Raw genomic sequence first — 230686 nt, forward strand, 5'->3', positions numbered from 1 at the left:
GCCGCAGTCCGTCGTGCCGGTCGAGCACCGCCTGCAGCGCCCCGGTCACGTCGGCGTGGGGTGGCACGGCGAGCAGCACCGGCAGGGTGAACCGGTCGATCGGGGCGCCGGTGTCGCGCAGCCAGGCCACGATCGGCAGCAGCGGCACGTCGCCGACGCCGTCCGACTCGGCCGGCGCGGGCTCGGCGACGGCCTGCTCCGCGACGGCGGGAAGGGCCGCCGCCAGGGCGCGGGGGGTGCGCAGGGTGAGCACGTCGCGCGGTGCGACCGGCAGGCCGAGGCGCCGGGCCCGGCTGGAGACGGAGATGGACAGGATGCTGTCCCCGCCCAGGGCGAAGAAGTCGTCCTCGGGCTCGGCCCGGGGCAGGCCGAGGACGGCGGCGAACACCTCGGTCAGCGCCCGTTCCCGGTCGTCGCGGGGCACGTCCCGGCCCGGCTCCGGGCCGGCGGCCGGGGCGGAGGGCGCCAGGGCGGCGATCGCGGCCCGGTCGATCTTGCCGTTCGGGGTCAGCGGCAGCGCGTCGACGACCAGCACCACGGACGGTACGAGCGCGGCCGGCAGGGTGGCCGCCGCCTCCGCGATCAGGGCCGGGCCGTCCGGTCGTGGCCGGCCGGGCGCGGGCACCACGGCGGCGATCACGCGGACCCCGCCGGTGCCGGTGGGCCGGGCCGCGACCGCGGCGTGGCCGACGCCGGGGCGGGCGGCCAGCCAGGACTCGATCTCGGCCGGGTCGATCCGGGTGCCGCGCACCTTGATCTCGTCGTCGGCACGGCCGGCGTAGGTGAGAGTGCCGTCGGCGTGGCGGCGCACGACGTCGCCGGTGCGGTACATCCGCTCCCCCGGCGCCCCGAACGGGTCGGCGACGAACCGCAGTGCCGTCTCGGCGGTACGGCCGAGGTAGCCGCGGGCCAGTTGGACGCCGGCCACGTACAACTCGCCGGGCACGTCGGCCGGCACCGGTTGCAGGTGGTCGTCCAGGACGTAGAGGCGCGTGTTGCCGACCGGGCCGCCGATCGGCACGTCGGCGCCGTGCGTGCCGTCGTTGGGCCACCAGGTGACCTGCACCGCGGTCTCGGTCGGCCCGTAGAAGTTGTCGAGCCGGGTGCCGGTCAGCGCGTGCCACCGCCGGGCGAGGTCGCCGGAGAGCGCCTCCCCGCCGCTGGACACCCAGCGCAGCGTGCGCGCCCAGCCGGTGTCCTCGCGGACCCGATCGGACAGCAGGAATGCGGAGACCAGCGACGGGACCAGGGTGAGGGCGGTGACCTGGTGCCGGCGGATCAGCGCGGCCAGGTCGGCCGGGTCCTGGGCCGCGCCGGCCTCCGGCAGCACCACGGCGGCGCCGGTGTACAGCGGCCAGAACAGCTCCCACACCGAGGTGTCGAAGCCGATCGGGGCGAGTTGCAGCATCCGGTCGCCGGTGCCGAGCGGGAACTGCCGCCGCGACCACTCCAGTTGGTTGATGATCGCCCGGTGGCTGACCAGCACCCCCTTGGGCCGCCCGGTCGACCCGGAGGTGAAGATCAGATAGGCGGCGTGGTCCGGTGCCACGGTGACCGGTGGCGTCGCGACCGCGGCGGTCACCGGCCGGTCCCCGACCAGCACGAAGGACAGCGCGTCGGTACGCGGCAGCCCGCCGATCAGGTCGGCGGTGGTCACCACGATCCGCGCGCCGGCCTCGGCGAGCGCGCCGGTCAGCCGCTCCGCGGGCTGGGCCGGGTCGAGCGGCAGGTACGCGGCGCCCGACCTCAGCACCCCGAGCAGCGCGACGAGCAACTCCACCCGGTGCGGGACGAGCACGGCCACGATCCGCTCGGGGCCGGCGCCCCGGGCGATCAGCCGCTCGGCCAGCTCCGCGGCCCGGTCGTCGAGTTCGCGGTAGGTGAGACTGCGCTCCCCCGCCAGGACCGCGACCGCGTCGGGTGTCCGGGCGGCCCGCGCGGCGATCGCGGCGGGCAGCGTCGTGTCCGGGACGTCGTGGCGCGGTCCGTCCAGCGCGGGCGGGGCGGACGGATGCGGCGCGATCCGGCCCACCGGCTCGTCGGGTGCGTGCACGACGGCGGCCAGCAGCCGGGCGAGCCCGGTGCGCAGGCGGTCCACCGTGGCCGGCGTGATCCGGGCCGGGTCGTACTCGACGGTGAGCGCGAGGCGGGGGCCGGGCGCCACCAGCAGGGAGACCGGGTAGTGGGTCGCCTCGCGGAAGGAGACGTCGCGCACCCGCAGCGTGCCGTCGGCGTCGCTCAGGCCCGCGTGGTCGGGGTAGTTCTCCATGACCACGAGCGAGTCGAACAGGTCACCGCCGCCGGCGCCGGCCAGCCGCTGGATCGCGGCGAGCCCGAGGTGCTGGTGGTCCAGCAGGGCCGCCTGCTCCTCGGCGAGCCGGGTCAGCAGGCCGGCCAGCGGCTCGGCCGGGTGCCAGCGCAACCGCACCGGCACCGTGTTGATGAACAGGCCGACCATCGACTCGATGCCGGCGACGTCGGCCTGCCGGCCGGAGACGGTGCTGCCGAAGGCCACGTCGCGCCGCCCGGTGAGCCGGCCGAGCAGCAGGCCCCAGACGCCGTGCAGGGCCGTGCCGAGGGTGAGCCCGTGCGCCCGGAGCCGCTGCGGCAGCGCGGTGACGACGTCGTCCGGCAGCTCCACGGCGACCTGCCGGGCCGGCTCCGGCGCGCCCGCGCTCTCGGCGAGCAGGGTCGGCGTGTCGAATCCGGCCAGCGCGGTCTTCCAGGCGTCGACGGCGGCCCGCTGGTCGCGCCCGGCCAGCCACCGCAGATACCGGCGGTACGGGGTGACCGAGGCGAGCCGGGGCGGTTCGCCGTGCGGGGCGTACCCGGCGAGCAGGTCGCGCAGGAACACCGCCACCGACCAGCCGTCGGTGACGATGTGGTGGTGGGTGAGCACCAGGGTGTGCCGGTCGGCGGCGTGCCGGATCAGCAGGCAGCGCAGCAGCGGCGGGGCGGCGAGGTCGAACCCGGCGGCCCGTTCCTCCTCCAGCCCGGACAGATCGTCCGCCTCCCGCCATGGCGCCGTGACGCCGTCCACGATCACCTGGACGACGCGACCGTCGGCCAGTTCCCGGAAGCCGGCCCGCAGCGGGGCGTGCCGGTCGAGCACCGCCTGCACGGAGCGGCGCAGCGCGCCGGCGTCCAGTGGCCCGTCCAGCGCGACGAGCTGCTGCACCACGTACCGGTCGTCGTCACCGGTGTGCGCGTGGAAGTAGAACCCGAGCTGCAGCGGAGTCGCCGGGAGCACGTCGGCCAGCCCCGGGTGCGCGGCCGCCAGGGCGTCGACGTCGTCGGTGGTCAGCGCCACGAGCGGGAAGTCCGACGGGGTGTGCCCGCCGGCGCCGGGCGCCGCCGTGTGGTCGGCGAGCGCGCCGAGCGCGGCGAACCAGGCCTCGGCCAGTTCGGCCACGCTCGCGTCGTCGATCAGGGTCTGCGGGTACGCCCAGGTCACACCGAGTCGCGGCCCGTCCGGCCAGTCCTCGGTGAAGGCGTTGACCTCCAGCGTGTACGGCGCCACCGGCATCTCGGCGTCGTAGCCGCCGGCCAGCACGCCGGCGCCCGGTACCGGCGTCCACGGGGCGTCCTGACCGGCCGCGACCGCGAACCGGCCCAGGTAGTTGAAGCTGATCTGCGGGACGGGCAGCGCGCCGAGCACGGCCGCGGTCTCCGGGTTGAGGTAGCGCAGCAGCCCGTATCCGAGGCCGTGGTCGGGCACCGCGTGCAGCTGTTCCTTGACCCGCTTGAGGGCCGCGCCCGCGTCCGGCCCGCCGGCCAGCGCGTCGGTGACGTCCACGTCGCCGAGATCGAGCCGGACCGGGAAGACGCTGGTGAACCAGCCGAACGTGCGGGACAGGCGCGCCTCGGCGTCGATCTGCTCCTCGCGGCCGTGCCCCTCGAGCGCGATCAGCACCGGCGGTGTGGCGGTCCGCCGGCGCCGGCGCCAGTCGGTGATCGCCAGCGCCAGCGCGGTGAGCAGCACGTCGTTGACCCCGGCGTGGAACGCGGCCGGCACGCTGGTCAGCAGCTCGGCGGTGCGGTCGGCCGGCAGACGCAGGGTGAGCCGCCGGACGCTCTCCAGATCGCCGACCATGTCCAGCGGCCGGCGCCCGAACGCCGGGTCGTCGCCGGTGAGCTGGGCGGTCCAGTGCGGCAGCTCGGCGATCCGGCCGGGGCGGTGGGCGTCGGCGGTGGTGATCTCCGCCCAGCGCCGCAGCGGGGTGCCGACCGGCGCGAGCGCGGCCGGGCGGTCGGCGGCCACCGCCGCGCCGGCCTCGGCCAGGTCGGGCAGCAGGATTCGCCAGCTCACGCCGTCGACCACGATGTGGTGCACGGCCAGCACCAGGTGGCCCGGCCGGCCCGGACCGGCGTCGAGCCACACCGCCTGGACCATGACGCCGGCCTCGGGGTCGAGCCGGGCGCCCGCCTGCCGCGCCGCCTCGTCGGCCAGCTCGCGGAGCCGGCTGTCCGGCAGCCCGGACGCGTCGACGCGGTGCAGCCACCGTGCGGCGTCCACGGTGCCGGGCGCGGCGATCACGAGCCGGCCCGGCGCGGTGGCGGTGGCCCGCACCAGCCGGGAGCGCAGCGCGTCGTGCCGGTCGGCGACCGCCTGCAACGTCGCGACCAGGCCGTCGTGGCCGGCACCGGACGGCAGCCGGACCAGCAGCCACTGGTTGAACGCACGGAAGTCCCCGCCGCACTCGTCCAGCCACACCATGATCGGCAGCAACGGCATCTCGCCCACACCGGCGTCCGGTGCGTCGGCCACCTCGGCGTCGACTGTGGACAGCATCGGGGCCAGCGCCGCCACGGTACGGTGCTGGAACACCTGCCGCGGGGTGACGACCAGGCCGGCCTGGCGCGCCCGGATCACCAACTGGATCGACACGATGCTGTCGCCGCCGAGCGCGAAGAAGTCGTCGTCCACGCCGACCTCGGGCAGGCCGAGCACCTCGGCGTAGAGCGCGCAGAGCACCTCCTCCCGGGCGTCGCGGGCGGCGCCGCCGGTGGTGAGGGCGGCGAAGTCGGGGGCCGGCAGCGCGGCCCGGTCCACCTTGCCCGCGGTGGTCATCGGGATCCGGTCCAGCGGCACGAACGACGACGGCACCATGTAGTCGGGCAGCCAGCTCCGGGCGTGCGCGCGCAGCACCGCCATCAGCGCGTTGGCGTCGCGGAACGGGGCCGGCCGGTTGGCGTACCGGGTCGTGGTTCCGGGCCGGTAGGCCGCTGGCGGTTGCATGCCGGGCGGGGTGAAGACGGCGTCGAGTCGGCCGTCGCGCGCGCCGGCGGTGAAGGTGACCTCGGCCTGCCAGCCGTGCCGCTCGGCGAGCCGGTACAGCTCCTCCGGGTCGACGGGCTCCCCGGCCGGGAGCTCCGGCAGCGGGTCGAGGGTGTGCAGCACGGCGACGTCGGCGCTGACCCGGGCGTTGGGCAGGCCGGAGACCCGCAGCGGACGGTCGCCGGTGAGCCGCAGCGCCTCCCAGGTGGTCTCCTCGGCCGGCGTCGCCTGCGGCACCGGGCCGGTGCGCAGCACCACGTCGTAGCGGTAGCGAGTGAGTTCGTTGTGGAAGTGTCCGCGCTTGACCCGCACGTCGGCGGCGGTCACACCGGGCAGGGTGGCGAACAGGTCGGGGTCGACGAGCAGCTCGCCCTCCCACTGCACCGCGCGCCGCACCGCGGGCCAGGCGACGGCCGGGTCGGCGCCGGGGTGGCGCTGCGCCTCGATGCCGGCCCGCAGCGCCGGCAGCGTCGGCAGATGCCGCACGTCGCCGAGGAACACCGACCCACCGGGCGCGAGCAGACCGAGCGCCTTGGTGAGCACGTCGGTCAGGTAGTCGAGGCCGGGGAAGTACTGGGCGACCGAGTTGATCACGACGGTGTCGAAGAACGCGGTGGGCAGCCCGTCCACGTCGTCGGCGGGCCGGGCCGACAGTTCCAGGTCGGGGAAGTGCCCGCGCAGGGTGTGGATCGCCTCCTCGGAGAGGTCGGTTCCCCAGTACTCCTCCACCTGGGGCGCGATCCGGGAGAGCAGCAGGCCGCTGCCGACGCCGATCTCCAGCACCCGGCGGGGGCGCAGCGCGAGGATGGCGTCGACGGTGGCGTCGCGCCATTCGCGCATCTGCGCGACCGGGATCGGCAGTCCGTCGTAGCTGCTGTTCCAGCCGGTGAAGTTCTCCGTGTAGGACTCGGTGCGGCCGGCGGTGTAGAGCAGTTCGTGCAGCTGTTTCCACTGCCCGACCTGGGCTGCGGCCAGGTCCTCGGTGACGGCCGGGCCGTCCAGCCGGGGCACCACGTAGGCGGCGAGTCGCACCTCGCCGGGCCGGTCCTCGCGGGCCACCACGGCGACCTGGGCCACCGCCGGGTGCTGGCCGATCACCGTCTCGATCTCGCCCGGCTCGATCCGGTAGCCGCGGACCTTCACCTGGTCGTCGGCGCGGCCCACGAACTCCAGCTGCCCGTCCTCGCGCAGGCGCACGAGGTCGCCGGTGCGGTAGAGGCGCCCGCCCGCCGGGCCGTACGGGTCGGCGACGAAGCGTTCGGCGGTCAGTGCCGGCCGGCCCAGGTAGCCGCGGGCCAGGCCGGGCCCGCCGAGGTACAGCTCGCCGACCGCGCCGGCCGGGGTGGGGCGCAGGGCGGCGTCGAGCACGTGGCAGCGGGTGTCCGGGTCGGCCACGCCGATCGGCACGACGGCGCCGGGCGGGGTGGCCGGGTCGCAGCGGCCAAGGGTGGAGTTGACCGTCGCCTCGGTCGGCCCGTACGCGTTGAACATCGGCCGGTCGGCCGCCCAGCGGTTGACCAGTTCGGCCGACACCCGCTCGGTGCCGGCCAGCAGCGTGGCGCCGGCCGGGAGCGTGCAGTCGGCCGGCATGGCGGCCAGCAGCGCGGGCGGAAGGATCATGAACGTGGCGCCGTGCTCGTGGGCGTAGTCGGCCAGCGGCGCGCCGGGCACCCGGCGGTCCGCGGGCACGACGATCAGCCGCCCGCCGGTGAGCAGGCCGTTGCACAGGTCGAAGAAGGCCACGTCGAAGCTGGGCGAGGCGAACTGCAGGACCCGGCTGTGCGGGCCGACCCCGAGCCGTTCGACGGCGGTGGCCAGCAGCTTCGCCACGCCGGAGTGCGAGACGACGACGCCCTTCGGGCGGCCGGTGGAGCCGGAGGTGTAGATGACGTACGCGGCGTTGTCCGGGGTGAGCGACGGCGTGGGGGCGGCCGTGGGCCGGTCGGCGAGCTCGGCCACGAAGGCGGGATCGTCGAGCAGCACGGTGTCCGCCGCCAGCGGGCCGGCCAGTTCGGTGGTGGTGAGCACGCAGGCGGGGGCGGCGTCGGCCAGCAGGTAGGCGATCCGCTCCGCGGGGTACTCGGGGTCGATCGGCAGGTAGGCGGCGCCCGCCTTGAGCACCGCCACCTCGGCCACGATCAGGTCGGCGGACCGGGGCAGGCAGAGGCCGACCACCTGCTCCGGTCCGGCGCCACGTGCGATCAGCGCGTGGGCGAGCCGGTTGGCCCGCTCGTCGAGTGCGGCGTAGGTGAGCGCCGTGCCCTCGTACACCACGGCCACCGCCTCCGGCCGTTGGCGCACCTGGTCCGCGAAGAGCTCGGGCCAGGTCGCCAGGGTCAGGACAGCGTCGGTTCGCGCGAATTCGGGCACAGCGAAGTACCGCCCCTCGAAGGTGACGTCGGTGAGAAGTGGAGAGCTTGCGGCCGGTTCCTACTTGGTCAGCAGGGGCACGAGCTGGTCGAGGGCGTACGGGATGCTCAGCACCGTGCTGAACGACAGCGCGGCGCCCAGCGGGGGCTCCTCGTACGGCAGGAACACCGCCCGGTTCTCCTGGGCGACCTTCAGCGTGCTGTAGACCTTGTCGGCCTTGACCGTGGTCTCGGTGCCGGCGTCGGCGGTGAGGAAGATCAGCTTGTCCACGTCGACCAGCGAGAGCTGCTCGGAGCCGATCTCGGCGGCGTACTCCTGGCCGGCCGCGTCCACGATGGCCTGCGGGGTGACGAAGCCGAGCTTGGTCAGCAGTACGACCTTGGGGTCGCTGGGCGCGAAGATCGCGTACTTGCCCGGCTCGTACGGCTCGACGACCGCCACGGTCTTACCCGCGAAGCCCGGGTTCTTGCTCGCGAGGTCGGCCAGGCGGGCATCGATGCCGGCGATCAGCGCTTCGGCCTCGGCCGTCTTGCCCAGGGCTTTGCCGGCCAGCCTGGTCATGTCCTGCCAGGGCGCCGTGTAGTCGTCGAATCCGACGGGCTGGGCCACGGTCGGCGCGATCTGGGAGAGCTTGCCGTACTGGTCCTCGGTCATGCCCGAGTAGAGCCCGATGATCAGGTCGGGCTTGAGGGCGGCGATCTTCTCCAGGTTGTAGTCGTCGCGCTCACCGACGATCTCCGGCGTCTTGCCGGCCCACAGCGGCTGGGCCCACGGCCACTTGCCGTACGGCCGCTCGAGGAACCAGTCGATGGAGCCGACCGGGACGACGCCCAGCGCGAGCACCGGGTCCTGGTCGCTGAGGCCGAGCGTGACCACCCGGGCCGGGGCCGCCTTGATCTCGGTGGTGCCGTACTTGTGGTCCACGCTGACCGGGAACCCGGCGGCGGACGAGCTGGACCGCGGTGCGGATTCGCCGCCGTCGGTGCCCGCGCAGCCGGTCAGGACCAGGGCCGCCACGGCGAGCGCCGCGGTGAGTCGCCCGGCGATCGCCCGGCTCCTGCGGCGGACGGGGGAAACGGTGGACCTCGGCGACGTATGCAACGGATTCCCTCCGACATGGAGACATGGTCGCCGTCATAGTAAGGTCAGCCTAACCTAATAACAAGACACCCCTGCCGGACCCGTGATGGTTAGGTAACCCTTAGCATAGTCGTCGTGTCTCGGGTGGATGGAGCATCGTGGAGGCGGGATGAGCACAGCGGCCCCGGTCCGGTCGGCCGCGGCGGCGCGGACGGGGTTGATGATCACCGCGATCGCGCTTCTCGCCATCCTCTCCGTGATCTCGCTGGCGGTCGGCAGTAAGACGGTGCCGCCCGGCGAGGTGCTCCAGGCGCTGCTGGACCGGCCGGCCGCCCGGCTGGCCAGCCCGCAGGCCGAGGCGATCGTCTGGGGGGTACGGGTACCGCGGACCGTCTGCGCCGTCCTGGTCGGACTCGCGCTCGGCCTGGCCGGCGCCCTGATGCAGGGCCTCACCCGCAATCCGCTGGCCGATCCCGGGCTGCTCGGCGTGAGCGCCGGCGCCTCCCTCGCCATCGTCGTCGCGGTGGCCGCGCTCGGGGTGACCGCCGCCTCCGGATACGTCTGGTTCGCCCTCGCCGGGTCGTTCGCCGGCGCGGTCGCCGTGCAGGTGCTGGGCAGTCTCGGCCAGGGCGGCGCCACCCCGGTGAAGATCGCCCTGGCCGGCATCGCGCTCACCTTCCTGCTGGGCTCGTGCACCAGCGCGATCGTGCTCCGGCAGCCCGAGGCGCTCGACCGGTTCCGCTTCTGGTCGGCCGGCTCACTCACCGGCGCGGACCCGGCCCTGCTGTGGCGGATGGCACCGTTCCTGGCCGTCGGCGTCGCGCTCGCGATGACGGCCGGGCCGGCACTCAACAGCCTCGCGCTCGGCGAGGACACCGCGATCGCCCTGGGCCGCCGGGTCGGCGCCATCCGGTTCCAGGCGGTGCTGGCGGTGACGCTGCTGGCCGGCACGGCGGTCGCGATCGCCGGGCCGATCGTCTTCATCGGACTCGTGGTGCCGCACGTGGCCCGCCTGGTCACCGGCCCCGACCATCGCTGGCTACTGCCCGCGACGGCGCTGCTCGCGCCCTGCCTGCTGCTGTTCGCCGACATCGTCGGCCGGGTGATCGCCCGCCCGGAGGAGGTGCAGGCCGGCATCGTGGTCGCGTTCATCGGCGGCCCGTTCTTCATCGCCCTGGTCCGCCGGCACCGGGCGGTGGAGCTCTGATGACGGTCCGCGACGCCGCTCCCCGGGGTGCGTTCCGGCTGGCGTACCCGCCGGTCTCCGGGGTGCTGCCACCCCGTACCGTGGCGGTCTTTCTGGCATTGGGCGTGGCGACGTTCGCGGTGCTGTGCGTCAGCCTGTCCATCGGCGACTACCCGGTCAGCCTGCCGGACGTGCTGCGCGCCCTAGCCGGCTCCGACGATCCCGGCCCGGCCTTCGTGATCCGTGAGCTGCGCCTGCCGCGGGCGCTGACCGGCCTGCTCGCCGGCGCCGCCTTCGCGGTGTCCGGCGCCGTCTTCCAGACGATCACCCGCAACCCCCTCGCCAGCCCGGACATGATCGGTATCAACGCCGGGGCGACGACCGCGGTCGTCGGCGGGATCGTGCTCGGCGCGGGCGGCATGTCCAACTCGATGCTCGGCGTGCTGGGCGCGCTCGCCACGGCCGTCCTCATCTACCTGCTGGCCTGGCGCGGCGGCGCCACCGGGTACCGCATCGTGCTGGTCGGCATCGGAGTCTCCTGGATGTGCACCAGCGCCACCGACTACCTGCTCACCCACGCCCGGCTGCACGAGGCCCAGGCCGCACTCGGCTGGCTGGTCGGCAGCATCAACGGCCGCGGCTGGGAGACCGTGCTGCCGCTGGCCGGCGCGGTCGGCGTGCTGCTGCCGGTGACCCTGCTGCTGACCCGGTGGAGCCGCACCCTGTCCCTCGGCGACGACGTGGCCCGCGGCCTGGGCACGCCCGTCCAGCACGCCCGGGTCGGCCTGCTGCTGGCCGGCGTCGGGCTGGTCGCGTTCGCCACCGCGGCCGCCGGACCGGTGCTGTTCGTCGCCCTCGCCGCGCCGCAGGTGGCCCAGCGGCTGGCCGGGCAGCCCTCCCCGCCCCCGCTCATCTCGGCCCTGACCGGGGCGTTCATGGTGCTGGTGAGCGACCTGCTCGCCCGATATCTGCTCCCGGACGCCGACCTGCCGGTCGGCGTCGTCACCGGCGCGTTGGGCGCGGCCTTCCTGCTGTGGCTGCTCGCACGCGCCAACCGAGCCGGCTCTGGAGGCTGACGATGGCTGCGCACCACCCCGAGCTGCGGACCGAGCGGTTGCGGCTGGCCTACCCCGGCCGGATCGTCGTCGACGGCCTCGACCTCGACCTGCCCACCGGCCGGATCACGGCGATCGTCGGCGCCAACGCCTGCGGTAAGTCGACGCTGCTGCGGGCGCTGGCCCGGCTGATGGCACCGGCCGGGGGCTGCGTCCGGCTCGACGGCGCGGCGATCCACACGCTGCCGACCCGCCAGGTCGCGCGCCAGGTGGGCATCCTGCCCCAGTCCCCCGTGACGCCGGCCGGGCTGACCGTCGTGGACCTGGTCAGCCGGGGCCGCTCGCCGCACCAGACCTGGTGGCAGCAGTGGTCGGCGGCCGACGAGGCGGCGGTCGGCGCGGCGCTCGCCGCGACCGGCATGACCGACCTGGCGCACCGGCCCGTCGACGAGCTCTCCGGCGGCCAGCGGCAACGCGCCTGGATCGCGATGGCGGTGGCGCAGGAGACGCCGGTCCTGCTGCTGGACGAGCCGACCACGTTCCTCGACCTGTCACACCAGATCGACGTGCTGGACCTGGTGGTCGACCTCAACCGGCGCGACGGCCGGACCGTGGTGATGGTGCTGCACGACCTCAACCAGGCCGGCCGGTACGCCGATCATCTGGTGGCCATGAAGTCGGGCCGGATCGTCGCCCAGGGCGATCCGGCCGCCGTCATCACCCCGGAGGTGGTGGCCGACGTGTTCGACGTCGACTGCCAGGTGACCCGCGACCCGATCAGCGGCACGCCGTTGATCATCCCGGCCGGCCGGCATCACCTGGCCACCTGACCGGCCCGTTACCGGCCGATCAGGGACATGCCGGCCTCCGCGTTCTCCACGACCGCGTTGAGGATCTCGGCGGACCGGATCGACGTGTTGGACAGCAGCGAGGACGAGATCCCGTGCGTGTGCTCGGTGCCGCCCTGCAGGTAGACGCCGGCCCGGACGCGCGGGGTCGTCTCGATGCGGTAGTCACGCCGGACCGCGACCCGGCCGGCCTCGTCGCGCAGGCACTCGGCGGCCAGGTCACCCAGCAGCGCGGTCGGGTCGGGCTGCCGGTAGCCGGTGGCGAACACCACGGCGTCGGCGTCCAGCACCTGGCGCTCGCCGCTGATCAGCGACTCGACCACCGTGTGCACCCGGTCGCCCATCCGGACGGCCTCGGTCACCCGGGACACGTTGAGCAGGCGGAGCCGCTCCTCGCCGCGCACCTTCTCCTGGTAGACCCGGCGCGAGAGGTCCTCGATCAGGTCCTGGTCGACCACCGAGTAATTGGTGTTGCCGTGATAGGCGAGCATCAGCTGCTTCACCTGGTCCGGCGCGGCGAAGTAGTCGTTCACCGCCGCCGGGTCGAAGATCCGGTTGGCGAAGGCGCTGTCATCGGCCGGGCTGTAGCCGTAGCGGGTGATCACCGCGTTCACCTCGGCGTGCGGGAACTCCCGGTGCAGGTAATCGACGGCCTCGGCGGCGCTCTGCCCGGCGCCCACCACGACGAACCGCTTCGAGGACGGCGCCTCCCGCTTCAGGCGCTCGGCGTTGGGCAGCAGGTCGCGGCTGTGCCAGATCCGGTCGTCGGCGGTCACGCCCTCGGGCAGCCGCGGCGTCAGGCCGGTGCCCAGCACCAGATTGCGGGCCCGCTGCACCAGCGGCTCGGCGACCCCGGCCACGTCGGCCGAGACCACGTCGAAGGAGACCACCTCGTCACCGTGCCGCACCGGACGGATCTCGACCACCTCGCGGCCGTACGAGACGTCCCCGTCGACGAGCGCGGCCGCCCACTGCAGGTAGTCGTGGAACTCCACCCGGGACGGGAAGAAGTTCTTCTGATTGATGAAGTCGACCAGCCGGTTCCGGCTCTGCAGGTAGCACAGGAAGCTGAAGTCGCTCTGCGGATTGCGCAGGGTCACCAGGTCCTTGAGGAACGAGACCTGCATGGTCGCGTCCTCCAGCAGCATCCCCCGGTGCCAGCCGAACCCTCGTTGCCGCTCCACGAACGCCGCGGTCACTCCTCGCGCGCCGGGCGTGCGCCGCACGCCCGCGTTGTGCTCGGCGATCGCGATCGCGAGAGCCAGATTGGACGGACCGAACCCGACGCCGATCAGGTCGTGAACCGACCGCTCGCCGCCGAAAGGCTCCTCTGCCATACATGTCCCATCACGTGGCCGGGCTCGCCCGGGTACGGAAACGGAGAACACCTGTGCGGGATGCAAGCACGTGAAACCCCGCGAGGCCTTAGTTAGGCTAGGCTAACTATAGTACGATCCGCATCTATCGTGAACACCCCGGCTCGGCCGTGCGCACCGCGCCGTCCAGGCGGAACCGCGGCACAAGGAGGACATCGCCCATGCGGGTAACCATGTTCGGATACCAGACCTGGGGTCACCGCACCCTGCAGGCGCTGCTCGACTCCGAACACGAGGTGACGCTGGTCGTCACCCACCCCAAGAGCGACCACGCCTACGAGAAGATCTGGGACGACTCGGTCGCCGACCTGGCCGAGAAGCACGACGTGCCGGTGCTGCTGCGCAACCGCCCCGACGACGACGAGCTCCTCGAGCGGCTGCGCGCCGCCGACCCCGACGTCATCGTCGCCACCAACTGGCGCACCTGGATCCCGCCGCGCATCTTCACCCTGCCCCGGCTCGGCACCCTCAACGTGCACGACTCGCTGCTGCCGGCCTACGCCGGCTTCTCACCGCTGATCTGGGCTCTGATCAACGGCGAGAAGGAGGTCGGCGTGACCGCGCACATGATGGACGAGACCCTCGACGCCGGCGACATCGTCCTGCAGCGCTCGGTCCCGGTCGGCCCCCGCGCCACCACCACCGAGCTGTTCCACGCCACCCTCGACCTGTTCGGCCCGATCACCGTGGACGGACTGGCCCTGATCGCCTCCGGCCGCACCGACTGGGTCAAGCAGGACCGGTCCAAGGCGAGCTTCTTCCACAAGCGCGCCGACGAGGACTGCCGCATCGACTGGAACTGGCCGGCGGAGGACCTCGACCGGCTCGTCCGCGCCCAGTCGTACCCGTACCCGAGCGCCTACACCTACCACCGCGGCCGCCGGCTGGAGATCCTCTCCGCCGAAGTCTCGGCGAACATCTACGGCGGCACCCCCGGCCGCATCTTCTACCGCGAGGGCGACGGCGTCGCGATCGTCGCCGGCGCGGACGCACGATACGGACGCAACCACGCCCTGCTGATCACCCGGGTCCGCACCGACGACGGCACCGAACTGGCCGCCCACGACTACTTCACCGCCATGGGCGGATACCTGACCAACCAGCCCTGACGCCCGCCTGCTCCCGGCCTTCCGCCGCCCGCCCCGCCGATCCGGCAGGGCGGGCGGTTCCGTGGGCGGACTCCGGCCGGTACACCGCCGGCCGGGTCCTCAGCCGCAGAGCGGCACCACGTCGGCCGGCAGCTCGTTGTCCGCCCAGTCGAAGAAGATGTTGGGCATGTAGCCGCCGAGTTCCGGCAGGTAGGTCCACCAGTCGTTGCTCAAGCCGTACTGCTCGACCAGTTCACCCCGCAGCTGGCAGGCGACGCGCACCTCCTGGTAGCTCGGCACCGTGCCGACCCGGGCGGACGACAGGGTGGGTGCGGCATACACGCCCACCTCGCTGTCCCAGGTGCCGAAGAAGATGCCCCGCTCGGGCTGCCGCGGTGGCGGCGCGAGGCGCGCGCCGGGAACGGGCAGCCGGCGTACGACGTTGGTCAGCGCGTACCCGGCCTGCGCGAAGCTGGTGCCGGGCCGGTGCGTGCTCAACGCGACCACGATCACGCGGTGGCGGGCGCCGACCGTGCCGGTGGTGTGCAGCGCGCCGCTGGAGTAGTCGATCTCCCGGGCCGGCGTGCTCGCCGCGGCCCGCGCCGAGGCGGCCGGCACGCAGGGGTTGCGGGGTGCCGAGCCGAAGAGCGTCCAGCCCTGCTTGACCGCGGTCGGGCCGGTGAAGGCCGACCGGATACCGAACGACTGGTCGAAACCGTCGACGGCGCACGTCGTCGCGGCCGACAGGTTGCCCATGATCAGTTCACGTACGCCGGCCGGGGCGGTGTCCAGCACGTACCGGTAGACGCGCACCAGGTCCTCGGCGCTGACCCCGGTCGAGCCCCAGCCGTACCCGTCCGGAGGCGGTGTGGTGTGGCGCAGTCCGAGCCGGGAGGCCATCCGTTCGACGATGGCGCCTTCGCCGTTGCGGGTCCAGAACTCCGTGGCCGCGGCGTCGTCACTGCCGCGCAGCATCAGGTCCAGCCGGGCCCGGTCGGCCACGGTGAGCGGCCCGGCCGGTGCCCAGGTGAGGTCGAGCGCGATCAGCAGCTTCACCAGCGACGCCGAGCGGAACGGCTTGGTCGCCTGCGCCCGGTGGGTGAACCGGCCGGTGGCCCGGTCGTAGACGGCGATTCCGGCGTCCATCCCGGCGGGCACGCCGACCGGTGCGGCGGCGACGGCCGGGCCCGCGGTCTGCACGGCCGCCACGGCCGACAACGCGAGCGCCGCGATCGTCAGGGCCAGCGGCCGCCACGGGGTTGTTTCGAGTCTCATCGAGCAGCTCCACATCATCACCTCGGTACGTGATCTCTGTGTGATGCTCCGGACAGCCGAAAAGTTGCACCGTCCTCTGTGTTCTTTCCGGCCCTACGGCCGACGGTGACGCAAGGTGTACCGGTAGTCGCGCGGTGGGACGCCGGCCGGGCATCCTCGTCGGCCATCACCAGCCCGCACACAGCCGGTGGTGGTCACGCTGGCGCCCGCCGCGGCCACTACGGACGCCGAGGCTACGCACTCACCCAACCGCCGTCGCGGTGCTAGGCCGGCCCCCGGCGACCCAGTCCAGCAGGTCGTCGACGAGTTCGGTCGCGTACGCGGCGGAGGCACCGTCGGCGGCGAAGAGCACCCGGTAGATGATGGGCGCCACCACCCGGTCCACGACCAGGCCGGCCGGCGGCACCGGTTCGTCGCGGCCGCGCGCCCGGGCGAGGATCTCCTCGATCTGCTCACGGGCGTAGGCCGTGCATCGGCCTCGCCGCTCGTTCCCCTCGCCGGACTCCGGCGCGCAGAGCACGTCACGCACCAGCTCCCGCCCGGGGCGGGAGGACATCTCCTCGGCGTACTGCTGCGACCAGGCCCGCAGGTCGGCGCGGAGCGTGCCGTGGTCGGCCGGCCCGGTGTCCGGGCGAAGCCGGCGCACGGCCACGTCGGCGAGCAGGTCGTGCAGGTCACCCCAGCGGCGGTAGATGGTCGACGGGGTGACGCCGGCCCGCTGCGCGATCGCCGGCACGCTCAGCGCCTCGCGCCCGCCAGTGGCCAGAAGCTCCTCGACGGCTCGGTGAACGGACTCCTGCACGCGGGCGCTGCGGCCGCCGGGACGGGGTCGGGTGGTCACCACACCACCTTAAAGCACAGAAGTTGCGTTAACGAACCGGCGTCGCTACCGTACTAACGCAAAGTTTTAGCTTTTTCGTCGGAGGAGGACCGTGTCCACGACATCCAGCCCCACCCGGGCCACGCCCTCACCCGGCACCGACCGGCGCGCCCTCACCGGCTACGCCACCGTCGTGCTGACCTTCATGGCCGCGGCGAGCGCACCCACCCCGCTCTACGCCGAATATCAGCGCGCCTGGCACTTCGCGCCCACCACGCTGACGGCCGTCTTCGCCGCGTACGCGGCGCCTCTGCTGCTGACCCTGGTCGCCACCGGCGCGCTCTCCGACCATCTCGGTCGCCGCGCGGTCGTGCTGGCCGCCATGGCCGTCGAAGCCGTCGCGCTGGCCACGTTCGCCGTCGCCGACGGCACCCCCGCACTGTTCGCCGCCCGGATCGTGCAGGGCCTGGCGACCGGTGCCGCCACCGGCGCACTGGCCGCCGCCATCGTCGATGCCGACCAGGTCCGCGGGGCCCTGGTCAACAGCGTCGCGCCGATCGCCGGGCTGGCCGTCGGCGCGCTCGGCACGGGTCTGCTCGTGACGTACGCCCCCGCCCCGCGCCAGTTGGTCTACCTGGTGCTGCTCGCCGTCCTGGCCGTGCAGGCCGCCGTGGTGGCCCGCACCCCCGACCGCTCGCCCCGGCGGCCCGGCGCGCTCGCCTCGCTGCGTCCCCGGTTCGCGGTGCCCGCCACGGCCCGCTCCGCGCTGCTGCGGGTGACGCCGGTCGAGGTCGCGGTCTGGGCGCTCGGCGGCTTCACGCTCTCCCTCGGCCCGTCGCTGGCCCGCGCACTGAGCGGCCTGGACTCGCCGCTGACCGGCGGCCTGACCACCTTCGCCCTGCTCGGCGCCGGCGCGGCCGCGGTGCTCGGCCTGCACCACCAGCCGGCCGGACGCATCCTGCTGATCGGCGCGGCCGCCCTCACCGCCGGGTCCGCGATCTCGGTCGCGGCCGTGCTGACCGGCTCCTTCCCGCTGCTGCTGGCGGGCACGATCGTCTCCGGCGCCGGCTTCGGAACCGGCTTCCTCGGCGCGGTCCGCACCATCGCCCCGCTGGCCGCCCCGGCCGAACGCGCCGGCCTGATGGCCACCTTCTACGTCATCAGCTACCTGGCGATGAGCGTGCCGGCCGTCGGCGCCGGACTGGCCGTAGCCCGCGGCGGGCTGCTGCCCACCGCCGCCGGCTACGGCACGGTGGTCGCGCTGCTCAGCCTGGCCGGCCTGATCTCCACGCTGCGCACCCGTACCACCCCGATCGGAGCACGCCCATGACAGGGATACCGCGGCCCGGCTCGCCGGTCTTCCCCTGGCGCCCGAGCGCCACGCGGTCGTCGCCGTGACCGAGCCGCTCACCGACTACCCGCTCGACCGTCCCGCGCCGGTCACGGCCGCACCGGAGGTGACCCATGCGTCCGAGCCGGCTTCGCCGAGCTGGCCGTCGAAGACAACAGTCATGCTGCACCTTATTGCAGAAGGTAGTTCCGCTCGGGCCCGCTGATCCGACGATATCCCGGCAAGCTTCCATCCGCCGTTGGCGACGTGCGGGCAATACAGCGTGGCGCCCGGGTGCAGCCCTCCTCTTCGCTGCGAGAGCGCGGTCAGCGGCGCGGCCGGCCGCAGCCACCGCGGCATCCCTGCTGAGATCCCGCGGTGGCTGCTCGCTACCGACTCAGACGCAGAAGCTTCCCTGCCCCTGGACCTCCATGCATCTGCGGTAGTCCACGAATCGGGCGCCGCTGAAGACGAACGATCGAACTCCGCGGTACAACATCCACGAGCCGTTGTCGTAAACCCTGGATCCGTTGACTTTCCAGACCAGATAAAAGCGTGCCGTGATCTCACTTCCGCCGGTCTTGTCGTACATGATGTCCGTGGATTGACCGTTGTCGACACCGCGGGCACACAGGTGACCGTTGCTCAGTTCAAGGCAGGTGGCCCATCCTGGGTGCGCCTGGGCCGCGGCCGGAGCGGCCACGACACCGACGGCGGACACGACAGCCGCCAAGAAGGCGGCGGCCAGTGACCGACTGAACGATTTCCGCATAGCTTCAACCTTCATGCTCTTCTCCCCCGGTTTGTGGTGTCGAGTGGATGACCGGCCGGTCCTTCCGTGCCACAAGTCTCGGACCGCGCGGCGCCGTTGTCGTTAGCACCGGGCGCACAGCCCTACGCACTCCGCGCACATTGATGGGCCTGGCTACGGTGGGGGCGTGTCGAGGAGGCCGGGAGCCATGCTCACTGTGTTCGACAGCGCCACGATCGCCCCGCAGGACCGCCTGGAGGCCTGGCGGGAGATCACCGCCGCCTCGCTGGCGCCGACGGCGATCGACTGTCCCGAACCCGAGGCGTTCTCCGCCCACCTCCGCGCGGTGCCGCTCGGCGGCGCGCAGATCACCTCGCTGGCCTACACGGCGCTGGCGGCCCGGCGGACGCCGCGCGAGATCCGCCGGTCCGACCCGGAGTACTACCAGGTCGGCCTCATCCGGGCCGGCCGGCAGGGCGTCGCGCAGAACGACGCCAGCGCCCTGCTCGGCTGCGGCGACCTGGTGATCTACGACAGTTCCCGGCCGTTCGAGGCGGTGGTCAGCGCAGACTCGCGCGCGGAGTCGGTGGTGCTGCAGTTCGGCAAGCGCATGCTGCCGCTGCCCGCCAAACAGGTGGCCGGGCTCTGCGCCGTCTCGCTACCCGGCGCCGAGGGAATCGGCCGCCTGCTGGCCACATTCCTCGCCTCGATGGCCGACGGCCGCACCCGCTGCACCGAACGCGACGCCCTGCGCCTCGAGACCATCGCGGTGGACCTGACCACCGCCGTGCTGGCGCACCACCTGGAGCGGGACAACCCGCCGCTGTGCTCCCCCACCCGCACCCTCTACCTGCGCATCGTCGCCTTCATCGAGCAGAATCTGCACGATCCGGACCTGAGCCCGGTCACCATCGCCCTAGCTCACCGGATCTCCGCGCGCTACCTGCACCGGATCTTCCAGCAGCACCACCCGGTCAGCGTCGCCGGCCACATCCGGACCCGCCGCCTGGACCAGGCCCGCCGCGACCTGGCCGACCCGCGCCTCGGCCACCTCACCATCGCCGCCATCGCCCGCCGCTGGGGTTTCCCCCGCCCGGCCGACTTCAGCCGCGCCTTCCACCGCCAGACCGGCGTACCACCACGCGACTACCGCAACAGCGCCTGACCTGCCGCCGGCGCGGGCACGGCAGACGTCCATGACGCGACGGGCGTCTCCGGCGACCAACGGACCGGCAAGGATCACCGGAGCCCCCAGGTCCCCTGATCTTGGATGTCCGTCCAAACGGGGCAGGCCCAGATCGGAACGGTCATCGTTCCGAGGCGACGCGGCGAAGGATGTCGACGAAGACCTCGGTCGACTGTGCGCCGGATATACGGTACCGGCCATCGATGACGTGAAACGGGACGGCTTTCGCACCCAGCGCGCGTGCCCGGGTCTGGTCGTGGTCCACGGCGGCGGCGCACTCACCGCTGGTGAGCGCGTCGCCGGCCGGACCGGCGTCCAGACCCGACCCGTCCTACGTGACGGCCCTCGGCGAAGTACGCCGCGTAGAGGCGTTTGCTCATCGCGTCGCGCATCCCGACCGCCTCGGCATGATGCAACAGTTGCAGGGCCAGGTGCGAGTTGGTCGGCCGTATCCGGAACGGCTCGTAGGCCAAGCCCGCCTCGTGTCCGCCATGATGACCCTTCCGAAAAATGGGGTGGTACACCGCTTAAGATATGGAGGGCCACCCCAGTTGTCAACGCTAAGCTGGGGGCCTACCCCGTTCGCCGCTCGGGAGGAGTCTTGTCGTGTCGGTATCCGTGCCGCCCAGACGCGCCGACGCCCGGCGGAACTACGACCGGATCCTGCGTGCCGCCGAGGTCGAGGTCGCCGATCACGGGGCGGAGGCGTCGCTGGAGGAGATCGCACGCCGTGCCGGGGTGGGGTCGGCGACCCTGCACCGGCACTTCCCGTCGCGGCGCGAGCTTCTCCAGGCCGTGTTCCACGACCGGGTCGAGGCCCTGTGCGCTCGCGGACGGCTCCTGACCGAAACCGACGAAGCGCATTCCGCGCTGCGCGAATGGCTCACCGACCTCACGGTCTTCGGCGCCACCACGCGGGGCATGGCCCGCTCCCTGGTGCTGGATCCGAACCAGAGCGCGCCGAGTTCCGATGGGAGTTGCGAAACGATGCTCGCGACGGTCGGCGGCGCACTGCTGGCGAAGGCTCAGCGCACCGGCGCCGTCCGGGGCGACATTTCAATCCTCGACCTGCTCATGCTCGTCAACGCCGTGTCGCTGGTCACCGAGGGAAGCACCGATGCGGCGGACGCGGCGCGCCGCCTCCTGAATCTGGCCTTGGAGGGCATCCGATTCCCGGAGGCTTGACGGGCGGTTCCGGCGCTCACGCACGGGCGAGGAATCCGCGCCCGGCCTCCCGGGTGGTCGTGGAGCAGGCCGATGACGCAGGAGCCGAGTGCTCGGCCATCGCCGCTTCCATCTCGCCCGGGTAGACGTCGGCGCCACCGACGAGGATCATGTCGCGCGGCGTACGATCGCGTCGTGATCGGTCCACGGCTGCGTGAGCTGCGCACGGCGGCCGGCCTGACGCTCACGTCGGCCGCGCGCTACGCGGGCATCGCACACAGCACGCTCTCCCGCCTGGAGACCGGGCGGCTGCGGCCCACGCTGGACCAGCTCGTCCCGCTGGCCCGCCTGTACGGCGTCACGCTCGACGAGCTCGCCTCACCTTCGCCCGGGCCGGCGGACCGGCCCGGGCTGCACCGGCACGGCGCGACGTACCTGCCGCTGAACCGGCGCCCGGGCGGCATCCAGGCCTACCGGGTGACCGCGCCCGGCTTGGCCGGTCCGAACGAGCCGGCGCCGTGCGGGCACGAGGGATTCCAGTGGCTGCACGTGCTCGGCGGCACGCTCCGGCTCGTGCTCGGCGACCGCGACCTGCGGCTGCGCGACGGGGAGTCCGCGGAGTTCGACACCCGCGTGCCGCACTGGATGAGCAACGCCACCGCGGCGCCGCTGGAGATGGTCGTCCTGTTCGGACGCCAGGGCGAACGGCCGTCCATCACGGTACGGGCCGCGCCCGCCTGATGTGCGGATCGGGACATTCCTTGGCGTCCGCCGCACGATGCGGAAAACCTGGGGCGCGTGCAGATCAACACCTGCCGGCCTTCGGGTCGGCCACAAGATTCGTAGTCGCGGGCCGGCAGGCGGTCAGCCAGGCCAGGGTCCGCTCGACCAACCACCCGCCCGGGGGGGGTGGACGGCGAAGCCACACTGATCAGTGGGGTTGCGGACGATCTCGATCGTGGTGTGCGACAAGTTCTCCGGCGAAGCCCTGGTCGGCCCGAAAACATGCCGGATCGGCGTCGCCGCGTAGACGGCGAGCGAAGTCGGCTTGCGCGCTGCGCCCGGCCGCCAGCCTCAACGAGGGGACCGCAGCCGTCGGGGGTTCCGCGAGTCTGCTTATCCGGCGCTTATCAGCATTTCCCTACCGTGCCGGGCTATGTCGATCGTGCCCTCCGGCGACGTGCCGGTGTTCAGCGAAGAGGACGTGCTGCCGCTGTTCGAGAACCGGCTCCGGCCGGTCCTCGACGTGTTCGCGGCGTCGTACGAGGTGCTCGCCGCGGATGACGGCAGCCGGGACGCCACGCCGCTCGTCCTGGAGGGGATGCGCCACCGATGGCCGCGGCTGCGGGTCGCCCGGCTCCGGCGCGACAACGGACACCCGAAGGCGCTCACCGCCGGCCCGCACCGCGCCCGCGGTGAATACGTGGCCAGCGTCGACGCCGGCCGCCAGAATCCGTCGGAGACCGTCGCCACGATGCTACGGCTCGGCCACGTGTCCGGGCGCGACGTGGTGCCCGGCATACGGGCGGACCGCAGCAGTGACACCCGGTTCAAGCGCTGGACCGGCGGGCTGTACCACCGGCTCGTCCGTCGCCTGGTCGGCGCCGGAGACTTCCGGCTGCTCGACCGCCGGGCGGTGGACGCGCTCACCGGTCCGCGGGAGCACCTGCCGGTCTACCGCCTGATCTTCACCACTCTCCAGGGCAGGACCGCGTACGTGGTCGCCTCCGGCTCGGAGATGGCGGCGAACCGGTGACGCAACTCGCCATCGCCGTTCCCGTCGTGGACCGGGCGCCGGCCGGCGCCGGTTCGCCATGGCGGGCCGCGTTCCTCACGGCGTTCGCCGCATGGCTGGCCGCTACCGCCGTCCGTCTCGCGGTCACGGCGCTGAGCCCGACAACCGTGCTGAACTGGACCCAGTGGGACGCGCTGCATTACGTACGCATCGCCGAGGAGGGTTATCCGGCGGACGGGCCGGGCTACCCGGCTTTCTTCCCGTTGTATCCGCTGCTGATCCGGCTCGCCGACCCGTTCCTGCCGGGCGGTGTCCTGATCAGCGCATCGGTCGTCGCCAACGTCACCGCGATCGGCGCGCTGGCCTTGCTGCACCGGCTGGCCGCCCACGAGATCGACCCGGAGACAGCTCACCGGGCGGTCTGGTACCTGACCGCGTCCCCGATGGGCTTCTTCCTGTTCATCGGCTACAACGAGTCGCTGTTCCTGCTGCTGTCGATCGGCGCCCTCTACGCCGCCCGCCACGGCCACTGGTGGCTGGCCGGCAGCCTCGGCGCGTTGTCGTCCGCCACCCGGCTGTTCGGCGTCCTGCTTGTGCTGCCGCTGGCGATCGAGTATCTGCGTCAGACCGGCTGGCGACCGCGCCGGATCCGGCCGGACGTGCTGGGGATCGCGCTGGTGCCACTGGGCGTGGCCGCCTACAGCCTGTACTGCTGGCAGGAGATGGGCAGCCCGCTGGCGTTCAGCATCGCCCAGGACGAGTGGAACCGCCGGTACACCCTCCCGGGTGGGGCGTGGCTGGTCGCGGCCGGGCAGTGGGACGGGTGGCTGGGCCCGCGGACCCTGGGCACGATCATCGACGCAGGCTCGATGCTGGTCGCCATGGTACTGCTGGTCCTGTGCGTGATGGGCCGGTTCCGGTTCCGGCCCGACCAGTTCTATCTGGTGGCGTACTCGGCGCTGTGCCTGCTCCTGGTGCTGTCGACGGAGGTGGGCGGCCGGGCGTTGCAGTCGGCGCCGCGATACGCGATGGAGGCGGTGGCGATCGTCCTGGTGCTGGCCCGGATGGGCACCTGGCGGCTGGTCGACCGGCTCGTGCTCACCGTCGGCATGACGCTGCACGCCGTACTACTGATGATCTTCATGACCGGCACGTACCTGATCGCCTGAGCCGAGTCACGGGCATCCCGGCCGGGCGTCGACGACTCCACCAGCACCTCATCGGCTGTCGGCTGAGTGCATGGCCTCGGCGTTTGTAGTGGCTGAGTCGGGCTCGGCGCGGCCCCGACAGGCGTGAGCGGCATGAGCGTCGAACGCTCGGGCGCGGATCTCGGGCGCCGGCCACGACGTCCACCTGGACAGCCCGGCCGAGTGGCGCGCCGCCGTGGAGGACTTCCTGGCGCAACCAGCTCCGCGGCAAGTCCCGGACGGTCAGGCGCCGCCGCGGTAGCGGATTCCCGGCGCCCCGCTCGCGGACGTACGCGGCAGGACCGCAGGCACCTCGATGCGGTTCGTGGCCGGGACCGCCTGGTCGTGGACCAACGCGATCGGTGCGCTGGCGACCGAGGGGATGGCGATGCGCGCGCCGCAGCCGCCCGAAAAGGGCATCATGCGGTGGTATGCGCCAGGCTAGGTCTGACGCGTCATACCGGACCTGACGCGTCAGACCAGCTGACGTGCGAACCATGGAGGGGTCCCGTGACCGACCCGCTCATCCCCCGATCGGGTTGCCCGTATTTTCCAGACTAAGAACAACGGTAAGCAGTTGATCTAGGGCTTTACCTGCGACGGCTTCCTCAGGGCGGCCGGCTGGCCGGTCGCCGTTTTCGTGGCTCCCGGCACGTGGGACGCAAGATCAGCGGCGGCGCCGCCGACCAGCCCGCTGATCCGGTGGGCGGCGGCACCGACCGGCGGTGCCCCCGCCGCCTGCCGGCGTGGCGTTATCGGCCTACGCACGGAAGACCGGTGACCAGCCTGCCGCCGTTGTTGTGGTCGTAGAGCGCGAACCGGAAGGCCGCGCTGGTCCTCGGCCCGTACCGGCCGTCCACCGACAGGCCCCCGAGCTGGCCTTGGGCGTAGCGCACGGCTGCCTCGGTCAGGGTGCCGAATTGGCCGTCCGGGGCAAGCGACCGGCCGAAGCAGTGGTTCAGGCTCTCCTGAAGCGCCTTCACCCCGATGTTCCGGCTGCCCTTGGCCAGGACGCAGTTGAAGTTCCCGGAGCCCGACCCGAGCGACGGCACGTGCGTGTAGTAGCCGGTGCCGGCGTGGCGCAGGCTGGTGAAGCTGTCGCAGTCGATCTCGGCCGCGGCAGCCGGCGCCGCCGCCACCCCGGTCATGGCCAGCGCGAACGCCGCCACCGCGGCGGACCTGCGGATTGTTGAGCGCATCGACATTGCCTTCTCCTGACGTGGTGCGATCTCCGTGGGCTTCCGCCGGGGGTCGTCGAGCGCGGTGACACCATCGGCCACGGACGAATGCGATGGCATCCTCTGGTTACCGCTCGATCCCGGTGCGATCCCATTCCCGCCATCCGGCCGGGCTGGACGCCCGTGCCCGGCTGGGGGGAACCAGGGCGACGACCACCTCGAGGACGGCCCGCAGGCCGAACGCTCCCGCGGCCCGGCGTCTGCTCCTCAGCATGTGAGCCCCCCTCTGCTCTCGAACGCCGTCGTCGCGGTTCCTGTCTAGCGACATCCGAGTTGTCTGGGCCCTGCTCAGGGTCGTCAGACAAACAACTCCGGACAACTCTGGCGTCGCCACCACCATTACGGATCGCGGAGCACGCTTCGGCCGTAGCAGCCCGGCGGGGTGGGATCACCTCCGGCGACGGGCCCGGACTCATCCGTTCGGGCCCGTCGCCGGGTGCGGTCAGAACGGGGTGCCGCCCTGGTAGATGCTGATGTCTCCGATGGTCATGGTCCGGATCGCCGCGGATCGGGCCGGGACGGCGCTGGAGGCCATCGCGACGTTGAGGACGATGAAGGCCTCGTTGCCGAACGGCCAGGTCCGGCCGGACGCGGCGGCGTCGGAGGCCCAGAAGGTCATGGTGGGCTTGCGGTCGATGTAGAAGCGGACGACGTGCTTGTCGAAGTACACGCCGTAGCGGTGGGCCTTGGAGTCGAGCGGGACGCCGAGGTCGGTGGTGCCGCCGGCGTCGCCCCAGCCGTAGGGCAGGTCGGTGTCCGGGGCGCCGATCTTGGACATGTGCATGGCGGTGTGGGCGATGGTCGGGGTGGCGCCCTTGCCCTCGAGGATGTCGAGTTCGCCGGCGGCCGGCCAGCCCACCTGCTTGACGTTGGCGCCGAGCAGCCAGAAGGCGGGCCACACGCCGGTGCCGACCGGAGCGATGATGGCGCTCTCCACGTAGGAGCCTGGCTTGATCGTCACCTTGCCCTGGGTAGTCAGGCGGGCGCTGGTGAAGTCGCGGGTGATCCCGTCGGTGCCCTTGACGGTCTGGCGGCGGGCGGTGATCGCTAGCCGGCCGGCGCCGTCGAGGTAGGAGTTGGCGGTGCTGGTGGTGTAGGTCTGCAGTTCCCGGTTGCCCCAGCCGTTGCCGCCGGTCTCGTGGTTCCAGACCGAGGCGGACGGGGCGGTGCCGGCCTTGCCGGCGAAGGAGATCACCCGGTCCGGCTTCGGGGCGGCCTTGGCCGGCATGGCCGCGACGTGCTCCCGCACGGTCAGGCCGGTGACCTGGAACCGGAACGCGCCCGAGGCCGGCAGGGCCAGGTAGACGGCGGTGTCGGCGTGCGCGGCGGCGGTTGCGACAAAGGTGCGGGTGATCAGGTGCCACGACGTGTCGGTGTATGTGCCGTACACGGCGGCGTCGGCGGGACGGTGCGCGTAGTTGCCGTTGGCCAGCAGAATGCCGATCGACTGGTTACTGCCGCGGGAGTCACGAACCCAAGCCTGCATCCGGTAGGTCTTGCCGACGGTGAAAAAAGAGACCGGGTTCCGCAGCGGCGCCAGCGCCAGCGCCCAACTGCCCGACCCACCGGCGCGGGAGATTTCCATGGCGGTCTTGGCGGGGAACGGGCCGCTGACGTCGGTCACCCGGCGCAGCGCGACTGTTCCGGCGGCGGAAGCCGCGGTCCAGCCGTGATTCACGCCGGCGACGGTGCCGTCCAGAACGGCCTCAACGGTGGCGGCCTGGGCGGAGGGCATCCCCGGGAGGACGAGCGTGGCGGCGACGGCGAGCGTCGCGGTCAGAGCGGCATGTCGGGCGGTCAGGGTCCGGCGGTCGCGTCGGGTCCAGCTCATCAGGGAACGCAGCGGTATCAGCACCTTCGATAGGGAGCAACAGAAGCGCTCAGCGCTATGCAGGCCCTATCGGGGCGACTGGAGATTGTATGAGCACGGCACCGAACCGCAACGGATACACACCAAATTTGCCTCCGCGGCCCGAATATCCGCCCATTCGTTTTCCACGGATACACGAACGTTTCCACCGCCACCTCGCGGGTGTAGAGCGTCGGCTGATCGCGGCGTACGAGCGCCTGCCATGCCCCTGTCGGCTACGTACGTGAATCGACCGCGCCGCCTGGCCACCGGCCGGCCGTAGCACCGGCATGGCGTACCAACCCAGGGCCTTGCTGACGTGCGCTGGTCCGCACCGCCGCCTGCCGTCGTAGCGGGCCGAGGTACGGCCCCACACCGACGCGGCCGGGCAGTCCCGCAGGCTCCGGCACACGCCGGATTACCACGGCGACCTCGCAGGTCCGTGCAGGGCATCAGGTACGCGGAGGCTCTCGTCGGTGCAGTGGCTCGGGAACTCGCCAGGCACGGCTGAACTACCCACGGTCACCGCCGAAAGTACGCCAGAGTTGTTTTCTGGACAGTCCCGCGGTGTTGGCCGCTGCCGCGCAGACCGCCCGAGCCCTGCCACACGCCGTGCAGCCTTTAACGGCGGCCGCCGAATGCCTCTTTGAGGAAGGCCGCCGCTTGGCGAGGTGGGATAGCGCGGGTCAGCACTTCTATCGCGCAGCGTGAGTGCTGCGGTTGGGTGGCTTCGTTGAGCAGCACCTGGGCCAGGTCGGGCCGGGAGGTGCGCCGGCCAGGTGAGCGCTGGGCGGAGACCTGGTAGTCGTTGCTGGGCGAGTCCGCGTCGAAGAGACCGGCCGGGCGCACAATCAGCCAGTCCAAGTCACTGGAGGTGACGATGTCCTCCATGCGTGCCATGTCGTCGTACAGGGTGCGTCCCAGCACGCGGCGCAGCAAGGGAATGACGACCTTGCGCCACATCAGTGTCTCGCCTGGCACCTGCTCGGCAGCGACGGTGGTGGAGGTGACGCACACCAGGCGCTGAATGCCGTGGGAGGCCATTGCCCGAGTGATGATGGCGGCGCCCTCGGAGTAGACGGTGATCGGGTGCCTGCTGTAGGGAACCCCGTAGGTGGAGATCACCGCTCGCGGACCCGTTCCGAGCCCGTGAAGGACCCGGTCGACGCCGGCGGGATCGGTGACGTCGGCGACGGCCAGCGTCAGGTGCGGCGAGCTGAGCGGGTACTGATCGGGTCTACGTGTCACTGCGGTGACGCGATGACCGGCGGCCAGGGCCTGCTCGACGACGTGGCGGCCGGTGGGACCGTTGGCGCCGAAGACGGCGAGGTTCACGGTGTGCGGTGCACCGGCCGCCCGGGGCGGGCGGGTCACGCCGCCTGCCGCACTCGGTGCAGCGCGGCCGCGGCGGGCATGGCGACCCGGGCGACGCCGCCGGCCAGCGGATGCGACAGACGCCGCATCCAGCGCAGCGGCACCAGGGATTCACGGACCGCGTCGGGGGCGTAGGTGGCCATCGTCTTGTGGAAGCGCAGGGTTGCCAGGGCGATGGTGGTGGTGCCGTCGCGAGCGGCGATGAGCTCGGTGGCGAGGTGATCGGCGTCGCGGATGGCGGTGGAGGCCGCACGGCCCGCGGTCGGTGGCATGGCGTGCACGGCGTCGCCCAGGGCGGTGACCGGCCCGGCCGGCCAGGGTGTGAGTTCGGTGTCGGGGTCGGCGGCGTTGAAGGGGTAGTAGGCCGCGCTGTCGGGGTCCGCGGCGGCGACGATGGCCCGGAGGTCCCGCGGCCAGCCGCGCAGCGCCCGCAGGGCGAGTTCGATGAGTGCGGGACCGCGCAGAGCACGAGTCGCCTCGGGGGGCATGACGGCGTCCAGGGCGATCAAGCTCCAGATCAGCGCGGGCGCCTCGGTGATGGGTGCGATTCGGTGACAGGCCGCTGGATCGACCGCGGCGCGGGTGGCCGCGTCGTGGCGGGTCATGAAGATCCCGGCGCCGTCGGGCCCGATCGCGAGGACGGCGCCGCCGTCCACGATCTTGGGCAGGCGGCGTTGAGTGGCCGCGTCCAGCGGTGTGCGGGCGGCCAGACCCCCGAAGCCGAAAGAGGCACTGGTGGCCCGCCCGGCCAGGGCGGCGGCGACGCGGGAACCGGCACCGTCGGCGCCGACCAGGACGTCGGCGACCTCACTGCTGCCGTCGGCGAAGTGCGCGACGACGCTGCCGTCGGCGCGGATCTCGTGGCGGACGAAGGCACTGGTGAAGCGGACCCGCTCACCGAGGCCCTCGGCCAGCAGCCTGCGCAGCGGCACGCGCCCGATCAGCAGGGCCTCCTCGGTGGAGTCCCAGGTGGCTACCGACAGCGCCCGTAACCGGTGATCGGCGAAGGTGAGCCCGTGGTTGGTCTCCGAGGGCATGGAGCTGGCCTGCAGCGCCTGGTAGTGCTCGGGAGTCAGGTGGCGGCGCAGGATGGCGCAGGCGCGGCCGTCCAACGCCAGGCGGTAGCCGCCGGTGGCGGCGTCGGTGTCCCTGTCGTGCACGGTGACGTCGATGTCTGCCCGGTGCAGAGCATGGGCGAGCACCAGACCACCCATGCCGGCACCGATAATCATCACGCGCATCTTCGTTCCCCCTCAGTTTCGATATCAGTTGCCTGTTACTGTACTCGCATGGAGGAGGAATCGCTTCCCGCGTGGAATCTTGTTCGGACAGCGCACGTGGTGGGGTTGCGCTTCGTGGATCTGCTCGCCGCCGTCGACCTCACGCCCACGCAGTTCGCCGTCCTGATGCATCTCGAGCAAGGACAGGGATTGAGTCAGGCCGAGCTCGCCCGCCGAATCCTGGTCCGCCCGCAAAGCATGGCTCCACTCGTGTCTTCCCTGATAGAACGGGGCTACATCGTGCGTGACGGCCCCGGCGGGCGAGGTCGGCGTGCGGGCATCGCCCTCACCGACGCGGGCCGCGAGGCCATGGAACATGCCTGGCCGGCGGTCAGAGCGCTAAACACCTCGGACGCGATGGGGATCACGCCCGCCCAAGCCGCCATGCTGGACGAGATTCTTGACCGCATCCGCCATGCAATAGAAAAAGGCACCTGATAGTCGGAACCGGCGGACGCCTCCACTCCAGCAGCGCCGAAGCGACTTCAGTTCCCAGCACCGGGCACGCCGCCGGATGACCAAGCGCGCTGACGATCCCATCTGAGTGCGTGTTCAGCGAGGTCTGTTATGGACGGTGTGTCGGGGTGACGTCAGCGCCAGCGCTGGGCGCGGTGGTGCATTGTCGCAGCGCCGTGGGTACCTGTCCGACGCGCAGTGGGCGCTGATCGAGCCGCTGCTGCCGGAGCCGAGTGTGGGTGGCCGGCCGGAGAAGCATCCGGGCCGGGAGATCGTCATCGGGACGCTGTATGTGGTGCGGTCGGGGTGCTGCCTACGGATCCACCGCCGTGGCAGACGGTGTACTGGTACCTCACCGCACGGGAAGAGGCCGGTGTCACCCAGAAGCTCCTGGCCGTGTCGCTGGCCAAAGCCCGGGTGCGGGCCGGCCGGGAGCCGGAACCCACGGCGGGGATCATCGACTCGCAGCCAGTCAAAGGCGCCGACACCGTCGGCGCCGACAGCCGCGGCCATGAGACGGGCAAGAAAGATCTACGGCCGGAAGCGGTTCATCGTCACCGACGCCCTCGGCCTACGTCGTCGTGCTCGTCGTCCTCGCGGCGAGTTGGCAGGATCGCGACGGCACGAAGCCGGCCTTGCTCGCCCCCTATGCGGCGACGCCGATCCGGCATGTCTTCGCCGATCAAGGCTTCGCCGGAAACTCGTCGACTGGGCCGAAACCCTGAGCAGGGTGTCACGGTCGGCGCGGAACGCGGTGACCAGCCCGTTCCAGCGCGGTGCGCTCGCACTCGCGGGTTCCAGGCAACTGATGCCGGGCTCGCCGGCGGAGTCCGAGCAGAACCGGGAGGGCCGGCCGCCCTGGGCTTGGCCGGAACCGGCTCACGGTCTTCGGCACCGACGACGCCTGACGCCCGTCCCGTCGGCCGGCGCCGGTGGCGCCGGCCTCTCCACAACCCGATGTCCCGCTTCCGGCGTGGTCCCGTCCCGCCGCTCCCGCGGCCGCGGATCCGCGGGTGGTCCGGCAGCCCCGGGTGTGAGCGCCCCGGTCAGTCGGACCAGAAGACCTCGACGCGGGAAGCGTCGTCCCGGTCGATGACGCACCGGAACTCGACGGTGCCCGCACCGACCCGCCCGGCCTCGACCGAGTTCAGCGCGTCCCGAAGGGTGGCTTCGTACCCGGTGCCGTCCGACGGCTTCACCCGGAGCCTGAACTCGTAGACCGTGTCGTCGTTGAGGATCGATCCGGTGTCCTCGACTGACAGCACTTCCGCGGTGCACACACGGCCGTCGCGAATCTCCTCACCGCTGAGATGATCGATGCCCAACGACTTGTAGGCCAGCCAGAAGGCGCCGCCCATGCATCCGAGGAATCCGATGACGGCCACACCCAGCAGAATCGGGGCCCAATGGATTCGCCTTACTCCGGACTGCGGCACCGATAACGCCCTTCACTCCACCACCTCAACGGCCGCAGCGTAGATGATCATCGCAATCCGAGCCACCACGACGGCACGTCCTTCCCCATGCACGGCACCGCCGCGGTCACCGAACACCACATCCGCCTCACCGAAGACGCCCTCCTCAAGATCAACACCGCCGACCAGACCGACGAGGCCGACATCCTCCACCGCCCAGCCGAAGCCCACTGGACCGGGATCCGAATCCACGACAACGAACCCGCCGCCCACCTCGACCTATGGGCTCGCCACCACCAGCGACACCCCCTTCGGCCGGCTGACGGTCGTTGTGCACGACCACGGCCAGGGGCATGCCCGCGATAACCGTCAATCAGCAGCGCGAGCGGACCACTCACGATGGAACTCGAACCGCACCTGCTGTATCCCGTACTGCTCGAACGTTCCGGCGCGCATCGCACCAACCCGCTCCAGCAGTCGGCAAGTCCGCTGGTTGGCCTGCTGCGTAGTCGCGATCAAGACATCATCGGCAGTCTGGGCGAAGAACCATCCTGCGATCAGGCCCACCGCCTCACCGGCGAATCCCTTACCCCAGTAGGCGACGCACGCGGGCATCTGTCGCCATCTCCACGAGCGCCGGCTCGTCCCCTGCGGCAGGAGGCCTGAGCAGCACGAGCCTCCCGGTCGGCGCAGGCAACAGCCATCCCGTCATTGATTAAGGATTACAGAACGCATCGGTACGTACGGCCAGCACCCGCGAGCGATCACTCTGTCGAACTCGAACGGCCGACGATGTCACCGCGATCGACCGACGGCCTCGCCGCTCGCACCCTTGAACGGATGTCCGCTTCTCGGCAGAGTCGGGCGTAGGCCATGGTCATGTTCCGGAGGCCATGTAGGCGGCGAGGACGTAGTCGGGGTGGCGGTCGAGGTTCCGGCGTGCTCGGTCGCAGCGCATCGTCGTGCGGGGAAGAAGACGGTCACCACCGACAACCGGCGGGAGGCCGTCGACGGCTGGTAGCAGCCTTCGTCCTGCAGCCAGCGCACGTACCGCTCGACATCAGCGCGGACTGCACCAAGCGGGTCGAGTGTCTCGGCGGCGCACCAGCGCAAGAACACGTGCACATCCGACTCGGCATGAATCCGGATCTGGGCGCGGTAGCGACCCAGGTATCAGGCGACGGCGACGCGCAGGACGAGGTGCTCGGGGAAGATCGGCGGCGCCGGTCAACGATGAGTCAGCGATACCTTACGGTCGGTCACGACAGCCGCCCAACGCCACCACTCCGCAGCGGCAGAACAGTGCGACGCGGGCAGTACGAAGCACGGTTGGTTACTTTGCTACAGCACCGGCTGCCGCCGCGCGGAGATGCGGGCCTGGCTGAGCGCAAAGCCCGAGTTCCCGCGGCCAGCCGCGGGATGGTGCGGTAGGCGACGGGCCGGCCGGGGTGTCGGCCGGCCGGCGCGAACGTGTCTCAGTTACCCCAGAAAATGTAGTTGGCGTTGTAGGGAACGCTGGTCTTCTGGCCATCGGTGCAGGCAGCGGACGGGGCCACGCCGCCGAAGGTGTTCATCCGCTGGATGTGGGTCACCCTGCTGAGGAATCCCGTTCCGGTGCGGGTCTTCACCTCGAGCAGCAGCTCGGGGATCGCGCCGGGGACCGGTGAATTGGCCACCGGAGCGGCGGTGATCAGGGAGCCGTCCGAGGTGGACTGCCAGCTCGGGCCGCCGAAGTGGTGAATCTTGCGGTTGGCGCCGTCGTAGAGCTCGGCCTCGGGGGTCGAGGAGCCGGTGAATTTGCCGCCGGAGCAGGTGTAGGTCTGGGTGCCGTTGCCGACCACGAACTGGCCGATGATGGTGAGGCCAGCTGGTGGCTGGAGCGACGGGCCTTCGGCGGCGGAGGCTTGGTAGGTGACCGCGGAGACGCCTGCCGCGACAACGGCGGCTGCGACGAAGGCCATCTTCCGCTTCAGTGTGCGCATGCCCATGGGTACGCACCGCCGGCTGAGATGGATCAACCGCATGCCCCACAAAACGGCGATTTTTCGTAGAGCGTCGCCGTATCCATGGCCGGGCCGCCAGCCCGCTCGGCCGACGGGGCCTCCTCGGTGGTGCCGGAGCGCGGGCATGAACGCGGCCCGTCCGGGTACGCCACCACCCGGACCGGACGCGAGGACGGGACGGTTCGGCACCGACACCCACGGCTACCAGGCCATGCTCGCCGCCGGCCGCAAGCACACCGGCCAGATCTGGGCGGTCGAGGGCTGCAGCGGCATCGGCCGGCAGCGCTGAACCGGGTGCCCGGGCGGGCCCGTCCCGCCCGAGCGACTCGGGCGACTTGGTCGCTTCCGGCCCGGATGATTCTTATTTGCCCGCCATTTTAATTGCCATCGATACCTTGACGTGTTGCGGAACGGCTCGTAACTTGGCGTCATCTTCCGGAAACACTCCGAAATTCTCGGTATCGAGAGGCGGGCTTTCTATGGCTCCGAAGAGGACCGTCGCAGTAGCCGCCGTGATGGTGCTGGCCGCCGCCGGTCTGGCCGCATGCGGGGGCGACGACGGTGGGTCCGGGCCGGACGGCAAGGTGACGATGCAGTTCTGGCACAACGCCACGACCGGGCCCGGCACGGCGTTCTGGGAGAAGACCGTCGCCGACTTCCAGGCCACCCATCCGAATGTCACGATCGAGATCCAGCAGGTGCAGAACGAGGACCTCGACGGCAAGCTTCAGACCGCGCTCAACTCCGGCTCGGCGCCCGACATCTTCCTGCAGCGCGGCGGCGGGAAGATGGACGCGATGGTGGAGGCGGGCCAGCTCAAGGACATCACCGGCGAGATCAGCGCCGAGACCAAGCAGGCCGTGGGGGGCGCCGCCCTGGGGACCGGCGAGGTGGACGGCAAGGTCTACGCCGTACCCGTGTCGATCATGCCCGGGGGTTTCTGGTACAGCAAGAACCTGTTCGCCGAGGCGGGGATCACCACGCCCCCGACCACGATCGACGAGCTGAACACCGCGGTGACCAAGCTCAAGGCGATCGGCGCCCCGATCGCTCTCGGCGGCAAGGACGCCTGGCCGGCGGCTCACTGGTACTACTTCTTCGCCTTGCGCGCGTGCGGTCAGGCCTCGCTCGACGCCGCCGCGAAGCAGAAGAACTTCAGCGATCCGTGCTGGACCAAGGCCGGCAACGACCTCAAGGCGTTCGCTGACACCAAGCCGTTCAACGACGGCTTCCTGACCACCTCCGCCCAACAGGGTGCGGGCAGCTCGGCGGGCCTGGTCGCCAACTACAAGGCCAGCATGGAGTTGATGGGCGCCTGGAATCCGGGCGTGCTCTCCTCGTTGACCAAGGATCAGAAGCCGATGCCCGATCTGGGCTTCTTCCCCTTCCCCGCGGTCCCGGGCGGTCAGGGTGACCCGGCGGCCATCATGGGTGGCGCGGGTGGCTACTCCTGCTCGGCCGAGGCGCCCAAGGAGTGCGTCCAGTTCCTCGACTACCTCGTTACCAAGAACGTGCAGGTCGAGCAGTACAAGGCCTTCAACTCGCTGCCGATCACCAAGGAGGCGCAGAGCGCCGTCACCGAGGACTATCTCAAGGCGGTGCTCGACGCCTACAACAAGGCGCCCTACGTCTCCCAGTGGCTCGACACCGTCTACGGCCAGAACGTGGGCAACGCGCTGAATCTCGGTGTGGTGAACCTGCTGGCCGGCAAGGGAGACGTCGCCGGGATCATCACGGCCGTCAACGACGCGGCGAAGAAGGACTGAGGGTGACGATCACCGAGACCGGTGGTCGCGCACGGAACAGGGGCGGCGACGTGCAGGCGCCGCCCCCGCTCCGTCCCCGCCGGCGCGGCATCGGCTGGGCGCAACGGCTGGAGATCGTGCTGCTGTCCGGCCCGGCGATCCTGATGTTCGTCGGGTTCGTGATCTTCCCGATTCTGATGGCCGCCTACTACGGCTTCTACCGGTGGAAGGGTTTCGGGCCGCCGACCAACTTCGTCGGCCTCGACAACTACGTCACCATCCTCCAGGACACCGCGTTCCGCGAGGCGCTGTGGCACAACGGCATCATCCTCGTGCTGTCGCTGGTCCTCCAGGCGCCGGTGGCCCTCGGCTTCGCCCTGCTGCTCAACCAGAAGATCCGCGGCCAGTCGATCATCCGGGTGCTGATCTTCGTGCCGTACGTGATCGCCGAGGTCATCGTCGGCACGGCCTGGAGCCTGATGCTGCAGACCACCGGCGCGGTCAACGACGTGCTCCGCTCGATCGGGCTGGGCCGGTTCGCCGCGGATTGGCTGGCCGACCCGCGGCTGGCCATCTGGTCCCTGATGCTGATCCTCACCTGGAAATACGTCGGGTTCGCGGTGATCCTGTTCCTGGCCGGCATGCAGAACATCCCGCAGGAACTGTCGGAGGCCGCCGCGGTGGACGGCGCCTCCTACTGGCAGACCCAGTGGCGGATCACCCTGCCGCTGCTCGGGCCGACCCTGCGGATCTGGGCGTTCCTGTCGATCATCGGCTCGCTCCAGGTGTTCGACCTGGTCTACATCATCTGGGGTCAGTACGTCGCCTCGACCGCCGGCACCTCGACGATGGCGACGTACATGGTCGTCGAGGGCCGCAACGCGGGCAACTACGGGTTCGGCAACGCGGTGGCGGTCGTGCTCTTCCTCATCTCCATGATCATCGCGCTGCTCTACCAGCGTTTCGTGCTGCGCCGGGACACCGAGGGCGCGCTTACCGAGGGGCGATAATGGCGCAATCCCGCTGGGGCAACCCCATCGTCTACGCCGCCGCGCTGATGCTGATCGGCGTCATGCTCGGGCCGGTGCTCTACATCATCATCGGCGGGTTCCGGACCAACTCGCAGATCACTACCGACCCGGCCGGGTTTCCCGACCCGTGGGTGCTCAGCAACTACACCGACGTGCTGACCGGCGACACCTTCTGGCGCCAGGTCGGCAACTCGACGATCGCCGCGCTCGCCACCACCGTCGGCGTCGTCGTGCTCGGCGTCATGGCCAGTTACGTCCTGGCCCGGTACCGGTTCCGCGGCCGGGGAGCGATGTACGCGCTGTTCGCCGCCGGGCTGATGTTTCCCGCGACGGTCGCCATCACGCCCCTCTACATCCTGGTGAAGGACCTCGGGCTGGTGAACACGCTGCCCGGCGTCATCCTGCCGCAGATCGCCTTCGGCCTGCCCACGACGATCATCATCCTGGTCCCGTTCCTCCAGGCGATCCCGAAGGAGATCGAGGAGGCCGCCGCCATCGACCGGTGCAGCCGGCTGGGCTTCCTCTGGCGGATGGTGCTCCCGCTCTCGGTGCCCGGCCTGATCACCACCGGGATCCTCGCGTTCATCGGCAGCTGGAACAGCTATCTCCTGCCGTTGTTCATCCTCAACGACCAGGACGGCTTCACGCTGCCGCTGGGCGTGCAGGCCTTCTCCTCGCAGTATTCCGTGGACACCGCGAAGGTGCTGGCCTTCACCTCGTTGTCGATGATCCCGGCACTGGTCTTCTTCAGCCTCTTCGAGCGCCGCATCGTCGGCGGGCTCACCGGCGCGGTCAAGGGGTGAGCCCGCCGGGCTGGATGGATGAGCCCGGCGGCTCGCGGGGTGAGCCCGGCGAGGATCCGGCCCGGTTCGGGTGCACCACGTCCGCCTCCAGGAGATCGGCCCGGGCGGCGGTGTCGGCGCAGAGCAGCGGGATCTCCGTACCCCATTGGCCTTGGAACGCTCCCAACGCGTCGGCCATGGTGCGCTTGGCCGGGTCGTCGACCAGCACGATGGCGAGGAGGAACTGGTTCCAGATCAACAGGAACAGCAGGATGGCCAGCGGCCACAGGGCGGGCATCGCCAGCGGCACGTGCACCCGCCAGAAGATCTGCCAGGTCCCGGCACCGTCGATGCGCGCCGGCGATCAGCGGCAGTTCTCGTGTAGTTCTCCTAGCTAGGAGCGCCGCGCCGGGTGCTGCGGCCGGCCAGTGGCCGGGGCCGGCAGGATCACGTGCGGCAGTAGATTGCGCGGTCCGCCCGCGTCGTATGCCGGTCGCGGCGAGGCCTTCGATCCCCCGGCAGCCGCCGGTCCACTGCTACGGAGGGTGGCCACGGTCGCGGAGGGCTGGTGCCTGAAATGGTGCAATGTGGTTTTGCTCACTCTTTTCCCCCGATGTCTGACGTAACCGCACGGCGTTGCTGACCGTCCTGGTTATTAGATGCTCATCGGTCTACGCCGTCGGCGTCATCGATGTCGACTGCAACGATCACTTGCAGACAGGAGTCGCTCAACCACTTCACCACCCGAAGGGAGGCAGGCGCCACGGAACAGCAGTGCAAGGCGCCGCCGCCGAGGAAGTTCGGACCATTTCCCCACGCGCTTGACATGGTTGCCTCACAAACAACACTGGCTGGTGCCGACGGGGGTCCACTTGGGACTCCAAGAAGGAGTTCCAGGGCGAGTATCGATTCTGCGATGAATTCTTCGGTGGCCCACTCGTGGCATTTACCTTCATCATTGTGCCCGCCGCAGGGCGCTGAGTCGTCGAAGCCGATACGACGTTATCTATAACGCGTCGCCAGGTGCGACGCCGACCGAAACTCGAAACAGGTCGACACTCGGAGGAGGAGAGCTTGATGAGCATTGGCAAGTACGCGAGCCGGATCGCCGTTGGCGTCGCCGCGGCGACCATGGCGGTCCTTGGCCTCGCCCCGGCTCAGCCGGCCCTCGCAGGCACGGAACAGTGCAACGAGGGCTGGTTCTGCATGTGGGAGAACAACCAGTACACCGGGTATTACTACGGCCTGCTCAACGCAGATTCGCCAAACGTCGGCAATGACTTCAACGACAAGATGACTTCGTACTGGAACCGCTCACCGCACACCTACCTGGTATTCTTCGATACCAGCTATGGGGGTGGTTGCTCTAAACTCGGACCGGGTTGGTCGAATCCCGCGGTGAACTGGGGAATGAATGACCAGATAACCTCGGCGCGACGGTGGAGGCCGGGCGACGAAAACACGGTCTGCAATTACCATGGTGGAGTTGACCGAGTATGATCGACCTGCTCAGGAACCTGCCGGTCTGACGTTACGGCGCGGCGTGATCGATAGCGTGGGCCTCCGGTGGGCAGTTCTGCGACCGGAGACCTCAGACCCTGGTAAATAGGGGTGCACGTGGACCCTTGGCGGGCGAGTCGTCATGGCACACTGGACCATCGCGGCGTGGTGTTGTGGGAGACGTTCGCCATCACGCACCGTCCTGCGGCAGGCAGCCGGTGCGCTCGAGGTAGCGAATCGCGTCCACGACGTCGCGGCGCCGGTAGACGGTCGGGGGTCCGCGGATCGAGCGCTGCTTCAGTCACCTTGCTCATACCGAAGGCCCTTCCTCCTCAAGGGGCGCGTCGCCACTCTCTGGGGTCGGCTGCCCTTGCCCAGCCGACCCCGCCGAGGCAATCATCACGGCCGTCCGGGGGCCTGCTCACCGAGTGGGACGCACTCGTCAGGTCGAGGCTGCTGCGGCAACGCTCACCGGGGAACCGTACGACTCCGGTCGGCCGACGCGGCGCTAAACCCGCTGGTAGACATGCGCGCTATCTGGAGAGTGAGAAGGACCGCCGGATCCTGCTCGACGGCCTGCGCGCCGAAGCGTTCACCCATGTGGTCGCGCCGCACCAGGCCGGCGGCAGCGCCCACACCGTCCCGAACGCGATCAGGCTTCGAGCTCGCGTCCGCCGCCGGGCGTGGCTGCCAGCCCAACAGGCGGCGCGCCTTCTCCGGCCCGGCTCAGGTGGGTTTCCTCTACACAGGAGTTCGGCTACCGCGGCATGCGGTTGCTGGATTCGTTCGGCCCAGAGCTCTCCCCACCGGTGCTGCGCGGCGTGGCGTCCGTGTTCCTTCTCATCAGCCGGCGGCGCAGCCACGCCGCGCGGGCCGCGATCGCGTCCCTGGAGATCGCGGCGGACGGCGCCACGACGTCGAACCCGTGGAAACCGCCGGGCCAGACGTGCAACTCACCGCGGCCGCCCGCCTGCCACAGGCGGCTCGCGAAGGCGACGTCCTCGTCCCGGAACGTCTCGGCCGAGCCGACGTCGATGAAGGTGGGTGGCAGGCCGGACAGGTCCGCGGCGCGGGCCGGCGCGGCGTACGGGGACACATCCGGCCCTCCGCGCACGCCCTCGCCGAGAAGCGCGTTCCACCCGGTCTCGTTGGAGCGGTCGTCCCAGACGCCGATACCGCGCATCTGGCGCGCCGAGGGCGAGTCGTTGCGGTCGTCGAGCATGGGGCTCAGGAGCAGCTGTCCCGCGATCGCCGGGCCGCCACGGTCACGTGCCATGAGTGCGACACCCGCGGCCAGTCCACCGCCGGCGCTCATGCCGGCGACGACGACGCGCGCTGGGTCGACGCCGAGCTCGTCGGCGTGCTCCGACAGCCAGCGGAGACCGGCGTAGCTGTCCTCCACCGGACCCGGGTGGGGAGTCTCCGGCGCGAGCCGGTACTCGACCGAGACCACGGCCGCGCCCAGCGGTGCAGCCAGGTCCAGCATCTCCGGGAGGCCGAACCGGTTGTCGCCGACGATCATCCCACCGCCGTGGATGAAGTAGATGGCCGGGGCCGGGGTATGCGCGTGCCGTGGCAGGCAGACGAGTAGCGCGATGTCCGGGGCCCCGGCCGGACCGGGCACGGTCTTCTCGCGCACGAGGTAGGCGCCGTCGCGGGACAGGATGTCGTCGGTCGTGATCGGTACGCCGGGGACGGGCCGGCGCATCTCGGCGATGGTGTCCGGGCGGTACGCGTCCGGGGGGCGAATGCCGGTCAGCACCTCCAGGACGGGGGCGAGCTCTGGATCGAAGGGAGGCGGCGGCCCGACCGGCTGGGCGGGGGACGGTGCGGTGACGTGACTGGTCATGGGGTTCCTCGTCGTCGGTGACTTATCGGGTGTTCCCGCCGGCCGGGCGGCCACGATCTGCTCGACGCCGCCCGGCCGTCGGCTCACACGGTCGGGACCGTGCCGCCGTCGATGACGTACTCGGCGCCCACGACGGCCGAGGCGCGGTCCGACACCAGAAACCCGACCAGGTCGGCGATCTCCTCGGGCTGGGCGAACCGCCCCAGGGGAACCCCGCCGAGGGAGTCGTAGATCGTCTGCTTGGCGGCCTCGCGGGTGAGCCCGTTGCCCTCGGCGATCCGGTCCACGAACCGCTCGTAGGCCTCGGTCTCGATGCCGCCGGGGCTGATCGCGTTGACCCGCACGCCGCGGGGTGCGAGCTCATTGGCGAGACCCTTGCTGTACGTGCGCAGCGCCGCCTTCGCCGCCGCGTACGCCAGCGACGCGTCGTACTGCGGCAGTTCCCGCTGGATCGAGGTGAAGTGCAGCACCACACCCGACCCGGCCGCGGTCATCGCCGGCAGGAGGGCCCGATCGAGACGCACCGCACCCAGGAAGTTGAGGTTCAGTTCGGTCAGCCACTGCTCTTCGGTGATGACCGCGAACCCACCGGACGGCGTCGAGGCGCCCCCGACGACGTGCACGACGATGTCGAGCGGGCCGGCGGCCTCGGCGACGCGGGCCGCCACCAGCTGCGCGCCCTCGACCGTCGATGTGTCTGCCTCGATGAACCGGTCGGGGCGGTCGTACCCGTCGGGCATCGTCCGGGCCGTGGTCCACACGTCGGCGCCCATCTCCCGCAGGCGGGCGACGACGGCCTTGCCCGAACCCTTCGACCCGCCCGTGACGAGCGCGCGGCGGCCGTCGAGACGGTCACGTTCCTTGCTGGACATTCTTCCTCTTCCTTGTGACGGTTCGGCGGTGTGCGGTCCGGCTCAGGCCTGGTGGTTGGCGATGACGAGCTCGGCCACGAGGCCGCCGCGGAGCGTGAAGCGGTAGTCCAGGTCGGCGACGCCGCCGGGGAAGGTGCCCTCCAGACGCAGGGTCACCACCCAGTGGTCCTCGTCGACGCGCCGGGCCCCGATCTGCTCGGTGGTGTACTCGAACTCGGCGCCGGCGTCGCGCACGAACGCGTGCACCTCATCGCGGCCCCGGAAGGTCTCGTTCTGGTCGACCACCACGACGTCCTCGACGAGGAACGACGAGGCAGTGTCGGCGTCGTGCACGATGCTGGCCGCGAGGAAGTCGCGGACCGTGGTCGGGAGGGTGTCGGAGCGAAGGCCGGTGTGTGTCATGCAGTCACCGTGCGGCCTCGCCGGGCCGGAGGGTCAAGCCCTGGACCCTCCCCCTGGGGGAGCCTGCACACTGAGGGGGTGCTGACGATCGGGGAGTTCTCGCGTGTGACCCACCTGAGCGTGCGGACCCTGCGCCGCTACCACGAGGGGGCGCTGCTCGAGCCGGCCGTCGTGGACGACGCGACCGGCTACCGCTACTACTCCGTCGAGCAGATCCCGACCGCGCAGGTCATCAACCGGCTGCGCGAGCTCGACGTCCCCCTGAGCGACGTGCAGCGGATCCTGCGGACGCCGGACCCCGGCGCCCGGTCGGCCCTGGTCGCGGATCACCTACGGCGCCTGGAGGCCGAGCTGGAGCGCACCCGGACCGCGGTCACCGCGCTGCGCCGCCTCCTGCAGCCCGATCCTGCCCCGATCGAGGTCGAGCTACGCGCCGAGCCCGCCCGCGAGGTCGCGGCGGTCGAGGCCGTGATCGGCGATGCCGACGTCGAGGCGTGGTTCGCCGGCGCGATGGCCGAGCTGGAAGCGGCCGTGGGCCCGGCAGCGACCGGACCACCGGGAGGCACCTACGACAACTCCCTGTTCGAGGAGGGCCGCGGCCGGGTGCTGGTCTACCTGCCGACCTCCACCCCGCCGCGCACCGGACGGGTGCACCCCGTGACCCTGCCCGCGGCGGAACTGGCGGTGACCACCCACGTCGGCGAGCACGAGGGCGTGGACGTCACCTACGGCGAGCTCGGTGCGTGGGTCGTGGAGAACGCGATGTCGGTGGCCGGGCCGGTGCGGGAGGTCTACCGCGTGGGCCCCCGGGACGTGAACGATCCGGCCGCTTGGCGCACGGAGATCGGGTGGCCGGTGTTCCGCGTGACATGAAGACTCGCGGACCCGCCTGCCCTCGGGCTGTGCGAGCACTCCCGACGCTTCCGTCTGCGGGCGCGACCGCATCGATGTCCTGCCCGCACGGCTGTCCCGACGATCCGGGCGGCAGCCGTGCGGAACAGCGCCCGGTTGCGTCCGGACTGGCGAATACGTCCGTGCCGTCATAGAGGAGATCGCCCAAGCCCTTGCGGCCGTCACCGGTGAGGCCCCTTGGCCGTGGCTGAAGAAGGCCGCCGTCCGCGCGGAACCGACCGCCGGTCAGGCCCGCTTCTCGGACGCACGAACGCGGGCGCTGGCGTGGGCCGATGAGACGTCCGGGACCCACGCCGACGCGTCCCGTCCACGCCAGCGGATGCGGCTCGCCGGCCAGCCGTGCCGGCGCCGTTCCGGGCCGGGTCGTGATGTCAACCCGGTAGATGTTCGGCGATCAGCGTGCGGATGAAATCGTCGCTGGCCCGGCGGCCGCGCGCGAGACAGAGGTACAGCAGCGGGCCGATGAGCGACGCCGCGACCTCCTCCGCGGGGCGCGTAGTTGTGCTTCCGGCCTGGTGCAGGACGGCGGCGAGCCGTTCCTCGAGGACACCGAAGAGCCGGTCGCGGCGGGAGTTCAGGGCGCCGTCGTCGGCGGCGTCGCGCTGGATCAGCGAGGTGGTCATCCGGGCGGCGGCCGGAGTGGTGAGCTCGTCGGCCAGCCGCCGTAGCTGACCGTGCAGCCACTGCGGCAGCGGCCGTCCCGGCCGCTCGAAGAACGGCAGCGTGAACTCGTCCATGATCTCGTCGCGCAGCGCGTCGACGGTCGCCCAGTGCCGGTAGACCGTGGCCCGGCCGACCCCGGCGCGCTGCGCGACGGCCGCGAAGGTCACTGCGGCCGGGCCCTCGCCGCGCAGAAGCTCGCGAGCCGCGGAGACGATGCGTTCCCGGCTCCGTACCGCTCGGGGGTCGTCGGCGTCCATCAGTCGATTCTATGAGACGACTTGACTCACAAGCGCCCGGTGGCCGATCATCTGCTCTATGAGACATGATGTTTCACAGGTGTCGCCGTGAGGCTGGTCGTCGCCGGCGCGACCGGAGCCACCGGGCGCCACGTCGTCACCCGGGCGTTGCACGCCGGCCACCGGGTCACCGCGCTGGTACGGCGCGACGGCGGCTTCCCCGCACACCCCGACCTGTCGACGACGTACGTGAACGTCGTCGACGACGACACCCGGCTGGCCGGTGTGCTCGCCGAGACCCGCGCCGACGCGATCATCTCCACGCTCGGCAACCCGCTGGCCCGCGCCCCGAAGATCCTCGGCCGGGCCCACCGCACCCTGGTCTCGGCCGCGACCCGGGCGGGCACGCCACGGATCGCCACAATGATCGCCTACGGCAGCGCGGCCACCACCGCGCCGGCGCCACCGGCGATCCGGCTGCTGGCCGCAACCCTGCTCCGCACCGACTTCCGGGACCTCGGCCAGGTCGACGCAGCGCTCGCGGCCAGCGCCCTGAACTGGACCATCATCCACTTCGGGGCGCTCACCGACGACCCGCCCACCGGCCGGTGGACACTGTCGAAACAGCTCACCCGCCCGTCCCGCTACCGCGTCGCCCGTGCCGACGTCGCCGACGCACTGCTGCACGCCGTCACCACCGACGAGTTCCCGCGGTGCCGGACCGTGCTCAGCGGAGCACGGCCATGACCACGCCGACCGTCGTGGTCACCGGCGCCAGCTCCGGCACCGGCGCCGCCGCGGCCCGCCGGCTGCGTTCCCGCGGCGTCCGGGTGATCCTGGTCGGTCGCGACCCGCACCGCACCGCCCGCATCGGCACCGAGCTCGGCGCGCCCGCGATCACCGCCGACTACGCCGATCTGTCATCCGTACGCCTGGCGGCGGAACAGATCGTGCGGCACTCCCCCGTCATCGACGTCCTGGTGTCCAACGCCGGCGGCGCGATCGGCGCGCCCGCGCCGACCGGTGACGGCAACGAGGCGAACTACCAGGTCAACGCGCTCGCACCGGTGCTGCTGGAGACACTGCTCCTGCCGGCACTGCGGCGCGCACGCGTACCGCGTCTGGTGTCCACGTCCTCCCGCTCGCACCGTGCCGCGACCCTTACGCCCGGGCGGGTCACCGCGCAGCTTGACGACCCGGCCGGGCTGGGAGCCCACGCGCGCTACGCCCGGGCCAAACTCGCCGGCCTGCTTCTGCACGCGGGCATGCGCCGCCGGGTGCCGGAGCTGGTGATCGTCGACGTGCATCCCGGGCTGGTCGCCACCGACTTCGGCCGCTATCTGGGGCGCACCGGCGCGGTGCTCAAGGTGCTCGCCCGGCCGGTGCTCAGTTCGCCCGAAACCGCCGCCGCCCACCTGCTGCGCCCGGCGCTGCATCCCGGCCACGACGCCGCCTACTACCACCGTGACCGGCCACGCGACCCGTCGCCGCTCGTCGCCGACCCGGAGCTGCAACGGCAGGTCTGGGCCGACGCCCGTACCCGGATCGAGGAACTTCTGCCATGACCCCGCGTGACCGTCTCCAGTGGCTGCTGATGCACGGCGTGCTCGCCCTGCCCGCCCCGGTCAAGCGCCGGCTGGCCGGCCCGGCGGTGACCGAGGGACCAGCACCGCTCGACCTCGACGCGCACCTGCTGATCACCATGACCGGCCGGGCCGGCTACCGGCTGGTCGTCGAGGACTCCGCGCCCGCCTCCCGCGCCGCCCTGCGCGCCGGTGCGAACGCGCTGCGCGGACGCCGTCTGCCGGTCACCGCCACCCCCATCACGGTCGACGGCATCGCCGCCCGCCTCCACACGCCGCGGGCGTCTCCGGCACCGGGACCGCTGTTGCTGTTCCTGCACGGCGGCGGCTGGGCGATCGGCGACCTGGACGTCTACGACTACCCGGCACGGTTCCTCGCCCACCATGCCGGCATCCGGGTGCTCAGCATCGACTACCGCCTCGCGCCCGAGCACCCGTACCCGGCCGGGCTGGACGACGCGGCCACCGCCTTCGACTGGGCCGTGCGCAACGCCCACACCCTCGGCGCGGACCCGCACCGCATCGCCGTCGGCGGCGACAGCGCCGGGGCCACTCTCGCCGCCGCGCTCAGCCATCGGCTCAGCGACCGTCCCGGCCCCCGGCCGGTCTTCCAGATGCTGCTCTACCCCGCCACCGACCTGCACGGCAGCACCCCGTCCCGGCGGCAGTTCGCCGACGGCTACCTGCTCACGCACGCCGACATCCAATGGCTGTACGACGCCTACGCCGGCAGCACACCGCGTACCGACCCGGGGCTGTCCGTCCGGTACGCCGACCCGGCCGGCGGGCTGCCCCCCACCTACCTGGCCACCGCCGGGTACGACCCGCTGCGCGACGAGGGCCAGGCCTACGCCGCCGCCCTCGCCGCCCACGGTGTCACCGTCGAGCACGCCCGCTTCGACGGCCTCGTCCACGGCTATCTCGCCTTCGCCGGGCTCAGCCGGCCGTTCCGGCAGGCCGCACTGCATGCCGCCCACGCGCTACGCGACGGTGTCCAGTAGCGGCGGCGCTCAGCGGGAGGTCGCGGCGATCGCTGCGTACCTGCGGTCCGGGCAGGCGACGTGATTCGATCAGACCGGCCTTCGCCAGGCACGCGAAGAACTCGTCGACCGGCCGGCGGTACGCGGGGTGACCGCGTGGGCGAAGACGGCCACCGTGTCGTCGCTGTCGAAGAAGCCGATCACCAGGCTCCCGCCCGGATCGGGCATCCGGCGGTATCCGGCCTTCTCGACCCGCAACCGCACCCCCTACGCCTGGCTGCCGGACAGTGACATCCAGCCCCACAACCTCGTCTCCGCGATCGTCGGCACCGTCCGCCACGTGAGCTACGGCCACCGTGCCCACACCAGGATCAAACCTGGGACCTCCGCTGTGTGAAAGTGGTAAGGCTGAGCTGCTGAGCAGCACAAATGCATATAAGCCATCACCGGGCTCCGACCCGGCGGTGCGGTTGCCGTCTCCTGCACCGTGCCGCAGCCCGACCTCACCCTGCACCGACATGAGAACCGTCGATTTCCGTGCATCGCGGCATCAGACGGCGGGCAGCAGCAGCGTCTCGACGAGCACCCACAGAGCGACCACGGTGACCACGATGAAGGCGACGACGTACGTCTCGTACCAGCGATAGAAGTTCCGCAAGCTCGGCGGGTGACGGAAACCCGGACCGACCGCCTCGTCCAGCAGCCGGCACTCCTCGCTGCGATAGTGGAACCAGCTCATCACCCCGATCGACACCATCAGCACCGAGAACGCCGCGACGATCGTCACCAGGCACAGCAGCGCGATGATGCCCGACCGCGCCGTCCCCGGATCGATCCCCCACGACCGGTACCCGACGAAGATCGCCAGAATCCCCCCGGTTAGCGTCGACGCGAGCGCCTGGTAGACCCCCATGAAGCGGTACACGTTCTCATTCGCGGCGCTGAGCTGCTGAAGGATGTACTGATACCTGGCGAGCCGAAAGTCGGCCAGCCCCTCCGCCATTCCCGGACCCGACCGGCTGACCTGATAGGCCCGCGATCCGGTGGCCATCCGCCGCCTCACCGCCCGGTTCCCTCCACTCCGTCGGACGGTCGGCGCAGATAGATCATCTCCATTCGCTCGGTACCGCCACCTGCCACCGGAACGGCACAGCGCCCGTCACCGTCATCGTCCAGGTGCCTTTTGTCCATGAGATCCAGCAGCTCGGGAATATCGATCCCCCACTCCTCGGAGATGGCCTTCACCACCAGGCCGATGGATCCGAAGTTACCGGAGTCGTACCACCACACCCGGGCGTCCCAGCCACTACCGTTCGGTTCCGCGTCGGCGAACCGTTCGTCCTTCGGCGATGCCAGCACCTCCTCGGGGAAGTTCCAGGCCGAGTAGAGGCTGACGATCAGGCAGTCGTCATCGAACAGCAGCTCCCTGCCGTCGCGGGTCAGGAACAGCGGATGCTGGCCGTCTGGGTAGCAGTCGAAGAAGCCGCCCGGCGCCAGGTAGATCTGCTGCCGATCCGCGACCCAGCGGTGCAGCGCGGGCAGGTCTAGCAAGCTTTCCGCACTTGAGGCGCACGGCAGGCCGGCAGCTTGGGCATTGAACGCCCGGGCCACCATGCCGATCATGTGGCGGGATTCGTTGCCGGCATCGTCCAACTCGGCCGCCTGGGACTCGGCCCAGGCGGTCAGGAGGCCGGGCGGGGCACTCGGCCAGGACCTCAGCCGGTCAGCGGTAAGGGGATCTCCCGCGAAGGCCCCCAACGACTCCTGAACCGTCGACGAGCGGAGTCCACCCACGTACACATGTGATTGGCACAGCGCTAAGAGCGCCATCCCGTCGGCGCCCTCCCAGTTGGATGCCAGCACGGCGCGGCCGACGATGCGCTGTGACTCGTCGCGTAGCGTCTGGGAGCGTTCCAGAAAGCGCTTGTGGAACACGTCGAGAGTCAGCCGCTGTTTGTAGCTGTCGTCCGGACGGCGATACAGCCGGTCGAAGAGCTCCGACTCGGAAATAGTCATCCAGTCGTCCGCCGACACCAGTCGCACCGGCCGCGCGTCGTCCGGACCCTGAACGTCGATGTCGACCCGGGCCAGCGCGCACAGCGGCAGGACGAGGGCATGCAGGTGCTCGGTGTGGCTCAGGCGGCGGCTGCTGTTGCGGAACAGGCCCTTCACCGAGCGCGGGTCGAGCCGCAGGCGTGCCGTAACGACAGTGCCCGCCTGCCGGAGCCGTTCGGCCGGTTCGGCCACGCGCAGGAGCGGCCGGGCCGCGACCCCGTCGGTGAACTCCAGCACGTGAGTGTCGCGGGGCGCCTCGTCGACCGCGAGGCTGCGAACGCTCACCTGATCGGCGACCATGAAGACGGCGAAGAAACCGATACCAAAGCGACCGGTCGGCGCGAACCCTGCGAGACCCGGGCTCTCGATGAGCGCATCGGCCGACCGCCAGTGTGAGTGGCCGAAATCGGTCAGCACCGACACCATGGTGTCCGGCCCCATGCCGATCCCCTGATCGCTGACGGTAAGCACCCACCCGTCCCCGTCATCGTGGAGGCAAATGGTGACCGCGCTCGCCTCGGCCTCGTCACGTGCCGCGCGCGCACGGGTGGCATCGGAGGCGTTCGCCACGAGCTCACGCAGGGCGATGTCGGGCCGGTTACCGTAGAGCTTGTCGCCGCCGAGGTTGCCGACCAGCTTGTTCACGTCGGACACCCGGATGCGCGCGTCGATCGGCTGCCACCGGTCGGTTCTGATGTAGTCGGCGAACCGGCCGGGAGCTCCGGCACCCGCCACCGAGCGGACCCTGAACCGCAGATGCCCGAGATCGGCGCGGAGGGCGTCCACCCGCCGGAGCTCGGAGTCGACGGTATTGACCGTCTCGTAGGCGAGCCACCAAGCGGCAGCCTGCTCCCCAGTGAACGGGCGCTTCGAGGTGTAGACCAGCCGATCCCCGTCGGCATACGGACTGACCATCAGCTCTTGAAAGACCCAGTGATCCACGGCTACCCCGTCGGGGCGGCGAAGGGCATGCAGGTAGCTCGGCGCCCTACTGCTGTCGATGTGTGCGGCGTCGGCGAGTCGCAGGATGCAGGCGATCTTGAGTCCGTCGACCGTCCATTCTGTCGGGTGCTCGGCCAGTGGTCCCAGCGGTCTCTCGAACATCCGCTGGAGGTCCGCGACGTCCCGCCAGTGGCTGGCTGCGATCTTGCCGATCAGGTCGCCCCAGGAGAGCCGGAGGTCGCTGTCCTGCAGCAGATGGTCGGTGCTCCCGTCGGGCAGCCGCAAGGGTGTGCGCAACAGCTCCGGCCCGCGCTCGGCGTGCCGACGTCGCAGGAACTCGGTAAGCGCCGTGTTTTCGGCGTGCTCCGCCACGCGCCGCTCGTCCGCGGACGGGTCCACCTCCCGCAGGCGGTCCGAGGCGCGCGCCAACAGGCCCGCGAAGATCGGGTGGGCCCGGATCTCCTCCATACCGTTCTGATAGGAGGACAGGCCCATGCCGAGGTCGTGCATGAGAAAGGCCCCGCCGAGCACGAAGGCCTCGGCGGGGTTCACCTCGAAGTCGTCTCCGCAGACGATCGAGGCCGTCTTCCAGAGGGCGTCGATGTGATCGATGGAGTGGTCCGTGAACATCGGCATCGACAGCGCGATGTCGCCCGCGATGGGCACCACACGCCGGCGGAACTGCTGGTAGGCGGACCTCAGCCGGTCCCGCTGATCATGCCAGGGGTCGTTCGGAACCTCCGCCAGGGTTCTCCGCCACAGTGCACTCGCCTCGTACGAAGTCTGATCGGAAGCGCTCGGCACCGGCCACTCCTCGGCATTCGCGGGAGCACCACCCTATTGGACTCTCCGGTCGCCGGATAGACGCTCGATCAGAGGACGATGACGATCTTGCCGGTGCGGGTGTTGGATTCCGTCAGGCGGTGGGCGTCGGGGGACGTGGTGGACCTCGCGATCGAGCGGCACCGCCGCGCCCGCGCTGACCGGCCGGCGGGGGCATCATGCCGCCTGGTTCGCGGCGCTCGCCCGCTGAGCCACACGGACATACCGCGAAACGTGTCCGATGCTGATCCTCGGCGCGGGCATCGGCCTCGCCATCACCAGGAACCGCATCACCCGGCTCATCGCCGCCACCGCGCTCGGCCTCAGGCCGTGGCAAGCCAAGGGGGGCGAAGATCGCTCGTCGCGCCCGTCACGGGGAGCGTCGGACACGTCGCAAAACGATAATGGACTATCATTTGAGAGAGGAGTATGTTTTGGGAGCGCGAAGCGCATTCGATCGGGAGGAGCGATCTTGCTGTCCGAGACCCATCCGAACGCCCTGTGGCTGTCCGAGCTCTACCGGGGCGGTGCGGCGATCACCCAGGATCCGACCCTCAGTGAGGAAGAACGGCTGGCGCGGCAACAACAGCACGTCAACGAGGTCATGAAGCGGATGTCACCCGACTTCGTCATCCACACCGGCGGGGTGCGCCTGGCGGCGACCGGGGGGATGGGCTTCCTCCGCCGCTACACCAAGCGCAGAGAGAGCCTGGCCGACGCCAACGTCGAGCCCCTGGGGTTCGACCAGATCCTCGCCGACGACTACTACGGCATCGTCCACGGGAACTTCCGCACGTCGCGTGGCGACCGGATCTGGACTCGGGTCGGCATGGGCGCGTGGCGCTTCGTCGACGGCGTGGCCGTCGAGCACTGGGAACTCGCCGACGGGTACACCTGGGACGAGTTCTACCTCGCCGGTGACCCCACACCGTTCACCGGATCGGCCGAGGAATTCTGGACCCGCGGCGTCTGACCGCGAGCGCCACAGGCACGCCCGGCCGCGCTCGCATGACCCGGCGGGCCCCGTGCAGGGGAATGGCGCCGGCCGGCGAGCGCGTGGAGATGGAGAACTGCATCGTCCTGTCCTTCCGGGACGGCCGCATCAGCCGGTATGTCGAGTACATCGGCCGGTACGAAGGCATCGATCTGGGGATCGTCAGCGGTCGCATGCGGGAGAAGCCCCGGTCGGCCGCATAGCGCTCCGGCGCGACCCGCCCGGGCTCGGCGCGGTGGCGAGGGATGCGCGACGCGGACGTTTCGGGGGCCGCGCGCGGCGGCCCCCGAAACGGTCAGGCGCGGGCGATCGCGTTCTCCAGGTCGAGTTCGCCGTCGGGGGACTGTGCTCCGGCCTGGACGGCGCGGGCGACCTTGGCCACGATCTCCTCCGGCGCGGGATAGACCGCGGCGAGGGCCGCGCCCTCCCGGCCCAGCGCCGCCGCGAGGTCGTCCGGCAGGAGCGCGCCGTCGACGGCCTGCTTGGCCGCCGTGATCTGCTCCGGGCGCCGTGCGGCGATGGTGCGGGCGACGGCGTCGACGGTGGCGTCCAGTTCCTCCGGCGGCACGGCCCGGTTGATCCAGCCGTAGAGTTCCGCGGTGCGCGCGTCGTAGAGGTCGCCGGTGAGGATCACCTCCAGCGCCCGGGCCCGGCCGGTCAGCCGCGGCAGCAGTTGCGTGCCGCCGCCGCCGGGGATGATGCCGATCCGGCTCTCCACCTGGGACAGCCAGGTCTGGCCGGCGGCCGCGAAGCGCAGGTCGGTGGCCATGGCGAACTCGTTGCCGCCGCCGCGCAGCCGGCCGCGCAGCTTGGCGATGGTGAGCTGGGGCAGCGACCGCAGCGCCAGGTGCAGCGACTGCATCGGGTTCAGCGTGCCGTCGCCCGGCACCAGGCCGGCCAGGGCGGCGAAGCGCTCGGGGTGCTCCATGAACTCGAAGTCCACGTGGGCCAGGAAGAAGTCGGGGTTGGCGCTCTGGAACACGATGACGCGCACCGAGGAGTCGTCGCGGACCGTGCCGATGAAGTGGCCGAGGTCCCCGATGAGGGTCGTGTCCAGGAGGTTCACCGGAGGGTGGTCGATGGTCACCTGAGCGACGCCGTCGGCCACCGTGACCTGCAGTGCCTTGTAGTCGTACATGAGCTGTCTCCTCCCCTGCGGGCTGGATTGGTAAAGCCAACTTAGCCAACCTGGGTTTGGATGTCAAAGTGAGCTATGCTGCGGGCATGTCACCGAGGAACCCGCCGGAGCTGTGCTCGATGGCCCGCGCCCTGGACGTGGTGGGCGACCGCTGGACCTTCCTGATCCTGCGCGAGGCCATGGCGGGCAGCCGGCGGTTCTCCGAGTTCCGCGCCGCGCTGGGCATCTCCACCGACGTGCTCGCGGCGCGGTTGGCCGCCCTCGTCGGCTCCGGGGTGCTGGAGCGCAGCAGGTACCAGCAGGCGGGCAGCAGACCACGGGACGAGTACGTGCTGACGACGGCCGGCCGGCAACTCGTCGTCGTCCTGGCCTCGCTGCAACAGTGGGGTGACGCGCACGCGCCCGGCTCGATCCCGTCCATCCGGTTCACCGACGAGGCCGGCGAGCCCGTGCACGTCGGCTTCCTCAACGACGCCGGCGTTCCCATCGACGACACCGAGGTACACGCGCGGCGGCCCGGCCGCTGAACCGAACCGCCCGGCCCGGTGGCGACACCGGGCCGGGCGGCTACTCAGGGTCCCTGGTCAGCGGCGGGCGGGCGCCTCGAAGTCCGGCAGGGTGAGCGCCGTGTGGGCCGGCCGGGGTGGCGGGGACGGCATGGCGCTGAGCCGGCGCAGCCGATCGTTGCGCTGCTCCAGTGCCTCGGGGGTGGCCGGGAACAGCGTTCCCCCGCCCGCCCCGGCCAGCGCCTGGTTGAGGGTTACGAACTCGCGGGTGGCCCGCTCGTAGGCGGCGAACCCCGTGGCGTGGTCCTGATCGGCCAGTGAGCCGGCCAGCATGTACGCGCCGACGAGCGCCAGGCTGGTGCCCTGTCCGGTGAGGAACGACGGCGCGTACGCGGCGTCGCCCAGCACCGCGACCCGGCCACTGGACCAGCGGGGCATGCGGATCTGTGCGACCGCGTCGAAGAACACGTCGTCCGCGTCGCGCAGGGCGGCCAGCATGCCCGGGATCTCCCAGCCTGCGTCCGCGAAGATCTCGCTGATCAGGCCGGTCTGGGCCGCCCGGGTCGGGAACGCGTCGAAGGGTGGCTCCGGCCGTGCGAAGGTGAGGAAGGCGTGGACCTCCCGCTGGCCGCCGACGGCGTAGAGGGCCGCCGCTCTGCCCGGGGTGTTCCACATGACGGTCTCGGAGTCGAGGCCGAGGGTGTTGCGCATGGTGAACACGGCGAAGCAGTAGCCGAGGTAGTGGTGGAACCGCGCCTCGGGGCCGAAGACCATCTCGCGGGTACGGGAGTGCATCCCGTCGGCGGCGAACACCATGTCGAACCGCCGCCGGCCGCCGCCGTGGAACGTGACCTCGGCACCGTCACCCGCCTGGTCGATGGTGGCGATGGAGTCGTCGAACAGGAACTCCACGTCGTCGCGAACGGCCTCGTAGAGGGCGGCGGTCAGCTCGCCGCGTGGCACCTCCAGGTCGTTTCCGGTGACGCCGCCGGTGACGGAGTGCGGGTGGAGCGACGCCACCTGCTGGCCGTCGCCGCCGAGGAAGGTGAGCCGGCGCAGGTCGATGTGCGCGTCCCGCAGCCGCGGCAGGAGCCCCATCCTGCGCAGGACCTCGATGGCGGTTCCGCGCACGTCGATGGGGTAACCGCCGCTCCGCGGCGCGCCGGCCCTCTCCACGACCGTGACGGCGTACCCGTAGCGGTTCAGCCAGTACGCGAGGGTCGGTCCCGCGATGCTGGCCCCGGAGACAAGGACCGTGCGCCGGGGGGTGGCCGACCCCTCCGCCGGCTGGCTGGTGCGGCTCACTCCTTGGCTCCTTTGCTCATGGTGCGGATGACGAACAGGGACAGCGTCGTCACGGCGGCGGCCATGACGAAGCTGGTGACGAAGGCCGACTCGGCCGGGACGTCCGACCCGGCGGGGATCGACGCGGTCAGCAGCGCGCCGCTGAACTGGACGCCCACCGCGAACCCGAGTACGCGAGTGACCAGCACCAGGCTCGTGGCGATGCCGGTGTCGTTCTGATCGACGGACGTGGCGGTGCTGGTCACCATCGCGGTGACGCAGAGGCCGTTGGCGAGCGCGATCAGCGCCTTGCCGGCGACGACCTGCCAGACGGCGGTGTGGACGAGGGCCAGACCGAGGAGGCCGGCGACCAGGAGCACGACCCCGGCGGTGACCACGAACCGCGCGCCGAAGCGCCGTGCGCCGATTCCGGCGATCGGCCCGGCCAGCGTCGCGGCGATCGTGCCGGGCAGCAGGAAGAAGCCGATCGCGGTGGCGCTGGCCCCGAACCCGTACGCGTCGCTGGGAAGCGCGAGCAACTGCGGCACGAGGTAGACCGGTGTCGCGGTGCCCACGCAGATCACGAAGGTCAGCACGCAGGATTTCCACACCGCGGGCCGGGCGAGCATACGCAGGTCGACCATGGGCGAGGCCACCCGCCGCTCGACGATGATCCACCCGGTCACGAAGGCGGCCAGCAGCACGACGAGCCCGCCGAGCACGACCGGCTGCGCGGCGGCGAGGTCGGGCGCCAGGGCGAGCACGAGCATGAGCGTGACCAGCGTTCCGCAGAGCAGCGCCAGGCCGGGCCAGTCGATACCGCCGCCGTCCGAGCGGCCCGGAGGGTCCGGCGGGAACAGCTTGCCGACCAGCGCGGTGGCCGCTATGACGACGATGGTCGGCAGCGCGAACATCCAGTGCCGGGAAAGGCCCTCCGCGACGGGTCCGGCCATCAGCGTTCCGGCCATCCCGCCGCCCACGAAGAGGCCGCTGACCAGGCCGATGGCGACCTTCGACTCTCCCGCCGGGAGGTGTTTGCGCATCAGGATGAACGACAGGGGCAGCGCACCGACCATGGCACCCTGCAGCACCTGACCGGCCAGCAGCACAGGAAGGTTCGGCGCGAGGGCGGAGATGAGCCCGCCGGCCGAGACCAACGCCATCAGCCGGACCAGCACCAGTTTCCCGCCGTAGCGGTCACCGAACTTGCCGGCGATCGGGGTGATGAGCGCGCCGGTGATGAGCAGCACGATGCTGAGCAGCGCCCCTTCGGCGGGCGACATGTCCAGCTCGCGCTGCAGCAGCGGCAGCGTGGGCGTCACCACCGATTCCAGCGCGCCGGTCGCGAGCGCCAGCAGGCCGACGGCGGCGACCGCGGCCTTCCCGATGCGGACGGAGGGATCGAGGGTTGTCGTCATGAGTCTCCTCTTCGTCGAGGTGGAGCGGAGTCTTCACCGGGAGGCACGAACGCGTGGCCCGGCTTCGTCCCGGTGTGTCGTGCCGGGGGGTGTGGAGTCGTCGCCGGGGCGCACGAACGCGTGGCCCAGCGCGGTCACGGTCAGGGCGACGACGGCGGCCGTCGCGACCGCGACGCTCTCGTGCACCCGGCACAGTGCGGCTCCGGTGATCGCGCCGAGAACGAGCAGCGCCACCGCCGCGCACCGGCGCAGTGCTCCCCGGCCGCGGGCGGCGCCGAGCCGGGAGTCGGCCGCGAGGCCGGTCAGGGTGGAGGTGACGACCACAGTGGTGACGTCCTTCACCGCCAGGTGGCGGGCCGTGGCGGCCTGCATCCCCATGGCGAGCGCGAGTGACGCCGCCATCACCAGGCGGGTACGGGCGCCGTTAACCCCGGTCGCGTACACGCCGATCGCCGTGGCGGTCAGGAGCAGCCCGACGCCGCCCAGCAGGGCCGTGCACCGGCGGCTCCAGCCCGCGGCGGAGTCGCGGAGGACCCGCCCGGCGATGGCCGCTCCGGCGAGGAAGGTCACCAGCGCGGCCGCGGGCCCGAGCACAGGCAGCCCGGTGCCGGGCACGGCCGCCATCCCGAGGATGACCACGTTGCCCGTCATGTTGCCCGCGAACACCTGGTCCAGGCGCAGGTAACCGACGGCGTCGACGACGCCCGTGACGAACGTGAGGGCCAGCATCAGACCCAGTGGGGTGACGCGGGCCGCGGGGACGCTCATCGGCCGGCCGCGTAGCCCTGCGCGCCGCGTGGGTTCGCGGCCGCCTGGAGGACGCCGGTGGCCGGGTCGCGGGTGACGGCCGACAGCCGGCCCTGGCTCCACGGGCCGGAAACGGTGACGTCGTGGCCGCGGGCGCGCAGCCCGTCGATGACCTCCCGGCCCGCCCGCTCCTCGATCACCAGACCGTTCGGGGTCCACGTCCGCGGCCAGAACGAACTCGGCACCGCGGTGGTGTGGAACGCGGGCGCGTCGATCGCCTGCTGCGGGTCTGATCCGAAGACCAGCGTGCGTACCAGATAGATCAGTTGCCACTGGTCCTGCTGGTCGCCACCGGGGGTGCCGAGCGCGGCCACCGCGAGGCCGTCGCGCAGCAACAGCGTCGGTGTCAACGTCGTGCGGGGCCGCCGCCCCGGGGCCAGGCGCGACGGCGCGGCCGGGTCCAGCCAGGTCATTTGGAGCCGGGTGCCCAGCGCGAAACCGAGTTCCGGCACCGTGGGAGAGGACTGGAGCCATCCACCCGACGGCGTCGCGGAGATCAGGTTTCCCCATCGGTCGACGACGTCGAGGTGGCAGGTGTCGCCCCGGGTCTCCCCGGTCTGCTGGACGGTGGGCTCGCCGACGCCGACGGCCGGCGTGGCCGGCTCACGCGTGACGAGGGGTGGCCGGTACGGCGGGACGCCGATGTCGCCGGGCCGGAACTCGGTCGACGCGGCCGGGCCGATCAGGCCCGCGCGCTCCCGGCTGTACCGGGGGGACAGCAGACGGCCGAGGACCGAGTCCGCCTCGTCCGGATCGAGATGGCCGTAGTACGCCTCCCGGTCCGCCATCGCCAGCTTCAGGGCCTCGACGATGGTGTGGACGCCCTCGGCGGTCGACGGATCGATCTGCTCGTCGCCGAAGTGGCCGAGGATGGTGAGGGCCTGCAGCAGCACCGGGCCCTGCGACCACAGGCCCGCCTTCGCCACCGTGACGCCGCGGAACTCCGCGGTCACCGCGGGCTCCAGCGACGGTACGAAGTCGGCGAAGTCGGCCGCGGTGATGACCCCGGCGTGGTCGCGGCCGTCGGAGTGCCGGTGCGGTACGGAGGCGAAGTCCTCGACGGCCGCCGCCACGAATCCCGTTCGCCAGGCCGCACGTGCCGCGGCGATCCGCGAGGTTCTCGTCCCGCCCACCCCGGCGTTGATGAGCCGGCGCAGGGTCCGGGCGTAGACGGCGTTGGTCAGGGTCTCGTACGGCGCAGGGACGTGCCCGCCGGGCATCCACTGCGCGTACGACGTGGGCCAGTGCGATCGAAACAATTCCTCCACTGTGGACAACGTGTGTGCTAGCTGGGGCACGACCGGAACGCCGCGCTCCGCATAGCCGATCGCGTAGTCCAGCACGTCGGCCAGTTCCCAGGTCCCCAACTCGGCCAGCAGCCAGAGCCAGGAGTCGACGGCGCCGGGCACGGCGGCGGCGAGCGCGCCCGCACCGGGCACCCGGTTCAGCCCCCGGGCCCGGAAATGCTCGATGGTGGCGCCGTGCGGCGCGTGTCCCTGCCCGGCCAGCACACGCGGGGCGGGATCGGCCGCGGTGGCGAGCACGGCGACGAGGTCCCCGCCGGGCCCGTTGAGGTGCGGTTCGGCGACGTGCAGCACGAAGGCGCCGGCCGTGGCCGCGTCGAACGCGTTGCCGCCGCGCTCCAGCACCGACTGAGCCGTCGCGGACGCCAGCCAGTGCGTCGAGGCGCACATGCCGAAGGACCCGCGCAGCGTGGGGCGCGTCTGATGAGTGGCCATCTCAGTCACCTTCCGTTCATACGGTGCATGCCGGGCTCAGGCCCTGTGGTGGGTGGCATGGTGGGCGGCCAGCACGTCGCCGCCGAAGTCGTTCTCGGGATCGCGCCACACGGCGTGCGCGTGATTGGCACCGCGGTGGATGTTGGTCCACTCGATGAGCAGCCGTGGACCCTGCAGGCGGTAGTAGTGCGGCTCGCCCGGCGCGGTGGAGCCGGCCCAGGCCAGGTGCACCGCGTCCAGCGTGGCCGGGTCGTCGTAGTGACGCAGCGGCGACACCCCCGCCGGGACCCGGTCCAGGTATGTGCCGAGGAGCGCGCGCATCAGTTCGCGCTGGCCGCCGTCGAGGTCGGCGCCCGGCACGCCCTTGGGCGCCGGGGTGACCGTCACCGCCTGCAGGCTCGCGCCGTCGAGCCCGGTGACCGGGTGATCGGCCCGGTCCGGCACGTGCGGGCCGGGGCGCCAGAGATCGGCGCGTCGCACCACACGACCGTCGACCCGGGCGCTGTTGCCGGTCGCGATGTCGTTCGGCGCGCGGGCCAGCAGGACCGCGCGCTCGGCGAGGCCGGGGCGAAGGGACCGGACCAGCTCGCGGGCCAGGTCCTCGGCGGTACCCAGCGGCCGTAGCGTCGCGCCGCCCAGGAGCGGCGACACGGCCGGGTCCGCGCCGAGAAAGCACGGCGTGGTGGAGACGACCCGCCCGTCCACGACGAGGTTGTTGAGCGACACGTGGTGGCCGCCGAACCGCCAGCCCCACGGCTGCGAGCCGCCGGGCTCGCCGAAGACCCGCAGGTAGTACATGCCGGGGTCACGAGTGCGCTCCCGTCCCCAGTTCACCGCGAAGTCCTCGGCGCGGTCGAGCACGTTCTCCAGACCGAGCACGGTGGTGACGGTGGTGTATCCGGCCTCGGACAGTCCGGTCGCGAGCAGCCGCATGACCAGCCGATGCTGGGCGGGCCGTTGCTGGTGAAAGGTCAGGCCGCCGTGGTCGGTGGGGGTGTAGAACCAGCGGGTGCGTTCGGTCTCGGCCGCGGCGCCGGCGCCCGGCGACGGCCATGCCGCGACCCGGCGCTGATCCGGGTCGAGGGAGTCCAGCCACTGCCGGGCCGCCTCGGCCATGTGCTCCGCGACCTGGCGGCGGGGATCCGTCACGGCCGCGCCGCCGCATCGGTCGCGTCCACGCCGATGAACTCGCGGACCCAGCGGGCGACCTGGTCGGCGAACTCCACCGCGATCCCGTGTCGTCCGTTCTCGATCGACCGCAATTCGGCGTACGGCATTCGCTCCTCCATCAACAGGGCGCCGGCGTAGGGCGCCAGCCGGTCCGCCGTGCCGTGCACGATCAGGGTGGGCGCGGTGATCTCGCGGAGCCGGTCGCGGACCTCGTGCTGCCGGGCGGCCTCGTGGCGGCGGGCGTGCTGATCGGGGTCGCGCGCCGCGAGCGTCCGGACCGGTCCGGCCCGCATCGAATCCTGTCCGTCCGGAGTGAAGAGGAAGTCGCCGGTCGCCCGTGCCCGCTCATCGGAGGTCATCAGCCGCAGACTGTTGATCACCCTGCTGCCCAGCGCGGAACTCGGCGTGGTGGCGACCAGGATCAGGGAGACGACCCGGCCCGGATGCCGCAACGCGACGTGTTGCGCGACCGCGCCGCCGAAGGAGGTCCCCAGCAGGTGCGCGCGGTCGAGGCCCAGGGCGTCGAGCAGGTCGGCGAGGTCGTCGGCGAGGACCTCCAGCGTGTACGGGACCGGCGGGTTCACGGTGATCCCCGAGTCGCGCTGGTCGTAGGAGATCGTCCGGATTCCGCCGCCGAGTAGCTCACGGAGCGTCCGAAACTGGGTCCGGTCGCCCTCGTCGCCGTGCACGAGCAGCAGCGGCGCACCGTCGCCGCCGTCGTCGATGATCCCGACGGTGAGTTCACCCGCCTGTACGGTGGACCCGCTCGGTCGGGGGGACCCCTGATCTGTCCGCCGCATCGTGACGGCCTCCTTGCCGTTACAAATAGGAGAAATAAGCATTATTTCGGACAAGGTTATTACCAGCTTTGGCGGTGCGGTCCGCCGTCGATCGAGCGCCGCGGCAGCGCCGGGCCGGCGGTGCGAGAGCGCCGCTTCCCTGCTCGTGCAGGGAAGAGCCCGCCCTCATGGTGAGCGCCGTGCGGGCGTGCCGGTTCACGCGCGCCGGGTACGGCGAGCGGGGCCCTCGGTGCTGAAGGGCGCCGCCTGCGGCACCCACGCCGGACCGCGTGCGAGGTGGGCCGTCAGCCCGCCCGCGCCCACCCGCGCAGGGCGCCCAAGTAAGCCTCGCTCAGCCTGGCGACGACCTCGCGCCGCGACAGATGCGTCTCCCGCAGCAGGTCTTGCACCTCTCGCGGGTCAAAGATGATGTTGCAGAGGAAGAGGGCGTACTCCAGCATCTCCGCCGGAGCGTCGATGTCGTCCAGCAGGCCCCGCACCGGCTCGCTCCAGGCGTCGCGGGTCGCGGCGATAGTCTCGTTGCCGCTGTGCAGCCGCTCCAGGTAACCCCGTCGCGATCGCAACCGCACCAGCGCCGCGCCGTGCTCGCCGAGCAGATCCATCCACTTGTTCACGACGGCGTCGAACAGCGGCCGCCCCTGAGCCGACGACGTCACGCTGAACTCGCGGAGTTCCTCGACGACGCTGAGCACATAGGCCTCGAGCGCCTCCTCAACCGAGGAGTAGTACCGGTATGCGGTGGCCGGGCCGATCTCCGCGCGAGACGCGACCGCCTGCATGGTGAGCTGGTCGGGCGACTCCCGGGCCAGCTGGCCGACCGCCTCGAGGAGACGGCGGCGGTTGCGGCGGGTGTCGCTGCGCAGCTTCTGGCCACCACCCGGGGGGGCCTGCCGGTCGGCCACGAGCCTCCTCCACCTCGTCGACGTGCGGGCACAGGGTATCGCCTTCGGAGAGGTAGCCGGCCGTCCGGGCGCGTGGCGAACGTTCGGCGTCATCGGCGCCTCGTCGTGTCGAAGTGGGCGACGAGGCGTTCCAGCCCGGTCCGCAGGTCGTCGTCGGCGGTCGCGAAGGAGATCCGGATGTGGCCCTCCCCCGACGGGCCGTACTCGGCTCCGGCCCGGACCATCACCCCACGCTCGGCGAGCCGGCGGGCGACAGTCTCGGACGGTACGTCCGCGTCGTACCGAATGAAGCCGTAGAACGCTCCCTCCGGCGGGGTCAGGTGCAGGCCGTGTACGCCGGACAGCAGGGACATCACCAGCTCGCGGCGTTGCCGGTACCGGCCGACCATGGCGTCGACGACGGCGTCCGGCAGGTCGAGGGCGGCGAGGGCCGCGTGCTGCACGGCCGTGTTCAGCGAGCCGTGCAAGGTCCGGTGCACGTGGGCCGCCGCGTCCACCGCCGCCCGTGGACCGGTCAGGTACCCCACCCGCCAGCCGGTCATCGCGTAGGTCTTGGAGAACGTCTGCACGTACACCGTCCGGTCCAGCAGGGACGGGATCTCCAGCGCCGAGATCGCCTCGTGCCCGGGATAGACCAGCCGGTGGTAGGCCTCGTCGCTGACCACCAGGACGGGCGAGCCGTCGAGCAGCTCGCCGAGGGCCTCCAGTTCCTTCCTGCCGTGGACCACACCCGTGGGGTTCGACGGGTTGGAGAAGATCAGCATGGTGGCGCCGAGGAGCGCCGCGGCCAGCGCGTCGAGGTCCCAGTGCAGATCCGGGCCGAGCGGCACGGGGACGACGGTGCCCCCGGCGAGGACGACGAGGTCGGCGTAGAGCGAGTAGGCGGGCTCCGGGATGACCACGCGGTCGCCGGGGCCGACCATGGCGAAGACGATCGCGGCCAGCGCCGCGGTGGCGCCGTGGGTGACCACGACGTCGTCCGCGGTCCAGGCCCGGCCGGGGTGGGCGGGCAGCCGGGACGCGAGCGCGCCGCGCAGTTCCGGCAGCCCCTTCTGGTCGGCGTAGTGCGTCTTGCCCGCCCGCAGCGCGGCCTCGGCGGCCTCGATCACCGGCGCCGGGGTCGGGAAGTCGGGCTCGCCCATGGCCAGGGAGACGGCTCCGGGCGGGGCGGGGGCGAGGGCGGGACGCCGCGAGAGGCGGCGCAGCTCCTCGATCCGGGCGGCGGGCACGGCGGTCATCCGGCCACCGCCGCGCCGCCGGCACGGGCGGCGAGGATGCGTTCGCGCAGCGCCGCCTCCCCCTCGACGATCCCGTCGAGCGCCGCCACGACCTGTGGGACGCGGTGCCGCGGGACGACGACGACCCCGTCGGCATCCCCGACGAGCACATCACCGGCGGCCACCACCACGCCGCCGACGGCCACCGGGGAGCCGATCGAGCCGGGCCCGTGCTTGAAGGGCCCGGCCGGCGTGATCGCCCGCGCGTAGACGGCGAGGCCCATGCCGGACAGCGCCCGGACGTCGCGGACCGCGCCGTCGACCACGGCGCCGACCACCCCGGCGTTCACCATGATCTCGCCGATCAGGTCGCCGATCAGTGCCCGGGTCGGATCGCCGCGACCGTTGACGACCAGGACGTCACCCGGCTGGGCCTCGTCGAGCGCCCGGTGGATGGCGAGGTTGTCACCCGAGCGCACGTCCACCGTGAGGGCGTTTCCCCGCAGCGCCGCCCCCTCGGTGACCAGCCGCATCCCGCCGTCCATGACGGTCATCCGCTGGAGGGCGTCACCGACGTTGGCGGCCGGCACGTCCGCCAGGCGCGCCGTCTCCGCCACGGGGAGGCGATCCCAGCGGGCGGCGACGGTGACGCCGTCCGTCCCTTCGGCGATGAACACTATGAGACTCCGATCTTAAATGAGGCAGACATCTCACTTTGAACGACCATAGCCGTCCGAACGCCCGGAGACAACCTCCAGTGCCGTCGAGCGGTGGCGGCGACGACGAACTCGCACACGGCATGTCGGTGAAGTACACGCACGTCAGTTCGGCGCCGTACCGGATGGAGGTCCTGCGCGGGGCGGAGGCGGAGTTCAACCGAATAGCGGCCGGCGCCCGAGGGGCGATGCCGCAGCTACGGCAGCCTGCCAGCCGGTACCGCCCGCGCGTGCCGATGCTGACGACGACCTCGGCGACCACATCCACGTCGCGCTGCGGGCCGGCGCCGGCGGGCTCCCGCTCAAGGACGGCGAGCCGGACCAGCGGGCCGGGGCCGTCCGCGAACCCCGATCGCCGGGGTCCCGGCACGGCCGGGCGTCGCGCCGACGGCCGCCGGGCGGCAGGCGGCTATGGGCTGTCCACGAACGTTCGCTGGGTCTGTGGCTAGGCGGCGCTCTGGAGGCGTGGCCGGCCCCAGCGGTGTCGGCGTTCGCTGCGGATGCCGGCGGGTTCGCGTCGTTGGGCAGCGAGGACGTCGGGGTGGCGGGCGTCGGCGTTTCGCCAGTTCAGATATCTCTGCAGCTCACGGGCCTGGACAGTGTGGTTCGGGTGATCCGAGCCGGCCATGACGAACGTGCGGAGCGGTCCGAACTGGGCCTCGATCGGGTTGGCCCAGGACGCGCTGGTCGGGTTCAGACACCACTCAAACCTTGCTCCGGACCGCCCATGCACGGATCTTGGCCGTTTTGTTCGCCGACAGGTTGTCGAGGATGACGTAGATCGGTCTCGGACCGCGGCGCCCACGTGCTGCCGTGGTGCGGGCGGATCGACAACGGCCCGAACTGGTCGAAGGCGAACACCGGTCCGGGAAAGGTTCGTGACCTGCTCTATCCGATCGAGTTTCGCGTCGAAGTCCGGATCCGAGAACTCTTTCCAGGTGCGCGTGCGCAGCCAGGACACGTCGTTGTCGTGGAGCAGTTGCCGCAGCCGTTCCGGGCTGACGACCAGCCGCCGGGCGGCATCACGGCCGGCGAGGTGGTCGGTGAGTTTCCGCAGGCTCCACCGGATGAAAGGCCGCCCGAGCCGGCGCGGATGGGACGTGGCCGTCGCGACGAAGAACGCTTCGTCGTCTTCACTGATCCGGCGGGGACGGCCTCCCGCCCACCGAAGGTTTAAGCAGACCAGGCCCATGGGGGTGAGAGTCGCGTCAGCGTTTGGCGAGACGCACACCCACGAATGCCGTCAGCCCTTGGCTGACCAGTAGGGGAATCCAGTAGAGCGGGTTTAGGTTCACTATCGCCGTCAAAAAAGGTTACCGATAGTAGCACGATATACAGTGACTTCTGATACATGGCATCACCTGCGAGCCGTGATAGCTGAACGGCAAAAATACCAATCGCAATGACAGTTGGAAGGTATACGCCTACCACCTCCACAGCGATGCCGAACCGCAGATATCCTCCAGGATTCTGGGCGAATCCAGGTGCCCCCCAGGACAGGACGAGGAGAAATCTCACCGGAGCGAAGAACGTAGCTATCCCGACCATGATGGCGAACCACCGCAGTCCTGCCCACGCACTGTGCCTGGATGAGGATGACTTCACTTCTGCCGCTCTCCGCTAACCCAAAATTCGTTTCGTTTCGGCATCTGAGGAAATTACCGGAGACCATACCAGAAGTCAGTCTCGGTCATGTCTGTCGCCAGATACTTCTGCCCTCGCTCGGTGTATTGAACGACCTGGACGGAGGGATAGTCATCTCCACTCAGCCCAACAGTCACGTCCTCTCCGATGTCAATCGCGAGAAAGCCGTCGACCGCGCAACACGGTAGCGCGAGTTGAGTCCACTCTACGCGCTGGCGAAACGAGCAGTTCTTCCGTCGTCACTGATTCCGACCTTCGCCATGAAGGAGTTCGGCAGGTATTCCCCGATTGGTGGCTGCGGCAGACATATTGAGGGTTTTATGTAGCACTCGCCGTCACCGTGAAGCCGACTTCACCGGTCGCCGCGCACCAGGCCACGGCGATTCGGCTCCATCGCAGCGGGGGCCAGATGATCCTGGACCCCCCCGGCTCCTCAGGTCATGTCAACGCTTGGCCAGCCAGATAGCCCAGGACGTCAGGGCTAACTGACCAACGAATTCGACTACCAGGAAAATCGGGTTGACGGTGATGGAACAGCCGACAAGCGTTACCGGCAGCAGAAGCAACCGGCATCGCTTGTGGAACTCTCTGTCGCGGCCCGAACGGGAAACCTTGGTAGCAAGGTAACCCAAAATGATTAGCGACGGAAAGAGATAGAGAACCACCTCCACTCCGACCCCAAGAATGATTTCTTCGGCAAACCATTCCTCGTCCGGATTGGGAACACCATTGTACGGAAGTTGAGTTAGGAATTTCAAAGGTACGAGCAATGTGGCAAAAACTGCAGCACCGCTAAACCAGCGCAGGCCGCGAAGGCTCGGCTGGGATACCTCCGGCACACTCACTTCGGCACCCCATTCACCCACGTCTTGTCTCGATCCCTGGCCCATGGATGAGACCTCAATCCGAACCAGCCGTCCGTCGGTACCGTCGATTGCGCAAGGTACGTCTGACCCTCAGCACTATCCCCGACCCGGCGATCACGCTCAAGCCGGGTTCCCACCCCAGGGCGGCGAAGAGCGCGCGGTCGACCACGCGCCCTCTGTCGAGGGTGCTGCACGCATAGACCAGCCCGCCCTGCCGGCGCTCGGACAACGGAGCCAGCGGCAGCGCCGGACGGCGCAGCCCAGCCACACGGGTGGTCTTCCCGGCATCCGCCGATGTCGCACGTGGGACCACGGGAAGCCGAGGAACGGTACTCACCGTGACCACCCCTGGCGGCGAATTCTCGCAGGAGGGTGGGAGGGATGCTGCGGTCGCGTGGCCGAACGGGGTTCGACCACGGGGCCCGTGCTGTACGCACAGATCCCAAAACTGGTGTCCGAGGGGGGACTTGAACCCCCACGATCACAGGCCGCTGACCCGCATGTGACCCTACCTGTCCGGATTTGCACCGGGCACGTTGTGGCTCTGCGTAGCCCATCGTAGCAGTTGCGCTGATGTGGTGTTCCCACCGGGAACACCGATGATCTTGAACGCAGACCCGCGCTGATCTGGGACACATCTCGCGCGCCGTCGCGGACGAGGCCGGGCTCGTCGCGCTCGATCGCAGCGAGTGACGACCGCCCTGCGCAACTATCAGGTGTTCGGCGCCCAATACGTGCTGTCACGCCGAGGCGCGATCCTCGGCGACGAAATGGGGCTCGGCAAGACGATCGAAGCGATCGCCGTCATCGCGCACCTCTCCCGCGCCAGCCGGCTGCGGTGCCTGATCGTGGTCCCGACCAGCGGCGTGCTGAACTGGCTGGACGAGATCCACACCCACAGCTCTCTGTCCGCGGTCAAGCTCCACGGCGCCGAACGCGCCGATGATCTGTCGCGGTGGATCGCTGACGGTGGTGTCGCCGTGACCACGTTCGGCACGCTCGGGAGACTGCAGTTGCCCGCTGAACTTCGGCTCGGTCTGCTCGTCGTCGACGAGGCCCACCGGATCAAGACACCACAGGCGCAGCGCTCTCAGCAGGTCCGTGCGCTGACCGCCCGCGCGGAGCGGGTCCTGCTGATGACCGGCACACCGATGGAAAACCACGTGCGGGAGTTCCGGAGCCTGGTGCGCTACATCGATGGCCCGCTAGCCGACCGGCTATTGCCGCACGACAACGCGTTCGTCGATCAGATCGCCTTCCGCAAGAAGGTCGGCGCCGTATATCTGCGCCGTAACCAGGAAGATGTCCTGAAGGACCTGCCCACGGTGATCAGGAACGATGACTTCGTCGCCCTTGAAGAGCGCGAGGCGCGCATCTACGCGGATGCGGTTGCCGAGAGGCGCTTCGATGACATGCGCCGTGCAGCCTACGACGGCGGGCCGGGCGGAGCCAAGATCGTACGTCTGCGGGAGATTGTGGCCGAGTCCGCGGACAACGGCTGGAAGGTCCTCGTCTTCTCCCGGTACCTGCGTACGATCGAGACGATCGATGCCGCCCTCGTAAAGACACCACGTGTCGTGGTGACCGGCGCCGACACCGGCAACCGCCGGGCCCAGAAACTCGCCTCGTTCACCGACCATGACGGCCATGCGGGTGCTGATCGGCCAGATCGACACCGTCGGCCAAGGGCTCAACCTTCAAGCCGCATCCGTCGTCATCCTCGCCGAACCACAACTGAAACCCTCCACCGAGGACCAAGCCATCGCACGCGCGCAACGCATGGGCCAGACGGTGAGAGTCCGCGTCCACCGGCTCCTCGCCAAAGACACCGTCGACGAACGCATCGAAGAGATCCTGGACCAGAAACGGCGCGCGTTCGACGCGTACGCCCGGGACAGCACCGCCAAGCGGCAGGATGTCCGCGCCGTCGACCCCGACTACCCGAGGCTGGAGATCGGCCCGGCGGAGCAAGAACGGATCATCAACACCGAAGCCCGGCGGCTCGGCACGTAGACATCAACACTGTTCGGGCAGAAAGCCCAGGGGCTTGTGGTCACCGCGTTGTTTTCATATTGAGCTTCCCCCGTTTCGACTCTATCAATCGCATAGAACCAGCCGTCACGGCTCCACCACACCCGCGGAACATCACCGGCGGGGTCCCTGACTGCCGCGAGCCGCCGCGGCTAGTGTCGGTCGGGCCCGACGTACATGGTCGTCGGTCGGCTCGGCGGCGTAGTGCTCGTCGGTGCGCTCCCGGTCAGAGCGTTTCTGGCGGAACGACGGATCGGCGTGACAGCCGTCGCCCGTGACGGCGCTGTTACGAGACCGGCCGGCGCCAATGATCAAGGCTTGGGCAGCGCGGTGGGCATTAGCAGGATGCCCGGCTTGCAGCAGGCGGCGTCCGATCACATGGCGTCGCACGCCGCGGCCGCTACGGATTTCGCCGCAGCTTCGGGCGTGTGGACGAGCCTGCGGCGTCCGATACCACCGCCCTCGCAGATGTGCGTAGTCAGGCTTGGACTACGACCGTCTTCGCCGGTTTGTCGTGCAGGCACTGGCGGTACGGCTTGTCCCAGAGGCACCACAGCGGGTCGAGCAAACCGATGCCGCAGTTGGACAGCACATTGGCGGCCAACATGACCAGCAGTCGGGAGGTCAGCGCGCTCCGGCTGAGCGCCACGCCCGGTTCTCGCGAGGTCAGGGCGATCTTCAGCAGCCGCTTGCCGGGGGTTTGCCCGTGCCATCGCAGCGGCATTTCGACTTCGTAGACGTACTGGAATGCGATGACGACGAGCAGGATCGTGCTGATGGCGGTGATGGGTACGACCGGGGAGTCATGACCGGCGGTCGAGGCCGCCAGTAGCGCCAGGCCGCCGCCGATCAGCCCGGCCAGGGAGGACATCGCCACGAGGTTGATGGCGCTGTCGAGGAGCCGGGCGCCGAGCCGTGGGCCGAGACCGGCGAGGGGCCGGCCGTTCGGGCCGAGCGGCTCGGCGGAGGCGGGTTCAGGATGTTGCGGGTACTGCGACTGTGCACTCACGCGCAGCTTTGTACCAGGTGTGCCGTGCACGTGCGGCGGAGCGCCGGATCGGCACCCCGGGCGGCCTGCGGTTCCGTATAGCAGTAGAGGGTTTTCCCCAATGTGGATCTTCTGCGCCGGTCGAGTCCCTAGGCTGCGACTGCCCCATACACAATGCCCTTCGAGGACTTAACTCCATGAATGTGTTTCATCCTCGGACACCCCGACGCTCATTGCCGATCCGGCCGGCGGCGGTAGTGTCCACCCTGGCCGTCACCGCGCTGACGGCCGCGGCGTTCACGGTGCAGGCCGTGGAGCCGCCGACGCTTCCGGCCGCGGTCCCGGCCGGTAGTGCAGCAGCCGCGTCCCCACCGCCGACGACACCGGTCTCGACGACGACGCCGTCGATGTCGATGTCGTCGTCCCCGGCACGGGCAGCGGCGGCGACCTCGGCGGTGGCGCAGACCGCCTCACCGATCCGGCGCGCGGGTCAGCCGATCACCGGCCGCTACATCGTTCTCTTGAAGGGTGCGCCGGACGGCGTCACGGACATCGGCGACACCGCGCGGGACCTCGCGGCGCGGTACTCCGGTACGGTCGGCGCCGTCTACACCGCCGCGCTTCGTGGTTTCTCCGTCCGGATGTCCGCAGCCGACGCGGCACGCTTGTCCGCCGACGGCCGAGTCGCCTCTGTCCAGCAGGACCTGGTGGTCGAGTCCACCGGCACGCAGACCGACCCGTCCTGGAACCTGGACCGCATCGACCAGGCCGAGCGGACGCTCAGCGGCACCTACGACTACGACACCGACGGCGCCGGTGCGCACATCTACGTCTTCGACTCCGGAATCCGCACCAGTCACCGCGACTTCGCCGGCCGGATCGGCGCGAGTATGCCCGGCACCGACCACGAGGACTGCGGCGGGCACGGTACCGCCGTGGCCGGTGCGGCGGCTGGCACCACCTGGGGCGTGGCGAAGCGGGCCACGGTGCATCCGGTCCGCGTCCTCGACTGCGACGGTGCCGGCGCCGCGGCCGACATGCTCGCGGCGATCGACTGGGTGACCGCGACCGCCCCGCGGCCCGCCGTGGTGAACATGAGCTGGGTAACCGGCCCGCAGGACGCGCTGGATGCCGCGATTCGCGCGTCGGTCGCCAAGGGCATCACGTACGTGGCGGGTGCCGGCAACGACGGCGGGGACGCCTGCCGGACTTCGCCGCAGCGCGTGCCGGAGGTGATCGTGGTCGGCGCCACCGACGGTCACGATCGGCGCATGTCCTGGTCCAGCTACGGCTCGTGTGTGGACATCTTCGCGCCCGGCGTGGAGATTCCGACGCCCGCGTGGACCGGGGACACCGACACGACGGTCTCGAGCGGCACGTCGCTGTCCTCGCCGATCGTGGCCGGGGCCGCCAGCCTCTACCTGGCCCAGCATCCGACGGCCACTCCCGCGCAGGTGCGCGACGCGCTGTCCGCCTGCGCCACCACCGGCATGATCAGTGACTCCGGGCCGGGCTCGCCGGACCGGCTTCTGCGGGCCAGGTGCGGCAATCCGGTCTCGCTGGCCAACCCTGGCGCGCAGACCACCACGGCCGGCCAGACCGTCTCACTGAAGAAGGTCACGGCGACCAGCGCGGCGGGCGGCATGCGGTACGCGGCTACCGGACTCCCCGCGGGGCTAGCGATCAATGCGTCCACCGGTGCGATCACCGGTAGCGCCGCTGCTGGCGCGACCGTCACGGTAACCGCGAGGGACGCCGCGGGCGCCAGCACGTTCACCACGTTCCGGTGGAGGGTGCTGCTCGGGCAGGGCCGGCTCACCGGCCCTGGCGGCCTGTGTGTGGACAACCCCGGCGGTTCCGCCGACGCAACACCCATCCAACTGTACCCGTGCAACGACACCGGGCCTCAGTTGGTCACCGCACATCTGGACGGCCGCCTGGAGATTCAGGACAGGTGCGTGACGGCCGGTCCTGAGGTTGTGGTGCTGCGCGCCTGCGACGGCGGCGCCGCCCAGATCTGGGTCGCACAGCCGAGCGGTGAGATCCGCAATCCGGCGGCCGGCCGATGCCTGAACGCCGCGTCGGCAGATTGGCACGCGCTGCTGTCGCTCGCCGACTGCGCCGCCACGGCGCTCCAGCTCTGGGAGCTTCCCTCCGGTAGCGAGGCGAACGAGGTCACGGTCGAGAACCCGGGCCTGCACGTGACGCGCAAGGGTGACCAGGTACGCCGTTCCGTCTTTGCCACCAGCCGGGACAGCACCCAGCGGATCACCTGGGCGGCGACCGGGCTTCCCGCAGGCCTGATTCTCAACGCCGGCACCGGCATGATCAGTGGTGTGCCGACCACCACCGCCACCGCGACGGTGACGGTCACCGCGTCGGACGAGGACGGCGTGCGCGGCACGGCCACCTTCACCTGGCAGGTCGCGGACGGTCGCATCACCGGCCCCAACGGTTTCTGTGTCGACGACTACACCGGGAACACGGCGAACGGCAACCCCATCGTGCTGTGGTCGTGTAACGACGGCGGCTCCCAGCTCTGGTCGGTCCGTGGTGACGGCCGGCTCGAGGTAGTCGGCAAGTGCCTCACAATCGGCGCGGACGGTGTCACCACGGAGCTGTCCGACTGCAGCACCGCCACCACGCAGGTATGGACCGCGGGGGCCGGTGGTCAGATCCGCAACCCGGCGTCCGGCCGCTGCCTGACCGCGGCGGACCCGGTGCAGAACACCCGGCTCACCGTCGCCGCCTGCACCGCGGGGAACGTCGGCCAGATCTGGTCGCTGCCGACCGCGCCGGTGACCATCACCGGCGTACCCCCGCAGCATTGGACCACCAGCGCGAAGGTCGCGGTGGCCGTGACGGCCACCGCCCTGCCGTCCCGGACGATCGCCCGGTTCTCGGCGACCGGTCTGCCGACCGGTGTGCTGCTCGACCCGGCCACCGGGAAACTCTCCGGTACGCCGACCGCGGCCGGCAGTGGTGGGGCGATCGTGACGGTCACCGATTCCTCCGGCGTCGGTGCGAGCACCTCGTTCCAGTGGACCGTTCACCACGGGCAGATCACCGGGCCGAGCCCGTGGTGCGCCGACAACTCGCGCGGCGGGCTCACCGACGGCAACCCGATCATCGTCTGGTTCTGCAACGACGGCGACACCCAGCTCTGGACCGTCCGTAACGACGGGCGCCTCCAGGTGCAGGGCCGATGCATGACCGTGGCCGGCAACGGCACATCTGCGGGCACGCCCGTCGTGATCGGGGTGTGCGGCACCGGCGCGGGTCAGGTGTGGCAGAGCACCGAGGCCGGCGAGCTGCGCAATCCCGCCTCCGGCCGGTGCCTGACCGCGCCCACGCTGGACATGGACATCGCGTTCGTCATCGCTGACTGCGTCGCCGGGTCAGGGCAACTGTGGACGCTGCCTACGGCGCCACGGGTCACCGTCCCGATCACGCAGCAGTCGGTCACCGGAATCGCCGTGAGCCTAACGCTCACCGTCACCAGCGGTGGCGGTGAGGCACCGGCGCTGACCGTAACCGGGCTGCCGCCGGGTTTAGCGCTCAACGCATCCCGCACGATTTCCGGCACGCCGACCCAGACGGGCCAGTATCAGGTCACGGTACGGGCCGCGTCCACGGCCGGTGTCACCACGGCCACGTTCACCTGGTTCGTCATCGCGCCCGGGGAGCAAGGAGTCATCATTCACCCGTCCGGGCGCTGCGTCGATGGTGGCGGGCCCGACAATACCCTGTGGATGTTCGGCTGCAACTTCACCGACGCCCAGCTATGGAAGATCAGGTCTGACGGGCGGGTCGCCGCGCACAATAGCTGCATGGCGCCGGCCGGCGGTGCCGCGGCTGTGGGTACCCAGATCGTCATCCAGGACTGCGGGACTGCCGCGTCCGAGGTGTGGCGGGCTGAAACCGGCGGTGTCCTACGCCACGTCGCATCGGGCCATTGCCTGTCCACGCCCACTGGGGCGGACTTCGCCGCCCTCTATCTCGGGGCCTGCACCGGCTGGAAGCTGCCGCTGGCGGGCTGACCGGGGGGACTGCCGGACCGCGGGCACCACGGCCGCAGTCCGGCAGTCACCGGCGCCGGACCGGCGCCAGAACGGTCAAGGCGGAAGACACCGGACACCGTATGGCGTACCGCAGCGTCGTTGTTCAGTATTCTCCCGGCACCCGCGGGCCGGTGACGAATTCACCTTCCTCGGTGAACGGCCACGCATTGGGCAGACATCCGTCGAGGCCCATTGACTGCTGCATCATCACCGGCGCGAGGTTGCCCGAACCGGAGCATTTCTGGTGGACGAATCCCAGGAAATGGCCCATCTCATGGTTGATGACGCTGGCCCGATATTCGTCCAGGGATCCCGACTCAGGCAGTCCTTGAAGCCAGCGCCCGAGATTCACCATGATCGTGTCGTTGTACCGGCACGAATACTTACCCTCGGTGTCCAGGCCCGCCGCCGCGCATTGCTGGTCCACGGTATTCGGCGTGGCGAGGCGCACCCGCACCTTGTAGACCTCCCCGTCGACCCGCCGGAAACGCCACGACGCATTGGTGACGCCCTGGTCGGGCACGGTGACCGGATGCTGGGTCGACCCGGCCCAGCTCCGCGGGTCCTTGAACACTGTGTCGATCGTGTCGGCGAAGTCGTCGGGTGTCACCGGCTCGACGTCACCCCAGTCGATTCCGGTCTCCACTTCCACCCGGAACGTGATAGGTTCCCCGCCCCTGCCGATGACCTCACCGGTCCCGTCCGCGACAGCGAATATCCCGCTTCCCGACTTCGGCACCTCGTGGTCTTCCACGATCGGAACGGTGGGACTGGCCTGCGGCGCCTCGGGGGACGGTGCTCCCCACTGCCAGCGTGGTAGATCGGCGGCCGTGCCGCACGCGGACAACAACGTCGTCAGCACGCACATCCCAGCGATCTGCCTCACACGGATTGACACCGGTTGCACTCCTTCGACTCGACACCATGTCGGCGTACGCGGTCATCGCGTTCCAAAGTGCCGCAATGGTGTGTTCAGGAGCGAGGTCAGTATCTGCCCAGAATCATGATGTCTTCCGGTGATTCCCCGGGAATGTCTCACCTGCTCTGGCCGGCGTCCACCGCCTCGTCCACCCGCAGTCGCAGGCGGCCGGCGGTGGTGCAACAGGCCGGGTCGCCCAGTGAGCGGTACGAGGACACCAGGCCGTCCCGCAACAGCGGCAGCACGGCGGCTCGGTCCCGGATCAGGACCACCGCAGCGAGCCCCAGATACACCGCCGACAGCCAAACGAGTTCAGCGCCGCGGGCGACGCCGGGCGCCACCGCGCTGACCACGAACTGGGTGAGGAACAGACCCAGCAACAACAACGCCGAGCGTACGGTCAGCCGGAGCCGGATCAGCAGAGCGACCGCCAACAGCGACTGTGCGGCGGTCAGGAGCAGTTCCTCGCGCTGCGCCGGGTCGATCGGCAGACCGGACAGGCCACCGCTGGACACGGCGAAGACGATCGGCAGGGTGCCGACCAGCAGCGTCCACTGGTTGACCTTCGACGACACCAGCGCGCCCAGCGCCTCGTTGGTGTGCAGCCGCCACGCGTACAGTGCCGCGACCAGTAGCTCCGGTGCCTCGGAGGCCAACGGTGCCAGCCATTGCACCAGCATGAACTCGCTGACGCCCATCGCTGTACCGCTCTCCACCAGCGCGTCCGCGAAGTGCTCGGCCGTGAGCAGGATGACCGTGGCCGCGGTTAGGAAGACGGCGACGACCATGCTCCGGCGCACTTTCGGCGGGAGACCGCCCAGCCACGCGGACGGGCCGATCAGGTCGGGGTTCCCTGCCGGTGCCCGCGAGATCCGCCATGTGTACGCGGCGAAGATCCCCACCAGCACCGCGGTGTCGGCCAGCGTCAGTGTCCGCTTGAACGGCAGGACCAGGCAGTAGATGGAGGCGATCAGCAGAAACGCGAGCGGTACGGCGTCGGGCCGCCCGAGCCGGACCGCCGAGGCCTCAGCGGCCGGCACACCGCGACGGCGCGCGCGACGCCACGCGATGACCACCACCAGCGCCCAGCCGATCCCGACGAGGATCCGGTTCGCGCCGGTCATGTTCGCCAGGGCCAGCGAGCACGCCGACGCCCCCTCCCCGGGGGCACGGCAGTCGACACCGTACTCCTGCACCGCGCCGCCACCACGCCAGGCGAACACGAAGTCCACCGCGTACTCCGGCAACACCGCGATCAGGGCGAGCACGGCCACGGCCAGACCGGCCGAGACGTCCACCTGCGCGGCCTCCGCAGCCCAGGCGAGCAAGAACGCCGCGCCCACGATCGACACCCCGAAGGCAGCCGCCGCCAGGCCCGCCGGTGCCGCGGCACCGGACAGCGACAGCGACACCCCGGGCGCCGTCGCCGCGAGCGCGATCAGACTCACCGGAGGCGGTAGATACCACCTCGACGCCGCAGCGGCCATGAGCATCTCCTCCTCGCCGGGCGGACGAGGGTTGCGCGGACCCGGCTGCCGCCGACTCTCGCGGGTCCCGGCCGGCACCGCATCGGCGATACTCGCCTACCCGCACACCGCCTAGGTCGATCCGTCCGTCAGGCCACCTCGGATGGCACGGCCAGGAGCGGCGGTGATCAGTCCTCGCGAGGGCGTTCCTGGCGGACGGTGACCACGCCGCGCAGACCGGTGACCTCCTGGACCAGCGCCGGGTAGTCGGTCGGCACAGCCAGTTCGACCTCGAAGAAGTACGGCAGGCCGGCGACCGCCTCGGCCGGGATCACGCCACCGTCGCAGTAGACGTCACGGAACTCCGCCGAATCCGGGTCCCACACCAGCGGGCCGTCGACACCGGCCCAACTGCGGCGGATCGCCGCCGCGATCAGGTTGCGCTCATCCGGGGTGGAGGCCGGATCGACGTACACCCGGGCCAGTGTGCTGCCGTTCGTCTCGCTCGCCGGGGCCTGCGCCGGCGGGCCGGGCGCAGGACGGCATTCCGACGGTGCGGCCTCCGGGCGCGCGGCCGGGACGGCCGCGGCGGTCCAGGTCAATGCGGCGACGGCCACGACCACCAACGCGGTGGCGAGCACGAGCCACCGCCGGCGCCCGGCCGCGAGGGCGACCCGGCGAATGAGCGGCCAGAGCGGACCGGCGCGGAACGCGATCACGACCGCCACACCCAGCAGCGGCACCGCCAGGACGGCGGCGAGCACCGCCGGGCCCTCCCCCAGGTCCATGAAGCCACCCCAGAACGGCGCCTTCCCCGGTACCTCCGGGACCGGCTGCACCAGCATCCCGGGCAGGAGCAGCAGCAGCATGAAGACCGTGGTGGTAGCGGCGATCCGGGACCCGCCCGGCACCACGGCGATGCGGCGCCGGGTCCAGACGGCGAGCGCCCCGGCCAGCACCCCACCGAGGATCGCCCCGGCCCACGTGACGGGTGCCAGCCAGCCGGGGTCGTCACGGCGCAGCGTGATCTGGATGCCACCGTCGGCGTCGTAGGCGGGCCGCTCCGTGAACAGGAAGTCCTCGAAGCCGAGCACCAGGCCGGGGCGCTCGGCCCAGAACCGGGCGGCGCTAGCCGTACCACCGTCGATCAGATCCTCCGGCGGATCGTAGATGTAGTCGTGCACCCGCCAGCCCGCGGCGGCGAGGCGGTCACGGGCATCGGTCGTGTACGCCTGGATATCCCGGGTCGGACCGGTGTGCCGCACCCAGTAGGTGGCATACCCATACTCGATGCCCTCCCCGTCGCTCTGGGACACGAACAGGTCGGCGTCACCGCCACCCCACACGTGTAGCCCGGGCAGCAGTGTCGCGGTGATCTCATTCGCGGCCGCACCGGACGGCAGGCCGGGGGCGAACTCCCACGCGGCCCGGTTCACTGCGGCGCCACCGAGGTAGGCGCCGGCGAGCGCGACGAGCAGAGTCAGCAGTACCGCGACCGGACGGCGGCGGGCGGACGAGTCGAGCATGGCGATCACTGTAGGCATTCCGGCCAACGGCGATCGGTGGCGGTCTCGCTCACCGCGACCGGCGCCGCCGTCGACGCTGGAGGGATCGCGCATTACTCATCGCCGGCTACGTAGGTGATTGTCGCCGATACGACAGATACGGATTCTGGGGAGTCTTCTCTGCAGAGATGTCCGATGCACCGCTCATCCGGCAGACCAGGCGGCGCACGAGGCGAGGGGTGGCCGGGCCGGGGCTTCGGTCCCGCGGCGGCGCCTCGTGACGCCGGCTGGCACCCCGCCAGGCGGCGGAACGGCACCGGTGAGGCATCGGCATGCGCACAGAGAAAGGGTGAGCAATGAGTACCTGGTTCATCACCGGCGCTTCTCGAGGCTTCGGTGCCGAAATCGCCCGCGCGGTCCTCCGGCACGGGGACAACGTCGTCCTGACCGCCCGCAAGGTGGATCAGCTTCCGGAGGGGCTCGAGCCCTCCGACCGGCTGTTCGCCGTCGCCATGGACGTCACCGACCACGAGTCCGTCGAGGCCGCGGTGACGCAGGCCGTCGAGCGGTTCGGCCGGATCGACGTCCTGGTCAACAACGCCGGTCGCGCCGTGCTCGGCGCGATCGAGGAGATCAACGACCGGGAGGCTCGTTCGCTGTTCGACCTCAACGTCTTCGGCCTGCTGGACGTGACACGGGCGGTGCTGCCCGTGATGCGCGCCCAGCGGTCCGGCGTCGTCGTCAACATGGGTTCTCGCGCCGGGTTCGAGGGGGAACCGGGCACCGGCATCTACAACGCCTCGAAGTTCGCGGTGGCCGGCATCAGCGAGGCCCTCGACGCGGAGGTTCGCGCGTTCGGCATCCGTGCCGTCGTGGTCGAGCCCGGCGTGTTCCGCACCGACTTCCTCGACGCCTCCTCGCTGCAACTGCCGCAGCGGCGGATCCCGGAGTATGACGGCACGCCAGCGCACCAGACGCTGGAGTGGAGCACCGAGGCGAACCACGCCCAGCTCGGCGATCCGGTCAAGGGCGCGGAGCTGATCTACCGCGTGGTCGCGTCCGGTGACTTGCCCTCGCACCTCTACCTGGGGCGGGACTCCATCGAGCGGCGCGAGGCGATGTCCAAGCGCGCCGAGCAGGAGATCGCCGCCTGGCGTGACGCGTCCGTGGCGACCGCGCACGACGATGCCTGACCCGGTTTCTTCCATCCCGCCCGATTCCACCGTCGTTCTCGACTGCCCGCACAGCCGCGGGTGAAAGGAAAGAGCCATCATGATCGAACTGTCTGAGATCCAGCGTCTGTTCGACGTCCAGCGCAACCACCGGCACGTCGTGAAGGCCGCGACGGGCGAGCAGCGGATCCAGCGGCTGCGGTCGCTGCGGGAGCAGCTACTCGCCCACGAGAAGGAGATCGCCCAGGCCATCTACGACGACCTGGGCCGGCCGCTCGACAACCGTGACGAGTTCGACACGGTCCTCGGCAACATCGAGAAGGCCGAGAACGAGCTGGCGCAGTGGATGGCGCCGGTGCCGGTCGAGAAGTCCCCCTCCTCGCCCGAGGCGCACTCCATCTTCATCAAGTACGAGCCTCGCGGCAACGTGCTGCTCTTCGGCACCTGGGACTTCCCCATCGGCATGTTCTTCTCCCCGCTGATCGCCGCGATCACCGCCGGGAACGTGGTGATCGCCAAGACCAGCTCGCTGACGCCCGCCTCCGGCCAGGTCATCTGCGACGTCGTCCGCGCCGCGTTCGACGAGGCCGAGGTCGCGGTCATCAACGACACGGAGGTGTCCACGCCGGACGGCACCCGCCGCACCAACGACGTGCTGCTCGACATGCCGTTCGACCACGTCTTCCTCACCGGCAGCCCGCGCGTCGGCCGGGAGATCGTGGCGAAGGCGGCGAAGAACCTGACCTCCTTCACCCTGGAGCTCGGTGGCAAGTCGCCGGCGATCCTGGACGCCACCGCGGACCTGGACGCCATCATGCCGCACCTGATCTTCGGCAAGAACTACAACCACGGGCAGACCTGCCTGACGGTCGACTACCTCTGGCTGCCCACCGCCATGCGGGAGACCTTCATCGAGAAGTACGTCGCCGCCGTGCGCGAGACGTACTACGTCGGGGACGACTACCAGTGGGAGCGCGACGCCCGGTTCGTGAACAAGAAGAACTTCGACCGGGTCCGCGGCTACCTCGACGACGCCGTCGCCCGGGGTGCGAAGGTCGCGTTCGGCGGCCAGGCGGACGAGGAGCACCTGGTCATCGAGCCCACCGTCCTGACCGACGTGCCGGCCGAGGCCGAGATCGTGCGGGAGGAGATCTTCGGCCCCATCCTGCCGATCTTCACCTACGACGACGAGCAGGAGATCTACGCGCACTTCGCGACGCTCGGCAAGCCGCTGGGCTTCTACATCTACTCGCAGGACGACGAGTTCATCAACCGGGTGCTGGAGAACAGCACGTCCGGCGGCGTCACGATCAACGGCAACCCGCTCACCCACTGGGCCGAGCAGAACCTGCCGTTCGGCGGCGTGAACGGCAGCGGCTACGGCCGCTACCACGGCGTCTGGGGCTTCCGTGAGCTGTCCAACGCCCGATCGGTGTACCGCGTCGCCTCCTGAAGCGACGTCGTGACGACACAGCAAGACACGGCTCGGTGATCCGACGCCGAGGCCGGCACGGTGCGGCATCCCCGCACCGTGCCGGCCGACGCGTCCGGGCGCCCGCCCGCCCGTCGGTGTACTCAGCTTGGAGAACGTGATGACAACCGCGATGACGACATGGAACGACGCCGATCTGGCGCGCATCGGGACGGCCGAGGAACTTCAAATCAGCTCACAACGGGCCGACGGCACCCTTCGCCCTTACGTGACGATCTGGGTGGTTCGCGTCGACGACCAGCTTTACATCCGCAGCGCGTTCGGCAAGGACAACCCGTGGTTCCGCCGGGCGAAGGCCGCCGGCACGGGACGAATCCGCGCGGGCGGGATAGAACGGGACGTGACCTTCGCCGAAGCGGATCCGGGCGTGCACGCCGCCATCGACGCGGCGTACCACGCGAAGTACGACAGCTACGGGCCGAGGATCGTCAACACGGTCGTCGGTGCGCACGCGGTGCCGGTCACCATCCGTCTGCTCCCCCGGGCGCACTGACGATGCACCAGCAGGACACCGCCACCGGCCGCGTCGAGCATCCCGATCCGTCCACGCTGCTCGCCCCCGCGGGTGAACGCGGCAGCGCCATCGTGGTCGGCGGGTCGCTGTCCGGGCTGATGACCGCGCTCAGCCTGGCCCGCGTGGGATACGGCGTGACGGTGATCGAACGCACGGGTCCGTCGCCGCGCAGCGGGGCCGCCCTCCGGGTGGACGGTGAGCCGCACGAGACCATCTCGTACTCCCCCGGTGCCAGGCGCGCCGCGCCGTCGCTGCGCAGGATCACCGGAGGCACGTCCCAGCGGGTGCAGTCGTGGACCGCGGTGCACGACCGGCTGCGGGCCGCGGTCGGCGCCGAGCCCCGGGCGCGGATGGTGCACAGCACCGCGGTGACCGAGGCCGGTCAGGACGACACGGGGGCGTGGGCCGTCACGGCGCGGGGCGAGACGGCCCACGCGGACGTCCTGATCGGCGCGGACGGCCATCGCAGCGTCGTGCGGCGCAGCGTCGCCCCGCGCCATCCCGACGCCGCGTTCGCCAGCTACCTGCTGTGGATCGGCATCGCACCGGAGAGCGCCATTCCCGCCGGCCACCGCTGGCCGCGCGGCTACGACCAGCTCTCCTACCTCAGCAGCGGCGGCTACATCATGCTCGGGTATCCGCTGGACGGCCCGGACGGCTCCCGCGACCCCGGCGCGCGCCAGGTGGGCTGGGCATGGTGCGACGCCACACACAACGCGCTGCTGCTGCGGCAGCGATGCGTGGTGGACGGCATCGTCAGGCATTCGCTGTTCCCGCAGGACATCCCGGACGAGACATACCGGGAACTCGCGGCGGAGGCCGAGGCCAACTGGCCGCAGCCGTGGCGGGAGGCGATCCTCGACTGTGTGCGGCGGCGCGCCGTCACCGCGACGCCGATCGCCGAGTACGTTCCCGACCGGCTCGTCAACGGGCGTCTGGCGCTCGTCGGAGACGCCGGGCACGTACCCACGCCGATGACCGGACTCGGCTTCGAGGCCGCGCTTCAGGACGCCGAGGCCATCGCCGAGTCGCTGTCGGTGGTACGGCACGGCCGGGAGATACCGGGCGCGCTGCGCGATTACGAACGGAGACGACTGGCCACGGTCCGCGAGCTGGTGCGGTCGGGGCAGGAGTTCAGCCGTTCGTTCGCGGCCCGCGCGAACGAACCGGCTTTCTGACCCGACCGCGGGCAGCGGCCATCACCCAGCGTCTCGTTTCCGCGCCCGTCTGCTACCGCAGGCGGGCGCTTCGGTGTACCGCACCAAACCCGGGCCCGTTCATGGACACGACGACGAACACCGCGCCGGGCGCGCCCGGCAAGCTGCGGCAAGGAACCGGCTAGTGGAGGCCCGATGAGAACTGCCCCGACGATCGTCACCGCCTGCGCTCTGCTCGTCGCCATCACCGCGTGCGGCGCGGACTCCAGCACGCCGGACGGCCGGCGTCTCGTCGACGGCGGGACGTTCACGATGGTCCTGACCGCCGACCCCGGTAACCTCGACCCGCACCTGACCTCCCTGTCGCCCACCCTCCAGGTGGATCGGTTCCTCTACGACTCGCTGGTCACCATCGACGAGTCCGGTGCCATGACCGCCGGACTCGCGCAGACCTGGACCGCCACGCCGACGGAGGCCGTCTTCACGCTCCGCGCCGGCATCACCTGCGCCGACGGCTCCCCGTTGACCGCCGGCACGGTCGCCCGGAACATCGCCTTCGTCGCTGACCCGGCCAACGGCTCGTCACGACTCGGGATCTTCGTACCGCCGGGCGCGTCCGCCACCGCCGACGACACCGAGCGCACCGTCACGGTGACCGTGCCGGCCGCCACCGCCTTCCTGGACCGGATGGTCGGCGGGCTGCACATCGTCTGCGATCGCGGCCTGGCGGACCGGTCCATGCTCGCCCGGGGCGCGGACGGCACCGGCATGTTCACCCTCACCGAAGCCGTGCCCGACGACCACTACACGCTGACCAGACGCAGGGAGTACGCCTGGGGGCCCGGGGACTGGCGCGCCGATCAGCCCGGGCTGCCGGACACGGTGGTGTTGCGCGTGATCCCGAACGAGACCACCGCCGCGAATCTGCTGCTGTCCGATCAGGTCAACGCCGCGACCGTGGCCGGCGCCGACGGTGAGCGCCTGCGCGCGCGAAACCTCTTCGCCCGGGAGGTGTTGGCCACCGCCGGCCAGTTGTGGTTCAACCAGCGGGCGGGCATGCCGGGCGCCTCCGACGCGGTCCGCCGGGCACTGACCCAGGCACTCGATCTCCGCGCGCTCGCCCAGGTCGTCACCGGCGGCCAGGGGCGGCCCTCGACCTCCCTGGTCGCTCCCGGCCTCGGACCGTGCGGCCTCGACACGGTGACCGCCCACCTGCCAGGACACGACGTCGCCGCCGCGGGCGCTGCCCTGGACCGGGCCGGCTACCCCGCCGGCGCCGACGGCCGGCGTCCGCTGTCGCTGGCGCTGTACTACCCGTCGAGTCTCGGTCCGCGGATGCAGGCCGGCGCGGAATTGGCCCAGCAGGCGTGGAGCGGTCTCGGCATCACCGTGACGTTGACGGCGGTGACCGAGGCCGAGATCGGCACACAGATCATCGGTGGGCAGGGCGCGTGGAGTGTCGCGTTCGTACCGCTCGGCGTGGTGCTGCCCAGCGAGTTGGTCCCGTTCTTCTCCGGGTCCGCGCCGCCGGACGGCATGAACTTCGCCGCGGTCTCCAACGACGCCTACATGGCGGCGACCGGGCAGGCCGCCTCGCTGTCCGGTGACCGGGCCTGCGCGGAGTGGGCCGCCGCCGAGGAGGCGCTGCTCCGGGACCTCGACGTCGTGCCCTTCGCTGACGGCGCCCGCCCCACCTTCGGCACCGGCGCCGAGTTCGCGCTCAGTCAGGGCAGCGTGCTGCCGGGCTCGATCCGGATGCTCCGATGACGGCCGCCGCCGTGGCCGGCAGCGCGCGGGGCCGTCCGTGGCTGCGCTTCGCCGCACGCCGCGGCGCCCGGCTGCTGATCTCGGTGTGGGTCCTCGCCACCGCCGCGTTCCTGATGATCCACCTGGTACCGGGCGATCCGGTACGCGCCGCGCTCGGCGCGACGGCGCCGGCCGCCGTGGTCGACGCCCGCCGCGCCGCGCTCGGCCTCGACGACCCGCTCTGGACGCAGTACCTGCGGTACCTGGGACACCTGCTCACCGGTGACTGGGGCACCTCCATGACCACCGGGCTACCGGTCTCGGACGTGATTGGTGACCGGCTGCCCGCCACCGCGCAGTTGGCCGTGCTCGCCTTCGCCTGCGCGGTCACCGTCGCCGTACCCGCCGGGCTGGTCATGGCGGCCGTGACACGCGGCGGGCGACGCCGTCCCGCGGAACTGGCCTTCACCTCGGCCAGCGGCGTCGTCGCCGCGGTACCGGAGTTCCTGGTCGCCGTGGGGCTGGTCTACCTGTTCGGCGTCCGGCTCGGCTGGCTGCCGGTGGCCGGCCAGGCCGGACCCGACTCCTACGTGCTGCCGGTCCTCGCGCTCGCCGCCGCACCGGGCGCGCTCCTGGCGCGCATCGTACGGGTGGAGGCACTGGAGGTGTTGCGCGCCGACTACATCCGCACGGCCCGCGCCAAACGGCTCCCCTGGCACACCGTCTACCTGCGTCACGCGGTGCCGAACGCGCTCACCGCCACCATGACCCTCGGCGCGTTGCTGCTCGGCGCGATGGTCGCCGGCACCGTCCTGGTGGAGAACGTCGTCGCATGGCCGGGCCTGGGCAGCACGTTCGTCTCGTCGATCCTCGCCAAGGACTATCCGGTGGTGCAGGGCGTGGTGCTGGTCTACGGCCTCGGCGTACTGCTGACCACCCTCGCGGTCGATGTGGCCCTGGCATTCCTCGACCCTCGCTCAACGATCCGGGAGAGCTGATGCGCCCACCACGCGGCCCGGTAGCCGTGGCCGCCCTCTGCCTGCTCCTGCTCGTGCTCGCCGCGGCGGTGGCCGCTCCCCCGCTGTGGGGCGCGCGGGCAGCGGCCGTGGACACCACCGCGCTCGGCCAGGGGCCGTCGGCCTCGCACTGGCTCGGCACCGACGAACTCGGACGCGACGTGCTGTTGAGGGTTCTGGTGGCCACCCGGCTGTCGGTGTCGCTCGCCTTCGCCGCCACCGCGATATCGGTGGGAGTCGGCGTGCTGCTCGGCGCGTCCGCCGTACTGCTCGGGGAGCGGGCCGGCCGGTTCGTCGCCGCGGCCGTGCAGGTGGCGGTCGCCTTTCCCGGCCTGCTGACAGCGCTGTTCTTCGCCGTGGTCTTCGGCGTGGGAGCGCGCGGCGCGGTCCTGGCGATCGGTCTGGCCGGCGCACCTGCCGTCGCCCGGCTGACACAGACCCTGGTGGCACGCGTCTGGGGGCAGGACTTCATCGCCGCGGCACGGCTGGCCGGGGTCGGCCGCTGGCGGATGCTGGTCCGGCACGTGCTGCCCAACGTCGGTGAGCCGCTGATCGTCAACGCCGCCGGGACCGCGGGGGCTGTGCTGCCGGCCTTCGCCGGGCTGTCTTTCCTGGGTCTCGGCGTGCAGGCGCCGTCCTACGACTGGGGTCGTCTGCTGGCCGACGGTCTGAGCACGATCTACCTGCACCCGGCGGTCGCGCTGGCCCCCGGTGTCGCCGTCGTGGTCGCCGCGCTCGCCTTCAATCTCACCGGCGAGGCGCTGGCCGCGCAGCTGCGCCCGACCGCCCGGCCGCTGCCGCGTGTCCCGGCGGTGCCGTCCCCGCCACCGCCACCGTCCGTTGGTGGGCCGCTGCTGGAGGTGTCGAACCTTCGCGTGGCGTTCCCCGGTGCCGAGCCGGTCCGCGGAGTGAGCTTCACGATTGCCGCAGGCGAAGCCGTCGGCGTGGTCGGCGAGTCCGGGTCCGGCAAGAGCCTCACCGCCCTCGGCGTGGCCCGCCTCATCGAGGAGCCGGGGCGGGTGACGGCGGACCGGCTGAACTTCGACGGTGCGCCGGTGGCCACGCTCTCCGACCGCTGGCTCGGCTCCCGGCTGGCAATGGTCTTCCAGAACCCGATGACGTCGTTCAACCCCGCCCTGCGCATGGGCGCACAGCTGACCGAGGTCGCCCGGCGGCACACCGGCCTCGGCCGGCGCCCCGCGCGGGACCGGGCGATCGACCGGCTGCGCGAGGTGGGACTGCGCCGGCCCGAGACACAGCTCAGCCGGTTTCCGCATGAGCTGTCCGGCGGCATGCTGCAACGCGCGATGATCGGCATGGGGCTGATGGCGGCCCCGGCACTGATCATCGCGGACGAACCGACCACCGCGCTGGACGCGGCCGTACGCCATCAGATCCTCGACCTGCTGGACTCGGTACGCCGGTCCACCGGCGCCGCCCTGCTGCTGATCAGCCACGACATCGGCGTGGTACGCCGGGTCTGCGATCGCGTGCTGGTCATGTACGCCGGCCGGATCGTCGAGGACGTGCCGGCCACCGCCCTGCATCAGGCCCGGCACCCGTACACCCAGGCTCTGATCGGCGCGATGCCGGACATGGCCACCGACCGCACGCGGCCGTTGACGGTGATCCCCGGCCGGCCACCGGATCCGGCGTCGGTGCCACCCGGCTGCGCGTTCGCCGACCGCTGTGCCCGATCCTCCGCGCGCTGCCGACAGGCGATGCCCGAACTGGACGCCGGCGGCGGCTGCGGGCACCGAGTCGCCTGCTGGCACGCCGACCGGCCGCTGACCCGGTCGGTGCCGTCGTGAACGAACTCGCCTTCCGTAACGCCACGGTGCGCTTCGGCGGCCGCCGGCACGGCATCACCGCCGTGGACGGCGTCGACCTCACCGTGCCCGCCGGCACGGTCGTCGGCCTGGTCGGCGAATCCGGCTCCGGCAAGTCCACGCTCGCCCGCGCCGCGGCGGGCCTGGTGCCGCTCACCGGTGGCAGCGTCAGCCTCGACGGCCGGCCCGTGCCCCGGCGCGGACGCCGCCCGCTGCAACTGGTCTTCCAGGACCCGTTCTCGTCACTCGACCCACGGATGACGGTCGGCGCGTCGATCGCCGAGGCGATGCCGCGGGGCACCGACCGCCGCGCCGAGGCCCGGCGCCACCTGGAACTGGTGGGTCTGCCCGCCGACCTGGCCAGCCGGCTGCCCGCGGCGCTCTCCGGCGGACAGCGGCAACGCGTGGCGCTCGCCCGCGCGCTGGCCGCCCGTCCCGACGTGATCGTCGCCGACGAGATCACCTCGGCGCTGGACGTGTCCGTCCAGGGCACCGTACTGAACCTGCTGCGGGATCTACAGCGCAGCCTCGGCCTCACCATCCTGTTCATCTCCCATGACCTGCCGGTGGTCCGCTACGTCAGCGACACCGTCGCGGTCATGCGGCGCGGGCGCATCGTCGAGACCGGCCCCACCGACACGGTGCTGGCCGCGCCCGCGCACGAGTACACCCGGTCGCTGCTGACCGCCGCCACCGCCGGCCCCGCCTGCCGAAGGAGTATCCGGTGACCCGACCCGATCACACCGACGATGCGGCTCCCATCGCCGTGCCGGAACAGCCGGCGTTGTCCCCGGACGGCGAGGAGATCGCCTACGTTCTGCGCGTCGACGACCGGGACGCCGACCGGATCGTGCGCGGCATCTGGACGGTGGGGACACGTCACGGTGAGCCGCGCCGGCTCACCCGCGGCCCGGCGGACACCGCGCCGGCCTGGTCACCGGACGGCAGGCGCCTGGCCTTCCTGCGAGGTGACGACGTACCGCAGGTGTGGACGTTGCCCCGCGGCGGCGGCGAACCGGAGCCGGTGACGTCGCTGCCGTTCGGCGCCGGCCCGCCGGTCTGGTCGCCGGACGGCACCCGCCTCGCGTTCACCGCCGAGGCCGACCCGGCCGCGGCGGACACTCCGGAACCGCCTCGCCACCCGTACGCGATACACCGGCTCGACGACCCACGGCCGCGCGGTGGCCGGCGCCGGCACGTGCACGTGCTCGATACGGCCACCGGCCACGTCCAGCGCGTCACCGACGGCGACTGGGACGCCGGCGAGCCCGCGTGGTCACCCGACGGCGCCCGGCTGGCGTTCGCGTCCGCCAGCGCACCGGACGCTGACCTCACCACCCGGTCACCGATCCACGTCGTCGACCTCACGGACCCGGCCGGCGGCGTCCGTACCGTGGGATTGCGGGAGGGCTCCGGCACCCGGCCGGTCTGGACCGCCGACGGCGCGGGGCTGCTGGTCACCGGGCATCTCGGCGCACCGGCCGGGCTCGCCCGGCTGCTGCTGGTGCCGATCGACGGCGGCCCGGCCACCGATCTGACCGCCGCGCTCGACCGCGCCGTCATGCCCGGCGGACCCGCGTACCCCGGCGGGGTGGCACGACCGGCCGGGGACGGCCGGACCGTCGTCTTCTGCGCGCGGGACCGCGGATGCACGCACCTCTACGCCACCGGCCTCGGCGGCGACAGCGGCCCCCGGCCGCTCATCGCCGGCGACGGCATCACGGTGGCGGGGCTGTCCGTGGCCGGCGATACCGTCGCGGTCGTCCTCGGCACGCCGTCCTCCTTCGGGGAGATCGCCGTCGTGGATCTCGCCGCGGCGGCCGGCGAGATGACCGTCCGCACCTCGTACACGCCCCCGGACTTGCCGCTGCTGCCGCGCCGGGAACGCGAGTTCCGCATCTCCGACGGTACGGTGGTGGCCGGGTGGACCATCCGCGACCCGGCCACCGAGGGCCCCTCGCCGCTGCTGCTCGACATCCACGGCGGCCCGCACAACGCCTGGCACGCCGGCGCCGAGGAGGTGCATCTCTACCACCAGGTACTGGCCCGCCGCGGATGGACGATCCTGCTGGTCAATCCGCGCGGCAGCGACGGCTACGGCGAGGACTTCTACACCTCCGCGGCCGGTGCCTGGGGCGAGGCCGACGCCCGCGACCTGTGGGAGGCCGTCGACACGCTGGTCGAGGAGGGCATCGCCGATCCGCGGCGGCTCGCGGTGACCGGCTACAGCTACGGCGGCTACCTCACCGCGTATCTGACCGGGCGCGACGACCGGTTCGCCGCCGCTGTCGCGGGCGGCATGGTCAGCGACCTGACCAGCATGGCGGGCACGTCGGCGGAGGGCCCACCGCTGACCGCCGTCGAGTGGGGCGGGCCGTTCTGGAACCGTCCCGACCGCTACGCGGCGATGAGCCCGCTCACCCGCGTCGGTGACGTCCGCACACCCACCCTCATGGTGCACGGGACCGAGGACGTGGTCACCCCGCCGGGGCAGGCCCACCAGTGGCACGCGGCGCTGCGCGCACGCGGCGTGTCGGCCGAGTTGGTGCTCTACCCAGGGGGCACGCACACGTTCATCCTCGACGGCCCTCCGTCGCACCGGCGCGACTGGAACCGGCGCATCGTCGACTGGGTCGAGCGGTACGCCGGCGGACGATCCACTCCAATCCGCACCGAGCACTGGCGGCGCCGCCTGGCCGTCCTGGCCGAACGGCACGGCGTCCCCGGCGCCACGCTCGGCATCCTGCGCATCGGCGCCGCGGACCACGAGGAGCGGATCGAGGTCGCGCACGGGGTGCTCAACCTCGACACCGGCGTCGCCGTCACCCCGGACTCGGTGTTCCAGATCGGCTCGATCTCGAAGGTGTGGACGGCCACGGTGGTCATGCAACTCGCCGACGAAGGACTGCTCGATCTCGACGCGCCGATCACGAAGGTGCTGCCGGAACTGCGCCTCGCCGACCCGGACACGGCCAAGGGCGTGACCATGCGGCACCTGCTCACCCACACCAGCGGTATCGACGGTGACGTGTTCACCGACACCGGGCGCGGTGACGACGCGGTGGAGCGCTACGTGGCCGGACTGCGCGACGAGGCGCAGGTGCACCCGCTCGGCGCCACCTGGTCGTACTGCAACTCCGGGTTCGTCCTGGCGGGCCGGGTCATCGAGAGACTGACCGGCTGGACCTGGGACGAGGCGATGAGGCGGCGCCTGTTCGCGCCGCTGGGCCTGGCGCGCACCGGCACGCTCCCCGAGGAGGCGCTGCTGCACCGTGCCGCGGTCGGCCACGTGCGGGACGGGGACCGGCTGGTCAAGGCCCCGGTGTGGCAGCTACCGCGATCGGTCGGCCCGGCCGGCCTGATCAGCGCCACCGCCGGTGACGTGCTCACCTTCGCCCGCTTGCACCTGGCGGGCGGCCGCGCCCCGGACGGCGCGACGCTGCTCAGCGAGGCGGCCGTGACGGAGATGGCCGCCGCTCAGGTGGAACTGCCGGACCGGCACACGCTCGGCGACTCGTGGGGGCTCGGCTGGATGCGCACCGAGTGGGACGGGCACCGGCTCGTCGGCCACGACGGCAACACCATCGGGCAGTCCGCCTATCTGCGCATCGTGCCCGGGGCCGGGCTGGCGGTCGCGCTGCTGACGAACGCGGAGAACGCCCGGGACCTCTACGAGGACGTCTACCGGGAGGTCTTCGCCGAGATCGCCGGGATCGCGGTCCCGGCGCCGCTGGCCCCGCCCCGGGAACCCGTCGAGGTCTCGATCGCCGCGCACACCGGCGTGTACGAACGCGCCAGCACCCGGCTGGAGGTGCTGGACACGCCGGAGGGCCCGATCCTGCGCCGTACCGTCACGGGACCGCTTGCGGAGCTCACCCCGGAGCCGGTGACCGTGCACCCGCTGATGCCGGTCGCCGAAAACTTGTTCGTGACCCGGCTGCCGAACTCCCGCACGTGGACCCCCGTGACGTTCTACCGGCTGGCCGGCGGCGAACGGTACGTCCACTTCGGCGTGCGCGCCACGCCGAAGGTGAGCTGACCGTGGACCCGTCCTCGCACCCGCGCGCGAGCCTGCCACATCTGCTCGGCACCATCGAGGCGCTGATCAACTGCGAGTCTCCGTCGGCGGACGCAGCGGCCGTGGCACGCAGCGCCGACCTCGTGGCCCGGATCGGCACGGCGCTGCTGGGCCGCGCGCCACGGCGCATCGACGGAATCCATCTCCTGTGGCGCCTCGGTGACCGGCCCGGCCGGGTACTGGTGCTCGGCCACCACGACACGGTCTGGCCGGTCGGCTCCCTGGCCACGCATCCGTACGAGGTCCGTGACGGCGTGCTGCGCGGCGCCGGCTGCTTCGACATGAAAGCGGGCGTGGCCATGGCGTTCCACGCGCTGGCCGTGCTCGGCGAACCCGGCGGGATCACCTTGTTGATCACCGGCGACGAGGAGATCGGCTCGCCCGGTTCCCGCGGCGTGATCGAGGCCGAGGCGGCCGGATGCGCGGCCGCCCTGGTGCTCGAGGGCGCCGCCGGCGGTGGCGCGCTGAAAACCGCGCGTAAGGGCCTCGGCCGGTACGTCGTGCGCGCGCTCGGCCGCGCCGCGCACGCCGGCCTGGCACCGGGACACGGCGTCAACACCACGGTCGAGCTGGCCCACCAGATCCTGCGGACCGACGCACTGGCCGACCCGGCCAGGGGCACGACCGTGACACCGACACTGCTGACCTCCGGAGCTAGCGCCAACACCGTGCCCGCCGACGGTGAGTTCGCGGTGGACGTGCGCGCGTCCGACCCGGCGGAACTCGCGCGCGTGGACGGTGCGCTGCGCGGGCTCCAGCCGGTGCTCGGCGGAGCCCGGCTGGAGATCACCGGCGGACCGGACCGGCCGCCGCTGCCGTGGTCCGCCTCGGCCGGGCTGTACGACCGGGCCTGTCGCACGGCCCGGCGGCTGGGACTGGCGGTTCCGGCCGCGGCGGCGGTCGGCGGCGGCTCCGACGGCAACCTCACCGCCGCGGCGGGGACGCCCACCCTGGACGGGCTGGGCGCGGTCGGTGGCGGGGCACACGGACCGGACGAGCACGTCCTGATCGACCTCCTGCCAGAGCGCACCGCGCTGCTCACCGCGCTCACGGCGGATCTGCTCGCGGACCCGTGCGACGGCACCAACTCCGGCGCCACGATCGGTGTGCCACGACCATGACGGAGCCGGCCGAGATGACGAACATGTTTCCCGTGACCAATCTGGACTGCTCTCCGCCGGATACCGGCGCGCCTGGCGTACCCACTGAGGATCTTGATGCTCTCGCCGCCGACACCGTCGCGCGAGCCGCGGCCGACGCCGCGGACGTGACGATTCGGCAGGTGAGCGGCCTGGCCGAGATCGAGCAGGTGTGCCAGCTCGTCGAAGGTGTCTGGCGCACCGAGCCGGGCCGACCCCTGGTCACTCCGGAGTTGCTGCGCGCTCTGACCAAGGCCGGCAACTACGTCGGGGCGGCTTTCCGGGGAAGCGTTCCCGTCGGCGTGGGGGTCGGGTTCTTCACCCCTCCGGCGGAGCAGACGCTGCACAGCCATCTGACCGGCGTGTCCACGGCCGGGCGGACCCGCCACGTCGGCTTCGCGCTCAAGCTGGACCAGCGCGCCTGGGCGCTGCGGCACGGCGCGACCGAGATCGGCTGGACCTTCGACCCGCTGGTGAGCCGCAACGCCTACTTCAACCTCGCGAAGCTCGCGGCGACCGCGGACGAGTACCTGCCCGACTTCTACGGCGTCATGCACGACGACCTCAACGGCGCCGACGCCTCCGACCGGCTGCACGTGCGCTGGCACCTCAACGCGCCCTCGGTGGTCCTGGCGTGCGGCGGGCTCCCGGACGGCCGGGACGCCGAGGCCGAACGGCGGCACGGAGCGGAGATCGCGCTCGGCCGCGGGCCGGGCGGCGCGCCGAGCACCCCCAGCGCCGCGCCGCGGGCGTCTCGCGTGCTGGTGGCCGTGCCGGAGGACATCGAGACGATGCGGACCCGCGATCCCGGCCTCGCCGGGGAGTGGCGGCGTGCGTTGCGCGAGACGCTCGCGCCGCTGCTGACCGGCGGCGGCCGAGTGGCGGGCTTCGACCGATCCGGCTGGTACGTCGTCCGGCCCGCGGGGAGCCCGCGATGACGCTCAGCGGAGTCGAGCTGCGCCGCATCAGCATGCCGCTGGTGGCACCGTTCCGCACCTCCTTCGGCACCGAGACCGTGCGCGACGTCCTGCTGGTACGCGTGGTCACCGATGCGGCCGAGGGGTGGGGCGAGTGTGTGGCGATGTCCGGGGCCGGCTATTCCCCGGAGTACACCGACGGGGCCGCCGACGTGCTACGCCGGTTCTTGATTCCGGCACTCGCCCGGGCCCGCCGGTCGGACGGGCCGGCCGTGGCGCCGGCGCTGAGCGCGGTGAAGGGACATCGGATGGCGAAGGCGGCGCTGGAGACCGCCGTGCTGGACGCCGAACTCCGCGCGGAGGGCCGGTCGCTCGCGCGGGAACTCGGCGCCACCCGCGACCGGGTGGCGTGCGGCGTGTCGGTCGGCATCATGGACTCCATCCCCGCCCTGCTGGATGTCGTCGCCGACTACCTCGACGAGGGGTACGCCCGGATCAAGCTCAAGATCGAGCCCGGCTGGGATGTGGCCCCGGTACGCGCGGTGCGCGAGCGGTTCGGCGACGACGTGCTGCTCCAGGTCGACGCGAACACCGCGTACTCGCCGGCCGACGCGCCGCACCTGGCCAGGCTGGACCCGTTCGGGCTACTGCTGATCGAACAGCCCTTCGACGAGGAGGACCTGCTCGCCCACGCCGGCCTGGCCGGCATGCTCACCACGCCGGTCTGCCTCGATGAATCGATCACGTCGGCGAGGACGGCGGCCGCGGCGATCCGGCTCAGCGCGTGCGCGGTGGTCAACATCAAGCCGGGACGGGTCGGGGGTTTCCTCGAGGCGCGGCGCATCCACGACCTGTGCGTGTCCCACGGCGTACCCGTGTGGTGCGGGGGGATGCTCGAGACGGGGCTCGGCAGGGCGGCGAACCTCGCGCTGGCGGCCCTGCCCGGCTTCACGCTGCCCGGGGACACCTCCGCTTCCGGGCGCTACTTCGACGCCGACATCACCGCGCCGTTCGTTCTCCGCGACGGACACCTGGACGTGCCCGCCGGGCCGGGTATCGGTGTGATGCCGGACCCGGCGCGGCTGGACGCGGTGACCACCTGGACGGAGTGGATCGCTTTGTAGAATTGCACCGATCCAGGACGGTTTTTCGTCCCTCCGTACGAGCTCGCCCCCGTCGCCGACCTTTAGCGTGGGGCGGTGTCGACTTCGGTGAACCTCCGCCCGCAGACCGGTCTGCGTCGTGTCCTCGACGACCTCGGCTACACCCTGCTCGAAGTGCTGCACGGCGACCCGGGCCGGATCACGGCCGTCGGTGGCGTCGTCATCCACGATCCGCTCGACGAACCGGCACTGCCCGACGGGGCGCTGGTGCTCGGCGTGGGCCTGCGCGACCCACAGGAGATCATCGAGCTGCTGCGGAAGCTGGGACGGCGCGACGCGTCCGCGCTCGTGCTGCGCTCACCGCTCGACGTGCCGCCCGCACTCGCCGACGCGGCCGAGGACGCCGGCGTCGTCCTGCTCGGGCTCGCCCGCGGCGCCTCCTGGACCCAGCTCGCCGCGCTGCTCCGGGCGCTGCTGGCGGAGGGCGACGTGGGTGGCTTCGGCACCGAGACGCTGGGCGGCTTTCCCTCCGGCGACCTCTTCGCGCTGGCGAACGCGGTCGCCGCGCTGCTCGACGCGCCCGTCACCTTCGAGGACCGCGGCGGCCGCGTCCTCGCCTTCTCCGGCAGGCAGGACGAGGCCGACCAGTCCCGGATCGAGACGATCCTCGGCCGCCAGGTGCCCGAGCGGTACTCGCGGCTGCTCGACGAACGTGGCATTCTGCGCGAGCTGTACCGCACCGACCGGCCGCTCTACCTGCAGCCGACGGTGACGAGGACCGACGAGGTCGCGCTGCCGCGCGTCGCGGTCGCGGTCCGCGCGGGCGACGAGGTGCTCGGCTCCATCTGGGCCGCCGTACGCGCACCGCTGAGCGACGACCGCATGCGGGCGCTGGCGGACGCCGCCAAGCTGGTGGCCTTGCATCTGCTGCGGATCCGGGCCGGAGCTGACGTGGAGCGGCGGCTGCGGACCGAGCTACTGGGCACCGCGCTGGAGGGCGGAACCGGGGCGCGGGAGGCGCTGCACCGGCTCGGCCTCGCCGACCAGCCCGTCGTGGTGCTCGCGCTCGACGTTCTCGGCACCGACACCGGCTCGCTCGGCGACGGCGCCGGGCTCGCCACCGAGCGGCAGCGGCTCGGCGACGGGCTCGCCATGCATCTGAGCGCCGTGCATCCGCGGTGCGCGACCGCGGTCATCAGCGAGGTCACGTACGGGCTGCTGCCGGTCCGCGCCACCGACGGCGAGCAACGGGCGGCCCGGATCGCCACCGACTTCCTCGACCGCATCGGGCCGCGTGCACGAGCCGTCATCGGCATCGGCCCGGTCGCCGCCGACGCGGCCGCGCTACCCGGCGCTCGGATCAGCGCGGACCGCGCCCTGCGGGTGCTGCGCGACGCGGGCGGCACCGGTAACCGGGCCGCCACGCTGGCCGACGTCCACGTGCAGGCGCTTCTGCTGGAGCTGCGCGATCTGGTCACCGCCCGCGGGGACCGTCCGACCGGGGCGCTGGCGCGGCTGTTCGCCTACGACGCCCAGCACAACGCGAACCTGGTGGAGACGTTGCGCGCCTGGCTGGACTCGTTCGGTGACGTGGCCGCCGCGGCCGCCGCCGTCTACGTGCATCCCAATACCTTCCGATACCGGCTGCGTCGCGTCGCCGAGGTCGGCGAGTTCGATCTCGGCGACCCCGAGGCCCGGTTCGCGGCCATGTTGCAGCTACGGGTGGTGGCGGCGCCGCCCCCGTGTCCGGAGGACCGCTCGCCGGTTACGCGGTGACAAACATGACACCGCCGGGCCGCGCGCCCGGCCCGGCCGGGACGCGGGCGGCGCCGGTCCCGCCGGGCCGCGGAGACGGGCACGGTGACCGTCCCGCGCAGTTGCGGCCGCGTGGACCGCGCATCCGCCGCGCCGTCGTCACGGTGTCCCGAGCGCGGAAGTGATCGGTCTGCTCCGCACAGATGACGATCGACGGGACCGTATGGTTCTCGATTCGAGCGGCTTTTCCGCGGCCCCGGCCTTGATAGCGTCGGCGCCGACGAAGCGGCGGCGCTCTGCCGCGAGCCGAACAGTCGGCCGACCCGTCGCCCCCTGCCTCGGCACGGCGTGCGACCCGGCGGCAACGGCGATCCTCAGCCTGGGAGTTGTCTCGTGGGACCCACATCCGGACTTCGCATCGACATCAACGGCGCAGGGCTCGACGACGAGGAACTGGCCGCTCTGAGCCGGAACCTCCGCGGCCTGCTGCTCGAACTGGACGTCGACTCGGTGCGGCAGGTCAGCGCCGGCGCGGCACCACCAGGAGCGAAGGCCGGCGAGGCCGTCACGTACGGGGCGCTGCTGGTCGCCGCCGCACCCGCGGTGGTCGCCAGCATCATCGAGGTCGTCGGGTCGTGGTTGCGCCGGCAGCCGCGGGACATCGAGATCGAGGTGGCCGGACAGCGGCTGAAGGGCACCGTCACCCGCGCGCAGCGCGACGCGATCGTCGCGGCCTACCTCCAGCAGGTCGCCGCGACCGTGCCGGTCGTCGAATGACGGCCCCTGTCACCGCCGCGCGCCGGCGCCGGGCGCTGCTGCTGGCCTGCGCCTCCTTCTCGGATCCCGCGTTCCCGCCGCTGCGTTCGCCCGAACAGGACGTGTACGCGCTGCGTGACGTGCTGGCCGGTCCCGGCGGCTCCGGCTATGAGGTCGAGACGCTGGTCAACTGCACCTCCCAGGAGGCGGAGCTGGCCATCGAACGGTTCTTCCGCACCGCACGGCCGGCGGACAGCCACCTGCTCTACTTCTCCTGTCACGGCGTACAGAGCCCGCAGGGTGATCTGTTCTTCGCGTTCACCGACACGCAGCAGGACTTCCTCGGCGCGACCGCGGTGTCGGCGTCGTGGGTGCGCGATCGCCTCCAGGCCAGCAGGTCCAAGGCCACGACGATGCTCATCGACTGCTGCTTCAGCGGGGCCTTCCTGCGCGGCATGCAGGCCAAGTCGGCGCCGGCGCCGAACGTCGGTGCGCTCATGCGGGACCTGCCCGAAGGCAGCGGGGTAGCGGTGCTGACCGCGTCCGGCGAGACGGAGTTCAGCCTGGAGGACTCGGCGAGCGGCCAGTTCCCCGTGGTCAAACCGTCCTACTTCACCGAGGCGATCGTGGCCGGCATCGCCTCGGGTGAGGCCGACGCGACCGGAGACGGGATCATCACCGTCGACGAACTCTACGACTACGTCTACGACCGGGTGGTCTCCGGGCCGTCGCCGCAACGGCCACGCAAGATGCGTTCCGGCGAGGGTGTGCTCATCGTCGCCCAGCGGCCTCCCGGCGGCTGGCCCGGCAGAGGGGCGACCTGGGCCGCTTCCCGTCCGGCGCCGCGAGGCGTCACCACACACCCGGCGCCAGCCGTGGCGGCGCCCGCCCGATCCGGTGCGGACCAGCACGCGGGCAGCGCATGGTGGACCGCGCTGCGGGCCGCCGCCGTGTGGGCCGGGCGAGTGCTGCTCTGGCTCGGCATCGCCTGGTTCCTGCTGGGCGCGCTCATCGTCGGGTGGATCACCTGGGGTGACGGCGCCTCCCGGGACGAGGGCTCGGTGTTCTTCATCAACGCGATGTTCCTGATCCCGCTGATCACCCTGGTGTGTGTGCTGGTGTGGGACGTACGACGCTTGCTCGGCCGGCGGCGGTAGCCCGTGGGCGGGTGCCCCGGCGGCGGGACACCCGCCGCCTCAGCCGATGTACCACTTCTGCGGCACGCTCCCGTTGCAGTCCGCCAGTCGCAGCAGGGTGCCGTTGTCGTTCCTGCCGTCGGTCACCTCGACGCAGCGGTTCGCCCGGACATTGACCAGGTCACCGGAGCCGTTGAGGGAGAAGCGCTGCTTCCAGCCCCCGTCGCACGCGGCCAGGTGCAGGTTGCTGCCGGCGGCCGTGTCGTCCACCTGGAGGCACCCGCCGACCGCTTGCACCCGGCCGTCCCCGGGCAGCGTGTAGCTGGTTCCCGGCGTGCCGTCGCACTCCCAGATGTGGATCGGCAGCGTGGTGGCCGGATCGCTGCCCGGAATGCCGAGGCACTTCGACGTGCCGACGTTGACGATGATGCGGCCGGACACCACCGGGGTGATCGACGCGGGCGAGCTGGCCGCCACCGCCCTGGTCCTCGATGCGGCCGGGCTCGCGCTGCGCGACCGCCGCGCCGACGGAGACGGTGACGGCGACGCCGACGCCACGGGGGTGGAGTTCGCGGACGGCACCGCAGGCTCCGCGGACACGACGGCCGGGACCTGCCAGGATGGCGCTATCGCCACCGGTTCGGTCTCGGCGCTGACGAACCAGCCCAGCAGGGGTACCGCCCCGGCGGCCACGACCACGAGCACCAGCACGCCCAGGGCCGTACCGATCGACGCCCAGCGGCTGAGACGCCGGACAGGCGGCCCGGTGACGGTGTGCCCGTCCGGCGTGGAACCCTTGTCCGCCGCGGCGCATCCGTCAGCCGCCGGTGCCGCGGCGCGAAGGGTGTCCTCCGTGGCGGCGAGAGCGGGCGGCGTGGCCGCCCAGGTCTGGGTGGCTCCCCGATGATCGTCGCTGTCCGTGACCGCGTCCCGTCCACTGCCGCCGGCGCCCGCCCGGGCGCCGGCGACCCCGGGCGTGGCCGCGCCGCCCAGCGCCTGACGCATGAGCGATCCAGCCTCGGCCAGGCTGATCCGCTCGGCCGGATCGCGGCGCAGCAGTCCTTCCAGCACGGGCAGCAGCGCGCCGGCATGCCGTGGTGCCGGAGGCAGCTCGGTCGCGAGGGCCGCGAGCGTCGCCATCGCCGAGGAACGGCTGTAGGGCGGACGGCCCTCCACCGCCGCGTACAGGGTGGCGCCGAGCGACCACAGGTCCGACTCCGGCCGCGCCGGGTCGCCGTGCGCCCGCTCGGGTGCCACATAGGCGGGTGAGCCCATCACTAGGCCGGCGTGGGTGAGGCCGGAGTCGCCGTGGACGGTGGCGAGCCCGAAGTCGGTGAGGACCACCCGGCCCTCGTCGGCCAGCAGGACGTTGCCCGGCTTGACGTCCCGGTGCATCACCCCGGCCCCGTGCGCGGCGGCGAGCGCGGCGAGCAGGTCGAGCCCGATCCGGGCAACCTGCGCGACAGCCATCGCGCCGTCCTCGGCCAGTGCCCGGTTCAGCGGCCGGCATCGGACGTATTCCATGACGATCCACGGCTCTCCGCCGTCACGGAAGACGTCGAAAACCCGTACCACATTCGGATGGTCCACACGGGCGATAGCGCGAGCCTCACGGAGCATGCGTTCGCGCAGGTCCGCCTTCTCAGGCTCGGATAGCCCGGCCGGCAGAATGAGTTCTTTGAGCGCGACCTCGCGTCGCAACATCTCATCTCCGGCGAGCCAGACCCTGCCCATGGCACCCTGCCCGAGCAGGCGAAGAAGGCGATACCGGCCAGTGATGAGATCTTGGGGTCTGTTGGACACGGCACACGATCATACCGGTGCGCGCAACCACTGAACGAGAGATGACGCATTTCTCACGCCTTTTCGGCGAGAGAGCGTGCTCCATTACGAAATGCGTGAGAACTCGCGGGAGTTTTCCCTAGCGCAGATCTTTACAGCAGACGGACTGCGTTAATTCCAGGAATTCACAGAGCATCGAACCAATTACTACCGGACGGTACGGTAAACGATCGGAATAGGAAGGCTCATCGGCCGGGCCGTGAACGCGCGGGCCCGCTGAAACGTCTCCCGACGCACTGTGATCCACGGCGCGTGCCGGGATGGTCCTAGGCCTCGGCGGCGTTCCGGCGGCCGGGTCTCCCGAAGCGGCCCGGAACGCATAGGAGGAAGTCATGAAAGCGGTGCGGTTCCGCCGGTATGGCGGCCCTGAGGTACTGGAGATCACCGACGTCCCCCGGCCTCGGCCGGGGGACGGGCAGGTACTCATCGAAGTGGTGACGGCCGCGCTCAATCCGGGCGAGATCGGCATCCGGGAGGGCCTTTTCGCCACCATGTGGCCGGCCACGTTCCCGGAAGGCCAGGGCAACGACTTCTCCGGCGTCGTCGCCGAGGTGGGCGCGGGCGTGACCGGCCTGGTGGCCGGCCAGCCGGTCATCGGCTTCGCCCCGCGCGCGGCACAGGCCGAGTTCGTGGCCGCCGGCGTCTCCACCGTGGCGGTGCTTCCGTCCGGCATCGGCTGGGACGCGGCGGCCACCATCGCCGGGGTCGGCGCGACCGCGTGGGCTTCAGTCGAGGCGGTCGCCCCTCGGCCCGGCGAGACCGTGGTGGTCTCCGCCGCCGCGGGCGGCGTGGGCAGCTACGCCGCCCAGCTCGCCGCGCTGCACGGCGCACGGGTCATCGGCACGGCGAGCGAGGGCAACCACGAGTTCCTCGCCTCGCTCGGCATCGTCCCGGTCCGCTACGGGCCCGGTCTGGAGGCACGCCTCCGGCAGGCCGCACCGGAGGGCGTACACGCGCTCATCGACACGTTCGGCGCCGGGAACGTGGACGCGGCGATCGCACTCGGCGTATCGCCGTCGCGCATCAACACCATCGCCGACGGCCGTGCGGTGCACCGCTACGGCGTGCACCACCAGGCTCAGGAGCAGGCCGACGATCCCCGGATCTGGTCGCGGCTGGCCGGGCTGATCGCCGAGGGCCGGCTGACCGTGCCGATCACCCGGGCGTACCCGCTGCACGAGGTCCGCCAGGCGTACCGCGACCTCGGAACGCGCCACGTACGTGGCAAGCGGGTGCTGCACGTGGCGCCCGCGTCACGCCGACAGCGGCTGGGCGAGACCGTCTCCTGAGCCGGGTGGGCCACATGAACCGCCCGCGGTGCTCGATCGTCACCTGACGACGGAACTGGCACACGGAGAGACGGGAACAGTGGGACCCTCGGTAACCGAACGGAGGCCGGAACCCGACGGACGGGATCGCCGGCCATTCAATCCTCCTCGCTGGCGCGCCATCTCCGGCCGATGGCGCGCCATGAGTTCCCTCCGGCAGCGGGCCACCGCGCTCGCCGCCATGGCGCTAGCGGTCGTCATCGCGGCGATCGGGGCCTTCCAGTGGAGTGCGGCGATCGCGGAGTCCGAGAAACGGCCCAGCACGCCGCTGTCCGCCGCCGACGTCATCGCCGTCGTGGAGGCGGCACGGTCCTGTCCCACCGTCTCCGCCGCCCGGCTCGCCGCGCAGCTACAGGCCAACACCGCCCACTCCGCTCCGGACCGGGACGGGGTGGGATTGACCACGGCCGTCTGGCAACGGTGGATGCCGTGGCGCGACGCCGGTCGCGACGACCGGCGAGCCGCCATCACCGCGCTGGCGCACCACATGTGCGACCTCGTCGGTCAGGTACGGGTGGCCGGGATACCCGGGGATCGCTGGACCGCGGCGCTGGCGGCCTACCGCGCCGGCCTGACCGCGGTGAAAGCCGTCAACGGCGTGCCCGCACAGGTACGGGAGTACGTCGACCTCGTCAACCAGTACGCCGCCTGGTACGCCAAGCAGCCGACCCTGGATGGCGGCGGCGCGGCACCGAACGCCGGCACCACGCTCAACCTGGCGAAACCTGCCGTCACCAGTGCCGCACCGAAGCCCACGCAGCCCACGGCACCGTCGCCGGCCCGCCCGGCGCCGTCGGCGTCGCGGACCACGGCCGCGCCACCACCGGCCGCACCGGCACCGAAGGCCGCTACGCCCATGGCGAGGGCGCTACTGCCGACCGGCGTCAAACGGTTGCTGCGCGCCGGCAACTTCCCCGACCGGTACCTGCGATTCCACGACGACGAGATGATGTGGCTCGATACGATGACGTCCGGCTCGACTGCGGTGGAGCGCGCCGACGCGACCTTCACCGTGGTGCCGGGCTTCTCCGACTCCGCCTGCTACTCGTTCGCCGGACCGGACAACCGGTACCTGCGGCACTGGGCGTACCGGGTCTACATGAGCCCGTTGGAGAACCTTGAGGTGTTCCACGGTGACATCACGTTCTGCGCCAGGCCCGGCGCGGTCGAGGGATCGCTGATGTTCGAGTCGTACAACAAGCCCGGCCACTACCTCCGGCACCGCAATTCGGAGGTGTGGATCGACCCGTACGAGGACTCGGACCAATTCCGCACGGACAGCTCCTTCTTCGTCGTCTCGTCACTGTCCTGACCCAGGCATGAACGAAGGCGGCCGGTGGTGCCCGGCCGCCTTCATCGTTCCCGGCGGTCAGGCCACCGGCCGATCGGTGCGCGCGCCGCCGTCCCACCGTGCCCGGCTCAGGTCCGGCCATTCCATTCCCGCCCGGCCTGCCAGCCAAGCCGCGACGCCATCGGGGCCGAGCAGGCCGTCCGCCGCCACGTCCCACTCCGCGGCCGGGCTGGCGAACGGGCTGTGCGGGGTCCGGGTCCACCTCGGCCGCTCATCACGGAACCGGCGCTTCAGCTCGCTCAATTCGTCGGCCAGCAGTCCCGCCGCCCGCGTCAGCTCGGTGGTGTCGGGCGATCGCGGGCCGTACCCGGTGGCATCGGGGCGGCCGACGTCCGCCGGCCACGGGTCGGACGCCCGGCCCGTGGCCGGGTCCGCGATGTCACCGACGGCCTCCAGCAGCATGTGCGCGTAGGTCTCGAAGCTCGACACCAACGCCTGCCACTGCTGATCACGCGGGCCGCCGCAGATCTCCGCGAAGGTCAGCACCTCGGCCCGCAGCGCACCGATCCGGGTGTGCAGGCGCGCCTCGCGGGGCCGATGGCGGGGGTCGCGGGTGCGCCCCGCGGGCCGTGAACCGGCGGCGCTCACCGATCCTCGTCCGCAACGCCCGCCGGCCACCGAGGCATGACGGTCTGCGCGGCGGACTCCTCCGGGCGACCGTCCACGTCGTCGTCGGCCGCAGCGGCCTCCCGCCAGCCGCGGGCGCGCAGTCGCCACAGAATGGCCGCCACCAGCGCCAACGCCAGCCCACCCAGTGCCGCCAGAGACCACAGTGCCGGATCGCCACCGAACGGAATCCCGCCCGCGTCACCGGCCAGCGGTTCCGCGACGGCCGCGGCGAGATCGATCATTCCGGCGCCGTACCGGCTGTCCTCGGCGGTCCCGGCGTCGCCGGCGGGGCCCACGGGCGCCGCCGTCAACGTGAGTTGCCGCGCCACGTCCGCCGCGTTCATCGTCGGGAAGGCCGCCCGCACCAGCGCGGCGGCACCGGCGACGAACGCCACGGCGTATTCCGTGCCGCTGCCGACCACCGCACCGGTGCCCGCGGCGCCCACGCTGGCCACGTCGATGCCGGGTGCCACCACGTCCACCGAGCCGGGCCGGTACTGCGCGGCGAGTTGCCCCTCGGCACCGACGCCGCCGACGCGCAGCACGCCGGCAGCCGGCGGCGACGTGGAAGCGGCGCCCGGCGCGAGCTGAGCGGTCGATGCCGGCCCGGGTGATGCCGGTTGCGCGCTCGGTCCGGCCGGCGCGGCGATGATGACCACGACGTCGTGCTCGGCCGCGTCCGCGATGGCGTCCGCCACCACCTCGTCGGCGGGGTTCGTCACCCCGCCGAGCGCGATCACGCCCGCGCCGGCCGAGACCGCCACGGTGATGCCCGACGCCACGTCGTCTGGCGTCGCCCGATCGGCGTTGTCGACGACCCGCACCGGAAGAATCTCCGCCTCCGGCGCGACGCCGACCGCCGCGCCGTTGCCGTTGGTGCCGCCCGCGATGATCCCGGCCAGCGCCGTGCCGGAACCGGTGCAGTCGACGTTGCCGTTCGCCGCGCCGGTCACCATGTCCGCGCCGGGCGCCACCCGTCCCGCGAGCGCGGAGACCTGCGTGTCCACTCCGGAATCCACCAGCGCCACCAGGACATCCGCACCGCGGCTGCGGTCCCACGCCACCTCGGGTGCCAGGCGCACCTGTCCCCAGTTCGTCCCCGGGCGCGAGGCTGCCGCGGAGGCGGTACAGCCCTCCCGGCGCGCGGGAGCACCGGAGGTGGAAGGCGTGGGTGTGCCGCTGGCGGGTGCGATGTCGGGCGGCGGCGCGGCCGGCGGAGTAACCGGCAGCGCCCCGTACCGCACACCCGTGCCGAGCGCGTCCCACGGCAGCACGAGGTACCAGCCGGGCCGCAGCGTGCCGATGTCCGTCAGGTTGCCGCCGGCCGGCTGCGGACGGCCCTTGTTCATGTCGAATAACTCGGTGGCGCGGTTGCGGTCGCCGAGCAGCCGTTCCGCGATCGACGGCAACTGCTCCGGCTGACCGCCGTACGCGACGGCCACCACGTAGAACTTGACGAACTCCTCCGGGGACGGGGCCGCGAGGGCGGAGCGTGGTGCCCACGACACGGCTAGGAGCAGGGCCAGCGCGAGCCGCAGTGCCGCACCCCGGCCGCTGGTGCGCGGGTTCATCGTCGGCCTACCTCTCTCTCGGTCATGCCGCGGTGGGCGTCGAATCCCTGGGGTGACGATCGCGTGCACCATTCGGTTCACGGGGCCGCCGTGAACCGAATGGCACGCGGGATCGTCATGCAGCGGGAGTCGGCCACCAAGGGCGGGAAAGACGTGCGATCGCGGATCAGCGGTAACGATGCGGCCGCGTCGCCGGGATGGCGGCACCGCGGCGGGCGGTGGGTGGCCGCGATCGCGCTGGCCCTGGCGGCGACCGCGGCGACCGGCGCGGGAGCCGCTGAGGCGGTCGTCGCCGTACCCGCGACCGCCTCGGCCGCACCGTCCGGCAAGTACTACATCGTCGGCACCGACGCCGACGGCCGGCCCGAATACCTCTACGCGATCGCGGCGGCGACGCTCGGCGACGGCCGCCGCTACCCGGAGATCATCGCCCTCAACCAGGGCCGGGTGCAGCCGGACGGCCGGCACCTGTCCGACCCGCCGGTCCTCCAGCCGGGCTGGATCCTGCACCTGCCCGCGGACGCCCGCGGTGAGGGCGTGCGCACCGGCACATCACCCTCCGGCGGCACCCCAACCGGTACTCCGGCCATACCGCCGCCACCCGCGATCGCCCGCCCGCCGGCCGCCGATCCCGCCGCACCGCTCATCCGCATCGTCTCGCTGTGCGCGGCCGGCGGCCTGGTCGTGCTGGCCGCGCTGGTGGTACGCCGCGGGCGGGGCCACGTCCGCGGACGCCGGCCGGAGAGACGCCGGGCCCCGCGAAAGGTCATCGGGACGGCGGTCGCCGTACGGGCCGTCGCCGTGGTACCGGCGGCTCCGGTCATCACCGCCGTGCCGCCGGTCACCGTCGGTGCGGAACTCGGCGAACCGGCCACCGAGGCGGTCGAGCTATCGGCGCCCGGTGCGCCGAGCGGTCCGGTCGTCGTCGAGCCGAGTCCCCCGTCCCGGCTGTCCGGCCGGGCGCGCGCCCCGCTGCCCGCGCCCGACGAGCGGCCCGCCGGGTGGAGCCCCCCGGGGCCGCCGCGGCCCTGCGCCGCGGCCGAGGAGCCGAAGGCATCTCGCGGCGTACCCGACGAGCCGGTACCGGCGAGCGGTGACGCGCCCGTGCCGGTGCCCGCGGAGCTGCCGGCACCACCGACGACGCCGGCGCATCTGGCGGACCTTCAGCGGCCCGACGCCCCCGCCGCCGTCCACCTTGTCGCCCCGCTGCGGGCGTCCCTGCGCTCCGGCGGCGACCGCATCCAGGTGTCGCTGGTCGGCGCCCGTACCCACGCGACGGACAGCCGGCACTACGCCTGGCTGGCGCCCGGGCAGCAACCTCCGGTCGTCGACGGTTCGGTCGTGCTCGGCCACGGCGACCAAGGACGCCTCTGGGTCGACCTGACGCTCTCACCGGACCCGCTGACCGTCACCGGCCCGGCCGAGGCGGCGCTGCGGCACCTCCACACGCTGATCGACCAGCTATGGGCGGCCGGCAGCCCGGTCGCGGTGCACGGCACCGCGCTGCGCGACGGGCTCCCGGCCGGCTGCCGGTACGTAGCGGATCTCGCCGGCCTGCCGGAGGTACTGACCGGCACGGCCGGGGTCGCGGCGGGGCGCTTCCAGATCGTGGTCCTCGCCGCCGGCGACGGGGACATGACCGGTCCGATCCAGCGTTTCTGCCGCTCCGCCGGCCCGCGGGTCATCCCGATCGTGACCGGCGCGGTCCCCGACGCCCGGTGGACGGTCCGGCTGACGGATCCGGCCGGATGACGAACCCCGACGAAGGAGCCGGCTGATGCGGGCGGGATGGCGGATGCTCGACAGGCACGGTACGCGGCAGCCCGAGCCGGCGGACACGACGGCGCGCCTGCCCGATTTGTTCGACCTGCCGCTGGCACGTACCCGCGGCGGAGATCTACGCGTTCCGGACGGCCGCGGGGAGGTCACCGCCGAGCGGCTCGCCGGGATCGTCCGGGACACCGGCGGGCATGGGCACGACGTACGGGTGATCGTCGACCACGGCGATCGGGACGGCGACCTCTTCCGCGAACTGGCGGCGCTGCTCGACCGGGACGTCTACGTCACGCCGGCGAACGCGGTCGCGCGCCGCCTCGGGCCGGACCGGGTCTTCGCCGTGGAGCCGGTGCGTGACGAGATAGCCGACTGGGTGCTGATACAACCCCCGGCCGCGGCGACCTCGCTGCCGGGATGGTTCGCGCTGCGCGGCGGAACGCTGGCCATGCGTACCGGCGTGGTGGTGGTGCAGGCCGCCGGCGCCGTGGGAATCGGTGACCGGGCCGGTTTCGTGCGGCTGCGCGCCGCGGTCGAGCGGCTCGGTGCGCGACCGGACGAGCTGCTGACCGCCGTGGTGCCGGCCGGACCGAGCGGTTTCCGGGCCGGCACCTACGAGGGCACCGACCTGGCCTGCACCGGTGAGGACCTCGCCTCGGCGCTGTCCTGGATCCGGCTCTACGGTGGCGATCTGCGGCTGTGGCTGGACTGGCCCGGCGACCGCGCCGGCCGGGAGACGCTGGACGGCGAGCTGTCCCGGCTGGCCGACGTCACCGGCGCCACCGTCTGGGTGCCCCCGCTCGGCGGGTCCGTACGGGCGACGGAGGACGGCACCGACCTGCTCGCGCTCGGCCCCGGCGGCGACCCGGACGAGTGGTGGCCGTATCGGCCGGTCGACGACTCCGCGCCGAGCCGGTTCCGGACCGCGGCGGACGGCCGGCTGCGACCGGTCGGCGATGACGCACCGCGGCCGGCACCGGACCGCGACCTCGGCGGTGCCCCCGACCCCGTGGAAGACCCCGGCGGCGGGCCGGACGCGGCGCTCACGGATGCCGGGCCGCTGCCCCCGGGAACGGGCCTGAGCTGGCTCCCGGCGGATCTGCCGGGCAACTCCGCGCCGCTGACGCTGTGGGTGCCGTGCGACTGGCCGGTGGAGCGGGTGGTCCTCGAAGGGCTGCCGACGGCCCGGCTGTTCATCGTCGGGGTGGCGGGCGAGACCGCGCCCGCCGGACCGCACGTACGGGTTCACGCCGCACCGGGAGCCGCCGTCTCACTGACCGACTGCGTGTACCTCGCCCCGCTGGGCCCGCGGGCGGAACTCACACCGGCAGCGGGCCGCTACCTGATTCCCGCGGGCCGCCTGGACCGGGTACGGCTGGCCGACACCGAGGTTCCCGGCGCACTGGTCGTCCGGTCCACCGGCGCCCGGCACGGTGTGGACGGACTGCCCGAGGAGGTCGTGCCCTGGCCCGCGGCTCCGCGTGAGGTATACGCGCTGCTGCCCGACGATGGCGAAACCCCGCCGGATCCGCTGCCGCTGCTGCCGGAACCGCCCCCGGTCAGGGCCGGGCACCGCCTGGTGCGGCTGCGCGTTCCCACGGGCGGGGGGATCGACGTCACTGCCAGCCTCGCCGCCCTGGCGCCGCTCACCTCGGTCCGTACCCGGCTGTGGGACCTGCGGCTCGCTGGCGCCGGACCGGTACTGCCACCGGCGGCCTACCCCGCCGTCACCGTCACCGGGGTGAGCCGGGCGGCGGACGGCGCGTGGGTCGCAGAACCGTGGGACGAGCCCGAGCCACTGGCGGAGGTGCTGCGATGAGGCCTCGCACCGGTCAGCCGGGCACCGGCCCGCCGGACAGCACCGCGGTGACGAGGTCGACCCGCGAGCGGTAGCCGGTGCGCTGGAACAGCCGAGTCAGCCGCCCCTCCACGCTCTTCTCGCTGATGCGCAACACCCGTGCGAGCTGACGGTTGGACAGCCCTTCGGCGACCAGGTACATGATGAGCGTCTGGTCCTCGGCCGACGTGACGGCCCGGTGCGGCACCGGGACGTGGTGAGCGCGCATGAACAGCCGCAGCCAGTAGCGGTCCAGGACGGCGCCGAGGCCGCCCAGCAGGTCGTACGCCTCGGACAGCGCCGCGGGGTCACCACCCGCCCGTACCGTGGCCACGAGCGCGCGGGCGAGCAGATACGGCTGGCGCAGCGGACGCGCGGCCCGTACCGCCTCGGCGGCGGCGCCGGGGTCGGCATCGAGCAGCGCCCGGGCCACCAGATGGTGAACGACGGCCGGCCCGGTGCCGAGCCGCCCGGCGGTACGGGCGGCGGCCGCGACCGCGCGGGCGGCGGCCTCCCGATCACCGCGGTCGAGGCTGATCTCGGTCGCCTGAAGCCACAGCTCGTCGGTACCGATGACCGCCCCGCTGTGCCGTGCCGCGGCCAGACCGGCCGTCACCCGCTCCGCCGCCTCATCCGCGGTGCCGATGGCCCGTGCGACCGTGGCGGCCACCGAGTCGAGCAGGTGCGGCAGCACCGCGCCGGCGGCGCGCGCGGCGTCCAGGATCGCCACGGCGGCTCCGGGCCGGCCGCAGGACAGCCGCACCGCGGCGGCGGCCTGCGCCGCGCCCACCTGGGACAGCGGTGTGGCGCCCGCATCGTCCTCGGCGGCGATGCACGGCACGTCGTCCCACCGGCCGGTCCGCCAGGCGCGCATCAGCCGGTCCGCGCCCCCGAGCGCGCCGGCGTCGAGACCACCCGCGGCCAGCGCCTCCTCGGCGCCGGTCACGTCGCCGAGCAGCAGAAGCACGTTCGCCTGGCCGAGCAGCCGGCGGTGGGCTTCCGGGGCGACGGCCGCCGGCGACGGCCTCAGGCGGTACAGGGCGGACGGGGATCCGCTCACGGCGGCCACCACGGCCACGAGCAGTGCCGTCTCCGGATCGAGGCCGTCACCGGTCACCGAGTCGAGCAGGGACCGGGCCGGAGCCCACTCGCCGCGCAGCGCGTGCGCGGCCGCGCGCAGCACCGGGTCGGACGCGGGCAGCGGGCCGTGGCCGGCTCCGCGCGCCACCCGGTGCAGGGTCTCGTGGTCGCCGCGCCCGCGGACCGCGCGGAGGTACAGCAGCAGCGCGTGGCGCCGCCGGTCCGGGCCGAGGCGCGCGGCGTGTTCCTGGAGCAGGAGCCCGGCCAGGTCGCGCGCGGTGGCCGGGTCACCGGTCTGCTCGGCAGCCTGGGCCTGGGCGAGCATGGCGCTCATCGACACGGCCGGATCGTCGGTCAGCGCGGTCGCGGTTCTCAGCCAGCGCACCGCCGCACCGGCGTCCGCGGCCAGCCCGGCGCGGCCCAGTGTGACCAGTTGCGCGGCGGCCCGGCGGGGCTCCACCAGCGCCCCGGCGTCGGACAGCCAGTCGGCGAGCGCGGACGGCGGCGTCGCTTCGGTCCGGCCCGCCCGGACCGCGTCCGCGGCGCACCGGGCGATCTGCCGGCGCCGATAGTGCCCCAGCCGGGCCCGGGCCGCCGTGCCCATGACGGCGGCGGTGAACGACCAGCCGCCGCGGCGGTCCGGCCGGGTCACTCCCGCCCTGGCCAGCGCGTGGACGCCGGCGCGGACCTGTTCCGGGCCGAGGTCCAGCGCCTCGGCGGCGACCGCCTCGGCGGCCGGCCCGAGCGGCCGCAGCACGTCCAGAGCACCGGCGACGGACAGCGTGAGGTCGTCGAATCCGCGCAGGTGGCCGGTGACGGCGCGGGCGGCGCCCGGTGCCGTGCCGAGCCCGCACAGTTCGTGGTCGGCGATGCGGAAAGCGCCGGCGTCGCCGTACGCGGTGACGGTGGCGTGCAGGACGGCGGGCAGTCCACCGGTGAGGGCCCGCATCCACCGGATCACCCGGGGCCGGACCCGGCGCGCGCCGGTCAGCTCGCACAGCATCGTCGCGATCCCGGCGTCCGTGAGCGGGCGCAGCCGTACCACCTCGGCGAGGCCCGCGTCCCGCAGCCGTCCCAGCGCGGCCGCGGCCGGGTCGCCGGGGGCCGTTCCCACCAGCCGTACCGTGCAGATCAGCCGGGTCTCGGTCGCCCGCAACCCGTGGACGATCTGCTCCAGCAGCGCCGCGGATGCGGCATCGGCCCACTGCGCGTCGTCCAGGGCGACGAGCAGGCGTCCCCGCCCGGCCAGGCCGCGCACCAACGCCGCCGCCTGCCACCGGCTCGGGTCCGCCACCGGGCCGGGGCGGACCGGCTGTGACGCCGGGGCGCCGAGTTCGACGGCGAGCCGGCCGAGCAGGTGCAGTGGCAGTCCCTCCTCCGGTGGAGTCAGCGGGATCGGCAACACCCTGCCGCCGTCGGCCTTGATCCGCGCGCAGATCCGCCGGAGTGCGGTGCTGCGACCGATGCCGGACGGGCCGGCCAGGACGGTGAGAACCGGATCGACCGTGGTCACGACCTGCCGGCCGCGGGCGTGTAGTCGAGATCCTCGACGGTCAGCAGCGTCAGCTCGGCCGGGCTGGGCTCTCCGGCGGCCAGACGGGAAGCCTGCCGGTCGGCCATCCGCTCGAAGACCTTGCGCGCCTCACGTCCGTTGCCGAACGTACCGTCCTTGGGGATCTCGTCGAAATAGCGCAGCAGCGCCGCCGCGGCCGCGTCGTCGAGCCGGTAGTCGTGTCGGGCCGACTGGTCCTGCACGATGGTGACCAGCTCGGCGGGGCTATAGTTGGCGAACTCGATGGTGCGGCTGAACCGCGACTCCAGGCCGGGGTTCGCCTCCAGGAAACGCTGCATGTCCTTCGAGTAGCCGGCCGCGATGACCACCACGTCCTCGCGATGGTCCTCCATCAGCTTGACCAGCGTGTCGATTGCCTCTCGCCCGAAGTCCGGGCCGGTGCCGCCCTGGCCGGAGCTGAGCGTGTACGCCTCGTCGATGAACAGCACGCCGCCGAGCGCGCTGGTGAACGCCTCCGTGGTCTTGATCGCCGTACCGCCGATGATCTGGGCGACCAGGTCGGCGCGTGCCACCTCGACCAGGTGACCGATGCGCAGCACCCCCAGTTCGGCCAGGATCGCGCCGTAGAGCCGCGCGACCGTCGTCTTGCCGGTGCCGGGCGCCCCGGCGAAGACGAGATGACGGGCCATCGGCGGCGCCGACAGACCCGCCTCCTTGCGCCGCTGTGACATCTTCATCAGGTTGATCAGCGAGGTGACCTCCTGCTTGACACCCTGCAGGCCGACGAGGCCGAGCAGCTCTCGCAGCGGATCGGAGCCGCGGGCGACCCTGTCTCCACCGTCGGCCCGGGTGGCGGCGGGCGCGGGCAAGCCGCCGGCTGCGGCCGTACCGAACGCGTCCGGCAGCCCGTTGCGCTCGCTGGCGAGCCGCTCCACGGTCAGCGCCGCGGCGGCGTCGGACTGGCGCAGGCCGGACTTCTTGTTGTCGCGGACGACGCAGTCGATCACCCGTACCGCGTCGCCGGTGTGAACCTCGATCCCGTCCGCCTCGTTCTCGCTGAACTCCGAGCCGGTCAGGCCCCCGGTCGATCCGGCGTCGAACCGGCAGCCACTGCCGGCGCTCGCCCGCACCCGGCAGTTCCCGGCCGAGATCTCGCCGCCGCGACCGATCTGTATGCCGTCGCCGCGCACCGCGCTGATGTCGCAGTCGGTCAGGACCGCGGCGGCCTCGGTCACCGTCACACCGGGGCCGCCGGTACCGCGCATACCGACCCCGGTGAGCGTGGGCCGGGCGCCGCCGGTGACCACGATGCCGGCAGCACCGCCGCCGTCGATGGTGACCGTCTCGAACCTGCCGCGGGCGCCGTTCCCGATCTCGATCGCGTGCTCCCGGCTGCTGGAGATCTGCAACCGGTGCAGCAGGGGGTCGGCACCGGCCTCGAGACGCACGCCCGCGCCGCACCGCTGCGCCGTGATGCGTACCAGCTCGGGAGCGCACCGGCCGGTGACGGACACCGCCGCGCCCGCGGTCTCGATCACCTTGCAGTCGGCGAAGTTCCCGGACGCCTCGCCGGTGAACCGGAAGCCGTTCCGGCCGGCTCTGCGCACGCTGCCCGCCCGTACCGTCGGCTTGCAGCCCTCGCCGATGTAAAAGCCGTCGGTGCCGCAGTCGTCTGCGGCGGCCTCCTCCACCGTGACCCGGTTCGTGCTGGCCAGATAGAGGCCGATACCGTCGGTCCGGTTCACTCGCAGTCGGCGGACGGTGGCGCGACTCTGGTGCTCGACCGCGAACGCCGGCCGTTTCGCGCCGGAGATCTCGGTGTCCTCGACGACGATCCGAGCGGTGCCGTGCACGCAGATCCCGTTGCCGCCAGCCTGGGCGACCGCACCGGAACGCATACGCAGCACACCCTGCTCCGCCACGACGACCCCGGAGGTGCCGAGCCGTTCGATGCGGCAGTCGTCGAGGACGCTGCCGGCCGGCGACGTCACCACCAGACCGGCGCCGCCCTCGTTCGTGACGCGGCCGGCCCTCATCACCAGCGCGCCACTGCCGCGTACGTAGACCGCCGCCCACGCTTTGCCGATCACCGAGCACTCGGTGAGCGCGAGCTGACCCGTCTCGAACGCGATCGCCGGGGCCTGCGCGTCAGCGGCCTCGATGACCAGGCCGGACACGGCCGCCGACTCCGCTACGAGGATCAGTGGAATGCCGGCCGTGGCGGTCAGCCGCACCGTACCCGGCCCGTCCTCGGCCACGATCGTCACCGCCTTGGTGAGCAGGAGGTTCTCCTGGTAGTGACCCGGCCGCACGGTGATCACCGCACCGTCGGCCGCCGCAGCGACCGCCTCCCCCAGCGTGCGGTGCTCACCACCGGACGGCGAGACGATGATCTTGTTCGGGTTCACGCGGGACACCTTTCGTCAGCGGCGGGCACCCGCCTGCGGGGAGACGTCACGAGGCGGGGCGGAGCGAGCCGGCCAGGCTGGCGGCAACCAACTCCACCCGGGACCGGTGACCCGTCCGGGCGAAGATGCGGGTCAGGTGGTACTCCACCGTCTTCTCGCTGATGCCGAGCCGCAGCGCGACCTGCCGGTTCGTCAGGCCGGCTTGGATCAGCGTGATGATGCGAGCCTCGGAGATGGACGCCCGGTCGTCATCCCGGCGCGGACGCGGGATCCCGACCCCTCGTTCCCGCATGAGCGCGAGAACACGGGAACGCGGCGGCGCCGCGTCGATCGACCGGGCGAGTTCATATGCCTCGTGCAGACATGAGCGGGGGTCGTCGAGGAGTGCGCCGAGGCACAGACACGCCTCCAGCAGCGTGAGACGGTGTCCGCGGCGGCGCGCCAGCAACAGGCCGGCGTGCGCGGCGCCCGCGTCCCGATCGACCACCGCGCGCACCAGCAGCACCGTCTCCCGCAACAGCCACGGCGCGCGGGTCCGGGCCACGGCGTGCGCCTCCTCGCGCAGCGCGGCGGCCATCGCCTCGTCGGCCAGCCGTGCGGTGAGTGCGGCCACCCGCAGCAGCAGTTGGTCGAGGCCGAACCGCGGGCCGGCCGTGCGCTGCCGCCGGAAGGCCGCCCAGCCGTCGTGCAGAGCGGCACGCTGCTCCGGCGGGTCGTCACCGCCGAGCGCGGCACCGCACCGTGCCCAAGCGTGGAAGGCCAGATAGGGCGGCTCCGCCGGCACCGCACCGAGCCAGGTCTCGGCGCGGCGGCGATCTCCCTGCATCAGGAGCGCGTCGGCGGCGTAGATTCGGGCGAGCTGGTGGCCGGTGGTCGTCGGCGCGCCGGACAGCTCCAGCTCGCGCGCGGCGGAGAGGACCCGCCCGAGCGCGCCCTCCGCATGGTGGTCCAGCAGGCGGCGGTAGGCGGACAGCGGGCCCTCCACCGGAGCGCCGTACCGCGGACCCAGCACGTGGTGCAGCACACCGCCGAGATCGCCGGTCGTCCCCGCGGCGATGAGGGCCTGGTCGAAGGGCTCCGGACGGCGGGCGGCGAAGTCCGGCCGCACGGAGACCGCCCCAGCCATCCGGGCCACCTCGCTAGCGGGCAGCAGTGTCGACGGCTCCAGATCGCCGCCGGCCGCGCGATCCTCCCCGGTTTCCGGCGGGACCGCCGCGGCCGGGTCCCCGGGCAGCCAGCAGTCACGCATCGCGGCCAGGCCCGCGTCATCGGGCAGCGCCCCGCGCAGGCGAGCGGGGATCGGAGATCCGGTGTGCAGCCCCGCGAGCAGGCCCGCGACCGCGGCGTCCCGCCGCTGCGACGGCGTCGACGCCGCCCAGCTACGGTCGCAGGCGGCGACGGCCGCGCTCAGCTCCCCCAATTCGCGGTACTGCCCGGTGCGGACCAGCATCGGTGCCAGCCGGGTGAGGAGGCGGCCGGACAGCGCGGTACGCCCGGCGTGCCGGGCCGCCGCCAGCAGCCACCTCGCGGCGCGGTCGGCGTCCTGCTCGCCCGCCGATGCGGCGGCACGGGTCAGCCACACCGTCGGCAGCGCGCCGGCGGGCACCGTGTCCCCGGCCGAGGTCAGCCGGTCGGCCAGGACAGCGTGGTCGGCCCGGCCACCGGTCCCCGCACGGCGAAGCAGGGCTGCGGCGAACGCCCGGTGCAGGCGTGCCAGCGCGACCGGGCCGGCCGACTGCCGCAGCCGGGCGCCGGCCGCCGGGCAGACTGGCGCGATGACCCCGTCCGCGTCGACGCGCAGCACACCGGCGCGGTCCAATTCGTCCAGGAGACGACCGGACACTTTGTGGTCGGCCCGGACCGCGTCCTCCAGCAACGGCAGATCGTCGACGGTCAGGCGCACCGCGGAGACGATCACCGCCAGCCGGACCGCGTCCTCGCCCGCCTGGCGCAGCCGGCCCCACAGCGGATGCGTCTCGGGCAGCGCGATGGCCGCGTGCGGCTCTTTCAGGCAGAGGTGGCCGCGCAGCACCCGAAGCCGGCCGCCGGTCGCGAGGTCCGCGGACAGCTCCGTCACCGTGCCCGGGTTGCCGAACAGCGGCCCGAGCGCCTCACGCAGAGCCCCGGTCAGCCCAGGATCCGGGGGTGCTCCATGCTGACGGTGCAGGAACTCGGCGACCTCGCTCTCGGAAAACTCAGGCAGGTCCATCACCGCGTCGGCGATCGGGCGCAGTTGCTCGGCCGCGGGGCCGCCGGTACGGCAGGCGGCCACGACCAGGCAGCCGGGACCTCGTGCTGCCGACAGCACCAGGGCCGGGGCCGGGATCGCGTCGGCGTCGTCGATCGCCAGTACGGTGCTGGCCCGCGCGGTCAACGCCGCGACGGCCTCCCGCAAGGCCCGCACCTGATCGGTCACCCTCGGGCCGGGCGCGGTGATCCGCGCCAGCGGGCCGGCCAGCGGCGACTGTCCCGACCGCTCCACGTGTGTGCGCATCAGCCGGCCGAGCACCCCGAAGCCGTACGGATCGCCCGCCCCCGCCGCGGTCGTGCGACGCCCGGCCGACCAGGTGAGCACCTGCGTTCCCGCGGTACGCCAGCCATGTACCGCCGCCCTGAGCAACGCCGTCTTGCCGCCGCCGGGCGGCGCGGTCACCAGCAGCAGGCGCCCACGCCCGCCGGTCTCCCGGGCCGCGCCGTCCAGCGCCGCGAGCTGTGCGCCCCGGCCGCACAGGAGTGCCTGGGACCGGCGCGATGCCGAGCGGCTCATCGGTCACCGTCCGCCGGCCGGTAGGCCCCCTCCGCTTCGCGTACCGCCCGTGCCAGCGCGCCGGCCAGCGCCGGCGGCACGGGCGGCGAGCCGGCCTCCGCGGGATTCCGCGACTCGTCGAGCGGTGCGCCGTCCATCGCGGACCTCCAACTCCGTACGCCGATTCGACATGATCGGCCGCCGCCGCGAGACCACGACGGCGACCGGCTCCTGTGAGACGATCGACCCGTCCGGTCGGTTCACGGCAGCTCAACGGGCCGGATCCACACCGGCCCGGGCTCCGATCACCGCCCGGTGGAGGGGTCCTCGTCGTACATCGGTGCGATCCCAGACCCCCGACCACGTCCGTCGTAGGTCACCCCGCAGCCTGGTTCGGTGGCTCCGACGCGGATGCCAGCCATGGGGTGACGTCGGTGTACGGGACGCGGACGGCGATGGTGGCGGCCACCCATCGGCTCACCGGCGGCCGGGGATGCCAGGTGGTGGCGACCGCGTCGCGGTGGGCCACCGAGCCGGTGACCTTGAGCAGGACCGGCCGGGTCAGCACGACGTTACGGGCGTCGGGACGGCCCGGCACCACGCCCGGCCGGCGGATCACCCGGCGGTCGGTGGTCTGGCTGACAGTCGCGTCGTCGCCGGTCTCGCCGCCGGTCAACTGCACCGGCGTCTGGCCGGGCCGGAACGTGGTACGGCGCGGACGAGACGGATGACCGGCCGCCGCCGCGGCGTCGCCGGGCTCGTCGCCGGAGGACAGCCAGGAGCCGTGTCCCTGGCTGACGGCCAGGGAGTAATGCTGTTCGAGCGTCGCGCGCGGGCCCGCGTGGACGGACGTGATCGGCGCGCTCTCCAGGTCCACCGGCGCGCCGTCGCCCAGCACGAACGGTACGCCGCGGTCACCGTCGGCCATGGTGTCGGTGGGGATCGTCCACTCCCCCGCCCGTACCACCTCCACCCGCAGGGTGGCCTGGCTGTCCCGCAACGGCACGAGGCTGTGCACGGGTGACATCCACACCGCACCCGCATCGGCGAGGTAGCGGTAGATCCGGACGCCGGACGCCGGCCCGATGAGGAAGTCCTCCAGGGTCCGCGCCGCAGCCGGTCTGCCGGCCAGCTCCGGCAGGGTCTGCATGGCCTGGCTGAGTAGGTGCCGCGCGCCGTCGAACCACACCACACGGTGAACCGGCGGCATGGGAGCCGCGAGACCGTCGCTGTCCGGCCCGTGCAATGGCCGCCAGGTGCGGGTCTGGGCCGGCGGGAACCCGCCCGGGTCCAGGTCGATCCGCACGGCGCCGTCGTCGCCGGCGTCGTCGGTGGCTGGGTCGCCGGTGAATGCCGTGGGCTGGCGGTACCAGACCGGATCGCTCGGCACCAGCGGCGCCGGGGTGGTATCCGCGTACGGCACGCCGACGATCACCTGGGCCTCGACCCAGGTGTCGGCGTCGGCCGGCGGCACCTCGTCGGTCCCGGCCGGGTTCCGGGTGAACACGGCCAGCGTCGCGTCCCGGATCGATCCCTCCTGGGGTGCCAGCACGACGTCCACCGACAGCCGCAGCGGGATCGGGAAGCGCGCGGCGCCGTGCCGGTGTTTGGCGCTGCGCCGGTTCGTTCTGCTGTCACCGGCGATCCGGGAGACACCGGAATCCCGCGCCGCCCCCGCCGACACCACCAGCGCACGCCCGTCCAGCGGCGCCGGTACGCCGTCGATCGCGCCGGTCGGGGTCAGGTGCGCCGTTCCGGCGGTACGTACTGTGTCCTCCCGGTCCTGGGCCTGGCCGACGTCGTCGTGCTCGCGAATCCCGGACTCACCGGAGCCGCGCCCGAAGAGCGTCCGCAGCGCGTCGGCCGACGCCGCCTCCGGTGCCGGACGGGCCACCAGGCGCAGCCGGCCGTCGACGGCCATCAGCCCTCGGGTCGCGGTGAACGGCATCGACGCGAGCACCATCGGCAGCGCCGCCGGGCCGGTCCAGCCGCCGGTGAAGAAGGCGGCGGTGAGTGCGCGCAGCGCCGTGGGCGAGGTGAGGTCGGCCGCCCACTGCTCGATACCGGCCAGGTACGCCGGCGACCCGGGAACGGTGATGCCCGGGACCGCCCGCTCCAGCGCGTCGACGGCGACCGCGTAGAGACCGCCGGTGCGGACGTCACCGGACCGGGTGGACGCGGTCGACGTCTCCGTCACGCTCACCACGGCCGCGTCGCCGAGCCCACGCCGCTCCACGATGGAGCGCGGCAGGTATCGCACATCGTCTCCGGCCGGGGTGCGGCCGCTTTGCCGGGCGCCGGTGTCGGCATCCGCCTGCCGATGCGCGTGTCGCAGGCGTTCCACCAGGTCGGCGGACAGACCGGGAATGAGGTCCGCGGGCGGCGTCTCGGGTTCACGAAGCCGCATGACCCGCCACACGTCGCTCAGCTCCGCGAAGGTCAGGTGAGCCTGCACCGCGTCCGGCACGTCCAGCGCGAAATCGGCCTGCCGGGGCGGCCGGGCGAGCGCCAGGCCGGCGGCGGTGGAGGGGGCGCTGCGCAGCGCGCCGCGTACCGAGGCGACGATGGTCGCCGGGAACCGCAAGGTGAACACCCGGCCGCGGTGGGTGGGGACTCGGGTCTCGCCGACGGTCTCGGCCGACGTCCTCGACCGGCCGGCGCCGCGGGTTCCGCCGGCCGAGAGGCCGAGTGCACCGGAGAGCGAACCGGTGGCCCGGCCGACCACTCCGCCCTGCGCGACGATCTCGTGGTCCTGGTCCGCGCCGCCCGACCGGCCGGTCCGGTGCGAGGCGAAGGCCGCGTCCCGGATGACGAGCGACGTCTCGGCGCCCGGAACGTAGCGCGGCGTGCCGAGGTATCCGGCCATTCGCACGACGCCCTCGGACTCACCGAACGCGCCGTACTCGGAGATCTGGTTGCTGGTGTAGACCCCGTTCATGATCTGTTCCAGGCGGCCGTTCAGGGCGTCCGGACTGGCGAAGTGGCGCAGTAGCTGCGCCGAGTACGCCGCCGGCGCGCCGGGGCTGACGCCGTTCAGCCATCGCTGGACAACCCCCGGCGAGCCGCCGAAAACCTCGTGCAGCAGGGACGCGAGCCCGGTGGACAGCGCCGCGGGGATTCGCACGGTGGCGGCGGGCAGCGACGCGAACCGCTCCCGCGGCGGCCGGCTCAGCCCTTCCGGCCCGCGGTCCGCCCGCGTCACGGCGCGCGGGCCGCCGGTGGCCGGGTCGGCAGTGTGATCGACGGCCGGGTCCCGGACGACGAGGAAGTCCGGGACCCAGGCGCGGACGGTCGCGGGCTGGAAGGCGTCGAGGCCACCGTCGCGGCCCGCATCGGCGGCACCGTGGTACGTCAGCGTCGGCTCGCGCCGCCCGGTCTCGTAGAACTCCGCGGTGAGGCGCAGATCCACGGTGAAGGCGTGTACCGGCTCGCCGTCGGTGTGGATGGTCAGGTTGCGTCCCACCTCGAGACCGCGTTCGTGCTCCCGCCGATGCTGCTGGCGGTAGGCGTATGGGCCGAGCGCCGTGATCAGCCGCGACTCGCGGGCCTGGGGCGAGGTAACCGCCCCGAGATCCACCTGAGCCCTCGCCTCGATCGTGCGCTCCAGCGTGGTCGAGGTGTCCAGCCGCATGGTGCCGCGTGAGGTGAAGGTCAGCCCGACCTCCGTGCTGGCGCCGAGATGGCGGGTGGGGGCGTCGGCACGGCGCGCGACGAAGCGCACGAAGGCCTGACGGGCCGCGCCCAGCGCGTTGTGCCGCTTGACCAACAGCCAGTCGCCATCGGTGAGGAGCGCGGCCAGGTTCGCCGCGCGGTAGTCCGGCGACATGTGTTCCTGTAGTAGCTGGAGGTTGTGCAGGTGCAGCGGATGCGGATCGCGGCCGGGGTGGAGGTATCCGCGCTGGGTCAGCACGTCCCGTACCCAGGCGTCGACATCCACGCCGTCCGCACGCGGCGCGAGCGTGAACGAGTCGAAGTCGGCGAAGCCGCCCGCGGCACCGTGTTCGATCTCCGCCGGCGGGTGCACTGCCGGATCCGGGTCGCCGAGCGTCACGGGTACGTACCGCACCCAGCCGCCCCGGCTGTCGGCCGCCGTGCCGTCCCAGCTCTGCTCCGGGTGCTCCACCTCGGCGATCAGGCGAGCCGTCCACCTGATGTCCACCGGTGCGACAGCGGCCGGGGTGTAGGTGTCATTTCGGGCGGGGTCGAACCCGGAACGCAGGCCTCGCCCACCCGCGACCGCGCCACCGGCCGTCTGACCCTGCTCCCTGGCACGCCCGAGGCTGCCCCCGGCCGAAGGACCGCCGGACAGGAACAGGCCCCGGACCGAGACGTGCTCGGTGACGCCGAGATCGACGCCGATGCCGAGGGTGCTGGCGTTGCGGATGGTCGCCGATCCGCTCTCCGCGGACCGGCTCTGGTGCACGTCCTCGATCCGGCTGTCGTCCGTGTGAGTCAGCGGAGGCCGGACGGTCAACGTCGCCCGGAGCCGCACCAGGCCGACATGGTGGCCGTCGCGATCGAACAGCGGAGCGGACGTCAGCCCCTCCGCGCGCAACCTCGTCAAGCCGCCCCGGAGGTTGTCGGGGGCGACGAGATCGAGCAGCGCGCGCTGGGACGCCACGTTCAGCCGGTCCAGCACCCGGACGCCGTCGACGACGATGCGTGACCGCAGTTCCCGTTCCACCGACGACGCGTCCTGCAGACCGTCGAGCACTATCATCCGGTTGCCCGGCTGCCGCGTCCCGCCCGGTGCGACCGGGTTCGGCAGCGCGAGGTGCCGTGGGAACCACACGGTGATCGGTTCCGGACCGGTGATGCCGGTCCGGAGCACCACGTCGGCCGCCTCCGCGCCAGGCGCCCCCTGCTCGCGGGCGGCGGACTCGGCGCGCAGCCACCAGGTCGCCTCGTAACGGTGCGGGTACGACGCCTCCCGGGTCCGCACCGCGAGCAAGTGGGTGGTGCCCGCTTCGATGGCGGTGGACCGGCGGAAGCCGTTGAGGGTGACGGCGCCCTCCAGCATGGACCCGATCCTCGGCACCATCGACAGCGGTGTCAGCGGCAGCGTGCGGTGGTTCGCCATGGCGTGGCCGGAATCCGCGGTCGTGCGGTGGTCGGCACGGGCCTCCCGCTGGATCGTGTCCGACACGCTGGGGTCGCCGGGCGCGGCCGGCGTGCCCACCGGCCGGCGCAGCGTCGCGCCGACGGTCAGCCGGACCGCGTGCCGGCCGTCACCGAGCAGGTAGACCGCACCGCTGGGCGAGCTGAGGGTCTCCATGGCATCGGAGAGCCGCCTCGTGGTCAGTACGTCGTCGAGGGCCGCTCCGATGCGCTGCTGATCGTTGGTCGGTGGGAGGCCCACCCGGTCCCAATGGGCGCGCAGCGCGTCTCTGGCCTGACCACGCAGCCACGCGGCGGTGGCGGCGGACAGGGCCGCATCGGTGGCGAGGCCGAGACTGATCGGCCCCCGTCCGGGATCGGTCAGGTCGGTCTGCGCGTCCCGGCGCGCACGCCAGCCCGCGACCTCGACGCTCGCCTCGTCCACCCGGGCCTGGGCCGCCTCCCGGGCGGTGCGGGCGCCGGACAGTTCACCGGTGCGCGTGGCGACCCCGGCCTGCGCCTCGGTCAACAGCACCGGCAGGCCCTCCGCCCGGCGCAACAGGTCGGCACGCTCGCGCGCCGTGCGGGCGGCGGCTTCCTCCGCCACGGCGATCCGCACATCCGCGTCCGCCTGCCGCGCTTCGGCCTCGGTCAGCTCGGTCAGGCGCGCCTCCAGGGCGACTCGGGCGGAGCGGACGTCGTCGGTGGCCGCGGTGACGGCCGCACGGGCCTCATCAAGGGCGTCCTGTGCCTCACCGTGTGCGATGGCCAGCCGTCCGCGGCTGTCTTGCAACGAGCGTCGCGCCTCCCCGCTGGACGCCTCGAGCCGGTCCCGCACCGATTGAAGTGCGGTGGTCGCCTCCGACAGCGCCTCCGCCGCGGCCTGGTACGCCCGCTGTGCGTCGGACAGCCGGCCGTCGGCCGCCGTGAGGGCGTCGGCCGCGGCCCCGTGGCGCCGGCGCGCGTCGTCCGCCCGGCTCGCCATCTGCCGTGCATCGTCCCGGCGTCGCTCGGTCTCCGACCACTGACCGGCCAGCACCGCCTCGATGTCCGCGAGCCGGGTGGCCAGCGCCGACTGTTCGGCCCGCAACGCGTCTGCGTGGGCGGCGGCCTCCCGCAGCCGATCGGTAGCCGACCGTACGGACGTCTCCGCGTCGGAGAGGGTGTCCCGGGCCGCGGCGAGGACGGCCTCCTGGGCGGCGTGGCGGTCGTGCACCATCGCCGAGGTCAAGCCGTCCCGCAACGCATACGGGCTCGAGATGAGGCCGGTAGCGTCCGCGCCGTACCGGATGTCCGGCGGGTCGATCAGCGCCGCCGCGGTGGAGACCGACTCCGGCTGCCCGTCCAGTGCATCCGGGATCGCGTACCCGTCGGCGTTCACCACCACCGCGCGTACGTCCACCGCCGATTCCCACAGCAGGCCGGCCTGGGTGAACCAGGCATCCTGCCCGGCCGGTCGCGCCGAGTCAGGAGCCAGGCGTTGCGCCGGTTCCGGCGCGGTGAGGTTGATCCACGTCAGGCCCTCCGTGGTGTGCTGCACCGCGAAGGCGTGACCCACCCGATTCGGCCGGCCCAACAGCACCACGGCCGACGCACCCGGCCCGGCGACGCCGACGGCGTCCGCGACCGCGGCCCAGGACGGCACCCGAACCCAGACGGCACCGGGTACGAGGCGCGCGGCGGCGGGGCCGGACAGCAGCACGGTGTCATCGCCGGCACCCCGCAACCCGCCGGGATAGGACCGACGACCCCACTCGGCGACCAAACGTAGGCAGTAGTCGGTATGGTCACCGTCTGGCGTGCGTGTGTCGTCGACGGTCTCCACGGCGACCGCCACGCGGTGTTCGAGCAGCGCACGATCCGGGACGGACCCCAGGTACAACCGACCGTCACCGCCGCGTGCCGGCTTGTCGCCTGATCCGGAACCGTCGCGGGCCTCGTCATCACCGCCATCCGATGACTCGCCGCCGTCCGAGGATCCGCCGTCCGCCGGTGCCGTTTGTCCGCCGCCGAGCACTCTCTCGAGGTAGAACGGATCGCTGTCGGCGTCGTCCGAGCCGTCGTCCTCGTCGAGGCCCGTGCTGTCGTTCCCGTCATCAGATTCGGGCCGGTCGTCAGCGAACGAACCGCCGCCCTCATCGTCGGGCGCGTCGTCCCCCTCGTCATCGTCCGACGCGTCGTCCCCATCCTCGTCGTCGGAGGAACTGTCCCTCTCATCCTCGAAGGGATTCTCGCTCTCGCCCTCGGATGAATTCTCCCTCTCGTCGTCGGACGAGTCGAAGTCGAGTTCGGGACGCGTCATGCCGGAGCGCAGGTCCTCGATGGTGAACTGGCCCCGCTGGAAGGCGTCCCACAGTTGGTCCCGCTGGAGACCGGTATGACGGGCGAGATCATCGGACCAGTCACTGATCTCGGAGACGAGTTGCTCCATCAGCCGGTCAAGATCGCTCGGCTGGAACGATCCGTCGTCCTGGGCCCGCGCCTGTGCGAGTAGAACGAAAAGGCGGATATCGATATCTTCGGCGGACCGCGACGCATGCGCGCCGACGATTCGCGGCAGCGCCCCGGGCATCCGGACGAGAAGATCCGGCAGGGTCGGGATGCGGCCAGCACGCAGCGCAGGGTGTTCCCGCCGAAGGCGCCGGGCCAGCGCCTCCCCCGCCGCAATGTCGTCCGCCCCCCGCGCTACTTCCAATCGTCCGAGAGCGTCGTGCGGAAGGCGTTGCAGGTCGACGCCCAGCGTAGACAGCAGCGCGAGGAGCCGCACCGGAGCGAAGTTGTAAGCCGCAGCCGCCTCGACGATGTCGTCGGGCACGCGCCCGAGCCGCAGGCTGACCCCTCGTATCCACAGCGGACTGACGCTGAGTGATCGGCTCAGCGCCACGATCCGATGCCCGTCCAGGCCCATGGCACGCGCGAAGTGGTCGAGAGTTCGCCGGTCGGTCTGCAGCGCCGCCGCGAATTGCGGTGTCCAGGCCGGCTCGTCGATGGGGAACGCGCCCCGCGGAATGGTGCCGTGCACCGTGGCCAGCCACCGCCGAACGATCGTCGCGGCCCTCGGTCCGAGGCGGCGGGCGAATCGGTCCGACATCAGCCACGACACCTCGTCGGCGCCCAGGTGGTAGCGGGCTCGCAGGGCCGTCGCGGTCTCCTCCAGGTGCGCCGGCACCTCGGGTGCTTCCAGCCAGCCGGCGCTGAGGTCCCTGATCTCATCCCACCGGGTGTCGCGCAGGGATCGTCCGGTGGTGCGCTGGAGCCAGGCCTCGAGACGCCACACGTCGTGGTCCCGGATCCCGAGTTCATCAAGGAACCTGCCGGCCCATTGCCCGTACGCGTCGACGAGCCCCCCGACCACGTCGGCCAGACCGTTGAACGGTTCCCTCGAATCAACTCTGTGCATCAGGGCTGCCATGAAAACGCCGCGCGGGTCTCGGTTCAATTGCCAGGCCGCGTCCAGCACCACACGTGGATCCACCAGCCGCCGCCCGTCCGACGCGATCACCTCCACCGGCATCCGGCGGTCCCGCAGCGCGACGCGCAACGTCAGCTCGCCGAGTGAGGCCGGCCTGCTCCAGCCGATCCACCGCTCGGTACTCCGCAACCACGTGGCGTGAGCCCGCGCCGGCACGAACGGATTGGCGACGCCGTTCTCGTTGAGCATGGGCAAGCGGTCCTCATGGGTGAACCGCCGCGGATCGGTGCCGAGTTCCGCCGCGAGAGCGAACAGCCGCGCGGGGTCATGCACGCCCCACTCAGCGGCGGACTGCGGGATTTCGGTGGGGACGCGGCCGATGCGCAGGCTCAGTCCGCTCACCAGCGTGGGCGACAGACGCAACTGATCGGCCAGTTCCGCGACGGTCCCGCTCCAGCCGTAGGACCGCACCACCGCCCTCATCCACACCGGGATGGGCTGCACATCGTCGCGGGAGAACCACGGCTGCTCCTCCGCCAGGCGCAACTGTGCGAGATCGACACCGAGAAGATCGGCGAAGTACTGCGTCGAGATGTCGTTGAGGTCCGACCATTCCTCATGGCTGAGTGCGGCGACAGGTCCCGGCCACGGCGTGCGGGTGTCGTGAAACATCGACATGAACTCGGTGGCGGTCAGGAGGAGGTGGTCGGCCGACTCGCGGATCAACTGAGCCCAGGCTCCGGCGTCGAAGTACCGCGACTCCGCCCACACCGGGTCCAGCGTGTGGAGCGTCCAGTGCGGTATGCCGGTCTGCTCGGAGACCATCACGCGCCGTACCGCGCCCCGGATGTCGAGTTCGCCGGCATCGACGATCTCAGTCGGCATGCGGTGCAGGCGCCGAATCGTTCCGAGCAGGACAGATGGCTGCACTCCGGCCGCGTGCGCGGCGTCCACGGCGACGCGATGGTCGATCCAGGACCGCGCCTCACGCTCCCACCTCAGCTGCTCCACGGTCAGGCCCGCCTCCCGGGCCAGTTCCGCCTCCCGGATCTCCGGCATCAGCGCACGGCCGTGGGTCGCGAGGACCTCGTGCAGTCGTTGGCCACCCGTGAGCGCCTCCGACAGCGGCCACAGCTCCGAGGGCCGGGCGCCGAACCGTTCGGTGATCTCCGCCAGCCACCGTGGGAATCGGGTGGTGAGGGCGTCCACCACGTCGTGACCGGCCTTGCCGTTCCCGACCAGTTCCCGATGCTCCGCGCGGACCAGCAGCACGACGGTACGCGGGTCCTGGCCCAGGCGCGCCGCGGCGGTGAGCAGGTCGGTCACCCTGATCGGACCCTGCGCGCTCTCGGCCAGGCCGACGAGGTCGACGGGGAACCGCTGGGCTTCCGTGGCGACGTCGAGCAGTTGCTGGAAGGCCGATTCGGGGACCGGCCGGTGCGCCCATTCGGGTTCGCTCCGGATTCGGCCGGCGACGGCGTCCACCACCGCCGTACGGCTTCTCGTGGTGTCGTTCAGCGCGCTCAGGTCGCCGTACTCGCGCAGATTCCGCGGATCCACGCCGAGTTCCGATGCCAGGGCGAACAGCCGCGCGGGCTCGTCCACGCCGAATCGGGCCGCCAACTGGATGATGTCGGACGGCACCCTGCCGATCCGGAGGCTGAGACCGCGCATCCAGTCGCGGCTCACCCCGAGCAGGCGGGCCGTCGGACGCGCTTCGTGGGCGTCCGGCAGCTCCTCGAGGAGCGAGTCGAGAATCCGTGGCAGGGTCCGCTCGTTCCACCACGGATGGGACGTCGAGGCCCGCACCACCTGAGGATCGACGCCGAGGATGGCGGCTCGCCATCGATCCAGCGACTCCGTCGCCGCGTCCGGGTCGTCCGTCCAGGTGTCGATCGCCGGTTCATGGTCGGCTATGAACGTCAGCGCCAGTGCGACGGTCGGCATCTCGAGTGGTTCCACGAGCTCACGCACGCGCCTCGCCGCGGTCGCGGTCGACTCCGCGAGATCCGCCCGGTCAGCGGGTCCGACACCCACCGCGGTGAGTATCGGACGCCCGAGCAGCACCGGGTCGACATCGAGCCGCTCTGCGAGCCCGAACAGCCATCGAGGGTCCGTCGACAACGCTCGGGCCAGCTCGGGCAGGTCCGCCGGTACGCGGCCGATCTCGCGGCTGTGTCCCAGCACGGTGGGGGGATCCTGCTGGACGGCGTCGGCCAGCGCGAGGATCTGACCGTAGTCGAGCCACGGTAGGGTCAACGTCTCCAGCCACACCTCGGGCAGGCTGAGTTCCATCCGGGCCGCGAACCACTGCGCCAGCCACCAGTCGGCGCCGCGCGCCCCGGGAGCCGGCAGCGCGAGCCGCCATCCCTCAGACCTCGCTGCCTCCGCGACGATGGGGCCGAGATTCTCGGGACGTCCGACGATGTCGTAGTGACTCCGCCCCCGGATGTCTCCCATGGCATGCAGCGCCTGCGCCGAACTCCAGTCGCCCAGCCACGCCGGATAGAAGTTCGACACCATGTGGTCAACCGATCGCAGGAGATCACCGGCTCGTCGCAGGATCTCCACGGTCTGCCGCCTGCCGCCATTCCCAGCGGGATGCTCCAGCCGGCCGATCAGCCGGTCGATGGCGTCAACCGTGGGCCGCGCCGCCGCACTGATGGCATCGACCAGGCGGCCGAATTCGCGCTCCTGGTCGATGCGGCTCGCGCCATTCGTCACGGCGTCGCGTACGGCGGCCATCCGGACGGGGATACTCTGAAATGCCGCCGCCGAGTGCCCGATCAGGCTGACGAACTCACGGTCGTCGCTCGTACGCTGCTGCAGCAGGCTCATCACCTGCATGACGTGTTGCGTCGATGGATCAGCCGAGGGCACCCGGTGGGCCGGCGGGAGGCTCAGGGATATTCCTCTGGTGTTCGTGAGTACCCACTGGGCCAGGAATCCGGCGGCTGCCGCCCGCGGCCACTCTGACCGGTCCGAGGTGTTCGCCCTGGCCAGGGCGACGTCCAGTCGCTGCCGTGCCTGCTCGGCGAGGGCGCGAGTATCTCTCCACTCGTGGAGTCGGCGCACCTGGATGAGCCGCATGAGGTTGTGGGGGTCGATTCCCTCGGGATGGCCGTCGCCGTAGATGCCGCGAGAGGCGAACCACATCATCGTCGGTACGTCGACGACATCATCGGTGATGCCGAGGACGGCCGCGGCGTCCCGGATCTGCGTCGCCAGTTCCGATGGCGTCATCCGGTACGCGTCCGGCACGGCCTCATCGGCACGACCCACCCGGGCACCGATCAGGCGGGTGAACGCGGCCCGGAAGGGCATCAGATGGCGAGGGTCGGCGCCGAGCTCGGCCGCGACTTCCAGCAGATCGCCGCCGCGCACGCCGAGGCGGAACGCAAGCTGTGGCAGGTCGGTGGGGACTCGGCCGATTCGCATGGACAGGTCCACGATCGCCTGTCTCCGGCCCTCACCCAGGCCGGCGTCCTCGACGAGGTCGTCCACATCGGCCGCGTCGAACCACGTCGGATGCTCGCCGTCGGCGATGTCCGCCTCTTGGGCACGCAAGGACGTCACCCGGCTGATCGGCAGATCGCCCAGCATCTCGGTGACGAGCCGGTCCATGAACAGCGACGGGCCCCACTCGGTCAGCAGCGACAGCGGAACTCCCAGCAGACGAGTCCGCTCCACCACGACGTCCAGCATGCGCGCGTCCACGCCACCGTCGGCGAAGCGCCGCCGGACCTCCTCGGCAACCACAGTGGCCTGCACGGTCTCGTCGGTCACCTGCGACGCGGACTCGTAGGACACCTCCCACGGGCCCCAGTCGCCGAGGGGGGCATCCCAACTCCGTCGCTCCAGACCCACGCCGTCGGTACGCGGCCGGGCCTGGAGCTGCGGCTGCCCGAGCCGCCCGCCATCAGCCAATTCCGTGACCACCTCACGGACCACGGGCCCGAAAACCGTGTACAGCTCGGCCAGGGACACGTTCAACGCGTTCGCAAGCGTCCGCACCGCCACCCGGCCCAGCCGCCCGCCCAGTTCCATCGACAGCGCCCACGGATCCTCCGCGAGCATGGTCGCGGTACGGTCCCGGTCAGCGAGCGCGAGAAGGACCTCGTCGGGCAACGCGTGCAGCAGCTCGATCGGTACGCCCCGCCCGGTGAACGGCCCGACAACCGCCCGCACGCCCGAACCAAGACCGGTACGCGCGCCAAGCCCGATCAGCAGGGTAAGCGCGGTATCGGTCAGCACGCCGAGCCCCGCGTTCCGGTCGCGCAGCGCACTCATCCATCCCGCCACGTCGCCGTCCACGTCATCACCGACGACCGACGCCACGTCCTCGCCGATCACATCGGCCACCACACGCGGATCGATACCCAGCGACACCGATATGTCATACAGCGGGCGAGCGCCGCGCAGCCCCACCGACTCGGCGAGACGCGGCAGGTCAACCGGAACCCGGCCGATCAACTCGACGAACCCCACCAGCGTGCGTGCGGCCACGCCGTCACCGGTCAGCCGGAGATCCCGCGCCAAGGCCGTCACCTGACCCGGGTCGACGCCGATACGGCGGCTCACCTCGGCCAACTCGAAGCCACTCACACCACCCAGCTCACCGGACGGATAGTCCGGCGGTGCACCCTCGCCACCGGCTCCCGCGCCATCAGCCGATGCAGCATCGCCGAGATGCAGGCCTTCGGCGGCGCCGTCGACCGCGCGGAAGCCGTCGAACGCGCGTGCGCCGTCGGTCTCCGCGTCGTTGATGGTGTCCCAGCCCGCGCCGTCCAACCCGTCCGGGGTGAACAGCGACCACGGCTCGCCGCCGACCGTGATGAGCGGCTCCGGGCCGGGGACACCGAGGCGGACCGGGCCGGCGGGCGCGAGCACGTCATCGCCACGGGCCGTGGCGAAGCGCTGCGCGAAACCGCCGGCGAGCGATCCGGCCTCGCATGCCACCAGCGCGACGGTGCCGCGGAGGTCGGCGGTCATCCGCGCGAGATGCTCCGGCGTCAGGTGGGCGGTGCCGTCGGTGCCACCCCGCCGTACCGGTACGGTGACGAACTCGCCCGCGCCGCGGACCACCACCGCCGGCCACTGCCCATCCGGCAGCCCTGGACCGTTCTCCAGCGCGTCCCAGTCACCGTCCGACACGAACGCGACCCCGTCGCGCCCATCGGTCAGCTCCCGCCACTGCACCGTCGCGCCGTCAGCGAACCAGCGGCCCCCGTCATCGCGGTGCAGCGTCCACACCGCCGGGGACGCGTCACCGGCGGCCGGCGGCGTACCGGTGTGATCGAGCAGCAGCGCGCGGGCGGGCGCCGGCCCGTCCAGCGCGGGCCCGCCGGTGACGGTTGTGCGCGGGCCGATCAGACTGTGCCACGTCACGCCCGCATCGGTGGTTCGGTAGGCCACGTACACGTCTCCGTTGTCCCGGCCCGCGTGATGGACCAGGACCAGCGCGGAGGCGCCGGGTCCGAGTTCGTGCACCGACGTCTCCACCTGCTGCCGTGACGTGACCGGCGTGAAGTCCGGGTCGGGTGACGTGCCGGCCCGCCGGTCCGCCTCGCCTCCTCGCATCCGCACGGCGTGCGGCAGCTCTCCGCCCGGGTAGAGGCGCCCGAGCAGTGCCCGGCTCAGTGCCAGCCGCTCGCCGTGGGTACGGTCGGCGGCCGTGTTCTCGCCGGTCGTCTCCGCGGACGTCACCTCGGTCACGGACCGAGTAAGCGTGGCGTCGTCCAAGGCCAGCCAGCGCTGTCCCGGATCCACCCGTTGGGTGGTCAGCCGGCCGCCGGGCTCCCGCAACACCAGCTCGACCTGGCGGCCGAGCTGTTCCGCGGCGATCCGCGCGATCCTCAGCGGCTCGGGCGCGGTGACCGCGGGCGGGTCGGTCGCCCGGCCCTTGCCCTTGCCGGACGGGTCGGCGACGGCGGGGCGCAGGTCCGCCGGCGCGTGCGCGAACAGCTTCGGCGTGTCCCTCGCCGGCCAGTCGACCGGTCGTCGTGACGGGTCGAACGTACCGCCGGGGGTCTTCCACGCCGTGGCCAGATCCGACACGTCCATCGGGGGGCGGCCCATCCGGTCCGGGTGTGCCGCGGACAACGCGTTCGCCCACTCCTTGGGCATCATGCCGAAGAAGCCGCGGCTGTCCTGCGCGATCACCCGGAAGTCGTTGTCGCCCTGCTGGGTCCAGGTGGCGTCGAAGACGTAGTAGTCGAAGTCGCCCTCCCTGATCCGGTTGACCTCGAGGTACCCCGCCGACGAGGTCGCGCCGGTGTTCTCCCGCTCGCGGCCGCCGCCGAGGTCGGCGGATACGTCCAGCAACGGCGACTCCTGACTGCCGAGCACGGGGTCGGTGAACTCGCCGCCCTGCCGCTGCGACCATTCCAGCTCGCCGCGGCGGGTACGCTCGAACTCGCGCTCCTCCTCGGTGGACGTCTCCGGGAAGTTGAGTGCGTTGATCTCGCCGCGGCTGATCCAGCGGCCGTTGGTCAGCGTCACGCTCACGTTCACCGGGCCGCCGTCCACGCCCTGCACCCGGAAGGTACGGGTGAGCAGCGACTTGATCCGGTGCCGTGCGCTCTCATGGTCGAGGGCGGACTGGAGGACGTAGCCGCCGATGCCGAGCGGGTCGGCCCGATGGCCGACCGGTGGGGCGGTGTGCGCGCCGGTACCGTCCGCGCCGGGCGTGAGCTGGTCCGGCAGCGGGCGCCAGCGGTTCTCCGCCACCGTGAGCGTCCACCGGGACAGCTCACCGATGTGCGGCAGCTTCACCGCGTGGATGACGTCCGCCAGTGACGTGTCGAAGTCCGACACCGGCGGCATCGGCGTCGATCGTGGCACCGCCCGGATCGGCAGCGGCTCGGGCCGGCCGGTCTCGCCGGGATCGGACCCGGCAGGGCGGTGGGTCACCAGATGGCTTGGCACAATCGCGCGCGCCGTTCCCGTGGCGTGCCGGGTGGCGGCCGCTGCCGGGTCCGGTCCGAACAGCGTCGGCCATGCCGTGGACATCCGCTGCCCGGTGAGCCAGTCGATGGCGCGCAGCGGTGACCCGGCGGCCCGGCCGAGCAGGCGAAGGATCTCGGCCGAGTCCGTGGTGACGAACAGCTCGACCGTGAATTCGAGATCGTGCCGGAACTGCTGGGCGACCGAGTCCTTGGCGGTGGCGCGGCGGATGTCACGGTCGGTGCCGACCTCGCTGGTCGTCTGGGCGCCACCGCGCTCGCCGCGGTAACCGATCGCCATCGACACCCGGTTGGCGTGCTCGTCGGCCCAGCGGCCGCCGACCGCGACGGTGTACGCGGTCGCCGTACCCTCGTGATGGGTCTCCCGGCCGATGTGCAGCGCCTGGCCCCCGGTCGTGATCTTGACGTCCGGGCGCGACTGCTGGTGCGATCGGCCGTGCACACGCTGGGACACCTTGACGCCGATGAAACGCACCCGGCCGTACCCGGCGCTCTTCGGGTGGATGAAATGGATACCGTTCGCGTCGGCGGAGGGGCTGCGGGCCGCCAGCGCGGTCTCGGAGAAGTGTGCGAGCAGGCCCGCCTTGAGCGTCGAGCCGACGCTCAGCTCCTCCTGGCCTACCAGGCCGGCGTCGGCCAACATGTCCCGGACGGTACGGAGCACGTCCTTCGCCTGGACGCCCTCGATGTAGGCGACGCCGGTCGCCAGCGCGAGCTCGACGTAGTCGAGGTTGCCGTCGGCCGGGGACGGGGTGCGCGGCGCCGGCCCGCCCTCCGGAGGCGTCAGACCCAGTTGCACCGCCCGCTGATGGGGGATGGACAGCTCGGTGCCGCCGTCCGCGCGCACGAACGTGCGCTGCGTGCCGATCTTCTCGAAGTCGCCGTTGCGCGCGTACGTCCATCGGTCGTAGGCGATCTCGTACACCGCGTCCGCCCGGTACTGGTAGCCGACGTCCTGGTAGGTGCCCAGGTTCAGCGCGATGCTGCCGTCCGTCGTGCCGCTGTCGCGGCCGCGGGCCATCATGCCGGACAGACCGGCGGCCGGTCCCGGGTACCGCGGTCCGAGGACGCCGCCGGAGTGGTCCCCGCCGCGGCCGGTCGCCTCACCGGCGGTGGCGCCGCCGTGACCGCCGGGCGTGCCCCCGCCTGCTGCGGCCGGCCGCAGCAGGCCACCGGTGGAAGAACCCACACCGGCGCGGTCCCCGCCGGCGAAGCTCTCGTGCGACTCCATCCTCGCTCTCGGGAACAGGACGCCGGCCATCGATCCGGCCTCGAGCTGGTTGGTCCAGCCCGCCGCCCTGCCGATCTTGATGTCGGTCTCCGCGTAGTTCTCGTGCACGGAGTCACCGAGCGTGTTCTCGTGTGCCGCGTTGACCGGACGCAGCCAGATGGTCAGCGCATGCTGGTCACCGTTCGGCAGGTCCGGCAGCGGAATCGGCAACCCGTCCTCACTGACCAGCAGCGGCCCGTTCGACTCCAGGAACGAGGGGCGGGTGCTGCGTTCCTGCTGCTCGCTGGACGGTGCCAAGTGCTGGGCGGCGAGGATGTCGGTGAGCAGGTCGGTGAGGCCCGCGAACTCGTGCGGCCCGCCGTCGCCGGTCTCCGCCGGTGCGACCGGAGACGGGAGCGGCCCGGACGTAACCGGCACGGGCGGCTCCGGCGGCATCAGCCGGACGGCGTCGCGTATCCGATCCCGGCGTGCGCGCCAGGCCGCCCGGTTCTCCGCGGCCAACCGCTCGTCGAGGCGTGCGGGGAGCGCGGCCGCGGCCGCGACGAGCGCGTCCGTGCGCAGCAGCGTCATCGGAATGCCGTTGAGGCCCTCGTCGCGCAGCGGCAGGACCGCGTCGGTCGCGGTCAGCACCGACGCCAACTCATCACCTTCGGTGATCCGGCCGAGGGAGTCCGCCGCGTCCGGCGCCGTGTCCGCCGGGCGCAGCAGCGAGTGCGGCACGCTGACCGTGGCGCTGACGTCGTCGCCGGCGATCGTCTCCGCGGCGGCGCTCAGCACCGGGCCGGCGTCACCGCGCCGCGCCACCACGGACACGGTGTAGACCATCGGATACGTGAAGCGGCGGGTGCCTCCGGTGGCCTTGGCGCGCCGATAGCCCTTGATCGCCGAGGTGGCGACCACCTTCCGGTGCCGCACGTGTTCGTACTTGACCAGGCCGGGAGTCACCTCGAAGGTGGCCATCGTGAGGGCTCGCACCCGTAGCGTCCCCTTGCCCTTGACGCCGAACGCGCGGTGCCGTTCCTTCATGACGTCGGCCTGGCGGGTGCCCTTGGTCTGGGTGTCGACGGTCATCCCATACGTCGCCCACCGGCGGCGCAGACCGGCCGGGATGGGCCGCCCGTTCGGCGTACCGCCGATGTCCCGATAGGACCGTAGCGGGAGCATCGTGGCCGCCACCCGCGCCGTGAGCACGTAGCCATCGACTTCGATGCGGTGGGACAGCGAACCGCCCCCGATCGACCCGCGCAGCGAACCGCGCATGCCGGGTACGCCGAACTTCTCCCGCAGTGCCCGGTCGGTACGTGACCTGAGCGCGCCGTCGGACTCGTCCCGGATGCCGAGCGCGGTGATCCGGCCGTCGATGAGCCGCTGAACGGCCGGCAGGACCCGCTCCGCCCCGGTGCGCTCGAACACGCCTCCGCCGAGGCCGAGCCCGCGACGCAGCGACAGCGGCTCGCGGGCGGCGATGGGGTCGGGGCCTGGCGGCGCGGGTGATGCCGCCGCCACGTCCGACGCCGAATCGGCCAGCACGACGGCCTGCTCGGGGACCCATGCCGTGTCCTCGTCGATCGTCGGCAGCGGCGTCAGATCACGGCGCCAGCCCGGCCGGTCGCGGTACCGGAGAGGCGCTCTCTCGGCCGGTGCCGCGGTCGCCGTGGTCTCCGCCGTGCCGCCACCGGTCTCGTCACCGTACGTGCGGAAGCTGACGGCCCGGGAGAATACGCGCACCAGGCGCCCGATCACGTCCGCCCGGTACGTGCCGGAGCCCGGCGTCCGTCCGGCGTCGAGGTCGTCGCGGGTGGCGATGACCGCGTTCTCGTGTGCGAGCACCGCCCCCCAGCGCAGCCGGACCAGTCCGGACAGGCGCTTCGGCGGGATGATCCCGATCCGCTGGCCGGTGCGGAGCCGGTGCAGCACGTCGGCCCGGTGCCGGAACACGCGCGGCAGCGGCGACGGCACGGAGCGGTCCACCGATGCCCGCGGTGCGGGAGGTCCGCCAAACATCCGCGACTCGAAATCGGCGCGGTCCGCGTCGAACACGCCGATCTCGGCCGGAGCCTCGGCCGAGATGCTGATCGTGCCGTGGTCGCCGGAGACCACGGTCAGGTCGACGGTCAGCGTGCTGCGGTAGCGGGCGAGATAGTCCGAACGCGCGGTCGCGCCCTTCGCCTGCCCCTGACCGACCGCGGACTCCCCCCGCGAGGTGCCGGAGCCGAACAGCTTCACGGTCACCTCGGGTGCGGACGCGTGCGACTTGACCGGCGCGGACGGGTCCCAGCCCACCGTGACCGTCGCCGACGTCTCGCGCGAGCCGCCCGCGTGCGTGGTGAACGTCTCGGCGACGTCCTCCCGGATCGTCACCGGCACCTCCGTGGTGTCCACGTATTCCAGCCGGGACGGCCGCGCGCCGACCAGCAGGTGACCGGCGAACCCCTTCGGGACCAGCCGCCGGGTCTCGAACCAGTCGCCCTTGGCGGACACCATCGACGAGGAGAGGCTGTCGGTGAGCAGCCACCGGTTGCGCTGCTTGACCGACTTCTGGTTCAGGAACTCCCGTTCGATGGCGAACAGGATGTCGGTGCGCGTGGCCGCGGGCACGCCCGCGTCCCGCAGCGACGTGTTCAACCCGTGCAGCACCGTACTCACGTCGATCGCGCTCAGGACGTTCGGGAATTCGTGCAGCGCGGCCGGATCGGAGACCGGCCGTCCCTCGCCCGAGGGGCGGCCGTCCGCCGGGCTGGAGAACACGCGCGGCTGGGCCAGGCGCAGATCGAACAGGTGCAGCCGCGGTGTCGCGCCCGGCCGCGCCGGGCCGATCAGCTCCGCATCGACGGTGAGACCCCCGGAGAAGTCCAGCATGTCGTTGAGCGGTACCCGGTTGCCGGACTGCACCTCCATGTCCACGCCGTGCTGCCGCGACGACCTCGCGCGAAGTGCCAGGCGGCCGGAGAGTCCCATGTGCGCCACGGAGCCCATCACGCCGTGCGCATGCAGAATCGGCTCCACCGCGACCGGCAGGGACTGATCCGTCTTTCGGGCAGTGCGCTCCGAGTAGGTGGTGTCGCCGAACTCGTTGATCGCGAGTCTGACCGCGGCGTTCGGGTCACCGGCGTTCTCGGGCAGCGGCGCGGTCGGCACCACGTTCCGCAAGCCGAAGCGAAGCCGGATGCGGTTGCCGCCGATCTTGATCAACGCCCCGTGCTGGAGCATCGACTCCCAGTGCGCGTTCTCCCGCTCCGGGTTCGCGGTCCGCCCGGGATCGTGCAGCAGCGACGTGACCTCATCGCGCGCCTGCTCCACCCAAGGCGCCCGGCGCCGCAGTCCGTCCAGCCAGGCATCGACCCTCGCGCCGGCTCCGGCGACCTGATCCGGGTCCATCACACCGAGCACATAGCCGTCGCCGAGCACACCGTGCTCCGACAGATACCACGGCGGTGTCGCGGTCAGGCCCGCCTCCGGGTCCGGCTGCGCCCGCTGGGCCTCGGCCGCCTGCTCCAGGATCGCCGGCCCGCGCAGCCAGGCGACGATGCCATCGACCGGATCCGCGTAGAACCCGTCGGTCGTCGGCGGCAGCAGCCCGGCCCGTTCCAGCGCCGGCCACACGTCGGCCGGCGGTCCAGCCGCGGCGATGTCCTCGGCGGACCGGCTGTTGGCGTCGATCGCGGCCCGCACGGCCGGGCGCAGCGTCTCGAAGGTCTCCAGGGCCCAGACGCGGGTGTACGCCTGACGGGTCACGGCCGCGAACGGCAGACTGTCCGGGACCAGCGCGGCCAGCCGTTCCTCGGCCCCGCCGGCCGTGAGCATGTCGCGAATACGCTGGAACGTCAGGTGCGCCACGTACGCGGGCACGGCCGCCACCAGCTCGGCCGGGGCCGCAGCGGCCGGATCGGCGCCGACGGCCGGGACCATGTCCAGTTCGCCGGGCCGCTCGGTCGGATCCCACCGCTCGAACGCCCGCTGCACCGTGTTCGCGAACGCTCGCCCCGGCGCCGACCGGCGACTGACGTCCGGCGCCGGCAGGCTGAGGGTGAACCACGGTGGCGCCGACGCGGAGTCGGCGTCCGCCCGGCCACCGGCGCCGGTGCCATCCTCGGCCGGGTCGTCCGCGGACGTAATCTCCGGCTGCGACCGCACGTCAGCGTCGGTCACGGTGTGACGCTCCGCCGGGTCGGCGGCCCGCCGATCCGGGTCATCGCGCGGCTGGTCGCCGCCGCTCTGCCGCGGGTCCTCCGCCCGCGGTACGGCCGGCTCGCCGCGCTCCCCCGGTCCAGGCACCTCCGCCGGGCGGAGCGTGGTGCGCGGCGGCGGCTCGCCGGTGAGGCCGGCGTCACCGGCCGGCGGCAGAGTCGACAGCTCGAACGATGCCTCTTCGCGCTCCGCGACGGGCGATCCCAGCAGGCTCCAGGGCAGAACACCCGCGTGCGTGGCCGTTCGATCGTCCCATCCGGGCACGGGAGCGGTCGGTATCGTCACCACGCCCGGCCGGCCCTCCGACCCGACGGTGAAGCCGGCCTGAGCGCTCTCATCGGCCACGACCGTCAGCGGCTGTGGATGACCGGTGTTGAGCAACAGCCGCAGGTCGCGCAGGTCGGCCGGGAGCCGGGCGGCGGAGCCGGTCCAGCCGTCGATCAGGGCCACGCCCTCGGGTAGCCGGGCCACGTTGAAGACGTGCGAGATCTGGGCGCCCGCGCTGCCGTACGGTGACCGGCCGGTCCGCACCTCCACGAAACCGGTGGTACCGACCGGAACGGCCCTCATCACGTCGACCACCACGTCATACCCGGAAACCCGGACGAACGTCGAGTCCGCCATCGCCTCGAGCACGCTGGCCGGAAGCGCCCCGGTACGGCCGGCCTGCTGGGGGGCCGAGTTGGTGAGCAGGTCGTCCGTCTCGTGCGCCACCCACACGCAGTTCTCGGTGTAGCCGTCGAGTCCCCGGTCGGGGTTGATGTCAGCGAGGCCGGGCACCAACCGGGACACGTCCGCGTCCGACAGTGCCCCGAATCGCACCGGCGACCACGCGCCATCCGCCTCGGCCGGACCCTGCACCTCCGGTACCCCGGCCGGTCCCTCCGGCTCGGACGACGAGGCCGGCGCCGGTGGTGCGACGTCCAGGCCACCGGCCATCCCCGGCAGGCCGATGAGGGACCCGAGGTCTGCTCCGCTCTCCGGCTGCCGCGGCGGGGTGTTGCGCACGACCGCCTCGTACGAGGGAGGCGCGACGAGGAACTCGCCCGTCGCGGCCCGCGGTACGGCGGTGTCCGGGGGCAGGGTGTCCGCCTCGGACGGCAATGTGGCCAGGTGGTGCGCGATCGCACCGCTGCCGTCCATCGTGAAGACGTCGATCGGTGCGTCGATGTCGGCCGTGCCGTCGGCGCTGATGTGCTCGGGAGCGGACACCGCCAGCGGCGCGTGGCCGCCGGCCGGAACTCCGTGCCCCGCCGCCCCGGTGGAGACCTCCGGTTCCGGGCTGGTGACGCCGACCGGCGCCACCGGCTCCGGGCCCAGGAGAGAGCCGATGTCGACGGGTACGGCGAACGCGTCCTCCGCACGGGCGGCGGATCCTCCTGCGCGCGGCGTTGCGCCCCCGGGCTGCCCCATCGCCGCGGAACCACCCGGTGCCGCGGAACCCGTGCCGGCCGGCGTGACCGGCATGCCCGCGGCACCGGTCGTCTCCGGCGCGTGGTCCCCGGCCGGGATGTCCGTCCAGGGGGCGCTTCGCCCGTCCTCCGCGCGGTCCACACCGGTGTGGCCGGCGTTCGCGTCGCGGACGTCCTCGGCCGGGGACGGCGTCCACCAGTCATCGCGCACGGTGGCGGCGTCGGGGGCGAGTCCACCACCGGACTGACCGGCCGGATCGTCCACCGACGGCGACGCCCACCACTCGCCATCACCGTCCACCATGTCCGGCGTCAGCCCACCATCGGACTCACCGTCCACCGACGGCGACACCCACCACTCACCATCTGTATCGAAGCCATGGCCCGGCATCGGTACGGCCTCGGCCTGGCCGTCCGGCGTGTGCGAGCCCCCGGCGGTGCCGTCATCGATCGCCGAGCCCGGGTCCGCCGGGCTGTCGACCGACGTCGCGCCGCCGGCCAGGTCATGGCTGACGTCGCCGGAGATTCCCGGTATCGCGTCCGGGGACGCGATACCGCCCGGGGCACCCGCACCGGTGAGGTCCCGGGCGCCCGGCCCGGCGCCGGACGAGGCCGGGTCGTGGCCGGTGCCTCCGGCCGCGGCGGTGTCCGAACCGCTGTGCTGCGGCATGCCGGCGTGGTCCAGGCCGCCCTGAGACCCACCGGTCTGGCTGTCGCCGCCGTCGCGGATGCCGGAACTGGTGCCGGCGCCATCGCCCACACCGCCGGCGCCATCGCCCACACCGCTGGTGTCCGCATGAGGGGCCGCGCCGCCGTCGTACCCCCCACCGGCGGCGCCGGTACCACCACCGGTGACACCTTCCACCGAGCCGCCGGCTCCTGGGTCGCTACCGAAGCCGCCGGCTCCTCCAGTGCCGCCTGAGCCGATACCGGCCACACCGCCGCCCGCATCCGGGGCTGAGCCGGTGGACTCGGCGGCGCCCGCGCCACCGCTGCTCCCTCCCGCGCCCGAACCGGCGGAACCGGCACCACCGACGCCGAGGCCCGCACCACCGGAGCCGGCGGCGGCCCCACCGGTACCAGTCGAACCGCCACCAGCGGAATCGGGACCACCGATGGCCACGCCGCCGCCCGAACCAGCGGAGCCACCGTCGACGAAGCCGCCGCCACCCGAGCCGAGGCCCGCACCACCGGAGCCGCCACCGGCCACGCCACCACCGGCCGCGCCCGAGCCGTGGGAAGCCGGCCCACTCCCGCCACCGGCCGCGCCGGAGCCGTGGGGAGCCGGTCCGTTCCCACCGCTGACAGCCGCGCCGGGCCCGCCGCCGGCGGTCGCACCGCCGCCGGCATCGGGCGCGCCACCCGCTGAGCCGGCTCCGTCACCGCCCGCGCCCGCCTCCGAGCCGATGTCGGACACGACACTGAGGTCGTCGGGTGCGCCGAGCAAGGGCTCGTCCGACAGGGACCGGCCGTCGTCGTCACCGTTCCAGCCACCGTGGAACACCGACTCGTCGTCGGAGACGACCGGGACACCATCTCCGGCACCACCCGATCCGTCACCGCCGGCGTCCCTGATCGGCCGGAATCCCTGTTTCTCCGCATGGGCGGCGAACGGCGAACCGAGTTCGGAGGTGAGGTTCTGCGGCGAGGAGTTCTCCTCGTACATACCGCCGATGAACGACGAGGTGAAGGAGAACACCGACCACTCCGCGGGCATACCCGCGGCGTAGGCGCCGAGGTTCTCGCCGACGAAGCCACCGACGCCGGTACCGGCACCCTTCGTCAGGATCAGGCCCGTGCGGTACGGAAGGTTGCTGACGATCCTCGTACCGTCGGGCAGCCGGCTGTCGACGATCCTGCCGAACTTGGTCGTCGCCCACCGGCCGAGCTGGTCGGCGCCGAAGGCGCCCAACGCTCCGGCGGCGCCGGCGATCGTGGCCACGATCGCCGACTTCGCGATGGCGTCGTTGTCGATCCGGGTACGGTTCCCCGCACCGACCTGCGCCGCCTGGATGATGAGCTTGAGCAGTGGCTCCTCGGCCAGGGACTGGGCGATCTCGATGAACATCGCCCGCAGGATGGCCGTGATGATCGCGCGGGCACCGGCGATCACCGCGCCGATCGCCATCACACCGAACAGCGTGGACAGCAGGTAGATCAGCTGCACGGCGAGCAGGATGAGCTGAATCAAGATCATGATCTTGGTTTCCTGCATGTCGGCCGCGCCGTCCCACAGCTCGACGTACCGCTTGTTCGCCTCCTCGACCAGATAGTTCATCGCGTCGACGACCTCGCGGAGATACTTCTCCACCCCGTCCGCGTACTCACCGGACATCGCGGCGGGTACGTCCTTGGCGGCCTTGTCGATCCGGGCCTGTAGGTCCCGGGCGCGATCGCTGAACTGCTGCCACTCCTTGGCCTGCTCCCGCATTCCCGACTCGCTACCGATGGGCCATCGCTGGCCGACCATCACCTCGAGGATCTGGTTCAGCCAGTCGGGAATCTGGACGTCAGACAAGGGAGGACCCGCGTTCTGCTAGCTGTTTCCGGAGGATTCCACGAAGCGCGCGTTCTCCCGGTCGATGACCTCGAACTCGGCGACGCTGGTCAGACCGGAGTCATAGAGCTCCGTGAGGTTGACGCTCGCCGTGCCGGCGCTGTCCAGCACGAGCTGCGCCGGTGGATCGTGCTTCTCGGCGAACTTCTTGCCGTACTTGTCGGTCCCCCACGGCGCGGGGACCACGCTGCGGATGTGGACCACCCCGTCCGCGGCCGTCTTCAGCTCCGTGGCGATCTGCCCGATCTCCCGGAACAGCCGGCGGGCGAGATCGACGTCTATCCTCGTCTCCTCGGCCATCGCCTACTCCGTTCCCGGGGGCGTGCCACCCGGCCGGGATCGCGGCGCGTCGGGCCGCTCGGTCTTGTCCGCCGTGCCGCCCAGCAGCGGGATCAGGTTCTCGAAGCTGGCGGCGAACATCGAGTTCACCACCTGGGTCACGTCGACCTTTCCCTGGGCGAGGTCACCGAGCCCGACGCCCGGCATCACCTGGTGGCCGCTGAGCTGATCCATGGTGGCGAACGCCTGCTGCCGGCCGCGTGAGATCGTCTCGGTGACCAGCGCGCCCAGCTCGGAGGGCGGCATCGTCCGGTACTTGGTATTGTTGAACGACAACTGCACCAGCTCGCCCCGGCCGTCGAACGTCGCCGAGACCACCTTGTTCGGCGACTCCACCATGGTCGTCGTCTCGTCGAGCCGCTGCTGGAACTCCTCCAGCTTGCGCTGTTCCTCCATGTACAGCGCCAGTGCCTCCTCGAGCGTCCCCTTGCCGACCGCCCGTGCATCCGGGGTTTCAGCCATGCCGGTCTCCCTTCGGTGGTGTCTTGCGAATGTCCTTCTGCACCGTCCTGGACTCCTCCTGAACGGTGTTCCGCTGATCGCGGCGTCCCAGCACCGTCCAGCCGCCGTCGGAGTTGCCCCAGGCGGACGGGTCGGTCTGCATCGTGTTGACCGTGCGGCGCTGCTGCATGGCGCCGCCCTCCATGCCCATCCCCATGCCCATCGGCATGAACGGCATCATCGGCGCCCCCATACCCGCCGAGGCGGAAGGCCCGGCACCGGACGGCGGAACGGAGGGCGGGCCACCCGGCTCGTCCTCGCCCACCGCGTGTATCGCCACCGGCCGGAACAGGTCGGTGACCTCGCCGCCGGGCGCGTCCATGAGCTGGATGCCGGTGTCGCCGACCGGCCGGCCCGCCAGCCCCTGTCCCGCCTCCACGAAGATGTCGGACAGCACCTGAAGGATTAGCTGCGCCTGTCTGTCGTACACATCCGAGGTCGCGGGGTTCGCGCCGCCGTGCTGCGCTCTGGCGAGCGCCAGGTCCGCCACGCGCGACCTGCCCGCCGCCAACGCGTCACCGGCGCGGCGCAGCGTGAGCGGCGGGTTCCCGATCTGCAACTCGCGCAGCACCTCGGCGGTACGGACCAGCGGTGCGCGGATCACGTCGGCGGCTCTGGTGCCGTCCGCCTGGTGGTAGGCGTCGTCGATGTCGTCGAGGTGCCGGTCGAACGCGCGCATGAAGTCCCGCAGCACGGCCTCCGCGTCGTCGAAGAGCGCCGCCTGTGCGTAGAGGCTCTGCGGGTCGGCACCCGCCAGGCATCCGGCGACCGCCTCCAGCGTGCCGAGGGCCGGCTGGGGTCCCGATGCGACGGTTCGTTCGGCCATCGCTCACCGCCCCAGCGGGACGCTCGACGCGACATCGTCGCCCTCACCCCACACGCCCTGGTCGCCTTCGATCCAGACGTTGCGCTCGCGGTCGCGCATCATGCCCTCACCGCCCATGCCGCCCATGGGTGGCGGCATCATCGGCATACCGCTCCCGGCGCCCATACCCGGGGACAGACCGGCCGGCACCGCCGCGAGCGTGCTGGGCGCGGAGCCACGGTCGGTGACGGGTGCCAGTTCGAGCGGCGCCCGGCCGGCGCCGTCGTCCGCGGCGCCACCGGGCGCCGATCCGCCGCCGCCCGCGGACGGCACGCCGTCCCCGCCGCGCAGGAAGTCGGAGACGGAGTCGCTGGAGCCGGTCTCCGCGGCGAGCGCGTCGATCGCGTCGGCGGCGGCCTCCTTGGCGTCCTCCAGCGCGTCGACGCGGGCCTGCCGCTCAGGATCGGCGGGGTCGCCGGAGGCCAGCTCCTGCTGGATGAGTTCGTCGATGGAGCCGGTGACGGCCTCCCTGGCGTCGCCCAGCGCGTCGTCCCGCACCTCGCCGGCCGAGGTCTCGTCGTCCGGATCGACCGCGTCGGCCAGGCCGTCGCCGTCCTGATCGGGCTCGTCCGTACCGGCCTCGATGAGGTCGTCGATGGCCTGGTCGGCGGCCTCCTTCGCCTCCTGAAGCGCCTCGTCGCGTTCGGCGTCCGCCGCCGGGTCCGCGCCCTTCTCGTCGATGAGGTCCTGGATCGCCCCGTCCGCGGCCTCCCGCGCGTCTCGCAGCGCGGCGTCCCGGCCGGGGTCGCCTTCGGCGTCCGGATCTTTGGACGACGTGGGCAATCCGTCATCCGATCCCGGGCCCATCAAATCCGCGATGGCCTCGTCGGCGGCCTCCTTCGCCTCCTGAAGCGCCTCGTCGCGTTCGGCGTCCGCCGCCGGGTCCGCGCCCTCCTCGTCGATGAGGTCCTGGATCGCCCCGTCCGCGGCGTCCTGCGCATCGCGCAGAGCTGCGCTCCGGCCGGGGGTGTCCGGCCCGCCGGAGGAGGTGTTCGGCAGACCACCCGCGGAGCCGCCGCCCGTGGTACCACCGCCCATCAGGTCCTCGATGGCCTGATCGGCGGCATCCTGCGCCTCCTCCAGCGCCTCTCGCCGCTCCGCGGCGGCGTCCCGCTCCGGATCGGTGCCGACGGTGGATGGCGTCTTGATCCCACCTCCGCCGGTGAGCCCGCTCGTGCCGCCACCGCTGCCGGCGCCCGCACCGGTGCCCGGACCCGCGTCCTCCGCCGGAGCGCCCGAGCCCCCGCCCATCAGGTCCTCGATGGCCTGGTTCGCCGCCTCCTGCGCGTCCTCCAGCGCCTTGTTGCGCACCGGCGACGAACCCGGGGTGGTGCTTCCGGAACCACCGCCGCCGAGACCGGCGTTGCCGAGACCGGGCGCCTGCGTCCCGGTGCCGCCCGAGGTCGTGCCACCGGAGTCCGTCCCGGCGGCGCCGGACCCGCCGCCCATCAAACCTTCGATGGCGTCGTTCGCCGCTTGCTGTGCCTCTTGGAGAGCGCGCTGCCGTTCACTCGAAGGGCTGTTCCCACCGGAGCCGCCACCGGTTCCGGTCGTTCCGCCGCCTCCGGTCCCGGCGTCGGACGTGGGCGCGGGAAGCGCTTCCTGCGGCATCCCCGGCGTGCCGAGGGAACCGGCGCCGCCGGTATCGCCTCCCGAGGTACCGGGGATGTCGAGGCCGCCACCGGAGCCGGAGCCACCACCGCTCCCGGGGCCGCTACTGGCGGTGTCGAGCCCGGAGCCGCCCCCGCCGGTGCCGAGGCCCCCACCGCCACTCCCGGTGCCCAGCCCGGAGCCACCGCCGGAGCCCAGCCCGGAGCCACCGCCCGAGCCGAGGCCGGAGCCACCGCCCGAGCCGAGGCCGGAGCCACCGCCGGAGCCGAGGCCCGCGCCGCCACCGCCGGTGTTGGTGTTGTTGTTGGTGTTCGGTGGCGTAACGACCGGGTTCGAGTCGTTCGGGTTCGCCTCCATGACGCTGATGACCAGTGGTTTCAACGCGGTTCCCTTGTCCCGGTACTGCTGGGACAACGCGATCATCTCATCCCTGAGCCGCTGCATCATCAGGCGCTCGCCGAGCTGATAGGCGGCCTCGCGGGCGGCGTTGAGCGCGTCGGCGTAGCCGGTGGTGTCCCAGCCGACATCGCTGTAGGCCAGGTCCACGCGCTGCTTGGCGTACTCCTCGAGCTGATCGGTCAGGCGGTGACCGGCCGCGACGATCTGCCAGAAGTTACGCCGGAACACCACGATCGCGTGGCCGACGCCGCCGACCGCGTCGCCATAGTTGGCGAGTGGGGCCTGCACGCCGGTCCGGCTCTTCTCGACGATCGAGTTCACCTTCTGCTCGAACGCGGCGGCGGACTCGCCGGAAAAGTTGGCGCGCACCTCACCGAGGAGCTTCTTCACCTCGTCGTAGAAGTCGCCGAGCGACTTGTGCACCACCTTGTACGACTCCGCGGCGTTCCAGTAACCGGTGTGTGCCGTAGACCCTTCCTGGATCAGGTGCCCGACCACCGGACCGACATCCGTCCACACCTCGAGTTCGGCAAATGTCTGGCCCGTGGGTGGCGCGATGTCGAGCGAGCCGATCTCGTTGATTGCCATACCTAGCCTTCGATCGCGAAGCCGGATTCATGTCGGTGGGCGGCCGGTCATCGTGCGCCGGATGTCGGCATGCAGCCGTCAGGGGCAAGCCGGAGTCGTCAGGGGACGGGCGGAATCGACCGGTCGCCGTCCGGTGGCGTGGTACCGACCGTGACGCCCTTGCCCCACTCGCCCCACTTGGTGAAGTCCACGTCGTCGCTGTCGTTACCCGTGTCGCCGGGCACGTTCAGATATTCGCCGATGTCCCTGGAATCGCCGTCGAACTTGACCGTCACCGTGCCGTCCGAGTTGAACGTCCAGGAATTGTTCCCGGATCCGTCGTCGCCCTTGTCACCGGTGTCGAAGTTCAGACCGGTGCGTCCGGGGTGCGGCGTGAAATTGGCATCGGAGAGGTCGTCCACGATGGACTTGGCCAGGTTGTTGAATTTGTCGACCGAGGCGCTGTTCGAGGTATCGACCGTGGCGAACGCGTTCACCAGTGACTCCAGCGCCATCGCGATCTCCTCACAGGCGATGCGCAGATAGACGCCGTGCTGCACGAGGCCGTCCCGGCGGTCGTCGACGATCGCCCTCAGCCACATGGCGGCGTCGAACTCGCCCGCGTTCGGAGCGTGCTCCTTCAGCTTGGCGAACGTGGGTTCGTAGGTGTCCATGAGTGACTTGAACTTCTTCGCCAACTCCGCGAGCTTGGCGCTGTTCATCGACGTGGTGGCCACGTGCCGCCTTTCCGAGTCGGCCGGTCAGGGCAAGGACGGGACACGGAACGGCGCCCGTGGTGGCGCCGTTCCGGCCACGGTGCGATCAGCCGGCCAGGGCCTGCCCGCCGGCACGGTCCTGATCGCGCATCGCCTCCGCGGACCTCTGCACCTCCATCTGGAGCTGGTCCACGATCACGCCCATGTCGGCGATGTTGGCCTGGATGTTCGCGGCGCGCTGCGCGTAGCTGCTCGCGGCCTCGCCCTCCCATGACCCCAGAGCGGTGGCGGTCTCGCCCCGGAGTTGGTCCACCAGGGCCAGAATGGTGCGGTTGACGCTGCGCATGTTCTCCACCCCCTGCTCCAGCACGGGGTAGTTGTAGGTCATGGTGCCGTCGTACACGTCTTACTCCTCAGGCGCTTCGATGGTGTCCGGTGAACGATTGGTCTCAGAGGCCCGCGAGAATGCCGCCCTGACGGGAGACCTGACCGGCGCTCGCCTCGTCCGTCGAGACGGTGTTCTGCACGTTTCCCTTGACCAGTTCCGACATCTCACTGAGATCGGCGAGAATCACGTGCAGCTCGCTCCTCCACGATTCGTGCGCCCGCTCCAGCGCGATCAGCATCGCGCTCGGTGAGGCGGACTTCATATCCGCGACCACGCCCTCGAAACGCGTCTGCTGCGCGTCGATCTCCGAACGGGTCTCCAGGTGCTGCTGAGCGACGGAATCCGCGACTACCGGATCGAGGCTAGTGCGTCCTGCCATGAGTTCCTCCGGTCCTGCTGCCATGACTCCCCATCGCGCCGCGCCGACGGATGGGCCACCGAACAGATCGTGGCAGGAAATCGAGCGCGATCCCGGCGCGATCGCTACTTCGTGGCCGCTGCCAGGGTCATCCCTTGACAGTTTCCCAGCACGTCAGCGACTCCCGTCACGGGTCGTCAGAGCCGTTTCCGGATCGAGGGCCGGACCGCTGGGAACGAGCGACAACAGTTCGCCGGGGAGATCGACCGGCGCGACGCCGCCGTAGCCGAGCGCGGAGACGGCCTCGCCCGGAAGCGGATACTTCAGCCCGTACTCACACACCAGGAAAAGGGCCCCGACGGCACCGGGGGCATAGCGATTGCGTACCAGCACACCGGTGCCCGCGGGGATGACGGTGCGGTCCACGGTCGTACCCGCGGTCGTCAGCCGGGGCACCGCCACCGCGCCGGTGGCGGCCGACCGGGTCGTCCGCATCAGCGTGACGCCGGTGGTGCCGTCAACGGGGCGGTACCGGACGCAGGGAAGGTCGTCGGGGCCGGGCCGGCCGAGCCGGGGCGGATCCGCCGGATACGGGTCGACGAACTCCGTGCTCGCGGCGACCTCGGTCCCAGCCAGTTCGTCGGCGCGCAGCGGGAGCGGTGCGACCGCGCCGTCCGGATAGACCGTCCGAATGCGCGCATCGGCCAGCGCGAGCGTCGCGACGGTCCGGCTCAGTCGCACCAGCCCGTCGCCCCGGGCGAGATAGAGCGTGACATCGCCGGTGGCCTGATTGCGTACCTCGAACACCTGCCCCACCACGCTGCCGCGACCACCGAGTTCCGGGCCCGGCTGCCCGCGCCCGTCGACCTGGGGGAACGCCAGATCCCGGCCGGCGGGAATCGGATTCAGCCAGGCCGCGGAGACCTTGATCGGCTCCACGGCGGCGTATCCGAGCGCGACCGTGACCTCGGGGGCGGCGAGCCGGTACCGGCGGCCCTGTGCGACGAGATACGTCTCCTGGCCGGCGCGTACCAGGAAGCCCTCCGCGTCCGCGACCGGTTGCAGCGACGGCGGTTCGTGCAGGAACAGCACGCTGGCCGGCGCGGTCTCCGGCTGCGCGCAGAGCGTCCACGCCCCGGTGTAGAGCTTGTCCGCCGCCGGCAGTGAGTCTGGTGCGTCGGGAATGCCGATCGGCGTGCCCACCGTCACCTGCGTGAGCGAGCTGCGCGACACGCTGACCACCCGGAACTGCGCACTCTCCCCGATCACGAGTCGCGCCGACGCGTAGTTCAGCACCGGACGAAGCTGACCGCCCACCATCAGGTAGCGGGCACCGGTCTCCTTCACCACGATCAGCACGCCCGGCTCACGCCACGACGAGTCACCGCCGGGCCGGAACAGTCCGTAGATACCGAATCCGCCGGCGATGACCAACGCGAGCAGCAGCCCGATGACGTAGCCCAGCACCGGGCGCCGATTGGGCGGCTCGTACGCGTCCGGCCTGCCGTGCATGACCGCCGACGTGAGCCGGCCGACGACGTAGAAGTACGCCTGTACCTGATCCTTACGTGACTGCATCAGCTCGCCCAGGCCCGGACCATCTGATAGACGCCCAGCACCGCCCCGAGCACCGGCAGCAGCGCGGTCGCCACCAGGATCTCCGCGATGTCCACCGCCCGGCCCCAGTACGGGCGAAGCCGGCGGCCGGGAAGCATCACGCTCAGCGCCAGCAGCGCGCCGCCATAGGCGATCAGGCTCGGCACCAGCACCGCCGCGCGCACCGGCGCCGTCTGGTCCAGCGCGAGGCGGTGGAGCACGAACAGCACCAGCGCCGCCGCCGGGACCATGGTCGCCCACCGGGGCACCATGCCGTCCACGTGCCGCGCTCGCATGAACAGCAGCGCCGCCACCAGGGCCCCCATGATCGCTTCCCAGCCGCCACCGGGCAGCACCAGTACCCCGCCGAGCAGCATCTGCGCGACACCGAGGCCGATGGACAGCGCCGCGAGATACCGCACGCCCACCGCACCGCGCTCCACGACCACGACGTGCGGAGCCGGGTCGATGTCCTCGCTGAGCTCCTCCGGTTTGCCCGGCAGCATCGGCAGCGCCAGTCCGCCCAGCCGGAACGCCGCGGCCGGCAACAGGATCGCCACGATCAGGCTGACGGACAGCCCGATCGCCGCGGCGCTCTGCTGCGTCACGCCGCTGATCGCCGCGATCATCGCCGGCAGCGCGGTGACCGCGCAGCACAGCATGACCGCGACGAAGACCAGCCCCGAGTCGGAGACCGCGGTCAGGCCCGCGGCCAGGGCCAGCATCGCGGCGAGCGCCGCCAGGGACACCGGCACGGCAAGGCCGGCGGCCGGTGCGGCCGCCATCGCGACGGTCCAGCCGGCGACCGCCGCGTACACGGCCGCGACGACGGCCAGGGCCGTGCCGGCCGCCGTGTCCCGGATCGCCCGGCTCACCACGCCGGCCGCCAGCAGTAGCAGGATCGCCGCGCCCACCGCCACCAGGCACCGGGTCAGCGCCGGGCCCTCGGTGGTGAGGACCGCCGCGCCGCACAGCAGCACCAGCGTGGCCATCACCAGCAGCATGAACCTCGTCCGCGCCACCGACCAGCGATGTGGATGCCGGCGCACCTGCTCACCGACGCCGTCGACGAGATCGTCGAAATCGATCGGTGGCAGGTGATCCGCGCGCGGCCGCAGGTACACGGTCTCGCCGTCGACCAGGTTGAGTTCCACGGCGGTACGGTCCTCGTCCAGCGGTGGCTGCCCGAGGCGCTGCACCACCCAGCCGTCGTGCTCGGTGCCGTGGTCGGCCGACTCCGGATGCATCCGCGTCAGGATCACCGGCAACAGGTCGCCGAGCGGCACCTCGCCCGGCAAGGCGAGGTCGGCGCCGTGTGACCCGAGCACGAACCGTAGCCTCACCGGCGCCGCTATGCGATGCTTGGTCCGCTCTTCCATCGGTGTGTTCCGGTTCCTTCCTGCCAGGGCCAAAACCGCCACACGACCCAAGACCGTAGGCCAGACCGACGGCCGCACCGGCCACCGCGGACATGTTGCCGTCCCGGACTCGGGAAAGCCCTCGCCGAAGGAGAGCAGAACGTGGGCACGGTCGTGTTCACCCGCAAACCACGCCGCACGGGACCCACGCCACCGGCCGACGAGATCACGTTGCAGGAACCTCCCGTCGTACCGGAGCCCGCCGAGCGCGGCATCAGCGCCGTGCTCATGTACGCCCCGATGGGCATCGCCTCGCTCGCGATGGTCCTGATGTTCCTGCGCCCGAACGCCGGAGCACTCGCCTACGTCGGCGTCTCGCTCATGGTCATCTCGTCGGTCGGCATGGCGATCGTGCCGCTGATCCGCGCCGCCGGGCAGCACAAGCACCGGCTCAACGGCGAGCGCCGCGACTACCTGCGCTATCTGGGCCAGACCCGCCGCAGGGTACGGGCCGCGCTGGCCGAGGAGCGCCGGGCGGCCCGATGGCAGCACCCGGACCCCGGCTCGCTGTGGTCGATGGCGCTCAGCCAGCGGCTCTGGGAGCGCCGGCCCGCGCACGACGACTTCGGTGAGATCCGGGTGGGTCTGGGCACCCGCCGTTCCACGCTGCGGCTGCTGCCACCGCAGAGCAAACCGGTCGAGGAACTGGAGCCGCTGGCCGCACACGCCCTGCGCCGTTTCCTGCGCGCCTATTCGACGCTGCACGACGCGCCGATCGCCCTGTACCTGCGCGGGTTCTGCCGTATTCAGTTCCAGGGGCGGCCGGGCTGCGTACGCGCCCTGCTACGTGCGATGCTGTGTCAGGCGGTCGTCGCCCACGCCCCGGGTGAGGTGCGGGTGCTGCTGGCCGTCTCCCCCGCCACCCGGGACGCCTGGGACTGGGCGAAGTGGTTGCCGCACGCGCAGGACGACGCCGCACCTGAGGTGAGCGGCACCCGGCGGCTGCTCGCCGACGACATCGCCGGCACGGAGGAGCTGCTGGTCGCGGCGGGACTGCCGGACCGGCCCGGTTTCGAGCCGGATACCCCGGTCACCGGACCGGAGCCGCTCGTGCTGATCGTGGTGGACGGGCAGACCGTGCCCGCCGGTCACCGGATGGCCGTCGAGGGGTACCGCAACGTCCTCGTGTTCGACGCCGGTGGAGCCATGACCTGGGAGGCCCGCCCGCACACGCTGTATCTCGAGGTCGACGAGCAGGAGCTGCGTACCGTCACGTTCGACCACCTCGGCAAGACCACGACCAGCCGGCTGTGCCGCCCCGACCGGATGAGCGTGCGGGCCGCGACCACTCTGGCCCGGTCGATGGCCCGGTACCGCCTCGGCCAGGGCGGTGGCGCCGACGAGCCGCTGGACACCCATTACGACCTGGCCGGCCTGCTGCGCCTGGGCGACCTGGAGGAGTTCGACCCGGACGGCTACCGGTCCGACCGGTCCGCCGGCGGGCGACTGCGGGTGCCGATCGGCATCTCGACCACGGGTACCCCGATCGAACTCGATCTGAAGGAGGCCGCCGAGGGTGGCATGGGCCCGCACGGCATGCTGATCGGCGCCACCGGTTCGGGCAAGAGCGAGCTGCTGCGGACGCTGGTGCTGGCGCTGGCGGCCGCGCACTCCTCGGAGGAGCTCAACCTCGTGCTGGTGGACTTCAAGGGCGGTGCCGCGTTCCTCGGCTTCGACCGGCTGCCGCACACCTCCGCCGTGATCACGAACCTCGCGGACGAGCTGCACCTCGTCGACCGCATGCAGGACGCGCTCGCCGGCGAGCTGACCCGGCGGCAGGAACACCTGCGCGCGGCCGGGAACTACGCCTCGCGCCGGGACTACGAACGGGCGCGCGCGGATGGCACCCCGCTGGAACCGATGCCGGCCCTGCTCATCGTGGTCGACGAGTTCACCGAGATGCTGACCAGCAAGCCCGAGTTCATCGACGTGTTCGCCATGATCGGCCGGTTGGGCCGAAGCCTCGGCGTCCACCTGCTGCTCGCCAGCCAGCGCCTCGACGAGGGACGCATCCACCAGATCGAGTCGCACCTGTCGTACCGCATCGGCCTGCGCACGTTCTCCGCCATGGAGAGCCGCAGCGTGCTCGGCGTACCCGACGCCTACGAACTGCCCAACGTTCCGGGCAACGGCTACCTGCGGCCGGACACTCAGACGCTGATCAGGTTCAAGGCCGCCTACTCCTCCGGACCCTACCGGCCGCCGAGCCGGCACCGGCGCCGGCTGGTACAGGGCTCGCTGGCCTCGTTCAACGCCGCGAACACGCCGCCGTCGGAGATCGCCGATCCGGACCCCGAGCCGGAGGAGGCCGAGACGCCGGGCGAGAGGCCACCCATTCTCGCGGACGTGCTTCTGGACCGGCTCCGCGGCCACGGCCCCGGCGCCCATCAGGTGTGGCTGCCGCCGTTGAAGGAGAGCGCCACGCTGGAACGGCTGCTGCCGCCGCTGGCCGATCATCCCCGGCTGGGGCTGCGACCGGTCGGGGAGTATGACACCAGCCGGCTCACCGTGCCCGTCGGCCTGGTCGACATCCCCGCCCAGCAGCGCCGGGAACTGCTGGTCGCCTCGCTCGGTGGCGCGCGCGGCAATGTCGGCGTGGTCGGCGGCCCGCAGAGCGGCAAGAGCACGCTGATCCGCACGCTCATCTGCGCGCTGGCGCTCACCCACACGGCCGAGGAGGTGCAGTTCTACTGCCTCGACTTCGGCGGTGGCGGCCTGACGTCCCTGGCGCGGCTGCCGCATGTCGGCAGCGTGGCGGGCCGGCTGGACCGGGACCGGGTCAACCGCACCGTACTGGAGATGACCAGCCTGCTCGCCCGCCGCGAGCAACTGTTCACCGAGCACGGCATCGACTCCATCGACAGCTACCGCCGGATGCGGCGCGACGGCCTGCTCCGCGACAAGGACCCGTACGGAGACGTGTTCCTGGTCGTCGACGGCTGGTACACCGCCCGGCAGGACTTCGCCGAGCTGGACGACCGATTCGGTGAGCTCGCCGCGCGCGGTCTCGGCTTCGGCATCCACCTGGTGGTCTCCTCCGGCCGGTGGTCGGAGATCCGCCCGTGGTTGCGCGATGTGCTGGGCACCCGCTTCGAGCTACGCCTCGGCGACCCGGTCGACTCCGAGGTCAACAGCCGCGCGGCCGCCACCGTGCCACCGATCCCGGGCCGCGGCATCACCACCGACCGGTTGCACTTCCTCACCGCGCTTCCGCGCATCGACGGCTACGGCGGTGTCGAGGATATCGCCGAGGCCACCGCGGAGCTGGTCGCGGCGCTGGACACGCCCACGGCTCCGCGCGCCCCGCGCGTGCATCTGCTGCCGGACCAGTTGCGCGCCGGCGAGCTGCCGCGTCCGGGATCGCCGTCCCGGGAGGCCGACGTGCACGTACCGATCGGCATCGACGACGTCCGGCTCGAGCCGTACTGGCACGACTTCGACACCAACCCGCACTTGCTCATCTTCGGCGACACGGAGACCGGGAAGACGAATCTCCTGCGCCACATCGCCCGCTCGGTCGCACGGCACTACCCGCCCGGCGAGGCCCGCGTGGTCTTCGGCGACTTTCGCCGGGAGTTGCACGACGCCATCCCGGAGCCGCACCAGATCGGCTACTCGATGGCCGCCGAACGGCTCGCCGCCACCATGCAGGAGGCCGCGAGCGTCCTTCAGAGCCGGGTTCCGGGCCCCGAGATCGCACCGAGCCGGCTGCCTCGGCGGGACTGGTGGACCGGTGGACGACTGTTCATCATCATCGACGACTTCGAGCTCATCGAGGGCGGACAATCACCGTTGCAGCCGCTGCTGCCACTGCTGCCGCAGGGCGCCGACATCGGGCTGCACCTGATCATCGCGCGCGGCACCGCCGGCGCCTCCCGGGCGATGGCGAACCCGGTGATCCGGCGTGCCTGGGAGCTGGGAACCCCAGCCATGCTGTTCTCCTGCCCTCGGGAGGAGGGGGCGTTCCTGGGCTCGCTGAAGCCGCGCACGCTGCCGGCCGGGCGAGCCCAGTACATCAACCGCCGTCGTGCCGTCCGGCTGGTGCAGACGCCGATCTCCGAGGCGCCGCCGGTGGCCGAGGGCTGACCCGGCCGCGAAAGCGCACTGTGCGGGCCGGGCGCCAGCCACGGCGCCGGCCCGCCGGCCACAACACCGCCGTGACCGCCACGAGCCCGGTCCCGGCGAGGGTCACCCCGGCTGCCAGCGCCGTCAGCCGGGGCCCGACCGCATCGTGCGGCGGAAGATCCGGCCGCGGCACGCGCATCGGCGGCAGCGACGCGACCGGCGTGTCCTCCTCCGGCAGCACCGCCGACACTGCCGCGAGCGGGTTCACCACCCCCCAGCCCACGCCGGCATCGGGCATGGCGGCGGCCGGATGGTCGGCGGTCGCGGTCAGACGATCGCGGACCTGGGCCGCGGTGAGGTGCGGCCGGTAGGCACGCACCAGAGCGGCGGTGCCGGCCACGAACGGAACGGCGTAGCTGGTGCCGCTGCCCTCCCAGTGCCCGGGACCGCGCGGCCCGACGCTGGCCACGTCCACGCCGGGCGCGACCAGGCGCAGATGCGGGCCGGTCTGGGAGAAGGTGGCGAGTTCACCGGTCGAGGTGATGGCGCCGACGGCCAGCACCGTGGGAAGCGCGGCGGGATACGCGGTCATGGTGCCCGTGTCCGCGCCGTTCGCGGCGGCGGCGACCACGACCACGTCCTTGGCCTCGGCGTAGGCGACGGCCTCGACCAGCGACTGCTCCGGTGTGGTGGTGCTCGCCGAGATGTTGATGACCCGGGCCCCGCCGTCGACCGCGGCGCGGATCCCCCGGGCCAGCAGCGCGGCCGTACCGTCGTCGGCGGCGTTCGCCACCCGGATCGGCAGGATGCGCGCCTCGGGGGCGACGCCGGCGAACCCGGTGCCGTCGGCCGGCGCCGCCGCGATGATGCCCGCGATGAAGGTGCCGTGGCCGAAGCAGTCGTCCGCAGCGCCGTCCTCGGCGGCGGTGGTGAGGTCGGCGCCGCGCAGTACCCGGCCGGCCATCTGTGGCGTGGACGCGTCGACGCCGGTGTCGACGATACCGACGACTACGCCGTCGCCTCGGGTGAGCTCCCACGCCCGCTCGGGCGCCAGCCTGGCCTGTGCCCACGGCACGCCGGTCTCGGTGGTGGTCGGCGCGGGCAGGCAGCCGTCGCCGGAGGGCAGCGGCGACGGTTCCGCGGCGCAGGCCGGTGACCACGACACGGTCGCGGCCGCGACAACCGCCGCGGCCGCGCACGCGAGCCGGCGGCCGCTCACCGGGGGTCTCCGAGCGGCACCGCGACCAGCCGCCGGGCGACGTCAGGCTCGTCCAGCCGCACGGGTGCGCGGAGGCGGCGCTGCGCCAGGCGCCGGTCGAGCCGCTGCTGGACCGCGTCATCGGTCTCCGCACTGACCTCCGTGATGTCCTCCGGCGGCAGCTCGCGCAGCAGAACAGCCACCGCGGGCTGGTCCGGTGGCGGATCGCCGTGTTCGGCGCGACGAACCGCCAGCACGCGATATCGGGTTCCGGGTGGCAGGACGGCCTCGTCGAGGCTCCGTCCGGGGGTCAGCACGGACGCCCGCCGGGCGGTACGCGGCCAGATCAGGTAGTCCACGTCCGCGTCGGCGACGGTCACCTCACCGGTGGCCGCGACGCTGCGGAACACCGGGTCGGTCACGACGGTGCCGGCCGGGTAGACCAGTTCCGGTTCCTCGCCCAGAGTCGCCTGGCACAGCACCGCCCGCCGGTGCAGCGGTAACCGGTGCAGGCCGGACAGCAGGCACGGCAGGTAGCCGGGCAGGCGCGGCGCGGTTCCACGGCGCAGGCTCTCGTTCAGGCCGATGGCGCCGTCGCCGGAGTCACCGAGGTAGACGCTGACCGCCACCAGGTCCGTCTTCGCGCCAGCGGACTCGTCGCTGCGCAGCGCCGGCCAGGTGGACAGCGCGGCGTTGACGGTCGTGAGGTGGTTGGTGTGGTGCCGTCCCAGCGCACTGGTGAACGCCGCCTGCTCCTCCTCGGTGCTGTCGCGCAGCGCCGGTGCGAGCCCGGGCGATTCCGGAGGAAGCGACAGGCGGGGGCGGCGCTGCCGTCGTGGTGCCGACGGCGACGTGCTCTCCGTCGTGGAGGCGCCGGGCGGCGTCGGTGCGCCGCCCGAAGGCGGATCCGGCGGCGCGCTCGCGCCCTTGAGCGCTGGGCCCTTCCTGCCCTGCAGCGGCTCCGTCGTGCCCACTGCGACGGCGGCCGGCAGGTGGTCGTCTTCGCCCGTGGGCGAGGACATCATCGCCATCACGATCTCGAACGACGCCGGCGGCGCGAACGACGCGGCGGACGGCACCGCGGGCTCCGCGGCGACGGGCTCACCGGACCAGCCGGTTCGTGCGCGCGGTGTCGGCTCCGCCGGTGATCCGAACTCGGCGGCGGCGGAGGAGACGAGTTCGGTCAGCCGCTGCGCGGCCAGCCGTCCGGCGAGGCGCAGCCGCAACGTGTCCGCGTGCGCGGCCGGCATACCGCGCAGCAGCGGCCGCAGGACGTTCAGCAGCCCGTCCGGTACGGTCAGGCCTGGGCTCCCGACCGTCAACGTCGCGTGCCGGGGGTCGAACATCGCGACCGCACCACCGGTGAACATCCCACGCGGGCGCACCAGGATGCCACCGGGCAGCACCTCGGCGATCGCGGGCGCGTCGTCGCCGGCGTGGTAGACACGCATGCCGAGATGCCGCCAGCCGGAGCCGAACAGTGCGGCGCCCACCGAACCCAGGGCCGTGGCCGTCGGATCGACGGGGATGAGGTGGCCGAGCCGTGCGGAGAGTTCGTTGAGCCAATGCGGGTCGATGGTCCCCGTCGCCGCCCACCGTATCGACGCCGCCGGGCCCAGCCGCGCGAACAACACCGCCACCTCGGCTGCCTCCGCGGCCGGGGTGTCCGCGACGTCGAGGATCAGCGTGGGATGCTGAAGATCCATCGGCACCCGCGGCGTCCCGGCCAGTAATTCCGTCGCAGGCCGGCGCCCGTCGGACAGCACGACCCCGGCCGGCACGGCGCGTGCCAGCAGCCCGCCGATCGTCATCGGCAGCGCGGGCAGAGCCGCCTCCCACTCCGGAACGGGGAACCGCTCGCCGCCCGCCTCGGTGGTGCCGTCCGGGCGGAAGATCCGCCAGGCGCCGGCGGATGTGGTCCGCGCCAGCATCGACCCCGTCTCGGCCACCAGGACCTCCCCCGCGGGCGCCACCAGGGTGACTCCGGTCCGCCGGGCCAGGCCGGTCAGCCAGCCGCCGGTGCGGTCCGGGTGGCCGGCACCGGCCGCGGCGACCCAGACCCGGAGCGGGCGGCCCGGTGTACCGGCGCAGAGCATCTCCGACACCTCACGGACGAGATCGGCGGAGTCCGGGTCGTGCCGGGCCGCCGCGGCCAGGACCACCGGTTCGCCGGAGACGGCCAGGACGTTCAGCGCCTTCCAATGCTCGTACGGTCCTTTTGCGGCGTCTGCCAGGAGCGCACCGGCGCCGTGCCACTCGACGGCGATGCCGGCGGTCCGCACGCCGTCCCCGGTTCCGGACAGCCTCATCCGTGGTGTTCCCTTCTGCGCCGCGGCCAGCACCGTACGCGCACGTTCAGTCGCCGGTGCCGCGGGTCCGAGGCGACGACGGCGCCGGTGTCGTCATTGATCGTGAAAGAGGGCCAGGTCCGCCGGTACGGCGTCGGCCACCGCCGCTGCCTCGGGTGCTGGGCCGGCGGACCGCCGTCGTACCGGCCGTACGCCGGTGCCGGGCCTACCGCCCCCGCCCGCGGTGAGGCCCGCCATGAGGTCCTTCGGCGCGGCCGCGAGCAGTGACAGCAGGTCCAGCAGCCGGTCGAGCGCGTCCCGGCATGCCGGGCAGGCAGCCGTGTGCCTGCGCACCCGCTCGCTGTCCGCGGCGGCGAGCTTGTCCAGGACGTAGAAGCCGAGGTCGGCACGGACTACGGAATCACGGCAGGTGGCGTCCCTCACACCACACCGACCACGTCGCCCTGGTCCCAGCTCACCGGGGTCTCCCCTCAAACCCGGATGGGCACGTGCCCGGGTCCCCCGGCGTGTCCGGCGGTATGACGTTCCGCCGACGGAAACGGTTCACCGTGGCCGGAGCGGGCCCGGCATCTCAGGGGAAGGGATAGCCGCGCTCCTCGAGCACCTGCCGCAGCGCACGCAGCGCGTGGAAGGTGCGAGATTTGACCGTACCGACCGGAATCCCGAGGTTCGCGGCCGCTTCCGCGCCGGACCGGTCATGGATGAAGACCTCGATCAGCACCGAACTCAGCCGCTCAGGCAGGGACTGGATCGCCGCGTACAGCTCATGTGCGTCGACCACGTGGCCGGTCCGGTCGCCCTCCACGACCAGTTCGTCACCCCACTGGGCGACGAGGTCGACCCGGCCGTGATGCCGGTGCGAGTCGATGGCGAGATTACGTGCCACGGTGAACAGCCACGCCCGGCTGAAGGTGCCATCCGGGTTACGTGATTCGGGCTTGCGCCATGCACGCAGCAGCGTCTCCTGCAGGATGTCCTCGGCACGGTGGGCGTCACCGCTGGTCATCCGCAGGAGGAAGCGAAGGAGTTCGGGTCCCTGAACGTCGTACAGTCGCCGTAGCTCCTGCCCTTCGTCCTCGCTCAGCGCGGCGTAGCCGTCCGCCGGCGCCGCTTCCACCGGCGCAGTCCCGTGGGCCGGATCCTTTCTCGGACCGTTCACCGGAGGTGGTTTCGCCGTCTCGGAGTTCTCACGTCTAGTGAACCTACCAAGGTCGGACCGCTCGTCGGGCCGAGCGGTCGCTGTGCTGAACCGTCACAATCCCGGAGTGTCCTCACGCCGGTCAGAACGCGTGGATCACCGGCGGCCCTCCATCGTGGACGCACCACGATCTTAACGCGGCGTTCATGAGCGACGATCTTCCCCGACCGTGGCTGGGTCCCCGCCGTGGCATGGCCTGGGCCGGTCGACGCAGTCGTGATAGGCGGTGAGCGTCCCGGCCGTCCGGCCGTTCCCACGGCGACGAGAACAGCAGTGAACATCAGCCTGGCGAGGTGCTGTCACGCGGCACGTCCGTGCACTCATCGACCAGATGCCTCACATCCGCCGGGCTGAGACACTGCAACGACCACACAACGTTCTGGCATTCCTCGCGCTCCCGCCGGCAGGTGGCGCACCGGTCCAGGTGACGGAGGGTGCTCAGCTTCGCAGCGCCGGTGAGCCTGCCGAACACGAGCAGGGCGACGTTGTGCCGCGACTCGCGGTCGTCGCAGTACGATATCGGCCCACCGTGACCGCCTCGCGGCACTCGTCGGTGCACTCGCTTCTCCCTCGTGATAGGCCGTCTTCGGACCGGACGCGGCCGCACCGATGCCGGCGGCCCGACGAGCCGCCGGGCCGAGACGCACGAACCGCGCCCACGACGAGGGCGCCTCGAACACGCGCAGCTCGTCGTCGCGGCGTGATCTCCGTACGTTCCCTTGCTCCATGCGCTTCGTCCTCGCTCGCCGGTGGTGTCGTCGCCGGCCGGTTTCTCGGGGCCGTGGCGCCGCTGGATTACGGCCCACGTCCGGCGTCGTAGCCGATACCGGTCTCGGCGTCCGCCGTCGGTAGACGATCGAGGCGGTGGCACGGTTCATCGACGCGGCGTCATCGGGCCTTCTCCACGATGTCGGCGGCCCGGGCTGCGGCCTCGCCCTCCGCGTGCAGTCGTGCGGCCAGTTCGGCGGCCCGGTCCCGGTACGTTCCGGCCAGCACTCGCTGCACGCCGCGGAGCAGGCGTTGCTCGGTGAGGTCGGCGAACCGCAGGCGATCACCGGCCCCAAGGCGGCGCAGGCGCTCGCCCCAGAACGGCTGGTCGGAAAAGACCGAGCAGACCAGGGTCGGCAGCCCCGCGGCGATCGAGGCATAGGTGGTGCCCGCCCCACCGTGGTGCACGGCGGCCCGGCACCGCGGGAACACGGAGGCGTGGTCCAGCTCACCCTCGATCCGGACGTCGTCGTCGCCGGCCTCCGTCACCTCGCTCCATCCCGCGCCGACCAGGGCGCGCCGGCCGAGAGTGGTACTCACCCGCCGGATCATGTCCAGGGTGGTACGCGGGTCGGCGACCGGCATGCTGCCGAAGCCGAAGTAGATCGGCGGGTCTCCCGCGTCCAGCCAGGCCCGCAATGCGGGGTCGATGCCGGCCATGCCGAGTCGCCGGCGGGCAGCCGGGTCCGGTGACAGAAACCCGACCAACGGGCGGCGCGGAGACCAGCCGGCCAGTTCGGGCACGAGTACCGGGCTGTACGCCTGCACCTCCGGGCTGCCCATCCGCCGCAGCCGCTCGGGGGTCGGCTCCGACGACGGCGCCATCCCGAGGCGCCGGCGCAGCGCGGCCACGCCGGGGCCGAACGCCTTCCAGTGCGCCCGCCCGGCCACCCGATGGGTGAGGGTGTTGACCGCCGCGGGCAGCCGCCGCGTGCTGACGAAGTAGGACGGCAGCGCCGGATTGGGTCGCCACGGTGCGTAGTGCAGGCACACCAGCGGCACGCCCGCCCACTCGGCGATGGTGGCCGCGTCGTCCTCGGTGAGCCGCCCGGTCACAATCACGTCGGCATCGCGGGTGGCGGCCAGCAGCGCGGTGTGGATGCTGTCGAGTGACTCGGCGCGCTTACGAGCGGCTCCGGCGAGGTACTGCCGCACGTTTCCCGCGGCCAGCCAGCGCTGGCCGTCCGGAGATTGCAGGAACTCCCGGGCGTTGACGCCCGCGGAGACGGTGGGCACGCCCGCCCGCAGGCCGAACGACACCAGATCGTCGGGCACGGCGAGCACCACGTCGTGTCCGCGGCCGACGAGTTCGACACCGAGGGTGACCATCGGTTGCACATCGCCACGGCTGCCGATGCTCAACAGCGAGATTCGCACATTCGCCCTTCCTCTCGGGGGTTCAGTGCGAGACTCCGCCCGGCCGTAACCACTCGAAAGGCCAGGCCCTGATCGCAGGTGATCATCGCGCTCGTGAACCGTTCACCCCGGCTCGGTCGTCTCCCGCCGGTGCGCCCTGCCCATCCGCACCGGACAAGGCGATCATGAGCACTACCTGTAACGAGTCGATCACCGGCGTGTGCTCCGTGGGCTCGCAGAGCCTGGGGAACCACATCCAGGCCGCGCGCGACCGCGCCTTCGTCGGCCGCACGCGGGAACTCGGACTGTTCAGAGCCGCACTGGATCCCGGTTACACCGGTCCAGCCGTGTTCTTCGTGCACGGAGCCCGCGGTAGCGGGAAGTCGGCCCTGTTACGCCGGTTCGGGCAGGAGGCCACCACCGCCGGACGGCAGGTGGTCACCGTGGACTGTCACCACCTGCGGCCCGACCCGCAGGCCTTCGAGGCCGCGGCGGCGGAGGCGTTCCGCGAGAGGCGCGCGCTGCTGATCGACGGGTTCGAGGTGTGCGACGCGCTGGAGGACTGGCTGTGGCGCGGCTTCCTCGAACGGCTGCCGGCGGACACGATCGTCGTGATCGCGGGCAGCCGGCCACCGAGTGTGCTGTGGCAGACCGACCCCGCCTGGATCAACGGGCTTCGCGTGCTGCGGCTCAACGCCCTTTCCCGGGACGAGGCCGAGGAGCTGATGGCCAGGTGCCACGTACCATCCGGCCATCGAGAGGCACTGTTCCGCTTCTCCGGTGGCCTGCCGTTGCCCCTCACCATCGGCTGCACCGCGGCGATGCGCGAGCCGGACCGTCCGGAGGCGTGGATCGGGTATCGTCCCGGATCGGGATGGGTCCTCAGGGACCTCATCGGTGACGTGCCGTCCTCGGCGCATCGGCGTGCGCTGGAGATCGCCGCGCTGGTGGTGCACACGACCGAACATCTGCTGCGGGAGACCTGCCCCGGCGACGCACCGGGCCTGTTCGCGTGGCTCCGCCGGCAGCCCTACGTCGAGGCCGGGGAGCGAGGGCTACGGCTGCACGACAGCCTGCGCGAGCTGATCACCAATGATTTTCGGTGGCGAGATCCCGTGCGGGCGCTCGCCACCGCCCGGCAGGTGGGCGACCGTCTGATGGCCCGCGTCGCGGAGGCCAGTGGCACGACGGCACTGCTGTCGTTGATCGAGGCGATCTACCTGCGCCGCTCGGACCCCGGCATCCGCCGTCTGATGGCGTGGAGTGACCACGCTGGTGTCCAGACGGACGGCTACCGTCCCGGCGACCACGCGCACCTGCACCGGATGGCCGCGGAGGCCGGGTACTCGGCGGCCATCGTGGAGTTCTGGCTGCACCGGCAGCCCCGAGCGTTCCTCGTCTACCGAGATGCTCCGGCCGGCCGGCCGGTCGGCTTCATCGCCCAGTTGGAGCTGTCCCGGCGGAGTCCCATGGAGGTACGCGCGGACCCGTTCGTGCGAGCGGTCTGGGAGCACGTCGAGCGGGAGCGGCCGCTGGAGCAGGGCGATCGCATCGCCGTCCACCGGTTCGTTCTGCCACCCCGCCAGCACGCACCGTCCGCGGCACAGGATCTGCTGCTGGCGCGCATCCCGATGTCGGCCTTCCAGGACCGGGCGATCGCCTGGTCCTTCACCCATCTGGCACGGGGCGGGCCGGCCGCACCGTTGTTGCGGCTGTTCGGCCATCACCGGCTCGACGGCGAGCAGGGGGCGGGCTTCGCGCACGACTGGCGCGCGATCCCTCCCGAGGAATGGGCCGATCGCCTCGTCGATCGCCTACTCGACCAGCCGACGCCACCACCGCCGGTGACCCTGACCCGGCCGCGGTTCGACGCGGCGGTGCGCGACGCGCTGCGGGACTGGCACAATCCCGCCCTCCTGGCCGAAAATCCGCTGATCGGTACCCGGCTGACGGGAAAGGCGCGTACCCAGGCCGATCAGGTCGACGCGCTTCGCAGGGCGCTGGCCACGGCCATCCGGGAACTCGGCGGCACCCATCGGCGGATGATGCGCCGTACCGTTGTCGAGGCGTCCTATTTGGAACCCGACGGCTGTCGCGAGCGCGACGCGTACCGTCTGGGCATGTCGCTGAGCACCCTGAAGCGGTATCTGCGCGCCGGCATCGCGGACGTCGCGGACCAGCTATGGGCACAACACAACCGGCCGGCAGCGTGATCCGGGCCGGGACGCGCCGGACATGCGGCGCGCCCCGGCCCGGGCCGGCTCATCGGCAGAGGGCCGTGTCCACCGCGTCGAGGACGTGCTGTGCGGCCGGCTCACTTTCCGGCAGCGCGGTGACGACCACGGTCACCGCTCGGCCGTCGTCCGTGGCACCGCCGCGGCTCTCGAAGCCGGGGATGTCCCCACCGTGGCCCCAGACCAGACCGCCACAGGTCAGCGGCGTGCTGAACAGGCCGAGACCGTACCGCGCACCGGCCCACGTGCCCGGCGCCTCCACCGTGGTACGCATCTGCGCCAGTTCCGCGGTGCCGAGGAGCTTGCCGCCCAGCAGCGCCCGGAAGAACGCGTTGATGTCCCGCGGCGTGGAGACGATCTGTCCGGCCGCCCATGCCCAAGACGGGTCCAGGTCGGTGATGTCGCGCAGCGGTGCGCCGGGAGCAGGACGGTGGTAACCGTTCGGGTGCGCCCCACGGATCTCCTGCTCGCCGACTGGCGGGAAGTACGTGTCACGCAGACCGGCCCGGCGGATGATCCGGTTGGTGATCTCCTCCGCCAGCGGCCGACCGGTCACCCGCTGAATAATGAGACCGGCGAGAAGGTAGTTGGTGTTGTTGTACTCCCAGCGGGTCCCGGGCTTGAATCCGGCCGGGTGGGCGAGCGCGATGTTCAGCAGTTCGTACGGCTCGTAGTAGCGGTGCTGGATGCCGAACCAGTCCCCGCCCATGATGGCGGTGTAGTTGGGCAGGCCGCTGGTGTGCTGCAGTAGCTGCCGCACCGTGATCGACCGACCGTCGATACCGTCGCCGCGGACCAGGCCGGGCAGGTACGTCTCGATCGGCTCATCGAGACCCACCTTTCCCTCACCCACGAGCTGGAGCACGGTCACCGCGGTGAACGTCTTGGTGGTGCTGCCCACCCGGAACCGGCCGTTGACCGGCACCCTGGCCTTGCTGGCCAGGTCACCGACCCCCGCGGTGTAGTCACGCACGCGGCCACCGCGGCCTTGAACGGCCGCCATCGCGGCGGGGAAACCGTCACTGATCAGCCGGTTGAGGTCCCGCTGCACCGCGTCGGCCGGGGTGGCGGCCACGGCCGTCGGCGCGGAGCCGGCGATGCCGGCGGCGACCGTCACGGCCACGGCGGCGGCGAGGACCGCGGTCACCCGGCGCGTGTGCGGCGCGGGCCGCGGGGCCCTATGACGTTGGAACACGAAGTCTCTCCTTCGGATACGCCCTTCGGGCGCCTTGTGCGATGAACAATGACAAGCCTGCGCTATCGAACGCCGGCCGACGATGCGGCCAGCCGGTCGATCATGGGTGGGGTGTACCCCCCGGCGACACGGCAGACGCGTCACCGGGAACACCGCGGCAGACGCCACCGGCCATGGTGGCCGGTGGGACGGCGACGGCGGCGGGCGCCGTCGTCGCGGGTCAGGCGTTGCGTAACAGCCGGTCGAGGACCCGCGCACCGAACCGCAGCCCGTCGACCGGCACGCGTTCGTCGATGCCGTGGAAGAGCGCGGAGAAGTTGAGATCGGGTGGCAGGCGCAGCGGCGCGAAACCGAAGCATCGGATGCCGAGTTCGTGGAAGTTCTTGGCATCGGTGCCGGCCGACAGCATGTACGGAACGGCACGCGCGCCCGGGTCCTCGGCGCGCAGTGCCGCCGCCATCGCGTCGACGAGGCTGCCGTCGAACGTGGTCTCCAGGGCGCCCTGCCGGCCCACGTGTTCGATCTCGATCTCCGGGCCGACGAGGTCCCGCAACTGCCGCAGGAGCCGCTCCTCCTCTCCCGGGAGCGTGCGGCAGTCAATGGTGGCACTCGCCCGGCCGGGAATCACGTTGTCCTTGTAACCGGCGCTGAGCCGGGTCGGATTCGCGGTGTTGCGGATGGTGGCGCCGACGATGCCGGCGATCGGTCCGAGCTTCGCGATCGCCTTCTCCGGGTCGTCGAGGTCCAACTCGATGCCGAGCAACTCGGTAACCTCCTCCAGGAAGCCCCGCACGGTCGGCGTGATCACCACGGGGAACCGGTGACGGCCCACCCTGGCCACGGCCTCGGCCAGTGTCGTAACCGCGTTGTCATCATTGATCATCGAGCCGTGACCCGGCCGGCCCCTGGCGTGCAGCCGAAGCCAGTCCATGCCCTTCTGCGCCGTCTCGACCAGATAGAGCCGCAACTCGTCGGAGACGGTGTACGAGAACCCGCCCACCTCGCCGATCGCCTCGGTGCAGCCGTCGAAGAGTTCGGGCCGGTCGGCGACCAGGCGCCGGGAACCGGCCACACCGCCGGCCTCCTCGTCGGCGGTGAAGGTCAGCACGATGTCGCGCGGCGGCGTGTAGCCGGAACGGCCCCACTGCCGCACGACGGCCAGGACCATCGCGTCGAAGTCCTTCATGTCGACCGCGCCGCGGCCCCACAGGAAGCCGTCCCGGATCTCCCCGGAGAACGGATGTACCGACCACTCGTCCGGGTCGGCGGGAACCACGTCCAGGTGGCCGTGGACCAGGAGGGCACCACGGGACGGATCGGCGCCCGGTATCCGGGCCACGAGATTGGTCCTGCCGGGCTCGGCCTCGTAGACCACAGGCTCGATGCCCACCTCGGCGAGCTTCTCCATCACGTATTCCGCGGCGGCCCGCTCACCGGCGCTCGTGCGGCTGTCACCGGTATTGGTGGTGTCGATGCGGATGAGGTCCCGGCAGAGTTCCACCACCTCGTCGGCGGCGGCTTCGCGTGCGGCTAGATCGTCCATCGCTCCTTGCTAGCACGCCCGGCACCGGTGGATCCGATCGCGATCATCGGTCGATATGCCACGCCACCAGCGAATATTCGTCACGTTCGGCCAAGATGCGCCGGGGCGGTGACCAGCGGTGAGCAGCATCTGACCCCGCGCCGAGGCCCGACGCTCACCCGCCGGCGGTGGACGCGGAGGTCACCACAGCGCCGGCCGGGTCGGTCACCGTGACGGAGACGACCTCCGCCGGCGCGGCCGGGACCTCACCGGTCGCCTTCTGCACCTCGGGCAGGCCGGCCAGTTCGGCGAGCGGTATCGTCCGGCCGTTCCGGAGCGTGGCGTGGATCGCGTACCTGATCCCCGGTGTCAGGCCGAAGAGGGTGCAGCGCACGGTGGCGCCCGCCGGGCCGTCGGCGACCGTGACGGACAGGCTCGGTGTGGCCGGGGCCGCCGATGCCGAGCTGCCCGAGTCGACGAGCCTCGGTACGTGCCGACCCGGCTGCCACAGCACCAGGGCGGAGATTCCGGCGAGCGCGATTACGAGGATGCCGACGAGCGCCACCGGAGCCCACCGCCGGCGCCGGCCGCGGCTCCGCGGCGGACCGGCGGCGGAGTCCGTAAAGGCGGGCCGCCGGGTCCCGCCCGGTGGAGCCGTCACCGTCCGTGCCGCCAGCCCTCCGTGCGTCGTCTGGGCGTGGTGGAGGCCCCGCAGGTCGGCGAGGGGCGCGCCGCCCAGGGCCGGCAGCACATCGGTCAGCTCGTCGAGCTGCGCCCGGCAAGCGGCGCACTCGGCCACGTGTTCCTCGACGGCCAGGCTCTCCGTCTCGTCCAGCTTTCCCAGCACATAGAAGCCCAGTTGCTCGCGCATCCGCGGGGCCGTGCAATCGCCGCTCATCGGTACCGCACTCCCGCCGTACGAGGCAGGTGCCGCCGGGCCACGCGCGAAGCGGGTCCACCGGCCACCTCACCGCCGATGAGGAGCGCCACGACGCGGCCGTGGCGTATGGACGCGAACTCCGGCCATCCTCGTTTCGTCGGGCAGCACATACCGAGAACCATATTCTCTCCCGGGAGAACATGGTCACCGGCCACCCTCCGCATGACCGCAGCGTGCGCCACGGATCGGAGGTTCGCGCGGCCGGCCTGCGCAAAGGCCCGGACGGACGCCGGTCGCCGAGATTAGGCGAGATTCACGGAAGCGCTCCCATCATCCGGCCGAGAGGCTGGTGCCTCCCCGGCGGCTGCGCCGGCTCACTGGCCGCACGGAGAAGGGACCCGGCCTCGTGGCACCGCGAGCTCATCGCACGGCGACGATCGCGCCGTATCGGCCCGCCCGCCTGACGGCCGGCGACCACGTACCGCCCCGGATCCCGCGGCACCGGCCTCGCCGGCCGGTCGACGAGCCGTACCGCGACGGCCAGCGAGCAGCCGTAGACCGCGGCGAGCAGCGTGAACGTCACGGCCAGCGCATACGGACCGCACTCGGGCCGGGCGACGAGAAGGCAGCTCAGCAGCGCCGCCCCGGGGAGCACGGTCACCGGCTGCGGCAGGGCGTGGCCGCCCACCACGGCGGTCACCGCCTCCGCCAGGCCGGCCACGACCATCCACACCACCACCCAGGCCATCGGTGAGCTGGCGGTGACGCCCGGCAGCAGAAGGGAGGCGAACCCGGTGCCGATCGCACACAGGGCCAGCAGCAGGCAGACGGTCGCCCGGCACCCGGCCGCGCACGGATGCGCACACCGCGGCGCGTTCGTCACCCGGATCGCCACCGCCACCGTGGCGACGGCGGTGCTGGTCGCCGGCCCGGCGGCCGGCTCAGCCACGCGACCCGGCCAGCAGCCACACCGTGATCGCGTCGGGTGCATCGCCGACCATCGCGGGCACCGGCCGGCCGAGCTCCGCCACCAGCGACGCGACGTCGGTCACCTCCGGCTTCCATCCGTAGCCGGTCAGCCAGCCGGACGGCTCGACGGCGGGGCCGCTCTTGAGCAGAGCGGACAGGCCGGCCGCCGCGGCGCGATCGATGTCGTCGGCGCAGCGGGACAACAGGAAGTCCTCGGTTGGCTGGCGCGCTGGATATTCGCTGAGGAACCGCGAACCCGGCGCCGATGCCGCGGTGATCTCGCGGAGCAGGTCGTCGCTCTGCTCCGGGGTGAAATACATCAGCAGTCCTTCCGCCACGAAGACGGCGGGAAGGCCGGGCCGGAAGCCGGCGTCGGTCAGCTTCGCGAGCCAGTCCTCCCGCAGATCCGCCGCGACGACGACACGCGGGCAGGTCGTCGGCTCCCCCACCGTGGCCAGGATCTGCTCCTTGAAGGCGAGCACGTCGGCGTGGTCGACCTCGAAGACCGTGGTGTCCGGCGGCAGGCCGAGCCGGCACGCCCGGGCGTCCAGGCCGGCCGCGAGCAGGACCACCTGTCGTACGCCGTCCGCGTACGCCTTGAGGATGTGCTCGTCGTAGAACACGGTGCGCATCGCAAGGTAGGTCGTGAAGTCGCGCCAGAAGGGCGACGGGTCGTCCTCGCGGGCGAAGCCCATCCGGGGCAGGGGCCCTTCGGGCTGTGCGGTGGCCGCGCGGACGGCGACCTCGGCCCATCTGTCGAGGAAGATCGCGTCTGGCCGACGGGTCTCCTGAGCTCGTGCGTAGGCCACGATCAGCGACGTCGCACCGACGTCCTTCGGCACGCTCATGTCTTCGTCCACCCCCCAGGTTCGGTCGGCGGCCGGTCCGGCCACCGGCGTCGGCACCGCTCGGGTGCGTTCGGCGGGCACCACCGTAGAACACGTGTCAAAAAAAATCAACGCGCGTCAAAAATGCTCCTGATACCCTGCCCAGGGAACGGAGGGTGGATGACGAACACACCGGTGGAGAGCCGGCGACGCGGTCCCACCAAAGGCGACCTGCGGTACGCCCGCCTCCTCGGCGTGGGAGAGAAACTGCTGGCGGAGAAACCGCTGCGGGACATCACCATCGATGAGATCGCCAGACGGGCGCAGGTCACCCGCCCGGCGTTCTACTTCTACTTCGACTCCAAGTACGCACTGCTCGCCGCGCTCCTGGAACGGGTTCTCGCCACCCAGTTCGACACCGCCGACCGGCTATGGATCAACCGCCCGGCCGAGCTCACCCCCCGGCAGGCCTGCGAGCAGCACTTCACCGAGATGCTCGCGCTCTGGCGCCGGCACGCCGTCGTGATGCGCGAGGCGGCCGAGGCCGTGCGCCTGCACACCGCCGTGGAACGGGCGTACGGCCAGCTCCTCGATCGGTTCATCGACGCCGCCTCCACCCAGATAACCAAGGAACGCGCCGCGGGCGTCGCACCGCCCGGCGCGGATGTCCGCGCGCTGGCCACCACCCTGACCTGGATGACGGAACGCAACCTCTACGCCGCGGTGGCCGGCCTCGGCCCGGATCTCACCGACCGGCAACGGGTGACCGCGCTGGCCGATGCCTGGCTGCGCGCGATCTACGAGACCGCCGCCCCGTGAACGCAGCCACCACCCGAGGTCAGCCTCCCGCCGGATACCGATCCCGGAGCTGGCGGCGGGAGGTGATACCGAGCTTGGTGAACACCTTGCGCAGGTGAGCGTCAACCGTGCGCGGGCTGATCTGCAGCGCGGCCGCCACCTCCCGGCTGGTCGCCCCGCCCGCCACCAGACGGGCGACGACGTCCTCCCGCTCCGACAGCCCCGTCGTCCGGCGTCCTGGCGCGGCGGCCAGCAGCTCTCGATCGGTCCGGGCGACGAAGGCGTGCGCCCCCATCTCGCTGAACAGGGCGCGGGCCGCCGTCAGCTCCGTCACCGCCTGCCGGCGCCGGCCGTTGCGGCGCAGCCATTCACCGTAGAGCAGCCGTGCCCGGCCGAGCCTGATCCGGCCCCTGGTACGCGCCAGCCGCGCGATCGCCTCCCGATAGAGGTCCGCGGCGGCCAGATCGTCCGTCACCAACGCCCGGGCGCACAGCGCCGCGCCGGTACACCACTCACTGTCGAGTTCCGCGGCGCGCCGTTCCAGGCGGACGACTACCTCCCGGGCCTCGGCCAGGCGCCCCGACCGGGCGGCCGCCTCTACGTACTCCGGGAAGACCCAGGGCGGAAAGCTCGGTTCGTCGAGCCGCGCCGACGTCTGACACGCGTCAGCGGCGTCGGCGTACCGGCCCAGGCCGTTGAACAGCACCGCGTTGGCGTACTCCACCGCGGTCAGCAGTCGGCCCTCACCCCGGGCGGCGGCATCCCGGACGGCGCTCTCGCTGAGCCGGTGGACCCGCGCCTCGTCGCCACGCCAACCCGCGACGGTGACGTCCACGTACACCATGTGCGGCGCACCGATGTCCGCCGAGACCCCGTACGCCTCATCCACCAGCCGCTGCGCCTCATCGAATCGACCCTGGTGCACGTGCGCCAATGCCTGATAACTCAACGCGACCGGCAGGGAGACCACCGCGCCGCTGTCCCGGGCGTAGTGAAGCTGCCGCTCGGCCACCTCGAGGAAGTGCGCGTCGTCCCACACGTCCTCGGCCGCGCTGCACACCAGCCACAATTCGCCGAGGCCGAACTGCCGGGCCCCGTCGCGGACGTCCCGCACGTAGGCGTCGATCGCCGGGCCCAGCACCGCCGGATCGGGCCAGCCGCCGTGCTCCACCCGAGTCACCAACGCGTTCAGCAGCAGATCCACGGGCCGCTCCCGGCCCTCGGGCGCTGGGAGAGCACGCACCTCCGCCGCCAGTTCGGGCAACAACTGCGCATCCGCGAACCGGCCGAGGAAGGTCACCGCGGCCAGCGCGTCCAGCAGAACATCGCGGCCGAGCACCGGATCGACCGGTCCGACACGCCTGGCCGCCGCGATCAGCGCCCGCACCGCTCCCTCGTTCCGCGCACGATCGAAGAGCACCCGAGCCCGCAGCACCGAGGTCTCCGCCCGCAGCGCCTCGTCCGAATGGGCGTCCTCCGCCAGCGCCACGAGGTCGAGGGCGGCCGCCCGGTCGCCCATCTCCCGATGTTCGTGCGCCGCCGCGAGCAGTCGCCGCGCCCGCAACCGGCGGCTCGGGGTCAGCATGGCCGCCCGCTTGAGGAACGCGGCGGACGCGGCCAGACCGCCCCGCGCGTGCGCACGCGCTGCCAGCCGCTCCAGCTCGGTAGCCAGCCACGGATTCGGGCTCGTGGCCGCCTGGGCGGCGTGCCAGGCACGGCGATCCGGGTCGACGCCGGCGTCGGTCGCCTCGCCGAGCGCGGCGTGCAGCATGCGGCGCTCGCCCGGACCGGCGTCCTCGTAGAGCGCCGACCGCACCAGCGGATGCCGGAACCGAACCGGGGAACCCACCTCGATCAGACCGGTCGCCTCCACCTCCGCGATCGCGGAGCGCGGCAGGCCGAGCGTGTCGGCGGCACGGCGCACCAGTGCCGGGTCGCCCGTGGGGTCCGCGGCGGCGAGCCGGGCGAATCGGCGCGCACCCGGTGACAGCGCCGCGAGCCGGCGCTGGAAGCCCGCTTCCAGCGTCTGCGGCAACCGCCCGCCCAGCGGTATCCGGAAGCCACCGGCACCGGCGGTCGGGAACTCTAGCAGGGCGAGCGGGTTACCCTGCGCCTCCGCGACGATACGGTCCCGGACCGACGGATCGATGGGGGTACGCAGATGCCCGTTCAGGAGCGCACGAGACTCCTCCGGGGTCAGGCCCGGCAGCCGCAGCACGGGCAACCCCGCGAAGGCCGGCACCGGATCGCGCACCGTCGCGACGAACGCCACCGGCAGACGTGCCAGCCGCCGGACGACGAGACCCAGCACCTCGGCCGACGCCCGATCCGCCCAGTGAGCGTCATCCACCGCGCATACCAGCGGCGTCTCGCCGCCGGCCACCGCGAGCAGGCTGTGCACACCGAAGCTGATCAACGGCGTGGTGGCCGGGCCGCCGGACTCCATGCCGAGGGCGACGCGGACCGCGCGGGCCTGCACCCCCGGCAGGTCGCCGAGCATGGTGAGCAGCGGAAACAGTAATTGGTGCAGGGTGGCGAACGGCAGCTCCATCTCGTACTGCGAGCCGACGGCCCGCAGCACCCGCAGCGCGGGCACGCCGTCGAGCGCCGCCTGCAACAGCGCGGTCTTACCGATGCCCGGACCACCCTGCACCATCAGGGCACCGCCCTTGCCCGCGGCGGCATCGGACAGCACCGCAAGCAGCGTGGCTCTCTCCTGGTACCGACCGACGAAGCCTCGCCCATCGGCGTCCGACCAGGCGCTCGTCACCCGGGTAAGGCTATGAGGACGAGACGTCCGGCGACATGCTCTGCCGGCGTACGGTGGATCACACGGGCCGGGTCAGATGACCTGCTCGGTCGGCAGGATCGTCACCGCCGCGACGTTGACGTGCCTGGGCACCGAGGCGACGAACGCCACCGCCTCCGCGACGTCCTCGGCCTGGAGTACCTCGATCCGCTTGACCAGGTCCGCCCTCAACCGGGCCACGTCGGCATCCGCCACATGGTCGGTGAACTCGGTGTCCACCATTCCCGGCTCCACCGCGCTGACTCGTACCCTCGCCGGGCCGAGTTCCGTGCGCAGTTGCCGCGCGAGATGGCTGACGTACGCCTTGGTGCCGGCGTAGACCTGGTACCTCTCCAGAACCCGGCTACCGGCGATCGACGAGGTGAAGATGAGATCCGCTGGGCCACCTGCCGTCGCCGCCGTCTCCAGGTCGCGCACGAAGGCCTGGACGGTGTACATCACGCCCCTGATGTTGAGGTCGATCTGGGCGTCCCAGTCGGCCACCGCCAGGTCGTGTACCGCGGAGACGAGTTGCACGCCCGCGTTGGCGTGCACCAGATTCACGGTGCCGTATCGCTCCCGTACCACGGCGGCGGCCCGGTCCACCGCGTTGCGATCCGTGACATCGGTGGGTACGGCCACGGCCGTGCCGCCGCGATCGGTGATGCGCGCCACGGCCGCATCGAGCCGATCCGCACGCCGCGCCAGGAGGGCCACGCTGGCCCCGAGCGCCGCCAGCCGTTCCGCGGTCGCCTCACCGATGCCGCTCGAGGCGCCCGTGACGACGGCGACCCGGCCGCTCAGCGGCGAGCCGGTGAGGACAGCGGACATGACTTCTCCTCCTTGGGCGACGGCCCGCGCCCGGACCCGTCCTCTCACTATCGCCGCCCGCGCCGCCGCCGGGTTCGGTGATTTTCACCTATCGCGCCGGGCACCGACGACCCGCCAGCGGTACGAAAGCTAGGCGACTTTCACCGAGCCGGTCCGCCCGCGGCCCTGCGATCCTCGGCATGCCGTGCCCGGTAGGGCGCTCCCTACCGGGATTTCGGGGGTCCGCTTCATGGTCGCCGTCCGGGTGCGGCCATAGCCTTCGATCACGTGACAAGGACACTCATGACCTCACTGAACACGGCGGTCGCGCTGCACGGCGTCAGCCGCGTCTACGGCTCCGGCAGCACCGCGGTGCGCGCCGCCGACGGCATCGACATCGCATTCGCCCGGGGCACCTGGACCGCGGTCATGGGCCCATCCGGTTCCGGGAAGTCCACTCTGCTGCACTGCGCCGCGGGCCTGGAACGCGTCGACAGCGGCCGGGTGATGCTGGGCGAGACCGACATAACCGCGTTGAACGACGATGAACTGTCGGCGCTGCGCCGTACCCGGATCGGCTTCGTCTTCCAGAGTTTCAACCTGATCGGCTCGCTGACCGCGGAGCAGAACGTCGCCCTGCCGCTGCGGCTGGCCGGCCGGCGGCCGGCGCGTGAGGAGGTCCGCAATGCGCTCGCCACGGTGGGATTGGCCGAGCGGATCCGGCATCGGCCCCGGGAACTGTCCGGCGGGCAGCAGCAGCGGGTGGCCATCGCCCGTGCGATGGTGACCCGGCCCGAGGTGTTGTTCGCCGACGAACCCACCGGCGCGCTCGACACCCGTGCCGCGCACGGCGTGCTGGAGCTGCTGCGCCGGTCCGCCGACGGTGGCCAGACCATCATCATGGTCACTCATGACCCGGCCGCGGCCGCGCGCGCCGACGCGGTGGTGTTCCTGCGCGACGGCCGCATCGCCGACCGGCTGGTGGGCGCCGACGTGCGCGCAGTCGCCGACCGCCTCGTCGCGCTGGAGGGCTGACATGCTGAGCCTGAGCTGGGCCGGTTTTCGTGAGCGGTGGACGCTGTTCATCGGGGCCACCGTGACGGTGGCTCTCGGCGTGGGGTTGGTGCAGTCCTCGCTGCTGTTACTGATCTCCGCGGCAACGCTGGCGCCACCGGACGGTGCGTCCCCGATCGCCCGGATGCGGTTCGCCACGGCCACCGAGGCGTCCGTGGCGTTGATCGCCGTCACGCTGGGCTTCGCGGCGTTGCTCGCCGTCTTCATCATCAGCTCCACCTTCGCCTTCGCCGTCGAACAACGCCGCCGCGACCTCGCGCTGTTGCGGCTGGCCGGAGCCAGCCGCGGCCATGTGCGCCAGTTGCTGCTCGGCGAGGCGGTGCTGCTCGGCGCGGTCGGTACGGTGGCCGGGGTACCGGCCGGGCTGGCGCTGATGGCGGCGCAATCCTGGCTGCTCCAGCGTCTGGGTTTCGTCCCGGACGGTTTCGCCGGTCAATGGCGCGGCTGGATACTGTTCGTCTCCGCCGGCACTGGCATCGGGCTGGCGGTCATGGGCGTCCTGCTCGCCGCCCGCCGCGCGGCCCGAGTCCGGCCGCTGGAGGCCCTGCGGGACTCCGGCGACACCATCCGCGTGATGACCATCGGCCGGTGGAGCTTCGGTCTGTTGTTCGCCGCCGGAGCCGCCGCCCTCATCGGGCTGTCCCCGGTGGGCGGCGCGGTCGGCGGGCAGGCGATGGCGATGAACGTGTCGGTGTGTGCCGCGATCGCGTTCACGTTGCTCGGTCCGGCCCTCGTCCCCGCGGTGTCCCGGCTGCTGCCCTCCCGTGCCGTTGGTGTGCTGGGCGAGTTGGCCGGAGCGGACCTGCGCGACGACGTCCGCCGCAGCGCATCGACCGCGGCACCGCTGATCGTGCTCACCGGCCTGCTGCTGGGGCAGGCGGTGGCCTCGACGTCGTTCGCCGAAGCCGGTCGGCAGGAGCACCGCCGCGACACGGTGGCGGACCTGGTCGTGGAGACCACCGGTCCGATCGGGGACCGGATCGCATCGGTTCCCGGGGTACGAAGCGCGTCCACCGAGGCCGAGGTACCGGTGGCGTTGACCACCGGCTCCGGGGAGCTGCGCTACACCAGGCTGACCAGTGCCGTGGTGATCGACCCGGCGGGCTATCGCCTGGCCCATCCGGGCAGCGGGGACGGCCTCGGCGCGCTGGCTGGTAGTGCGGTGGCCCGTGGCCCGGGCGCCGACGGCTTCGCCGCCGGCGACACCGTCGGCGTGCGGGTGGGTGACACGGACCTCGGTTCCCTGCCCGTGGTCGCGGAGGTGCCGTCCGCGATCGGCGGCGGTGCCACGCTGCTCATCCCCGAGGACGTGCTTCCCGCCGAGTTGCTCGCCGACGCTCCGGTACGCACGTTCGTCTCCGTCACCGAGGGCACCGCGCCGGAGCAGGTCGCGGCCTCCCTGACCGGATCGGGGGCCGAGGTCTTGACCCAGGAGGAGTGGCTGGCCCGAGACAGCGCGGTCAGCAGCGCCACCAGCACCGGTGTGCTTGTCGTCGTTATGGGGCTCGGCAGCCTCTACGCGCTGATCGGCGTCGTCAACTCCGTGGTCATCGGCGCGGCGACCCGGCGCCGTGAGTTCGCGGCCGCACGGGCGGTGGGGTTCACCCGCGGCCAGGTCGTGCGTACCGCTCTGCTGGAGTCCGTGCACGTCACCACGGCGGGCCTAGTCCTGGGCGGGATCGCCGCGGCCGGCACGCTCGTCGCCGCGCTGGCCACCACATCCGCGGTGACCGGTGACGCGATCGCGGCCGTGCCGTGGCCACTGGTCGCAGCCGTGGTGGCCGGTGCCTTCCTGATCACCGGGGTGACGACCGTGGCCACCTCGTTGTCCGCCACGCATGGCCGCCTGGTGGAACTGCTGGGAGCGCGGGAATGACCGGCGCCGCCGGTGCCGCTCGAGCGGCACCGGCGGCTCAGGCCAGCTCCATCCCGTACAGCTCGCGGCGCGACGTGATGTTCAGCTTGCGGAAGACGTTGCGCAGATGCGTGTCGACGGTGCGAGGGCTCACGTAGAGCGCCGCCGCCACCTCGCGCGTGGTCAGTCCACCCGCGACCTGGCGCGCCACCAGCAGCTCCTGCCTGGTCAGCACATCCGGCAGCCGATTGTCGCCATGGCCGCCGGACAGCCGCGACAACGCCCGCGCCGCCCGCCGCGCGAACGCCCGCGCGCCCGCGGCGGCCAGGTCGTCCCGCGCGGCGGCCAGTTCCACGGCGGCCTCGGCGGCACGGCCCCGGTCGGCCAGCCACTCGCCGAACCGCAGTCGCGCGCGGGCATGCCGGATACCCAGACCGACCCGGTCCAGCAGTGCGATCGCGCGTCGATGCAACGGCTCGGCCTCCACCGCGACGGCCAGCAGCGCCGTGCAGGCGGCAGCGGTACCGGCCGCCCATGCGGTCCGGGACGCATCCGCCGCGGGCAGATGCCGGTCGAGTGCCGCCACGGCCAGTTCCGGGCGGCCGGCGTAGACGGCCGCCTCCACGTACTCCGGCAGCAGCAGGGCGGTCAATCCCGGTGGAACGTCGGCAAGCGCACGGCCGGCGGCGTCCAGCGCGCTCGAGTACGCGCCGGTGGCGTTGTCCAGCACCGCGCCCGCGTGATCGGCCGCGCGGTGGAAGGCACCCCCCGCCCGGTCGGTCCCATATCCACGAAGCTGCGCACCGATCGCACGGACACGCCGACCCTCGCCGCGCCAGGCGGCCAGGACGATCTCCCCGTACGACGGCCCGGCCGGCTCCACGGACGGATGCAGCACGCCCGCCTCGATGTCGGCGAGTGCCTGCATGGAGAGTGCCGGCGGAAGTGACGCGTGCGCGCCGCCCGCTCGGGCCAGGGTGAGGTGCCGGTCCAGCAGCAGGCGCCAGCCGTCATCGTCCCATCGCTCCGCCGCCGCGGCGGCGGCCAGCCAGAGCAGGTGTCCGCGTGAGTCCTCCGTGCGCGGGTGCTCCCGCACCGCGGCCGCGGCCCGGTCCAGCTCGGCCGCGGCCGTCTCCCGGTCGCCGGCAAGCCGGTCGATCAACGCCCGGGCCAGCAGATCGCCGGGGCGGTTCGAGACCCGCGCGTGCATGGCCCGGCACAGGCCGGCCACCGCGGGGTGCTCCGCCAGAGGCGTGCCATACCCGTCGGTCTGCACCCACGCGGCATGGGCGTCGAGCACGGCCTCGGACGCAGAAGCCCCCTGCACCGTGGCGGCGACCGTCAGCAGCAGGTGCGGCTCCCGCCGCAGCCGGCCTCGTACCGATTGGGCGCGGGTGCGGTGTTCCTCCGGCAACGGCGCCCGTTCGGCCCGGCCGAGCAGTGCGAGGGCGTGCTCCGGCTCGCCCGCGCGCTCCCACGTGTCCGCCGCGGCCAGCGTGCGGACGGCTCGCTGGGATGCATCCGTGGTCAGCAGCGCCGCGCTCTCCAGGAAGGAGGCGGCGGCGGGCAGGCCACCCCGCTGTCCGGCGGTCTCCACCGCGGCCTCCAGTTCGTCGGCCGTGCGGTCGTCCGGTCCCGATGCCGCCAGCGACCGGTGCCACGATGCGCGGTCCGGTCCCGCGTCGGCTCCCACCGCGTCGGCGAGCCTGCCGTGTACCTCGCGCCGCAGCGACGGCGGCGCGGCGTGATACACCGCCGAGCGTGCCAGCGGATGGACGAACCGCACCTGGGCACCGATGGAGACCAGCCCGCTCTGCTCGGCGTCCGTGACCGCCGTGGTCAGTTCCGGCGGCGATATGTCGAGGTTGCCGAGGGCCCGCCAGACGGGAAGCGGGTCGCCGAAGCGTTCCGCCGCGGCCACCAGCAGCACAGTCCGGGCGGCAGTGGACAGGGCGCCGGCGATGGCCGCGTACCGCTGCCGGGCCCGGGTCGCCCACGCCGGCTCGCGGGAGACGGTGACCGGCTGTCCCGGCTGGTTGTCGAACGGAGCCGTCAGCAGGGCGGCGGGGTTGCCCCTGGCCTCGGCCACGACGCGCTCGCGGACGGCCGGGTCGATCGCCGCCCAGGGCGTGGTGTCCAGCAGCGACCGGGCGTCGCTGTCGGCGAGACCGCTCAGGGTCAGACCGGGCAGCTCACGCATGATGAGGGCGGCATCACCGCCGTCCACGGACCCCGCCGGAGCGGCGTCGTCGCGCAGTGCCAGCAGCATGGCCACCCGTGAGGAGCGCAGCCGGCGGGCGGCGAAGGCGAGCACCTGAGCCGACGCGGGGTCCAGCGCGTGCGCGTCCTCGACGACGACCACGACGCCGCGGGTATGGGCCAGGGCCACGAGGAAGCGCTGCACGGTCAGGCCCACCGCGAAGGGGTCGGGGTCCGTGCCGGGCTGTGTGCCGAACAGCATGTTGAGTTGCCCGCGGAACGCCTCCGGCAGCAGCGTGGGTTTGTCCAGCAGCGGCATGCAGAGACGGCGCACGGCGGCGTACGGTTCGGTGTCGGCACCGGTGCCGGCGGTGGACACCCGGCGCAGGTCGGTGTGGGACTTGAGGGCGGCGCCGATCAGCGCCGTCTTGCCGATGCCCGCGGGCCCGCGCACGACCAGCGCGCCTCCGTGGCCCCCGGTGGCGGCGTGCAGCAGCTCCCGGATCGCTGTGATCTCGTCGGCCCGTCCGGTCAGACGCATCGTCTGTGTCATCGCCGCCCCCCGCTGTTCGACGCTCAGCCTGCCGGTGCGGCGGGCCGAAGACATCCGTCAGCACAGCCACTCGAACGATCGACGGAAAACGATCATTTCGGTGGGGTTTCATGCCGTAACGCCTCGCGTACGATCTCCGCCCGGTTCCGCACGCCGAGCTTCGCGATGATGCGGGAGACGTGCGTCTGCACCGTGCGGGAGCCGAGGAACAGGCCCGCGGCGATCTCCGCGGTAGAACTCCCCTCGGCGACCAGGAAGGCGACCCGCCGCTCCGTGTCGGTCAGCGACTCCCAGCCGGTCACGGCGCGCCCGGCTCGCCGCCCATGGACTCCGCGCCGCACGCCGTGCCGCCGCAGGCGCGACTCGGCCCGCCGCACGTCCCAGGTCGCACCGAAGCGGGAGTACAGCTCGACCGCCTCGGTCAGCGCGGCGCGGGCGCTCTCCCGCTCGACGGCCGCGAGCACCACGGCCAGATCTTCCAGCGCACCCGCCAGGTCCACGGGCGGGCCGGCCACCCGGTAGGTGGCCACCGCCTCGTCTAGCGGGCCCGGATCGTTCTCGGCCAGGCCGGTGGCACGCAGCAGCATGGTGGCGGCGCGGCCGGGACTCACCTCGGCCGCGGCCTCCATCCGGCAGTCGCGCAGCGCTGCCGCCACGAGTTCGCGATCATCGGTCGCCGCGGCGAGCCTGACCAGATCGGCGGTCCACTGGTGGGTGAGGGTCATCTCGCCGTGCGTGCGATCGAGGACCGTGGCCAGGATCTCGGTCGCGCCACGCAGATCGCCCGCCTGCTCGGCCGCGACCGCCCGCGCCGCCAGCAGAAAGTCGCTGTTCTCCCGGTCCGCGACGGTCGTCACCGGCAGCGCTGCGGCTCGGCGCAGGTGTTCGCGGTGGGTGGCCCGGTCGTCGCGGCGCCCGGCGATGAGCGCGCTGACGCCGTGCCACAGCAGCAGCGGTCCGCGTTCCCGCAGGCCGCCATAGGAGATGCCGGCCGTGTCGTCGTCGAGCGGTGCCAACTCCGCCAGCGCGTCGTCCCACTCCCCCAGCCAGTAGAGCAGCACCGACTCATGAATGCCGGTCGCGTTGCCGACGACCCGGCCGGCGCGGCGGGTGACGTCGCGGGCGGTTTGCAGCGTCAGGCGCGCCTGGCCCCACCGGGCGAGGTTCTGGAGCGTGAACATCCGGTTGTGCAGTGCGAGGATGCGCAGGAACGTATGGTCCGGCTGGTCACCCAATACCGCCAGTGCCCGGTCGATGTGGTGTAACGCGGACGGATGATCGCGCCGCACCGACCGGCCGGTCCACAGATCCGCCAGCGCGTAGGCGGTGGCGAAGGCATCACCGGCGTTCTCGGCCTCGACCAGGGCCGCGCGGGCGGTGGCGTCGGCGATGTCGAGATGACCGTTCCCGGCGCGCTGCGCCATCGCCAGGGAGCCCAGCAGCCGGGCGCGCCAGATCGCCGGCAGTTGCGGCTCGTCGAGCGCTTCGCTGAGCGTGCGCGTCGCCTCCGGCATGTCCCCGGCCGCGATCAGGGCCCGGTTCAACAGCCACGACAGCGCACCGCGACGCGCCGGGGCGCTCACGACCGCGAGGGCTTCGCGGGCTCGGGACACCGCGCTGTCCGGCTGTCCGCTGACGAGCAGCGCGCGGACGAGCGCCACGCGCAGGTCGCCTCGTTCGTCCGCCGCGCCGTCCGTCCCGTCGAGTTGCCGCTCGATCAGGGTGATCGCCGTCCGCGGCGCGCGCGAAATCAGCTCCGGCGCCGCGGTGGTCAACCACGGCCCCACCCACGGCTGATCGACACGACCCGCCCGCATCAGCTGCTCGGCCACGGTGAGCGGGGCGCGGCGGGCGTCGGCGAGGCGGCGAGCTGCGTCCATGTGCAGCACGCCGCGGACCGCGGCCGGCACCGCGTCGTACAGCGTCTGGTGCAGCACCGCGTGCCGGAAGGCCAGGTGTTCCTCCGCCGGAACGAGAATGCCGGCCGCCACCGCCTGTAGCAGGTCTTCGGCCAGCGCGGCGATCGGGCGTTGCAGCAACACGGCGAGGTCGGCGACGGCGAAGACCGTGCCGAGCAGAGCGGCCGTGCGTACGGCATGCCGGACGGACGCGGCCACCAGGCCGAGCCGGCCACCGAGCGCGTCGGCGAGCGGGGGCGGTACCCGGTCGCGGCCGGGCGGCAGCAGGTCGGCCCGCCCCTCCCCGACTTCGATCATGCCCTGCCGGAGCAGTTCTTCCAGCAGTTCCCGCAGGTGCAGCGGGTTCCCCATGGCGGTCGCTGTCCATGCGCCGAGGGCAGGACTCGGCGGTGCGCCTATCATGTCACCGATGAGTGCCGCCGTCTCCGCCTCGTTCAGCGGGCCGAGCACGACCGTGCGCCCGGCATCGCCGCGGGAGACGCCGAACGGCCCGCCCGTCCGGTGCCCCGGAGCGGTGCCGTGGATGCCGACCAGCAACAGCGGAAGCCGGCCCGCCGCGCGGCCGAGCCGATGGAACACCACTATGGATGCCTCATCGATCCACTGCATGTCGTCGATGACGATGGCGGTCGGTGCGTCGGCGCACAGATCGGCGACGAGCACCATCAGCTCGTCGGCGACGGTCTGGTACGTCGCCTGGTCGCCGGGGAACAGCGTGCGCGGCGCTATCGCGAGCATCCTGGCGATCTCCGCACGGCGGGGATCGGCGGCATCGGCGCGCACCCCGAGGCAGCCGAGCATGACCGCGAGCGGCACATGCTGTGACAGGCGGTCCGCCGTCGCCCACAGCACTTGGGTCCCGCGTCGCTCCGCGGCCGTGAGCGCGGTCGTGGCCAGCGTGGTCTTGCCGGAGCCCGGCTCACCCTCGATGTGCACGACACCACCGATGCCGCTCTCCAGCTCGGCGATGGCCGTGGCGAGTGCCGCCAGTTCCGTTCGCCGGCCGTACGGCCGGTTTCTCGCGTCTTCCACGGGCATGGCCGCCCAATCCGGTCCGCCCATGCCGCCGGCGGTTCCGCTCACTGGTACGGAGTGCGCCGGCGCGGCACCGCGATGGCGCCGCCGCCCCGCTTAGCTCGCCTGCGCCTCCGCGGCACCGGTGAGGTCCCAGAAACGGCCGGCGTCCGGGCCTCTCCAGTGGTGCAGCAGACGGTCGATGACCAGCTCCGACCCGGTCCCCGGAACGGGGGCGTACACGGCCATGGTGAGGTTGTCGTCACCGGGGAACTCCATGGTCTCGAAATCGATGTGGTACTCCCCCGCCCACGGGTGCCGGGCCACCTGCTGGCCACGCCACACATCCGGCACCTGGGGCGAGTCCCAGAGCCGAACGAAGTCGTCACTGCGCGCACGCAACGTCGCGATGAGCTCGCGCGTCTCGGAGTCGGCAGCGGCCGCGGCGGTCTGCAGGCGCAGTGCCGCCGTGGTGACGGCCGCGCTCGTCTCCCAGTCAGAGACCAGCCGGCGACTGTACGGATCCAGAAAGGTCCAGGTCACGAAGTTATGCGGCGCTTCGGGACGCCCGCCCGGCGGCGATATCAGCAGCCGGAGCGGGAGATTGGCGGCCACGATGTCCAGTCGCCGGTTCGTCGCGTACGCCGGAGCCCGTACCGCGTCCAGGATCGTCCGGAGGGCGGTGGTCGGCTCCGGGGTCACGATCGACCGGACCGGCGGGCGAGCGAGCGTGAGCAGGTACTCGGCCTCGGAGGGACTCAGCCGCAGAACCCTGGTGAGCGCATCCAGTACCTCGGCCGAGACCTCTCCCGCCCGGCCCTGCTCCATACGCGTGTAGTAGTCGGTGCTGACGCCCGCGAGTTCGGCCACCTCGGCGCGGCGCAGCCCCGGGACCCGACGGCGACGTCCGGGGTAGTGCGGCAACCCGGCCTCGTCCGGGCCGATCCTGGCCCGCATCGCCCGCAGAAAGGCTCCCAGCGACTCCTGGCGCTCGAACGACATCCCGTGCTCTCTGCCGGAGGACCCGCCGACGGCACACGGACATCGGCGAGGGACCCTCGTGCTGGGTCCGCGTGGACGGTATCCGGCGGCGGGGCCACGCGCCCAAGCTCAGGGGACGAATCCCGACGTTTCCGGCGGAGATTAGGCGACTTTCGCCTACCGTCTAGGCGGACGGCCGATCAGCCGATGCCAGCGGGGTGGCGCGAGAGCTGTCGGCGGGAGGTGAGGCCGAGCTTCGTGAAGACGTTGCGCAGGTGCGTGTCGACGGTACGCGGGCTCAGGTACAGCGCGTGCGCGATCTCCCTGGTGGTCGCGCCCTCGGCCGCGAGCCGGGCGATCTCCTCCTCCTGGGCGGTCAGCCTTCCCGGGCCGGTGGCCTGCACCACCGGGCGTTCGCCGGCGGCGGCGAGTTCCCGGGACGCGCGCTGCGCGAAGGCCTTCGCGCCCAGTGCGATGAATCGGTCCCGTGCGATCTCTAGCTGCGCACGAGCCTCCCGTTTGCGTCGGTGACGACGAAGCCACTCACCGTACAGAAGGTGCACGCGGGCGAGCTGAGGCGCGGCGTCGCTGGCCGCGAGCCGGTCGAGCGCGGTCAGATAGTGCCGCTCCGCCTCGTCCCCCTCGCTGATCAGCGCGCGTGCGTGGGCCAGGGTGCCGGCCGCCCAGTCCGTCGATGACGCGCTCGCCCGGCGCTCGAGCCGCTCGAAGGCGGGCACCGCCAGGTCGCGGCGCCCGGCCCGGACCGCCGCCTCGATGAACTCCAACGGAATCCGGGTACGGATGCCCAGTTCCTGCTGCGCCTCGGCCTGCGCGCAGACGGCCATGGCGTCGGTGTACCGCCCCTGCCCGTTACGCAGTACCGCCAGTGCGTAGTCCAGCGCGGTCAGCACCCGGCCCTCCCCTCGGGCCGTCGCCTCCGCGAAGGCCACGTCGTACAGGGCGAGCAGACCGGCCTCGTCTCCACGCCAGGCCGCGAGCGTGGTGTCCACGTACGTCATCGCCGGGACCCCGAGTTCGGCGGTGACCGCCGCGCACTCGGCGGACAGCCGTTCCGCCTCCGCGAACTCTCCGTTGTGTATGTGGGTCAGTGCTCGCGACATCAGCGCCACCGGCAGCGAGGCGAGCGCCCCGTTCTCCCTAACCGCCGCCAGTTGGAGTTCGGAGATGCGCAGCATCGACTCGTCGTCCCAGAACTCCGCGGCCGCGGAGTAGGCCAGCCACACATCTCCCGTGCCGAGCGGCAGGGCGGCCTCGTCGAGGTAGCGCGCGATACCCAGGCGCAGGGTCAGTGCGGCGGCGTCCAGTCCGTCGGTGGCCTCGGTCAACAGCCCGGAGAAGGTGAGGGAGCGGCCCGAGCCGGATTCGCCGGGACCGAGCCCTCGCATCGCCGAGCCGATGCGTGCCAGGAGGCGGGTGTCTCCGAATCTGCCGACGAAGACCGCCGCCGCGTACGCCTCGAAAAGCACCTCCCGTGCCAGGTCGGCGTCCTGACGGGCCGCGCTCAGCCCGGCGTCGACGAGCATCCGCACCGATTGCAGGTCCCGTCGCCGGTCGAGGGAGATCCGGGCCTGCAGCACGTCGGCTGCTATCCGATGGTGGCGGTCGAGCCGGCCCGCGCGGGCCACGTCGAGCAGCGCCGTCGCCTCGTCCGGCAGACCGGCCTCCCGTTTGGCCTGCGCCGCCTTGACCAGCAGCGCCGAACGCCTCTGCCGGTCGGGGGTGAGGATGGCGGCCCGTTCCAGGAAGGCCGCCATGGCGGTCAGGCCGCCGCGTGACCTGGCCCGATGCGCGCAGCACACCAGCTCCGCGGCGACCGCGTCGTCGGGTGCCTCCGCCGCGAGTGCCAGGTGCCAGGCACGCCGGTCCCGGTCCTGCCGGGCGTCGTAGGCATGCGCGAGCGCCCGGTGCGCCACGCGGCGATCGGCGGGGTCGGCAGCGTGATACACGGCGGAGCGCACGAGCGGATGACGGAAGCGCACCCGCGCATCCACCGCGAGGAGACCCGCGTCCTGAGCAGGCTGCGCCGCGGCCTCGGTGAGGCCCAGCGCGCCAGCGGAGCACCACAGGGTGGCCGGATCACCGGTCGGTTCGGCTGCGGCCAGCAGCAGCAACCGCCGGGTCTCGTCGGGCATCTGTGCCACCAGGGCGACGAAGTGCGCTTCCAGGGACGCCGACAGCGTGCTCGGCGGTGGGGTGGCGTATCCACCGGCGAGCGCGGCCGGGTTCACCGTGCGCGGCAGTTCCAGCAGGGCGAGCGGGTTACCGCCGGCCTCGGCGATGAAGCGATCGCGGACCGCGGGATCGAGTGGCCGGTTCACCTCGGCGGCGAGCAGATCCCGCGCGTCCGCGTCGGCCAGGCCGGTGAGTTCCAGGCCGGGCAGTTCGCGAGTGCGAGCGGCGGACAGGACCTCGTCGTCGCGGGCGACGAGCAGCAACGCCACCGGCAGGTCACCGATGCGCTGCGCGACCAGCAGCAGTACGGCGAGGCTGCCCGCGTCCAGCCATTGCGCATCATCGACGACGCAGATCAGCGGCTGTGTCCGCGCGGCGGCCGCGAGCAGGCCGCGCACCGCCGCCACGAGCAGCGGACGGCCGCCGTCCGGTGCGGTGGCGTCGTCGGCGATGCCCAACGCCCGGCGCAGTGCACCGGCCTGCGCGGACGGCAGTTCCACCAGATGCCCGAGCAGGGGATGGCAGAGCTGGTGCAGCCCGGCGAAGGGAAACTGCCCCTCGAACTCACTCCCGGTGACCTGAACATGACGCATACCGCCGCCGTGTGCGCTCGCCGCCTGCTGCACCAGAGCCGACTTGCCGATGCCCGCCGGACCACGTACCAGCAGCACGCCACCGTGGCCGTCGCGAGCAGACCGGAGCAGGCGCGCAACCGCGGCCACCTCCCTGTTCCGTCCACGCAGCACCACGTCGAGCCTCCCGATTTCGCGTCGCCGCCACGCTAGCCAGGCACGGACGCGGTTATGGAGGATCTGCGACTCCTACCCACACGCACCTACGTATCCGCCGGCCGGTTAGGCGAGCGTCACCGAGCCCGGCGTCTATGGCCGACGGCATCATCGGAATCCGGGCGGCCCCGAGTTCCCGCCGGTCGACTCCGGTCCGGCCGCCCCTGTGAGCCGACCGACGAGACAGGAGGACATTGAGCTGATGGACGCATCGCTGCTCGCAACGTTGAACGAGCGCGCGGGAGATCCGGACCGGGCGATCCTGTTCACCAACGCCACGATCGTGACCATGGACCCGGCGCTGGGCATCCTCGACCGCGGAGACCTGCTGGTACGGGGCACATCCATCGCCGCCGTGGCACCCAGCCTCCGCGAGGAGGCCGGCGACGCCGTGGTGATCGACGCCACCGGCATGATCCTCAGCCCGGGACTGGTGGACACGCACCGGCACTCCTGGCAGGCGGCGCTGCGCCGTGTCATGCCGGACGTGGACGACCTCGCCGGCTACGTCATGTCGACGCTGGGCCGCTTCGCCCCCGCGTACCGTCCGGAGGACGTCTACCTCGGCACCCGCCTCGCCATGCTGACCGCCATCGACAGCGGCGTCACCTGCGTGCTGGACTTCTCGCACAACTCGCGTAGCGCGGCGCATTCGGACGCCGCCATCCAGGCGCTGCTCGACACCGGGATCCGTGGCGTGCACGCGTCGATGCGGCCGCATTTCGGTGACTGGGACGGGCAGTGGCCCGCCGACCTCACCCGGCTCCGGGAGACCTACTTCTCCTCCGACGACCAGTTGCTGACGCTGCGCGTGGCCACCCTCGCCACGGACGAGATCGCCGGCCCCGACCTCGCCTACGGTCCCCGGCTCGCGCAGGTGGCGCGCGAACTCGGCATCGGGGTCAGCATCGACGCCGTCTTCGGTACGTCCTCGTCGAAGGCGATCGTCGACTGGGCCCGCGAGAACCTGCTGCACCCCGGCGTCACGGTCATCCACGCCACCGGCCTAACCGGCGAGGCGTGGCAGGCGCTGGCCGACACCGGCACCACCGTGGCGCTGGCCCCCACCTCCGACGCGCAGATCGGCCTGGAGACCGCCATCCCCGCGGTCGACGAGGCGCTCGCTGTCGGCATCCGCCCCGGTCTGAGCATCGACGTGGAGGTCGCCCTGGTCAGCGACATGTTCACGCAGATGCGCGCGCTGCATGCCATCCAGCGCATGCGCGCGGTCAACGCCGCCTACGGCACCGACACCGCGCCGTCGCGGATCACCACGTACGACGTGCTGGACTTCGCCACCCTCCAGGGCGCGCGCACCAACGGCCTCGGCGCGGTGACCGGCTCCCTGACCCCCGGCAAACACGCCGATCTGCTCGTCGTGCGCGCCGGTGACCTGAACAACATGCCACTCAACGACCCGATCGGCACGCTCGTGCTCGGCACCGACCCGCGCAACATCGACACCGTGCTGATCGACGGCCAGGTCCGCAAGTGGGGCGGCCAGGTCCTCGGCGTCGACGTCGACGCGCTGCGCCGCGACATCGAGGCCAGCCGGGACCGCATCCTCACGGCCACCGAAGCCGGCTCCTGACCCGTACGACACCAGATCTGTGAGGTGAATGATGACCACGACCGTTTCCGCCCGGATCGATGACCGGGAGACGCTGGACGCCCTGACCCACACCACCGGCGTGACGCGTCCGGTGCTGCTGACCGGCGGCCGGGTTCGCACGCTGGACGCCATGATCGGCGAATGGGCCGAGGCAGACGTGCTGCTCGGCGGCGACCGGATCGTCGGGGTGGGCCCCGGCCTGATCACCGCGGCCGGCGACGACAACGCGATCGTCGTCGAGTGCCGCGGCGGCACCGTCCTGCCGGCGCTGATCGACCTGGCCGCGCCGCTGGGCAGCCGGAAGAACCGCTTCGACACTGACGCGGGCTCCATCACCCCCGGCAAGCGCGCTGACATCGTCGTGCTGCGCCCGAACACGCCCGCGGACCGCTTCACCGCGGACGACATCGACATCATGATCCTCGCCGGCCGGGTCGTGTTCTGGCGTGGCGAGCCGGTCGGCGAGCCACCGGCGACCACTCCGGCGGACCCGTCGCTCACCGCCGGCGACCACGACTACGCCGGCATGTGGGTCGACGAGACCGGCTTCCTGCACCAGGAACTGCTGCCCAACGGCCGCTACGACGAGACCCGCGGTGGCCGTCCGCACGCCTACCAGGGCCGTTACTGGATCAACGGCGACCGTATCGACTACCTCGACGACCTCGGCTTCTGGGCGTTCGGGGAGTTCCGCGACGGAGTCCTGCATCACGCGGGTTACGTCCTGCACCGTCGATAGGCGCACAATCGGCCGATGCCCCGGTTCCCCGGGGTACCGGCGCAGAACCGGTGCCGTCGCTCCCGGCGACGGCACCGGATGTCATTCGGGGGGAGTGACGATGGCGGGTTTTCAGGCCCGGAAGGACGAGAGCGCGACCGTGCACGCGCTGCTGGACGCGGCCGCCGCCGGGTCCGGAGGCGCGCTGGTGGTGCACGGCGAGGCCGGCATCGGCAAGACCGCGTTGCTGCGCCATGTCCTCGACGGGCGTAGCGGGCACCAGGAACTGCATGCCGCCGGTGCCCGGTTCGAGCACGACCTGCCGTTCGCGGGCCTGCACCAGCTCTGCGCGCCGGTCCTGCACCGGGTCAGCCGCCTCGCCGCGGCACAGCGGGCCGCTCTGGAGGGTGCGATCGGCCAGCACCGCACGGCCGACCCGAATCTGTTCCTCATCGGCGTCGCGGTCCTGCACCTGCTCACTGACCTGGGCGCGGAGCGTCCCGTCGTCTGCGTCATCGACGACGCCCAGCGGCTCGACGAGGCCTCGACGCAGGTGTTCTCGTTCGTGGCGCGCCGCCTCACCGGGGCCCGGGTGACCCTTCTGTTCGCCCTGCGCGATCCGGAGCCGCCCCGCCATCCGCGTCCGGCGCCGGCCCTCACCGGGCTCCCCCGGCTCGCGCTGCGCGCGCTACCGGACCGGCACGCGCGAGCGCTGCTGCGGGCGGAGCTGCCGACTCCGCTGGATCCGCCGGTGCGGGAACGCATCCTCGCCGAGGCTCGCGGGAATCCGGCCGTGCTGCTGGAGTTTCTGCGCGGCACCACCCCGGCGGCCCTGGCGGGCGGCTTCGGAACGCCCAGTGGGCGTTCCGCCTCCTGGCCGGCGCTGGACGACACGGCCGCCCGGCTCGAGGCGCTTCCACCGGTGGTCCGTACGTTCCTGGTGCTGGCCGCCGCCGAGCCGCTCGGCGACCCGCTGATGTTGTGGCGTGCCGCCGCGCAGCTCGGGATAGACCGCGAGGCGGCGACCACCGCCGAGGCCGCCGATGTGCTGCGCATCGGCACCCGCGTCTGTTTCCGGCACCCGCTGGTGCGCTCGTTGGTCTACCGGGCCGCGCCGTCCGTCGACCGGAGGCTCGTGCACCGGGCGCTCGCCGCCGTCACCGACGGCGCCCTCGACCCCGACCGGCGCGCATGGCATCGCGCCCAGGCCGTCCACGGCTTGGACGAGGACGTCGCCGCGGAACTGGAACGGCTCGCCGATCGCGCCCGCAACAGGGGCGGGCTGTGGGCGGCGGCCGCTTTCCTGGAACGCGCAGCCGCGCTGACTCCCGAGCCGCGTCCGCGCGCGCACCGCGCGCTGGCCGCGGCACAGTTGATCCAGCAGGCCGGTGATCCACCGCGGGCCGCAGCGCTGCTGCGGTGGGCCGAGGACGCCCCACTCAGCAGCCAGCAGCGCGAACTCGCCCGGGTGCTGCGCGAACGCGCGGCGCTGGGCCGGGTGCCGCACAAGCAGGCCGCGTCGGCTCTGCTGCGGGCCGCCCGGGACGCGCAGGAGCCGGCGAATGCGGCGGAACTGTGCCTGGAGGCGCTGACGGCGGCCATGCTGTCCGGACCGTCCAACGCGGACGGCAGCCTCAGTGACCTGGCCCGCAGTGTCCGGGCGACCGCGCCGGCTCACCTGGGCCGACCGCTCGACCTGCTGCTCGACGGCCTCACCGCACGACTGATCGATGGCTACGAACAGGCGGTGCCGGCACTACGGCGCGCCGTCGACACGTACCGCCATCAGACGGTGACCAGTGCGGATCAACGCTGGATGTGGCTGGCCTGCCTGTTCGCCGCCGACCTGTGGGACGGGTCGTCCTGGCGGACCCTCGCCGACCGTCAGATCACCTGGGGACAGCACACCCGCGCCCTGCGGGTACTGCCGTTCGCGTTCAGCTACCGCGGGATCGCCCACCTGCACGCCGGCGACTTCGGTGCGACGGAGGCCTGCGTGCGTGAGGCGGCGACGCTGGACTCCTTCGACGCCTCGATCGCCGGGCTTCTCCTCGCCGCCTGGCGGGGCGATGAACGCGAGCTGGCCGCCATCCGCGATGCGCGCCTGCACCACACGCCCGCACACGGTGAGAGCCGCTTCGAGGTGGTCGCGCAGCACGCGTCCGCGGTGCTGCACAACAGCCTCGGCCGGTACGAGACCGCCCTCGCCGAGGCACGCAAGTGCCTGTCCCACGACGTGCCCGGTATGCACGCCTTCATCGGCGCTGAGTTCATCGAGGCGGCGGTCCGGGCGGGACGCGCCGACCTCGCCCGGCCGGTGCTGGACCAGCTCGCCGCAGACGCCCTCGCCGCCGGCACGGATTGGGCGCACGCGGTGCTCTGCCGGTCCCAGGCACAGCTCGCCGACGGACCGGCGGCCGACGACCTGTACCGCCGCGCGATCGCGCTGTTCGACGCCTGCGGGCACGCCGCCGAGGCGGGCCGTGCCCGGCTGATCTACGGTGAGTGGCTGCTCCGGGAACGCCGCCGTGACGACGCCTACGTCCAGATGCAGTCGGCCCGGGACCAGCTCGTGGACATCGGGGCGCTGGGTTTCGCGCAGCGGGCCACGTTGGGCCTCACCGCCGCCGGTACGTCCGCCCATCCACGTGCCGTCGTGGCGGGGCCGTCTGCCGAGGCTGCCCGCCTCACCGACCAGGAGCTGCTCATCGCCCGGCACGTCGCCCGCGGGCTGACGAACAAAGAGATCGCCGCGGAGCTGTACCTCAGCCCACGCACCATCGACGCTCACCTGCGGCGGATCTTCCGCAAGCTGGACATCAGCTCCCGCCGCCAGCTACGCGACCTTCAATTCACCTGACCCGAGCCGAGGACGGGCGACGCAGCCATGCACATCACCCTTCGCGAGGACCCGGACGCCACCTGCTTGGTCGTCGACGGCGAACTCGACCTGTCGACCGCGGAATCACTGTACGAGTACGCACAGCGCACACTGCGCGACAGGTCACCGCGCCGGCTGCGCGTGGACGCCGCGCGGCTGACCTTCTGTGACTCCTCCGGCATCCACGCACTCGTACGGATCCACGCCGAGGCGACCGCCCGAGGCGCACTCTTCCACCTGAACAACGTCCACGGCGCCGTTCGCCGCGTCCTCGCGATCACCGGCGTGCTGACGGCGCTGACCACGCCGTCGGACGCTTCCCCACCGTCCGGGCGGTGACAGCGGCGGATGGCGAGCTCGAACCCACGCCTCGTGACGTCTTCGGCGCCCGTGAACCAGCCGGCGCGGTCAATCGTCTCGGCAGGGAACCATCGACAAGTGGCACCGGCGCCGGCGCTCGCCCACACCGCGCATCCACGCTGACCAGACCGCCTCAGCGTGGATGCCGCTCTCGCGCGACAGAGGCCGAGCCGGATCCCCACTCGCCCCAGAGAGGGAATGTGTGACCACCACCGCCCCGAGGCCACGATCACGGACGTGGCGCATGCTCGTCGCGACCCTGGTCGTGGCCGGCTCGACGACAGCCGTCATGCCGATACTGAATCGCACCGCCGAGGCCGCCGACTGCCACGAGTCCGCACCACCCACCCTCACCTCCTACCTCACCGACGACCGGGAGATGACCCGGTTGATCTGCAACACCGACGTCGCGCTGTACGGCGACGCCGCGCTCGCCGCGCTACCCGCGGCGCAGACGGCATGGATCGAGCCGTTCACCACCGCCGTCTGGGTCTACCTGCGCGACCGGTACGGCGACTGCTCCGTCCCACGCACCTTGCCGGCTCAGCTGGGGCCGTGCGCGGACTTCGGCGCCCCGAGGCCGCTGTTCGGTCTCTACCACGGCACCGGCGCCGGTGGCACGGAGGCGCCACGCCTGATCGTCAACGGCGGACGTAACACCATCAGCGTCAGCTACACCGACTGGTCCGCCACTAGCACCACGGCACGCGACATCATCGCTCACGAAGCCTGCCACGTCGTCGAGAACGGGTCCCAGGGGCTGTGGGACTCTCCCGCCTACGACGTCTGGGGAGACAGCAGGTGGGCCGAATTCTGCATGTACGACCTCTACCAGAACACCGGGCGGACCGCCGACGCACAACGGCTGTTCCACGCCTATTCCGAGGGAGCCAACGACAATCCCGCCGGAGCCGTGGGCGCGCACTGGTTCCACGACTGGTTCTATCCCCTTTGGCGGGAGCACGGCTCCGAGGTGATGAACAGATACTTCGGCCTCCTGTCGCGACACTTCCCCAAGATCAACATCAACGATGGCACGAGCCAGGGCTACGCGCGACGGATGACCACCGGTGAGTTCGTCCACTTCATGAGCGGCGCCGCCGGCGTCGATCTGAGCGGGCGCGCCGCCACGGCGTTCAACACCGGGTTCGACCGGGCGGAGTTCGCCGCGGCGAAAGAGCAGTTCCCCGAGATCACCTACGCGAACGCGCCATGCCTCGTCGATGGCGCCGCCTGCCCGACGCCCTCCGTGGCGTATCCCGGCCCACAGTCGTTCTCCCGGACCACGCGCAGTTCCGTCCGGATCGCCGCGACCGCGCCGGGCGGCGGTGCGCTCACCTATCGCGCCGAAGGCCTGCCGACCGGCCTCAGCATCGACGCGGCCTCCGGCGAGATCAGCGGTGTCGCGACGGCGACGACGGCCGCCACCGGAACGGCCACCGTGACCGCCGCCGCCGGGGCCGACACCGCGTCGACGACCTTCCTGTGGACCGTCGCCGACCGCACCGGACCGGTTCGCGACGGCACTGGCCAATGCGCCGACAACTGGGACGGCCGCGCTGACGACGGCAACCACATCCAGTCGCAGAACTGCACCGGAATTCGCCAACAGCACGCAGCGATAACCGGTGAGACCTGGACATACGGCGGTAAGTGCGTCTCCCTTGACGACGATCGGGTGACAGACGGCACCACAGTGGTCCTGTGGACGTGCGACGGCCGCACGACGCAGCGCTGGCAGATCGACGACGCCACCGGGACGATACGCAACGGGGCGTCGAACACCTGCCTGACCGGACATGGATTCCAGCAGGACCTGACGATCAGCCGATGCGATGGATCGGCGGACCAGCAGTGGCTGGCGCCCGGGCAGTCCGCGACCGTCACCCATCCCGGCGAGCAGAGCACCGGCCGGGGCAGCCCCGTGTCGACGCAGATCACCGCGGTGCCGGCCACGCCCGGACAGGCGCTCACCTACAGCGCGGCCGGACTGCCCGCCGGTCTGACGATGAACACGGTCACCGGCCGGATCACCGGTACCGTAACCGCACCGGCCGGCCGATACACGGTCACGATCTCCGCCCGCTCGGGATCCGGCACACCTGCCGGCGTCACGTTCAACTGGACGATCAACGACTTCACCGGGGCGATCGCGGACGGCGACGGCTTCTGTATCGACAACTGGGACGGTCGCACGGACGACGGCAACCGCATCATGTCGCAGAACTGCACCGGCATCGCCCAGCAACGGATCTCCATCACCGGCGGCACCTGGTCGTTCGGCGCCAAGTGCATGTCGCTGGAGGACAGCGAACCACACGACGGCACGAAGGTGTCGCTGTGGACCTGCGATGGCAGCACCCGGCAACAGTGGCGGACCGACGCCGCCACCGGCACCGTGCGCAACGTGGCCTCCGGAACGTGCCTGACCGGCAACGACTTCCAGGCTGATCTCACGGTCACGGCCTGCGTGCCCGGAGCAGCCCGGCAGACCTGGCGGCGCATCCCTGCCTGATCATCTTGCCGCGTGAGCGTCATCGCGCGCGAGCGGCACGGATGCCGCGCCGGAGGATGCGCCACGGGCGGATCCTCCGGCGCGATGTGAACCGGGCGTGTGGCGCATGACTGAGCACCACACGCCCGGTTCACAGGCCGATCCTGGAAACGGCCGGGACGCGGATCAGCCCTCGCCGAGTAGCTGCAACTCCCAGGCCAGCGACGTGCCGAAGCCGCTGCCGTGCTCCAACATGATGTCGATGACACCCGGCACGGTCTCGGTGCGGGCCCAGTCACGCTGGAGTTCGCCGAGCACCACGCCGGCCGTCACCGGTACCACGCCGGCCTGAACCATGCGCTGCACGCCACGCTCGTGGGCCTCGACGCTGACGCCGCCGGACGCGTCGGTCACCGCGAAGACGCGGTAGCCGTCGGCCATCGCGTGGATCGCCGGGAACGCCAGGCAGATCTCCGTCCACAGACCCGCCATGATCAGGTTCTTCCGGCCGGTCGCCGCGACCGCCTCGACCACCCTGGGGTCCTCCCACGTGTTGATGGTGGTGCGATTGATCGGCGTCTGGTCCGGGAAGACGTCCTGAAGCTGACGCAGGATGCGGCCGCCGCGTTCCTCCACCACCGTGGTGAGGATCGTCGGCACGTTGAACAGCCTGGCCGCCTTGGCCAGCAACAGCAGATTGTTCACCACCAGCGTGGGGTCCATGCTCTGCATACCGGCGAACTGCGCACCCTGATGGTCGATGAGAACCAGTACGGAATTCTCCGGTGTGATGAGCGCGTCCAGACCGATGTACGGGTTGGCGGGCACCGTCATGGGAAGTCTCCATTCAGCTACGGCACCACCCGCAACACGGGCAGGCCGAATCTCGCCGCGGATGAACACCGAGGCGTCAAAACCCGCGCCACGAAGCGCGGAACCAATGACCGCGGCCGGCGAAACGGGATGTCGCCGGCCTACGGAGCCGCCGTTACCGAGCGGCGGTCAACCGGTAGAAGAAAGGGCCGACCTGCTCGGCGACGGCCCGGGTCAGATACGCGCTGTCCTCGATCAGACGGGCGCACGGCTCCAGAGCACCGACGAACAGTGGTGCGAATCCGGCATCGCGAATCAACCGCTCCGTAACGGCACGCGCCTCCGCGTCCGCGGCGTAAAGACTGTGCGGCGGGACCGGCTGTTTACCGGTGTCCCCATAGGCCGCCGCGAAGTTCGTGGAGAACGCCTTGGCCGCGGGTCCGCCCACAGTGGCGGCGATCTGGTGGGTCAGCGACAGAAAACCGGGCGCACGCGAGCCCGTGTAGATATTGCAGGCGTCGAGCGTGACCTGGCCGGCCAACCCACCGACCGCCTCGAGTGCCGCCGGAATGGCGGCCGCCGGCACGGCCACCACGACCGCCTCGGCCCCCGACGCGTCGCCACCCTCGCGGCCCAGCGAGGTGACGTCATGGCCGGCCTCGCGCCACAACGCGGCCAGGCCGCCACCGACCCGGCCACGCCCGATCACGGTGATTCTCATTCGTCGCAAGCCTTCCGCTCAGGCGTCTCGCACACGTCACGCGTCCTTCGCAGGACGATCGAACGGCGCGCACGGTTCACGGACCGGCGACGGGCCACCGGACGACTCAGCGGTACGGGCCGGCCGTCAGCCGCTTACCGGTGCAGCGCCGTCGCTGCGGTGAGGCCACCGATAGCCGCCGCCAGCGCCGGACGCGACCACACCGATCGTGATCACCGTCCACGGGCCGCGGCGCCGTGGGGCGCCTGGAGTGGGACGCGTACCCGCGTCGCGGCCGGTCATGATGATCTCCTTCGCTCAGCCGGACGATCGACCGCGCGAATGTACGGACGGTACGCTCGCGACCGCACACGTCACCGGGGCACCCACTCCTCGCGCCCGCCGGCGGAAGCGGCTTCCGTGGCGGGGTTTCGCCTCTCCCCCGTCACCGGTCGAGTGAGCGGCATCTGACCCGCGGATGAGCAGAAACAGCAGTGATCATGGATCGGCGGCCGGAACACCGGATCGTGCACCCATGTAGAACCTGCGGCGAAAGGCGATGATGGCACCGGTACGAACGGTTCCGCTCGGTGCCACGGGCATCGAGGTCTCGAACGTCTTCTTCGGCGCGGGCACCATCCTCGGCGTAGGGTCGTTCCCGCACCTGCTCGGCAAGGGCATCACGGCGGCGGAGGCCCTGAGCCGGCTCGACGAGGCGGCGGCACGCCACATCTCGGTCGTCGACACCGCCAACGCGTACGCGGGCGGCGGCAGCGAACGGGTCGTCGGCGCGTGGCTGCCCGGCCATGACGACGTGCTGGTCTGCTCCAAGGTCGGCCGGCCCGTGCTGGTCGACGGCATCCGGCAGGGCGGTCTGTCCCCCGCCCACATCGCTCGCCAATTCGAGGCCAGCACGGCCCGCCTCGGCAGAGTCGACCTGTACCTGACGCACTTCCCTGATCCCGAGACACCGATCGCCGCCACCATCGACGCGCTCGCGAGCCTCATCGCCGACGGCAGAATCCGTGCGTACGGCTGCTGCAACGTCACGTCCACCGAACTCGAGGCCATTCTCGACACCGCGGACCGCCGCGGCCTGCCGCGGCCCGGCTGGGTACAGAACCCCTTCAACCTCATCGACCGCAGCGCCGAGGAACACCTCATCCCGCTGCTGCGCGCCGAAGGGCTGGGGTTCACCCCGTTCGCGCCGCTGGTCGGCGGCGTGCTCTCCGATCGGTACCTCGAAGGCCGCAAGCCCGAACCGGGCAGCCGGATGGACCTGATGGCCGAGGAGTACGCGTACGCGCTCAACCCGGCCACACTGGCCCGGGTCGCCGAGCTGTCACGTCGCGCGAAGTCGCTCGGCGTCTCCACCGCCGGCCTGGCGCTGGCCTGGCTGATGCACCGAGACGGCGTCACCGCCCCGATCGTCGCGCCACGCACCACGCAGCAGTGGAAGGCTGTGGACGAGGCTCTGACGTTCGTCCTCGACCGGCGGCTCGCCGACGAGATCGCGGACATATTCGGGTGACACGGCGAGAGCTTCCTCCAGCCCGGCGGCCTGCTCAGCCGTTGTTCACCTGTCCGTCGCCGAACGACCGTACGGTCAGCGTGTGATCACATCGCACGAGGCTCGCGCCGCCGCCGTCAGTCGTCGTATCGTTGCCGCGGAGCTGTCCGCCGGCGAGCAGTACGCGATGTTCGCCGGCCTCATCCGAGACGCGTTCGGTCGTCTCCGCACCGGTCTGGGCCAGGCACACGCCCGGTGCGCGGCAGTGGACGAGCAGACCTGGGCCACGTACGCGGCCGACCTGGATCGCGGGCTCGACGAGTTGCACATGGAGATCGCCCGCTCCGCCGAGCACGCCGACGAGCGTGACCTCGCCCAGATCCTCCGGGTGCACGTGACCGAGCTGGAGCTTGCCGGGTGGCGGCTACAGGTCAGCCTCCCCACCGCACCGCAGCGGCTCGCGACGGAGTAGACCGAGCGGGTCTCGCAGCGGGTCGTGCGGTACGAAGCCCGGCCTCCGGCGATGGCCACACACCGCCCGTGGGTCGTGGAGGTGCACGACGACGTAGTCCCGCGCATCGTCGCGCACCCTCTCGACGTCCCGGTCACCATGACCGGCTCAATGAGTCGGTCATGGATACGGGTAGCCGCTTACCGCCGTCGCGGTATCACCTGGTCACGACTTGCGGACGCTGGCCAGCGCCGTGCTCCAGCTAACGACCTCATCGAGGAGGGTGGATAGCTGCGGCGCCTGGTGAGCGCTCGGCTTGAAGACGCTGTAGTTCTCGAACTCGGTGCTGAGCGCGAGGGTGACCTGATGGCGGACGTCGGCCATCTTCAGCTCGCCGGCGATCAGGCGCAGATGCTCGACGGCGCGGGCGCCGCCGACCGAGCCATAGGAGACGAACCCGACAGCCTTGTTGTTCCACTCCGCGAACAGGTAGTCGATGGCGTTCTTCAGTACGCCTGACGTGCTGTGGTTGTACTCCGGCGTGACAATGACGTACCCGTCGAACGAGGCGATCTTCGCGGCCCACTTCTTGGTGTGGTCGTTCTGGTACTTGCCCATCGACGGCGGGATCGCTTCGTCGAGGTGCGGCAGCGGGTAGTCGCGCAGGTCGACGAGTTCGTACTCGGCGTCGCTGCGTTGCTTGGCGTTGTCGAGCACCCAGTTGGCGACCTGCTCGCCGTTGCGGTTCGGACGGGTGCTGCCGAGGATGATGCCGATGCGGATCATGGTGCTGCTCCGTTTCGCGGTTGAGGTATAGGTAGGCGTCAGCGGATGACGGACACGTTGTATTGCGCCGAGCGGGTGGCCTGCCCGATTGCCACCGAGAGGTACAGGTAGTGCTCGGTCGCCCGCGCCGTGTCGATGGCGCCGAGGTCGACCTGGTCCTCGTGCCGCCATCCCAGGTCGCTGAGCAGGTGGCCGGTGGTCTGTTTGGCGCCGCGGTCGTTGCCGGAGAGGAACACGGAGCTGCGCTCCGGCAGGGTGCCGGGGTTCGTCATGATCTCGGCCGGGATGGTGTTGAGGGTCTTCACGACCTTCACATCCGGCAGCATGGCCTGCAGGCGGGCGCCGAGGCTGTCATTCGGGTACAGCAGCTCGAACGACGGCGTGATGGCGTTGGCTACGTCGATCAGGACCTTGCCGCCGAAGGTACCCGGGCCGACCTGGCCGAGGATGCCGAGCGTGTGTGCTCCCGGCAGGGCGTTGATGACGGCTTCGGCCGACTTGACGGCGTCCGCGATCTGCGCGACCGGCGCGGTGAAGCCCTCGCGGGTCTGCGGGTCGCGGACACCGAACACCACTTCGTGGCCGGCATCCAGCAAGCCGTAGCCCAGCGCCGTGCCGACGTTGCCCGCACCCAGCACTGCGAACTTCATGAAGGCTCCCCCTCGTTCGGCAGCGACGGCCGCCGCCGCTTACGGGGAAGACTCTGCCGAGCGAGAAGGCCGGGTGGCAGGCCCGGCCAGTCCTACGGTGCGCATCACAGCGGTCAGGGCCGCCGCAGCCGCATGATGAAATCCGCGTGGTAGAGCTCGTCGCTGATGAAGTCACCGAAGGCGTAGAACCTGGTGTCGTCGAGATAGTCGATGCGGTCGCCGTCGAGCCAGTAGCGGCCGGTGTACGCGTGCCGGCGCCCACCTCGGGTCTCGTCGTATCGGCCCTGCGGCAGCAGTTCCTGGTGCAGCCAGTCCGCGCGGTCGATCCAGACGCCGACGCGCGCGCCGTCCGGGTGGGCGGACCGGTCGAGGGGTTCACCGTCGCGGACCACGATCCGTCCGCGGCTCAGCAGGGCGCGCAGGTCGCCGCGGCTGATGATGACCCTCCACCAGGGGGTGCCGAGTTCCGGCATGACGCGCTGCGGCACCAGGAGCAGGTTTGCCGCGATGCCGGGCTCCACAGCGCGGACCATGTGACCGCAGCCGTCCGGAGCGGGAACAATGGCGATCATCCCGAGACCCCGCCCGTCGATGACGTCACCGGTCGCGCCGGAGCGGGCGACCACGCCGTCGGCCACTACGACACGAGTCACCACGCCGTCGGCGACCACGACATCGATGGTCGTGGTCGCGGATGGGCCGTGGACGTGGACACCGGTGAACAGCATGCCGCCTCCTGAGGGTTCGGGCATGGATGGGGGTACGGGAGACGTGGGCCCGCAGCCTGCCACGGCGAGCAGCAGGACGGTGACGAGGGCCCTGATAACCGGGCGCCGTCCTCGATCACTCCGGTCCAGCGTGCCTCTTTCGTGGTCCAGTCATTCCTGCGCTTGCCATATCAATGAGTCCTCCACCGGGCGAGAACGGCGCGATGATCTATCAGGGGGCGTCCCTTCCGACTCGGCGGATTTCGCCTATCCGCAGCCCGTGTCCGGATGCCGTGGCGTGCCGGCGGCTCAGGTGGTGATCTTCTACACAGTCTCGCTCGCCGTCATACTCCACACCATCCGTGTTCTGGCACCGCTCAGGTACCGGGCATCCATCGCTGATCGTGACCGACGGCGAAGTCCGCGCTCGGCTGCCCGGCATGTGGGCCGACGATCGCACACGGAGCCGCCGGCCCCGGCCAGTGGGACGTCCGCCTTCCCATCCGGCGTCGGGCTCCTGAACGTGGTGGCGTGGACGAATGCCGGCCGGGCGGAGTCTGAGGCCGCGCACGTCCGCGCGGCCTCTGTTCATTCCCGGACCAGGACACGGACGCCGTTCTCGTCCCGGGCCTCCGGCACTCCGAGGTAGGCGAGGTCGCGGACGAACCGGTCGCGTGAGACGGGCTGTGCACCAGCCGAATACAGGTACGAGGAATACATCCGCTCGCTAGGCTGCCGGCCTGTCCAGACGTGCTCCTCGGTCAACCACTGCCGCCACGCATCCGTCCTGGGAGGAGGTACACCCACTGCTGCTGGAGCTGGCACGCCGCACGGACCGGCAGATCACCCTCACCACGACGAGCCGGGGCTTGATCGCCTCAACGATCCCGGGAACACCGACCCTGCCCGCCGCCGAACGCCAGGCCCTGGAGGAACTGGCGGCGCCCGCGCTGGATTGCATGGTCCGGGCCGGCGCACCGGCACGGATCGTCACCGACCCGGCGGGACGCCCCCTGCTCGAGACCGACCGAGTGGGCACCGCGGACGTCACCGTCTTGCCGCCGCCGATGCGGGCGGTCTGCGGCTGCACCCCGAGCCCGTCTTCCTCGACGACCTGACGGAACAGGTGGCAACCGCGCACCGAGTACGAGCGACCGGGTTGGGTGTCCGGATCATGTGCCGGCATGAGGGGGCCCCAGAGGCGGTACTGGACTCACACCGGGTACGGCAGAGATCGTAGGGAACCTCGTGTCCAACGCGGTGCGGCACTCTCGTCCCGGCGGAACAGTGACGATCTCCTCCCGGATGGGCCGTGGCGAACTGGTCATCGAGGTGGCCGATACCGGCTCCGGCATCGCGGACACCGACCTACCCCACATCTTCGAGCGCTTCTGGCGCGCCGACCAATCCCGCAGCCGCCACACCGGGGGCAGCGGACTGGGGCTGGCCGTGGTGCGGAAGCTGGCCGAGGCCCACGGCGGGCGCGTCAGTGTCGTCAGCAGTCCCGGCCGAGGAAGCACGTTCACCGTCCACCTGCCAGTCGGCGGCGACACCAGCGAAGCGTGAAACAGCCGAAGCCACCCACGGACTGCTCCGTGCCAACGGCGTAGGCGCTCGTCCGATCGAGGCTGCAGCCGACCGCATCGCCTATCGCCATAATCCGTGCGATTCCGACCGCGTCACCTTGATGGTCACCGACACGCGACCTTCGGTCCCAAGGCCGGCCACAGCGCTCGGCGATCACCGCCGTAAGACGATGACAGCTGGCTGTCGCCGCCGATGTCCGACGTCACGCCCGCGCTGTGTAACGGACGCCCACGGATCGCCAGACGCGCCGAAGGCCGACAAAACGGAGAACAGGCGACCAGTGTGTGTCCTCAGCCAAGCTGGTACGCGCGGCCGACCCTTGAGTCGGCGTTCCCAGCGGCACTGACACCGCCGGCGTCACCGTCGCCATCGTGCCCCGGGGGCATCAAGGACAGCCTGGAGCACGTGCACGCCGTCACGTGCATACCGTTCCACCCGCGGACGGGCTCGCCTCATCGTCGCCGACCAGGCACTCGGCGACCTCGACCGCGCCGATCACTCCACCGCCGGGCGCGGATAGCCAACATGCTCACCGGCGTGCCGGCCAGGATAGGCGCCGACGCCCAGGCTGCTATTGCCCCTGACCGGCTGAAACGCTGACCTCATTCCGGCCCACGCCACCGTCTCGATCCCCACCGTGCAAGACAGCGGCCTTCGCCGCCGTCCGCCCCGTAGATCCGGACAGCCAGCACCGCCGCGAGGAGCACCGGACTGATCGCGGCCTTGCACTCCACGGTGCGCGGGGAGGCACGGCCGATGCCGGCCACGACGGCCGTGCCTGCGGTTCTCCGGTCGGTGAGCAGGTACGGCCACGCCGGCAGAGCCGCGGATCGCGGCAGCGCGCCGACCGATGATGTTTCGGGATCAGCCCACAGCACCCGTTCTACAACGCTTATCGACCGACAGGACATCGATTTTAATGATCTTGTCGCAGTATCGCAATCGACCCAGGATTGGGTGTGGCCATCCATGCGAGTGACTCTCCACTTCGAAAGGGAAGTCGTGGCCACGAGCCTTCGAGCGCTGTCTGCGCTCACTCTTTCTCTCATCCTGACCGCAGTCGGTCTGGGTGGGCCAGCGCAGGCCCGGGCGGATACACCCCTGCTCGACCTGGGACTTCTGCGCGAAGGACGGACTCCGTCGGCGCTCACCGGCGGCGCCGCGCTTCGCCCGAACGCCGCAAGCGCCGCCCTCACCGACGGTCAGTACGTGGTCCGGCTGCGCGAGGCGCCCGTCACCTCGTACGACGGCGGGGTGGCCGGCCTTGCCGCCACCAAGCCGGCGGCCGGGCAGGAACTCCAGCCGCACTCGGCCGCCGCGGAGAAATACCGCGCGCACCTGAACGAAGCCCAGCGTGATGTGCTCGACGACCTCGGGGTGAAGGCGCGGCAGACCTACACGACAGCCTTCAACGGGTTCACTGCGAAGCTGACCGGTGCCCAAGCGACGGAGCTGGCCAAGGACCCCCGCGTAGCCGCCGTCAGCAAGGCGCAGATCGTCAAAGTCGACGCGGCAACGCTCGGCGGTCCCGGCAAGACAGCCGGGACCGCCGCGAAGACGCAGCCGGTGCCCGGCAAGGGGTCCGGAGTCGTCATTGGGGTCATCGACACCGGCATCTGGCCAGAAAGCGCGTCCTTCGCGTCGACCATGCCCGCGCCAAAGGGCTGGCACGGCACCTGCCAGGTGGGTGACGGCTTCCCAGCCAGTGCCTGCAACGGCAAGATCGTCGGGGCCCGCTACTTCGCGGACGGTTGGTTGGAGATGGCCGGGGAACTGCCAAAGGGCGAGATCCTCTCCGCCCGTGACATGGAAGGTCACGGCACCCACACAGCATCGACCGCGGCCGGCCTGCCCGTCGCACACGCGATGGTGCTGGGCCGCGACCTCGGGAAGATCTCCGGAGTGGCGCCGGACGCGCAGATCGCGGTCTACAAGGCCCTGTGGGGCGGCTCCGGCACCGACGCCGACATCATCGCGGCGATCGACGCGGCGGTCGCCGATGGCGTCGACGTCATCAACTACTCCATCGGCAACGAGATGGGCGACTACCAGCCGAACAGCCCGATCGGCAACGCGTTCCTCAACGCCTACCTGGCCGGCGTCTTCGTGGCGGCCTCGGCCGGCAACGACGGCATGTCCGGCATGGTCAGCAACACCCAGCCGTGGGTCACCACCGTAGGCGCCGCGGTCGCGCGGGCCAACGAGGCGACCGTGCGCCTCGGCGACGGTACGAAGATCGTCGGCGCCTCGATGGACGTGCTGCCCGCGCGGGGCCAGACCCCGATCGTCTTCGCCGACCGGGCCGGCTCGGTCGCGAACGGCGCCCAGTTCTGTCGCGACGGCAGCCTCGACGCCGCAAAGATCAAAGGCAAGATCGTGGCCTGCGACTTCAACAACTCGGCTCAGGCCGTCGAGGAGGTCAAGTCCAAAGGCGGCGTGGGAGTCGTGCTCTTCCAGACGGCCGGAAACGCGCGCCTCAACATCATCTACGACTTCCCCACGGTCTACCTGTGGAGCGCCGAGCAGGCCGGACAGATCTTCAACTACCTGTGGGCGCACCGGGACGACGGCACCGCAACCCTGACGACCGGCGCTGACAAGTCGAGCCTGGTGGGGCTGCCGAGCGTGGCCGGCCTCTCCTCGTACGGGCCGGACCAGATGCACACCGGAGTGCAAAAGCCCGACCTCGTCGCGGACGGCGTCGACGTGATCGCGGCGGTGTCGCCGATGGCCGGCGGGAGGCTCTTCGACGCCTACTCCGGCACCTCGATGGCCGCGCCGCACGTGGCCGGCATGGCCGCGATCCTGCGCGCCCAGCACCCCGGCTGGTCGCCGGGCGCAATTGCCTCGGCACTGCGGACCACGGCGGTTGACACGAAGGGGACCAACAGCCCGCTGCGGCAGGGTTCAGGCCTGCCACTCATTTCCCGCGCCACCGACCCCGGCCTGGTAGTCGAGCCGACCACGGCCTCGCTGACCGCCTTCGCGTCGGCGGCGACGCCGGACGGCAAAGAGCTCAACCTGCCCTCGATCGCACTGCGGGAGTACGACGGCCTGCACCCCGTGGTCGTGAAGCGCAGCTTCACCAACGTCGGCAAGCACACCGAGACCTACAAGGCGAACGTCGAGGGCCTGACTGGCATGGACGTCACGATCACCCCTAAGACCTTCACCGTACATCCGGGCGCCACCATGACCGTCACGATCAAGCTGGCCCGCGGCAAGGCCACCTGGGACCGCTACGCCACCGGCTCGCTGCTTCTCAGCAGCGCCCAGCACCGGGTGCGGCTCACCGTCACGGCCCGGCCATGGGGTCTCACGCCACGGCCCTACGACGACACCGGCCTCGAGTTCGCCCGGGTCGGTGGGCTCGGGCAGGCCTTCCTGGAGCCGGGTTTCACCGGGCCGCTGGCCGCGCGTACCACCGGATACACCCCGGTCAAATGGGCGGACAAGCAGATCAGCACGAACGTGACGGGCGGCTCCTTCACCCCTGGTGGCATCGGGACGCAGGGCACTCAGATCGTGGTGCCGCGCGGAACAGCAGGCCTGATCGTGCAGACCGCGTCGGACGACCCGAACAAAAACTTCGATCTGTATCTATACAAGGACGACAAACTGGTCGAGCGGAGCTGGGCGTTCTGGCACAGCAATGAGCGGATCGCGCGATTCTTCCCGGAGCCGGGCGTGTACATGGCATACGTGCACGTGCAGTCGACGGACGCCGCCGACGTGCCCTACCGGCTCGGGGTGACGGCGGTCGCAGCCGACGCCAACCATCGCAACGCGACGATCACCGCGCCGCCGGAGGTCACGCGGGGCGGGGCGGGGCAGGTCATCCTGAACCCGGTCGGCCCGCAGCCCGACCAGGAGCAGTGGGCCTACGTCGAATTCCGCACCGGCCGCACGGTCGTGCCAGGAGTGCTGATCAGTTCGCGCTAATCAGCGACCGCCGCGGGCGGTGGTGATACACCGCCCGCGGCTCAGCCCGCGCCGAGACCACCCGCCTCGACGGTTTCACACGACACGGGCGGCCAGCACCGCATGCCGCCCGTCACACCACGGGTTCGCACCGACCCGCAGGACGTCGTCCGGGTCGAGGCCCGCGTCGTCGAGGACGCTGCTGACGACGGCGGGCACATATGGCGGTGTGCCGGCAAGGTGGCGACCCCCCATCACCCCACTCGTTCTCCGCCCGTTTCCGCCGCGAAGAACGGAACGTGGCGCAGGTACCGACTGTCCGTCTCCTGGTGCCGAAGGTCGTTTCCACCACTGCTTTGCCTATTCGCAGGTGGTGCACTCGGCAGGACTCGTACCCGCGACCGGTGGATTAGAAATCCACGAAGTGACGCCATACCTGCCGTCGGCGACTACTGCGCCAGCCTAGACAGCGACCGGGTCGAGGGACTGGATGAATCATTCCCAGTCTTCGCTGACCGGGTGATGTTGTCCTCGATCGGCTCTTCGCCTTCGTACTCGTGATCCCAGAACCACACCGAGACGAAGTCAGCATCGCGCAGCGACAGGGGCGAAAAGGTTCCCGCCCTCGTCGCGGGCCACCGGAAGCAGCCAGCCGGGAACCCGGCCCGCGAACGTGTCCGGGCGGCTGAAGATGCCCGTGATCGGCTTGACCACACCGACGGAGAAGACCGTGTGCACGGACCGGTCGTTGTTGTCCATCCGGCCGCCGGGCTACCCCAGCAGGTAGCTGCGGTACTCAGCGGGCAGCCGCCGGCCGATGCGCACCTCGAGCCGCTCGATCGCGTCGGGGGACGCGGGCCGGCTGCGGCTGATAGTAGGACACTGCCACGACGTGGTGCTCCTATCGCAAGATCGCTCGGCCACCCGGCGTGCCGGACAGCAGCATGGACTTCGGAAGATTTCGCGGGCGGCGGAGATGCTCACCATAGGAGTCGTAACGCTGCCGCACGAGCAGTCCTCGCCAGCGTTACGCGACCACGCCCCGGTAGCGACCGCTACAAAAAGATCTGACCCGAAACATCCAGGCGGACCCCGCAGGCAGGCGCCATCCGCCCGACCCTCGAGCTCGGTACCACCCTCCATAATGAGCGGACGGCCTCTTCAGACTCATATGGAACGACCTTGTGAAACATCACCAGCTCTCATCGTTGCTGGCAGGAACACCTATATGGCTCCCACCCAGGCCTTCCGGACACAGAAACGCTGGACGGCACCCCACCAGCCTCGCAAGATTGATGTCACGTCAGCGGCATGATGTCTAGCTTCACTTTCGAGCTCCGCCACCCGGACTTGAGAGGAAACACCATGACCGAGAAGCAATACAAATACGCCGAGGCCGCGAGAGAGCTGCGGGTAGCAGAAAGCACGCTGCGCAGATGGGTATCACAGGGCAAGGTTCCATGTCACCGCCTGGGCCGCTCGGTCCGATTCACCGAGGACGATCTCGCTGCCGCCCTGAAACCGGTGCCACCTCGCCAGCACATCAGACCGCAGCGGACTCGAGAGCGGCGGCGGACTGAGTAGTGGGCGGCGGCCACCACAGTTGTGGATCGGCCGCCGCCCGGAGCGCTAATCGACCTCGGGGTTTTGGCCGCGGCCCGCGCGCTCTTCCACCATGCGCAGCCCCATGCCGACGAGGTCATCCACGACAGCTTTAACCTGCGGATGGTGCTTACGGGTGTTGTGTACGTAGAAGTTGAACGTGGTGCTCACGTTCTTGTGGCCCGCGATCGTACGAAGCGCGATCAGATTAACTCCTTCCGACGCCAGCCACGTCAGCAACGAGTGACGAAACCCGTACATCGTCATCCGCTTCTTCAGCCCTTTACGCTCCGCCATGTCACGAATCTTGACCCAGCGGTCCTCGTAGAACGTCTCGTACACCCACGGACCGCCGCGCGGCGCCGTGAAGACGAACGCATCCGGAGCCCTTCCCTCACACCGGGCCCTGAGCATCTCCAGGACCGGTGCCGGCACCGGGATTTCCCGGTAGCCGTCCTCCGTCTTCGGCTTCAGCACGAGAACCCACCGGAAGTGCTCGCGGCGCATCACCTGCTGGATGCTGACAGTCCCGCGGTCGAAGTTCACCGATCTCACCGGTACAGCGGTCGCTTCACCCCACCGCATCCCCGTGGACAACAGCATGACCATCAGGTCGGCCGCCTCCGGATCGACCTCGTAGGCGGCCTCAATCACTACCCGAGCCTCTGAACGATCCTCCACAATCTCCCTCGGTGCACGCACCTTCTCCGGAAGTTGCAGACCCTTCAGAGGGTTGTAGGACCGCAGAGGCGGCTCATCATCCTCACCAGCGAGGCACGCCGCATCGAAAATCGGCGAGACCGACTCACCTCGAATGTTCTGAATCGTCTTCGGGGACAGCTTGCCGATCAGCCCGTCCTGCCAGCGCCGCATCTCGCCACGAGTGATCGCGGCGATGGGCCGATCACCTATCACCGGGAACACGTGCGTGACGAGACGTTCCAGATACTTCCGCTTCGTCTCACGATTGGGCCGCACGAGCCTGTCGATGTAGCCACGCGCGTACTCCTCGAAGGTGATCGCCGGCGGCGCCTCCTCAGCGGCATCGCCCGCGTTCACCAACTGCACAGTCGCCGCAAGGTAACCGAAGCCGCGCGCAACGAGCACCTCGTCGGGAGGCATCGTCTGCCCGTAAGCATCTATCAGGGCTTTGAAGGTCTTGGCCTCAGCATGGGAGTCGAAGGTCCTTCCGTCCCATTCACCGGCCCGGGTACCACCTGTGCGCCACTTCACCCGGTACCGGGTGATCTTTCCGTTCCGCGTCTTCCGCGGTTCGATCGTCGCCATGCCAGCTTCCCTGCACTCATGGCGGCAACCCGGCTCAGAACTCAGTCACGCACCATCCGGCACTGCCCACGTGTGGCACTGCCTGAAGGCCCGTGTTCCCACCGTGTTCCCATGGGAGGAAGACGAAGCTCTGAACGAGAAAGCCGCCGACCATAAACTGCTGGTCAGCGGCTTGAGAAGTTCGTTTAGAACAAGTGTCCGAGGGGGGACTTGAACCCCCACGCCCTATACGGGCACTAGCACCTCAAGCTAGCGCGTCTGCCATTCCGCCACCCGGACTTGCACTACGACCGCCATCGCACGAGGCGGTTTCCCGTCTCGTGCTGTCAGCGCCGCACAGGAGAGAACTCTACACGGCCCATGGCCGGGCCCTCACCGGGGGCCGCCGGTTGCAGGCCATCACTCCAGGTAATCGCCGAACGGGCGGTGGCGGGGTGGGTGTCGCGGTGCTCTGATAGCACGGTAGGGAATGCTTGGGCGCCGACACCGCCGAAACACAGGGGCGGCTCGCTTTATGACACAGGGACCGGACGGCAGGGTTTATGTCACAGACAACGACTGACACGTGGCAGAAAGTAACGGACGAGGAGGCGTGGGACCGGCGGCTGTTCGCGCAGCCGCGGGACGGGCATTTCCTGCAGAGCAGCCACTGGGCCGCCTTCCAGCGCGCGAACGGGCGCGAGGTGTACTTCGGCAGCGGTGAGGGCTGGCAGGCCATGACGATCGTGGAGCGCGCCGGTGACGCCTGCCGCCTGTTCTGCCCGTACGGGCCGGTCGCGGACGATCTGACCGCGCTGGAGCGGGCGGTCGACGCGCTCCAGGCGCTGGGCCGGGAGGAGGGCGCGGGCTTCATCCGGGTGGAGCCGTGGGCGCCGGTGACCGGTGAGGAGCTGGCGAAGCTGGGTCACATCCCGGCGAAGCGGAACATGCACCCGGGGCTGACCTGGGTGCAGGATCTGCAGGGGAAGTCCCGCGACGAGCTGGTGCTGGAGTTCGCGCCGAATGTGCGCAACCGCTGGCGTAACGCGTACAAGAAAGACATCTCGGTCGTTTCAAGCACGAACCTGGACGATGTCGAGATTCTCCTTCAGATGCTCCACGACGTGTCGAATCACACGGGCATGATCCCGCATCACGACGACTACTACCGGCGTCAGGCCAAGGCGCTGATCGACCGTGACGCGGCGACGCTCTACGTCACCCGGCAGGGTGAGCAGCCGATCGCGGCCGCGATCGTCTACGAGAGCCCGACCACCCGGTACTACGCGCACTCCGGAAGTCTGCTGGAAGCCCGGAAACTGCACTCCGGCACCGTCATGCTGGCCACGATGGTGCTCGACGCGCAGGAGCGGGGCCAGCGGGTCTTCGACTTCTTCGGCGCGGCACCCAAGGACGAGCCGGATCACCCGTGGGCCGGGTTCACCGAGTTCAAGCAGTCGTTCGGCGGCCGCTACCAGCAGTTCTCCGGCACCTGGGAGATGCCGTGCCTCGGTCCGACCCCGGGTCAGCAGTGACAGGGAGAACGACGGTGCATCTGAACGAGGTTCTCGCGGAAGTGCCCTCCGCCACGCTGGTGCAGGGCGACGCCACGCGCGAGGTGTCCGGGATAACCCACGACTCGCGGCGGGTCTCCCCCGGCGACCTGTTCGTGGCGATCTCCGGCGCCAACCACGACGCGCGCGGGTTCGTACGGCAGGCGCTGGAGCGCGGCGCGGCCGGCGTGGTCACCGAGGCGCCGGTCGAGCTGCCCGGCGACGCCGCGGTGGTGCGGGTGCCGTCCGCGCGGGCGGCGCTGGCCGACCTGGCGGTCGCGGTCTACCAGCATCCGGGCGACCAGATGAAGATGGTCGGCGTCACCGGCACGGACGGCAAGACCACCACGTCGCACCTGATCCACGCGGCGCTGGAGCAGAGCGGCATGCGGACCGGCCGGCTCACCACCGTGGGCATGACCACCGGCGGCGGCAACCCGCCGGTCTACTACGGGTTCACCACGCCCGAGGCCGGCGAGTTGCAGCGCATGCTGGCGCAGATGGTCGCGGACGGCTGCCAGGCCGCGGTGACCGAGGTCAGCTCGCACGCGCTGCAGCTGGACCGGGTGCGCGGCGTGCCGTTCTCCGCCGCGGTGTTCACCAACCTGACGCCGGAGCACCTGGACTTCCACGGCACGATGGAGAACTACGCGAAGGCCAAGGCGCACCTGTTCGCGATGGCGGCGATGCGCGGGCCGGACTCGTTCGGCGTGGTCAACGCGGACGACCCGTGGTGGAAGCTGATCGCCAGCGGGGGCCCGGACACGCTCTACACGTACGGCCTCGAGACCAAGGGTCTTGATCTTTGGGCCGAGAACCTGCGTGTGGACGGTGACCGATCGCGGTTCACCATGTTCACCCCCTGGGGCCGCCGCGAGATGATCTCGGCGATGCCCGGGAAGATGAACGTGATGAACTGGCTGGCCGCGACCGCCACCACGGTCGGCCTGGGCGGCGAGCTCGACGCGGTCGTCGCCGCCGCCGAGTACGCGACCGTCGAGGGCCGCATGCAGACCGTCGCCGCCGGCCAGCCGTTCGACGTGTTCGTCGACTTCGCGCACACCCCGCACGCGCTGGAGACCGTGCTGCGCACGCTGCGTGCGCAGACCGAGGGCCGGCTGATGGTGCTGTTCGGCCACGCCGGCGGCCGCGACGCCGGCAACCGCCGCCCGATGGGCCGGATCACCGCGACGCTGGCCGACGTGGTCATGGTGACCTCCGACAACCCGGCCCACGAGGACCCGGCCGCGATCTCCGCCGAGATCGTCGCCGGCACCCGCGAGGCGGAGTCCGGCACCGCCGACGTCCGCGTCGTCCTCGACCGCGCCGACGCGCTGCGCGAGCTGCTGGCCGACGCCAAGCCCGGCGACACCGTGCTGCTGGCCGGCAAGGGCCACGAGGAGTACCAGGCCCTCGCCACCGGCAACATCGACTGGAACGACGCCCGCGAGGCCCGCCGCACCCTCGCCGACCTCGGCTGGTCCTGACTCCCGACCCGGCGGCGGGGAACTTCCGGCCCCGCCGCCCTCGGGCTTCGACGATCCAGAACCGATTCTCCCGCTTCCGGCGGGTCGTCTTCCGCACGCTCCCGCGGGCAAACCGCGCGGCGGCCTCCGACTCCGCTGGCGCTCCGCTCCGGTCGCCGCGGCGCAGCCGGGTCCGTGGCCGCACGACCACGCGGCCTCCGCGGTGGTCCGGTGTTCCGCGCGGCTCCCCCTTCGCGTCCGCGGGCCGCAGGCCGGCCGAGCACGTGTCTGCCAGCGCCGGCGGGCAACGGCTCCGGCGGGAAGACGGGGCCAACTGGGAGCGGTCTCCCGCGAGCGCGTGATGACCGGAACGTCCGCCGTGGTCGCCCACGTTTCGCCGGCACCGCCGTCGGGAACCGTCTCCGGAGGCCGAGACGGAGGAGCGGCGGGTATGCGCGAAGGTCCCTACGGCAAGCGGGCGATGTGGGCGCTGGCCGGCGTATGTGTGCTGCTCTCGGTGCCGCTGCTGGCCTACGGGATCGTGATGGTCACCGGAGGACGATCGGGCGGCTGGTCGCTGGTCTGGGTGGCGGTGGCCTGCCTCGGCGTGGTCGCGATCTTCGGTCCGCTCGCCCGTCGCAGAGGCCGCATGTAGCCGCCCGGCGGGACACCCCGGCCCCCGCGATCTCGACGGCGGCCTCGAGGATTCATGAGGTGCGGCGAGGCCGATCGCCAGCGGGGTCCGCCGGAGGAGCACGTCGACCGGGCTCCCGGCCGGCGCGTCCGGGAAGGCGCGCCGGATGACCGGGGCGCAGAGCGCCTCCTCATCTCGGCCGGCGCGCGATCGACGTCGTGCGCGAACCCGTGTCAGGCACCGTCGCCCGGCTCAGGATGCCGCGGCCGGTGGGCTGTCGAGCGCGCCGGTGCGGATGGTGTGAACGACGAAACGGGCGGCGTTCTCCGCGGCCGGCCCGCGCTGCGCATTCCCCCGCCCGTGCCCCCAGTCCGAGATTCCCTTGACCACGATCCAGTCCACTTTGCTCGGCGCCGCCGCCGCGTACACCCCCGCGCCCTCCATCTCCCCGCCGTACGCCTCCGGGTCGCTCTCCAGCAGCTGATCGTGGAGATCGCGGGAGTCGACCAGCACGTCCGCGGAGAGCATCGGCCCGAAGTGGACGGTCGCGCCGGGCCAGTCCACCTCCGCCGCGCGGAACCGGTCGAGCAGCGTCGGCGACGGCGAGACGTGGTCGCCCCGGCGGATCTGCCCGCGGTCGTCGGCGTCGGTCTGCCGGTAGTAGCCGATCGCCCGCAGCTGCTTGGCGACCAGCACGTCGCCGAGCCGCTGCTCGCCGTCGCCGCCGGGCGGGCCCGGCCGCAGCCCGTAGCAGATGCCGGTGAGGATGAGGTAGTCCGGATCGAGCCGGCGGATCATCGCCGCGGCCGTGATCGCCGCGCCGCCCGGCCCGATCGCGCCCTGCTCGCTCTGCACCAGCATCAGCCGGGTGTTCTCCAGCTCGCCCAGGTGGAACACGGTGTGCTGGGCGACGAACTCCCGTTCCGGCTCGGCGCCGTTCTCCGCGTGCACGGCCGCGAGCACGGCGTCCCGCTCGATCCGGTCCGCCACCATGATCATGACTGGGGTGCGTCCCATCCGGACCTCCCTCTCCTGCCGGTAGTCGGCGATCTTCGCCTGGCGATAGGCCCGGTACTGCCAGACCGCGCCCACGGTCACGAACACGCCCATCAGCGACATCAGGCTGGTCAGCCACCCGACGGTCCACGCCTGGTACGTGCCCGGGCTCAGCCCCCACGGGTCGGTGAACAGCAGCCGCTGCGACAGCCAGCGCAACGCCAGCCCGTACGTGTGCGGCCGCTCGTCGCACCCGGTGCCGCAGGCACGCTGTTCCCAGTCGGCCACGAACGCCGCCTCGATCAGCACGACCAGCGTGACTCCGGTGACGTACCAGAGCAGGAAACTGCCGGTGTCCGCGACCCGCAGCGCGGGCTCCGGCCCGCGATGGCCCGACATCCGCAGCGTCACGCTCCCCGAAGGCCGCGGCTGTCCCGCCCAGTCCGTGACCGCGCGGCGCGCCTCGGCCGTGGTGACGCCGCGGCCGAGGCAGATCAGCGTCTCGGTCACCACCAGGTCGGTGGAGCGGGCGCCGGTGGGCAGCAGCCGCTGCCGCGCCTCCGCCGTGATCAGCTCCGATAGCCGGGCGGTCGTCCGGCGCAGCAGGTCCCGCGGTGTTCCGGTCGCGCCGGGCCCGTGATGGCACAGCGTCATCGACCAGTGCTGGTCCGGCATGACCTCGGCGGCGACCTCGTCGGTGGTCCGCGGGCGGGCGAGTTGCCGGACGAACCAGATCGCGGCCGTGATCACCAGGCAGATCACCAGCGCCATGATGTGCACCACCGCGAGCAGCACCAGCAGCAGCGCGACGGTCACCGGCCACGGGCCGCCGATCAGTCCCAGCCCGGCCGCGACGATCAAAAGCAGCAGCGGGGGTACGCCGTACAGCAGCGCGTCCCAGTGCCGCTCGACCAGCCGGATCAGCGCCAGCCGTGCACCGCCGCCCGGCACCGGCCGGCGCCTGCCACCCGGCGGCTGGAGCAGCGCCAGCGAGTCGGGGCCGCGCCAGACCAGCCGCCCGTCGAGCGCCGCCGCGTACAGCAGCACCGGCAGCGGCCCACGCCCCCGGACGATGCCGAAGACGCCGCGCGGCCGGACGACGTCGCGCGCCTGCGAGCCGTACTCCGCCTTGGTGATCGATCGCGCTGCCGCCCGGCACTGCGCGAAGGTCGGCCGATGCGATCCGGTCACCGGTGCCCCCATCTGTCCGCTCAGGACACTGTGGCAAGCCCGTCACCATGCGCGACAGCCCGGAACGGGCACGATGGCCGGCCGTTCGGTCCCACCGCTCCGGCCGGCATCCGCCCCTATGGATAGATAATCAGCCCGGGCCTGCGAGAACAAGACTTGATCTCACGGTCACCCGGGACCACGCTGACACCATGCCTTGGGACCCCTTCACGACACTGCGGCGCGCACTCTGGATCGGCGGCGGCCAGTGGGCCGGAAAGACCACGGTCGCCGGAATCATCGCCGAGCGGTACGGGCTGACCCACTACCACTACGACTACCACGACGCCCGCGGGCACCTGGACCGCCGCACGGCCGAGCGACTGCGCCGCGGGGAGACGGTCGTGGAGCCGGACGCGGAGAGCGTCTGGATCCGGCCGACGGTCGAGCAGGCGGTCGCCGAGGCGCTGGCCACCTTCGCCGAACGCTTCGCCTACGTCCAGGACGACCTGCGCGCCCTCGTCTCACCACATCCGATCATCGCGGACGGCTGGGGCCTCCGGCCCCACCTCGTCGCGCCGCTGATGCCGTCGCCGCGGCACATGGTCGTCATGGTGCCCACCGAGGAGTTCCGGCAGCGCCAGCTCCGTGAGCTGCACCGCTCGAACACGCCTCCGCCCGGCGTCAGCGACCCCGGCCTCGCCCAGCGCAACCGGATCGCCCGCGACCGGATACTCGCCGAGGACGCCGCCCGCAACGCCCGGCGACTCGGCATCCGGGTCATCGAGATCGACGGTTCTCGTGACGTGCACGCCGTGGCGGATGTGGTGGCCGAGCATTTCCACGGACTCCTACCATCGGTTGCCCTCCGGTAACAAATCGTCAAGCCCGCCCCGCACGATCGCGGGACGGGCTCGCCGGTGCCGGCCCCGTCAGCTCGTCGGGAGGATCTGCCACCACTGGTCCTGGCCGCCGGTGATCGGCCCCTGCACGATTCCGGTGTCGCGCCCGCCGGTCGCGGTCAGCGCCAGGTCCGGCGCGCCCGCCAGGTCCTCATCGCTGGTGGTGGCGAACCGTAGCTGGTAGCCCGAGGCCGCGCCGCCGTGGATCCGGACGACCTGCCGGCCCTGGCCGCACGCCGTCTGCACGACGCGCGCCCGCTCCGTCGCGCTCGCGCCCTCGACCGTCAGGCAGAGCCCGGACTCCACGTTCTGGAGCAGCCAGCCGCCGTCGGTGCCGATCCGGCCGCCCACGCGACGCCAGGCGCCGTCGGTGGCGATCAGGCGGAACCGCTGGGCGGTGCCGGCGTCAGCGCTGGAGGAGAGCAGCGGTGCGTTCGCGGTCGCGCCGGGCGTGATCGCCAGCCGCAGGCCGTTCCACACGTTCTCCAGGTGGTAGATCTCGCCGAGGTGCGGTCCCGGGCGCGAGGAGGGTGGCAGCGGCACGACGATGTCGCCCATCCACGGCCCCTCGGCCCGATACTGGCGGTGCAGCCAGGAGTAGTACCAGCCGTCCTCGCACTCCGGGCCCGGGTCGCAGATGCGGATGTCCTCGTCGTACGCGTCGTACTCCCAGTAGATCCGGAGCCGCTCGTCGTACGCCGCGCCGGTGATGTTCTCCGGCAGGTACATCGTCGTGTAGTCGCGGTAGAACCGGCTCGGGACGTCCGGGAACGACCACATGACCAGCCGGGCGGCCGACAGGTGATCGGGGTGGGACCGCATCGCGCCGTCGATGTGCTGGGCGCTCATGTCGACCCACCGGTGATGGTCCGCCGTCGGGTCGACCGTGTTGATCACGTCCGCGCCGAAGTCCGCGGCGACGCCGCGCAGGAAGCCGCGCAGCGAGTCGCGGCTCAGCGTCTGCGGGTCGTTGCGCTCGCCGCGCACCGTGGTGAGCCCGGTACCCTCGGCGTACAGACTCCACAGCGCACCGCCGGAGGCGTTGTCCGGGATGCGCAGCTCCACGATGGACAGCCGATGCCCAAGTGTGTACGCGGTCGCCGCGACCTCACCGGCGGAGTAGGGCGATAGCTGCCAGTCGGCGACGTCCAGCTCGGCCGCCGCCGCGTACGCGTGCCGGATGCCCTCCTCACGTGCCCGGACGTACTGCATCCGCTCGTCGACGTCCGGTGTGTCGGCCCGGTCGGCGTGGTAGTCGGAGGCGACCAGGAAGACGGTGCGCACGCATACCGTGGGGTCGGCGAGGTTCTGGTAGAGGTCCGGGCTGAGGAAGAACATGTCGTCGTCGTGGTGGGCGACGATGTTGAGCACGTTCCGCGTGCACGCGGGGTCGGCCGCGGCACCGGCCGCGGTCAGCGGAAGCGAGGCGGCGGCGAGCAATAGCGTCGCCAGGACTTTCGGGGCGCGATTCATCACGGATGGGACCGTAGCAACGATGAATCTAAATTTCTGACTTGAATCAACCGAAGATCTGTCGGGTCCGCTACTACCCCGCCGGTCAGCTCATCGGCGTGATGTCCGGGGCCGGACGGCCGCTCGGCTCGCCGGGCACGGTGTCGTCGCCGGGCTCGGGCGCGGGCACGCGGTCGGGCTGCTCGCGCTCCGGGGTGTCGGTGAGGTCGATGGGGCGCTCGATGTCGGGGTTGCCGTTCGGGTCCGGAACCGTGGTCATGTCGTCCTCCTGAAGCTCTTGCGGCGCCGCTGATCCGCCGCGGTGGGTGCCACCATCAGCCGTACCCACCGCCGGGCCGTCCATGCCGCCGGGGCCGCGCCGGTGACCGGCGGGCGGGCACGGCGCGCGGCCGCCGGTCACGGGCGGCAGAGGGTCCGGTCGATGAAATCGTCGGCGGAACGGTCCTGGACGGCCTGCTGCCCGGTGGCGCGCTGCGTGAAGACGGCCAGCGCCACGGCGCGCGCACCTCGCTGTTCCAATCGTTGAGGCCGCTGGTCTGCCGCAGCAGGTTCTCGACGGTGATCAGCCGGGCCGTCGTTCCCGTTGCCGCGCACGAGACCGGGCAGCCGGCGCTCGACGGTGTCGGTGAGCCGCAGCCGGCCCTCACCGGCCAACCGCATGACGACCGTGCTGCCGATGCGGTAGTACGAGTTCAGCGGAACCGGCCCGCGGTCGCGCAGGTCCGCCACCCCTGCGCGCACGGCGCGGTGCCGGTCGCCGTCCCGGATCTCGGCCGGCACGCCGACCGCGCCGACCGCGCGGATGGCATCGAGTTCGGCCGGCGGGTGACCGGACCCGCCGAGCACCACGCTCGCCAGTACCGCGCCGCTCAGGTGCAGGCGCAGGTGTGTCCTACCCGGCAGACGCATGACAGCCTCCTCAAGGCGGATGGTGAGGTGGCCCAGCACATCATCGCAAGCACTACGGCCAGAGTCCCGGGCGAGGTAGGTCTACACCCACCGCCGCTCGGCTATCGGCAGCGCTCCCGGAGGATGGGGACGCCGGGGCCGGTGAGGTCGTCGCAGAAGACGGCCCGGCCGGCCATCGCCATGGTCAGGGCGAGCGTGCTGCCGGTGACCAGCGGCCCGGCGCCGCCGGCGAACGGGCCGTCGGAGGCCTCCCACCGCAAACCCTTCGCGAGGGTACGGCTGTCGACCGTGAAGTCCCGGCCGGCGTAGAACCGGGCGACCTCGGTGACGGCCTCGATCGCCGGGGCGTGGGCGCGCCCGAGCGGGCGCATGACGTCCTGCCCGTGCACGACGACCTCGCCGAGCCAGGCCGCGACGTCATTGGTCGGCGCGGTGGTGCTGGTGACGACCGCCCGGAAGTTCCGCAACGTCTCGGCCGGGGTGGCACCGCGATGCTCGTCGAGGCGGCGCCGGTTGTGCACCCCGTCGTCGAAGCGCGCGCCGGCCATGCTGATCAGCCAGCGCACGATGCCGATGCTCGCCCCGGCGGTCAGGTGCGCGACGGCCTCCTCCACGGTCCAGTCACCGCACAGTGAGGGCCGCGCCCACTCGTCGTCACGGAGATCGGCGAGGTGGTCCGCGAGCGCGGCCCGTTCGGCGTGCACGGCCCGCCAGAGCTCCCCGCGTGTGGCACCGCCGGTCACGCCGCCTCCCCCGATCACCGTCTCGAGCGGCCCCAGCTTAGGCGACGCCCCAGACACCATGCCGGGGCTGCTCGTTGCCGGCGGGCGCGCGGGCTGGGCGGTGACCGATCTCGCCGCGCCGGTCGTCGTGGTGCGCCGTTCTCGATCGCCGGAGGTCGCCCGCGCCACCGGTGACCTCGACGCCGGCAGCGCGGCGCACACGCCAACCGGCGCGATCTCTCCCGCAGACCCAGTTTGTGAGGCTCAGGCACCTTATTCGGCGCGAATGACGTGCCTGTGGCTCACATAGTCACATCCGATGATCAACGCAGCCGTCGATATGGCGAGATTTCGGGCGCGCGGCGCCCGCCGTCAGCGCAAATGGGCCAGCGCGGTGATGACGCGGTCCTCGATGTCGGTGGGCCACGGGAAGGCCGCGGTGACCGCGCGCTGGTGAGCGAGGCCGTGCAGGCCCAGCCACAGGGCGATGGCGTCGTCCGCCGGGGAGGTGGTGGTGGAGTGGCCGGCGGTGGCGCAGTCGGCGAGGGCGGTGGCGAGCAGGGCGAGGCTGTCGTCGCCGAGGGAGCCGAGGTCGTCGGCGGTGATGGAGCTTTCGCCGAGGGTGGGGACCCAGACGCCGCCGAACATGGTGCGGTAGCGCTGCGGGTGGGTCTGGGCGAAGCCGAGGTAGGCGGTGCAGATCGCGCGCAGCCGGTCGACCGGGTCGGCGGAGGCGGCGACGGCGGCGCGGAGGACCGTGTTGAGCTCGTCGAACGCGCTGCGGACCACGGCCAGCATGATGGCCGGCTGGTCCGGGAAGTGCGGGTAGATCGACGGGGCCGCGATGCCGGCGCGGCGGGCGATCGAGCGGAGCGTGAGCGCGTGCTGGTCGCCGGTCTCGTCGAGCAGGTCCACGGCGGCTTGGACGATCTCTTCCCGCAGGCGCGCGCCCTGTCCCCGTCGGTTGCGGGCACGGGCGGGCGGGGCGGCGGCTTCTGTCATGCGTCACAGCCTACGCGATAAGACTTACAGCCGTTACCTTGCATCCGTTAGCTTACGTGTGTAAGTTTTAGCGCATGGAGAGCGAAGGAGCGGTCATGACCAGCACTGTCACCGAGATCGTCCTGCCCGGCGAGGTCGAGCCGGACGGGCTTCAGGTCCGGCACCGGCCGATGCCGGAACCCGCGGCGGGGCACGCACTGCTGCGGATGGACGCGACCGGCGTCAGCTTCGCCGAGCAGCAGATGCGACGCGGGAAGTACTACGACCAGCCGGCGTTCCCGTTCGTGCCGGGCTACGACGTGGTCGGCACGGTGGTCGCGGTCGGCGAGGGCGTCGACCCGGCGATGGTCGGCCGGCGGTACGCGGCGATCACCAAGACCGGCGCCTGGGCCAGTCATCTGCGGGTGCACGCGGGCGACCTGGTCGCCATCCCGAACGGGGTGGACCCGGCGGCGGCGGAGACCGTGGTGGTCAACGGCGTCACGGCCTGGCAGATGCTGCACCGTGTGGCGAAGGTGCGGCGCGGCGGCACGATCGTGGTGCTGGGCGCGAACGGCGGGGTGGGCAGCACGCTGGCGCAGCTGGCCCGGCACGCCGGCATCGCGGTGATCGGCACCGCGTCGCCGCGCCACCACGACCTGCTGCGCGCGATGGGCGTGTCACCGGTCGACTACCGCGACCCGGGCATGTACGACCTGATCCGCCGGCTGGCGCCGGACGGCGTGGACGCGGTCTTCGACCACGTCGGCGGCGACGGCGTGGAGCGGTCGTGGGGCCTGCTGCGCCGCGGCGGCACGCTGGTCTCCTACGGCACCGCGGCCACCCGCGACGAGGCGGGCAACTCGCAGTTGCCGGTGCTGAAACTGGTCGGCCGGCTGGCGATGTGGAACTACGCGCCGAACGGGCGCGGCGCGCACTTCTTCAACCTGTGGGCCGGGCACTGGCGCATCGACGCGTTCCGGGCCCGCATGCGCACCGACCTCACCCAGGTGCTGCGGCTGCTGGCCGACGGCGTGCTGACGCCGCAGATCGCGGCCCGGTTCCCGCTGTCCGAGGCCGCGGCGGCGCTCACGCTGGCCGAGTCCCGCACGGTCGCGGGCAAGGTGATCCTGGTGCCCGACGACCGGGTCTGACGGTCAGCGCCCGTTGATCAGGCGGACCGCGAGGGCCGGGTCGAAGACGCCGGCCGGGGTGGACGGGGCGATGCCGCAGGCGCCGTCCGAGTTGCCCGGGTTCTTGATCCACAGGTGCAGCGCCGCGGGGTCGGCGGTGGAGCGGGCGCCGAGGCGCCGACCGGCCGGGTTGCACCACTGCCCGTCGTAGCCGTTGCCGTTGCGGCTGGTGTCGATCACGTACGGCGTGCCGGTCCCGAGGTGGTCGCGGATCTGCGAGGCGTACTGCGTGGCCCGGTCGGTGTCGACGTAGTTGGAGACGTTGACCGCGAAGCCGCGCACGCGGGAGAGCCCGGCCGCCTTCAGCCGCTTCGCGACGACGGTGGGCGCGACCCAGTTCGGGTTGGCGGCGTCGAGGTAGGCCCAGGTGTTCGGCGCCTTCTCGGCGAACATCCGGCCGGCGAAGGTGAGCAGCGAGTTCCGTTCGGTGATCTGCGCCGGGGTCATGCACTCGAAGTCGCCGAGCGAGTCCGGCTCGATGATGACGATCGCGGGCCGGTCGCCGATCGCGGCGGCGAACGTGGAGATCCACTGGTGGTACGCGGCCGCGTCCGCGGCACCGCCGGACGACTCGCCGCCGCAGGCGTCCCGGCCGGGCAGGTTGTAGGCGACCAGCACGGGCAGCTTGTCGCCGGCGTCGGCCGCGGTCCCGGTGTACGCCGCGACCGCCGGGCCGATCTGCGCGTCGCTGGTGCCGGTGAACCAGCGGGCCATCGGGACGGTGGAGATCTTCGCCCGGATCGCCGCCGCGTCCGCGTGGTCCGGGTCGGCCGCGACCCACCGCGCGGACGGCGACGACGGGTTCACGTACAGCCCGGTGGTCATCGCGAACGGGTCACCGGCCGACGCCGCGTTCGCGGAGATCAACGGCGCGGTGGCGAGGGCACCCGCGGCCACTCCGACGGTCACGGCTATCGACAGTGCTCGGCGCATGCGCGAGACCTTAGTCGATCGACCGAATCGGCGGTGCGTGCCGTCGCCCATTCCGGCCGGGAACGTCAATGGTGTGATGTTCCTATCCATTTCCGGACCGGCGACCGGCAACCTTCTCCCCCTGCCCGGGAGTCTTCCTGTTCGGCGCCCAGCGACCTCCGGTGGAACACCGAGCCCGGCGCGCTATGAATGAAGCGCTCATGATCTCCTGTTCGCCGCACCGCGAACGGAATATGACCACGCGCATTCCGAATGACACGGTGCGTAGGCGATCACCATCGACGAGGGGACTATTCCCGTAATGCAGGAATCGGCGACAACGCTGGTCCCGGGGACCGAGAAGCCCGAACAGCCGGCACCGGCGAAGAGGTCCACCGGCCGCAAGATCCTCACGCTGGTGCTGCTCGGCGTGCTCGGCGGCGGCGTGGTGGCGGGGGCGACCCTGCCGGTGAGCGCCACCATCGGCGTGACCGCGAAGCTGGCCGGCGAGTCGTTCGAGGACCTGCCGAAGGACCTGCAGATGCCGCCGACCCCGCAGGCGTCGTACCTGTACGCCAGCGACGGCAAGACGGTGATCACCCAGTTCTGGGAGGAGAACCGCACCGACGTCGGCAGCGACGACATCGCGAAGGTGATGAAGGACGCGATCGTCGCGGCCGAGGACACCCGGTTCTACGAGCACGGCGGCGTGGACGTCAAGGGCCTGGTCCGCGCGTTCGTCTCGAACGCGCAGGGCGGCCAGCTCTCCGGCGCCTCCACGCTCACCATGCAGTACGTCCGCAACGTGCTGAAGAACGACCAGACCGCCTCGGACGAGGAGCGGGAGGCCGCCACGGAGCTGAGCACCAGCCGGAAGCTGCAGGAGATCCGGTACGCGGTGACCATCGAGGACACGCTGGAGAAGGAGGAGATCCTCCGCCGGTACCTCAACATCGCCTACTTCGGCAACAAGTCCTACGGCGTCGCCGCCGCCGCGCGGGCGTACTTCTCCACCACGCCGGACAAGCTCACGCTGTCGCAGGCCGCCACGATCGCGGGCCTGGTGAAGTCGCCGGACCAGTTCGACCCGGTCAACAACGACCCGGGCGAGGCGCAGGGCCGGCGCGACTACGTGCTGAACGCGATGGTCGGCACCGGCGCGATCACCCGCGAGGAGGCGGACAAGGCGATCGCCGAGCCGCTGAACCTCAAGCCGACGCAGGCCACCAGCAACTGCACCGCGGTTCCCGAGGATCACAACAACTGGGGCTTCTTCTGCGACTACTTCGTGTCCTGGTGGAAGGCGCAGGAGGAGTTCGGCCCGACGCCGGAGGACCGGGAGGACTCGCTGAAGAAGGGCGGCTTCCGGATCGTCACGTCGCTGGACCCGAAGCTCCAGGACGCGGCCACGGCCCAGGCGCTGAGCATTTACGACGTCGACAACCCGCGGGCCGCCCCGATTGCCATAGTCCAGCCGGGAACCGGCAAGGTGCAGGCGCTCGCGATCAACCGGCGCTTCAGCATCGTGCCGAACCCGAACGGCGGCAATTACCCGAACACGGTGAACCAGTTCATCGCGGGCAGCGAGGACTCGGCCGGCATGCAGTGGGGCTCCACGTTCAAGTTGTTCGTGATGCTGGCGGCGCTGGAGAACGGCTTCCCGCTGGACACCGGCTACAACACCAAGGGGCCGATGAAGACCATCTACCCGGACGGCGGCCCGGACGCGTGCGGCGGCTTCTGGTGCCCGAGCAACGCGAGCGCCTCGTACCAGGACGGCTATCAAAACATGTGGACCGGCTTCGGTAAGTCGTCCAACACGTTCTTCATCCGCCTCCAGCAGGAGGTCGGCGTGGACAAGGCCGTCGAGATGGCGAAGCGGCTGGGCATCCAGTTCCGCAACCAGAAGGACGCGGAGCTGGCGGCGAACCCGAGCGGGTGGGGCTCGTTCACGCTGGGCGTGGCCGCCACCACGCCGCTGGACATGGCGAACGCGTACGCCACGCTGGCCGCGGACGGCAAGTACTGCAAGCCGACGCCGGTCGTGTCGATCACCGACTCCACCGGTGCGGCCAGTGCCGCGGCCGCGAAGGTGGCGCAGCCGGAGTGCACGCAGGCGATCAAGCCGGACGTGGCGCGCGCCGCGGCGGACGCGGGCCGCTGCGTGGTCGGTCAGCAGCCGTCCTACGGCCAGTGCGCCGACGGCACCTCGACCGCGGTGAGCGGCATCGTGGGCCGGCCGGTATCGGGCAAGTCCGGCACCGCGGACGCCTACGCCACGGTGTCGTTCATCGGGGTCACCCCGCAGCTCGCGATCGCCGGCATCGCGGCGAACCCGGACAACCCCACCGACCTGGTCGGCCAGCAGCCGCAGGACGATGTGGTGCGGGCGGTCGCCACGCTGCTGCGCGACGGGCTGAAGGGCCAGCCGGTCAAGGACTTCCCGGCGCCGAGCCAGGCGATCGCGTTCAAGTCCGGCTCCGCCTCCAGCCCGCAGCTGCCTCCCGCGTCGCCGCCGGCCTCGCCGCGCGCCGGCGAGGACGACGACGACTGACGGGACACCGGCGAACGCCCCGGGGGTACGCGTACCCCCGGGGCGTTTTTCGTTGCGTTCGCTCTGCAGTGCAGAGTACTCTTCACTCTGTACAGCAGAGTTCTCTGCGGACAACGAGAGAGGATCACGATCATGAGTGGCACCGCCGACCCGGCCACGATGCTCGCCGACGTGCAGCAACTCCGCGAGCGGGTGCGCGCCGACCGGCGCACCGTGACGGCCCCACTGCTGGTCTTCGGCCTGCTGATCCTGGCGCACGCGGTTGCGGTCAGCCTCGCCACCGCCACGGCCGGCGGCCCGCGGCACAGCGTGAACTTCCTGTACTGGCCGCTCGCCGGCGCGGTCGGCCTGGGCGTGCTGTGGTGGCAGGCGCGCCGGATCGCCACCCGGGACGGCGTCGGCGAGGGCCGCCGGTCGTACCGTCCGGTCACGCTCGGCTACGTGGTCAGCGTGCCGCTGCTGGCGCTGATGTTCCTGCCGGTGTTCTTCTTCGGCGTCTTCGCGCCGCTGGTCTGGCCGGCCGGCGTGCTCTACGCCATCGCCCGGCGGCAGCACAGCCAGGCGTTGCGCCGTGCCTCGATCGCGCTGGCCGTGGCCGCCGTCCCGCAGGTGCTGCTGGTCATGGCCGCGCTCGGCCCGGCCTGGCTCGGCGTGGACGTCGCGGCCGGCCTGGCGCTGATCGTGGTCGCGCTGGTGCTGCGCGCCCGGGCGGCCGCGGCGTGACCGTGGAGGAGCCGGCACCGGTGCACCCGGCGCTGGACCTCGACGACGCCGTGCACCAGAAGACCCGGCTGGCGCTGCTGACCGTGCTGGACGAGGCCGGCCGGGCCGACTTCCCGTACCTGCGGAAGGTCCTGAACCTCACCGACGGCAACCTGGGCCGGCACCTCGACGTGCTGGCCCAGCAGGGCCTGGTCGAGATCACCAAGGGCTACGCCGGGCGCCGGCCGCGCACCTGGGCCGCGATCACGCCCAAGGGCGAGCAGGCGCTTGCCGCGGAGATGCGGCTGCTGGCCGCGCTGCTGGAGCGGTTCAACAACCGGGGCTGAGCGCCTTGTCCAGCATCGCCAGCCCGGCCGCGGCGTCCTCATCGGACAGATTGCACGGGGGTACGAGATGCAGCCGGTTCGCCGTGGTGAACGGCAGCAGCCCGGCGCGCTTGCAGGCCGCGACCACCTCCAGCGTGGCCGCGACCGGCAGCGGCTCCCGGGTGTCCGGGCCGGCGACCAGCTCCACCGCCCAGAACGCGCCCACGCCGCGCACGTCGCCCACGATCGGGTGCCGCTCGGCCAGCTCGCGCAGGCCCGGGCCGAGCACCTCGCGGCCGAGCCGGTCGGCGTGCGCGACCGTACCCTCGTCGGTCATCGCCTCGATGGTGGCGACCGCCGCCGCGGTGGCCAGCGGGTGACCGGAGTAGGTCAGGCCGCCCGGGTACGGCGTGTGCGCGAACGTCGCCGCGATCGCGTCACTGATGATCACGCCGCCGAGCGGGACGTACCCGGAGTTGACGCCCTTGGCGAACGTGATCAGGTCGGGCACCACGTCGTAGCGGTCGAGCGCGAACCACGCGCCGGCCCGCCCGAACCCGGCCATCACCTCGTCCAGGATCAGCACGATGCCGTACCGGTCGCACAGCGCGCGCACGCCGGGCAGGTAGCCGGGCGGCGGCGGCATGATCCCGGCCGTGCCCGGGATGGTCTCCAGGATGACCGCGGCGATCGTGCCCGGCCCCTCCGCCTCGATGGTGCGCCGCAGGTGCGCCAGCGCCCGCTCGCACTCCTGCTCGTCGGACTCCGCGTGGAACTCGGAGCGGTAGCGGAACGGGCCGAAGAAGCGCGCGACGCCCGCGGTGCCGGTGTCGTTCGGCCAGCGCCGCTGATCGCCGGTGACGTTGACCGCGGTCTGCGTGCCGCCGTGGTACGACCGGTAGGCCGACAGCACCTTCGGGCGGCCGGTGTGCAGCCGCGCCATCCGGATCGCGTGCTCGTTCGCGTCCGCGCCGCCGTTGGTGAAGAAGACCTTCTCCAGCCCGGCCGGCGCGAGCGAGGCGATCAGCCGGGCCGCCTCTGAGCGCGGCGCGGTGGCGTGCTGCGGCGCGACCGTGCACAGCCGCGCGGCCTGCTCCTGGATCGCCCGCACCACGCGCGGGTGGCCGTGCCCGAGGTTGGTGAAGACCAGCTGCGAGGAGAAGTCGAGGTATTCCCGGCCGTCCTCGTCCCACACCCGGGAGCCGCGTGCCTCGGTGATCACCATCGGGTCGAGCTCGGCCTGCGCCGACCAGGAGTGGAAGACGTGCGCGCGGTCCAGCTCGTACGTGCGTGATCTCATCACCTGATCATCGTCCCTCCCGGCCGCGGCCGTGGTGGCGGGCCGCGGTTGCCGGTTCCCGGCAATGAGACGGCGGATTCTCGACCGGGCGTGGACCTGGAACCCGGCCGCCGTCGATGGCGAGGATGAGGGGCATGACGAGCGACATCGCGATCCGGACCGAGGAGCTGACGAAGTTCTACGGCGACCGGCGCGGCATCGAGGGCCTCGACCTGGAGGTCCGGGCCGGCGAGGTGATGGGCTTCCTCGGCCCGAACGGCGCCGGCAAGACCACCACGATCCGGCTGCTGCTGGACTTCCTCCGCCCGACCGGCGGGCGCGCCACCGTGCTCGGGCTGGACCCGCGCCGGGACCGGGCCACGCTGCACCGCCGGATCGGCTACCTTCCCGGCGAGCTGTCGTTCCCCGGCCGGGGACGGGCCGACGAGTTGCTGCGGTTCTTCGCCGGCGCGCGCGGCGGCGTGCCGTGGTCGCAGGTGACCGAGCTGGCCGACCGGCTGGGCCTGGACGTGACCCGGCCGGTGCACGCGATGAGCAAGGGCAACCGGCAGAAGGTGGGGCTGGTGCAGGCGTTCATGCACCGGCCCGCGCTGCTCGTGCTGGACGAGCCGACCAGCGGGCTGGACCCGCTGGTGCAGCAGGAGTTCCTGGCGATGGTGCGCGACGCCCGTACCGCCGGTCAGACGATCTTCATGTCCTCGCACGTGCTGGCCGAGGTGCAGCACGTGGCGGACCGGGTCGCGATCGTGCGGGACGGGCGGCTGGCCGCGGTCGAGCGGGTGGAGTCGCTGGGGCGGCGGGCCGTGCGGAGCGTCGAGATCCACTTCGACGACCCGGTGGACGCGGCCGAGTTCCGCGCGCTGCCCGGGGTCAGCGACGTGGTGGTCTCCGGCCCGGTGCTGACCTGCACGGTCGACGGCCGGCTGGACCCGCTGATCAAGGCGGCGGCCCGGCACCGGGTGGTCGACCTGCTGTCCGCGGAGCCGGACCTCGAGGAGACGTTCCTGTCCTTCTACTACCACTCCGAAGGAGCCGGCGATGGCGCTCGCACTGGTGCGTAAGACCTGGCGGGACGACCGCCGCGCGGTGATCGGCTGGGCGGTGGGGATCGCGGTGTTCACCGCGGTCTACTCCGGCTTCTACGCCAGCTTCCAGGGCGCGGCCGACCTCAAGCAGACCGCGCTGCCGCCGGACGTGCTGGAGTTCCTCGGCGTCGCCGACCTGGTCTCCCCGGCCGGATACCTGCAGGCCAGCGTGTTCAGCCTGCTCGGGCCGCTGCTGGTGCTGATGTGCGCGGTCACGCTGACCGCGCGCACGATCGCGGCGCCGGAGGAGGGCGGCGCGCTGGAGCTGTTGCTGGCCAACCCGGTGTCCCGGGCCGGTTTCGCGCTGCGCCGGCTGGGCGCGGCCGCGGCCGCGATCACGCTGATCGCCGCGCTGCCGTGGCTGGTGCTGCTGATCACCGTACCGGTGGTGGGAATGGATCTGCCGCTGTCGCACGTCTCCGCGGCCGGTGCCGGCCTGATCGCGCTGGCCTGGTGTTTCACCGGCGTGGCGTTCCTGGTCGGCGCGGCCACCGGGCGGCGCGGCACGGTCCTCGCGGTGACCGGCGCGATCGCGGTCGCCACCTACATGGCGCACGCGCTCAGCGGCATCATCGACGGCGCGGCCTGGCTGCGCTGGCTGTCGCCGTTCCACTACTTCATCGGGACCGACCCGCTGCACACCGGCTGGCACCCCGGCGCGCTGTCCGTGCTGGTCGGGGCCGCGGTGCTCACCGCGGCGGCCGGCATCCCGCTGTTCGACCGCCGTGACCTCGGCGTCTGAGCCTCCGGCCTGGCTCGCCGACGGCGTCGCGGCGCTGCTGGCGGGCCCGGCCGGCGGGGACGGTGCCGGGCGGGCGCTGGGGGCGCGCGCGGCCGACGCCGGGCTGCCGCTGCCCGAGCTGGTCGAGCGCGTGCTGCGCGCGTCCGCCGACCACTGGCGGGCCGGCGCCGGGCCGGACGGCGAGGCCGCCGCCGCGCTGCTGGACACCACGCGGGCGCTGCTGGCCGGCGTGCTGGACGGCTACACCGGCCAGAACCGGGCGGAGCTGCGCCGGTACGACCACGACCGCACCGCGTTCGTCAACGATCTGCTGACCGGCCGCGCCGACCCGGGCGCGCTGGCCGAGCGCGCCGGCCGCTACGGCATCCGCCTCTCCGCCACGCACGTGGTGCTGATCGCCCGCGCGCCCGGCCTCACGCCGCAGGTGGTGCACCGGGTGGACGCCGCGCTGGCCGCCCGGTTCGGCGAGGGCAACACGCTGACCACGCCGCGCGGCGGCGACCTGGTCTGCATCAGCGCGGGCGGGCTGCGCGGCATCGCGGCCGAACTGGCCCACCTGCTGCTCGGCGAGCTGGGCGCGGACGGCTGGCAGATCGCGGTCGGGCGGGCGCACCCGGGCCTGCCGGGGCTGGCCCGCTCGCTGGAGGAGGCGCGCGGCGCGCTGGACCACGCGGCCCGGCTCGGCTTCACCACGGCCGTGCTGCACGCGGCCGACCTGCTCGTCTTCCCGGTGCTGCTGCGCGACCGGGACGCGATCACCGACCTGGTCGACACGGTGCTCGGCCCGCTGGTGAGCGCGCGCGGCGGCGCCCGGCCGTACCTGGACACGCTCACCGTGCTCTTCGACAACCAGGGCAACTACACCGCCACGGCGCGGCAGTTGCACCTGTCCGTGCGCGCGGTCACCTACCGCCTGGACCGCATCCAGGCGCTCACCGGCTACCACCCCGGCGAGCCCACGCAGCGGTTCACGCTGCACGCGGCCGTGCTCGGCGCGCGGTTGCTCGGCTGGCCGGCCTGAGCCACTCCCCTCCACCGCACCCGTCGGGATACCTCACGTCTCCAACTACCTTGACAGTCACAGTACCTTGAGGGAGAGTCTTCCCTCGGAGGTGGTGACATGGGGACGAGCAAGGTCACGTCGGATCTGCTCCGCGGCAACACCGACACGATGATCTTGCGGCTGTTGACGGAGTCGGACCGCTACGGCTACGAGATCGTCAAGTTGATCGCCGAGCGCTCCCAGGGTGAGTACGAACTCAAGGAAGCCACGATGTACTCCAGCGTGCGGCGCCTGGAGGCCGACGGCGACATCACGTGGTACTGGGGCGACGAGTCGCAGGGCGGCCGGCGCAAGTACTTCCGGATCACGGACAAGGGCAGGGACACCTACGCCCGCAACAAGGCCAATTGGGAGTACGCGAAGCGCGTGCTCGACACATTGATGTGAGGCGACAGCGGACATGACCGATCGGATCAACGAATACGTCAACGGTGTCTTCGCACCGTACGAGGGCGCGAAGAGCGTCGCCGAGCTGAAGCAGGACCTCCTCGCGGACCTGCACGAGCGCTTCCACGAGCTGCGCGCGGAGGGCAAGGACGACCAGACCGCGCTGGAGCTGACCATCGACAGCATCGGCGACATCGAGCAGACCGTGCGCGAGGTCTCCAACCTCTCCCGGGTGCTCGAACGGCAGACCGTCACCCGCTTCGACGCCACCGACCTGCGCGGCGGCGACTTCGCGGGCGTCACCACGCGCAACGGCCGGTTCGACGGCAGCGCGCTGCGCGGCGCCGACTTCTCCCGGGCCGACCTGACCGGCAGCTCGTTCAAGGGCAGCGACGTCGCCGACGCGAACTTCGACGGCGCCGACCTGACCGGCGTCACCATGACCGGGATCGAGCTGGCCCGCGCCACGTTCCGCGGCGCGACGCTGGTGCACACCGACTTCAGCGGCTCCGGCCTCAACGGCGTGGTCATCGCGGACACCGCGCTGATCGACGTCAAGTTCCGGTCCACCGACGTGCGGCACGTGGTCTTCGAGCGCTGCACCTTCACCGGCGTCGACTTCTCCTACTCCGACCTGCGCCGGCTGGACTTCGGCGGCACCGCGCTGACCAGCGTGACGTTCGACCGGGCCGGGCTGGAGGGCGTCTCGTTCCGCGGCGCGGTGCTGCGCGACGTCTCGTTCCGGGCCTGGGCCCGCAAGTACCGCAACGCGCTGCGCACCGTCGACTTCGACGGCGCGCGGATGGACAAGCTCACCTACGCCGGCCTCAAGGCCCTCGGGGTCGAGCCCGCCAACGTGATCGTCGAGTAGGGGTGACCACACGCATGGAAGCGATCAAGGTCAGCGGACTGCGCAAGTCCTACGGAAAGCTCGACGTGCTCAAGGGCGTCGACCTGGCGGTGGCCCCGGGCAGCATCTTCGCGCTGCTCGGCTCCAACGGCGCGGGCAAGACCACCGTCGTGCGGATTCTCGCCACGCTGCTGCGGGCGGACGGCGGCAGGGCCAGCGTGCACGGGTTCGACGTGGCGTCCGAGCCGGGCCGGGTCCGCCGCTCGGTCAGCCTGACCGGCCAGTTCGCCGCGGTCGACGAGATCCTCACCGGCCGGGAGAACCTCATCATGATCGGCAAGCTGCGGCGGGTCCGCGACCCCCGCGCGGTCGCGGACGACCTGCTCGCCCGGTTCAGCCTCACCGACGCGGGCGGCCGGCCGGTCGCCACGTACTCCGGCGGCATGCGGCGCCGCCTCGACATCGCGATGAGCCTGATCGGCGACCCGCCGGTCATCTTCCTCGACGAGCCGACCACCGGCCTCGACCCGGAGGCGCGCATCGAGGTGTGGAAGGAGATCCAGAAGCTGGCCGGCGGCGGCACCACGGTCTTCCTCACCACGCAGTACCTGGAGGAGGCCGAGAAGCTGGCCGACCGGATCGCGATCCTTCACCAGGGCACCATCATCGTCGAAGGCACCCTGGCCGAGCTGCGGAAACTGCTTCCGCCCACGCAGGCCGAGTACGTCGAACGGCAGCCCACGCTGGAGGAGATCTTCCTGGCGATCGTCGGACGCGACAAGGAGAAGGCGGCATGACCACCCACGTCCTCGGCGACACCACCGTGATGCTCGGCCGCTCGATGCGGCACATCACGCGCAGCGCCGACACCATCATCACCGTCACGATCATGCCGATCGCGTTCCTGCTGCTGTTTCGGTACGTCTTCGGCGGCGCGATCCAGACCGGCACGGACAACTACGTCAACTACCTGATGCCCGGCATCCTGCTCATCGCGATCGCCAGCGGCATCTCCTACACCGCCTACCGGCTGTTCACGGACATGCAGAGCGGCATCTTCGAGCGGTTCCACTCGATGCCGATCGCCCGCTCCTCCGTCCTCTGGGGACACGTGCTGACCTCGCTGGTCTCCAACGGCATCTCCGCGCTGGTCATCCTGCTGGCCGGGCTGGTGATGGGCTTCCGGTCGCCGGCCGGCCCGCTCGCCTGGCTCGCGGTCGCCGGCATCCTGGCGCTGTTCACGCTGGCGCTGACCTGGGTCGCGGTGATCGCCGGGCTGCTGGCCACCTCGACGGACGGCGCGACCGCGTTCTCCTACCCGCTGATCTTCCTGCCGTTCGTCAGCTCCGCGTTCGTGCCGACCGGCACCATGCCCGGCCCGGTGCGCGCGTTCGCCGAGCACCAGCCGGTCACCTCGATCGTGGACACGCTCCGGGCGCTGCTGGACCGGCAGCCGGTCGGCGACGACATCTGGACCGCGCTCGCCTGGTGCGCCGCGGTGCTGGCGGTCGCCTACCTGGGCGCGATGGCCGCGTACCGCCGGAAGATCTCCTGACCGGTCCCGGCGGTGCGCACCGCACCGCCGGGACCGCGCACGTCAGGCCGCCGGCGTCAGCAGCCGTTGGTACAGCTCGGCGTAGCCGGCGGCCATCACGGCCGGGGTGAAGCGGCGCGCGGCCTCGGCCCGGCACTCCGCCTCGACCAGCCCGCCCACCGCGTGCATCAGCTCGCCCAGTTCGTCCTCGTCCGAGGTCAGCAGACCGGTACGCCCGTGCTCGATCAGCTCCGGCAGGCAGCCGCGGGCGATGCCGACCACGGGCGTGCCGAGCGCGAGCGACTCGACCACCGCGGTGCCGCCCGGCTCGTTCCAGCGCAGTGGGAAAAGCGCGGCGCGGGCGCCGGCGACCAGTTCGTCCCGGTCCCGGCCGGCGACCGTGCCGACCCAGCGGACGCGCACGCCGTCGACGTGCGGGGCGACGTGCTCGTGCCAGAACCGCACGTCCGGGTTCTGCGGGTCGGCGCCGGCCAGCGCCTCCGGCGAGTGGTACGGCCCGACCGGCCCGGCCAGCACCAGGTCGAAGCCGTGCCGGTGGGCCAGTTGCGCCGCCAGGTCCTGGCCCTTGCCCGGGTTGATCCGGCCCAGCACCACCGCGTACCCGTGCTTGTCGTGCTTGTCCCGGCTGTCCGCGCCGACCGCCAGCGGCGTGGCCAGGTGCACGTGCCCGATCGCGTGCGCGCGCAGCGCCTCCGGCGCGTGGGTGAGCTGGTCGGCGGAGACGCCGTTGACCCGCACCCGGGAGCCACCGTCGAACGTGCCGTAGAGCTCCGGGTGCTTGCGCAGGTCCCAGTGGAGCGTGTGGAGCCCGGGCGGCCCGCCGCTGCCCAGCGCGGCCAGCATGGTCAGCCCGGCCGCCTCCACGTGGTCGTGCACCAGGTCGATGTCGCCGGCCGCGACGCGCCGCAGCACCGCGGCCAGGTGCGCCGGTACGACGCCGCAGGCCTGGTTGTACGGCCGCTGGAGCATCTCGAACCGGCCGGTGTCGAACGCGTGCACCCGCTCGTCGGCCGCGAGCGTGCTCTCCCCCACCGTGGCCAGCACCACCTCGATGCCCAGCGCGCGCAGCTCCGGCACGAGGGTGGCCACCACGTTCTCGATGCCGCCGTAGCCGTTCGGCGGCACCGGCAGCCACGGCCCCGCGTTCATCAGCACCCTCATCCGGCCACCGCCGCCCGTCGCGTGCGGACCGGGCGGGCCACGGACGGCAGCGAGACCAGCGGCGGGCGCTCGGTCACGCCGATCTCGGTGGTCACGATCTCCCGGTCCAGGCGCGGCAGGCCACCGCTGGCGCCGCGGCGGAACTGCGTCATCAGCGTGGACGGCGGCAGCGCGTCGGTGACCATGCCGGCGCGGTGCAGCCGGGACCACGCGGTGACCATGATCTGCGCGGACATCCGGCCGAGCGCCTCCGTGCTCTGGTGCCGGTGGTGCCGCACGCCCAGGTCGACCTGGGCCAGCGCGTCCAGGCCGACCTCGTGGAGCAGGTCGATCAGCATGGCGATCTCGACGCCGTAGCCGGACACGAACGGGATCCGCTCCAGCACGGCGCGACGGCCCGCGTACTCGCCGGCCAGCGGCTGGACGACGCCGGCCAGCTCCGGCCAGAAGAGGTTGATCAGCGGGCGCGCGGCCAGCTCGGTGACCCGGCCGCCGCCGTCCGGCTCGACGCCGGTGGCCCGGTTGAGCGGCCGGTGGTAGAAACCCTTGACGTAGTCGACCGACGCGTCGGTCAGCAGCGGGCCGAGCAGCCCGGTCACGAAGTGCGCGGAGAAGTCCTCCAGGTCGCCGTCGACGAACGCGACCACGTCGCCGTCGCTGGCCGCCAGCCCGGCCCACAGCGCGTCGCCCTTGCCCTCCATCCGGGGCAGGCCGCGGGTCACGTCGTCCTGGCTGACCACGCGCGCGCCGGCCGCGCGGGCCAGCATCGCGGTGTCGTCGGTGGAACGCGAGTCGACGACGACGATCTCGTCGACCAGCGATATCTCGTCCATCAGCGCGTCGCGGATCGTGGCCACGATGGCGCCGATGGTCGCCTGCTCGTTGCGGGCGGGGATGACCACGCTGACGCGTGTGTCCCCCTTCGACCGCGCGAGCTCCGCGGCGGTCCACTCGGTGTAGGTGAACGTGCGCGACGAGGCCCAAGCCTCGAGGACGGGAGAGACAGCGTGCGTCATGCGTACCCCCGGATCTTGATCTCGTGTGGGTCCCTCACTTCCCATGGCACACAACTCCCAACCGCATGTGTGACCTGATATTTGTCTTCCGGCAAGGGTTTGCCGG

164 protein-coding genes, 1 tRNA gene and 3 pseudogenes (1 of these 168 running past the window's edge) are annotated in these 230686 nt (G+C 71.8%); 79 read left to right on the forward strand and 89 right to left on the reverse strand.

Annotated elements, in window-relative coordinates:
* Positions 1-7648, reverse strand: partial view of a non-ribosomal peptide synthetase gene (locus J2S41_RS19845; RefSeq protein ID WP_310369394.1) — the start only. 8687 nt of this gene lie to the left of the window's left edge; the window shows 7648 of its 16335 coding nt (coding positions 1-7648); it begins with the start codon at positions 7646-7648; its stop codon lies beyond the left edge, outside the window.
* Between the two features lie 60 nt (positions 7649-7708).
* Positions 7709-8665 (reverse strand): iron-siderophore ABC transporter substrate-binding protein, encoded by a 957-nt coding sequence (locus J2S41_RS19850; RefSeq protein WP_310369395.1) that lies wholly within the window; start codon positions 8663-8665, stop codon positions 7709-7711.
* A 232-nt stretch (positions 8666-8897) separates the two neighbouring features.
* On the opposite strand from J2S41_RS19850, the gene J2S41_RS19855 reads away from it, so the two are divergent.
* Genes J2S41_RS19855 through J2S41_RS19865 form a run of 3 tightly spaced genes read left to right on the forward strand, consistent with a single transcriptional unit; the run spans position 8898 to position 11799 of the window.
* On the forward strand, positions 8898-9935 hold the full coding sequence (locus J2S41_RS19855; RefSeq protein WP_310369396.1) for a FecCD family ABC transporter permease: 1038 nt from the start codon (positions 8898-8900) through the stop codon (positions 9933-9935).
* Positions 9935-10990 carry a FecCD family ABC transporter permease gene (locus J2S41_RS19860; RefSeq protein ID WP_310369397.1) on the forward strand — a complete coding sequence of 352 codons (1056 nt, stop codon included), beginning with the start codon at positions 9935-9937 and terminating at the stop codon, positions 10988-10990. Before J2S41_RS19855 ends, J2S41_RS19860 begins: the two co-directional genes overlap by 1 nt.
* 2 nt (positions 10991-10992) lie before the next feature.
* On the forward strand, positions 10993-11799 hold the full coding sequence (locus tag J2S41_RS19865) for an ABC transporter ATP-binding protein (RefSeq protein WP_310369398.1): 807 nt from the start codon (positions 10993-10995) through the stop codon (positions 11797-11799).
* Between the two features lie 8 nt (positions 11800-11807).
* Here the strand turns inward: J2S41_RS19865 and J2S41_RS19870 are convergent, their stop codons facing one another.
* Positions 11808-13154, reverse strand: coding sequence for a lysine N(6)-hydroxylase/L-ornithine N(5)-oxygenase family protein (locus J2S41_RS19870; protein WP_310369399.1), 1347 nt, complete (start codon positions 13152-13154; stop codon positions 11808-11810).
* A 200-nt stretch (positions 13155-13354) separates the two neighbouring features.
* On the opposite strand from J2S41_RS19870, the gene J2S41_RS19875 reads away from it, so the two are divergent.
* Positions 13355-14302 carry a methionyl-tRNA formyltransferase gene (locus tag J2S41_RS19875; protein ID WP_310369400.1) on the forward strand — a complete coding sequence of 316 codons (948 nt, stop codon included), beginning with the start codon at positions 13355-13357 and terminating at the stop codon, positions 14300-14302.
* A 99-nt stretch (positions 14303-14401) separates the two neighbouring features.
* On the opposite strand, the gene J2S41_RS19880 is transcribed toward J2S41_RS19875, so the two are convergent.
* Together J2S41_RS19880 and J2S41_RS19885 are read right to left on the reverse strand one after the other, a co-directional pair.
* A complete protein-coding gene (locus J2S41_RS19880; protein WP_310369401.1) occupies positions 14402-15556 on the reverse strand; it encodes a hypothetical protein in 1155 nt (384 codons plus the stop codon).
* 241 nt (positions 15557-15797) lie between these two features.
* Complete coding sequence (locus tag J2S41_RS19885) at positions 15798-16397, reverse strand: TetR/AcrR family transcriptional regulator (protein ID WP_310369402.1); 600 nt, start codon at positions 16395-16397, stop codon at positions 15798-15800.
* A gap of 91 nt (positions 16398-16488) precedes the next feature.
* On the opposite strand from J2S41_RS19885, the gene J2S41_RS19890 reads away from it, so the two are divergent.
* Positions 16489-17706, forward strand: coding sequence for an MFS transporter (locus J2S41_RS19890; protein ID WP_310369403.1), 1218 nt, complete (start codon positions 16489-16491; stop codon positions 17704-17706).
* 397 nt (positions 17707-18103) lie between these two features.
* Here J2S41_RS19890 and J2S41_RS19895 read toward each other — a convergent pair whose 3' ends face one another.
* The gene (locus J2S41_RS19895; protein WP_310369404.1) at positions 18104-18493 is read right to left on the reverse strand and encodes a hypothetical protein; all 390 of its coding nucleotides are present in this window, start codon (positions 18491-18493) and stop codon (positions 18104-18106) included.
* Positions 18494-18665: 172 nt separating this feature from the next.
* Here J2S41_RS19895 and J2S41_RS19900 point away from each other — a divergent pair, with 172 nt between their 5' ends.
* Positions 18666-19622 (forward strand): AraC-like ligand-binding domain-containing protein, encoded by a 957-nt coding sequence (locus J2S41_RS19900; RefSeq protein ID WP_310369405.1) that lies wholly within the window; start codon positions 18666-18668, stop codon positions 19620-19622.
* A 142-nt stretch (positions 19623-19764) separates the two neighbouring features.
* Here the strand turns inward: J2S41_RS19900 and J2S41_RS39855 are convergent, their stop codons facing one another.
* Positions 19765-19962: a DsbA family oxidoreductase gene (locus J2S41_RS39855; protein ID WP_374728257.1), complete on the reverse strand. Its 198-nt coding sequence runs from the start codon at positions 19960-19962 to the stop codon at positions 19765-19767.
* Positions 19963-20249: 287 nt separating this feature from the next.
* On the opposite strand from J2S41_RS39855, the gene J2S41_RS19905 reads away from it, so the two are divergent.
* From J2S41_RS19905 to J2S41_RS19920, 4 genes are all read left to right on the forward strand, one after another.
* Positions 20250-20828, forward strand: coding sequence for a TetR/AcrR family transcriptional regulator (locus J2S41_RS19905; RefSeq protein ID WP_310369406.1), 579 nt, complete (start codon positions 20250-20252; stop codon positions 20826-20828).
* A gap of 174 nt (positions 20829-21002) precedes the next feature.
* Positions 21003-21548 (forward strand): helix-turn-helix domain-containing protein, encoded by a 546-nt coding sequence (locus tag J2S41_RS19910; protein ID WP_310369407.1) that lies wholly within the window; start codon positions 21003-21005, stop codon positions 21546-21548.
* Between the two features lie 415 nt (positions 21549-21963).
* Positions 21964-22563 carry a glycosyltransferase gene (locus J2S41_RS19915; RefSeq protein WP_310369408.1) on the forward strand — a complete coding sequence of 200 codons (600 nt, stop codon included), beginning with the start codon at positions 21964-21966 and terminating at the stop codon, positions 22561-22563.
* A complete protein-coding gene (locus tag J2S41_RS19920; RefSeq protein ID WP_310369409.1) occupies positions 22560-23711 on the forward strand; it encodes a mannosyltransferase family protein in 1152 nt (383 codons plus the stop codon). Before J2S41_RS19915 ends, J2S41_RS19920 begins: the two co-directional genes overlap by 4 nt.
* Positions 23712-24481: 770 nt before the next feature.
* Here the strand turns inward: J2S41_RS19920 and J2S41_RS19925 are convergent.
* The 4 genes from J2S41_RS19925 to J2S41_RS19940 form a co-directional block, all read right to left on the reverse strand.
* The gene (locus tag J2S41_RS19925; protein ID WP_310369410.1) at positions 24482-25009 is read right to left on the reverse strand and encodes a peptidoglycan-binding domain-containing protein; all 528 of its coding nucleotides are present in this window, start codon (positions 25007-25009) and stop codon (positions 24482-24484) included.
* A gap of 400 nt (positions 25010-25409) precedes the next feature.
* Entirely contained in the window at positions 25410-26798 is a 1389-nt protein-coding gene (locus J2S41_RS19930; RefSeq protein ID WP_310369411.1) for a glycoside hydrolase family 16 protein, read from the reverse strand.
* Positions 26799-27437: 639 nt separating this feature from the next.
* Positions 27438-28151 carry an NAD(P)-dependent oxidoreductase gene (locus J2S41_RS19935; RefSeq protein WP_310369412.1) on the reverse strand — a complete coding sequence of 238 codons (714 nt, stop codon included), beginning with the start codon at positions 28149-28151 and terminating at the stop codon, positions 27438-27440.
* Positions 28152-28186: 35 nt separating this feature from the next.
* The gene (locus tag J2S41_RS19940; RefSeq protein WP_310369413.1) at positions 28187-29431 is read right to left on the reverse strand and encodes an FAD-dependent oxidoreductase; all 1245 of its coding nucleotides are present in this window, start codon (positions 29429-29431) and stop codon (positions 28187-28189) included.
* A gap of 48 nt (positions 29432-29479) precedes the next feature.
* On the opposite strand from J2S41_RS19940, the gene J2S41_RS19945 reads away from it, so the two are divergent.
* From J2S41_RS19945 to J2S41_RS19950, 3 genes and pseudogenes are all read left to right on the forward strand, one after another.
* Positions 29480-29908, forward strand: a complete 429-nt coding sequence (locus tag J2S41_RS19945) for a MarR family winged helix-turn-helix transcriptional regulator (protein WP_310369414.1) — start codon at positions 29480-29482, stop codon at positions 29906-29908.
* Positions 29909-30044: 136 nt separating this feature from the next.
* Positions 30045-30224 (forward strand): annotated as a pseudogene (locus J2S41_RS39860) (transposase); the annotation flags it as partial.
* Positions 30225-30507: 283 nt separating this feature from the next.
* The gene (locus J2S41_RS19950; protein ID WP_310369415.1) at positions 30508-30651 is read left to right on the forward strand and encodes a hypothetical protein; all 144 of its coding nucleotides are present in this window, start codon (positions 30508-30510) and stop codon (positions 30649-30651) included.
* A 321-nt stretch (positions 30652-30972) separates the two neighbouring features.
* Here J2S41_RS19950 and J2S41_RS19955 read toward each other — a convergent pair whose 3' ends face one another.
* The 4 genes from J2S41_RS19955 to J2S41_RS19970 form a co-directional block, all read right to left on the reverse strand.
* A complete protein-coding gene (locus tag J2S41_RS19955; protein ID WP_310369416.1) occupies positions 30973-31311 on the reverse strand; it encodes a hypothetical protein in 339 nt (112 codons plus the stop codon).
* Between the two features lie 63 nt (positions 31312-31374).
* Positions 31375-31593, reverse strand: coding sequence for a hypothetical protein (locus J2S41_RS19960; protein ID WP_310369417.1), 219 nt, complete (start codon positions 31591-31593; stop codon positions 31375-31377).
* Between the two features lie 117 nt (positions 31594-31710).
* Complete coding sequence (locus J2S41_RS19965; RefSeq protein ID WP_310369418.1) at positions 31711-31956, reverse strand: GNAT family N-acetyltransferase; 246 nt, start codon at positions 31954-31956, stop codon at positions 31711-31713.
* A gap of 860 nt (positions 31957-32816) precedes the next feature.
* The gene (locus tag J2S41_RS19970; protein ID WP_310364750.1) at positions 32817-33329 is read right to left on the reverse strand and encodes a DUF3455 domain-containing protein; all 513 of its coding nucleotides are present in this window, start codon (positions 33327-33329) and stop codon (positions 32817-32819) included.
* Positions 33330-33468: 139 nt separating this feature from the next.
* On the opposite strand from J2S41_RS19970, the gene J2S41_RS19975 reads away from it, so the two are divergent.
* From J2S41_RS19975 to J2S41_RS19990, 4 genes are all read left to right on the forward strand, one after another.
* Positions 33469-33633 (forward strand): hypothetical protein, encoded by a 165-nt coding sequence (locus tag J2S41_RS19975; RefSeq protein ID WP_310369419.1) that lies wholly within the window; start codon positions 33469-33471, stop codon positions 33631-33633.
* A gap of 190 nt (positions 33634-33823) precedes the next feature.
* On the forward strand, positions 33824-35110 hold the full coding sequence (locus tag J2S41_RS19980) for an ABC transporter substrate-binding protein (RefSeq protein ID WP_310369420.1): 1287 nt from the start codon (positions 33824-33826) through the stop codon (positions 35108-35110).
* A gap of 8 nt (positions 35111-35118) precedes the next feature.
* A complete protein-coding gene (locus tag J2S41_RS19985; RefSeq protein WP_374728258.1) occupies positions 35119-36099 on the forward strand; it encodes a carbohydrate ABC transporter permease in 981 nt (326 codons plus the stop codon).
* Complete coding sequence (locus tag J2S41_RS19990) at positions 36099-36923, forward strand: carbohydrate ABC transporter permease (RefSeq protein WP_310369422.1); 825 nt, start codon at positions 36099-36101, stop codon at positions 36921-36923. Before J2S41_RS19985 ends, J2S41_RS19990 begins: the two co-directional genes overlap by 1 nt.
* Here the strand turns inward: J2S41_RS19990 and J2S41_RS19995 are convergent.
* Positions 36913-37254, reverse strand: a complete 342-nt coding sequence (locus tag J2S41_RS19995; protein WP_310376424.1) for an ABC transporter permease subunit — start codon at positions 37252-37254, stop codon at positions 36913-36915. The genes J2S41_RS19990 and J2S41_RS19995 overlap by 11 nt on opposite strands.
* A gap of 725 nt (positions 37255-37979) precedes the next feature.
* Here J2S41_RS19995 and J2S41_RS20000 point away from each other — a divergent pair.
* The gene (locus tag J2S41_RS20000; protein ID WP_310369423.1) at positions 37980-38402 is read left to right on the forward strand and encodes a peptidase inhibitor family I36 protein; all 423 of its coding nucleotides are present in this window, start codon (positions 37980-37982) and stop codon (positions 38400-38402) included.
* 757 nt (positions 38403-39159) lie between these two features.
* On the opposite strand, the gene J2S41_RS20005 is transcribed toward J2S41_RS20000, so the two are convergent.
* The 3 genes from J2S41_RS20005 to J2S41_RS20015 form a co-directional block, all read right to left on the reverse strand.
* A complete protein-coding gene (locus tag J2S41_RS20005) occupies positions 39160-40251 on the reverse strand; it encodes an alpha/beta hydrolase (protein ID WP_310369424.1) in 1092 nt (363 codons plus the stop codon).
* Between the two features lie 83 nt (positions 40252-40334).
* On the reverse strand, positions 40335-41123 hold the full coding sequence (locus J2S41_RS20010) for an SDR family oxidoreductase (RefSeq protein ID WP_310369425.1): 789 nt from the start codon (positions 41121-41123) through the stop codon (positions 40335-40337).
* Between the two features lie 42 nt (positions 41124-41165).
* Positions 41166-41525 (reverse strand): nuclear transport factor 2 family protein, encoded by a 360-nt coding sequence (locus J2S41_RS20015; protein WP_310369426.1) that lies wholly within the window; start codon positions 41523-41525, stop codon positions 41166-41168.
* Positions 41526-41603: 78 nt separating this feature from the next.
* Here J2S41_RS20015 and J2S41_RS20020 point away from each other — a divergent pair, with 78 nt between their 5' ends.
* Positions 41604-42398, forward strand: a complete 795-nt coding sequence (locus J2S41_RS20020) for a MerR family transcriptional regulator (protein ID WP_310369427.1) — start codon at positions 41604-41606, stop codon at positions 42396-42398.
* 410 nt (positions 42399-42808) lie between these two features.
* On the opposite strand, the gene J2S41_RS20025 is transcribed toward J2S41_RS20020, so the two are convergent.
* Entirely contained in the window at positions 42809-43357 is a 549-nt protein-coding gene (locus J2S41_RS20025) for a TetR/AcrR family transcriptional regulator (protein WP_310369428.1), read from the reverse strand.
* An 87-nt stretch (positions 43358-43444) separates the two neighbouring features.
* Between J2S41_RS20025 and J2S41_RS20030 the strand changes: the two genes are divergently transcribed.
* The 4 genes from J2S41_RS20030 (at position 43445) to J2S41_RS20045 (ending at position 46296) form a co-directional block, all read left to right on the forward strand.
* The gene (locus J2S41_RS20030) at positions 43445-44083 is read left to right on the forward strand and encodes an NAD(P)-dependent oxidoreductase (RefSeq protein ID WP_310369429.1); all 639 of its coding nucleotides are present in this window, start codon (positions 43445-43447) and stop codon (positions 44081-44083) included.
* Complete coding sequence (locus tag J2S41_RS20035; RefSeq protein WP_310369430.1) at positions 44080-44901, forward strand: SDR family NAD(P)-dependent oxidoreductase; 822 nt, start codon at positions 44080-44082, stop codon at positions 44899-44901. Before J2S41_RS20030 ends, J2S41_RS20035 begins: the two co-directional genes overlap by 4 nt.
* Positions 44898-45920: an alpha/beta hydrolase gene (locus J2S41_RS20040; RefSeq protein WP_310369431.1), complete on the forward strand. Its 1023-nt coding sequence runs from the start codon at positions 44898-44900 to the stop codon at positions 45918-45920. The genes J2S41_RS20035 and J2S41_RS20040 overlap by 4 nt, the downstream gene beginning before the upstream one ends.
* 127 nt (positions 45921-46047) lie before the next feature.
* A complete protein-coding gene (locus J2S41_RS20045; protein WP_310369432.1) occupies positions 46048-46296 on the forward strand; it encodes a hypothetical protein in 249 nt (82 codons plus the stop codon).
* A gap of 153 nt (positions 46297-46449) precedes the next feature.
* On the opposite strand, the gene J2S41_RS20050 is transcribed toward J2S41_RS20045, so the two are convergent.
* Positions 46450-46950 carry a hypothetical protein gene (locus J2S41_RS20050; RefSeq protein WP_310369433.1) on the reverse strand — a complete coding sequence of 167 codons (501 nt, stop codon included), beginning with the start codon at positions 46948-46950 and terminating at the stop codon, positions 46450-46452.
* Between the two features lie 8 nt (positions 46951-46958).
* Positions 46959-49700 carry an HD domain-containing protein gene (locus tag J2S41_RS20055; protein WP_310369434.1) on the reverse strand — a complete coding sequence of 914 codons (2742 nt, stop codon included), beginning with the start codon at positions 49698-49700 and terminating at the stop codon, positions 46959-46961.
* Between the two features lie 259 nt (positions 49701-49959).
* Here J2S41_RS20055 and J2S41_RS20060 point away from each other — a divergent pair, with 259 nt between their 5' ends.
* Both J2S41_RS20060 and J2S41_RS20065 read left to right on the forward strand, forming a co-directional pair.
* The gene (locus J2S41_RS20060) at positions 49960-50691 is read left to right on the forward strand and encodes a hypothetical protein (protein ID WP_310369435.1); all 732 of its coding nucleotides are present in this window, start codon (positions 49960-49962) and stop codon (positions 50689-50691) included.
* 62 nt (positions 50692-50753) lie between these two features.
* Entirely contained in the window at positions 50754-50915 is a 162-nt protein-coding gene (locus J2S41_RS20065; protein ID WP_310369436.1) for a nuclear transport factor 2-like protein, read from the forward strand.
* Positions 50916-51007: 92 nt separating this feature from the next.
* Here the strand turns inward: J2S41_RS20065 and J2S41_RS20070 are convergent, their stop codons facing one another.
* Positions 51008-51850 carry an enoyl-CoA hydratase/isomerase family protein gene (locus J2S41_RS20070; RefSeq protein ID WP_310369437.1) on the reverse strand — a complete coding sequence of 281 codons (843 nt, stop codon included), beginning with the start codon at positions 51848-51850 and terminating at the stop codon, positions 51008-51010.
* A gap of 86 nt (positions 51851-51936) precedes the next feature.
* Between J2S41_RS20070 and J2S41_RS20075 the strand changes: the two genes are divergently transcribed.
* Complete coding sequence (locus J2S41_RS20075; RefSeq protein WP_310369438.1) at positions 51937-52377, forward strand: winged helix-turn-helix transcriptional regulator; 441 nt, start codon at positions 51937-51939, stop codon at positions 52375-52377.
* Between the two features lie 57 nt (positions 52378-52434).
* Here the strand turns inward: J2S41_RS20075 and J2S41_RS20080 are convergent, their stop codons facing one another.
* From J2S41_RS20080 to J2S41_RS20130, 11 genes and pseudogenes are all read right to left on the reverse strand, one after another.
* On the reverse strand, positions 52435-53661 hold the full coding sequence (locus J2S41_RS20080; RefSeq protein WP_310369439.1) for an FAD-dependent monooxygenase: 1227 nt from the start codon (positions 53659-53661) through the stop codon (positions 52435-52437).
* Complete coding sequence (locus J2S41_RS20085; RefSeq protein WP_310369440.1) at positions 53658-55058, reverse strand: MFS transporter; 1401 nt, start codon at positions 55056-55058, stop codon at positions 53658-53660. The genes J2S41_RS20080 and J2S41_RS20085 overlap by 4 nt, the downstream gene beginning before the upstream one ends.
* A gap of 33 nt (positions 55059-55091) precedes the next feature.
* Entirely contained in the window at positions 55092-55826 is a 735-nt protein-coding gene (locus J2S41_RS20090; RefSeq protein ID WP_310369441.1) for a YoaK family protein, read from the reverse strand.
* Positions 55823-57604 (reverse strand): gamma-glutamyltransferase family protein, encoded by a 1782-nt coding sequence (locus J2S41_RS20095; RefSeq protein ID WP_310369442.1) that lies wholly within the window; start codon positions 57602-57604, stop codon positions 55823-55825. The genes J2S41_RS20090 and J2S41_RS20095 overlap by 4 nt, the downstream gene beginning before the upstream one ends.
* Positions 57605-57640: 36 nt before the next feature.
* Positions 57641-58753 (reverse strand): DUF3500 domain-containing protein, encoded by a 1113-nt coding sequence (locus tag J2S41_RS20100; protein ID WP_310369443.1) that lies wholly within the window; start codon positions 58751-58753, stop codon positions 57641-57643.
* Positions 58750-59574 (reverse strand): alpha/beta fold hydrolase, encoded by an 825-nt coding sequence (locus J2S41_RS20105; RefSeq protein ID WP_310369444.1) that lies wholly within the window; start codon positions 59572-59574, stop codon positions 58750-58752. The genes J2S41_RS20100 and J2S41_RS20105 overlap by 4 nt, the downstream gene beginning before the upstream one ends.
* Before the next feature lie 284 nt (positions 59575-59858).
* Positions 59859-60476 (reverse strand): TetR/AcrR family transcriptional regulator, encoded by a 618-nt coding sequence (locus tag J2S41_RS20110; protein ID WP_310369445.1) that lies wholly within the window; start codon positions 60474-60476, stop codon positions 59859-59861.
* 89 nt (positions 60477-60565) lie between these two features.
* Positions 60566-61714: a pyridoxal phosphate-dependent aminotransferase gene (locus J2S41_RS20115; RefSeq protein ID WP_310369446.1), complete on the reverse strand. Its 1149-nt coding sequence runs from the start codon at positions 61712-61714 to the stop codon at positions 60566-60568.
* Positions 61711-62370: an RraA family protein gene (locus J2S41_RS20120; RefSeq protein WP_310369447.1), complete on the reverse strand. Its 660-nt coding sequence runs from the start codon at positions 62368-62370 to the stop codon at positions 61711-61713. Before J2S41_RS20120 ends, J2S41_RS20115 begins: the two co-directional genes overlap by 4 nt.
* A 484-nt stretch (positions 62371-62854) precedes the next feature.
* Positions 62855-63601, reverse strand: a pseudogene (locus J2S41_RS20125) (helix-turn-helix domain-containing protein); the annotation flags it as partial.
* 895 nt (positions 63602-64496) lie between these two features.
* Positions 64497-64919, reverse strand: a complete 423-nt coding sequence (locus tag J2S41_RS20130) for a hypothetical protein (RefSeq protein WP_310369448.1) — start codon at positions 64917-64919, stop codon at positions 64497-64499.
* Between the two features lie 770 nt (positions 64920-65689).
* On the opposite strand from J2S41_RS20130, the pseudogene J2S41_RS39865 reads away from it, so the two are divergent.
* Positions 65690-66277, forward strand: a pseudogene (locus J2S41_RS39865) (SNF2-related protein); the annotation flags it as partial.
* A 289-nt stretch (positions 66278-66566) separates the two neighbouring features.
* Positions 66567-66932, forward strand: a complete 366-nt coding sequence (locus J2S41_RS20145) for a helicase-related protein (RefSeq protein ID WP_310369451.1) — start codon at positions 66567-66569, stop codon at positions 66930-66932.
* A 496-nt stretch (positions 66933-67428) separates the two neighbouring features.
* Here J2S41_RS20145 and J2S41_RS20150 read toward each other — a convergent pair whose 3' ends face one another.
* On the reverse strand, positions 67429-67959 hold the full coding sequence (locus tag J2S41_RS20150; RefSeq protein ID WP_310369452.1) for an RDD family protein: 531 nt from the start codon (positions 67957-67959) through the stop codon (positions 67429-67431).
* 17 nt (positions 67960-67976) lie between these two features.
* Between J2S41_RS20150 and J2S41_RS20155 the strand changes: the two genes are divergently transcribed.
* Positions 67977-71978, forward strand: a complete 4002-nt coding sequence (locus J2S41_RS20155) for a ricin-type beta-trefoil lectin domain protein (RefSeq protein WP_310369453.1) — start codon at positions 67977-67979, stop codon at positions 71976-71978.
* 124 nt (positions 71979-72102) lie between these two features.
* Here J2S41_RS20155 and J2S41_RS20160 read toward each other — a convergent pair whose 3' ends face one another.
* From J2S41_RS20160 to J2S41_RS20170, 3 genes are all read right to left on the reverse strand, one after another.
* Positions 72103-72897 carry a DUF3152 domain-containing protein gene (locus tag J2S41_RS20160; protein WP_310369454.1) on the reverse strand — a complete coding sequence of 265 codons (795 nt, stop codon included), beginning with the start codon at positions 72895-72897 and terminating at the stop codon, positions 72103-72105.
* A 137-nt stretch (positions 72898-73034) separates the two neighbouring features.
* Positions 73035-74366, reverse strand: a complete 1332-nt coding sequence (locus J2S41_RS20165; RefSeq protein ID WP_310369455.1) for a calcium:cation antiporter family protein — start codon at positions 74364-74366, stop codon at positions 73035-73037.
* Positions 74367-74572: 206 nt separating this feature from the next.
* Positions 74573-75910: a hypothetical protein gene (locus J2S41_RS20170; RefSeq protein WP_310369456.1), complete on the reverse strand. Its 1338-nt coding sequence runs from the start codon at positions 75908-75910 to the stop codon at positions 74573-74575.
* Positions 75911-76245: 335 nt separating this feature from the next.
* Between J2S41_RS20170 and J2S41_RS20175 the strand changes: the two genes are divergently transcribed.
* The 15 genes from J2S41_RS20175 (at position 76246) to J2S41_RS20245 (ending at position 95720) form a co-directional block, all read left to right on the forward strand.
* On the forward strand, positions 76246-77082 hold the full coding sequence (locus J2S41_RS20175) for an SDR family NAD(P)-dependent oxidoreductase (RefSeq protein WP_310369457.1): 837 nt from the start codon (positions 76246-76248) through the stop codon (positions 77080-77082).
* A 79-nt stretch (positions 77083-77161) separates the two neighbouring features.
* Positions 77162-78514: an aldehyde dehydrogenase family protein gene (locus J2S41_RS20180; RefSeq protein ID WP_310369458.1), complete on the forward strand. Its 1353-nt coding sequence runs from the start codon at positions 77162-77164 to the stop codon at positions 78512-78514.
* Between the two features lie 136 nt (positions 78515-78650).
* Complete coding sequence (locus J2S41_RS20185) at positions 78651-79046, forward strand: DUF2255 family protein (protein WP_310376425.1); 396 nt, start codon at positions 78651-78653, stop codon at positions 79044-79046.
* A 2-nt stretch (positions 79047-79048) separates the two neighbouring features.
* Positions 79049-80245 (forward strand): FAD-dependent monooxygenase, encoded by a 1197-nt coding sequence (locus J2S41_RS20190; RefSeq protein ID WP_310369459.1) that lies wholly within the window; start codon positions 79049-79051, stop codon positions 80243-80245.
* A gap of 174 nt (positions 80246-80419) precedes the next feature.
* The gene (locus J2S41_RS20195; protein WP_310369460.1) at positions 80420-81991 is read left to right on the forward strand and encodes an ABC transporter substrate-binding protein; all 1572 of its coding nucleotides are present in this window, start codon (positions 80420-80422) and stop codon (positions 81989-81991) included.
* Complete coding sequence (locus tag J2S41_RS20200) at positions 81988-82968, forward strand: ABC transporter permease (protein ID WP_310369461.1); 981 nt, start codon at positions 81988-81990, stop codon at positions 82966-82968. The genes J2S41_RS20195 and J2S41_RS20200 overlap by 4 nt, the downstream gene beginning before the upstream one ends.
* Complete coding sequence (locus tag J2S41_RS20205; protein ID WP_310369462.1) at positions 82968-84797, forward strand: dipeptide/oligopeptide/nickel ABC transporter permease/ATP-binding protein; 1830 nt, start codon at positions 82968-82970, stop codon at positions 84795-84797. The genes J2S41_RS20200 and J2S41_RS20205 overlap by 1 nt, the downstream gene beginning before the upstream one ends.
* On the forward strand, positions 84794-85543 hold the full coding sequence (locus J2S41_RS20210) for an ABC transporter ATP-binding protein (RefSeq protein ID WP_310369463.1): 750 nt from the start codon (positions 84794-84796) through the stop codon (positions 85541-85543). Before J2S41_RS20205 ends, J2S41_RS20210 begins: the two co-directional genes overlap by 4 nt.
* A complete protein-coding gene (locus J2S41_RS20215; RefSeq protein WP_310369464.1) occupies positions 85540-88854 on the forward strand; it encodes a serine hydrolase in 3315 nt (1104 codons plus the stop codon). Before J2S41_RS20210 ends, J2S41_RS20215 begins: the two co-directional genes overlap by 4 nt.
* Before the next feature lie 2 nt (positions 88855-88856).
* Positions 88857-90014 (forward strand): M20/M25/M40 family metallo-hydrolase, encoded by a 1158-nt coding sequence (locus J2S41_RS20220; protein ID WP_310369465.1) that lies wholly within the window; start codon positions 88857-88859, stop codon positions 90012-90014.
* Positions 90015-90046: 32 nt separating this feature from the next.
* A complete protein-coding gene (locus tag J2S41_RS20225) occupies positions 90047-90970 on the forward strand; it encodes a GNAT family N-acetyltransferase (RefSeq protein WP_310369466.1) in 924 nt (307 codons plus the stop codon).
* On the forward strand, positions 90967-92073 hold the full coding sequence (gene menC / locus J2S41_RS20230) for an o-succinylbenzoate synthase (protein WP_310369467.1): 1107 nt from the start codon (positions 90967-90969) through the stop codon (positions 92071-92073). The genes J2S41_RS20225 and menC overlap by 4 nt, the downstream gene beginning before the upstream one ends.
* A 75-nt stretch (positions 92074-92148) precedes the next feature.
* Positions 92149-93828 (forward strand): helix-turn-helix domain-containing protein, encoded by a 1680-nt coding sequence (locus J2S41_RS20235; RefSeq protein WP_310369468.1) that lies wholly within the window; start codon positions 92149-92151, stop codon positions 93826-93828.
* 372 nt (positions 93829-94200) lie between these two features.
* Entirely contained in the window at positions 94201-94584 is a 384-nt protein-coding gene (locus tag J2S41_RS20240; RefSeq protein WP_310369469.1) for a hypothetical protein, read from the forward strand.
* Positions 94581-95720 (forward strand): caspase family protein, encoded by a 1140-nt coding sequence (locus tag J2S41_RS20245; RefSeq protein WP_310369470.1) that lies wholly within the window; start codon positions 94581-94583, stop codon positions 95718-95720. The genes J2S41_RS20240 and J2S41_RS20245 overlap by 4 nt, the downstream gene beginning before the upstream one ends.
* A gap of 39 nt (positions 95721-95759) precedes the next feature.
* Here J2S41_RS20245 and J2S41_RS20250 read toward each other — a convergent pair whose 3' ends face one another.
* Positions 95760-97433, reverse strand: coding sequence for a protein kinase domain-containing protein (locus J2S41_RS20250; RefSeq protein ID WP_445343928.1), 1674 nt, complete (start codon positions 97431-97433; stop codon positions 95760-95762).
* A gap of 440 nt (positions 97434-97873) precedes the next feature.
* Here J2S41_RS20250 and J2S41_RS20255 point away from each other — a divergent pair, with 440 nt between their 5' ends.
* On the forward strand, positions 97874-98830 hold the full coding sequence (locus J2S41_RS20255; protein WP_310369472.1) for an NADP-dependent oxidoreductase: 957 nt from the start codon (positions 97874-97876) through the stop codon (positions 98828-98830).
* 181 nt (positions 98831-99011) lie between these two features.
* Entirely contained in the window at positions 99012-100181 is a 1170-nt protein-coding gene (locus J2S41_RS20260) for an AbfB domain-containing protein (RefSeq protein ID WP_310369473.1), read from the forward strand.
* A gap of 57 nt (positions 100182-100238) precedes the next feature.
* Here the strand turns inward: J2S41_RS20260 and J2S41_RS20265 are convergent, their stop codons facing one another.
* A complete protein-coding gene (locus J2S41_RS20265) occupies positions 100239-100808 on the reverse strand; it encodes a hypothetical protein (RefSeq protein WP_310369474.1) in 570 nt (189 codons plus the stop codon).
* Positions 100805-102400 (reverse strand): S8 family serine peptidase, encoded by a 1596-nt coding sequence (locus tag J2S41_RS20270; protein WP_310369475.1) that lies wholly within the window; start codon positions 102398-102400, stop codon positions 100805-100807. The genes J2S41_RS20265 and J2S41_RS20270 overlap by 4 nt, the downstream gene beginning before the upstream one ends.
* A gap of 99 nt (positions 102401-102499) precedes the next feature.
* On the opposite strand from J2S41_RS20270, the gene J2S41_RS20275 reads away from it, so the two are divergent.
* Both J2S41_RS20275 and J2S41_RS20280 read left to right on the forward strand, forming a co-directional pair.
* Positions 102500-104152, forward strand: coding sequence for a LysM peptidoglycan-binding domain-containing protein (locus J2S41_RS20275; RefSeq protein WP_310369476.1), 1653 nt, complete (start codon positions 102500-102502; stop codon positions 104150-104152).
* 25 nt (positions 104153-104177) lie between these two features.
* The gene (locus tag J2S41_RS20280; protein ID WP_310369477.1) at positions 104178-105992 is read left to right on the forward strand and encodes a hypothetical protein; all 1815 of its coding nucleotides are present in this window, start codon (positions 104178-104180) and stop codon (positions 105990-105992) included.
* A 13-nt stretch (positions 105993-106005) separates the two neighbouring features.
* On the opposite strand, the gene J2S41_RS20285 is transcribed toward J2S41_RS20280, so the two are convergent.
* The 14 genes from J2S41_RS20285 to eccD form a co-directional block, all read right to left on the reverse strand.
* On the reverse strand, positions 106006-108603 hold the full coding sequence (locus J2S41_RS20285) for a helix-turn-helix transcriptional regulator (RefSeq protein WP_310369478.1): 2598 nt from the start codon (positions 108601-108603) through the stop codon (positions 106006-106008).
* Complete coding sequence (locus tag J2S41_RS20290; RefSeq protein ID WP_310369479.1) at positions 108600-111011, reverse strand: right-handed parallel beta-helix repeat-containing protein; 2412 nt, start codon at positions 111009-111011, stop codon at positions 108600-108602. The genes J2S41_RS20285 and J2S41_RS20290 overlap by 4 nt, the downstream gene beginning before the upstream one ends.
* Positions 111012-111057: 46 nt before the next feature.
* The gene (locus tag J2S41_RS20295; RefSeq protein WP_310369480.1) at positions 111058-113778 is read right to left on the reverse strand and encodes a helix-turn-helix transcriptional regulator; all 2721 of its coding nucleotides are present in this window, start codon (positions 113776-113778) and stop codon (positions 111058-111060) included.
* Positions 113775-113915: a hypothetical protein gene (locus tag J2S41_RS20300; RefSeq protein WP_310369481.1), complete on the reverse strand. Its 141-nt coding sequence runs from the start codon at positions 113913-113915 to the stop codon at positions 113775-113777. Before J2S41_RS20300 ends, J2S41_RS20295 begins: the two co-directional genes overlap by 4 nt.
* A 218-nt stretch (positions 113916-114133) precedes the next feature.
* Positions 114134-138580 carry a WXG100-like domain-containing protein gene (locus J2S41_RS20305; protein WP_310369482.1) on the reverse strand — a complete coding sequence of 8149 codons (24447 nt, stop codon included), beginning with the start codon at positions 138578-138580 and terminating at the stop codon, positions 114134-114136.
* An 18-nt stretch (positions 138581-138598) separates the two neighbouring features.
* Complete coding sequence (locus tag J2S41_RS20310; RefSeq protein WP_310369485.1) at positions 138599-138919, reverse strand: hypothetical protein; 321 nt, start codon at positions 138917-138919, stop codon at positions 138599-138601.
* Positions 138920-138922: 3 nt separating this feature from the next.
* Positions 138923-139420 carry a YbaB/EbfC family nucleoid-associated protein gene (locus J2S41_RS20315; RefSeq protein WP_310369488.1) on the reverse strand — a complete coding sequence of 166 codons (498 nt, stop codon included), beginning with the start codon at positions 139418-139420 and terminating at the stop codon, positions 138923-138925.
* Entirely contained in the window at positions 139413-140285 is an 873-nt protein-coding gene (locus J2S41_RS20320; protein ID WP_310369489.1) for a hypothetical protein, read from the reverse strand. Before J2S41_RS20320 ends, J2S41_RS20315 begins: the two co-directional genes overlap by 8 nt.
* Positions 140286-140288: 3 nt before the next feature.
* A complete protein-coding gene (locus J2S41_RS20325) occupies positions 140289-142922 on the reverse strand; it encodes a hypothetical protein (RefSeq protein WP_310369490.1) in 2634 nt (877 codons plus the stop codon).
* A gap of 98 nt (positions 142923-143020) precedes the next feature.
* Entirely contained in the window at positions 143021-143638 is a 618-nt protein-coding gene (locus J2S41_RS20330) for a hypothetical protein (RefSeq protein ID WP_310369491.1), read from the reverse strand.
* 85 nt (positions 143639-143723) lie between these two features.
* Complete coding sequence (locus tag J2S41_RS20335) at positions 143724-144020, reverse strand: WXG100 family type VII secretion target (protein WP_310369494.1); 297 nt, start codon at positions 144018-144020, stop codon at positions 143724-143726.
* A gap of 46 nt (positions 144021-144066) precedes the next feature.
* Positions 144067-144408: a hypothetical protein gene (locus J2S41_RS20340; protein ID WP_310369495.1), complete on the reverse strand. Its 342-nt coding sequence runs from the start codon at positions 144406-144408 to the stop codon at positions 144067-144069.
* A 129-nt stretch (positions 144409-144537) separates the two neighbouring features.
* Positions 144538-145941 (reverse strand): type VII secretion protein EccB, encoded by a 1404-nt coding sequence (eccB, locus tag J2S41_RS20345; RefSeq protein ID WP_310369497.1) that lies wholly within the window; start codon positions 145939-145941, stop codon positions 144538-144540.
* Positions 145941-147338, reverse strand: a complete 1398-nt coding sequence (gene eccD / locus J2S41_RS20350; RefSeq protein ID WP_310369499.1) for a type VII secretion integral membrane protein EccD — start codon at positions 147336-147338, stop codon at positions 145941-145943. Before eccD ends, eccB begins: the two co-directional genes overlap by 1 nt.
* Before the next feature lie 141 nt (positions 147339-147479).
* Here eccD and eccCa point away from each other — a divergent pair, with 141 nt between their 5' ends.
* The gene (gene eccCa, locus J2S41_RS20355) at positions 147480-151463 is read left to right on the forward strand and encodes a type VII secretion protein EccCa (protein WP_310369501.1); all 3984 of its coding nucleotides are present in this window, start codon (positions 147480-147482) and stop codon (positions 151461-151463) included.
* Here eccCa and mycP read toward each other — a convergent pair.
* From mycP to J2S41_RS20380, 5 genes are all read right to left on the reverse strand, one after another.
* A complete protein-coding gene (mycP, locus tag J2S41_RS20360) occupies positions 151393-152661 on the reverse strand; it encodes a type VII secretion-associated serine protease mycosin (protein ID WP_310369503.1) in 1269 nt (422 codons plus the stop codon). The two genes, eccCa and mycP, sit on opposite strands and share 71 nt — an antisense overlap.
* A complete protein-coding gene (locus J2S41_RS20365; protein WP_310369505.1) occupies positions 152658-154949 on the reverse strand; it encodes a hypothetical protein in 2292 nt (763 codons plus the stop codon). The genes mycP and J2S41_RS20365 overlap by 4 nt, the downstream gene beginning before the upstream one ends.
* Before the next feature lie 93 nt (positions 154950-155042).
* Positions 155043-155372, reverse strand: a complete 330-nt coding sequence (locus tag J2S41_RS20370) for a zf-HC2 domain-containing protein (RefSeq protein WP_310369507.1) — start codon at positions 155370-155372, stop codon at positions 155043-155045.
* Between the two features lie 148 nt (positions 155373-155520).
* The gene (locus J2S41_RS20375; protein ID WP_310369509.1) at positions 155521-156066 is read right to left on the reverse strand and encodes a sigma-70 family RNA polymerase sigma factor; all 546 of its coding nucleotides are present in this window, start codon (positions 156064-156066) and stop codon (positions 155521-155523) included.
* 969 nt (positions 156067-157035) lie between these two features.
* Positions 157036-158292, reverse strand: coding sequence for a glycosyltransferase (locus J2S41_RS20380; RefSeq protein ID WP_374728139.1), 1257 nt, complete (start codon positions 158290-158292; stop codon positions 157036-157038).
* 164 nt (positions 158293-158456) lie between these two features.
* On the opposite strand from J2S41_RS20380, the gene J2S41_RS20385 reads away from it, so the two are divergent.
* On the forward strand, positions 158457-160484 hold the full coding sequence (locus tag J2S41_RS20385) for an AAA family ATPase (RefSeq protein WP_310369513.1): 2028 nt from the start codon (positions 158457-158459) through the stop codon (positions 160482-160484).
* 49 nt (positions 160485-160533) lie between these two features.
* On the opposite strand, the gene J2S41_RS20390 is transcribed toward J2S41_RS20385, so the two are convergent.
* From J2S41_RS20390 to J2S41_RS20410, 5 genes are all read right to left on the reverse strand, one after another.
* The gene (locus tag J2S41_RS20390; protein ID WP_374728140.1) at positions 160534-161700 is read right to left on the reverse strand and encodes a serine hydrolase domain-containing protein; all 1167 of its coding nucleotides are present in this window, start codon (positions 161698-161700) and stop codon (positions 160534-160536) included.
* Between the two features lie 220 nt (positions 161701-161920).
* A complete protein-coding gene (locus J2S41_RS20395; protein WP_310369515.1) occupies positions 161921-163243 on the reverse strand; it encodes a M20/M25/M40 family metallo-hydrolase in 1323 nt (440 codons plus the stop codon).
* 154 nt (positions 163244-163397) lie between these two features.
* On the reverse strand, positions 163398-164093 hold the full coding sequence (locus J2S41_RS20400; protein WP_310369517.1) for a zf-HC2 domain-containing protein: 696 nt from the start codon (positions 164091-164093) through the stop codon (positions 163398-163400).
* A gap of 322 nt (positions 164094-164415) precedes the next feature.
* Positions 164416-165051: a hypothetical protein gene (locus J2S41_RS20405; RefSeq protein ID WP_310369519.1), complete on the reverse strand. Its 636-nt coding sequence runs from the start codon at positions 165049-165051 to the stop codon at positions 164416-164418.
* Positions 165044-165919, reverse strand: a complete 876-nt coding sequence (locus J2S41_RS20410; protein ID WP_310369521.1) for an SAM-dependent methyltransferase — start codon at positions 165917-165919, stop codon at positions 165044-165046. The genes J2S41_RS20405 and J2S41_RS20410 overlap by 8 nt, the downstream gene beginning before the upstream one ends.
* Positions 165920-166078: 159 nt before the next feature.
* Between J2S41_RS20410 and J2S41_RS20415 the strand changes: the two genes are divergently transcribed.
* Entirely contained in the window at positions 166079-166717 is a 639-nt protein-coding gene (locus J2S41_RS20415) for a TetR/AcrR family transcriptional regulator (RefSeq protein ID WP_310369523.1), read from the forward strand.
* A 19-nt stretch (positions 166718-166736) separates the two neighbouring features.
* Here the strand turns inward: J2S41_RS20415 and J2S41_RS20420 are convergent, their stop codons facing one another.
* On the reverse strand, positions 166737-169466 hold the full coding sequence (locus tag J2S41_RS20420) for an ATP-binding protein (protein WP_310369525.1): 2730 nt from the start codon (positions 169464-169466) through the stop codon (positions 166737-166739).
* A 72-nt stretch (positions 169467-169538) separates the two neighbouring features.
* Positions 169539-170315 carry an SDR family oxidoreductase gene (locus J2S41_RS20425; RefSeq protein WP_310369527.1) on the reverse strand — a complete coding sequence of 259 codons (777 nt, stop codon included), beginning with the start codon at positions 170313-170315 and terminating at the stop codon, positions 169539-169541.
* 282 nt (positions 170316-170597) lie between these two features.
* Here J2S41_RS20425 and J2S41_RS20430 point away from each other — a divergent pair, with 282 nt between their 5' ends.
* Together J2S41_RS20430 and J2S41_RS20435 are read left to right on the forward strand one after the other, a co-directional pair.
* The gene (locus tag J2S41_RS20430) at positions 170598-171329 is read left to right on the forward strand and encodes an ABC transporter ATP-binding protein (RefSeq protein WP_310369529.1); all 732 of its coding nucleotides are present in this window, start codon (positions 170598-170600) and stop codon (positions 171327-171329) included.
* A gap of 1 nt (position 171330) precedes the next feature.
* The gene (locus J2S41_RS20435) at positions 171331-173244 is read left to right on the forward strand and encodes an FtsX-like permease family protein (protein ID WP_310369531.1); all 1914 of its coding nucleotides are present in this window, start codon (positions 171331-171333) and stop codon (positions 173242-173244) included.
* Between the two features lie 37 nt (positions 173245-173281).
* Here the strand turns inward: J2S41_RS20435 and J2S41_RS20440 are convergent, their stop codons facing one another.
* From J2S41_RS20440 to J2S41_RS20455, 4 genes are all read right to left on the reverse strand, one after another.
* Positions 173282-175975: a helix-turn-helix transcriptional regulator gene (locus tag J2S41_RS20440; protein WP_310369532.1), complete on the reverse strand. Its 2694-nt coding sequence runs from the start codon at positions 175973-175975 to the stop codon at positions 173282-173284.
* Positions 175976-176067: 92 nt separating this feature from the next.
* The gene (locus tag J2S41_RS20445; RefSeq protein ID WP_310369534.1) at positions 176068-178926 is read right to left on the reverse strand and encodes a helix-turn-helix transcriptional regulator; all 2859 of its coding nucleotides are present in this window, start codon (positions 178924-178926) and stop codon (positions 176068-176070) included.
* Between the two features lie 99 nt (positions 178927-179025).
* Positions 179026-179910 carry a helix-turn-helix transcriptional regulator gene (locus J2S41_RS20450; RefSeq protein WP_310369537.1) on the reverse strand — a complete coding sequence of 295 codons (885 nt, stop codon included), beginning with the start codon at positions 179908-179910 and terminating at the stop codon, positions 179026-179028.
* Positions 179911-180089: 179 nt separating this feature from the next.
* Positions 180090-182831: a helix-turn-helix transcriptional regulator gene (locus J2S41_RS20455; RefSeq protein ID WP_310369538.1), complete on the reverse strand. Its 2742-nt coding sequence runs from the start codon at positions 182829-182831 to the stop codon at positions 180090-180092.
* Between the two features lie 241 nt (positions 182832-183072).
* Here J2S41_RS20455 and J2S41_RS20460 point away from each other — a divergent pair, with 241 nt between their 5' ends.
* The 5 genes from J2S41_RS20460 to J2S41_RS20480 all read left to right on the forward strand — a co-directional run bounded on the left by J2S41_RS20460 (position 183073) and on the right by J2S41_RS20480 (position 190956).
* Positions 183073-184461 (forward strand): amidohydrolase family protein, encoded by a 1389-nt coding sequence (locus J2S41_RS20460; protein ID WP_310369539.1) that lies wholly within the window; start codon positions 183073-183075, stop codon positions 184459-184461.
* Between the two features lie 31 nt (positions 184462-184492).
* Positions 184493-185221, forward strand: coding sequence for an Atu4866 domain-containing protein (locus tag J2S41_RS20465; RefSeq protein WP_310369540.1), 729 nt, complete (start codon positions 184493-184495; stop codon positions 185219-185221).
* A gap of 100 nt (positions 185222-185321) precedes the next feature.
* Positions 185322-188060 carry an AAA family ATPase gene (locus tag J2S41_RS20470; RefSeq protein WP_310369542.1) on the forward strand — a complete coding sequence of 913 codons (2739 nt, stop codon included), beginning with the start codon at positions 185322-185324 and terminating at the stop codon, positions 188058-188060.
* Positions 188061-188087: 27 nt separating this feature from the next.
* Positions 188088-188420: an STAS domain-containing protein gene (locus J2S41_RS20475; RefSeq protein WP_310369544.1), complete on the forward strand. Its 333-nt coding sequence runs from the start codon at positions 188088-188090 to the stop codon at positions 188418-188420.
* 265 nt (positions 188421-188685) lie between these two features.
* Positions 188686-190956, forward strand: coding sequence for a ricin-type beta-trefoil lectin domain protein (locus J2S41_RS20480; protein ID WP_310369546.1), 2271 nt, complete (start codon positions 188686-188688; stop codon positions 190954-190956).
* A 165-nt stretch (positions 190957-191121) separates the two neighbouring features.
* On the opposite strand, the gene J2S41_RS20485 is transcribed toward J2S41_RS20480, so the two are convergent.
* Both J2S41_RS20485 and J2S41_RS20490 read right to left on the reverse strand, forming a co-directional pair.
* The gene (locus tag J2S41_RS20485) at positions 191122-191769 is read right to left on the reverse strand and encodes an isochorismatase family protein (RefSeq protein ID WP_310369548.1); all 648 of its coding nucleotides are present in this window, start codon (positions 191767-191769) and stop codon (positions 191122-191124) included.
* A 154-nt stretch (positions 191770-191923) separates the two neighbouring features.
* Complete coding sequence (locus J2S41_RS20490; RefSeq protein ID WP_310369551.1) at positions 191924-192469, reverse strand: NAD(P)-binding domain-containing protein; 546 nt, start codon at positions 192467-192469, stop codon at positions 191924-191926.
* Positions 192470-193010: 541 nt separating this feature from the next.
* Here J2S41_RS20490 and J2S41_RS20495 point away from each other — a divergent pair.
* Together J2S41_RS20495 and J2S41_RS20500 are read left to right on the forward strand one after the other, a co-directional pair.
* Positions 193011-193979: an aldo/keto reductase gene (locus J2S41_RS20495; RefSeq protein ID WP_310369553.1), complete on the forward strand. Its 969-nt coding sequence runs from the start codon at positions 193011-193013 to the stop codon at positions 193977-193979.
* An 82-nt stretch (positions 193980-194061) separates the two neighbouring features.
* Positions 194062-194430, forward strand: a complete 369-nt coding sequence (locus tag J2S41_RS20500; RefSeq protein ID WP_310369554.1) for a hypothetical protein — start codon at positions 194062-194064, stop codon at positions 194428-194430.
* A 204-nt stretch (positions 194431-194634) separates the two neighbouring features.
* On the opposite strand, the gene J2S41_RS20505 is transcribed toward J2S41_RS20500, so the two are convergent.
* From J2S41_RS20505 to J2S41_RS20515, 3 genes are all read right to left on the reverse strand, one after another.
* Positions 194635-195195: an NADPH-dependent FMN reductase gene (locus J2S41_RS20505; RefSeq protein WP_310369556.1), complete on the reverse strand. Its 561-nt coding sequence runs from the start codon at positions 195193-195195 to the stop codon at positions 194635-194637.
* Positions 195196-195233: 38 nt separating this feature from the next.
* Positions 195234-195845: an NADPH-dependent F420 reductase gene (locus tag J2S41_RS20510; RefSeq protein WP_310369558.1), complete on the reverse strand. Its 612-nt coding sequence runs from the start codon at positions 195843-195845 to the stop codon at positions 195234-195236.
* Between the two features lie 113 nt (positions 195846-195958).
* The gene (locus tag J2S41_RS20515) at positions 195959-196573 is read right to left on the reverse strand and encodes an Atu4866 domain-containing protein (protein ID WP_310369560.1); all 615 of its coding nucleotides are present in this window, start codon (positions 196571-196573) and stop codon (positions 195959-195961) included.
* Positions 196574-197421: 848 nt separating this feature from the next.
* Between J2S41_RS20515 and J2S41_RS20520 the strand changes: the two genes are divergently transcribed.
* The 3 genes from J2S41_RS20520 to J2S41_RS20530 all read left to right on the forward strand — a co-directional run bounded on the left by J2S41_RS20520 (position 197422) and on the right by J2S41_RS20530 (position 202081).
* Positions 197422-197670: a hypothetical protein gene (locus tag J2S41_RS20520; RefSeq protein WP_310369562.1), complete on the forward strand. Its 249-nt coding sequence runs from the start codon at positions 197422-197424 to the stop codon at positions 197668-197670.
* Between the two features lie 169 nt (positions 197671-197839).
* Positions 197840-198118, forward strand: a complete 279-nt coding sequence (locus J2S41_RS20525; RefSeq protein WP_374728141.1) for a sensor histidine kinase — start codon at positions 197840-197842, stop codon at positions 198116-198118.
* 1023 nt (positions 198119-199141) lie between these two features.
* Positions 199142-202081, forward strand: a complete 2940-nt coding sequence (locus J2S41_RS20530) for a S8 family serine peptidase (protein ID WP_310369563.1) — start codon at positions 199142-199144, stop codon at positions 202079-202081.
* A gap of 75 nt (positions 202082-202156) precedes the next feature.
* On the opposite strand, the gene J2S41_RS20535 is transcribed toward J2S41_RS20530, so the two are convergent.
* Positions 202157-202279 carry a hypothetical protein gene (locus J2S41_RS20535; RefSeq protein WP_310369564.1) on the reverse strand — a complete coding sequence of 41 codons (123 nt, stop codon included), beginning with the start codon at positions 202277-202279 and terminating at the stop codon, positions 202157-202159.
* Between the two features lie 1146 nt (positions 202280-203425).
* Between J2S41_RS20535 and J2S41_RS39870 the strand changes: the two genes are divergently transcribed.
* Positions 203426-203644 carry a helix-turn-helix domain-containing protein gene (locus tag J2S41_RS39870; protein WP_374728142.1) on the forward strand — a complete coding sequence of 73 codons (219 nt, stop codon included), beginning with the start codon at positions 203426-203428 and terminating at the stop codon, positions 203642-203644.
* Between the two features lie 45 nt (positions 203645-203689).
* On the opposite strand, the gene J2S41_RS20540 is transcribed toward J2S41_RS39870, so the two are convergent.
* Positions 203690-204949 (reverse strand): tyrosine-type recombinase/integrase, encoded by a 1260-nt coding sequence (locus J2S41_RS20540; RefSeq protein ID WP_310369565.1) that lies wholly within the window; start codon positions 204947-204949, stop codon positions 203690-203692.
* 195 nt (positions 204950-205144) lie between these two features.
* Positions 205145-205228 (reverse strand) — tRNA-Leu (locus tag J2S41_RS20545).
* A 263-nt stretch (positions 205229-205491) separates the two neighbouring features.
* Between J2S41_RS20545 and J2S41_RS20550 the strand changes: the two genes are divergently transcribed.
* From J2S41_RS20550 to J2S41_RS20560, 3 genes are all read left to right on the forward strand, one after another.
* Entirely contained in the window at positions 205492-206463 is a 972-nt protein-coding gene (locus tag J2S41_RS20550; protein WP_310369567.1) for a lipid II:glycine glycyltransferase FemX, read from the forward strand.
* A gap of 14 nt (positions 206464-206477) precedes the next feature.
* A complete protein-coding gene (locus J2S41_RS20555) occupies positions 206478-207968 on the forward strand; it encodes a UDP-N-acetylmuramoyl-L-alanyl-D-glutamate--2,6-diaminopimelate ligase (RefSeq protein WP_310369569.1) in 1491 nt (496 codons plus the stop codon).
* Positions 207969-208398: 430 nt separating this feature from the next.
* Positions 208399-208602, forward strand: a complete 204-nt coding sequence (locus J2S41_RS20560; RefSeq protein WP_310369571.1) for a hypothetical protein — start codon at positions 208399-208401, stop codon at positions 208600-208602.
* Between the two features lie 231 nt (positions 208603-208833).
* Here J2S41_RS20560 and J2S41_RS20565 read toward each other — a convergent pair whose 3' ends face one another.
* Positions 208834-210768, reverse strand: a complete 1935-nt coding sequence (locus J2S41_RS20565; RefSeq protein WP_310369573.1) for a phosphorylase family protein — start codon at positions 210766-210768, stop codon at positions 208834-208836.
* 191 nt (positions 210769-210959) lie between these two features.
* Between J2S41_RS20565 and J2S41_RS20570 the strand changes: the two genes are divergently transcribed.
* A complete protein-coding gene (locus tag J2S41_RS20570; protein ID WP_310369574.1) occupies positions 210960-211622 on the forward strand; it encodes a hypothetical protein in 663 nt (220 codons plus the stop codon).
* Positions 211623-211679: 57 nt separating this feature from the next.
* Here the strand turns inward: J2S41_RS20570 and J2S41_RS20575 are convergent, their stop codons facing one another.
* The 5 genes from J2S41_RS20575 to J2S41_RS20595 all read right to left on the reverse strand — a co-directional run bounded on the left by J2S41_RS20575 (position 211680) and on the right by J2S41_RS20595 (position 215755).
* Positions 211680-213125 carry an RICIN domain-containing protein gene (locus J2S41_RS20575; RefSeq protein ID WP_374728143.1) on the reverse strand — a complete coding sequence of 482 codons (1446 nt, stop codon included), beginning with the start codon at positions 213123-213125 and terminating at the stop codon, positions 211680-211682.
* Between the two features lie 82 nt (positions 213126-213207).
* Positions 213208-213381: a hypothetical protein gene (locus J2S41_RS20580; protein ID WP_310369576.1), complete on the reverse strand. Its 174-nt coding sequence runs from the start codon at positions 213379-213381 to the stop codon at positions 213208-213210.
* Between the two features lie 137 nt (positions 213382-213518).
* Positions 213519-214031, reverse strand: a complete 513-nt coding sequence (locus J2S41_RS20585; RefSeq protein WP_310369578.1) for a hypothetical protein — start codon at positions 214029-214031, stop codon at positions 213519-213521.
* Between the two features lie 101 nt (positions 214032-214132).
* Positions 214133-214774 carry a maleylpyruvate isomerase family mycothiol-dependent enzyme gene (locus J2S41_RS20590; RefSeq protein ID WP_310369580.1) on the reverse strand — a complete coding sequence of 214 codons (642 nt, stop codon included), beginning with the start codon at positions 214772-214774 and terminating at the stop codon, positions 214133-214135.
* A 351-nt stretch (positions 214775-215125) separates the two neighbouring features.
* Positions 215126-215755: a TetR/AcrR family transcriptional regulator gene (locus J2S41_RS20595; protein WP_310369581.1), complete on the reverse strand. Its 630-nt coding sequence runs from the start codon at positions 215753-215755 to the stop codon at positions 215126-215128.
* Between the two features lie 95 nt (positions 215756-215850).
* Between J2S41_RS20595 and J2S41_RS20600 the strand changes: the two genes are divergently transcribed.
* Positions 215851-216888, forward strand: coding sequence for a medium chain dehydrogenase/reductase family protein (locus J2S41_RS20600; RefSeq protein ID WP_310369582.1), 1038 nt, complete (start codon positions 215851-215853; stop codon positions 216886-216888).
* 3 nt (positions 216889-216891) lie between these two features.
* On the opposite strand, the gene J2S41_RS20605 is transcribed toward J2S41_RS20600, so the two are convergent.
* Positions 216892-217860 (reverse strand): glycoside hydrolase family 6 protein, encoded by a 969-nt coding sequence (locus J2S41_RS20605; RefSeq protein ID WP_310369584.1) that lies wholly within the window; start codon positions 217858-217860, stop codon positions 216892-216894.
* Between the two features lie 301 nt (positions 217861-218161).
* Here J2S41_RS20605 and J2S41_RS20610 point away from each other — a divergent pair, with 301 nt between their 5' ends.
* The 3 genes from J2S41_RS20610 (at position 218162) to J2S41_RS20620 (ending at position 221442) form a co-directional block, all read left to right on the forward strand.
* The gene (locus J2S41_RS20610; RefSeq protein ID WP_310369585.1) at positions 218162-220393 is read left to right on the forward strand and encodes a transglycosylase domain-containing protein; all 2232 of its coding nucleotides are present in this window, start codon (positions 218162-218164) and stop codon (positions 220391-220393) included.
* Between the two features lie 132 nt (positions 220394-220525).
* Complete coding sequence (locus J2S41_RS20615; RefSeq protein ID WP_310369587.1) at positions 220526-221116, forward strand: hypothetical protein; 591 nt, start codon at positions 220526-220528, stop codon at positions 221114-221116.
* Complete coding sequence (locus tag J2S41_RS20620; protein ID WP_310369589.1) at positions 221113-221442, forward strand: transcriptional regulator; 330 nt, start codon at positions 221113-221115, stop codon at positions 221440-221442. Before J2S41_RS20615 ends, J2S41_RS20620 begins: the two co-directional genes overlap by 4 nt.
* Here J2S41_RS20620 and J2S41_RS20625 read toward each other — a convergent pair.
* A complete protein-coding gene (locus tag J2S41_RS20625) occupies positions 221426-222721 on the reverse strand; it encodes an aspartate aminotransferase family protein (RefSeq protein WP_310369591.1) in 1296 nt (431 codons plus the stop codon). The two genes, J2S41_RS20620 and J2S41_RS20625, sit on opposite strands and share 17 nt — an antisense overlap.
* Before the next feature lie 134 nt (positions 222722-222855).
* On the opposite strand from J2S41_RS20625, the gene J2S41_RS20630 reads away from it, so the two are divergent.
* The 7 genes from J2S41_RS20630 to J2S41_RS20660 all read left to right on the forward strand — a co-directional run bounded on the left by J2S41_RS20630 (position 222856) and on the right by J2S41_RS20660 (position 228403).
* Positions 222856-223782 (forward strand): ABC transporter ATP-binding protein, encoded by a 927-nt coding sequence (locus J2S41_RS20630; protein ID WP_310369593.1) that lies wholly within the window; start codon positions 222856-222858, stop codon positions 223780-223782.
* The gene (locus J2S41_RS20635; protein WP_310369595.1) at positions 223760-224548 is read left to right on the forward strand and encodes an efflux permease Rv1217c-related protein; all 789 of its coding nucleotides are present in this window, start codon (positions 223760-223762) and stop codon (positions 224546-224548) included. Before J2S41_RS20630 ends, J2S41_RS20635 begins: the two co-directional genes overlap by 23 nt.
* Positions 224532-225569 (forward strand): PucR family transcriptional regulator, encoded by a 1038-nt coding sequence (locus J2S41_RS20640; RefSeq protein ID WP_310369596.1) that lies wholly within the window; start codon positions 224532-224534, stop codon positions 225567-225569. Before J2S41_RS20635 ends, J2S41_RS20640 begins: the two co-directional genes overlap by 17 nt.
* Before the next feature lie 99 nt (positions 225570-225668).
* Positions 225669-225998 (forward strand): PadR family transcriptional regulator, encoded by a 330-nt coding sequence (locus J2S41_RS20645; protein ID WP_310369598.1) that lies wholly within the window; start codon positions 225669-225671, stop codon positions 225996-225998.
* Between the two features lie 13 nt (positions 225999-226011).
* Positions 226012-226869 carry a pentapeptide repeat-containing protein gene (locus J2S41_RS20650; protein WP_310369600.1) on the forward strand — a complete coding sequence of 286 codons (858 nt, stop codon included), beginning with the start codon at positions 226012-226014 and terminating at the stop codon, positions 226867-226869.
* 14 nt (positions 226870-226883) lie between these two features.
* Positions 226884-227645, forward strand: a complete 762-nt coding sequence (locus J2S41_RS20655) for an ABC transporter ATP-binding protein (RefSeq protein WP_310369602.1) — start codon at positions 226884-226886, stop codon at positions 227643-227645.
* Positions 227642-228403: an ABC transporter permease gene (locus tag J2S41_RS20660; RefSeq protein WP_310369603.1), complete on the forward strand. Its 762-nt coding sequence runs from the start codon at positions 227642-227644 to the stop codon at positions 228401-228403. Before J2S41_RS20655 ends, J2S41_RS20660 begins: the two co-directional genes overlap by 4 nt.
* A gap of 42 nt (positions 228404-228445) precedes the next feature.
* On the opposite strand, the gene J2S41_RS20665 is transcribed toward J2S41_RS20660, so the two are convergent.
* The gene (locus J2S41_RS20665; protein WP_310369605.1) at positions 228446-229564 is read right to left on the reverse strand and encodes a glycosyltransferase; all 1119 of its coding nucleotides are present in this window, start codon (positions 229562-229564) and stop codon (positions 228446-228448) included.
* Complete coding sequence (locus J2S41_RS20670) at positions 229561-230580, reverse strand: glucosyl-3-phosphoglycerate synthase (RefSeq protein ID WP_310369607.1); 1020 nt, start codon at positions 230578-230580, stop codon at positions 229561-229563. Before J2S41_RS20670 ends, J2S41_RS20665 begins: the two co-directional genes overlap by 4 nt.
* Positions 230581-230686 lie beyond the last annotated feature (106 nt).

The sequence above is a fragment of the Catenuloplanes atrovinosus genome, from assembly GCF_031458235.1.
Lineage (GTDB): Bacteria > Actinomycetota > Actinomycetes > Mycobacteriales > Micromonosporaceae > Catenuloplanes > Catenuloplanes atrovinosus.

Bases quoted from the DNA above. Each gene is read 5' to 3' on its own strand.
- J2S41_RS19870 (WP_310369399.1), bottom strand. From the start codon at position 13,154: ATGGCAGAGGAGCCTTTCGGCGGCGAGCGGTCGGTTCACGACCTGATC.
- J2S41_RS20635 (WP_310369595.1), top strand. From the start codon at position 223,760: ATGGCGCTCGCACTGGTGCGTAAGACCTGGCGGGACGACCGCCGCGCG.
- J2S41_RS20270 (WP_310369475.1), bottom strand. From the start codon at position 102,400: ATGAACCCGCGCACCAGCGGCCGGGGTGCGGCACTGCGGCTCGCGCTG.
- J2S41_RS20245 (WP_310369470.1), top strand. From the start codon at position 94,581: ATGACGGCCCCTGTCACCGCCGCGCGCCGGCGCCGGGCGCTGCTGCTG.
- J2S41_RS19855 (WP_310369396.1), top strand. From the start codon at position 8,898: ATGAGCACAGCGGCCCCGGTCCGGTCGGCCGCGGCGGCGCGGACGGGG.
- J2S41_RS20320 (WP_310369489.1), bottom strand. From the start codon at position 140,285: ATGGCCGAACGAACCGTCGCATCGGGACCCCAGCCGGCCCTCGGCACG.
- J2S41_RS19945 (WP_310369414.1), top strand. From the start codon at position 29,480: ATGGAGGAGGAATCGCTTCCCGCGTGGAATCTTGTTCGGACAGCGCAC.
- J2S41_RS20610 (WP_310369585.1), top strand. From the start codon at position 218,162: ATGCAGGAATCGGCGACAACGCTGGTCCCGGGGACCGAGAAGCCCGAA.
- J2S41_RS20060 (WP_310369435.1), top strand. From the start codon at position 49,960: ATGCTGATCCTCGGCGCGGGCATCGGCCTCGCCATCACCAGGAACCGC.
- J2S41_RS20115 (WP_310369446.1), bottom strand. From the start codon at position 61,714: ATGACCGCCGTGCCCGCCGCCCGGATCGAGGAGCTGCGCCGCCTCTCG.
- J2S41_RS20660 (WP_310369603.1), top strand. From the start codon at position 227,642: ATGACCACCCACGTCCTCGGCGACACCACCGTGATGCTCGGCCGCTCG.
- J2S41_RS20180 (WP_310369458.1), top strand. From the start codon at position 77,162: ATGATCGAACTGTCTGAGATCCAGCGTCTGTTCGACGTCCAGCGCAAC.
- J2S41_RS20250 (WP_445343928.1), bottom strand. From the start codon at position 97,433: ATGGGCAGGGTCTGGCTCGCCGGAGATGAGATGTTGCGACGCGAGGTC.
- J2S41_RS20460 (WP_310369539.1), top strand. From the start codon at position 183,073: ATGGACGCATCGCTGCTCGCAACGTTGAACGAGCGCGCGGGAGATCCG.
- J2S41_RS20365 (WP_310369505.1), bottom strand. From the start codon at position 154,949: ATGAGGCTGTCCGGAACCGGGGACGGCGTGCGGACCGCCGGCATCGCC.
- J2S41_RS20200 (WP_310369461.1), top strand. From the start codon at position 81,988: ATGACGGCCGCCGCCGTGGCCGGCAGCGCGCGGGGCCGTCCGTGGCTG.
- J2S41_RS20435 (WP_310369531.1), top strand. From the start codon at position 171,331: ATGCTGAGCCTGAGCTGGGCCGGTTTTCGTGAGCGGTGGACGCTGTTC.
- J2S41_RS19875 (WP_310369400.1), top strand. From the start codon at position 13,355: ATGCGGGTAACCATGTTCGGATACCAGACCTGGGGTCACCGCACCCTG.
- J2S41_RS20600 (WP_310369582.1), top strand. From the start codon at position 215,851: ATGACCAGCACTGTCACCGAGATCGTCCTGCCCGGCGAGGTCGAGCCG.
- J2S41_RS20385 (WP_310369513.1), top strand. From the start codon at position 158,457: ATGAGCACTACCTGTAACGAGTCGATCACCGGCGTGTGCTCCGTGGGC.
- J2S41_RS20000 (WP_310369423.1), top strand. From the start codon at position 37,980: ATGAGCATTGGCAAGTACGCGAGCCGGATCGCCGTTGGCGTCGCCGCG.
- J2S41_RS19980 (WP_310369420.1), top strand. From the start codon at position 33,824: ATGGCTCCGAAGAGGACCGTCGCAGTAGCCGCCGTGATGGTGCTGGCC.
- J2S41_RS20310 (WP_310369485.1), bottom strand. From the start codon at position 138,919: ATGGCCGAGGAGACGAGGATAGACGTCGATCTCGCCCGCCGGCTGTTC.
- J2S41_RS19930 (WP_310369411.1), bottom strand. From the start codon at position 26,798: ATGAGCTGGACCCGACGCGACCGCCGGACCCTGACCGCCCGACATGCC.
- J2S41_RS20260 (WP_310369473.1), top strand. From the start codon at position 99,012: ATGAGTTCCCTCCGGCAGCGGGCCACCGCGCTCGCCGCCATGGCGCTA.
- J2S41_RS19970 (WP_310364750.1), bottom strand. From the start codon at position 33,329: ATGGGCATGCGCACACTGAAGCGGAAGATGGCCTTCGTCGCAGCCGCC.
- J2S41_RS20665 (WP_310369605.1), bottom strand. From the start codon at position 229,564: ATGAGGGTGCTGATGAACGCGGGGCCGTGGCTGCCGGTGCCGCCGAAC.
- J2S41_RS19895 (WP_310369404.1), bottom strand. From the start codon at position 18,493: ATGAAGGTTGAAGCTATGCGGAAATCGTTCAGTCGGTCACTGGCCGCC.
- J2S41_RS20280 (WP_310369477.1), top strand. From the start codon at position 104,178: ATGCGGGCGGGATGGCGGATGCTCGACAGGCACGGTACGCGGCAGCCC.
- J2S41_RS20645 (WP_310369598.1), top strand. From the start codon at position 225,669: ATGGGGACGAGCAAGGTCACGTCGGATCTGCTCCGCGGCAACACCGAC.
- J2S41_RS20550 (WP_310369567.1), top strand. From the start codon at position 205,492: ATGTCACAGACAACGACTGACACGTGGCAGAAAGTAACGGACGAGGAG.
- J2S41_RS20510 (WP_310369558.1), bottom strand. From the start codon at position 195,845: ATGAAGTTCGCAGTGCTGGGTGCGGGCAACGTCGGCACGGCGCTGGGC.
- J2S41_RS20410 (WP_310369521.1), bottom strand. From the start codon at position 165,919: ATGAGCGTGCCGAAGGACGTCGGTGCGACGTCGCTGATCGTGGCCTAC.
- J2S41_RS20170 (WP_310369456.1), bottom strand. From the start codon at position 75,910: ATGCTCGACTCGTCCGCCCGCCGCCGTCCGGTCGCGGTACTGCTGACT.
- menC (WP_310369467.1), top strand. From the start codon at position 90,967: ATGACGCTCAGCGGAGTCGAGCTGCGCCGCATCAGCATGCCGCTGGTG.
- J2S41_RS20585 (WP_310369578.1), bottom strand. From the start codon at position 214,031: ATGCGTCTGCCGGGTAGGACACACCTGCGCCTGCACCTGAGCGGCGCG.
- J2S41_RS20175 (WP_310369457.1), top strand. From the start codon at position 76,246: ATGAGTACCTGGTTCATCACCGGCGCTTCTCGAGGCTTCGGTGCCGAA.
- J2S41_RS20580 (WP_310369576.1), bottom strand. From the start codon at position 213,381: ATGACCACGGTTCCGGACCCGAACGGCAACCCCGACATCGAGCGCCCC.
- eccB (WP_310369497.1), bottom strand. From the start codon at position 145,941: ATGCAGTCACGTAAGGATCAGGTACAGGCGTACTTCTACGTCGTCGGC.
- J2S41_RS20450 (WP_310369537.1), bottom strand. From the start codon at position 179,910: ATGTCGTTCGAGCGCCAGGAGTCGCTGGGAGCCTTTCTGCGGGCGATG.
- J2S41_RS20505 (WP_310369556.1), bottom strand. From the start codon at position 195,195: ATGATCCGCATCGGCATCATCCTCGGCAGCACCCGTCCGAACCGCAAC.
- J2S41_RS20085 (WP_310369440.1), bottom strand. From the start codon at position 55,058: ATGACGACAACCCTCGATCCCTCCGTCCGCATCGGGAAGGCCGCGGTC.
- J2S41_RS20010 (WP_310369425.1), bottom strand. From the start codon at position 41,123: ATGTCCAGCAAGGAACGTGACCGTCTCGACGGCCGCCGCGCGCTCGTC.
- J2S41_RS20650 (WP_310369600.1), top strand. From the start codon at position 226,012: ATGACCGATCGGATCAACGAATACGTCAACGGTGTCTTCGCACCGTAC.
- J2S41_RS20470 (WP_310369542.1), top strand. From the start codon at position 185,322: ATGGCGGGTTTTCAGGCCCGGAAGGACGAGAGCGCGACCGTGCACGCG.
- J2S41_RS20465 (WP_310369540.1), top strand. From the start codon at position 184,493: ATGACCACGACCGTTTCCGCCCGGATCGATGACCGGGAGACGCTGGAC.
- J2S41_RS20065 (WP_310369436.1), top strand. From the start codon at position 50,754: ATGGCGCCGGCCGGCGAGCGCGTGGAGATGGAGAACTGCATCGTCCTG.
- J2S41_RS20325 (WP_310369490.1), bottom strand. From the start codon at position 142,922: ATGGCAATCAACGAGATCGGCTCGCTCGACATCGCGCCACCCACGGGC.
- J2S41_RS19965 (WP_310369418.1), bottom strand. From the start codon at position 31,956: ATGCCCGCGTGCGTCGCCTACTGGGGTAAGGGATTCGCCGGTGAGGCG.
- J2S41_RS20490 (WP_310369551.1), bottom strand. From the start codon at position 192,469: ATGAGAATCACCGTGATCGGGCGTGGCCGGGTCGGTGGCGGCCTGGCC.
- J2S41_RS20295 (WP_310369480.1), bottom strand. From the start codon at position 113,778: ATGAGCCGCTCGGCATCGCGCCGGTCCCAGGCACTCCTGTGCGGCCGG.
- J2S41_RS20315 (WP_310369488.1), bottom strand. From the start codon at position 139,420: ATGGCTGAAACCCCGGATGCACGGGCGGTCGGCAAGGGGACGCTCGAG.
- J2S41_RS19900 (WP_310369405.1), top strand. From the start codon at position 18,666: ATGCTCACTGTGTTCGACAGCGCCACGATCGCCCCGCAGGACCGCCTG.
- J2S41_RS20480 (WP_310369546.1), top strand. From the start codon at position 188,686: ATGCTCGTCGCGACCCTGGTCGTGGCCGGCTCGACGACAGCCGTCATG.
- J2S41_RS20515 (WP_310369560.1), bottom strand. From the start codon at position 196,573: ATGCTGTTCACCGGTGTCCACGTCCACGGCCCATCCGCGACCACGACC.
- J2S41_RS19975 (WP_310369419.1), top strand. From the start codon at position 33,469: ATGAACGCGGCCCGTCCGGGTACGCCACCACCCGGACCGGACGCGAGG.
- J2S41_RS20440 (WP_310369532.1), bottom strand. From the start codon at position 175,975: ATGACACAGACGATGCGTCTGACCGGACGGGCCGACGAGATCACAGCG.
- J2S41_RS20340 (WP_310369495.1), bottom strand. From the start codon at position 144,408: ATGGCAGCAGGACCGGAGGAACTCATGGCAGGACGCACTAGCCTCGAT.
- J2S41_RS20195 (WP_310369460.1), top strand. From the start codon at position 80,420: ATGAGAACTGCCCCGACGATCGTCACCGCCTGCGCTCTGCTCGTCGCC.
- J2S41_RS20205 (WP_310369462.1), top strand. From the start codon at position 82,968: ATGCGCCCACCACGCGGCCCGGTAGCCGTGGCCGCCCTCTGCCTGCTC.
- J2S41_RS20570 (WP_310369574.1), top strand. From the start codon at position 210,960: ATGCCTTGGGACCCCTTCACGACACTGCGGCGCGCACTCTGGATCGGC.
- J2S41_RS19915 (WP_310369408.1), top strand. From the start codon at position 21,964: ATGTCGATCGTGCCCTCCGGCGACGTGCCGGTGTTCAGCGAAGAGGAC.
- J2S41_RS20615 (WP_310369587.1), top strand. From the start codon at position 220,526: ATGAGTGGCACCGCCGACCCGGCCACGATGCTCGCCGACGTGCAGCAA.
- J2S41_RS20090 (WP_310369441.1), bottom strand. From the start codon at position 55,826: ATGAGCGTCCCCGCGGCCCGCGTCACCCCACTGGGTCTGATGCTGGCC.
- J2S41_RS20625 (WP_310369591.1), bottom strand. From the start codon at position 222,721: ATGAGATCACGCACGTACGAGCTGGACCGCGCGCACGTCTTCCACTCC.
- J2S41_RS20595 (WP_310369581.1), bottom strand. From the start codon at position 215,755: ATGACAGAAGCCGCCGCCCCGCCCGCCCGTGCCCGCAACCGACGGGGA.
- J2S41_RS20145 (WP_310369451.1), top strand. From the start codon at position 66,567: ATGCGGGTGCTGATCGGCCAGATCGACACCGTCGGCCAAGGGCTCAAC.
- J2S41_RS20395 (WP_310369515.1), bottom strand. From the start codon at position 163,243: ATGGACGATCTAGCCGCACGCGAAGCCGCCGCCGACGAGGTGGTGGAA.
- J2S41_RS20070 (WP_310369437.1), bottom strand. From the start codon at position 51,850: ATGTACGACTACAAGGCACTGCAGGTCACGGTGGCCGACGGCGTCGCT.
- J2S41_RS20255 (WP_310369472.1), top strand. From the start codon at position 97,874: ATGAAAGCGGTGCGGTTCCGCCGGTATGGCGGCCCTGAGGTACTGGAG.
- J2S41_RS39870 (WP_374728142.1), top strand. From the start codon at position 203,426: ATGACCGAGAAGCAATACAAATACGCCGAGGCCGCGAGAGAGCTGCGG.
- J2S41_RS20400 (WP_310369517.1), bottom strand. From the start codon at position 164,093: ATGCGCGAGCAACTGGGCTTCTATGTGCTGGGAAAGCTGGACGAGACG.
- J2S41_RS20025 (WP_310369428.1), bottom strand. From the start codon at position 43,357: ATGGACGCCGACGACCCCCGAGCGGTACGGAGCCGGGAACGCATCGTC.
- eccD (WP_310369499.1), bottom strand. From the start codon at position 147,338: ATGGAAGAGCGGACCAAGCATCGCATAGCGGCGCCGGTGAGGCTACGG.
- J2S41_RS20005 (WP_310369424.1), bottom strand. From the start codon at position 40,251: ATGACCAGTCACGTCACCGCACCGTCCCCCGCCCAGCCGGTCGGGCCG.
- J2S41_RS20560 (WP_310369571.1), top strand. From the start codon at position 208,399: ATGCGCGAAGGTCCCTACGGCAAGCGGGCGATGTGGGCGCTGGCCGGC.
- J2S41_RS20485 (WP_310369548.1), bottom strand. From the start codon at position 191,769: ATGACGGTGCCCGCCAACCCGTACATCGGTCTGGACGCGCTCATCACA.
- J2S41_RS20275 (WP_310369476.1), top strand. From the start codon at position 102,500: ATGGCACGCGGGATCGTCATGCAGCGGGAGTCGGCCACCAAGGGCGGG.
- J2S41_RS20655 (WP_310369602.1), top strand. From the start codon at position 226,884: ATGGAAGCGATCAAGGTCAGCGGACTGCGCAAGTCCTACGGAAAGCTC.
- J2S41_RS20430 (WP_310369529.1), top strand. From the start codon at position 170,598: ATGACCTCACTGAACACGGCGGTCGCGCTGCACGGCGTCAGCCGCGTC.
- J2S41_RS20105 (WP_310369444.1), bottom strand. From the start codon at position 59,574: ATGCGGCGGACAGATCAGGGGTCCCCCCGACCGAGCGGGTCCACCGTA.
- J2S41_RS20190 (WP_310369459.1), top strand. From the start codon at position 79,049: ATGCACCAGCAGGACACCGCCACCGGCCGCGTCGAGCATCCCGATCCG.
- J2S41_RS20495 (WP_310369553.1), top strand. From the start codon at position 193,011: ATGGCACCGGTACGAACGGTTCCGCTCGGTGCCACGGGCATCGAGGTC.
- J2S41_RS20015 (WP_310369426.1), bottom strand. From the start codon at position 41,525: ATGACACACACCGGCCTTCGCTCCGACACCCTCCCGACCACGGTCCGC.
- J2S41_RS20425 (WP_310369527.1), bottom strand. From the start codon at position 170,315: ATGTCCGCTGTCCTCACCGGCTCGCCGCTGAGCGGCCGGGTCGCCGTC.
- J2S41_RS19940 (WP_310369413.1), bottom strand. From the start codon at position 29,431: ATGCGCGTGATGATTATCGGTGCCGGCATGGGTGGTCTGGTGCTCGCC.
- J2S41_RS20475 (WP_310369544.1), top strand. From the start codon at position 188,088: ATGCACATCACCCTTCGCGAGGACCCGGACGCCACCTGCTTGGTCGTC.
- J2S41_RS20670 (WP_310369607.1), bottom strand. From the start codon at position 230,580: ATGACGCACGCTGTCTCTCCCGTCCTCGAGGCTTGGGCCTCGTCGCGC.
- J2S41_RS20035 (WP_310369430.1), top strand. From the start codon at position 44,080: ATGACCACGCCGACCGTCGTGGTCACCGGCGCCAGCTCCGGCACCGGC.
- J2S41_RS19860 (WP_310369397.1), top strand. From the start codon at position 9,935: ATGACGGTCCGCGACGCCGCTCCCCGGGGTGCGTTCCGGCTGGCGTAC.
- J2S41_RS19990 (WP_310369422.1), top strand. From the start codon at position 36,099: ATGGCGCAATCCCGCTGGGGCAACCCCATCGTCTACGCCGCCGCGCTG.
- J2S41_RS20095 (WP_310369442.1), bottom strand. From the start codon at position 57,604: ATGGCCACTCATCAGACGCGCCCCACGCTGCGCGGGTCCTTCGGCATG.
- J2S41_RS20040 (WP_310369431.1), top strand. From the start codon at position 44,898: ATGACCCCGCGTGACCGTCTCCAGTGGCTGCTGATGCACGGCGTGCTC.
- J2S41_RS19880 (WP_310369401.1), bottom strand. From the start codon at position 15,556: ATGAGACTCGAAACAACCCCGTGGCGGCCGCTGGCCCTGACGATCGCG.
- J2S41_RS19865 (WP_310369398.1), top strand. From the start codon at position 10,993: ATGGCTGCGCACCACCCCGAGCTGCGGACCGAGCGGTTGCGGCTGGCC.
- J2S41_RS20540 (WP_310369565.1), bottom strand. From the start codon at position 204,949: ATGGCGACGATCGAACCGCGGAAGACGCGGAACGGAAAGATCACCCGG.
- J2S41_RS20415 (WP_310369523.1), top strand. From the start codon at position 166,079: ATGACGAACACACCGGTGGAGAGCCGGCGACGCGGTCCCACCAAAGGC.
- J2S41_RS20630 (WP_310369593.1), top strand. From the start codon at position 222,856: ATGACGAGCGACATCGCGATCCGGACCGAGGAGCTGACGAAGTTCTAC.
- J2S41_RS20605 (WP_310369584.1), bottom strand. From the start codon at position 217,860: ATGCGCCGAGCACTGTCGATAGCCGTGACCGTCGGAGTGGCCGCGGGT.
- J2S41_RS20075 (WP_310369438.1), top strand. From the start codon at position 51,937: ATGTCACCGAGGAACCCGCCGGAGCTGTGCTCGATGGCCCGCGCCCTG.
- J2S41_RS20050 (WP_310369433.1), bottom strand. From the start codon at position 46,950: ATGGCCACCGGATCGCGGGCCTATCAGGTCAGCCGGTCGGGTCCGGGA.
- J2S41_RS20300 (WP_310369481.1), bottom strand. From the start codon at position 113,915: ATGGACGGCGCACCGCTCGACGAGTCGCGGAATCCCGCGGAGGCCGGC.